Genomic DNA, 227685 nt, shown 5'->3' on the forward strand with positions numbered 1-227685 from the left:
GCCGTTTGACCCCGGTCGAATTCGAGGTCATCATGAACACGCCAGCCGCACTGGCTGCGTGACTACAACCTGTCACCTATCCGTGCAGCAGACCCCATCGCGCAGCTTCGCGAAGCGGACATTGTCGTGCAGGACGGCGTCAACAAGGCCGCTCGCTATCGCCGGGGGGACAAGTAATGCGCGCCCCGATTTGGTCCGGTTTGGCGCATAAAACCTTCAGCCGGCAGACCGAGAACCGCGTAATTACGAGGGATTTGGGTTATGCGCAGGGTTTTTGCGTAGCCCACGCCAATCTCTCTGAGTTGGCAGTGCCGCGCATAAATGCGGGGCGCATACCAGCCAGCAGGGGAAAGGCAAATGTCATCAACCCAAGACGACATCCCGCCAGAGGCATGACTCACCTTCCACGGCTGTACGGCGATTCATGGCAGCGCCCAGGAGGACGCTCATGACGCCTGATGCTGCGTGGGTGCCGCTGAACAAAGCGCTGCAGGACTACACCCCGCCGTGCAGCGGCCTGGACCTGTACACCGCCGATTCTCGGACCGACGAGCAACGGGCGGAGTGCTCATCAATCTGCGCGCGCTGTCCCATCGCTGACCTCTGCGGCGCATACGCCACGGCAACCAAGGTCGACTCCGGCTTCTGGGCCGGGACTGACCGCAGCCCGAAGCGCAAGCGGGCTACCTCATCAACCACCGACTCCGGGGCGGTTCCCCGGTAACCATGAAAGGAAACACCATGAGCAAGTCAACCGCAGCGTCCGTCGAGTCGAGCCTGCCCTCGGCGCTGAACAGCTACAAGGAGAGCGCCGCCGCCGTGAAGGACGCGCACCGCACCGCCCGCCAGGCGATCCTCAACGACCGCATGACGTCCGACCTCGCCAAGAAGCAGAAGCTGGAAGCCCTCGACAAGGACACCAGGGGCAAGCTCGACGGCATCAAGGCCGACCAGGACTCGTACGTCAAGAACCTGCGCGACAAGGTCGAGCGCGAGCTGCGCGGCAGCCAGCCCTCCGACGCGAACAGCGTGCTGCTGCGCCGGGACGCCGCCGACCGCGCCCGCAAGATCATGGACAAGCAGGAGGCGATGGAGGTGCTCAACGACGCCATCGCCAACGGTGACGACAGCCTGGCCCACGCGGTCGGCAACCGCGCCCGGAACAACGTGTGGCTCGACGTGGCCGAGGCCTACCGGGCTGCGCACCCGGACGCGGCGGACTCGGCAGCAGCGCTCGCCTATGTGGAAGGCGTCACCAGCGGACCTGCGTTCAACATCTCCAACCAGATGACGTTCGCTGCACCCAACGTCTGATCTGCGCTGCACCCGCTCAGAGGCTCCCTGGCACGCGCTGGGGGGCCTCTGGCAGGTGGGTGGCTGAGAGGGCCTGTCAGGTCCGAGGGCAGGATCTCAGAAGCGCTCGCAGACGGATACGTAGCAGAGCACCCGGCCAGCGCCAGCCGCGCGCATTCAGCACATTGTGAAGCGTGAAGCTCCGATGTTGAGCATATGTTGCACTGAAGGGTCCCCTTCAGGCATAGTTCAGCTAATCGAACACACGTTCGAACGCCAAGGAGGCATATCATGTTCACTCGCACCATCCGCGCTACCGGGGAGAAGCTCACCGTCGCCACCGCCGAAGAGTTCGGGGCTGACCCCGAGGGCGGCAAGTGGATCACGTTCTGTGAGGACCACAAGACCATCGTCAACTCCGCGACGCAGTCGGCGGCCTACTACACCCACGGCGCTGACTTCTGCGACGGTTGCCGGAAGGCTGCCACTGCATCGGCCAAGCCCGCAGCCAAAGCAGCCCCGGCGAAGGCTGCCCCGAAGGCCAAGGCCGCACCGAAAGCACTTGCTGCCAAGGCCACCACGAAGGCCGCACGATGAAAGCCGACCAGTGCCCCGGAGGCTGGGAAGCGCACGACGCCCATCTCGACCTGAACGGCGAGTGCCCTTGGTGCGGCACCCTCACGCCTGCCGTCGCCAAGCAACTCGGCCTCGCGGTCAAGCCGGAGTCCGAGCGATGACCACCATGATCGGCTACCTGCGGGTCAGCACCGAGGAGCAAGCCAACAGCGGACTCGGCCTCGATGCGCAGCGCGACACCATCCAGCGCTACGCCGACGCGCACGGCTGGGACGTGGTCTGGTACGTGGACGAAGGGCTGTCGGCCAAGTCCCTCGACCGCCCGCAGCTACAGGCCGCGCTCGCCCGACTGCGCGTCATCCCCAAGCGCCGTGATGTTGACGGCATCGTGGTGGCCAAGCTCGACCGCCTGAGCCGCAGCGTGCACGACTTCTCGGGCATCTTGAAGCTCGCCGCTGCGCGCAAGTGGGCTGTCGTGGCTATCGACCTAGGCGTGGACACCAGCACCCCGACCGGCAAGCTCGTGGCCAACGTGATGATGTCGGTAGCCGAGTGGGAGCGCGAGGTCATCGGCGAGCGCACGTCGGCAGCCATGCAAGCGGCCAAGCGTCAGGGCAGGCATATGGGCCGAGTGTCCACCCTGCCGCAGCGCACGGGCGACCGCCTGCTGCTATTGAGGGCGACGCACACCCTCGCGGGCACCGCTGCGCAGCTCAACACCGAAGGCCTCACTACCGCGACAGGTGCTCCATGGTCCCCGAACGCGGTCGCAAAGGTTCAGAGGCGCCTCAGCCCCATCGACCTCACCCGAGAGAACTGCGGCGACCGCCGCGTGGTGGTCGGGAGTTCTTCAACATCGCTTCGATAGGATCGAGCTCACCCTCACGATGCGAGAACAGGCGATGCGCACCGACCCCCAAGCCCTCAATGACGCGCTAATCATCTGGGCAGAGTCCGCGGCGGACATCGCCCTCTCGCAGCCGTCGTCAATCGACCGCGGAGCGTCGATCAGTGTATGGCTGGAACAATGGCGGGCGGAGCGCGTTCGAGTCGTGATTTTTATCGTCGAGGGCGTGATCGGCACCGCGTGGGCGGTGAAGTCGATTAGAGGCGAGCTCGACACGCCGACGGGGCACACTCGGCGGCTGAATCGCGCCACCTTCAATTTGCGGCGGGATCAGCGATTGAAGCATCTTGAGAATCAGGCGCTCGGCGCCGACGTCAACAGTCGATGGGGCCGCGCAACCGTCAGGCTGGATTCCCTGTCTGTCTACGAGGGTCCGCGATGGACTGAGGAAACGAGCGATTGGCCAATCTATGAGCAATGACGAGACCGCATTGACTTCGACCGGGGTGGATCTTCGAAAGCGTCATGGTCGTCACTACACACCGGAGATCCTCGCGGACTTCCTTGCCGAACGTCTTATCCAAAACTTGGATGACCTTGATCACATTCGCGTTCTTGACCCTGCGTGCGGAGACGGCGAACTGTTGTTGGCGGTTTCGCGAGTAGCGGCGCGGCTCGGGAAGACGTTCTCCCTCGAACTCGTCGGGTTTGACCTGGATGCCGATGCCATCAGCGTGGCAAGGTCTCGCGCTGCTGGCATGGGCTTGTCAGTCGTGTTCGAGTGTGCCGACTTCCTGGTTGCATCCGAGGTCATCCCGGCCGGACACTTTGACGCAATCATCACGAATCCTCCCTACGTGCGCACCCAACACCTCGGCGCTGCGACAGCGCAGTTGTTAGCGGATCGGTTCGGGCTCGAGGGCCGCATCGACTTAACGCACCCCTTCGTGGCGATTGCGCCGCGCGTGCTCTCCCCAAGCGGTGTACTTGCACTCTTGTGTTCGAACCGTTTCCTGTCCACGAAAGCAGGTGCCAACGTTCGGACGGTTCTCATGCGGTCGATGAGGCCAACGGAGATCTACGACCTCGGAGACACGAAGCTCTTCGGAGCGGCCGTGCTGCCAGCAATCATCATCGCGAGCCGACACGAGCCTACTGGCGAGCCAACTAAGTTCGTGAGCGCCTATGAAGTGTCGGTCGGCGTCACTACGAATGCGCAACCACTCTTCGACGCCCTCAGCGGCTCCGCGACCAGCAGCGCGAGGCGGGGGGGCAAGAATTACGAGGTCAAGGTCGGCACGTTCACCGCCCCGAGCGACGCGAAAACCCCGTGGCGGCTCTCTAACCCCGCGTCCGACGAGTGGCTCGAATCGGTCAAGACGGGCACGTGGAAGACCTTCGGCGACGTCGCTAAGATCCGCGTGGGCATCAAGACGACCGCGGACAAGGTCTTTCTCGGGGAAGCTTGGGATCGCACTGCACCCGAGGTAGAGGACGTCCTGCTGCTCCCCCTGATCACGCAAAGCAACGTCACTCCCTGGAGCATCGACCCGAAGCTCGGGATGAAAGTGCTGTACCCCTACAACCTGGGCTCGGAGAAGCGTCGACCGCTCAACATCGACGAATGGCCAGGAGCCAAGCGGTACCTGCTGAGCCATGAGGAGCAGCTACGCGGCCGGAAGTACGTCATCGAGGGCGGTCGTGAGTGGTGGGAGATCTGGGTCCCCCAGCGCCCGTCGCTGTGGGCCTCTCCGAAGATTGTGTTCCCCGACATCAGCGAGAAGCCCCGATTCGCGCTCGACACGACCGGATCGGTGGTGAACGGCAACTGCTACTGGATCTCCCTAGACGACATCGCGGATGAAGACGTCGCCTTTCTTATGCTCGCTGTCGCAAACTCAGCAATCGGCGTGCGATTCTACGACGAGGTTTGCGGCAACAAGCTCTATTCGGGCAAGCGCCGCTGGATCACGCAGTACGTGAATCGCCTGCCCCTGCCTGCCCCCACTACCCCCGAGGCGAGACAGGTCATCCTGCACGCCCGCGCCCTCGTGGCGTCCGACGTGTTCGACGAAGACTCCGCCGAGAGGCTCGACGTCGAAGTGGAGGCCGCGTTTGCGGCGTCTGCGCTGGCAGAGCCCCAGCGCGAATCTTCCGCGACGACCCTCTTCTAGACTTCGAACCAAGCGTTCGGGAGTCTCAACTGCAGCTTGCTGTTCGAGGTTAGACCCCCAAACTGCCGGTACTCCTTGAAGAAATCCGCGCCGGTGGTCAATACAAGGCTATCGACCGTGAACCTGCTTCCAGCGCGGGTCGCGTAGAAGATTGCGTAGCGGACGTCGCGCACGTCGAGCACTCCATTGGCGGAGGCGAGCGGCGTGTACGAGCCTGGGAGCTCGAGGCCTAGATCAACGGTGCGAGCGAGCTGGAGCTTGACCTCGACCAACTGGGAGAGGATGTCAGGGAACTGGCCATTGTCAGCGAAGCCGCTCGTCCCGAGCCGTTCGCAGGCCTCACGGTGGATGACGGTGCCGCGGTTGCGCTCCTGGACGATACCGGGATCGTCGTACGTCCTTCCGACCATGGGTCTGAGGCGCTCGTAGACCTCCCCGACCGATAAGACTCCACCCGGTTCAGGCTGAGCGACCGGGGAGTTCGTGATCGAGCGGGTTCCTGGACTCAACCTCTCGATGAAGTTGTCGGTGTCGAGCGCGGATACGAGCTTCGACCCGGAGGTTACGTCGATTCGTGAGGCCTGGAACTTCGTGGTCAGCTTGCCCGTTCTATCGAATTGCGCTAGGTCCGCTCCGGCCACGACTCGCACGTCGCGGATCTCGTACTCATCGAGGATCAGGATGACATACCGTCGCTCGGCGTCGACCTCGTCGTTCCAGATCTGCAGGTTGCTTGCCTGCTGCGCGTAGACGTCCACCGCCGGGTGAGGAAGCCGCGGACCTCCGTTTACCTTCTTGAATGACGACGGCACGTCGTAGCCGAGTGCCTCGCAAACGAGCGTCTTAGCAACTTTCGCGCGGGTCCGCACAGGCAGCCCGGCGAGGTCTACCCGCCCGACCAGTTCTTCCTTCAGAAGCACTTCGAGATGGTCCGGCGTGTAGAAGTAGCGGGAGTCCGCTGTTGCGGCCTCGTTGTACAAATCAATCCCGAGTCGAGCGATCTCATCTCGAACGGTCCTCGCCTCAGCGAGCGCGTCCCAAACGCTCACTTCTCGCTCACGAGAGTTGTATTGTGCCGGAGTTTCGCCACGTCGCCGTCCCTATCTAGTCGTAAGTCAGCCTGACCTGTGGCGACGGCGCCGCTGTCATTCCAACTGCGGCATGCGTCGCACAGATCTAGAAGGATCGCATCCAACCTAGACCGCGATGCGTCGTTGGAGGAATTGAGCCCGAATACGCGGCAATCGTCGGCGTTTTGATGGCTTGATGACTTCGGGCCGCAGGCGCTCGCCGCCTTCGACACGAGGATCCTTCATGCCTGAAGGGGGCCCTTCGGGCAACGTGCCTGTCTTACCGGGACCACTCGCGCGGACGTGGGGAGAGCATCATGTCGAGGTTGGTGGGCTTCTTGACCCCGACCTGATTGAGAGCCGAGGTCGCAAGATCAATGGCCGCTCGGATGAACTGCGCATCAGTGACGGACGGGTCCACAGTTGCCCGCACGGGGCGGAAGCCGCCGTTGAATGACCGATGCACCCCGGACGGGGGGGCAGCGTTGCGCTCGTGAAACTCGGTCGGCATGGCAGCCTCAACGCCCAGGATGATGTCGTAGTCACCCGAGGGGTGCTCGCTGGCCACGGCATGGACTAGCGCGACGAGCGCGGCCGCGAACGCGTCGACCGCCTGCGTGGGTATCTGGTGGAGGTCGTAGTTCCGCCCGGACTTGTCGCGCTCATGCCCACCCGCGCGCCACGCCAGCCCGATCGAACCGTCATCGAGGATGACTCCGTGCGCTTCGCGGTAGTCGCCAGGATCCTTTGGTGGCAGGTACTGACCGCCGAGCGCAGGGCGGGCGCGATACATCTCAACGTCTTCGAGCGGACTGTACTGAAGCCCGCCGAGCCACCAGCGGGTGACCAGTTGGGCATGACTGACGGTGCCTGCAACGCTTTCGAGACGCTCGGAGCGCGGTCGCCGGCTGCGGGGCCGCGCGGCGCCGACGAGCACGGCGCGGTCATTCGTGCCAGGCGCGGCTGCCAGGTCGTCGTAGATCTCTTGCAGCGCTTGTTCGCCGCGACGCTCGCCGTCGAAGCGTGATCGGTACGCGGCTTCCAGTTGGCGTTCCTTCATCCACAAGGTGTCGGCCCCCGTACGCAGCGGTGCACCGAACTGGTCGTTTCGATACACCAGGTGCGGACCATCCGGGCTTGCCGGGATCACGAGCGCGACCGCCCGCTTCGCAGTCGTGGAGGGGATTTCAATGGCTTGGACGCCGAAGACCGGGGGAGTAATCGCGGCCATACTCACCTGTCGGATGGTGCGTTCGTAGCTTTCGGTGAGCTCGCCCGCGTCGTGCCGTCCGTCTGCGGCCTTGTTCGTCTCGCTCACGCCGAAGACGATGATCCCACCACCGGCATTGGCGAACGCCGCGATGTCTGAAACGATGCCCGAGTTGCGAAACTCCTTCTCTGGCGGGAGCAATTTCTTCCAGTCGAGACCGTCGTCCTCCGTGATGCGCTGGGCGACCGCGTCGTCGATCATCTGATCCGTTAGGGGGCCTGGGCGCTCGCCGAGAGCTCGGTGCAGAGGAGTGTGCAGCATGGGTCTCAGCCTAGGGAGGGGGCGGACAGTGTTTCGCATTGATTGGGCTCGGGTCTTCCGGCAGGCTAGGCCGAATGGAAGGAATCTGATGACCGACGCAGAACAGAATGCGCACGCCGAGGCGAAAGCCGCGCACAGTGCGGCGATTCACGCATCCTGGCTCGCGTGGAAGGCTGACTCTGACGCCGCTACTGCCGCATTGAAGGCGGCGGAGGCAGCTTTCCAATACCCTGACCCGGAGTTGCAAAAGGCATTCGACGAGTACCGGGTCGCTTCCGGCGCGACGCTCCGCGCCCACCGAGAACGATGCAATGCCGCCGACGAAGATCTCGCCGCCGCGATGAAGGCTGCGACTTGAAAGGCTTGTCGTCGGACCGTGAGGACCCAAAGCGAGCGGCTTTAAGGGGTCTCTTGTAGGACTGACCTAGCTCTTCCAGCGGACCTGCACCGTGTCCGGGTCGAACGACTTGCCGCTGCCACTCGGCAGGATCGTTACGGTGACCAGCGACGACAAGATCGCGCGCTTGCTGTCTATGTTGAGGCCCGCCCAGGTATCGGCAGCAGCGCCGCTCACCAACTCGGCAGGCACAGCAGCAGGCAGCGCAGCGTCGATCGCAGCAGCAGTCTTGGCGCGGTCGGCCCGCAGCCGCCCGGTGATGCGTGTCAACTGCGCCGCGTCAATGTCACCCGTGGCGAACATGTCGGCAGCGTTGGCCAGGCGGGCATCCAGTGCGTCGATCGTGTCACGTGCCTGTTGCAGTGCGGCAGGGTCGCCCTGGCTAAACAACTGCGCGGCGTCAGGCATCTGCAACCGGCCGACCACGATGCCCTCTACCAGCGTGTCCACAAGGTCTTGCTTGCGCCGCACACGGTAGCACTCACTGCACACGTAGCTCGGCGGCTGACGCTTCGTGTTGCCGTTGGCTTGGCGTGTCATGCGGCCCACGGCTCGCACCATCACGCCACCGCACCGGCCACACCTGGCGATGCCCCCGAGCAGGTACTTGGGCGCGCGGCCTGCCGGTGCAGTGCGGCGCACAGGGTCAGTCAGCACGGCCTTGATCCGTTCGTGAGTGTCCTCGTCGATGACGCGAGGGGAGTCGGCAGGGGCGCGACCTACGACCTGGCCCCTGTGGACAGTCAACCCGGCCAAGCTAGGCCGTAGCAACAACTGCTTCAGCGTGGTCGAGTTCCAGCGCGCGCCCCGCCCTGGGGTCGGTGTCTGCTGAGCGTCCAAGTCCTTGCAGATCGCCCGCAGCGACTCACCATCGAGCACACGCTGCACTGCGCCCCGGATGGTCGCGGCCTCATCCGGGTCCAGTACGACGGCAGCACCCTCGCGCCTATAGCCGTAGCCCACGCGCCCCGAGTGGACTCCATTGGCAGCCCGCTGCACGTTGGCGGCGACCTGACGTGTGGCCTTCTGCTCGCCCTCGTACTGGCTCCACGCGGCCACGGTGCGCGCCACGGCGCGCCCTGCCGGTGTGGTCAGGTCCAGGGTGCCAGCAGTCACGGTGTAGACCGGCACGTTGAGCGCGATCACCCGTTCTAGGTCACGGGTCAGTCGCAGCAGCCGGTCCTGATGCCACGCGACGATGGCCGTGGGCTGGGCGCTCAGCATGGCCTCAAAGCCGGGACGCAGCTTGCCGGTGGTCGCACTGATGTCATTGTCGGTGTAGGTGTGCACAACTGTCAGGCCCAAGCGCTCGGCCAGCACACGGCACTCCTTCTCTTGGCGGGCAACGCCCAACGCCTCACCCGTGCGGTCGAGGCTGATGCGCGTGTAGATGACGCAATCCATAAAGGTACCTTAGCGCCATGCCCTTGCCCCTCATCTTCCTGATTCTTCCGGTGACGATCGCCTTCGCATTGTTTCCGGGATACCTCGTGCTCCAGGCGGGCTTCTGATGTCGCGTCGCCGAACCGAATGCACGGCACCGTGCTCCGACGAAAGGGAATCACATGCGCAAGCTGATCACGCGGCGGTTGGCCGACGAACGCGGCGACGTGCCCGGCTGGGTGCTGATCACGCTCATGACCGCCGGACTCGTGATCGTCATCTGGGGCCTCGCGGGCCCCGCGCTCTCGGGCGTGTTCGACCAGGCGATCAGCCGGGTGCTCGGGGTCTGACCGCGTCGGCGACGTCGCGGTTGCGCCTGCTGCGCGCGCTCGTGCGCGACGAGCGGGGCTCGGCCGTCGCCGAGTTCACGCTCGTCGGCATCCTGCTGACGGTGCTGGCGCTCGCGGTCATTCAGCTCGCCCTCGCGCTCCACGTGCGCAATACGGTGCTCGACGCCGCCGCCGAAGGCGCACGATACGCCGCGCTCGTCGGATCCAGCGAGGGTGCCGGGGCCGCGCGCACTCGTGAACTCATCGGCGCGGCGATCTCGAGCGACTACGCGAACGACGTCGAGGCGGGCACGAGCACCGTCGGCGGCGTCACCATGGTGTCGGTGACCGTGCGCGCTCCGCTTCCCGTCGTGGGGCTGCTGGGCGTCGATCGTGCGCTGGAGGTGACCGGGCATGCTGCGCTCGAGACTCTCGACTGACGACGGTTCGGCGTCGCTCGAGTTCCTCACGGTCGGGATGATCCTGCTCGTGCCGCTCGTCTACCTCGTACTCGCGACGTCGGCGATCCAGGGTGGGGCGCTCGCCGTGGAAGGCGCAGCCCGACAGGCCGCGAGGGTCGCCGTGCAGGCCGTCGATGCAGGGGCTGCGGATGCCGCGGTGCAGCGTGCCGTGCGCATCACCCTCGATGACTACGGGGTCGATGCCGACGCGGCATCCGTGACCGTGTCGTGCCAGCCGTCGGGCGACTGCCTCGCCTCGGGAGAGCGGGTGCGGGTCTCGGTCACGGCGAGCGTGATGCTGCCGCTCGTGCCCGACGTGCTCGCCCTGCATCAGGCGGCGAGCGTGCCGCTCGAAGCGAGTGCCACGCAGACCGTGTCGAGGTTCGCCGCCGACCGCGACGGCACCGGGGGCGCGCCGTGATGCACCGCGCGCGCCTCGGCCGCGACGAACAGGGTTCGACCATGCTGCTCGCGATCTTCTACTGCGTGCTCGGGCTCACCCTCGTGCTCGTCGTGGTGTCGGCGACGTCGCTGTACCTCGAACGCAAACGCCTCTTCACCCTCGCCGACGGCGCCGCGCTCGCCGCGGCGGAGGCGTGGAACTTCGACACCGTCGCCATCGACGGCGAGCGCCTCTCGCTCGAGCTCGACGCGGCCGGGGTCGACCGGTCGGCCAGCGCGTATCTCGCCGATGCAGTGCACGAGTTGCACGACGTCGAACTCGTGCGTGCGACATCCGTCGACGGCCAGAGCGCCATCGTCACCATGCGGGCCGTCTGGTACGCGCCCATCCACACCGAGTTGCTGCCGCTGTCGATTCCGATCGAGGTGACCGCGACGGCGCGCTCGGTGTTCCACTGATCCGAGAACCCGGCTTCGCGTTCGACCGACTCGACCGGGTGCGATTGACTGGAGGCATGACCGTCACGATCTCCGATCACTTCGCCCGCATCCTCGCTTCGCCCGTGTTCGCGCACCTCGGCACCGTGCGCCCGAACGGCGAGGTGCAGGTGAACCCCATGTGGTTCGAGTTCGACGGGGAGACGCAGACGATCCGCTTCACGCACACCTCGAAGCGCGCGAAGTTCCGCAACCTCCAGGCGAACCCGCGCATGACGCTCGAGGTGCTCGACCCCGAGAACCCGCTCAGGTACGTCGAGGTGCGAGGCCGCCTCGCTGAAGTGCTGCCCGACCCCGAGGGCGAGATGTACGTGCGGCTCGGGCGGCGCTACGGCAACGCCGAGCAGCAGGCGCCCGCCGACAAGTCCGATCGAGTCATCCTCGTGATGCAGATCGAGAAGGTCAACGGGCGATGAGCGGCAGTGCGGGGCGCGGCGGCAGTACCACGGGCCGCACCGACGGCCGCCGCTACGCGTGGATCGCGATCATCGCGGTCGCGGTCGCCCTGGCGGCGCTCGCGACCCCGGCGATCGCCTCGCTGCCGCTGTCGGCGCTCGCGGTGGTGCTCGGGCTGCGCGCCCGACGCGAGGTGCGCAACGACCCGACGCTCGTGGCGGGCCGGCTGTGGATCGCCGCCGTCATCGTCGGCGGATTCGTGCTCGTCTTCCAGCTCATCCTCGTCGTGCTCTCGCTCAACACGACGGCCGGCTGACCGCAAGACCCGGCCGGCGACCGCCGGGCCCCGACGACCAATCCGACTCAGCCCCGGCTCAGCGCCGCCGGTGCGGCACGTAGCGGGGAATCCAGCGCCACAGCACCGCGGCGCCGGCGAGCCCGAGCACGCCGACCACGACGTTCGCCGCCATGATCGACGCGATCGAGGTCACCGCCGCGATCATGAGCGGCGCACCGGCCCCGCCGGCGTCGCCGATCATGCGGAACGCGCCGAGGAACGGCGCCGGATTCTGCTTCGGCGCGAGGTCGGCCCCGAGCGTCATGATGATGCCGCTCGTGACGCCGTTGGCGAGCCCGAGCCACGCGGCGATCACGGTGAACCAGACCGCGTTCGACGGCAGATCGTGCGTGAACGCGAGCGCGATGTGCCCCGCGGCCATGCCGAGGAGGCCGGGGATGGCGCTCCACAGCCGACCGAACCTGTCCATGATCTGGCCGCTCGCATAGAACAGGGCGAAGTCGATCGCGCCCGAGACGCCGATCACGAGTGCCGCCTGCTCGGCCGGCATGCCGATCGACACCGACCACAGTGGCAGCACCACGGTGCGGCTCACGCGCACCGCCGAGAGCAGCCCGATGCCCGTGCCGATGCGGGCGAGCACCCCGCCGTTCTCGCGGATCGCCCGGAACACGCTCGGCGACGATTCGGCCGCCGCTTCGCGCTGCCCCGCGGTCGGCCCGGCCTCTGCGGTGAGCGGCGCGGCCGAGGCATCCGTCGCCAGTGCGATCTGATCGGCGGATGTCTCGCGCGCGAGCCGCACCGCACCGAACACGCGCTCGGGGTCTGGCAGCAGCACGAGCACGCCGACCACGGCGAAGCACGCCGCGACGAGCACCCAGAAGACGGCCTCGCTCGACCCCGTCGCCGCGATGATCGCGGCGGCGACGAACGGGCCCACGGCCCAGCCGGCGCGGAACACGCCGCCGAGCGTCGAGAGAGCACGTGCACGTGTGCGCACGGGCACGTAGCTCGTGAGGAAGGCGTGCCGGGCGAGGCCGAACACGGCCGTCGCGAGCCCGAGCAGGAACACGCCGATGCCGAGCGCCGGCAGCGTGGGGGAGACGAGGGCGATCAGCACGCCGATGACGGCGAGCATCGCGGCCCCGATCATCGCGTTGCGCTCGCCGATGCGGGCGACGAGCCACCCGGCGGGCAGGTCGCCCGCGAGCTCGCCGACCATGAGCATCGCCGCGATGAGGCCCGCGAGAGCGAGCGAGGCGCCGCGTTCGGTCGCCACGAGCGGCACGATCGGAATCATCGCGCCCTCGCCGAGCGAGAACACGAGCGTCGGCAGGTAGACCGGCAGGATGATCGAACGCCACGAGAATCTGGGCGTGGAATCGGTCATCGCCTCGACGCTACACCCGCGCAGGCAGTGCCGGCGGGCGCGCCGACGGTGCACCACGCGGGGAGTCGACTCGCGTAGGCTGAGGACGCCATGTTGGACCTTGACCTCACGCAAGAGATCGCCGCGTTGCGATCCACCTTCAACGACATCCGAGCCGTCGTCGATGTCGACGCGCTCGAAGCCGACATCGCGCGGCTCTCGGAAGAGGCGGGCCGGCCCGACCTCTGGGACGACCCGGCCGAGGCGCAGAAGGTCACGAGCGCGCTCAGCCACCGGCAAACCGAGCTGAAGCGCGTCGTCGACGTCGAGCGGCGCCTCGACGACCTCGACGTGCTCGTCGAGCTAGCCCTCGAAATGGACGACGAAGACAGCGCGGCCGAGGCCCGCCAAGAGCTCGCGGCACTCGTCGAGGTCGTCGGCCAGCTCGAGGTGCAGACCCTGCTCGACGGCGAGTACGACTCGCGCGGTGCGGTCGTCACGATCCGCTCGGGCGCAGGCGGCGACGACGCGACCGACTTCGCCGAGATGCTCATGCGCATGTACCTGCGCTGGGCCGAGCGCCACAAGTACCCCGTCAAGGTCATGGACACCTCGTACGCCGAGGGCGCCGGCATCAAGTCGGCGACGTTCGAGATCGATGTGCCCTACGCGTACGGCACGCTGTCGGTCGAGGCCGGCACGCACCGGCTCGCGCGCATCAGCCCGTTCGGCTCGGCCGACAAGCGCCAGACGAGCTTCGCCGCGGTCGAGGTCATCCCCGTGATGGAGGAGGCGGTCGAGGTCGAGATCCCCGAGAACGACATCCGAGTCGACGTCTTCCGTTCATCGGGCCCGGGCGGCCAGTCGGTCAACACGACCGACTCGGCCGTGCGCCTGACGCACATTCCGACCGGCCTCGTCGTCTCGATGCAGAACGAGAAGTCGCAGATCCAGAACCGGGCGGCCGCCATGCGCGTGCTGCAGACCCGGTTGCTGCTGCTGAAGCGCGAAGAAGAGGCGGCGAAGAAGAAAGAGCTCGCCGGCACCATCACCGCCAGCTGGGGCGACCAGATGCGCTCGTACTTCCTCTACGGCCAGCAGCTCGTGAAAGATCTGCGCACGGGCTACGAGGTCGGCAACCCGGCGAGCGTGTTCGACGGCGACCTCGACGGCCTCATCGCCGCCGGCATCAAGTGGCGCAAGCGCCCCGCCGACGACTGATTCGACGACGGCGGCGAGAGCCGGTCGTCCCGATCAGATGCTCAGCGACCGGGATTTCCGGTGTGGCTGCCCACTTTTGCCCGCCCCCTGCTTAGGCTCGATTCGATGATCCGCTTCGACTCCGTCACCAAGACCTACTCCGGCCAGGCGAGGCCCGCCCTGAACGACATCGGGGTCGAGATCCTCCGCGGGGAGTTCGTCTTCCTCGTCGGGGCGTCCGGCTCTGGCAAATCGAGCTTCCTCCGGCTCATCCTCAAAGAGGAGAAGCCCTCGAAAGGCGCGATCCACGTGCTCGGCCAAGACCTCGGCTCGATCTCGAGCCGCAAGGTGCCGTACTTCCGCCGCGACCTCGGCGTCGTCTTCCAGGACTTCCGGCTGCTGCCGAACAAGTCGGTGTACGAGAACGTCGCCTTCACGCTGCGCGTGATCGGCAAGTCGCGCGGCTACGTGCAGTCGGCCGTGCCCGAGACGCTGAAGCTCGTCGGACTCGACGGCAAGGGCAAGCGCATGCCGCACGAGCTCTCGGGCGGTGAGCAGCAGCGCGTCGCGATCGCGCGCGCGATCGTCAACAAGCCGCAGATCCTGCTCGCCGACGAGCCGACCGGCAACCTCGACCCCGTGACGAGCGCGGGCATCATGACCCTGCTCGAGCGCATCAACGCGAGCGGCACGACGGTCGTCATGGCCACCCACGAGGCCGGCATCGTCGACCAGATGCGCCGCCGGGTCATCGAGCTCTCGGCCGGCGACATCGTGCGCGACGAGCGCAGCGCCGGTTACGACGGGCACACCGTGCGCGACGTCGAATATGCCAGCGAGCCGGATGCCGCGGCGCCCGAGCCGCCCGCTCGACCCGGCAAGCGCGGCGCGGCCGCCAAGACCGGCGCGGCCGCCAAGACGGCCGCTGCAGCCAAGACGGCCGCGACCGCCAAGGCCGCCAAGCCCCCGAAGAACGGCGGGCCGGGAACGACCGGCGAGACCGGCGAGCCTGCGGCCCCGTCGATCGCCGTGGCCGCGCCCAAGGTCACGCAAGAGGTCATGCGCGACGCCGAGCCGCTCTACGTCGAGCCCGAGGCGACCGACGAGGTGACCGACGCCGCCGCCGAGATCACGGCCGCCGCGACCGGTACGATTCAGGTCGACCCCGAGAAGCTGAAGCCCAAGTCGGGCCCGGGCGCCGCGGCATCCGAACATCTGACGCTCGCCGAGCGGCTGGGGCTCCGAGCTCCGGGAGGCCCTCGGGAAGGCGACGACGACCAAGAAGTGGGGCCGACGAAATGAGGATCGGTCTCGTGCTCTCAGAGGCGGCGAACGGCCTGCGCCGCAACGCCTCGATGGTGGTCTCGGTCGTGCTCGTCACGTTCATCTCGCTGACCTTCGTCGGCACCGCCGCCCTGCTGCAGCTGCAGATCGGGCAGATGAAGAACTACTGGTACGACCGTGCGCAGGTCGCCGTGTACCTCTGCACGGGCGTCTCGACGACGGCGGGCTGCACCGACGGCGAGGCAACCGAAGAGCAGAAGGCCGCGATCGAAGACCAGCTCTCGTCGGACACGCTCTCGAAGTACATCGACGAGTTCTACTTCGAAGACCACGAGCAGGCGTTCAAGAACTTCCAAGAGCAGTTCAAGGGCACCCCGGCGGCCGACTACGTGACGCCCGAGGTGCTGAACGAGACCTTCTGGGTCAACCTCGTCGACCCGTCGCAGGCAGCCGTGCTCGTCGAGGCCTTCGCCGGCATGGCGGGCGTCGAGGGGGTGGTCGACCAGCGGCGCTACCTCGATCAGATCTTCGACGTGCTGAATGCCGCGAGCTACACGGCCATCGCGGTCGCGGCGATCATGCTCGTGGCGGCGGCGCTGCTCATCGCGACCACGATCAGGCTCTCGGCGTTCTCGCGGCGGCGCGAGCTCGGCATCATGCGACTCGTGGGAGCCTCGAACCGCTTCATCCAGACGCCGTTCGTGCTCGAGGGGGTGTTCGCCGGGCTCATCGGCTCGCTGCTCGCCGGCGGGGCGGTCGTGGCGATCGTGGTGTTCTTCGTGCAGGGATATCTCGCCGACAACCTCTCGTTCACCTTCGTCGACCTGTCGGACGCGCTGCTCGTCGTGCCGCTCCTGATACTCGTGGGCGTCGTGCTCGCGGCGGTTTCGGCCGGCATCGCGATCACGAGGTATCTGAAGGTCTAGCGACGCCGCCGACTTGTCGACGGGCCGCCGCGATCAGCTAGACTGAACGGCTGCTCCGGATGCCCCGGGGCATCCACTCTTCGAAGCGAAGGAGCCGCTCGTGCCCAGGGAGACCGGTCAGAAGGTCGTGGCGACCAACCGCAAGGCGCGCCACGACTACACGATCGAGGACACCTACGAGGCGGGTCTGGTGCTCACGGGCACCGAGGTGAAGTCGCTGCGCGAGGGGCGGGCGTCGCTCGTCGACGGGTACGCCTTCATCGAGGGCGGCGAGATGTGGCTCGACGCCGTGCACATCCCCGAGTACACCGAGGGCACCTGGAACAACCACGCGCCGCGGCGCAAGCGCAAGCTGCTGCTGCACAAGCACGAGATCGTGAAGATCAGCCACCGCACGAGCCAGGGCGGCTACACCCTCGTGCCGCTGCGGATCTACTTCTCGGGCGGGCGGGCGAAGGTCGAGATCGCGATCGCGAAGGGCAAGCGCGAGTACGACAAGCGACACGCGCTGCGCGAGCGCCAAGACAAGCGCGAGGCCGATCGCGCCATGGCGAGTCGCAAGAACCTCGGCGACTGAGCCGGCGCTTCGATGGGCTCGCTTCGCGGGCGCGCTTCACGCGCACGCTTCGACGGAATCGGCGACCGGTGGGGCGGGCGGGGGTAGGCTCGGCACGGTGAAGATCTCGACGCGTATCCCGGTCGCCGGCACGTACAACTTCCGCGACGTGGGCGGGCTGCCGGCGGCGACCGGCACGGTGCGCGACCGTGTGCTCTACCGCGCCGACGGGCTCGCCCGGTTGGGCACCGAGGGGCGGGCTCACCTTCGCGAACTCGGTGTCGGCGTCGTCATCGACCTGCGCGACGACCTCGAGGTGCAGCGCATGCCCGACGATCTCGGCGATCTCGACGTCGAAGTGCTGCGGTTGCCGGTCTTCGAGGGGTCGGGCGCCTCGCAGGGCATGGCGGGCATCTCGCTCGACGCCCTCTACGAACGCATCGTCACCCAGCACGCTTCGGTCGTCGTCGATGCCCTGCGCGAGATCTCGACCGCCGGCGATCGAGCCGTCGTCGTGCACTGCACCGCAGGTAAAGACCGCACCGGTGTGGTCGTGGCCCTCACGCTGCTCGCCGTCGGCGTCGACCGCGAGGCCGTCATCATCGACTACGCCGCGACCGAGGGCAATCTCGCCGGCGAGTGGCTCGAGAGCATGGTCGCGATCGTCGAGAGCCACGGTGTGCCCGATTCGCCGGCGCTGCGCACGCTTATGGGCGGCAGCCCGCGCGAAGCCATCGAGGGCATGATCGAACTCGTCGAGCGCGAGCACGGCTCGGTGCGCGACTACCTGCTCGCCTCGGGCGTGTCGCTCGGCGATCTCGCGGCACTCGAGCGACTGCTCATCGACCCGGCCTGATCGGCCCGACCTGAGGCCCGGCCCGATCGACCTCTGCGCCGGGTCTCACTTGTGGTCGGCGGCGAACCTCGCCTCGACCGATGCCGTGATCACGAGCGGCGCCGGAGTGAAGTCGCTCGGCCCGCCGCCGCTCGGCATGTCGGCCGAGGCCATGCGCATCGAGTACATGCGCTCGCCCTGGCCGCCACCGCCGACCGGCTGCGCCGTCAGCAGACCGGTGTCGGCGAGTTCGACGGGGGTCGGGGAGCCGAGTTCGAGGGCGGCAGCGTAGACCCTGGCCTTCGCCACCGCGTCGGCCACGGCCCCGCGCTGTGCGGACTCCTGAGTGCGCTTGCGCGTGGCATCCGTCAATCGCCAATCGATGCCGCCGACGCCGACGCGACCGTTGACCGAGATCGCGCTGACCCACTCGCCGAGCTTGTCGAGGTCGGCGAAGACGACCTCGACCTCGGCGCTGACCTGGTGCACGACGGGCAGTTGCTTGCCCTCGTTGTTCCACGGGCGGTGCGACGAGACCCGCACCTGACCGGCCGACCAGGTGTCGAGCGCCCCGGCTTCGTCGAGCGCGCGCACCGAGGCGAGGAGCGCCTCATGCGATTCGGTGGCCCGAGCGAGCGTGGAGTCGCGCTCGGCACCCGATGCGCTCACCGTGAGCGAGACGGAGCCGAGCTCGGGCGCGATGCGTTCTTCGGCGGTGCCGCGAACGGCGATGACGGTAGCCACATGAGCCTCCTGATTCATCCGCTCGAAATCGATGATCGGAATTGAGATCGGAATGGCGGAGCGGCCGCGCCTGTTCTAGACTGTAAGGCCGGGCGGTTTCGAATCCAATGTGCCGCTCGGCAAAACTCCACAGCGTGCGACAACGGCCCGCCAGACTGCGAACCCGGTTCCGACCGGGCGATCAGGGGCGATGCATGGGGATGATCGGTTTCGACATCGTCTGCGAACCCACGAGAAGCGGGCCGAGGATCCAGGGTTATCTCGTAAACGATCTCTGGAAAACAATAAGTGCCAATGCAAAGCGCACTGACTTCGCCCTCGCTGCATAAGCGAGCCCGATAGTCCGTCGGCCCGCGGGTGAGTTCCCGCCCCGGTAGCCGGCGTCATCTAGGGAACTTGCTGCGTGTCGTCGCCTGAGCGACACGCGGGACTTCATTCAGGCTGGGCTCGTCGACCTAGGCGCCTGTGGCAAAGGTCGGAGCCGAGCAGAACGCTTGCACAGGCTGCGCCCGGAGAAGGCGTGGAATCACAGCGATGGACGGGGGTTCGATTCCCCCCATCTCCACCATCGGCCGTTGTCGCACATGTGGCCCGAAGGCCCGGAATCATGCGGAAGTTCTCGCGTGAGCCGGGCCTTCTCGGTCATGTCGGTGTGCTCTCGCTCAGCGCACGTGCGGCAGCACCTCTGCGGCGATGAGTTCGAGGTGTTCGAGATCGCGCAGGTCGACGAGTTGCAGATAGACCCGGTCGGCGCCGAGTTCGCGCAGCCGCAGGATCTTCTCGACGGCGGCTGCCGGGGAGCCGGCGATGTTGACGTCGGCGAACGTCGCCGGGTCTTCGCCGATGGCCGCGACGCGTCGCCCGTAGTCGGCGTCGGAGCTCGCGACGACCGTGGGCAGCGCGACGCTCGTGCGGAGGGTGCCGGGGTCGCGGCCGAGCTCGTCGCAGGCCTGCCGTACCCGCGCGAACATCTCGGCGATCACCGTCTCGTCGCGGAACCCGATGTTGAACTCGCTCGCGAACCGGGCCGCGATCGCCGGTGTGCGCTTCGGGCCCGAGCCGCCGACGATGATCGGCACGGCGGCCTGGGCGGGCTTCGGCAGCGCCGGCGAGTGCACGAGCCGGTAGTGCTCGCCCGTGTAGTCGAACTGCTCGCCGACGGGCGTCGACCAGAGTCCCGTCACGACCTCGAGCTGTTCTTCGAGCAGGCCGAACCGCTTGGCCGGAAACGGGATGCCGTACGCCTCGTGCTCTTCGGCGAACCAGCCGGTGCCGAGGCCGAGCTCGACCCGGCCGCCCGACATGTCGTCGACCTGCGCGACCTGGATCGCGAGCACCGAGGGGTGCCGGAACGTCGCCGACGAGACGAGCGTTCCGAGCCGGATGCGCTCGGTCTCCCTCGCGAGGCCGGCGAGCGTGGTCCACGCATCGGTCGGGCCGGGCATCGGGTCGGCGTCGTCCATCGCCAGGTAGTGGTCGGAGCGGAACCAGCCGTCGAAGCCGAGCCGCTCGGTCGCCGCCGCCTGTGCCAGTTGATCGCCGTAGCTCGCACCCTGCTGCGGCTCGGTGAAGATGCAGACCTCCACGCTCGGCGCCTACGCCTCGTCGCCGAGGGCGGCAGGGGCGCCGAGGGCGGCGGGGCCGGCGGGGCCGGCGAGCGCCGCGAGCACCTCGTCGTGCAGGGCGCCGTTGGTCGCGAGGGCGCTGCCGTGCCACGGCCCCCGCTCGCCAGTGACGGCGGTGAAGCGGCCGCCGGCCTCTTCGACGATGGGGATGAGGGCGGCGAGGTCGTAGGGCTTCACGTCGAACTCGGCGGTGATGTCGATGAGGCCCTCGGCGAGCAGCATGTACGACCACAGGTCGCCGTAGGCGCGGTCGCGCCAGACGCGCTCGGAAAGCACCAGCAGGCGGTCGAGGTAGCCGGCCTCGCGCCACTGCGCGAGGCTCTGGAAGCTGAGCGAGGCATCGGCGAGCGAGGCGATACCCGAGACCTGCAGGCGGCGGGCGCCGGGCACGGATGCTGCGCCGGCGGCGGCCTCGGGTGCTCCGTCGGTGTCGCCGTCAGCCGCGCTGGCGCCCGCTTCGGCCGTCGAGGTCGTGGTCCACGCGCCGAGGCCGGTGGCGGCCCACCAGCGGCGACCCATGGCGGGCGCGGATGCCACGCCGACGGCCGGCACGCCGTCGATCGCGAGCGAGATGAGCGTTCCCCACACCGGCACACCGCGGAGGAAGTTGGCGGTGCCGTCGATCGGGTCGATGATCCACTGCCGCACGGAGTCGCCCTCGACGCCGAACTCCTCGCCGAGGATGCCGTCGTCGGGGCGAGCGGCCGCGATGCGTTCGCGAATGGCGCGTTCGACCGCGAGATCGGCCTCGGTGACGGGGGAACGGTCGGGTTTCGTCTGCACCTCGAGGTCGATCGCGCGGAACCGGGCGAGGGAGACGGCATCGGCCAGTTCGGCCAGTTCGAGGGCGAGGGCGAGGTCTGCTGCGAGGTCGACGGTCACCGAACCAGCCTATCGACGCGCAGTCGATCGGTCGGGCCGGGCTCGATTGGCGCGAAGGCCGGTTGTGCTGATAGCGTGGTCTCTCGGTTCGGGTTGTCGTCGACACGAGCCGCGTGCGAAAGCACATGCACCTCTAGCTCAATCGGCAGAGCAACTGACTCTTAATCAGTGGGTTCTGGGTTCAAGTCCCAGGGGGTGCACGGAAAGCCTCGAACCTCTCGCCGGGTTCGGGGCTTTTTCATTTCCCGAGGGCACGCGCGCGGGGTCGCGGAAGCTCCCGAGCGGGTTTCGGTGCGCGCCGGTACACCGCCTCAACCCGGCGGCACGCCGCCTCGACCCGGGGAACGGGGTCAGGCGGCTTGGGCCTCGAGCGCCTCGAGGGCCGTGGCCGCGCCGATGGTGGGCAGCGCGGCAGCCTCCACATCGGGTGATGCATCGGGCGATGCGCCGAGCGGCGCGCCGATGGATGTCTCGGCGGGCATGTCTTCACTCGCCGCGGGCTCGATCGGCGCATTCGTCTCGACCGGGTCGGCCCAGACGATGAGCGGTGCGGGCTCCCAGCCGAGGGCGAGGGTCTCTTCGCCGGCGGGCACGACGACGGCGACCGAGTCGCGCTCGTCGAGGATCGCCCGGGTGAGTTCGGCCGCGATCTGGTGCGTGAGCATCGCGTGGAAGATGCGGTCGGTGTCGCCGTCCGACTTGCGCACGAGCGACCAGCCGCCGCCGGGCCCGATGAACTCCGAGAGCTTCGAGTTCAGCAGCTCGAAGATGTGCTCGCCGCGCAGATCGGCCGCAGAGGGGTGCGGGGTCGGGGCGGCAACATGGGCGGAGGCCTGGGCGGCAAGCCGTGCGCGGCGCCAGCGGCGGAACATCGGTGACCCCTCTCGTGGGTTCGTCTCGGGTCGTTCGTCCCAGTTTCGGGCACGCTGGACCGGATTGCGGGTGACACGCCGCGCAACGGCGGCGCAGCGCGATTATTCGCCGAGCTCGCCCTGCTTGGTCTCTTCGGCGACGGTGCCGATCGCGATCGCGAGGGTCGCGGCCCACGACACCCACATGAGCAGCAGCCGCCAGTCGCGGGGGCCCGAGGCGGTGGTCTTCAACACGCCGATGCCGCTGAAGATGGCGCCGATCACGGCACCGCTGAAGAGGTACTTGCGCATGCCGCAACGCTATCGCGCCGTCACCTCGGCTGAGAGACATCCGTGAATCTGACCGATCGTGCAGAAGCTGACCGATCGGTCAACTACCGTGAATGCATGCCCACCGATGCATCCCCCCCTGCTCGTGCGCGCGCCAGCGACGAATTGCGCGAGGTCGCCCTCGAACAGTTCGCGACCGTCGGCTTCGCCGCGAGTTCACTGCAGCAGATCGCCGACCACGCCGGCTACTCGAAGTCGAGCGTGCTCTACCACTACGCCTCGAAAGAGGCGCTGCTCGAGGCGGCCATCGGCCCGGCGATCGACCGGCTCGAGACGCTGCTCGGCGACTTCGTCGCGGGCGGACGCTCGGCCGCTGCGCGGGCGGTGTTCATCGAGCGCTTCGTCGACTTCCTGCTCGGCAACCGGCTCGCGGTGCACACCTTCGTCAACCAGGCCCAGTCGCTGCGGGGGCTGCCGGTGATCGAACGCGCCAACGTCGCGATCCGCGGCCTCGCCGACTCGATCTGCGCCCACGACGCGAGCCTCGCCGAGCAGATGCGCTTCGGCGTCGCGCTCGCGGGGGCCACCTACACGCTCGTGGCGGGCGACACGTTCCTCCCCGACCGGCAGGACGCCGACGCCGACGTGCGCGGCGCTCTCATCTCAGTGCTCTCCGAACTCCTGCTGGCGCCCGACGCCCGCCCGACCCGATAGGTCCGACCATGGCTCTGCTCCTCCATCGCATCGGCCGCTTCGCGTTCCGCCGTGCCTGGTACGTCATCGTCGCGTGGGTGCTCCTGCTCGGCGGCCTGCTGGGCACGGGCCTCGCACTCGGCGGCCAGCTGCAAGACTCGTTCGCCATTCCCGGCACCGAGTCGCAGACGGCGATCGACCAACTCGCCGCCGTGTTCCCCGAAACGGCCGGCGCCTCGGCCAAGGCCGTCGTCGAGGTCCCCGACGGCGAGACCGTCGAAGGCGCGTCGGCACGCGCCGCGATCGAGGCCATGGAGGCCGAGCTCGAGCAGGTCGACGGTGTCGCGAGCGTGCTCGGCCCGTTCGACGAATATGCGGGCGACCAGATCTCGGGCGACGCGCGCACCGCCTACATCCAGATCCAGTTCGACGGACCCGTCACCGACGTCACGACCGAGTCGCTCGAGGCCGTCGAGGCGACCGGCGAGCTCGGCACCGATGCCGGCCTCACGGTGGCCTTCGGCGGCGACGTGTTCCAAGAGACGAGCTTCGGCCTGACGATCACCGAGGTGTTCGGCGTGCTCTTCGCCGCCGTCGTGCTCATCATCACCTTCGGTTCGCTGCTCGCCGCCGGCATGCCGCTGCTCACCGCCCTCGTCGGCGTCGCAGCTGCCTTCGGCGGCATCTCGATCGTCGCGGCGTTCACGACGGTCTCGTCGACCGCGCCCATGCTCGCCGTCATGATCGGTCTCGCCGTGGGCATCGACTACGCGCTCTTCATTCTGTCGCGGCACCGAAACCAGCTCGCACGCGGCCAAGACCCCGAGGAGTCGGCGGCCGAAGCCGTCGCGACCGCCGGCGGTGCCGTGGTGTTCGCGGGGCTGACCGTCATCATCGCCCTGCTCGGTCTGCTCGTCGTCGGCATCCCGTTCCTCAGCGTCATGGGCGTCGGCGCCGCCTTCGCGGTGCTCATCGCCGTCGCCGGCGCCGTCACGCTGCTGCCCGCACTGCTCGGCGTGTTCGGGCGCAGGCTCGTGCCGAAGCCCCGCAGCCGTGCCCACCGTCGGGCCAACGCCGCCGACGACGGCGGCAAGCGCACGATGGGCCGACGCTGGGTCGACCTCGTGCTGAAGGCGCCCGTCGTCTTCGTCGTGCTCGTCGCCGGCCTGCTCGGCGCCGCCGCGGTGCCCGCCCTCAGCCTCGACCTCAACCTGCCGAACGGCTCGGGCACCGAGGGCTCGAGCCAGCGCGAGGCCTACGAGATGATCGACGAGGGGTTCGGACCGGGCTACAACGGCCCGCTCATCGTGACCGTCGACATCACCCAGACGACCGACATCTTCGGCGACCTCGACGCGATCGGCGCCCGCATCGGCGAGCTCGACGACGTCGCGTTCGTCGGGCAGGGCCTGCCGAACCCGACGGCCGACACCGCGATCATCCAGGTCATCCCCGAGAGCGCACCGGATGCCCCGGCGACGAAGGTGCTCGTCGAGAACATCCGCGAGCTCGAACCCTCGATCACAGCCGACTACGGCACACCCATCGCCGTCACCGGCTACACGGCCGTCGCGATCGACATCTCGAACCGCCTCGCCGACGCGCTCATCCCGTTCGCGCTCATCGTCGTTGGGCTCTCGATCGTGCTGCTGCTCATGGTGTTCCGTTCGGTGTTCGTGCCGATCACGGCCGCCCTCGGCTTCCTGCTCTCGGCGTTCGGCGCGATCGGCGTCACCGTCGCGATCTTCCAGTGGGGTTGGTTCGCCGACCTCTTGAACATCGAGCCGGGGCCGATCCTGAGCTTCCTGCCGATCCTGCTGATGGCCGTGCTGTTCGGCCTCGCCATGGACTACCAGGTGTTCCTCGTCTCGGGCATGCGCGAGGAGTTCGTGAAGACCCGCGACGCCCGCAAATCGGTCGTGCACGGCTTCCAGCACGCCGCGCGCGTGGTCACGGCCGCCGCCCTCATCATGTTCTTCGTCTTCTTCGCCTTCGTGCCCGAGGGCTCGGGCGTGATCAAGGGCATCGCGTTCGCGCTCGCGATCGGCGTCGCATTCGACGCCTTCCTCGTGCGCATGACGCTCGTGCCCGCGGCGATGGCGCTCGCCGGAAACGCCGCGTGGTGGCTGCCGAAGCGGCTCGCCAAGGTGCTGCCCAACGTCGACATCGAGGGCGAGGGGCTGCGCACCCACCTCGAGCAGCAGGAGTGGGCGGCATCCCGACCCGCTGCCGTCAATGCCGACGACGCGGTGTTCGGCCTGCCCGAACGCCCCATCGGCCCGCTGAGCGTCGAGGTGCCCGTCGGGGGAGTGCTCGTCGTGCAGGGTGACGCGGTCGACCGCCGGGTCGTCTCGGCGACCCTCGCCGGCCGCCTCGCGCCCGTCAGCGGCCGCCTCGCCGTGCTCGGCTCGCCGCTGCCTTCGGGGGCCGGCTCGGTCATGCGCGGGGTTGCGATCGCAGAAGTCGCAGCGGATGCCTCGCGCGGAGGCTCGGTCGGCGAGCTCATCGCCGGCCGGCTCGACGCCACCCGCCCGTGGTACCGCATCGCCCCCGCGAACGCCCTCGTGCGCTCGTGGACGACGCGTGCGGCCGACGCCGCCGGCCACGGCCCCGACGGGCCGAGATTCACGGCCGATACTCCGCTCGCCGCCCTCGGCGTCGAAGCCCGCACCCTCGTCGCGGTCGCCGCCGCACTCGCCGAGCAGCCGAAGGCGATCGTCATCGACCTCGACGACGACCCCGGCTCCGCCACGGGTGAGCTCTGGCACGCCCTCGCGGCGCTCGTGCCCGCCCAGGTCACGGTGATCGTCGGCCTCGGCCGCACCGCCGTGTCGCCCGCGGTCTCGCCGCAACTCGCGGCCCGCGGCATCCGCACCCTCGAAACCGTCTCTCGCAACCTGGAGGTCCTCCGATGAGCTCCCGACTCTCTCGCCTCCTCGGCTCGACTCCCGGGCAGCGGCGCGTGCGCTACGGCGTGCTGCTCGCCGCGGTCGTGGCCGTGCCGCTCGCCGTCGCCGGACTCGTCTCGGGCGCCGTCGGCAGTGGCGGCGACAACCTCGAGCAGATCCCGGCCGTCGTCGTGAACAACGACGAGATGGTCACGATGACCCTGCCCGACGGCACCGAGCAGCCCGTGCTCGCGGGCCGGCTGCTCGTGACCGAACTGACCGACCCCGAGACATCCGGGTTCGCCTGGACGATCTCGAACGACGACGAGGCTGCCGACCTGCTCGCCTCGGGCGACGCGTACGCCGTGCTCACGATCCCCGCCGACTTCTCGGAGTCGGTGACCTCGCTCTCGGGCGCGAACCCGACGCAGGCGAATCTCGACATCCGCACCGACGACGCCCACGGCTACCTCGCCGGCTCGGTCGCGCAGTCGGTCGGCGACGCGATGTCGGCGACCTTCGGCCGCGAGTTGACGGCGCAGTACCTCGAGGGCTTCTACGCGAACCTGGCCTCGATGGGCGGCTCGCTCGGCGAGGCCGCCGACGGCGCCACGCAGCTCTCGAGCGGCGTCGGCTCGCTCGCCGGCGGCCTCACCTCGCTGTCGAGCGGGGTCGCCTCGGCGACGAGCGGCGCAGCGGATGCCGCGAGCGGCGCGCACCAGTACGCCGCGGGCGTCACCCAGTACACGCAGGGCGTCGACGGCATGGCGACCGGGCTCGGCCAGCTGAGCGCCGGTGCTGCGGGGCTCACCGACGTCGCGAACGGCGTCACCGGTTACGTCGGTGGCATCAATCAGGTGGTCGGTCAGATCAATTCGGGCATCGCACCCCTGATCTCCGAACTGCAGAAGCTCGCAGAGACCTACCCCGAGCTGCAGCCCGACATCGACCAGGCGATCGCGGCGCTGCAGGCGGGCGAGGCGCAGCTGACCGGCTTCCAGCAGCAGGGCACGGCCCTCGCAACCGGCACGACGACGGCGATCACCGGCATCCAGGGCGGTATCGCCCAGTCGGCCGCCGGCGCCGCGCAACTCTCCAGCGGCTCGGCCGGCATCCGCGACGGCGCGAACGGCATCGCCTCGGGGCTCGACGAGCTCGCGGGCGGCCTGGGCGCGTTGCAGGGCGGTGCGGCCGATGCCGCGAGCGGCGCGACGCAGCTCGCGAGCGGCGCCGACACCCTCGCCACCGGCCTCGCCGAGGGTGCGGAGAGCGCGAAGGCGCTCGGCGACATCGACGCGACGAAGACCGCCGACGTGGTCTCCGAGCCCGTCACGGTCGACGCGACGCGTGATCACGAGATCGCGGGCATCGGCGACGTCATCGGCATGCTCTTCGTGCCCGTCGGACTCTGGCTGGGTGCGCTCGCGCTGTTCCTCGTCTTCCGCCCGTTCGGGCGCGAAGCGCTGCGTTCCACGGCCTCGACCGGCGGGCTCGTCTGGCGCACCCTCGCGCGGGCCGGCCTCGTCGCCCTCGCGCAGGCCGTCGCCGTCGTGCTGCTGCTGCACGGCGTCATGGGCGTCACGTGGGCACTGCTGCCGCAGACGCTCGCGTTCGCGGCGCTGCTCGCGCTCGTGTTCACCTCGCTGCACGCCTTCCTGACCGTGTGGCTCGGCCGGGCGGGCCTGCTCGTCTCGCTCGTGCTCGTCGCCCTGCAGCTCACCGCCGCCGGCGGGCTCTACCCGATCGAGGTGCTGAGTGGGCCCTACCAGACGATCAGCCCGTTCCTGCCGCTCACGTGGGCGGTGCAGGGCATGCAGTACATCGTCTCCGGCGCGGCCGGGGGAGCGGTCGCGATGGCGTCGGGCGTGCTCGTGGTCTTCGGGCTCGTCGGCGTGATCGGCACGGGCCTCGTGGTCGGCAGGCGCCGCGGCATCCGCTCGATCGGGTTCGCGGCCGCAGCGCTCGGCTGAGCCTCGCCTGCACATGGCGCGCGGGCGTGACCGCGGCGCTGAGCGGCGGAGGAGTGGACCGATCCGGTCCGCGACTCCGCCGCTCACTGTTAGCCTGAGCGGAGCGCGAGGAGGGACATCCGCTCTATGAACGCCCCCGATGCATCACGCGACGATCACCACGTCGACGCCGCCTACGACATGATCGTGGTCTCGAACCGGCTGCCCGTCGACTACCGGCGCGGCCCCGACGGCGAGACCACCTGGCAGAGCTCGCCCGGCGGGCTCGTCACCGCCCTCGAACCCGTCATGCGCGCCGCAGAGGGCGCCTGGGTGGGCTGGGCCGGCGTGGCCGACCGCGAGTTCGACCCGTTCGAGTACGACGGCATCAACATCATCCCGGTGCCGCTGTCGGAGTCGGAGCTCGAGGAGTACTACGAGGGCTTCTCGAACGACACGCTGTGGCCGCTCTACCACGACGTCATCGCCCCGCCGTCGTTCCACCGCGAGTGGTGGGACGCGTACGTGCGGGTCAACCGCCGCTTCGCCGAGGCGGCGGCCCGCGCGGCATCGACGGGCGCCGTCGTCTGGGTGCAGGACTACCAATTGCAGCTCGTGCCGCAGATGCTGCGCGAGAAGCGCCCCGACCTCGTCATCGGCTTCTTCAACCACATTCCGTTCCCGGCATACGGCATCTACTCGCAGCTGCCGTGGCGCCGCCAGGTGCTCGCCGGACTGCTCGGCGCCGACGTCATCGGGTTCCAGCGGGCCGCCGACGCCGGCAACTTCACGCGGGCGGTGCGACGGCTGTTCGGCTACGCGACCCGCGGCAGCGTGCTCGACGTGCCTGGACCCGACGGTGATGTGCGGCACGTCGTCGCCCGTCAGTTCCCGATCTCGATCGACTCGGCCGGCTTCGAGGCGCTCGCTCGCAGCCCAGAGGTGCAGGCGCGAGCCCATGAGATCCGCGAGAGCCTCGGCAACCCGAAGACGATCATGCTCGGCGTCGACCGGCTCGACTACACGAAGGGCATCCGCCACCGGCTGAAGGCCTTCGGCGAACTGCTGCGCGACGGCCGGCTCGATGTGGAAGACGTCACGCTCGTACAGGTCGCGAGCCCGTCGCGAGAGCGCGTCGAGACCTACCGGCAGCTGCGCGACGAGATCGAGCTCGCGGTCGGCCGCCTGAACGGCGACTACTCGACGCTCGGCCACCAGGCCATCGCCTACCTGCACCACGGCTACCCGCGCGAAGAGATGGTCGCCCTCTACCTCGCGGCCGACGTCATGCTCGTCACGGCGCTTCGCGACGGCATGAACCTCGTCGCGAAAGAGTTCGTGGCCTGCAACTTCGACGACGACGGCGTGCTCGTGCTGAGCGAGTTCACCGGCGCCTCCGACGAGCTCCGGCAGGCGATCCTCGTGAACCCGCACGACATCGAGGGTCTGAAAGACGCGATGGTCGAGGCCGTGCAGATGCCGCCCAAAGAGCGCACGCGCCGCATGCGTGCGCTGCGCAAGCGCGTGCGCGAGAACGACGTCGCGAAGTGGTCGTCGACCTTCTTGAAGACGCTCACGGGCGCCGGCATCATCGCGTCGGGCGTTCCAGAGGGTTTGGATGCCGCGATCTCGCGCATCGCCGACACCGACCGTCTGCTCGTGGCGCTCGACTTCGACGGCACGCTCGCACCGCTCGTCGACCGCCCCGAGGACGCACGTGCCACGCAGCGGGCCCGGGCCGCGATCGAGCGGCTCGCCGCCACCGACGACACCCGGGTGGCGATCGTCTCCGGCCGTGCCCTCGAGAGCCTGCGCGAGGTCGCCGATCCTCCGCTCGGCGCGCTGCTGAGCGGCTCGCACGGCGTCGAGCTGCAACTCGACTCGGGCGGGGTCACGATCGACCTGCGCGACGCTGAGCTCTCGGCCCTCGAACACCTCATGCGCGTGCTCGAAGAGATCGCCTCGACGGCCGAGGGCGCCTGGGTGGAGTGGAAGCCGGCCGGCCTCGCGCTGCACACCCGAAAGGTCGCCCCCGACGCGGCGAGCGAACTGCAGCGCGCTGCGCGGGCCCGCGTCGAGGCCGAGATCCCCGAACTCACGGTGCGCGGCGGCAAGGGCGTGGTCGAGTTCTCGGTGCGCCCGAGCGACAAGGGCGAGGCGCTCACCCGACTGCGCCATCACGCCGGTGCGAGTGCCGTCGTCTACGTCGGCGACGACGTCACCGACGAGGACGCGTTCGCCGCACTCGAGGCCGACGACCTCGGCGTGAAGGTCGGGCAGGGCCGCTCGCTCGCCGCCAATCGCGTGCGCAGCCCCGACGACGTCGCCGACCTGCTCGAGCGCCTGGCCGATGCCCGTGCCGCGACGCGCGGGGGTCCCGCGCGCTGGCAATAGACTCGGGTGCATGTCGGAGTTCGATCCCAAACCTCGTAGCCGCACCGTCACCGACGGTATCGAAGCCATGACCAGCCGGGGCATGCTCCGCGCCGTCGGCATGGGAGACGCCGATTGGGACAAGCCGCAGATCGGCATCGCGTCCTCCTGGAACGAGATCACCCCCTGCAACCTCTCGCTCGGCCGACTCGCGCAGGCCGCGAAAGAGGGCGTGCACGGCGGCGGCGGCTACCCGCTGCAGTTCGGCACCGTCTCGGTCTCCGACGGCATCTCGATGGGCCACGAGGGCATGCACTTCTCGCTCGTCTCGCGCGAGGTCATCGCCGACTCGGTCGAGGTCGTCATGCAGGCCGAGCGCCTCGACGGCTCAGTGCTGCTCGCCGGCTGCGACAAGTCGATCCCCGGCATGCTCATGGCGGCCGCCCGTCTCGACCTCGCCTCGGTGTTCCTCTACGCCGGCTCGATCGCGCCGGGCTGGGTGCGCCTCTCAGACGGCACCGAGAAAGACATCACGATCATCGACTCGTTCGAGGCCGTCGGCGCGGTCAAGGCCGGCACCATGAGCCCCGAAGACGCGCACCGCATCGAGTGCGCGTTCGCCCCGGGCGAGGGCGCCTGCGGCGGCATGTACACGGCGAACACCATGGCCTCGGTCGCCGAGGCCCTCGGGCTCTCGCTGCCGGGTTCGGCATCGCCGGCCTCCGCCGACCGACGCCGCGACTACTACGCGCACCGCTCGGGCGAGGCCGTCGTCAACCTGCTGAAACACGGCATCACCGCGCGTCAGATCCTCACGAAGAAGGCGTTCGAGAACGCCATCGCGGTCGGCATGGCGCTCGGCGGCTCGACCAACATCGTGCTGCACCTGCTCGCGATCGCCCGCGAGGCCGAGGTCGACCTCACGCTCGACGATTTCAACCGCATCGGCGCGAAGGTGCCGCACGTCGGCGACCTGAAGCCCTTCGGCAAGTACGTCATGAACGACGTCGACCGTCGCGGCGGCGTGCCCGTGCTCATGAAGGCGCTGCTCGACGCGGGCCTGCTGCACGGCGACGTGCTCACGGTCACCGGCAAGACCATGGCCGAGAACCTCGAAGAACTGAACCTGCCGCCGCTCGACGGCGAGGTGCTGCGCACGCTCGACAACCCGATCCACGAGACCGGCGGGCTCACGATCCTGCACGGCTCGCTCGCTCCAGAGGGCGCGGTCGTGAAGACCGCGGGTTTCGACGCCGCCACCTTCGAGGGCCCCGCCCGCGTGTTCGAGCGCGAGCGTGAGGCCATGGACGCCCTCACCGCCGGCGAGATCTCGCACGGCGACGTGGTCGTCATCCGCTACGAGGGGCCGAAGGGCGGGCCGGGCATGCGCGAGATGCTCGCCATCACCGCGGCCATCAAGGGCGCCGGCCTCGGAAAAGATGTACTACTCTTGACGGACGGTCGATTCTCAGGCGGCACAACCGGCCTCTGCATCGGCCATCTGGCACCCGAAGCGGTGGACGCAGGTCCCATCGCCTTCGTGCGCGATGGTGATCTCATACGGGTCGATATCGCAGCTCGTTCCATCGACCTACTGGTCGATGATGCCGAGCTGGCTGCCCGCCGTGAAGGCTGGGCTCCGCTTCCCCCGCGCTATACCCGTGGCGTCCTCGCGAAGTACTCGAAGCTCGTGCGTTCCGCCGCAGAAGGCGCCACGACGGGCTGAGTGCTGCGTTTTCCGCACACACCGTCCACCAGAACAGGAATCGAATGACCACGGAATCCAGTCCCGTGCCATCGCCCGCCCCGGTGCCCTCCGGCGCTCTGCCCTCCGGCGCTCCCGTGGAGATCACGGGCGCCGAGGCGGTCGTCCGTTCACTCGAGATGCTCGGCATCACCGACGTGTTCGGCCTCCCCGGCGGCGCGATCCTGCCCGTCTACGACCCGCTCTTCGAGAGCCGCAAGCTGCGCCACATCCTCGTTCGTCACGAGCAGGGTGCCGGGCACGCGGCCGAAGGGTACGCCTCGTCGTCGGGCAAGCTCGGCGTCGCCCTCGCGACCTCGGGCCCCGGCGCGACGAACCTCGTCACGGCCATCGCCGACGCCCACATGGACTCGGTGCCGATGCTCGCGATCACCGGTCAGGTGTTCTCGAACCTCATGGGCACCGACGCGTTCCAAGAGGCCGACATCGTCGGCATCACGATGCCGATCACGAAGCACTCCTTCCTGGTGAAGGATGCCTCGGAGATCCCGTCGACCATCGCGGCGGCGTACCACATCGCCACGACGGGCCGCCCCGGCCCTGTGCTCGTCGACATCACGAAAGACGCGCAGCAGGCGAAGTTCTCCTTCCGCTGGCCGCCGAAGATCGACCTGCCGGGCTACCGGCCGATCATGAAGGCGCATGGCAAGCAGGTCACGGCCGCGGCGCAGCTGCTCGCCGAAGCGAAGCGGCCGGTGCTATACGTGGGCGGCGGCGTCATCCGCTCGGGTGCGTCGGCAGAACTGCTCACGCTCGCCGAGACGACGAACGCCCCCGTAGTCACGACGCTCATGGCCCGCGGCGCGTTCCCCGACTCGCACCGGCAGCACCTCGGCATGCCGGGCATGCACGGCACGGTGCCCGCTGTGATCGCCCTGCAGGAGGCAGACCTGCTCATCGCCCTCGGCGCTCGCTTCGACGACCGGGTGACGGGCAAGGCGGCGCTCTTCGCGCCGAACGCGAAGGTCGTGCACGTCGACATCGACCCGGCCGAGATCTCGAAGATCCGCGTCGCCGACGTGCCGATCGTGGGCGACGCGAAAGACGTGCTCGTCGACCTCGAGGCCGCCTATCGCGACGCGATCGCCGGGGAGTCGGGCGCGCCCGATCTCGAGGAGTGGTGGGCGACGCTCGACGGGCTCCGCGCGGAGTTCCCGCTCGGGTTCTCGAAGCCGACCGACGGGCTGCTCGCACCCCAGCAGGTCATCCAGCGCATCGGCGAGCTCACCGGCCCCGAGGCGGTCTACGCCGCGGGCGTCGGCCAGCACCAGATGTGGGCGGCGCAGTTCATCAAGTACGAGCGCCCGAACTCCTGGCTGAACTCGGGCGGCGCCGGCACGATGGGCTACGCCGTTCCCGCGGCGATGGGCGCGAAGGTCGCCGAACCCGACCGGGTGGTCTGGGCGATCGACGGCGACGGCTGCTTCCAGATGACGAACCAGGAGCTCGCCACCTGCACGCTGAACAAGATCCCGATCAAGGTCGCGATCATCAACAACTCCTCGCTCGGCATGGTGCGCCAGTGGCAGACCCTGTTCTACGACGGCCGGTACTCGAACACCGACCTCAACACGGGTCACGACACCGTGCGCATCCCCGACTTCGTGGCGCTCGCCGAGGCCTACGGGTGCCTCGGCATCCGCGTCACGAAAGAGGAGGAGATCGACGATGCCATCAAGCTCGCGCTCGAGACGAACGACCGCCCGGTCGTGATCGACTTCGTCGTCTCGGCAGGCGCGATGGTGTGGCCGATGGTGCCGCAGGGCGTCTCCAACAGCTACATCCAGTACGCCCGCGATCACTCGCCGGCCTTCAGCGAGGAGGACTGACCATGTCGAGACACGTGCTTTCACTCCTGGTGGAGGACAAACCCGGTCTGCTGACGCGCGTCGCGGGGCTCTTCGCCCGTCGCGGCTTCAACATCGAATCGCTCGCGGTCGGGCACTCCGAGATCGCGGGGCTCAGCCGCATCACGGTCGTCGTCGACGTCGACGCGTTGCCGCTCGAACAGGTGACGAAGCAGCTGAACAAGCTCGTCAACGTCATCAAGATCGTCGAACTCGACTCCGCCCAGGCGGTCGAGCGCGAGCACCTGCTCATCAAGGTGCGCGTCGACAACACGACGCGCTCCCAGGTGCTCGAGGCCGTCAACCTCTTCCGCGCCCGCGTCGTCGACGTGTCGACCGACGCACTCGTGATCGAGGTCACCGGTGACTCCGGCAAGACCACCGCGCTGCTCAAGGTGCTCGAGCCCTACGGCATCAAAGAGATCGCCCAGTCGGGCCTGCTCGCGATCGGCCGGGGCGGCAAGTCCATCACCGAGCGCGTCTTCAAGAACTGACCGTTTTCACGAACTGCAACATCCCCGATCAAGGAGAAAGACAGCAAATGGCTGAGATCTACTACGACAAAGACGCCGACCTCGCCCTCATCCAGGGCAAGAAGGTCGCCGTCATCGGCTACGGCTCGCAGGGCCACGCGCACGCGCAGAACCTTCGCGACTCGGGCGTCGAGGTCGTCATCGGGCTCAAAGAGGGCTCGAAGTCGAAGGCCAAGGCCGAAGAGGCCGGCTTCGAGGTCAAGAGCGTCGCCGACGCGGCCGCCTGGGCCGACGTCATCGTCATCCTCGCACCCGACCAGTACCAGCGCCACATCTACGCCGAGTCGATCGAGGCGAACCTGGCCGAGGGCAAGACCCTCGTGTTCGGCCACGGCTTCAACATCCGCTTCGGCTACATCGAGGCGCCCGAGGGCGTCGACGTCGTCATGGTCGCCCCCAAGGGCCCCGGCCACACGGTGCGTCGCGAATACGAGGCGGGTCGCGGCGTGCCCGTCATCGTCGCCGTCGAGAAGGATGCCTCGGGGCAGGCCTGGCCGCTCACGCTGAGCTACGCCAAGGCGATCGGCGGCCTGCGCGCCGGCGGCATCAAGACGACCTTCACCGAAGAGACCGAGACCGACCTGTTCGGCGAGCAGGCCGTGCTGTGCGGCGGCGTCTCGCAGCTCGTGCAGTACGGCTTCGAGACCCTCACCGAGGCCGGCTACCAGCCGCAGGTCGCCTACTTCGAGGTGCTCCACGAACTGAAGCTCATCGTCGACCTCATGTGGGAGGGCGGCATCGCCAAGCAGCGCTGGTCGGTCTCCGACACGGCCGAGTACGGCGACTACGTCTCGGGTCCGCGCGTCATCGACCCGCACGTCAAGGAGAACATGCAGGCCGTGCTTGCCGACATCCAGTCGGGTGCATTCGCCAAGCGCTTCATCGACGATCAAGACAACGGGCAGAAGGAGTTCCTCGAGCTCCGTGCCAAGGGCGAGGCGCACCCCATCGAGGCCACCGGCCGTGAGCTGCGCAAGCTCTTCGCCTGGAACGCGTCGAACGACGACGACTACGTCGACGGCGAGGTCGCGCGCTAAAGCGCGGACCTGCGCCGTCGACGCAGTCGTCATGCGACACTGCGCCCATGCTGCCCGGACTTCGTCCGGTCAGGCCGACGGCGAGGTCGCGCGCTAAGCGCTGTTCGACACGAGAACGGCCTGCCCCGGAGCATCCGGTGCAGGCCGTTCTTCGTCGTGCGCGAATGAGCACGACGAATTCACCGCCGACCCCTTGTCGAAGTGGCGTGAGGTGTGGTCGCATGTGAGCCATGAGCGAACTCACCCATCACCACTCAGAACCCACCCCCCGCTGGTGCTCCTGCGCAGTGCCCGACGAAGATGTCGCGGCGCCGAGCTCGGGGCTCTCCCGACGCAACGTGCTCGTCGGCATGTCGGCGGCCGGCGCCCTCGCGGCGGTCGGCTGGCCCGGCGTCGCCAACGCCGCCCCCGGCGACAAGTCGGTGAAAATCACGATCATGGGCACCTCCGACCTGCACACGAACGTCGTCAACTGGGACTACTACAAAGACGCCGTCTACAGCGACAGCGCCGGCAACGCCGTCGGCCTCGCTCGGGTTGCGAGTGTCGTGAACCAGATCCGCGCCGACCGCGGCCGCGACCGCACACTGCTCTTCGACGCGGGCGACACGATCCAGGGCACGCCGCTCGGCTTCTATTACGCGACCGTCGAGCCCGTCACCGAGACCGGTGCGACCCACCCGATGGCCGCGCAGATGAACGCCCTCGGTTACGACGCCGTGGCCCTCGGCAACCACGAGTTCAACTACGGCCTCGACTTCCTCGACCACTGGATCTCGCAGATGGACGCGCCGGTGCTCGCGGCCAACGCCGTGCACGCCGGCACGAAGGTGCCGCGGTTCCGCCCGTACACGATCAAGCGGGTGAAGGTGCAGGGTCGCCCCCCGATCAACATCGGCGTGCTCGGCCTCACCAACCCCGGCGTCGTCATCTGGGACAAGGCCAACGTCGAGGGGTCGGTCGAGGTGCAGGGGCTCGTCGAGGCCGCGGCGCGATGGGTTCCAATCATGCGCTCCGAGGGCGCCGACATCGTCGTCGTGAGCGCCCACTCGGGCGACAGCGGCACCTCGTCGTATTCGGGCGACCTCCCCGTCGAGAACGCGGCCGCACTCGTCGCCGAGCAGGTGCCGGGCATCGACGTGATCCTCTTCGGCCACGCGCACCGCGAGGTGCCCGAGCGTTTCGTCACGAACCTCGCGACCGGCAAGCAGGTCATCATGAGCGAGCCGAAGAACTGGGGTCAGCGGGTCAGCGTCTTCGACCTGAAGCTCGAGTTCGAGCGCGGCAACTGGAAGGTGGCGCAGAGCAAGGCGATGACGGTCAACACGAACAGCGTCGTCGACGATCCCGCATTCGTCGCGATCGTGCGCGACCAGCACGACGCCGTCGTCACCTACATGAACACCGCGGTCGCGAACTCGACCGAGGGGATGTCGGCCGCCGAGGCCTGCTGGAAGGACACGGCGATCCTCGACTACGTCAACGAGGTGCAGACGGCGACCGTGGCCGCAGCGATCGCGGGCACCCCCGAGGCATCCCTGCCCATCATCTCGATCGCGGCGCCGTTCAACCGCGCCGCCAGCTTCCCGCAGGGGCCGGTGACCATCAAGGATGTCGCGGGCCTCTACATCTACGACAACACCCTCATGGCCTCGGTGCTGACGGGCGCCCAACTGAAGGACTACCTCGAGTACTCGGCGAAGTACTTCAGGCTGGTAGCTCCGGGCGCCCCGGTCGACCCGCCGGCCTGGACGAACGCGCCGTGGCCGAACCCCGACTCGCCGACGATCCCCGACTACAACTACGACCAGTTCTCGGGTATCTTCTACGACGTCGACGTCGAGCAGCCGGTGGGCTCGCGCATCACGAGTCTCTTGTACAACGGGGTGCCGGTGGCGCCCGACCAGCAGTTCGTCGTCGCGATCAACAACTACCGGCAATCGGGCGGCGGCGGGTTCCCCCACGTCGCGAGCGCGCCGGTCGTCTACAACGCGCAGGTCGCGATCCGCGAGGCGATCGTCGCGTACGCCTCGGCGGCGGGCACGATCGACCCGGCGACGTTCCACGTCGAGAACTGGCGACTCGTGCGCGCCGGGGTGCCGGTGTTCTGAGTCGGCAGCTGCGCAGGCCGCGTCGGTGGCGCGGCCTGCGTCGGTGTCGGCGGCTCGTTCCGGATGCTCCGGGGCGGGCCGCCGACCTCTCTGCTAGTTGCCGCCCTTGCCCTTGCCGGTGCCGCCCTTGACGACGATCGAGGCATCGTTGGCGTTGTTGGTGAGGTCGGGGTCGAGGGTCGTGCTCGTCACCGTCGACTTGTTCAGGATGGTGCCGACACTGCCGCTGGCCTGCGCCTCGACGACGAAGTTCACGGTCGCACCGGCGGGCAGCCTGTCGGCGGTGCACGTGACCCGGTGCGCCGCCTTGTCGTAGCTGCACTGCGGTGAGACGAACTGCACCACGAGCTTCTTCGCCGTCAGCGGCAAGATGTCGGTCACGACGATGCCTCGGGCGTCAGACGGACCGCCGGTGCCGCAGTTCGGCGTCGGCGTCGACTGGGCATCCGACTCGCAGCCCGTGTCGTTGTGCACCGTGAGGGTGTAGACGATCACCGGCGACGGGTTCCCCGAGCGAAGGGTCGCGGTCTTGTCGATCCAGACGTCGGCGGCCGTGTCGACGTTCGTCGACTGGGCGACGGTGTTGTCGCTCGGGTCGGGGTCGGGCGTCGACGATGCCACGGTCGCCGTGTTCTCGAGCACGGCGTGGGGCGGCAACGACGGGTCGACGGTCACCGTGATGTAGACCGTCACCGAGGCGCCCGGCGCCATCGAGCCGAGGTCGCAGACCACGCTGCCGGGTTGCACGAGCGCGCAGACGGTCGCACCGTTGCCGTCGACCCCTTCGACGAACGTCGTGCCGACGGGCAGCGTGTCGGTGACCTCGACGTCGTTCGCCGTCGACGGCCCGCTGTTCGTCACCGTGAGGGTGTACGTCAGGTCGTCGCCGGCGAGCACCGGGTCGGGCGAGTCGGTCTTGACGATCGACAGGTCGGCCGAGGCGGTCACGTCGGTGACGACGGTGTCGAGGTTGTCGATGAGGTCGTTGTCGAACGTCGAACTCGACACGCGGGCGTCGTCGTGCAGCGGGCCGGTGAAGTCGGGCAGCACGTGCACCTGGATCGTCATCGTGCGCGCCGCACCGGGCGAGAGGTTGCCGAACGAGCACGTCGTGGGAGTCTCTGCATCGCCGGGTACCCCGGCGTTGCACGACGCACCGCCGGTGCCGGTAACGCTGAGGATCTGCACGCCCGCCGAGAGCACGTCGGTGGCGAACACGCCGGTCGCGGTCGACGGGCCGGCGTTCGCGATCGACAGCGTGTATGAGAGGTCGGTTCCGGCGATCGCGGATACCGGGCCGGTCTTGTCGATCGAGAGGTCTGCGACCGCCATGACGCTGATCGACTCCTGCGCCTGGTTGTTCGAATGATCCGGATCGGGGGTCGGCGACGTGACCGTGACGACGTCGTTGATGTCGACGTCTTCGGTGGCCGAGACCTCGAGCGTGATCGTCGCCCGGCCCGGCGACGACGGTGAGGCCGCGGCCAGATCGCCGAGCTGGCACGTGACGACCCCGGCGACGGGAGCCCCGCAGTTGCCTTGGCTCGCGGTCACGGTGCCGATGGCGAAGGCTCCGTCGCTGAGGTTGGCGTCGGTGACGACGATGTCGCGGGCCGACGATGGGCCGAGGTTGTCGACGAAGACCGTGCAGGTTCCGGTGTCGCCGGCGGGCAGCTCGTCGTCGGGCTTGCAGATCTTGGTGACCTTCAGGTCGCTGCGCTCCTGCACGAAGGTGCGCTGGGTGAACGTGTTGTTCGAGAGGTCGTCGTCGACGCTCGCCCCCGAGACCGACACGACGTTCTCGATGAGCAGTGTTCCGTCGTCTTCGCCGACGACGGTGTCGGCGTGCACCCGCGTCTTGACGACGAACGAGCGGCTCTCACCCGCGGGGATGTCGCCCACCGCGCAGGTCAGCTGATGGTCGAGCGCGTCGTAACTGCACCCGCCGTCGTCGGAGAGGTAGTCGACTTGCGCAGGCAGGTCATCGACGACGACCACGCCGGCCGAGGCATCCGGCCCGTCATTCGTCACCGTGACCGTGTAGAAGAGTTCTTCGCCCGCGATGACCGGGTCGGGGGAGTCGGTCTTCGTGACGCGCACATCGGCGATCGGGATGACGTCTGAGACGTCGTCGACGAGCCAGCTGCCGCGGCCCATCGTGCCGACGAGCAGCACGTCGTCGGCCGTGTCGACGTGCAGGTCGAACGCGATCGTGTTGGGCAGCGAGGCGCCGAGCTCGGCCCACACGCCGAGGTTCTGCGTCTGGCTCACGAAGACGCCCGTGTCGGTGCCGGCGAGCAGCGCGAGCACATCGGTGCCCGGTACCGGCACGATCTCGAGCGAGCGCAGGTTGGCGCCGGGCGCAACGGTAGCGAGGTTGCCGGTCACATTCGTGAAGGATGCCCCGGCGTCGACCGTGTGGAAGACCTGCGCGCCGGCCGACACGAATGCGTCGGCCCAATTCTCGGGGTTCAAGACGATGTCGGTCGTCACGCCGCCCGTCCAACCGGGCAGCAGCGCCGGCGCACCGGCACCGGCGCTCCGGAGGAACAGCTGGCCGGTCGTGTCGCCGAACCACAGCACGCCCGGGTTGTCTGCGCCGCCCGCTCGTCCGCCGTAGGCGATCGCCCTCGTCGTGTTCGTCAGGTTGTTCGCGGGCCCGCCGAGGCCGTTGACGACGATCGTGAGGTTGTCGAGCGAGTCGGTCGACTCGTAGACCCGGTTCGAGGTCACGATGAAGCGCGTCGGGTCGATCGTGTTGATCGCGAGCGGGGTGTACAGCGGCAGCGTCGTGTCGAAGTTCTGGATCGTCTGCCCCTGGCCGACGACGTTGAAGCCCGGCGCAGAGTTGATGCACACGTTGGCGGCCGTGCAGGTGCGGCGCAGGAACGAACCGGCCCCGAAGCTGTTCGAGCTGCTGAAGCGCACCGACGACGCACCTGCGTCGTTGACGGCGACGAAGCCGCCGTCGCCGGCGCTGAGCTCCGTCCAGCTCGCGCTGCCCGACGCCGACTGCTCGGGCGCCCCCGTGTCCTGGTCGCCGCAGAGGATCAGGTCGCCGACGCTGTCGTAGTCGCACGAGTGGTGTTCGCTGATCTGCAGGTTGCCATTGATCGACTGCCAGTCGCCGTTGGTCGTCGCGGGGTCGGTCTGCCGGTAGACACCGCCGTCGTCACCCTCGAGGATGTCGCCGGCGGCGTCGAAGACCATCTCGCGCGAGTCGGCGTGCGGCGCGCTGTTGCCGTTCGTGCCGTTGTGGGTCAGCGGCGTGCACTGCGTCGTGGCCGCGAGGCTCGCATCGCAGCGGAAGAGTCGACCGCTGAACGTGTTCGCCCCGATCGAGTTCGGGAAGTTGCCGGTGTTCGCGCCCGCGTCGAGCGGTTGCCGGTCGCCGCCGAGGTAGACGAGGTTCGGATCGCCGGGGTCGGCGAGGATCGAGAAGTGCACGCCGCCCTGGCCGCCCGGCTTCTCGCGCGGCTGGAGGCCGACGATCGCGCCGCCCTCGTTGGTCGTCGGCGTGTCGAGCTGGGTCCAGTTCGCGCCCTGGTCGACCGAGCGCCACAGGCCGTTGAGCTGTCCGCTGTTGACGACGCCCGCGTACACCACGTTGTTGCCGGCGCTCGTGTGCACGGCGAGCTCGAGGTTGTTGGTCGTCGCGTTGCTGATGCCGGTGACCTGGTTCGTGACGTTCGTCCACGTGGCCCCGGTGTCGGTGCTGCGGAAGATGCCCTGCTGCGAACCCGCGTAGAGCACTGCGGCGTTCGAACGGTCGCCGACGAGGTCGAAGACGCCGATGTTCGGCAGACCGCTCGTGCCGTTGCCCGAGAGGCGCGTGAAGTTGGCGCCGCCGTCGGTGCTGCGGAAGATGCCGCCCTGGCCCGCGCCGAACACGTTGCTGTTGGCGTTCGACGAGACGACGATCGTGGTGCCGCGCGGCGCGACCCCCGAGATGCTCTCGCCCGCGAGCTGCACCGCGCCGAGCGGGCTCCAGGTGGTGCCGCCGTCGGCGGTGCGCAACAGTCCATTGAGCGGGCCCGAGATGCGGCCGAACGAACTCACCCGGCCGATCCCGGCGAGCAGCACGGTGTTCGTCGCGACGGTCGGGTCGAGCTCGAGAGCACCGATCGAGAGGCTCGCCTGCTGATCGGTCAGGGGTGTCCAGGTCGGCGAGGCCGCGGTCGCGTTGAACGTGCGCCACACGCCGCCGTTGACCGTGCCGACCCACGCGATGTTCGGATCCGCCGGGTGGGCGACGACGGTCTGCACGGCGCCGGCCACCTCGTTGTTCGGTGTCACGCCCTCGACCTGACCGCCCGTGATGGGCGACGGGCCCTGCGCGGCGTAGTCGGCATCGATCGTCGCCGCCGAGGCGGGCGCGGCGATGAGCCCGCCTGCGACGAAGGCGAAGGCCGTCACGGCTGCGGCCAGCTTCCTCGGCCAGGATCCGTGCGGAGCGCGCGCGTCGATGTGTTCGGTCATGACTACCCCCTCGGCGCGTACCGGGGCGAAACCCACCATCGCCTCACATCGCACGCACTCGACACCGCAGACGATGGCCCTGTACCCCGTTGCTGTCCAGAGGGATATGGACGATGGATCACCCCCAGTTCAGGGGGTCGTTAGGGTTCGGGCGCGCTCTTCTCCACGACGTCGAGCTGCACGAGCGCGGTCTCGCGGCCGCCGAGCACCTGCCGCTGCACCTCGCCCTCGACCGTGTACGCGGCCCCGGCCACCCAGTCGCCGCACGTCGGGGTCGCCTGGCCGCTCTCGGGGCACGACACGCGCTTGCCCCGTTCTGCAAGGGCAACGGCCTCGGCCGCGTCGGCCGCGGTGAATGTGCGGCGCTCGGGATCGGCGAGGTAGCCGATCAGTACGCACGTCGCGTCGCCGGCCCCCGGCGGCGGGCACTCGGAGAGGAAGAACACCCGGCCCGCGACGCGAACGCGTTCGCCGACGAGTGCCGTCGGGTCGTCGACGAATTCGTCGAACTCGATCTCGCGGGCGTTGGACGGGCCGGACTCGTCGTCGCCGTTGTACCCCGTTTCGGCGCTCGCGTGCGGGCTCGCCGAACCCGCGCCGGTCTGCGGTGCGCTGTCGGCACTGCACGCCGACGTCACGAGCACGAGAAGCGCTGTGCCGACGAGCAGGGCGCGTGCCGCGACATCCATGCCTCACATGGTGCGCCCGCTCTCGGAACGCGTCAATCCGCAGTGGACCGAACGGCTTCGCGCAGGCCGGCCGTGGCGAGTGCGCGCCGTGATCGTGCTCCGCGCCTCGCTACTCCGAAGCGGGGGTCTCTTCGGGCGCGTCGTTCGTCTCTTCGGCCGGCGCCTCCGAGGCGGGGTCGGCGGCGCCGGCCGCGGCGTCGACCTGCTCCTGGCTGTAGCCGCAGTAGTTGATGGCCTCGCTCTCCCAACGCAGGGTCAGCCGGTCTTTGCCGGCCTCGTGCGCTGCGGCGACGGTGCCGCTGTAGATGGTGCCGTCCTTCGACTCCTTGTTGACGTCGGGCACCGCCTCGCAGACGTGGAACACCGAGCCCGACTTCGTCCAGTACACGAGGTCCTGGCCGGTGAGCTTCTCGATGACGTTCGACTCCTGGGTGTACTGCTCGATCGACGGCGGGTTGTAGTCCACGCCGAGGGCGAGCGCACCGCCGCCGATGACGATCGCGATGATGCCGGCGAGCGCCTTCTGCTTGCCGTCCATGTCTTTGTTCGTGAAGATCAGGATGATCAGCGGCAGGAACGCGATGACCGCGATGATCGCGCCCAACTGGTTCTGCACGAAGAAGCGCACCTTGTCCTCCTTCGACGCGGGGTCGAAGCGGTTGGCCTTCTTCCAGAGCAGCGAGCCGCCGATCGCGAGCGCGCCGATCACGACGATGAGCACGATGAGCAGCACCATGTTGACCGGCACCTGACGCAGCACCCAGAAGATGGTGAACACCTCGCCGGCGATCGCGAGCAGCCACAGGCCGCCGGCGATCAGGCGGAACGTCGTGGCCTTCTTCTTCGACTCGGCCGTCGGGGTCCACATCGGCGTGTCGGTTCCGGTCGTGCCCGCTGTGGTCTCGCTCGTGCCGCCTGCCGCTGCGGTGGGTTCGACTCGGACGACCTTCTTCTTGCGCTGCTCTGCCACGTTCGTCCTTTCAGGGGGAAGTGTGCCGCGATGAGCATATTGCACGGCCGCCCGTCGCGAGCCGGTAGCGTGTCGGGAATGTCACGAACTCTGCCGGTCGAGATCGCCGTTCAGGATGTCGCGGGGGTGCGGGTCGCCCTTGCCGCGGGCGCGGCCCGGGTCGAACTCTGTCAGGCGCTCGGCCTCGGCGGGCTGACCCCCTCGACGGGACTCATCGAGTCGGCCGCCGCTGCGGCGCGCGAGGCGGGCGCGACCGGATTCGTGCACGTCCTCGTGCGCCCGCGCGGCGGCGGGTTCGTCTACGATGCCGACGAGATCGACACGATCCACCGCGACATCCGTGCCGCCGTCGCTGCCGGTGCCGACGGTGTCGTCGTCGGCGCGCTCACCGAGGCGGGAGCGCTCGACCTCGACGCGATCCGCGCCTTCGTCGATGCGGCGAGCGCGGCCGACGTGACCGTGCATCGTGCGGTGGATGCCGCGGCGCACCCCGTCGCGGCGGTGGCGGCGGTCGCGGCGCTCGCCGAAAGCGGCCGTCGGGTACGCCGGGTGCTCACCTCGGGCGGCGCGGCCGACTGTCGCACCGGAATCGACGGCCTCGCGGCGATGGTTCGCGAGTCGGGGCGGCTCGAGGTCATGGCCGGCGGCGGTGTGCGCATCGACGACATCGCCGCGCTCGCCGCCGTGGGCGTCGACGCGGTGCACCTCTCGGCGAGAGGCGTCGCGACCCGCGGCGGCCCGAGCGGCCCGGGCGGCGGCGTCGACGGCTTCGACATGACGGATGCCGCGGTGGCGGCCGCCGCCGTCGCGGCTGCAGGCGGCGCGGCCGGCGGCGCGATCACTCGGCCGCGGTGAACCCGCACGTCGACCGGTAGTCGCCGAGGTCTCCGAGGTAGGCGTTCCACTCGTCTCGCGTGAGGTCGCGACCGGCCACGCGGCAGGCGGCCTCGGCCTGCGACGACTCCCGCAGATCCCAGACGGCGATGCCGCCGCTCGCGTTGACCGCGAGTTCCTCGCCGTCGGGCCGCACGAAGCTCGCCCAGATGTCAGGGTGGGAGACGGGAACGGGATCGCCCAGGCGGATGCCGCCGACCAGGTCGTAGAGCGAGACCGTGCCGTTCCGCGCGAACACCGCGAGCGTGCGGCCGTCGGCCGAGACGGTCATGTTCGCGAAGCCGCCGGAACTGCCGGGGAGCGATCCGCTGCGCTCGAACGTCGCCGCCGAGAAGCGGGTAATGCGGTTGTCGGTGAAGGCGATGATCTCGCCTCGCGCGGTGAGCAGCGCGGAATCGCCCATCGCGCCGCTTCGGAGCAGTTCGCCGGTGCGACCGTCGAACAGCCTGGTCGTGGTCTCGTCGCTTGTGTCGGACGAGGTGATCAGTACGAGGGATGCGTCGGCATCGGTCGAGACCGACAACACGAACTGATCGACCTTGAAGGTCGGACCGATGCGCGTGCCGGTCAGCGCGTCGAGGGTGGTGACGATGCCGTCGTCGGCGCCGGCGTAGAGTCTCGTTCCGTCAGTGCTCGCACTGAGGTAATCGAGCTCCGGAAAGTCGAGCGGCCAGCTGCTGCCGTCGACCACCGAGATGAGGCCGAGCTCGTCGTCGCCGTGCAGCCCGATCAGCACTTCGCCGGCCCACCCCATGTCATACCAGTCGGCCGGCGGCCGGAACACGGTCTCGCCCGTGTCGGTGTCGATGACGGCGTACTGCTGCACAGGTGGTCGCGGGTCGTCGGGCGCGGTGGCGGTGAACAGTCGCGAGCCCGACGGAAAGTACTGGTCGCCCGCGACCGACCCAGGGGCGACGATCCGGGTGACGGGGCCGGAACCGTCGAGTCGCCAGTGCGTGAACGCGGGCGCGCTGCGCCCGATGGCGGTCAGGTCGCGACCGTCGGATGAGACGTCCAGCGGCCCCACGTGATTGAGCTGCGGGTCGAAGTGCCGCCCCGTGAGTTCACCGGTCGCGAGGCTGCGCTCCTCGATGCGGCCCCACAGATCACCGCAGTAGATCGTGTCGCGCTGCACCGATGCGGCGATCCACGGGCAGGGCTCGAGGGTGTCGTGGCCGAGGCGACGCGACCACCCGACCGCCCCGGCGGTCGGGTCGAACGCGGTGAGGCGAAGGTCGCCGGTGGCGATCGCGAGCGAGTTCGTGACGACGGCCATCGAGACGTTCGACGACCCGTCGGGAAGCCGGATGCTGCCGGTCACCGTCGCCGAGCCCGGATCGACGAGCAGCACTTCGTCGCCCATCGTTCCGTACACGAGCGTGCCGGTCGGGGTGAAGCCGAGCGCTCCGCCGCGATCGGTGTCGCGCTCCTCCTCATGGCCTGCGCCGGTCGTCACCGACCGTCTGGCGCCGGATGCCGCGTCGACGAGGTCGAGCTCGCCGAACATGTCGACCGTCGCGATCACCGACCCGTCGGGGCTCAATGCCACCGTCGAGAGCGGCACGTCGAACTCCACCGGCCCGAGCGTGCGCGCACCGGTCTCCACGTCCGCCAGGTAGAGCTCCGCTCCGTCGCGTTCGAGATGACCCTTGGTCCAGGTGTGTTCGGCGATCAGGGCCAGCCGACCGTCGGTGCTGATCGAAGGACCCATACGGGTGTCGACGAAGGTATCGCGTCGCGGCACGTCGAGCGACCGCACGACTGCGGCCGTCTCGGTGTCGTAGACCACGACCCCTGAATCGGTCGCCACGACGGCCTGCCGGGTACCCGGGATCATGCGGCCGGCCATCTCGCGCACCCCTTCCGCGTACCGGGTGCCGACGAGCCCGCCCGCCGCCTCCATCACCCCCATGAGCGCCGACCGGGTGCGCGGGTCGTCGGGCCAGCGCCGGTAGGCCTCGGCCGCGAGCAGCGCCGCGACGTCGCGCTCGTCCGAGCGCAGTGAGAGCGAGGTGCTCGTGAGCTCGCCGATTTGCGCCTCGGTGCGCTGCCGCTGCGTCTCGTTCGCGCCGACCGCCACGAGCGCGCCGGCGATGACGGCGACGGCGAACAGTGCGACCGCGGCCGTGAGCGCCACCCGAAGCCGTCGGTTCTGGCTTCGGTCGTGCGCCGCGCGGAGCTCGACCTCGTCGATCGCGGCTTGCTCCCGCTGGGCCGACGCCGCGAGAAACTCCTGTTCCGTCGCCGTGAGCTCGGGCGCCGCGGCATCCTGCCACTCTCGTGCCGCCTGCAATCGCGCGGCACGGTAGAGGTCTTCTTCGCGGCGGCCGTCGGCGTCCCACGCGCTCGCCGAGGCCGCGAGCGCGTGCATGGTGCGTGTGCCCTCCGCGTCGTCTTCGAGCCAGCCGCGCAGCCTCGGCCACGCCGTCGCGAGCGATTCGTGCGCGACGATCAGCCAGTCGTCTTCGGTGCTGACGAGTCGCGCGCGGGTCAGACCCGTGAGCACGGCATCGTGCGCCGTGTCGGCCCGGAACGGCTGCAGATCCACGCGACGCCGCATCGGTGCGCCGTCGGCACCGATCTCGACGAGACGCAGAAACGTCGCGCGGCAGATCTGCCGCGCAGCGGGGTCGAGCGAGCGGTACAGTTCGTCGGCCGACTTCGCGATCGCGCCCGTGATGCCGCCGGATGCCTCGTACCCGGCGACCGTGAGCGTGGCGCCCTCCCTGCGCAGCCAGGTCTCGACGAGCGCGTGCGAGACATGGGGGAGCGTGCCCGGGGCGCCTGCCGCATCACGGAGGATGAGCTCGGTGAGCCCGGGCTCCAATCGCAACCCCGAGCGTCGGGCCGGCTCTTCGATCGCCGCTCTGAGACCGTCGGCGGTCAGCGGGCCCACGAGGTGCACGCCCTCGACGAACAGCGGCCCGATCGAGGGCTCGCCGGCGCACGCGTCGAGGAAGTCGCTGCGAACCGCGACGACGACGCGGGTACCGCTCGCGACGGCGTCGGCGAGCAGGTGCCCGACGGCCGCGATCTCGTCGGCCGGCAGGCCCGAGTGGAAGAGCTCTTCGAACTGGTCGACCACCACGACGTCGCTGTGCGCCCGGCCCGACAGCGCATCACGCAGCCGTGCGACGCCCGCGGCACCCGATGCGAGCACGACCACAGTGTCGCCCCGCGCCCGCAGCGCCGGCACGAGGCCCGCGTTGACGAGTGACGACTTGCCCGAACCCGACGGCCCGGAGACCGCGAGGAACGGCGAGCGGGCGAGCCTCGCGAGGGCCGCGGCGATGTCGTCTTCGCAACCGAAGAAGTCGGCCGCGTCATCGGGGCCGAACGGCGCCAGTCCGCGGTACGGGCACTCCTCGCTCGTCCGGGGCGGCGCCGGGGGAGCCGCGAGCGAGGCATCCTGCCGCAGGATCGCGGTCTCGAGTGCGGCGAGCTCCGTGCCCGGTTCGATGCCGAGCTCGTCATCGAGCAGCTCGCGCGCTCGCCGGATCGCGGCGAGCGCCTCGGCCTGACGGCCGCCCCGGTAGAGCGCGGTGGCGAGGATCACCCAGCGGCGTTCGCGGAGCGGCTCGGTGCGCACGAGATGCTCGGCGTCGGCCACGACGGCCCGGTGCTCGCCGCAGTCGAGTCGGGCCAGCTGCAGTTCCTCTTCGGCGCCCGAGCGAAGCTCCGCCAGCCGATCGCTCTCGGCCTCGGCCGGCGGCCAGTCGGCGAGGTCGGCGTACGGCTCGCCGCGCCAGAGCGCCAGCGCGCGATCGATCGCGTCGATCGCGCGCATCGGATCACCCTCGCCATGGTGCGTTCGCGCCGAGGCGACGAGTCGCTCGAACCGGCTCGCATCGACGTCGTCGGGGCCCACGACGAGCCGATACCCGGCGCGCGAGGTGACGACCGCGCCCGCGCCGAGCGCACGGCGGATGTGGGAGACACCGGCCTGCACCTGCTTCGGCCAGGTGCCGGGCGACTCGTCGCGCCACACCGCATCGGCGAGCTCGGACGGTGTGACGACGGTTCCGGATCGCAGGACGAGCGCGGCGAGCGGGGAGCGCTCTTTCGGGGGGAGCGATGCACCGTCGATCGTGAGGTCTCCGAGGACTCGGATCTCCACATGCCGCATCCTGCTCCTCCGCGTGCCGGGCGTCAACGATCGCCGCGACGTTCCATACCGAATCCATACCGGGCGGTGCGCGGGCCGATACCGACGCGAGTGACGCTCGAGCCATGAACACCGCAATTCGAACCCAGCGCATCATCGCCACCGCGCTTCTCGCGGTCACCGCCGGCCTCGCGCTCGCCTCCTGCGCGACCCGGCAGAACTCCGAATCCGACGCCGGCAGCAGCGGGGCCGCTTCTGTTGCCCAGCCGTGGGTCGGAACCCTCGATCTCGCCGAACGGCGGGCGAAAGCGAACGCCGCTGCCGCCGCTGCGGAGCACCGCGCGGCCGACTACGCCGACCAGGCCGAACGCCGAGCCGGTATGTCCAGCCCGAGCGGGATGCCGACATATCGCGATCTCGCCGAACGACGGCTCGTCGCCGATCGGTGAACCGGTTCGACCGGCACGACTCGCAGGTCGGCTCGACGGGTTCAACCCGCCGAGCCGGTCACTACGCTGGAGGCATGAGCCAGGATCCCGACGACGACGCCCTGCGCTGGCAGGGCGACGACGACCCGACGCTCGCGCCCGGCTGGAAGACGGTCGGCTCGCCTGCCCCGCTCGTCGGGGCGGTCGGCGACGAGGCGGGCGCCGCGACATCCGACGACGACTCAGGCGAAGCGGATGCCGCGGGGCAGACCGGCTCGGCCGAGCTCGTGGTGCTCGGGGTGCTGGGCGGCATCTACCTGCTCTACGCGATCGGCTGGCTCGTCGTGGCGATCGGCGAGACGCCGTTCTTCGACGACCCCGTCGCGCAGTTCATGTACGCGCTCGGCAGCTGGTTCGCCGTGCTCGCGCCGCCGCTGTGGTTCGGCGCGGTGCTCTGGCTGGCCAAGGGCCACCGGCGGGCGCGCCTCGTCTGGCTGATCGCCGGTGCCGTGCTGCTCGTTCCCGTACCCTTCCTGCTGCGAGGTTGAGATGACCGAGGCATCCGTTCCCACCGGCTCGACCGACGGCGTCGACGCGGCGCCCGGCCGCGCGGCGACTCCGCTCTGGCTTGCGGTCACGATCGCCGTCGTGTTCGGCGTGTTCTACGCCTACGACGTGTGGGAGGCCGTGGGCAATCTCGTGGGAATGAACGTCACCGCCGCCGGGCTCGGCGTCGCGATCACGGGCTTCGGTTGGGTGCTGCTCGTGGCAGGGGCCGCCGTGCCGCTGCTCGTGTTCGGCGCGGCGTTCTGGCTGGGCCGACGACGCGGGCCGCTCGCGCAGCTCGTGCTCTTCCTCGCCGGGTTCGCGCTCGTGCAGGTGCTCGCCGCCGACATCATCGCGCTGTTCGCGCTCGGCGGCCTCGACCTCTCGTGAGGGCTGCGGGCGGCGGGTGGGCGGCCACGCGGCATCCGGCGTCATAGAACGGTCGTGGAATGCGCGCTCCAGTAGAGTGAGCCGGTAGGCGCCCCGACGGCGTGTGGCGCATCCCACCGCAAGTCGCAGTGTCGTGCGCGCGCGCAAACCCCGAAGGAACCGTTCGTGTCAAAGCCGGTCGTGCTGATCGCCGAAGAACTCTCGCCCGCCACCGTCGATGCTCTCGGCCCCGACTTCGACGTCAGATCCGTCGACGGCACCGATCGGCCCGCGCTGCTCGCGGCCCTTGCCGACGCCGACGCGATCCTCGTGCGGTCCGCGACGAAGGTCGACGCCGAGGCGATCGCCGCTGCGCCGAAGCTCAAGGTCGTCGCGCGCGCAGGCGTCGGACTCGACAACGTCGACATCAAGGCCGCCACCGCGGCCGGCGTCATGGTCGTGAACGCGCCGACATCGAACATCATCTCGGCCGCCGAGTTGACCGTCGGTCACATCCTGAGCCTCGCCCGGCACATCCCGGCCGCGCACTCCGCGCTCGCACAGGGGGAGTGGAAGCGCTCGGCGTACACGGGTGTCGAGCTCTACGAGAAGACCATCGGCATCATCGGCCTCGGCCGCATCGGCGCGCTCATCGCCGCCCGCCTGCAGGCGTTCGGCACCAACGTGATCGCCTACGACCCGTACATCACCGCCGCTCGCGCGCAGCAGCTCGGCGTGCAGACCGTGAGCCTCGACGAACTGCTCGAGCAGAGCGACTTCATCACGATCCACATGCCGAAGACGCCCGAGACCACCGGCATGATCGGCACCGAGCAGTTCGCCCGCATGAAGCCGACCGCGTACATCGTGAACGTCGCGCGCGGCGGGCTGATCGACGAAGACGCACTGCACGACGCGCTCGTGGCGCGTACGATCGCCGGCGCGGCCGTCGACGTGTTCGTCTCGGAGCCGCCGCGCGACTCGCCGCTGCTCGGCCTGCCGAACATCGTCGTGACACCGCACCTCGGCGCGTCGACCGATGAGGCGCAAGAGAAGGCGGGCGTCTCGGTCGCGAGGTCGGTGCGACTCGCCCTCGCCGGCGAGCTCGTGCCCGACGCGGTCAACGTCGCCGGCGGTGTCATCGACCCGTACGTACGCCCCGGCATCCCGCTCGTCGAGAAGCTCGGCCAGCTCTTCGCGGGCATCGCCAACGGCCCGCTCACGAGCCTCGACGTCGAGGTGCGCGGCGAACTCGTCGACTACGACGTGAGCGCACTGAAGCTCGCTGCTCTGAAGGGCGTCTTCACCAACGTCGTCAGCGAGACGGTCTCGTACGTGAACGCGCCGCTGCTCGCCGAGCAGCGCGGCGTCGACGTGCGCCTCATCACCGCCGCCGAGTCGCCCGAGTACCGCAACGTGATCACGCTCACGGGCGCGATCGCCGACGGCCGCCAGGTCTCGGTCTCCGGCACGCTCACCGGCCCGAAGCAGATCGAGAAGCTCGTGGCCGTCAACGGCTTCGAACTCGAGGTGCCGATCGCGACGACCCACATCGTCATGGAGTACGCCGACCGGCCCGGCATCGTCGCGGTCTACGGCCGCGAGTTCGGCGAGGCGGGCATCAACATCGCCGGCATGCAGATCGCGCGCCGCGAGGCGGGCGGGCAGGCGCTCAGCGTGCTGACCGTCGACTCGCCGGTGCCGGCCGAGGTGCTCGAGCGGGTGCGCGAGGCGATCGACGCGAGCCTCTTCGTCGAGATCGACATCACCGAGTAGCCGCCCGGCCGTCCACGTCGGCGGGCGCCCGGGTGCCTGTTCGACTACCGGCCCGACCGGGCGATGCGCTCGAGCAGCGCGACGAGGCCGTCCATCTCGGCGGGGCCGATGTCGTCGTCGCCGAGTTCACTCGCGTCGACCTCGGCACGCAGGGCCGAGTGGTAGTACAGGCCGTCGCCGATCAGCGTGACTGCGAGGGCGAGCGCCGGGTCGTCGACACGCCGGCCGATCTCTTCGAGCCAGCGCGAGCGCACGGCGTCGATCGCCGCTGCGGCCTGCCGGTCGCCGCCCTGGGCGAGCCGCACGGTCGCGACGAAACTGTGGTCGAGCGGCGACTCGAGGTCGACCGACGAGCGCACGAAGTACGAGATCGGACCGTCGGGTGCCGAGTGGATGAGCGCCACGTCGTCGTCGACGAGCCGGTGCAGTCGCTCGATGAGTCCCGCGATCAGTGCGTGTCGCGAGCCGAAGTGGTAGAGCAGGCCGCCCTTGGAGACCCCGGCGGCACGGGCGGTGGCGTCGAGCGTCGCGGTGCGTTCGCCGTCGGCGATGATGATGCGCTCGAACGCGTCGAGCACCGCCTCTCGGGCGGCGGGCGGGCGACTCATGACTCCAGTGTGGCCGACGAGTCGCCGGTTGACCGCGCAGGTGTTGACGAAGTGGTGGACACCTTTGTTACTATACCAACTGGACGGTACAGTAACCGTTGAGACGAACGAGCCTGAGATGACCGACACCGACCAGATCGCACTCCCCACCCACGTGACGAACGCCGCCGCGGCCGCTCGCGCACCCCGCCGGGCGTGGTTCGCCCTCGCGGTGCTCATGCTGCCCGTGCTGCTCGTCTCGGTCGACAACACGGTGCTGAGCTTCGCCCTGCCTGCGATCGCGCTCGACCTCGCTCCGACCGCCGCCCAGCAGCTCTGGATCATCGACGCCTACCCCCTCGTGCTCGCAGGCCTGCTCGTCGCCATGGGCAGCGCCGGCGACCGCTTCGGCCGTCGCCGCATGCTGCTCATCGGCTCGGTCGGCTTCGCCGTGCTCTCGGTCGTCGCCGCGTTCGCGCCGACCGCAGAGGCGCTCATCGCCTCGCGCGCGGCGCTCGGATTCTTCGGCGCCATGCTCATGCCGTCGACGCTGTCGCTGCTGCGCACTGTCTTCGTCGAGCGCGAGCAACGCCGTCTCGCGATCGCGATCTGGGCCTCGGGCTTCGCCGCGGGCAGCGCCCTCGGCCCGCTCGTCGGCGGCATCCTGCTCGAGCACTTCCACTGGGGTGCGGTCTTCCTCCTCGCGGTGCCCGTGCTCGTGCCTCTGCTCGTCCTCGTGCCGCTGCTCATCCCCGAGAGCCGTGACCCCGCGCCCGGACGTATCGACATCCCGAGCACCCTGCTCTCGCTCGCCGCGATGGTGCCGGTGGTGTTCGGCATCAAGTCGCTCGCCACCGAGGGCGTCTCGGGCTTCGGCATCCAGGCCATCGTCTTCGGTCTGTTCTGCGGCCTCTGGTTCGTGCGTCGTCAGTTGAAGAGCCGCTCGCCGATGCTCGACGTGCGACTGTTCGGCCAGGGGTCGTTCGGCGGCGCCGTGCTCGTGAACCTCTTCAGCGTCATCGCGCTCGTCGGCTTCCTCTACTTCGTGTCGCAGCACCTCCAACTCATCGTCGGGCTCACCCCCGTCGCGGCCGGGCTCGCCCTGCTACCGGGACTCGTCGCGATGATCATCGCGGGCCTTGCCGTCGTGCCGATCGCCCGACGGGTCCGGCCGCGGGTGCTCGTGCCGATCGCGCTGCTCCTCTCGGCTGGCGGCTATGCCGTGATCGCGTTCTTCGCGACCGCCGACTCGATCGCCCCGGTCGTCATCGCGTTCGTGATGCTCGGCGTCGGCATCGGCGCCGCCGAGACCGTCTCGAATGAGCTCATCCTCTCGAGCGCGCCCCCCGAGAAGGCGGGCGCCGCCTCCGCCGTCTCCGAGACGGCGTACGAGCTCGGCGCGGTGCTCGGCACCGCCGTGCTCGGTTCGATCATCGCAGCCCACTACAGCGCCGCGATCGTGCTGCCGAGCGCACTCACGGCGGAACAGGCGCACACGGCGCGCGAGACACTCGCCGGCGCCGTCACCGTCGTCGACCAGTTGCCCACTGCGATCGGCGATCGGCTCGCGGCATCCGCTGCGCTGGCCTTCGACGAAGGCGTCGTGATCACCTCGCTCATCGGCGTCGCGCTCATGGTCGCTGCGGCGGTCGTCGCCGTGCTCACGCTGCGCAACCCGCAGGGTGCCCCCGCCCACGAGTGAGCCCGTCGCCGCAGGGTGTCACTCGCGCGCGCGGCCAGTACGCTGGGATGGCCAGCGCACGAAGGAGAATTCATGGTGGACACGGTCAAGCTCGCGGTCATTCCCGGTGACGGGATCGGCCCTGAAGTCGTCGCCGAGGCGCTGAAGGCGCTCGCGGCAGCGACCGAGGGTTCGGGGGTCGCGTTCGAACAGACCGAGTTCTCCCTGGGCGCGGCGCGCTACCTCGCGACCGGCGATGTGCTGACCGACGACGACCTCGCCTCGATCAAGGGCCACGACGCGATCCTGCTCGGCGCGGTCGGCGGAGTGCCCGGCGACCCGCGTCTCGCGGGCGCGAACATCGAGCGGGGCCTACTGCTGAAGCTGCGCTTCGAACTCGACCACTACGTCAACCTGCGGCCGTCGGTGCTCTACCCCGGTGTCGCGAGCCCGCTCGCCGCACCCGGCGACGTCGACTTCGTCGTCGTGCGCGAGGGCACCGAGGGTCCGTACGTCGGCAACGGCGGTGCGATCCGCGTCGGCACGCCCGCCGAGGTCGCCAACGAGGTGTCGGTCAACACCGCGTACGGAGTCGAGCGCGTCGTGCGCTACGCCTTCGCCGCGGCATCCGATCGCCCTCGCAAGAAGTTGACGCTCGTGCACAAGACGAACGTGCTCGTCTTCGCCGGGTCGCTGTGGAAGCGCACGGTCGACGCCGTCGCCGCCGAATTCCCCGACGTCGCGGTCGATTACCTGCATGTGGATGCCGCGACGATCTTCCTGGTCACGAATCCTGCGAGATTCGACGTCATCGTCACCGACAACCTGTTCGGCGACATCCTCACCGATCTGGCCGGCGCGATCAGCGGCGGCATCGGGCTCGCGGCCTCGGGCAACATCAACCCCGACGGCCGGTTCCCGAGCATGTTCGAGCCGGTTCACGGCTCGGCGCCCGACATCGCGGGCATGGGCGTGGCCGATCCCACCGCCGCGATCCTCTCGGTGGCGCTGCTGCTCGACCACCTCGGCCGGGCCGACGCCGCGGCCAGGGTCCAGCAGGCCGTCGTCGCCGACGTCGCCCAGCGCGGCGACACCCGGCGCACGACCGCAGAGGTCGGCGACGCCATCGCCGCACGAATCGGCACGCTCGCCTGAACCGGCGACAGAACCAGCGCATCGAAGGAAACGAAAATGACGATCAACCTCCCGCTCCAGGCTCCGTCGGCAGCAGGTCTCATCTGGCAGGTCATCCGCAACGAGCAGGCGAAGACGCCCGCCGAACGCGACGCGGTGCTCGCCGACCCCGGCTTCGGCAACCACTTCACCGACCACATGGTCGACATCTGCTGGTCTGAGAAGGGCGGCTGGCACCGCCCGCGCGTCACGCCCTACGGCCCGATCTCGCTCGACCCGGCCGCCGCGGTGCTGCACTACGCGCAGGAGATCTTCGAGGGCATGAAGGCCTACCGGCACGCCGACGGTTCGATCCACACCTTCCGGCCGTACGAGAACGCCGCCCGCATGCAGCGCTCCGCGCGTCGCATGGCGCTGCCCGAGCTGCCGAGCGAGATCTTCATCGAATCGCTCAAGCAGCTCATCGCCGTCGACGCCGACTGGGTGCCGAGCGCGCCCGAGACGAGCCTCTACCTACGCCCGTTCATGTTCGCGAAAGAGGCGTTCCTCGGCGTGCGCCCGGCGAAGAAGGTCGCCTACTACGTGATCGCGAGCCCGGCGGGCGCCTACTTCCCGGGTGGGGTCGAGCCCGTGAACATCTGGCTCTCCACCGACTACGCGCGCGCGGGCAAGGGCGGCACCGGCGCTGCCAAGACCGGCGGCAACTACGCATCGAGCCTGCTGCCCCAGGCCGAGGCATACGAGAAAGGATGCCAGCAGGTCGCGTTCCTCGACGACGCCGGCAACCTCGAAGAGCTCGGCGGCATGAACATCGTGCTCGTCAAGCGCGACGGCACGCTCGTCACGCCCGAATCGCCCTCGATCCTCGAGGGCATCACGCGCGACTCGATCCTGCAGCTCGCGACCGATCGCGGCCACGCGGTCGAGCGGCGCGCCATCGCCCTCGACGAGTGGCGCAGCGGCGCCGAGTCGGGCGAGATCGTCGGTGCCTTCGCGTGCGGCACCGCCGCGGTCGTCGTGCCCATCGGGCGCCTGCTCGGCACCGACTTCGAGATCGTGCACACGGGCGCCGCGGCATCCGAACTCGCGCTCTCGCTGCGTCAAGAGCTCACCGACATCCAGTACGGCCGCGTCGAAGACCGCCACGGCTGGCTGACCCGACTCGACGGCTGACGGCCGACAGCCGACTGCTGATGGCCGACAGCTGACTGCTGATGGATGTCGCCGCCTTCGGCGGTGGGGTCCGGGGTCTGCGACGAGACCGCCGCCGGTAGGCTGAAGTCATGAAGATCGCGCGTTTCAGCCACGACGACACCATCGCATTCGGCATCGTCGACGAAGAGGAGCACGAGCTCGTCGTGCTGAAGGCCGACCCGATGTTCGCGGGCTACGAGCCCACGGGCGAGCGCGTCAAGCTCACCGAGGCGAAGCTGCTCGCGCCCGTGATCCCGCGTTCGAAGGTCGTCGCGGTCGGCAAGAACTACCGCGACCACGCGGAGGAGATGGGTGGCGAGGCGCCCGCCGAGCCGCTGCTCTTCTTGAAGCCGAACACCTCGGTGATCGGCCCCGGCGACGCCATCGTGCTGCCGAAGCAGAGCGAGCGGGTCGAGCACGAGGGCGAGCTCGCCGTCGTCATCGGGCGCATCGCGAAGAACGTTTCCGAAGAGGATGCCGAGGACTACATCTTCGGCTACACGATCGCCAACGACGTGACGGCCCGCGACCTTCAGCAGCGCGACGGCCAGTGGGCACGTGCGAAGGGCTTCGACTCGTTCTGCCCGCTCGGGCCCGTGATCGAGACGCACGTCGACTTCGAGACCGCCACGATCGAGACGCGCGTGAACGGCGAGCGCCGGCAGTCGGGCAGCCTCGCCGACATGGTGCACTCGGTCGGCTCGATCATCGCGTACGCCTCGAGCGTGTTCACGCTGCTGCCCGGTGACGTGATCCTCACGGGCACTCCCGCCGGCGTCGGCCCCATCGTCGACGGCGACACCGTCGAGGTCGACGTGACCGGACTCGGCACGCTCTCGAACCCGGTGCGTTCGGCCTGAGGCGAACCCCGAGCGGTGCGACTGCATCGCGCCGCCGTGTTCGCCCGAGTGCCCGCTGCGTGCGTCAGCCGGCCGCGCGCAGGTGGCTGATGACGAGCCCGACCGGCACGCCGATGAGGACGACGACGAACACGATCGCCGAGAGCACGCGTGCGACGCGCCCCATTCCGCCTGATGACGCGTCGCTCGACGAAGACACGAGGGTTGCACGCAGCGCCACCACGAGCGTCGGCACGATCAGCAGCCCGCCGAGGTCGGCGACGAGCGGCAGTCTGGCGAGCGCGCCGACGATGACGAGCAGGAAGCCGAGGTTCCACACGGTGAACAGCAGCACCCCGCCGCGGCCGTCCGCCCACGGAGCCGAGGCGACCACCCGGGCGATGAGGCACTGCGTGGCGCCGCCCACGAGCACGAGGTAGGCCGCGAGCCAACTGCCCTGCTCCCAGTTCAGCGGCCCGGTCACCGCGGCGACGAGTCCGCCGACGACGATGAGCGCGATGCCGACGGCATTGCCGACGGCGACCGGCGTGATCCGCTGCGCGGACGCCGTGGAGGCCGTCATCGTGCGCACCTCGCCGTCACCGACCGGCACGGTTCGCCGCAGCTGCACTTCGCGGTTGCGATGATGTCATGGCGCGCGTTCACTTCTGATCCCTTCGACACGATGGCGATCCCGAAGAACTGGTCGTCGATTTGAACGTAGCAGATTGCGGTTTATTCGGGTGAGCGGGTAGTTTCGACACATGGTCGAACTCCCCGGCGAACTCACCGCACTCCGAGACATCCGTGACCGCGCTGACATTGCGCGGCTCGTCGAGTCTTTCTACCTGCGGGCCTTCGCCGACCCTCTGATCGGACCGATCTTCACCGATGTCGCGCACATGGATCTCGACCATCATCTGCCGATCATGTGCGACTTCTGGGAGACGGTGCTCTTCCAGACCGGCACCTACCGGCGGAACGCGCTCGCCATGCATGTCGCGATCAACGCGAAGTACGAGCTCGAAGCGGCGCACTTCGACCGATGGCTCGAACTCTGGGTCGTGAACGTCGACGAGCAGTTCGCGGGCGACGCCGCCGAGCGCGCGAAGGTCCAGGCGCGCCGCATCGCCGGATCGATCGGCCGCCGACTCGCGGGGGGCTCGGGCAGCGCCCTCGAAACCGTCTCGTCGCGCGCCCGGCTCGAGGCGGAGGGGGCGATCGATGCGGTCGGCTGAGTCCGACCCGCGAGCTGACGTTGCGGCGCTCGCGGTTGCGTCGCCGCCCAAGATGCGGGTGCTCGAGGCCCTGCAGCGGGTGGGGCATGCTGTGGACGCACGAGAACTCGCCGATGCGCTCGGCGTGCACGTCACGACCGCACGGTTCCACCTCGACAAACTCGTCGAGGCCGGCGTCGTCGTCGCGGCCGCCGAGCACAGTTCTCGTCGTGGACGCCCCCGCCTGCGCTACGCCCTCGTCGACGTGGTCGCGACCCGCGCGCGCGACGAACGATCTCGTGAGCAGCTGATCGAGGTGCTGGCCGTCGCTCTCGACGGTCAGGCGAGCGAGACCCGCGCGAGGCTCGCGCGTGAGGCGGGTCGACGCTGGGCCGAGAACCTGGCGGGCGACGACGCCGCCATGCGTGATGATACGGCGACCGACCGCCTGACCCGCATGCTCGATGAGCTCGGCTTCGCTCCCGAGCCTGTGGCCGAAGGCCTCTCCCTGCATGCGTGCCCGTTCCGAGATTCAGCGCGTCGGCACCGCGACGTCATCTGCGGAGTGCACGCGGGGCTGATCGGTGAGGTGCTCGCCGGCGCTGAACTGTTGCCGTTCACCGCGCCCGACCGCTGCCTCGTCGCCCTCGGCGCGCCGCACTGATCTTCCGCCGGCCGTCGCTGGGGTCAGCAGCCGGGTCCGGTGGGGTTCTGGATGCAGTCGCTGTCGACGAGGACGGTGTCGATCTGTCCGACGAGGACGGGTTGCGGGTCGCCGGTGATGGTGAGGGTGCCGGCGATGGGTCGCCAGGCGGAGCCGGCGAAGCGGTATTCGGCGCGCAGCACGATGTCGAGGGTGACGGTGTAGCGGCCGGATTCGTCGTACTGATGGCTGGTGTCGGTGGCGGTGAATTCGCGGAGTCCGAGGCTCTCCCAGGTGGTGCCGGGGGTGGCGCTTTCGACGAGGCCGCCGTCGCTGTGGGTCCAGCGGTAGCCGACGGGGGTGAAGCGGACGTCGGCGGGTTGGCCGAGCAGGGTGCCGGTGATGATCTGGGTGGATGCGTCGGCGATGAAGTTGGCGGGGAGGTCGCGTACGGCCCAGCCTCGGGGTTCCATGTCGCCGACGGGTTTGGCCGGGACGAATGAGGCGATGTCGCGCAGGGTGATGATGGTGCCCGGGACGGGTGCGGACGGGTCGGGCTCGGTCGGTGGCATCCAGCACTGTTGTGGGTTCAGCGGACTGCAGTTCTCCGACACCGCGGGCTCAGGTTTCGGAGCTTCTTCTGATTCATAGAAGAGCGCGTCGTCTACGACCGATTGCTCGGCAAGCGGTGGTGGAGCATCGCCGCCACCGCTTGTGACCGCTTCGAGGATCGCCTCAGTTGGAGTCAACGTTCCGGCGGGCGTTGCGCACCCATCGACCCAGGCCATCGTCCCCGAACAGGCATCGGGATCTGGCGGTGCCTCGGCCGTGTTCAACGGGGCGAAGGTGACAGCAGCGGATATTGCGATCAGCAGAAGTCGTCGCCTGACCATGCGTTTACTCCGCTCACGATCAGTAATGCCGGTTCACCTGGTGCAGAGACCATGAATGCCTGCGACGCAATGCGATCGGGTCGCTGTGCGGGCGTGACGTCGGTTCCGTTCGCGTCGATCACTCGGGAGCCTGAAACATCTCGGCAGAGGTAGATCGACACCTCCGCAACACCGTCGACCGTGCGCCATTCGACCAGCGAAGTCGTATCGAATGACGACGGACCAGATGAGCTCAAGCCCAGATCTTCTATCGCGGCGTACTCTTCGTGGAGCTTCGGGGCGAACTCAGTGGTGACGACAGTGTCGATGCGATCGGCTTCCTCGCCGCCTTGGATGAGAATCGTGTCCGACACTTCGCGGTACGCCTCGTACGCTTCAACCGCCGCCGCAAGGGCCTCCTCATCGCTCGCGAAGATCGGCCCCGCGGCATCCGCTGATGGGCTCGGCGAAGGCGACGGCGCTGGGTCGGCGCCCGTGCACCCGCTCATGAGCAGCGCGATCGCGCCGGCCGCGGCGAGCGCGATGCCGAGTCGGTCGCGCTGGCGCCGCGGCGCCAATCGGGGGAGAGACATTTGATCACCCTAAGCGAATCCCCGGGGTGGCCGTGGCGGTTATCCACAGGCGGGATCCGACCGCTCAGCCCGGCGCCCGTCGCTCAGCGACCGAGGGCGGAGGCGGCGAGATCGACGTCCTCGTCGTCGTTCCAGACGTGGAACGCGACCCGAGCCCGGCCGGCGCGCCCCGAGGCCGTGATGCCCGCCGCGCCGAGCGCGGCCAGCGCACCGCCGTCGGCGTCGGGCCAGGCGACGATCGCGCTGTCGGCGGCGTCGAGTCCGAGCCGCGCCCGGAACGCATTCGCGAGCCCGACGTCGTGCCGTTGCACCTCGCTCATGTCGAGCGAAGCGGCGAGTTCGAGCGCCGCCTCGGCACCCGCCCAGGCGTGCCAGGCGGGGGAGACGTCGAAGCGCTGTGCGCCGTCCGCGAGGTGCAGCGACGGCCCGTAGCACGACGCCCAGGGGTCGGTGCCCGAGTACCATCCGGCCGCGTGCGGAGTCAGTTCATCGACCGCTCGCGTCGAGAACGCGGCGAAGGCCGCGCCGCGGGGCGCCGAGAGCCACTTGTACGCGTGGCAGATCACGACGTCGGCGTCGAGCGCGTCGGTCGGCATCCAGCCGGTGGCCTGGGTCGTGTCGACGAGGGTGAGCGCGCCGGCATCCCGAGCGGCGACGGCGACGGATGCCGCGTCGGCGACCTCGCCCGTCGCCGACTGCACGAGCGAGTACGAGACGAGCCAGGTCGTGGCCGTTACCGCCTCGGCGAGGGAGTCGAGCGGCACGTGGCGCACCCGCAGATCGCCGCGAGCCAGGAACGGCCCGATGACCGACGAGAAGTCGCCGTCGACGCACACGATCTCGGCGCCGGCGGGCGCCGAGGCGGCGACGAGTCCGGCGAAGACCGATACCTGCGAACCGGTGGCGATCTCACTCGGCGCGCGGCCGAGCAGCGTCGCGGCGTGGCCCCGGGCCCGGTCGTGGATCCTCCCGTACTCGACGCCGCACGCGGTTCCGGCCGACCACGATTCCAGATCGCGTCGCACGGTGTCGCGCGTGACGTCGGCGGGCAGGCCCATCGTGCAGGCGGCGAGGTAGCCGCGGCCTGCGGCGTACCGCTCGCGGGTGTGATGCATGCATCAAGACTCGATCACGCTGATTCATTCGACAAGGCCCAGCGAATGATCATATACATGCGCTCGAGTTATGATTCAACCATGTCGGATGCCTCGATCGAAGCCCTCGCCGCTGCACTCGACCTGCAGACCGTGCGCGTCGTGCACCAGATCGCCGAACACGGTTCGCTCACCGCCGCCGCCGAGTGGCTCGGCTACAGCCAACCCGCCGTGAGTCAACAGCTGCGGCGCTTCGAGCAGCGCACGGGCATCGCGCTCGTCGAACGCGTCGGCCGCGGCATCCGCTTGACCGAATCGGGGCGTGTGCTCGCGCGACACGCGCAGGATGTCGCCACGGCGCTCGAGGCCGCGGCGGGCGAACTCGCCGAGCTCCGCGGGCTCCGCGCCGGACGGGTGCGGCTCGTCGCCTTCCCCTCGGCGTCGGCGACACTCGTGCCCCGGCTCATCGCGGCGCTCGCCGCCGCCCACCCCGGCGTCGACGTCACCTACGTCGAGGCCGAGCCGCCCGAGGCGGTGCGCGCCGTGCGCGCCGACCAGGCCGATCTCGCGATCACCTTCAGCTACCCGGGCGATCGCGACGACCCGCACCAGGCGAGCGCGCGCGGGCTCGACGTGCGCGCCTACGGCGACGAGCCGATGCAGCTCGTGCTGCCGGCCGGGCATGCGGCCGCGGCATCCGACGTCGTCGATCTCGGAGCGCTGCGCGACGAGCCCTGGATCGCCGGCTGCCCTCGCTGCCGCGGGCACCTGCTCGAGCTCGCGGGGGCCGCGGGATTCGTGCCGCGCATCGCGTTCGAGACCGACAACTTCGTCGCCGTCGAGGGCATGGTCGCGCAGGGGCTCGGGGTCGCGCTGCTGCCGGCCCTTGCACTCGCCGCCTCGCCGCGCCACGACGACGTGGTGGCGAGGCCGACCGCGCTCGCCGACGTGCGCTCGCTGCACCTCGTGACCGCGCGCGGCGCCGAGCGGGTGCCCGCCGTCGGCGCGGCGATCACCGCGGCGTTGGCCGCACTCGAATCGCTCGCCGCTCGATAGCATTGAGGGGTATGTCTGAGACAGCTCACCCCACGACCACGGCCACCGGCAGCGACATCCGTGTGCGCTTCTGCCCATCGCCGACCGGCACGCCGCACGTCGGCCTCGTTCGCACCGCCCTGTTCAACTGGGCCTATGCGCGCCACACCGGCGGCACCTTCGTATTCCGCATCGAAGACACCGACGCCGCACGCGACAGTGAAGAGAGCTACGCGCAGCTGCTCGACGCCCTCACCTGGCTCGGGCTTATGTGGGACGAGGGCATCGACGTCGGCGGCCCGCACGGCCCGTACCGGCAGTCGCAGCGCGGTGACATCTACCTCGAGATCATCGAGCGGCTGAAGGCCTCGGGCCACCTCTACGAGTCGTACTCGACGGCGGAGGAGATCGACGCCCGCAACGAGGCGAACGGCCGGCCGAAGCAGCTCGGCTACGACAACTTCGACCGCGACCTCACCGCCGAGCAGAAGGCGGCGTTCCGCGCCGAGGGGCGCCAGCCCGCCCTGCGCCTTCGGGTGCCCGAGGTCGACCTCGGCTTCGACGACCTCGTGCGCGGCCGCATCGACTTCCCGGTCGGGTCGACGATCGACTTCGTCGTCGTGCGACCGAACGGCGCACCGCTCTACACCTTCGTGAACCCCGTCGACGACGCGCTCATGGGCATCACCGACGTGCTGCGCGGCGAAGACCTGCTGTCGTCGACACCTCGCCAGATCGCGCTGTACCACGCGCTCATCGACATCGGCGTGACGAGCTTCGTGCCGCGCTTCGGACACCTGCCCTACGTCATGGGCGAGGGCAACAAGAAGCTCTCGAAGCGCGACCCCGAGTCGAACCTGTTCCATCACCGCGATCGCGGGTTCATCCCCGAGGGGCTCATCAACTACCTCGCCCTGCTCGGCTGGGGCTTCTCGGCCGACCGCGACGTGTTCTCGCGCGACGAGCTCATCGCCGCGTTCGACGTCGCGAACGTCAACCCGAACCCGGCCCGCTTCGACCTGAAGAAGGCCGAGGCGATCAACGGCGACCACATCCGTCAGCTCGAGGCCGCCGACTTCGCGGCGCGCACCGTGCCGTACCTGCGGGCGGCCGGAGCCGTCTCGACCCCGATCACCGCTGCTGAAGAGGCCGTGCTCGCCGAGGGCGCACCGCTCATCCAAGAGCGCATCGCCCTGCTGGGCGAGGCTCCCGGCATGCTCGGCTTCCTGTTCACGGATGCCGCGGGGCTCGAGTTCGACGAGGCGGCCGTCGCCGCCCTCACCGCCGACGCGCCGGCCGTGCTCGCCGCGGCACGCGAGGTGCTCGACCGGCTGCCGGCCGAGGACTGGACGCACGAGCAGATCGAAGAGGCCCTGCGCGCGGCCCTCGTCGACGGCCTCGCGCTGAAGCCACGCGTCGCCTTCGGTGCCGTGCGCACCGCGATCTCGGGGCGCCGCGTCTCGCCGCCGCTCTTCGAGTCGATGCAGATCCTCGGCAAGGTCGACTCGATCGAGCGCATCGACCGGTTGTCGGCGCTGCTCGCCTGACGCGCGTGGGCGCCCGCCGGGTGAGTGCTGCTCAGTTTGGCGGGTGCCCGACCGTAGGCTAGAGTTACATGTCGGCGCGAGGCTTCGGTTTCGGCCATTGGGGTATGGTGTAATTGGCAACACGGCGGTTTCTGGTACCGTTGTTCTTGGTTCGAGTCCAGGTACCCCAGCCAATTTCTTGAAGTGAAGGCCCGGTTCTCCGGGCCTTTCTCATTTCCTCAGACACCCGGCCCAGACACCCGCCTCAGACACTCGCCGCCGCTCAGGCGCGCGCCGACTGGACATCCGGGGGTCGCTGCGCTTGCATTGAGTGTCGGCTCCATGCGCACCTCCCTACGGGTGCGAATGCGATCGCGAGACACCGACAGAGGATTGGGTGAGCCATGGGTTCTGGGAACATGCGGAATCGTGACTTTCAAGAGACGCGAACCCCGCTCGGCGTGCTCGGCGGCTTCGTGGGGCTCATCGCGGCGAGCGTCGGCGTCGCCATGCTCGTCGTCGCCGGAGTGACACCTGCACTCGCGACCGTCGGCATCGCGGCATCCGGAACCATCAACATGTTCGAGAACCTTCCCGGGTACCTCCAGATCGACGAGCTCTCGCAGAAGAGCAACATCTACGCGACGGCTAATGACGGGACGCTGGTGCTGCTCGCCTCCTTCTACGACCAGAACCGCGTCGAGGTCGGCTGGGAGTCGATCAACCAGTACGTGAAAGACGCCGCGATCGCGGGTGAAGACCCCAGGTTCTACGACCACGGCGGCGTCGACGTGCAGGGCACGCTTCGGGCGGCCGTGAAGACCGCGACCGGGGGCCGGACGCAAGGCGGCTCGTCGATCGCGCAGCAGTACGTGAAGAACGTGCGCGTGCAGGAGTGCGAGGCCGAGGCCGACGTCACCGCCGTCGAAGACCTGACCGTCGAAGAGGTCGAGGCCCTCACGTACGACGATCGCCGTGCACTCGTCGACGAAGCGAAGAACGACTGCTACGACCAGGCGACCGAATCCGACGGAAGCGCCGGCATCGAGCGCAAGCTCAAAGAGATGCGTCTCGCGATCGGCGTCGAGAAGCGGTACTCGAAGAGCGAGATCCTGCTCGGCTACCTGAACATCGCGGGCTTCGGCGGCACCGTCTACGGCATCGAGGCGGCCGCCAACTATTACTTCTCGACGAGCGCCGCGGCGCTCACACTGCCCCAGGCGGCATCGCTGCTGGCGATCGTCAACAACCCCGTCGACTTCCAGCTCGACAAGCCCGACAGCGAGACGAACGGTGCGGCGAACGGCTACGCGCGCAACAAGGAGCGGCGCGACTACATCCTCCTGCACATGTACGCCGAGAAGAAGATCACGAAAGAGGAGTACGACGCCGCGGTGGCGACGCCGATCGAGCCCGTGATCAAAGAGCCGAGCACGGGCTGCCAGACCGCGAACGGCTCGGCGTACTTCTGCGACTACGTGAAGAACATCCTGCAGACCGATCCGACCTTCGGCGAGGATGCCGAGACGCGCATGCGCAACTTCAAGCGCGGCGGCTACGACGTGTACACGACGCTCGATCTCGACCTGCAGAACGCCGCTGAGACGGCGATCGCCCAGAACGTTCCGCAGACCTACCCCGGTTGGGATGTCGGCAGCGTGATCTCGAGCGTGCAGGTGGGCACGGGCCGAGTGCTCGCGATGGCGCAGAACAAGATCTACAGCCAAGACCCGAACGTGCTCGCACTCGGCGCGCGGTATACGAGCGTCAACTACAACACCGACTACACACAGGGCGGGTCGAGCGGGTTCCAGCCCGGATCGACCTACAAGGTGTTCACCCTCGCGGAGTGGCTCAACGAGGGTCATCCGCTGAGCGAGCGGGTCGACTCGAAACCCAAGACGAACTGGGGCGTCTTCCAAGACAGCTGCGACGGCCCGATCAACACCAACAGCGAACACTGGAGCCCGAAGAACGACGCCAACGAGTCGGGCGGCAACTATTCGGCGCTCGAGTCGACGATCGGCTCGATCAACACCGGGTTCATCGGCATGGCGAAGCGGCTCGATCTCTGCGGCATCCGAAAGACCGCAGAGGCGTTCGGGATGCATCGGGCCGACGGCAACCCGCTGCAGCAGGGTCCGTCGTCGGTGCTCGGCACGAACGAGGTGGCCCCGCTCAGCCTCGCGGTCGCATTCGCCGGCATCTCGAACAACGGCGTCACCTGCACGCCGGTGGCGATCGACCGCATCGTCGATCGCAACGGCGACGAGATCCCCGTGCCGAAGTCGACGTGCACCGCGGCGGTCACGCCAGAGGTCGCCGCGGCCATGCACTACGCGATGCAGCTCGTGATGACGGGCGGCACGGCGACCGAATCGAATCGGGCCGTGCAGCCGCACGTGCCGCTCATCGGCAAGACCGGCACGACCGACGGCAACAAAGACACCTGGATGGCCGGCGCCAGCTCGAAGGTCGCGACGGTGGCCGGGGTGGTGAGCCTCATCGGCGACGCGAACCAGCGCGCGATCCGCTTCGACAGCGGTTCGGCGGCGACGGCTCGCCACCGCATGTGGCCCATCGTGATGTCGGTGGCCGCCGCGAAGTACGGCGGTGATGCGTTCAGCGTGATCGGCCCGAACGAGCGGGTCGCGCCGCAGCGGGCGCCGCTACCGGGCACCGATGCGGCACCAACGCCCGACCCGCCGACGCAAGTGCAGGGTGAGGAACAGGCGCCCGACGACGGCCCAGGCAACAGCGGCCACGGCAACGACCCCCCGGGCAACGACGGCGGCGGCCCCGGCCGCGGGAACGACTGAGGCCACCGGCTCCGCGGCCGAGTGAACCGCGCGGCCCATTCACGGGCTGATCGCGCGGCACACCCGGTTGCACTTCAGGCTGCGACCGACTCGCGCCGGGCGAACCGCACTCGGTGCGCGACCCACGCCGCGATCGCGGCGGCGCCGATGCCGAGCACGACGAGCAGCCACGGCACGATGGTCGCGGGGGAGACGCCGGCGGCGCCGTTCGCGAGCGTCGCGCTGCCCTCGGCGACGAGCGCGGTGCCGTCACTCAATTCGGTGCTGCCGGCGGCGAGGTCGGATGCCCCGCTCGCAAGCGCCGCGGAGCCGTCGGCGAGTTCGCTCGTGCCGTCGGCGAGCGCCGAGGCGCCGGTCGAGAGGGTCTTCGCGCCCGTCGCGAGGTTCGTCGCCCCGGTGCTCAGCGTGTTCGTTCCGAGCGAGAGACCGTCGGCACCCGCGGCGAGCCGGAAGGTGCCGTCGACGAGCGAGCTCGCACCGGCCGAGACCTGCGCCGCGCCGGAGCTCAGCTCGCCGCTCTTCGCCGCGAGGTTCGCGGCGCCTGCCGCGAGTTCGCCGCTCTTGGCCACGAGCACCGATGTGCCTTCGGCGTCGAATTTCACGAGGCCGGCGTCGACGAGCCCGAGGCCCGTCCTGAGCTTGGCGAATCCACCGTCGAGCACTGCGGGCGCCGTGGCCTGCATCGCGCCGACGCCGCTCTTGAGCTGCGTCGTGATGCCCTCCAGCAGGGTGTATCGAGCCGCGTTCTCGGGGTTGGTCAGATCGAGGTCCTCCTTGAGGCTCGCGAGCGTCGAGTCGAGTAGCGCGAGACCGCCCGCCATCTCGTCCGATTCGGTCTTCAGGTAGAGTTGCGCGCCGTCCTTGAACTCGGTGATGCCCGCATCGACGCGTCCGATGCCGCCGCGCAGGGCGATGATCTGGTCGTCCGCCTTCACGGCGCCGTCGGCGAGCTGCTGCGCGCCGGTCGCGAGTCGACCTGCCCCGTCCGCGAGTTGCGCCGCACCGTCGGCCGACTTGCCCGCGCCCGTGCTCAGCGAGTCGGCGCCCGCCGCGGTCGCAGACGCGCCTTCGGCGAGCGAGGCGGCGCCGAGCGCTGCGGCGTCGGCTCCGGCCCGCACCTGCTCGGCGCCGGCCGACGCCGACGCCGCTCCGGTCTCGAGCTTCGTCGCGCCCGTCGCGGCATCGGCAGCGCCGTCGCTGAGCTTCGTGCCGCCGGCCGCGAGCGCGCCCGCACCGTCGGCCACCTGTTGCGACCCCTCGTTCGTCTGCGCGGCTCCCGCCGCGAGTTCGGCCGAGCCGCCCGCGAGCTTGCTCGTCGTCAGCAGGAAGAGGGTCGTCATCGTCGCGAGCGCGAGCGCGAGCACGATGACGGCGATCTTGAGGCCGGCGCCGTGCCGGTGCTCTGAGGCGGGTTCGATTCTCGTCATTGAGACTCCAGTTGTGCGGGCGCGCGTCAGTGCGTGCCGAGATGGGGGAGCAGGATTCGCGACCGGTGCCGGGCCGCAGCCCGCGCTCGGCGAGGGTGGGCCGGGCGCATGGGGCGCAACGGGAGCTGTGAGCCCCGAAGTGCCCTGAACGTATCAGCGGCTGAGGTTTCGTCAACGTACGCGGCCGAACTTGTGTGCGAATCGCCAATGGATGTGCACGGCGGCGCTTCGCCGTTGTCGGAGAACCACAGCTGCGGTCACGGCCGAGGTGACGGCCGCCCGCGACATCCGACCGCGAGGCGCCGCTTGTACGCTGGCCGCATGACCGTCGCCGCCGAGACCCTGCACGCCGTCGAGACCGTCTTCACCGAACGCATCGCCGCAGGCACGGCGCCGGGCGGCAGTTGGGCCGTCTTCGATCGCGATGGCGTCGTCGCGAGCGGCGGCGCCGGGTTCGTGTCGCTCGGTGGGTCGAGCAACGGGCCGACCTCCGCACCCGGCCCCGACACGCTCTTCCGCATCGCGAGCTGCACGAAGAGCTTCACCGCGGCCGCCCTGCTGCTGCTCCGCGATCGCGGCCTGCTCGACCTCGACGCGCCGGCGCGCGCGTTCGTGCCCGAGTTCGCACCCGAAGTGCCCGGCGGTGTCGACGCCGAGCCGACGGTGCGCATGCTCATGACGATGTCGGGAGGCCTGCCCACCGACGACCCCTGGGCCGACCGTGAAGAGTCGATGACGCGCGAGGAGTTCAGCGCCACGCTCGCCGCGGGCATCCGCTGCGTCACCGTGCCCGGCACCGCGCTCGAGTACTCGAACCTCGGCTATGCCGTGCTCGGCCAGGTCGTCGAGCGGGTCTCAGGCGAGGCGTTCATCGACTTCGTTGTGCGCGAGCTCGTCGAACCGCTGGGACTCGACGTGCAGTTCGAGCGCCCGGCGCGTGACGGCGTGCCGGTCGCGATCGGTCACCGAAGAGCGGGCGATGACGGATGGCTCGCACTCCCGTTCACCGGCCCAGGCGTGTTCTCGGCCATCGGCGGACTCTTCGCCTCGGCCACGAGCCTCGCCGAATGGGCGAGGTGGTTCGCGGCGGCCTCGAGCGGCGACGAGCGCGGCCCGTTGAGCGCGGCGAGCCGGCGCGAGATGCAGCAGCTCATGCGCGTCGCCGCGAAACGTCACAGCCCGCCGCTCGTGCCCGGTACGCAGCTCGCGCCGGTGCCGCTCGTGTATGGCTACGGCTTCGGCCTCTTCGTCGAGCTCGACGAGCGGTTCGGCCCGGTCGCCTCGCACTCGGGCGGCTACCCGGGCTTCAGTGCGCACATGCGTTGGCACCCGGCCTCGGGGCTCGGCGTCGTCGCCTTCGAGAACGCGACCCAGGCGAGGGTCTCGCAGGGGGCCGAGCAGGCGCTTGCCCTCGTGCTCGAGGCCGCTGCCCGCGTCGGTGCGGTCGTTCCCGTGCCGGTGCCGTGGCCCGAGACGCTCGAGGCATCCGTCGCCCTCAGTGCGCTCGTGAACGAATGGTCGGATGCCGCGGCGGACGACGTGCTCGCATCGAATGTCGCGCTCGATGTGCCGTACGCCGAACGCCGTGCCGCCGTCGAAGCGGCATGGGCGGCGATCGGTGGTCGCACCGCGGAGAGTGAGACCGCCGTCGACGCGGTCTGCGACTCGCCCGACCACCTCGTGTGGTTCCTGCCGGGCGCCACGGGCCGGCTCAGGGTCGAGGTGCGCATGACGCCGCTCGCCGCGCCGCGCGCGCAGACGTTCCTCGTGAGGGTCGAGGGCCCCGAGTCATCCGTCGCCTGAATGCGATGCGGCCGTCTCAGCGGCTGCGACCGGCGCTCAGATCTCGATCGACTCGCCCGGCTCGAGCGGCACGTACTCGCCGCCGCCCTGCTCGGTGGCCCAGGCGAGCCGGGCATTCGAGAGCGCTTTGCCCGCCGCGGACAGCAGCATCTCGTGCGTCGGGAACGCCCGGCGCGGCGCGACCTCGACGGCGTAGTCCATCGCTTCGCTGATCTTCATCCAGGGGGCCGCCGCCGGCGCCGCGAGCACCTCGACGGGCACGCCGGGCACCGTGAACGAGTCGCCGCCGTAGTAGAGCGCGTCGTTCACGAGCACCCCCAGGTTGTCGATCACGGGGATCGACGGGTGGATCACGGCGTGCCGACCGCCGAAGAACCGCAGCCGAAAGGCGCCGACCTCGACGGTGTCACCCGCCTCGACGGTCTCCACGACGAAGCCGGCGTCGGCAGCCGCCGCCGTCACCCCGGCGGGTCCGAAGATGCGCACCTCGGGGCTCGCCGCGACGATGCGGGCGAGTTGCTCGGGCGTCCAGTGGTCGTCGTGCCGGTGCGTGACGACGACGGCGACGACGGCCGCCGAGGCGGGCACCGGCCTCGTGAACTTGCCGGGGTCGACGATGAGCGCCTCGCCCGATTCCTCGACGACGAGCGCGGCGTGTTCGAGTTTGGTGAGGCGCATGGTTCGAGCAAACACCCGTCGACGGTCGGCGCGCAAGGCCCGCCGCCTGCCAGAATCGCTGCATGCCCAGCACTCCCAGGCGACTCCTCGTCGCGATCAACCCGGCGGCGTCGTTCGGGCGCAATCGCGCCGTCGGCCCCACGGTCGCGGAGCGGCTGGTGCGCGAGGGGTACGAGGTCTCGGTCCTCCGCGAGGCGAACTTCGAATTGCTGCGGCGTGAGGCCGAATCGGCGTTCGCGCACGGCACCGACGGCGTGATCGTCGTCGGCGGCGACGGCATGGTCTCGCTCGGCGTGAACCTGGTCGCGGGCACCGGCGTGCCGCTCGGCATCGTCGCGGCGGGCACGGGCAACGATCTCGCGCGCGGCCTCGGACTGCCCTACGACGATCCCGCAGCGGCGACCGAGGCGCTCGTCGAGGCGTTGCGCCGTACGCCGACCGCCATCGATGCCGGACTGGTCCGGCACGGCGAGTTGCGCACCTGGTTCGCCTCCGTCGTGTCGACGGGCTTCGACGCCGTCGTCAACGAGCGTGCGAACGGCATGACCCGGCCCAAGGGGCCGAGCAGGTACACGCTCGCGATGGTGCGCGAACTCGTCACCTTCCGCCCTCGCAGCTATACGATCACCGTCGACGGCGTGCGGCGCGAACAGCGGGCGATGCTCGTCTCGGTGGCCAACAACTCGTCGCTCGGCGGCGGCATGCGCATCGCGCCGCACGCTGATCTCACCGACGGGTTGTTCGACGTCTTCATCGTGCACCCGCTCTCGCGGGCCCGGCTCGTCGCCGTCTTCCCGAAGGTGTTCGCAGGCCGTCACACCGACCATCCCGCGGTGGAGTTCCTCACCGGGCGCGAGGTGCGCATCGAGGCCGACGACATCGTCGCCTACGCCGACGGCGAGCGCATCGGGCAGCTGCCGATCGACGTCACGATCGTTCCCGGGGCGCTGTCGGTGTTCTGCTGAGAGCGCGGTGCGGTCAGGGGCGTCGCAGCCGTGACCGAGGCTGCCGCAGACGAGTGGATGCTGCGGCGGCCTCGATTTTGCGGCGGCCATGCAGCTGTGTCATACTCTTCAAGTTGTCGATTCGGCCCCATCGTTTAGCGGCCTAGGACACCGCCCTCTCACGGCGGCAGCGCGGGTTCAAATCCCGCTGGGGTCACGTTCGTGACACAGACGACAACCACTGAAAGCCCTCGCATTCGCGAGGGCTTTCTGCGTTCCCAGCTGGTGCGATGCCGTGCCGGGCACCCTGATCCTCGGGCTGAGTGCTCGAACCCGAGAACCCGCGGACGGCGGGGCGTCGGCTTCGACTAGACTCGCCAGAGCGAAGGGGAGTATCCCACGAGGCTCGGCCTCGACCCACGATCGTCAATACGAGCGCCGTCGTCGCCGCTCCGGTCGTGTGGCCTGTGAATCCAGCAGGGGGAGAGACTTTCGGATCCAGCCGTCCCCGCACCCTCCGAAAGGCCCCACGTTGCTCGATCTCCCCATCTGGTTCGAAGTCGGATCCCTCGTCGTCCTCACCCTGATCCTCATCGCCGATCTGCTGCTGGTCTTGAAGCGACCGCACGTGCCGTCGATCAAGGAATCGACGTTGTGGGTCGCCTTCTACGTCGGCCTCGCCCTGGTCTTCGCGGGGCTCATGTACGTCTTCGCCGGCGGCGAGTTCGCCGGGCAGTTCCTCGCGGGTTGGCTGACCGAGTACAGCCTCTCGATCGACAACCTGTTCGTGTTCGTCATCATCATGGCGAGGTTCGCGGTGCCGAGGAAGCTGCAGCAGGAGGTGCTCATGGTGGGCATCATCATCGCGCTCGTCCTGCGTGGCATCTTCATCCTCGCCGGCGCCTCGCTCATCGAGAACTTCTCGTGGATCTTCTACATCTTCGGCGCCTGGCTCGTCTGGACCGCGATCCAGCAGGTGCGCGGTCACGACGAAGACGACGACAGCGACACCTTCGTCGTGCGGATCCTGCGCCGCCGCGTCGCCCTCACCGACGAGTACGACGGGGTGAAGCTCCGCACCGTGATCGACGGCAAGCGCTTCTTCACCCCGATGCTCATCGTCTTCGTCGCGATCGGCACGACCGACCTGCTGTTCGCGCTCGACTCGATCCCGGCGATCTTCGGCATCACGCAGAGCGCGTTCATCGTGTTCACCGCCAACGTGTTCGCGCTCATGGGCCTGCGCCAGCTGTACTTCCTGCTCGGCGGCCTGCTCGAGCGCCTTGAGTACCTCAAGTACGGCATCGCCTTCATCCTCGCCTTCATCGGCGTGAAGCTCGTGCTGCACGCGATGCACGTCAACGAGCTGCCGTTCATCAACGGCGGCGAGCCGATCGAGTGGGCGCCCGAGATCTCCACCTGGATGTCGCTCGGCGTGATCCTCGGCGCGATGGCCGTCGCGACCGTCGCGAGCCTCGTCAAGGCACGTGTCGACGCGAAGTCGCGCGGGCGCAAGCTCATGGACGAGGTGCCGCACTTCACCGAGGATTGAGCCGGCCGACCGGTCGCTGAACCGACGTCTCGGGCGAGTGGGCGGGGCCCGATCGAACTGGGGCGTTTGACTCGGACGCTCGACCCACTTCATACTTCGTTGCATGGTCAACGTCGACCGGGCGCCCGAGCCCGACTCCCTCAACTCCCGAACCGAACCCGACAATCCCGGCCAAGTGCCGTCGAGGGTCTCGCTCGGATGGCTCATCCGCTTCGGTCTCGCGTGGTTCGGCCTGTGGCTGCTCATCATGCTGCCCGGGCAGTTCATGACGGCCAAGCTCGCGGCCGTCGTCGCCCCCGATGACAAGGTCGCGCTGACGTCGTTCCTCATCGGCGAGGCCTCCGTCGTGATCCTCATCTCGGTGCCGGTGCTCGGCGTGCTGAGCGACCGCACCCGGCTCAGCGGCTGGCGCCGCCGAGCCTGGATCCTCGGTGGATTCCTCCTCGCCGGCGTCTCGTTCGCCCTCGTCGGCCTGCAGCAGGAGCCGGTGGCGATCGCGGTGCTCATGGCGCTGGTCTCCCTCGGTCAGGCCGCCGTGCTCGTCGCGCTCTCGGCCGTGATCGCCGACCAGGTGCCGCGGTTCCAGCGTGGCCGGGCGTCGGCCGCGATGGGGGTGCCGCAGGTGCTCGCGCTCGCGATCGGCATGGTCGTCGTCACGATGCTCGTGCCCGACGTCGGCGGCAGCTGGGCGATCATCGGCCTGCTCGCACTCGTCTGCGCCGTGCCGTTCCTGCTCGGCTCGCGCGACCCGGAACCGCCGACGAATGCCGGCCCGAAGCCCTTCTCGGCCGCGCTGCGCATCCCGCCGCTCGGGCCGAACCACGACTACTACTGGGCGATGACGTCGCGCGTGCTCGTGAACGCCGGCAACCTCGTCGGCACGACGTACCTGCTCTTCTTCCTCTCCGATGTGCTGAAGGTCGACGACCCCGACTCCGGCATGCTCGTGCTGATCCTCGTCTACCTCGTCGCGTGCGGACTCGCCGGATGGCTCGGAGGACTGCTCTCCGACCGACTCCGTGCCCGCCGCATGTTCGTGCTCGTCGCCGCCGCACTGCAGGCGGTCGCGGCGCTCGTGCTCGCGGTCGTGCCGACGTGGGACGCGGCGCTCGTCGCCGCCGTGCTGCTCGGGCTCGGCTACGGCGTGTTCCTCTCCGTCGACCAGGCGCTCGTCACCGATGTGCTGCCCGACCGCACGAACCGGGCCCGCGACCTCGGCCTCATCAACGCCGCGCAGCACCTGCCGATCGCGCCGCTCGTGGCCTGGCTCGTGCTGAGCGTCGCCGGCTACCGCGAGCTCTACGCCGTCGCCGCGGTCATCATGCTGCTCGGCGGCATTCTCATCTACCGAGTACGGAGCGTGCGATGAAGCTCGTCGTGGTCATGTTCGACACCCTGAACCGGCAGTTCCTGCCGCCCTACGGCGCCCGTGACGTGCACGCGCCGCAGTTCGAACGGCTCGCGAGGCACGCCGTGACGTTCGACCGCTCCTACGGCGGCAGCATGCCGTGCATGCCGACCCGCCGCGAGATGCACACCGGGCGCCTGAACTTCCTGCACCGCGGGTGGGGCCCGCTCGAGCCGTTCGACGACTCGGTGCCAGAGATGCTCGGCGAGCACGGGGTGACGACGCACCTCGTCACCGATCACCAGCACTACTGGCTCGACGGCGGTGCCACCTACCATCCGCGATTCCGCACCTTCGAGTTCTTCCGCGGGCAGGAGGGCGACGAATGGAAGGGCCAGGTCGCCGATCCCGACCTCTCCGGCATCCGGCCGTTCGCGTCGAACCACGCCCTGCGCCGGCAGGACCAGGTGAACCGCCAGCATCTCCGCGACGAGGCCGACCACCCGCAGCGGCGCACCTTCGACGCGGGCCTCGAGTTCATCGAGACGAATGCGAACGACGACGACTGGTTCCTGCAGATCGAGACGTTCGACCCGCACGAGCCGTTCTTCAGCGGCGAGCGCTTCCACCGCCTCTACGACAGCGCGTACGACGGGCCCGAGTACGACTGGCCCGACTACGCACCGCGCAGCGAGAGCGACGAAGAGCTCGCGCACTTGCGCGCCCGCTACAGCGCCCTGCTGTCGATGTGCGACGAGTCGCTCGGCCGAGTGCTCGATGCCTTCGACCGGCATGATCTCTGGGGCGACACGATGCTCGTCGTCTGCACCGATCACGGGCTGCTGCTCGGCGAGCACGACTGGCTCGGCAAGAACGTGCCGCCCTACTACGAAGAGACGATCCACACGCCGCTCTTCATCTGGGATCCGCGTTCGGGTGTGCAGGGTGAGCGCCGCGACGCGCTCGTGCAGATGATCGACCTCGGTCCCACGATGCTCGAGTACTTCGGCGTCGAGCCGAGCGCCGACATGCAGGGTGCCCCGCTCGCCGATGCGATCGCGAGCGACGCCGAGCACCGCGAGGGTGCGCTCTTCGGCATCTTCGGCGGTCACGTGAACGTCACCGACGGCCGGTACGCGTACCTGCGGGCTCCGGTGCACGCCGGCAACGCGCCGCTCGCGGAGTACACGCTGATGCCGACCTTCATGCGCGGGCGCATGCCTGTCGAGGTGCTGCGCGAGGCTGAACTCGTTCCGCCACTGCCGTTCACGAAGGGCATGCCGGTGCTCCGCGTGCCGGGCTACGCCTACGCCGATCCGCACGCGTTCGGCACGATGCTCTTCGACCTGGCGACCGACCCGGGTCAGGAGCATCCGCTGCGCGATGCCGACCTCGAATTGCGGATGGCGCGGCTCATGACGCGGCTGATGCGCGAGGCGGATGCCCCGCCGGAGCAGTTCGCCCGCCTCGGACTCCCGACCGAGGGGGAGGTCGGAGCTGAGCACCTCCTCGTCGAGGCGCACTGGCCGCAGCTGGTGTCGGCGCGCTCCGGCCCGATCGACGGCGGCGACTTCGAGGTCTCCCGGTACTCGGTGAACACGCCGATCGCCGAGTTGCTCGCCTACGCTCCGGCCAAGAGGGTCGTGCGGGGGGTACTCGGGCCGATCGTCGACGGGCCGCTGCCGCCCGAGGCGCTCGAGCTCAGCCTCGTGCAGGTCGCGAACCTCGCCTTCGGGCTCGTGAGCCGGCCCGCACTCGACGAGATCGCGCAGGGGCTCGCGGCCCTCGAGGGGGCCGAGCCCGCGGCGCAGTGAGCGACTCGATCGGCGACTCCGCTCCGTCGGCGTCATCGAGAGGGCCTCGGAGTTGCTAGCGTGGAGGCTCGGCGCCGGATGCACCGTTGCGGTCGCCACTCTTCCCACTCGATCCGAGGAGAACCGTGTCAGGTGATGGCGAGGGCGTCGTCGCCCTGACGCGAGGCGCCGCGCTCATCGCGCACAGTGCGCGAACCGACGTCGGTCGGGTGCGCAGTGTCAACGAGGATTCGTTCCTCGCCGAGGCGCCCGTCTATCTCGTCGCCGACGGCATGGGCGGTCACGCCCGCGGCGACGCGGCGAGTCGCGCCGTGATCGAGACCTTCTCGCGCCACGTCGAATTCGGCTCGCCCTCGTCGCCCGAACAGGTGCTCGACGCGATCCACAGCTCGAACGAGTCGGTGCGCGCGCTGAGCGAAGAGGGCGAAGAGGGCACCGCGGTCGCGGGAACGACGCTGTCGGGCGTCGCCCTGGTCGATGCGGGCGACGGCGCCGGATTCCACTGGATGGTCTTCAACATCGGCGACTCGCGCGTGTACGTGTGGGACGGCAGGAGCCTCGAGCAGTTGAGCGTCGATCACTCCGCAGTGCAAGAACTGATCGATGCGGGCCTCATCCACGCCGAAGACGCCGAGCGCCACCCCGAACGCAACGTCATCACCCGGGCGCTCGGTGCCGACGAGTTCGTCGACCCCGATGTCTGGCTGATTCCGGCGGCCGGGCGCCAGGTGTTCCTCATCTGCAGCGACGGCCTCACGAAAGAGGTCGACGACCGTTCGATCGCGCAGATCCTCGCGGGCGACACCGGCCACGCCGCCGGACTCGCCGGGGAGCTCATCGACGCGGCGCTCGCGCACGGCGGTCGTGACAACGTGACCGCGATCGTCGTCGAGTCCGTGCTCGGCGCCGACGACGACGAAGAAGACGAGACGACGCGCGATCGGCGCGGCAGGCTGTCGAGGGCGGTCGAGGAGACGCGCCCTCGCACGCAGGGAGGCGAAGATGGCGACGTATCGGCATGACCCCGAGGCCGCCTGGTTCGCGGCCGTCCGCGGAAGTGTGATCCTCGTCGTGCCGACCGCGGCCGCCGATCGGCTCGCGGCGCTCTGGCCCGATCTCGACGGCGCCGACCCGACGCCGATCGTGCTCGATCGCCTCACCGCGCAAGGGCTCGCCGCGACGCCACCGTTCGCGCTCGTGGTGCGCGACGAGGCTGCGGGTACCGCACGCGTCGTCGTGCGCGGCCCGATCACCGTGCGCTCCGCATCCGATGAGATCCACGACGCGGGCGTCTCGACCTGGGTCGAGCGGGTGCTCGACGGGGCCGCGTCGATCGAGGTCGTCGTCGACGGCGGTGCGGATGCCTCGGCGTTGCCGTTGCCCGTCGTCGAAGCCGTCGTTCCGGTGCGATCGCTCGTGTCCGACGGGGTCGAAGCGGTCGCGGCCGTGCGGCCCGCGGCGCCGGCGCCGCCGCACGCCCCGGTGCGGGCCGAGCGCCCCGCAGATCAGATCGCCGTGCCGGCCGAGCTCACGATGGTCCCCGACGAGGAGACGATCGCCGGGCCGTCGGCCTTCGCCAACGGCCTGCCCGCCGGCCCGCCGCAGGCGGCGCCCACGCCCGCGCCCGTCGACGGCGACCACGACGGAATGACGGTCGCGAGCATCGACATCAAGCGACTTCGGGAAGAGCGCGCCGCCCGCGGCGAGAACGCGGCCCCGGCCGTGGGCCAGGCGGCCCCGGCCCCGACAGACCCGGCGGCACCGGCCAGCATCAGGATGCCCGACGGCACCCTCGAGGCGATCGGCCACGAGGTCGTGCTCGGGCGCGCGCCGAGCGTCAGCAAGGTGTCGGGCGGGCGCATTCCCCGACTCATCACGATCGGCCTCGGCGATCCCGACATCTCGCGCAGCCACGTGCGCCTCGCGCTCGAGGGCGACACCGTCGTGATCACCGACCTGCACTCGCGCAACGGCACGCACGTCGTGGCGCCCGGCAAGGCCCCCGTCAAACTGCGGTCGGGCGAGCCGACCCCCGTGCTCACGGGCACCGTCGTCGACCTCGGCGGCGGCTGGACCATCCAGGTGGTGGACGGCTGATGAGACGGGCCCCGTCCACTCCGCCCGAACTGCCGGGCTACGCCCCGCACGGTCTGCTCGGCTCGGGCGGGTTCGCCGACGTCTTCCTCTACGAGCAGAAGCTGCCCCGTCGCAAGGTCGCGGTGAAGGTGCTGCTCGCCGAAGGTCTCGGTCGCGACACCAAGGCCCAGTTCGTCGCCGAGGCCAACCTGATGGCGCAGCTCTCGGCGCATCCGTTCATCGTCACGATCTTCCACGCCGACGTCTCCGCCGACGGCCGGCCGTACTTCGTCATGGAGTACTGCTCGGGGCCGAGCCTCGCCGAGCGCTACAAGCGTCAGCCGTTCGGGGTCGAAGATGCCTTGCGCACGGGGGTGCGGCTCGCCGGCGCCATCGCCACGGCGCACGGCGCCGGCATCCTGCACCGCGACATCAAGCCCGCCAACGTGCTCACGAACGACTACGGCTGGCCGGCGCTCACCGACTTCGGCATCTCGTCGAACCTCGAGGGCGAACTGCCCGTGCACACCATGACCGCCGGCGACCTCGCATCCGCGACCGGTTCGGGGCAGTCGGCGGTCGGCATGAGCGTGCCCTGGTCGCCGCCCGAGATGTTCGAAGACGACCCCCGCCCCGACACCCGAAGCGACGTGTTCTCACTCGCGGCCACCGTGCACACGCTCATCGCGGGCCGCACGCCGTTCGAGATCCCCGGTCGGTCGAACGGGTCGCTCGACCTCATCGGCCGCATCGAGCGCGGCGCGATCACGCCGATGGACCGGCCGGATGTACCCCGAAGCCTCATCGCCGTGCTGGCGAAGGGCATGGCCGGCCGACGCGACGATCGCTACCCGAGCGCCGTCGAGTTCGCGCGGGCGCTGCAGCGGGTCGAGCTCGAGCTCGGCTACGCGGCGACGAACATCGAGGTGCCGAACCTCGCGAGCGCCCGCGAAGAGGCCGAGCCCGACGACGCCGATGCGACACGGGCCCGATCGGTGCGCACGGTCGAAGCCCAGGCGCCGCAGATCCCGCAGGCGTCGCGCACGTCGTCGAGCGACGACGACGCAACGCGGGCGCGTTCGCCGCAGCAGATCCAGGCGCAGGCTCCCACCCCCTCCATCGGCGGTGCGGTCGTCGACGACGGCACGATCGTGCGACGGCCCGCCGTCGGCACCGCACAGGATGCCGCGGCCGCACGCCCGTCGGCCGCAGGCCAGTCGATCTCGGATGCGACCGTCGTGCGCCCCGCCGGCCCGATCGGCGCCGTCGGTTCCCCCGGCCAGGTCGGCCCGAGCGGAGCGGGTGCACCTGCGCCCGCGACATCCATCGCACCGCGTCGCAACCGGCTGGGACTCGTCGTGGGCATCGTCGCCGGCGTCGCGGTCGCCGCCGTGATCGGCATCGCGATCGCGATGTCGGGCACGGTGTCGCAGCCGCCCGTGGCCGAGACCGTGCAGCCGGGCGGCGAGAATGCGGTCGTGCCGCAGGCCGTTCCGACCGCCGTCGTCTCGACCGGGGTCGCCGGCGCCGACGGCACCGTGACCTTCGAGGTGTCGCACAGCGATGCAGAGGCCGACGACCGCTACCGGTGGGAGCTGTCGGACGGGTCCGGTGATCCGCATGTCGCCGAGGGGCCCGAGATCGTCGTCGAGGGCAGGCCGGCCGGGGCGAGCACGTGCATCGACGTGCAGGTGCAGCGCGGCAGCAAGGTTTCAGAGGCGATGACGGGGTGCACACCGTGAGGCCGCTGCGCGTCGAGTACTGCGGCGAGGCGTACACGGTCGAGGTCGGCGAGCCGTTCACGATCGGTCGCGAGTCCGACCTCACGATCGACGACAACCCGTACCTGCACCGCACGTTCCTCACGCTCTCGTCGGAGTTCGGCCTGTGGTGGCTCTCCAACGTCGGGCAGATCCTCTCGGCGACGATCTCGGACGCGACCGGCAGCGTGCAGGCCTGGCTCGCGCCGGGCGCCAAGATCCCGCTGGTCTTCCAGACCGTGCACGTCATGTTCAGCGCCGGTGCGACGACGTACGACTTCACGGTGCACGCCGAAGAGGACTTCTACAACACCTCGCTCACCGCGGCGCCGACCGACGGCGGCACGACGATCCTGCCCGTGACGCTCACCTCCAGCCAGCGACTGCTCGTCGTCGCCCTCGCCGAGAACGTGCTCGCGCAGCCGGCGGGCGGCCGGGCGCTGGTTCCGAGCTCGGCCGAGGCCGCCGCCCGTCTCGGCTGGAGCATGACGACCTTCAACCGCAAACTCGACAACGTGTGCGAGAAGCTCGACCGCATCGGCGTCGACGGCCTGCGCGGCGGCCGCGGCAAGCTCGCGACGAACCGACGTGCGCGACTCGTGGAATACGCGGTCGCGACGCGCCTCGTGACCACCGACGACCTGCCGCTGCTCGACGCCGGCGACCGCGAATCGGGTCGGCCGACCGACGCCTGACCTCCGCCGCGCAGGGCAGTTCTGCCCATGTGAAGAGTCGCGACGATCGTGTTACCGTGTACCCCGGTGTGGGGTGGGGCTCGGCGCCATTCATGTGTGATGAGATCAGGGGAGTGACCGAGTGGGTACCTTCACGTCGTGGGTGCGAGCGCGCAAGGCGGCGGCATCCACCGTCGCGATCGCCCTGCTCGCCGGCGTGCCGCTCACCTTCGCCGTGATCCACCAGGGGTTCCCCGTCACCGACGTCGACCTGTCGGCCCGCGAGGTCTGGGTGACCAACGGCAAAGAGCTGCTCGCCGGTCGTCTCAACCGGCAGATCGAAGAGCTCGACGCGGCGGTCAACACGGCGTCGAACTCGTTCGACGTGCTGCAAGACGGCGACGACGTGTTCCTCTACGACGAGAGCCTCGGCTCGATTGAGCGCATCGACCCGGCATTCACGACCCTGGGGCAGGGTGTCGCAGCCCCTCCCGGGTCCGAGGTCGCGCACGGCGGCGAGACGCTCGCGATCCTCTCGCCGAAGGGCGAGCTCTGGGTGACCGACGCGGCCGGCGAGCTGCAGCTGAATCCCGCCGACACGAAGCCGATCGCCCGGCTCGGCGCAGACGCGCACGTTGCCGTGTCGAAAGAGGGCGTCGTCTATGCGAGCTCCGCCCAAGACGACGAGCTCGTGCGCATCGCCTCGCCGGGCGCAGAGCCCGAGTCGAGCGAGCTGCCCGCCATCACCGACCACCAGCTCTCGATCGTCGGCGACGAGCCCGTGGTGCTCGACACCGAGCGCAACGCCGTCATCGTCGACGGCACCTCGACGAAGCTCGAAGAGACCGCGCTGAAGATCCAGCAGGTCGGCGCCGAGAACGATTCGGTGCTGCTCGCGACCGGCGATGCGCTGCTGCGGGTGCCGCTCGCCGGGGGCGACGTCGAGGTCGTCCCGGCCGACATCACCGCCCCCACGACCGCCGACGCGGTGGCGAGCCCGGTCTGGCTCGACGGCTGCGCGCACGGCGCGTGGGCCGGAGCCGGTCGCTATCTCAGCGCGTGCGATGGGCAGAAGCCCGCCGCGCACACGATCGAGCAGGTCACGACGGGCTCGCGCCTCGAGTTCCGGGTCAACCGCAGCGTCATCGCGCTCAACAACCTGTCGAACGGCAACGTCTGGCTCGTCGACTCGAACCTGCGGCTCGTCGACAACTGGGACGAGGTGACGCCGCCCGACGAGACCGACGCCGAAGAGGGCGACGAGAAGGCCTCGCAGCAGACCTTCGAAGACACGCTCGCCGAACGCAGCGAGGTCAACCGGCCGCCGACCGCGCGCGACGACACCTTCGGTGTGCGGCCGGGTCGCACCACCGTGCTCGAGATCCTCGAGAACGACACCGACCCCGACGGCGACGTGCTCACCGCCACGAACATCAGCGAGATCGCCGAGCAGTCGGGCCGGCTCGAGGTCATCGACGGCGGCCGCGCTCTGCAATTCACCCCGGCTCCCGGAGCCGCGGGCACCGTCTCGTTCCAGTACACCGCCGACGACGGGCGCCTCGGCGTCGCGCAGGCGCACGTCGACCTGACGATCCGCCCGATGGCCGAGAACAATCCGCCCATCGCGATTCGCGAGGGCGCGATCAGCGTCGAACAGGGCAAGTCGATGGGTTACAACGTGCTCGCCGACTGGATCGACCCCGACGGCGACGACGTGTTCCTCGTGAGCGCCTCGCCGACGAGCGGCGACTCGGTGCGCTTCGCACCCGACGGCTTCGTCACCTTCGAGCACAAGACCGGCGAGCTCGGTGTCAAAGAAGTGCAGTACGTCGTCTCCGACGGCATCGTCTCGTCGGCCGGTGTGCTCACGGTCGACGTCAAGGAGCCGGGCGCGCTGAACCCCGTCGGCACGCCCGACTTCGCCGAGGTGTTCGCGGGCGAGACCGTGCTCATCCAGCCGCTCGTCAACGACCTCAGCCCGTCGGGCGAGCCGCTCGCGCTGCTCGGCGTCGAAGCCACCATGTCGGGGGCGAGCGTGACCCCGAACCCCGAGCGCGGCGTGATCTCGTTCAATTCGAGCCAGGTCGGCAGCCACATCTTCATCTACAACCTGGGAGCGGGCGCCGAGACGAGCGTCGGCCTCGTGCGCGTCGATGTGAAAGAGGTGCCCGGCGAGTCGCCGCCGCCGATCGCCGTGAAGGACACGGCCTACCTGCGCCCGGGCGAGCCGACCACGTTGCCGGTGTTGACCAACGACGTCTCGCCGAGCGGTCGGGTACTCGCCGTGCAGACAGTCGACACCGAGGCATCCGGCGATCTGCTCTCGGTCGAGGTGCTGAACAACACCGTGACGCGCATCACCGCGTCCGAAGCGCTCACCGAGCAGTTGCAGTTCGCGTACACCGTCTCAGACGGCATCGCGAGTTCGACGACCACCGTGACCGTGGTGCCCGTGCCGCCGCTCGTCAAGCACCAGCCGCCGGTCGCGGTCGACGATGCGATCACGGTACGCGCCGGCGACATCTCGACGGTCTCGGTGCTCGAGAACGACTACCACCCCGATGCCGCGCCGCTCACGCTCGACCGCGAGCTCGCCGACACCTCGGCCGCCGGCGGCCTCGTGTTCGTCGCAGGCGAGACGGTGCGCTACCAGGCACCCGAGACCCCCGGCGTGTACACGGTCGGCTATCGCGTGCTCGACGACTACGAGCAGACGGCGACGGCGACCGTGCGCTTCACGGTCGTCGGCCCCGACACGAAGGGCAACCGGGCACCGCTGCCGCTGCCGCTCACCTCGCGCACGTTCGAGGGCACCGCCGTCAAGATCGATGTGCCGCTCGACGGCATCGATCCCGACGGCGACTCCGTCACCCTCGTGGGCATCACGACACCGCCCTCGCTCGGACGCGTCGTCGAGACCGGCAGCACGTACATCGACTACGAGGCGCATGCGGGGTCGGCCGGCACCGAGTCGTTCACCTACGAAGTCGCCGACACGGCGGGCAAGACGGCCACCGGCACCATCCGTATCGGCGTGATTCCGCGCCCGGCAGAGACCCTGCCGCCGAACGCGGTCGACGACATCGTCGAACTCCGACCCGGCCGCCGGGCTGCGATCGACGTGCTCGCCAACGACTCCGACCCGAGCGGCTACCCGATCAAGGTGCAGAAGAAGTTGCCCGAGGTCGGCGAGGGCCTCACCGCGAGCGTGAAGAACAACCGCGTGCTCGTCGAGGCGCCCGAGTCCGAGGGCGGCAACTCGGTGCGGTACGAGATCACCAATGGGCACGGCGGCGCCGACGGCGCATTCATCCAGGTGCTCGTCGCCGAAGACGCGAAGATCGAACCGCCGACGGCGCACGACCAGGTCGTCGAACCGAAGCAGGTCGCCGACAAGAACTCGGTCACGGTCGACCCACTGAAAGACGCGCAGAACCCGGGTGGTCTGGTCGAAGACCTCGTCGTGTCCGTCGAGGGGCCGAACGCCGAGAACGCCGAGGTGATGACCGATGGCACCGTCAAGGTGAAGCCGACGTCGAAGCGGCAGGCGATCGCCTACCGGCTCACGAACGAGGTCGACGAGCTCTCGGCGATGGCCTTCGTCATCGTGCCGCCGAAGATCGACGCGAACGACGAGAAGAAGAAGGACGAGGAGCCGACCTTCCCGCCGCCGTACCTCGCCGAGATCGGCCCGCAGATCGTGCGCATGAACGGCACGATCTCGTGGAAGGCCGGCGACATCGTGATCGTGCCGTCGGGCAAGCCCGCGCGCATCCTCTCGGCGACCGCGTCGAACAGCGATGGCTCGTCGCCGATGACGGATGCCTCGACGCTCACGTACAAGCCCGCGAAGGACTATCGCGGGCAGGCGACCGTCACGTTCGAGGTCACCGACGGCGAGAGTGCGACCGACCCCAAGGGCAAGAAGGCCTTCCTCACGATTCCCGTCACGGTCGGCGACCCGAACTTCGAAGACGTGCCGCCCACCTTCACTCCGCGCACCGTCAAGATCGAGGCCGGCGAGAAGCCGCAGGAGATCGACCTGCGCCAGTCGAGCGGGCACCCGAGCGACAAGATCCTGCAAGAGCTGAGCTACAACGGCCTGCAGGGCCAGAACGCCGACATCACCGCCGGCATCAGCGGCTCGACGCTCACGGTGGGCTCGCCGCTCGGCGTGCAGCCCGGCACGAAGACGACGCTGAACTTCACGGTCGATTACAAGGAGTTCTCGGTGCCCGGCTCGATCGACGTCGAGGTCGTCACCTCGTCGCGCCCCAAGGCCGTGCCGCGCGACGACGGGCCGATCGAGATGGAACCCGCGAAGTCGGAGACGATCGATGTGCTCGCCAACGACATCAACCCGTTCGCGGCCGAAGACACACCGCTGCGCATCATCGCAGCGGAGATCGATCAGGAGTCGGTCGGCTCCACGGCGAGCGTCACCTTCACGGCGACCGACATCACGGTCAAGACCGGGCCGTCGTTCACCGGTGAGCTCAGCGTCGTCTACCGCGTACAAGACGGCACGAAGGACCCGACGCGCGAGGTGCAGGGCCGCGCGACCGTGATCGTTCGCGACCGACCGGATGCGCCGACGATCACGAACATCGAAAGCGGCGACACCAAGATCAAGCTGACGTGGAAGGCCAACGCGACCAACAACTCGCCGATCACCGGGTACGTGGTCTCGGCGACCCCTGCTGCGGGCGGACCCTGGAACTTCGACGCGAGCGCGGCCGGCACGGCTCAGTCGATCGGCGGGCTCGCGAACGGCACCGCATACGCGTTCACGGTTCGGGCTGTCAATGCGAAGGGCACCTCCGACGCATCGGGGTCGCGGAGCGTGACGCCCTACGGCACTCCGACCGTGCCTCGCGCCGTCGGCCATGGTGCGATCGGCTATGCGCCCGCCACCGTCACCGTCACATGGAACGCTCCATCCGATACGGGCGGCGGGGCGGTGCAGTACCAGACGCAGCTCGACAACGGAGGCTGGTCGGGCTGGCAGAGCGGTGAGTCGAAGTCCTTCAGCGGACTCGGCGCGGGCACGCACACCGTGCAGGTGCGCGCGAAGAACGTCGGCAGTCAGTCGGTCGGCCCCATAGGGAGCACGACCTTCGGCGTCAGCAATGCGCCGCCGCCGTCGCCGTCGGCGACGCCCAAACGCGGCGACTACGCGAGCACGGGAACGTGTTCGAGCGGCTGCTACCTCGTGGCGTTCGACTACGCCTACCTGAAGGGCGGCTCGTACACCGTCACGGTCGAGTACCGCGACGCCGGGCAGAGCAGCTGGCGCAGCCTTTCACCGACCGGGATGAGCCTCAGCACGAGCGGGAGTGCTCAGACGTACAGCATGCTCGGCACGGTCGGAGAGCACGACGAGGTGAGGGTGCGGTTCCAAGGTCCCGACAACTTCTACAGCAGTATTTCCGGCGCGTGGGGCTGACCCCTTCGCGCAAGATCAAGGAGAGAACATGGCAGTGACACAGGAACAGGCGGACTGGTTCTCCGACGCCTTCGCGAAGCTCGTCGACAACGTCGACCAGGCGATCCTCGGCAAGCGCGAGGTCATCAGGCTCGTCGTGGCGGCACTGCTCAGCGACGGTCACGTGCTGCTCGAAGACGTGCCGGGCACGGGCAAGACGGTGCTCGCGAAAGCGCTCGCGAACACGCTCGACGGCTCGAACTCGCGCATCCAGTTCACCCCTGACCTGCTGCCCTCCGACGTCACCGGTGTGACGATCTACGACCAGGGCAAGGGCGCCTTCGAGTTCCACAAGGGCCCGATCTTCGCCTCGATCGTGCTGGCCGACGAGATCAACCGGGCGAGCCCGAAGACCCAGTCGGCACTGCTCGAGGTCATGGAGGAGGGCCGTGTCACCGTCGACGGCGTGAGCCACGACGTCGGCCGCCCGTTCATGGTCATCGCGACGCAGAACCCCGTCGAGCAGGCCGGCACGTACACGCTGCCCGAGGCGCAGCTCGACCGCTTCCTCATCAAGACCTCGCTCGGCTACCCCGACCACAACACGGCGGTCGCGCTGCTGCTCGACTCGTCGAACCGCGCCCGTGCGTCGAAGGTGGCGCCGATCATCGCCCCGGGCTCGGTGGCGGCGATGGCGCAGCTGGCCTCGGACGTGTTCGTCGATGCCTCCGTGCTCGCCTACCTGAACCACATCGTGACCGCGACCCGCACCCACAAGGACTCGACCCTCGGGGTCAGCATGCGCGGCGCGCTCGCGCTGGCACGCGCCGTCAAGACCTGGGCACTCTCGCAGGGCCGCACCTACGTGACCCCCGACGACGTGCGCGAGCTCGCGGTGCCGGTGCTCGCGCACCGCATCATCGTCGACCCCGAATCGGACTTCGCGGGCATCACCGCCGAAGACATCGTGAGCCGAGTGCTGGTCGACATCGAACCGCCTGCGTACCGCGCGGCATGACGCAGACCGTCGCCCCCGAACGCCCGGACCCCTCGCCGCGCGTGCCCTCGCAGGCCGCCATCGCCCTGCGGGGTCTCTGGCGCGCCATCGCGGGCGGGGCGCGCAACGCGCTGCGTCTGACCGGTCAGGCGTTCGCCAGGGTGTTCGGGTTCGCCGCGCCCGTCACGCGCGTGATCTCGCCGATCGGCTGGATCGTGCTCGCCGGCGCGATCGTCGCCTTCGCGCTCAGCCGCATCTTCGGCTGGATCGAGTTCGGCTACGTCGGTGCGACGCTCGCCGCCGCGCTCGTCGTGGCGGTCGCGTTCGTGTTCGGTCGGGCGAGCTTCAGCGTGCACATCGAGCTGAACCCGCACCGCGTCGTCGCGGGGGAGCGGGCGCTCGGCCGCATGGTCGTGACCAACATCGCCGCGAAGCCGTCGATCCCGTCGCGCATGGAACTGCCCGTCGGCGGCGCCGTCGCCGAGTTCGTCGTGCCGGTGCTGGCGCCCGGTGCCGAGCACGACGAGCTCTTCGCCGTGCCGACGCAGCGACGTGCGGTCATCGTCGCGGGCCCCGCGATCACGGTGCGCGGCGACCAGCTCGGCCTCTTGCGCCGCACCGTGCGGTGGACCGACGAGGTCGAGCTCTTCGTGCACCCCGTCACCGCGCGGCTCGCGCCGAGCGCCTCGGGTCTCGTGCGCGACCTCGAGGGCGAGGTCACGAAGACCATCACGAACGACGACATCTCCTTCCACGCCCTGCGCTCGTACGAGCCCGGCGACGCGCTGCGCAACGTGCACTGGCGCACCTCCGCGCGCACCGGCCAGCTCATGGTGCGCCAGTTCGAAGAGACCCGTCGCTCGCAGCTCACGATCGTGCACACGACCGACCGCGGCGCCTACGCGTCCGACGACGAGTTCGAGCTCGCCATCTCGATCACCGCGTCGATCGGCGTGCAGGTCGTGCGCGACGGCACCAAGATGAGCATCGCGAGCGAGCGGATGCCGCTCTCCACCGCCACCCCCACGGCACTGCTCGATGACAGCTCGCGTCTGGTCGAGACATCCGGCGATCATGCGAGTCTGCGTGACTTCGCGCGGGAATCGACGAAGCGACTGCCGCCGCCGAGCGTCGTGATGATCGTCGGCGGGTCGCAGGTGCCGCTCGCCGACTTCCGCGCGGCGGAGACCGTCTTCGGGCTCGACGCGCAGACCATCGGGTTCCGCGCCGAGTCCGGTGCGCCGTCGCGCATCGCGAAGGTGTCGGGGCTGACCGTGGTGACGATCGGTGCGATCGGCGATCTTCCGCGCGTGATGCGGCGGGTGCGGCCGTGACCGAGACCTCGACCCCCGCGCCGCAGGCGACGCCGGCAGGCGCTGCCCCCCAGCCGGCCACCCGCCCGTTCCCGGCGCGCGCCTGGCCCGACGTCGCGATCATCTCGATCCTGTCGCTCCTCGGCGTCATCGGCTACGAGACCTCGTTCGGCGACGACAACTTCTTGATCGCCGGCATCGGCGGACTCGTCGTGGGCACCGCGTTCGGCGTGCTCGGCTACGTGCTGCGACTCGGCATGGTCACCAACGTGCTCGCTGCGCTGCTCGGCTACTTCCTCTTCGGCAGTGCGCTCACGATGCCGGCCCAATCGCTGTTCGGCGTCGTGCCGAGCCTCGAGACGCTCGCGGGTCTCGCGCTCGGCGCGGTCTGGGGCTGGGCCGACATCGTCACGCTGCAGACCCCGGTCGAGGCGCCGTACTACATTCCCGTCGTGCCGTACTTCGCGACGTGGCTCGTCGCCCTCGTCGGCACGATGCTCGCGAGCCGTTGGCTCTCGGTTCGGCGCACGCCCCTTCGGGCGAGCGTGCTGCTCATCGGCCCGGCCCTGCTGTTCCTCTCGGGCATTCTGCTCGGCACCGACGAGACCTACTTCGCGGGTGTGCGCGGGGTCGCCTTCGCCGTGATCGCGCTGATCTGGCTCGGTTGGCGGCGCAGTGCCGCCCCGGCGGCGAGCGGCGATGGCGCGGCGAGGCTGCAGCGGCGCAAGCTCGCAGGTACCGGCATGCTCGTCACGGGCGCAGTGCTCGTCGGAGCGCTCGCGGGCACCGCGCTCGCTCCGACGCAGCCCGACCGCTTCGTGCTCCGCGAAGAGATCACGCCGCCGTTCGATCCGCTCGCCTTCCCGAGCCCGCTGGCCGGCTTCCGCTCGTACACGAAAGATCTGGCCGAGACGACGATCTTCACCGCGACCGGACTCGAGCCCGGCGACGTGATCCGCCTCGCGAGCATGGACTCGTACGACGGCCGGCTCTGGAACGTCGCCGGACCAGACGACATGGCCGTGAGCGACGGCGGGTTCTCGCTCGTCGGCGAGACGCTGCCCCTGCCGGCGCTCATGCGGGCGGGCGGCGAGCGCACGGCCGAGATCGAGATGGGCGGCTACGACGACGTCTGGTTGCCGGGCGTCGGGTTTCCGACCCGCTTGAGCTTCGACGACGCGGCGAGTGCCGACAGCGCAGGCGACCTGCGGTACAACTCCTCGACCGGCACCGCCGTGCTGACGAGCGGCCTCGCCGAGGGCTACCGCTACACGATCGACGCGACGGTGCAGCAGAGCGTCGACGACGACGACCTCATCGACACCCCGGCGGCGCAGCTCGACCTCGCGCCGATCGAGAACACGCCCGACGTCGTCGTCGCGAAGGCGCAGGAGTACGCCGGCAGCGCCGAGACGCCCATCGAGCAGCTGCGCGCCATCGAGACCGCGTTGAAGACCCAGGGCTTTCTGAGCCACGGACTCGCGTCCGACTCGGTGCCCTCGCGGGCCGGTCACGGCGCCGACCGCATGATCGAGCTGTTCACCCGCAGCCAGATGGTCGGCGACGAAGAGCAGTACGCCTCGGCCATGGCCCTGATGGCCCGCTACTTCGGGTACCCGTCGCGAGTCGTCATGGGCTTCGCGCCGCAGATCGGCGAGGACGCCGATTCCGTCGAGGTCGTCGGCGACGACGTCACCGCCTGGGTCGAGGTCGCATTCGACGGCGTCGGCTGGGTTCCGTTCCACCCCACGCCCGACGAGACCGACATCCCGCAGGATCAGACGCCCAAGCCGAAGTCCGAGCCGCAGCCGCAGGTGCGCCAGCCCCCGCGCAGCGACAACGAAGACGAAGACCTGCTGACCGCGGTCGAGATCGATGACAGCGACGACGAGAAGAAAGACCAGGGCTTCGTCATCCCTCTGTGGGCGTGGGTCACGGCGGGCGCCGTCGGCATCCCGTTGCTGCTCTTCTTCGGCACGATGCTCGTGATCGGCGCGCTCAAGGCCCGGCGCCGGCGGCGCCGGCGCACCCGCGGCACCGGCGACCGCAGGGTGGCCGGTGCGTGGGACGAACTGACCGACGAGTTCGCAGAACTCGGCTTCGAGGTGCCTCGCGTCGGCAGCCGTCGGCAGGTGGCGGCTGCGATCGAGCAGCAGTTGCGTGACCAGGGCCTCGGCGATGCGCGCGCGCTGCACACCGACACCGGCCCGGTACGTCTGGTGCGAGCGGATGCCGCGGCGAGCAGCATCCGCGTCACGCCGCTGGCCGATGCGACCGACCGGGCCGTCTTCGGCGGCCGCGAGGTCGAGGAGACAGTGGTGGAGGAGAGCTGGAAGGCCGCCCTCGAGTCCGTCGGACTCGCGCGCGCGGCATCCGGTCGACTGCGACGCTTCTTCAGCAGGTTCCGCATCCGCTCGAAGCGCGACTGGGCGAAGGTCGACTTCTCGGGGTCGAAGCCCGCGAGATCGAGGCGTTCGCAACCCGGCGAAGCGGGGGCGGCGATCTCGTAACCGCTCGTTTAGAGTGGTGTCGTGGAACACGAGGGGTTCATCGTTCCGCCTCCGGGGTTGATCCCCGACACCGTCGAGGCGCCGCCTCGTCGTGCGCCCGAAGTGCGGCCGGCGGCGTTCCCGACGTTCACGCCGACGAGCCTGCCGGCCACGCCGCCGCGACCCGTGGTGCCCCCCGCCGAGGCCGTGCCGCACGGCCCGTGGGTGCTCTCGCTCGATGACGGCCAGCGCTTCCAGCTCGGCGGTTCGATCGTGCTCGGCCGCGACCCCGCGCCCGTCGCGGTGCGTCCGCACGCGGCCCTCGTGCCGGTCGCCGACCCCGCGAAGTCGGTGTCGAAGACCCACGCGATCATCGACCTCGAGGGCCAGGAACTCTCGATCACCGATCTGCACTCGACGAACGGCGTGCTGATCACGCGTGCCAACGGCGATGAGCACGACCTCGGCCCGGGCGAACGCGTCGTGCTCGCCCCCGGCGACCGGGTCGAGCTCGGCACCTTCGCGGTGCGCGTCGAGCGGGCGTGAACCCCGGGACATCCACCTCGCCCTGCGGTGTCGACCGGCCCCTGACAGCGTGCGATCCGCATCATCTGGCAGGTGCCCCATCGCCGAGGTGTTAGCCTGAAGCAGTGCGCGCACGACGACTTCTTCTCCTCCTTCGTTGCCGCGGCGGGGCTTCGTTCTGAGGCCTTCCCCGCCGCGGAGTCTGTCGTCGGCTGACCCCTGGACCTGAGGAAGACGAACGCATGAACCCAGCACCCACGAACGCCGCGCCCACCACAGCAGATGTCGCGGCGGCAGAACGCCCGCGCACCCTGGCCGAGAAGGTGTGGAACGCCCACCTGGTCAAGCAGGGCGAAGACGGCACCCCCGACCTGATCTACATCGACCTGCACCTCGTGCACGAGGTGACGAGCCCGCAGGCCTTCGACGGCCTGCGCATGGCGGGTCGGCCGGTGCGCCGGCCAGATCTCACGATCGCGACCGAAGACCACAACACGCCGACGCTCGACATCGACAAGCCGATCGCCGACCTGACGAGTCGCACCCAGATCGAGACGCTGCGCAGGAACGCCGCCGAGTTCGGCATCCGCCTGCACTCGCTCGGCGACAAGGAGCAGGGCATCGTGCACGTCGTCGGCCCGCAGCTCGGCCTGACGCAGCCCGGCATCACGGTGGTGTGCGGCGACTCGCACACCTCGACGCACGGCGCGTTCGGCGCCATGGCGTTCGGCATCGGCACGAGCGAGGTCGAGCACGTGCTCGCCACGCAGACGCTGCCGCTGAAGCCGTTCAAGACCATGGCGATCAACGTCGAGGGCGCCCTGCGCCCCGGCGTCACCGCGAAAGACATCATCCTCGCGGTCATCGCGAAGATCGGCACCGGCGGCGGGCAGGGCTACGTGCTCGAGTACCGCGGCAGCGCGATCCGTGCGCTCTCGATGGACGGCCGCATGACGATCTGCAACATGTCGATCGAGGCGGGTGCGCGCGCCGGCATGGTGGCGCCGGATGCCACGACGTACGCGTACCTCGAGGGTCGCGACCATGCTCCGGCCGGCGCCGACTGGGATGCGGCCGTCGCCTACTGGGAGACGCTCGCGACCGACGAGGGTGCCGAGTTCGACGCCGAGGTGTTCATCGACGCAGGCTCGCTCGAGCCCTTCGTCACGTGGGGCACGAACCCGGGCCAGGGCGTCTCGCTCTCGGATTCGGTGCCCGACCCCGCAGCCATCGACGACCAGCACGAGCGCGCCGCCGCCGAGCGCGCACTCGAGTACATGGCGCTCGAGCCCGGCACGCCGTTGAAAGAGATCGCGGTCGACGCCGTCTTCATGGGCTCGTGCACCAACAGCCGCATCGAAGACCTGCGGGCCTTCGCCTCGATCATCAAGGGCAAGCAGAAGGCCGAGGGCGTGCGCGTCATGGTCGTGCCGGGTTCGGCCCGCGTGCGGCTCGAGGCCGAGGCCGAGGGACTCGACAAGGTCATCACCGATTTCGGCGCCGAGTGGCGTTTCGCCGGTTGCTCGATGTGCCTCGGCATGAACCCAGACCAGCTCGCACCCGGCGAACGCTGCGCCTCGACCTCGAACCGCAACTTCGAGGGCCGTCAGGGCAAGGGCGGCCGTACACACCTCGTGTCGCCGCTCGTGGCCGCCGCCACCGCCATTCGCGGCACGCTGTCGAGCCCGTGGGATCTGCAGACCGAAGGGGAGGGGAACTGATCATGGAGAAGATCACGACCGTCACCGGCACCGCGGCGCCGCTGCGCCGTTCGAACGTCGACACCGACCAGATCATCCCCGCCGTGTTCTTGAAGCGCGTGACGAAGACCGGGTTCGACGACGCGCTCTTCCACGAGTGGCGCAAAGACCCCGAGTTCGTACTGAACCGGCCCGAATACCAGGGCGTGAAGGTGCTCATCGCCGGCCCCGACTTCGGCACCGGTTCGAGCCGCGAGCACGCGGTCTGGGCCCTGCGCGACTTCGGGTTCGGCGTCGTCATCAGCTCGCGCTTCGGCGACATCTTCCGCGGCAACGCGGGCAAGCAGGGACTCGTCGCCGCCCAGGTCGCCTACGAAGACATCGAGCGCCTGTGGGAGGTCGTCGAGGCCGACCCGGGAATAGCCGTGACCGTCGATCTGGTTGCACGAACGGTGAGCGCTGGAGCGCTCACGGTCGCGTTCGACATCGACGACTACACTCGGTGGAGGTTGCTCGAGGGGCTCGACGACATCGGGCTCACCCTTCGAGACGAAGCAGCAATCGCCGAATTCGAGTCTCATCGAGAGTCGTGGCGGCCGAAGACGCTCCCCATCCGGGAGCCGGCGGAATCAGGGAGTCTGTGAACACACTCGGGCAGGATGCCAAGAACCATGGAACGGCGGTCGGCTTGAACGTCGACAAGATCACGATCAACGGTGGCAAGCCGCTCCGCGGTCGCATCGAGCTGAAGGGCGCGAAGAACCTCGTCACGAAGGCGATGGTCGCGGCCATTCTCGGTGACACGCCCAGCGTGCTGAAAGACGTGCCGAACATCAGCGACGTGCGCATCGTCCGCGGCCTCCTCGAGGTGCACGGCGTGAGCGTGACGCAGGGCGCAGAGGGCGAGCTCATCCTCGACCCGACGGCCGTCGAGACGGCCCACATGGCCGACATCGACGCGCACGCGGGTTCCAGCCGCATCCCGATCCTGTTCTGCGGCCCGTTGCTGCACCGGCTCGGCGAGGCGTTCATCCCCGACCTCGGCGGCTGCCGCATCGGCGACCGCCCGATCGACTACCACCTCGAGGTGCTGCGCAACTTCGGCGCCATCGTCGAGAAGCTGCCGAGCGGCATCCGCATGTCGGCGCCCGGCGGCCTGCACGGCGCCAAGGTGTCGCTGCCCTACCCGAGCGTCGGCGCGACCGAGCAGGTGCTGCTCACGGCCGTGCTCGCCGACGGCATCACCGAGCTCTCGGGCGCGGCGATCGAGCCCGAGATCATGGATCTCATCAACATCCTGCAGAAGATGGGCGCCATCATCACGGTCGACACCGACCGGGTCATTCGCATCGAAGGCGTCGAGAAGCTCGACGGCTACACGCACCGTGCACTCTTCGACCGCAACGAGGCCGCGAGCTGGGCCGCCGCGGCCCTCGCGACCGACGGCGACATCTTCGTCGGCGGCGCCCGTCAGGCCGAGATGCTCACCTTCCTCAACGTCTTCCGCAAGGTCGGCGGCGACTTCGAGATCCAGGAGGACGGCATCCGCTTCTTCCACCCCGGGGGCGAGCTCTCGCCCGTGATCATCGAGACCGACGTGCACCCGGGCTTCATGACCGACTGGCAGCAGCCGCTCGTGATCGCCCTCACGAAGGCGAAGGGCGTCTCGATCGTGCACGAGACCGTCTACGAGCAGCGCTTCGGCTTCGTCGACGCACTCGTCGAGATGGGTGCGTCGATCGAGGTGCACAAGGAATGCCTCGGGGGTCGCCCGTGCCGCTTCGGCCAGCGCAACTTCAAGCACTCCGCCGTCATCTCGGGCCCGACGAAGCTGACCGGCGCCGACATCGAGGTGCCCGACCTGCGGGGCGGCTTCAGCCACCTCATCGCGGCGCTCACGGCCGACGGCCGCTCGACCGTCTCGAACGTCGGCATCATCGCCCGCGGCTACGAGAACTTCATCACGAAGCTGGAGCTCCTCGGGGCGGACTTCGAACTCGAAGGATAATGGGGGAGTGCCACACGACGACACTCCTTCGGCCAGCCCCATGAGAGCACGTTCGGAGACCCGCCGGCCGTCGTTCTTCTGGTTGCTCGCCGCCATCGCCCTTCCCCCGCTGGGCCTCGCGGTGCGTTATCGGTTCCATCACCGCGAACGCCTGCCGCAGTCGGGCGCCTTCGTGCTCGCCCCCAATCACTACAGCGAGATCGACCCGCTCGTGATCGGCGCCGCGGTGTGGAAGCTGGGGCGTGCGCCCCGGTTCCTCGCGAAGGCGTCGCTCTTCAAGAACCCCGTGCTCGGCTGGCTGCTGCGCACCTCGGGGCAGATCCCGGTCGAGCGAGCCGGCAGCAAGAGCCACCGGGCGCTGCGCGCCGCCGAAGAGCTCGTCGAGAAGGGCCGCATGGTCGTGGTCTACCCCGAGGGCTCGCTCACCCGCGACCCCGACCTCTGGCCGATGCGCGGCAAGACGGGCGCCGTGCGCATCGCGTTGGAGCGCGACATCCCGATCATTCCTGCAGCGCACTGGGGCACGCAAGAGCTGATGCCGCGCTACGGCAAGCAGATCCACCCGTTCCCTCGCAAGACCATCGACGTCATCATCGGCGAACCGCTCGACCTCAGCGCGTATCGCGGCAAGCCGCTCACGCAGTCCACCCTGCTCGAGGCGACGGGCGAACTCATGGACGCGATCGCCGAACTGCTCGCAGAGCTGCGGGGCGTTCCGGCACCGGCCGAGCGTTGGGATCCGACGCAGCACGGTCAGAAAGAGACGGGTCGCCTTGAAGACTAGAGTTCCCGCCAAGAAGGCGGCCGGCAAGAAGGCGGTCGGCAAACGCGTCGCCGTGCTGGGTGCCGGCAGCTGGGGCACGACCTTCGCGAAGATCCTCGCCGACGGCGGCGCCGACGTCGTGCTGTGGGCGCGGCGCCCCGAACTCGCGCGCGAGATCCAAGAGGCCAAGCGAAACAGCGACTACCTGCCCGGTGTCAACCTGCCGCTCGGACTCAGGGCGACGAGCCGCCTCGACCTCGCCCTCGCGGGCGCCGAACAGGTCTTCATCTCGGTGCCGAGCCAGTCGCTTCGTGAGAATCTCGCGATCATCGCTCCGCACCTGCACGCGCAGGCAACCGTCGTCTCGCTCATGAAGGGTGTCGAGAAGTCGACCGGCAAGCGCATGAGCGAGGTCATCGCCGAGGTGCTGAAGATCGATGAGTCCCAGATCGCCGTGATCTCCGGGCCGAACCTCGCGCTCGAGATCGCGAAAGAGCAGCCGACGGCCGCCGTCGTCTCGTCGACGAGTCTCGAGACGGCTCAGGCCGTCGCATCCGTCGCCCGCAACCGCTACTTCCGCTCGTTCGTGAACACCGACGTGATCGGCACCGAGTTCGGCGGCGTGCTGAAGAACCTCATCGCCGTCGCGATCGGCATCGTCGACGGCGTCGGGTACGGCGAGAACACGAAGGCCTCGATCATCACGCGGGGCCTCGTCGAGATGACCGACTTCGCCGTGGCCTACGGCGCGCACCGAGAGACCCTCGCGGGGCTCGCCGGACTCGGCGACCTCATCGCCACGAGCCAGTCGCCGCTCTCGCGCAACAACACCGCGGGCCGGCTGCTCGGCCAGGGCTACCACCTGAACGACGTCGTGACGCAGATGCAGCAGACCACCGAGGGGCTCGCGTCGGTCGGGCCGATCCTCGAACTCGCGCGGGCGATGGGCGTCGACATGCCCATCGTCGAACAGGTTCGGCAGGTGCTCGCGGGCACGCTCGACCCGAAAGACATCGCGCCCCACCTCACGACCGATGACGAGCCGCAGGGCGAAAGGACGATCGATGGACAAACTCAGAGTGGTTCTGCTGTTCGGAGGGCGTTCCAGCGAGCATTCGATCAGCTGCGCCACGGCGGGCGGGGTGCTTCGGGCGATCGACCGTAGCCGCTACGAGGTGATCCCCGTCGGGATCACCCGCGACGGTGCGTTCGTGCTCGAGTCGGACGACCCCGAACGCTTCGCGCTCGACCCGGCGCACCTGCCCGAGGTCGTCGACAACGGCAGTCGGGTGCGTTGGCCCGAGAGCGCGTCGTCGCGCGAACTGCGCGTGATGACGGTGTCCGCCGAAACAGGTGGTTCCGGCGAGCGTTCGCTCGGCGACGTCGACGTGGTCTTCCCCATCCTGCACGGGCGTTTCGGCGAAGACGGCACGATCCAGGGCATGCTCGAGCTGCTCGGCCTGCCGTACGTCGGCAACGGCGTGCTCGCCTCGGCCGTCGGCATGGACAAGCACTTCACGAAGACCGTGCTCGAGGGCGCCGGCATCGCCGTGGCGCCGTGGGTGACGTTGACCCGATCGTCGCTCGACGAGAACCGCGAGCTGTGGGAGCGCCGCACGAAAGCGCTCGGCCTGCCCGTGTTCGTCAAACCGGCGCGCGCCGGCTCCTCGGTCGGCGTCACGAAGGTCGCCGACTGGTCGCAGCTCGACGCGGCCCTCGAGACCGCCTTCGCCGAAGACGGCACGGTGCTCGTCGAGGCCGCGGTCGTCGGCCGCGAGATCGAGTGCGGCGTGCTCGGTGGCGTCGGTGCGTCGGTGCGGGTGAGCGTCGCGGGCGAGGTCGTCGTGACCGGACGCGAGTTCTACGACTTCGAGGCGAAGTACCTCGACGCACCCGGGGTCGAGCTGATCTGCCCCGCCGAGCTCGGCGACGGTGAACTCTTCGAGCTGCAACGCATCGCGCGGCGGGCGTTCGAGGCGATCGGCGGCGAGGGTCTCGCCCGGGTCGACGTGTTCCTCACCGACGAGGGCTTCGTCGTGAACGAGGTCAACACGATGCCGGGCTTCACGCCGATCTCGATGTTCCCGACCTGCTGGCAGCAGTCGGGGGTGACCTACCCCGAGCTCATCGCCGAACTCATCGACGGCGGCGTCGCGCGCGGCAGCCGCTGAGGCGCAGGCGGGCTCAACCGACGGCGTCGGCCTCCTCGACACTCGTGCAGCCGCCGTCGGCCGGGATAGCCGAGACGGCAGCCGAGAGGTCGGTGATGACGGTCGTGCCAGAGACCACGTCGTTGTCGACGAGCACTTCGACGGCGGGCGTGCGGCCGTAGGTGGTGAACAGGTACTTCGGCTTCTGCGATTCGTCGATCACCCAGTCGACGCCGTTGACGCTCACGCACCGGTCGGTCGTGGGGCCGAGGGGCTCGGCGCCGCAGCGCAGCACGACGGATGCCGGCTCGCCCCAGGCACCCGTGCCCTGCGCGTTGGTCTCGCGTTGCTGCTGCTCGGAGTCGGTGTCTTGCGCGATCGTGTCGGGCAACCGCACGACCACGGCGGCGCAGGCGGGATCGCTCGCGAGCGGCGCGGTCTCGATCGGCACGGCCTGACTGCAACCGGCGAAGACGAACATCGAGGCTGCCGCGGCCGCCGTGGCGGCGAGCAGTCGGAATCCCGTGCGAGACCGGATGGGGGCGGCTGAGTCAGACATCACGATCAGGCTATCGCGAGCTCGTCACCCGAAGCTGGGCGTCGCCGAGTTGCCGCGTCGCCAACGCCGGCCGGCCGGCCGCGAGGCGCACGCTAGCGTGAGAGGCATGCACGAGCACGACCCCGCGCACGCCGCGATCCGCAGCCAGACGGTCGGCGAGCTCGGCGAGGACGCCGCGCTCGCGCGGATCCTGCCGAGACTCCGCCCGGCCGCCGCAGCCCTCCTCGGCCCCGGCGACGACGCGGCGGTGGTCGCGGCGGCCGACGGCCGCTTCGTCGTGACGACCGACCTCATGGTGCACGGCCCCGACTTCCGGCTCGCCTGGTCGACGCCGTTCGAGCTCGGCTGGAAGGCCGCGGCCACGAACCTCACCGACGTGGCGGCGATGGGCGCCCGGCCGACCGCACTCGTCGTGGCGATCGCCGCACCGCCCTCGCTCGACGCCGTGGTGCTCGAGGGCCTGGCCGACGGACTCCGCGAGGGACTCGCCGCGCTCGCGCCGGGGGCGGGGGTCGTCGGCGGCGACCTCAGCGCCTCGGCGGTGCTGATGATCGCGGTGACCGCGTTCGGCGATCTCGAGGGGCGACCCCCGGTGACGCGCAGCGGCGCCCGCCCGGGCGACGTGGTCGCCCACGCGGGTGCGCGAGGCGATGCGGCGCGCGGTCTCGCCCTGCTCTTCGCCGAGGCGACGGATGCCGCGGGCGAACCCGATGCCGCTGCGGCCGAGGCGTTGCGCACGCGGCATCCAGAGCTCATCGCCGCCCAGCTGGCACCGTCGCCGCCGGTATCTGCCGGAGTGGCAGCCGCGCTCGCGGGCGCCACAGCCATGCTCGACGTCTCTGACGGGCTCGCTCGCGACGCGCGGCGCATCGCGCAGGCGAGCGCAGTCGGCATCGACTTCTCGGCCGCGGCGCTCGGCCCCGAGGTGCGTCTCGCGCTCGCGGGCGCCGAAGACCACGGGCTGCTCGCGACGTTCCCGCCCGGCACGGTGCTGCCGGCGCCGTTCGAGGCGATCGGCACCGTGACGGATGCCGCGGGGCTGCTGCTGCTCGACGGCGTCGCGATCGACGGGGCCGGCTGGGACCCCTACTCGGGCTGGGACGGCAGGTCGGGCTGAGCGGGCCCGGGCCCGGCCTCAGGCCCGGTCTCAGGCGCGGGCTCGGCCGTCGTCGCCCACCAGAGCGTCGTCTCGCCGTAGTCGCGCCGGCGCTCGGGCTCGATGCCGACCGGCCAGACGGGCTCGGGGGAGCGCGAGCTGCGCTCGACCATGACCACGGCGCCCGGCGCGAGCAGCGGCGCGAGCAGCTCGAGGTCGCGGGCGAGCGCGCTCTCGGCGAGGTCGTACGGCGGGTCGATGAAGGCGACGTCGATGCCGGCTGCCGCGGTCTCGAGGTACGCGGCGACCGGGCGTACGGCGACGCGCACGTGCGGGCGGGTACCGTCCTTCGCCGCCTTCAGCAGGGCGTCGGCGTTCGCGCGGCAGATCTCGGCCGCGGGCTTGGCCCGTTCGACGAGCACGATGTCGGTCGCACCACGGCTGGCCGCCTCGAGCCCGAGCGCCCCCGAGCCCGCGTAGAGGTCGACGACGCGCGCGCCGTCGAGGGCGTCTCTGGCCTCGAGCGCCGAGAAGATCGCCTCGCGTACGCGGTCGCTCGTGGGCCGGGTGCCGGAGCGCGGCACCCGAATGGTCAGTGAGCCGGCGAATCCGGCGATGATGCGGGTCATGCTCAGGCGAGCATAACGGGCGGGCCCGAAGCGCTGCCATGATGGAAGGGTGGATGACTCGACCGACCAGGTGCCCGCCGAACCGTCCCGACATCGCGGGGCCCGACAGCAGATGATCGACCGACTCTGGGACTTCGGCGACCCGGCGGCGAGTGAGGAGCGTTTCAGGGAGGCCGCAGACGACGACGGCAACTCCGCGCACGACCGCGCCGTGATGACCACCCAGCTCGCCCGCGCGCTCGGCATCCAGGGGCGCATCGACGAGGCGCTCGCCGCGCTCGACGGCGTGACGGCCGGCATCCAGCCCGGCGACGCGCCGGCCGATGCCGCCGAGCTGAGGGCACGCGTGTCGATCGAGCGCGGCCGGATCGCGGCATCCGACGGCCGCCCCGCCGACGCGGTGCCCGAACTCACCCGCGGCGTGCGCGAGGCGGCGCTCGCCGGGTCGCCGTTCCTCGTGCTCGATGCGCTGCACATGCTCGCCCTCAACGACGCCGGCCATGAAGAAGAGTGGGCGACCGAGGGCTTCGACGTGCTCGACGGCGTGCGCGACCCGCGCGTGAAGCGCTGGGGCGTCGCCCTGCACAACAACCTCGGCTGGACCCTGCACGACGCCGGGCGGCTGCCGGGCGCCCTCCTGCAGTTCGAGCAGGCCGTCGAGGCCGCCGATGCCTACGGCACGGCCGGGCAGCGCCACGTCGCCCGCTGGTCGGTCGCGCGGTGCCTGCGCAGCCTCGGCCGCGACGACGAGGCACTCGCGATCCAGCGCGAACTCGCCGAGTCGCGACCCGATGACCCCTACGTGCAGGCCGAGCTCGCGGCGCTGACCGGGGCCGTGACAGAGGCAGAGCCTACGATCGAGCCATGACCGAGGGGCTCGATCAGGCGAGCGGCACCGCACCCGCACCCGGCTCGTTCACGCTCGATTCCAAGTTGTCGGTGCCGCTCGGCGGCCGCACGGCGCAGGCGTTCGAGCGCGGCTTCGGGTACCGCACCGTCGGCGAGCTGCTGGCGCACTACCCGCGCCGCTACGCCATGCGCGGTGAGCTCACCGCGCTCGCCTCACTCCCGCTCGATGAGGCCGTCACGATCATCGCCGAGGTGATCGAGGTCAACGAGCGGTCGATGCGCGCCCGCAAGGGCTCGATCGTCGAGGCGAAGATCACCGACGGCACGGGTGTGCTGACGCTCACGTTCTTCAACCAGCGCTGGCGCGCCAACGAGTTGCGCCCGGGCCTGCGCGGCATCTTCGCCGGCAAGGTGGGCGACTACCAGGGCCGTCGCCAGCTCGCGCACCCCGACTACCAGCTGTTCGACGACGCGACCCCGATCGCGGCGGGCGACGCGGCGGCCAAACGCTGGGCCGAGGCGCCGATTCCGATCTACCCGGCCACGTCGACGCTCGTCAGCTGGCAGATCGCGAAGGCGGTCGAGTTGGTGCTCGACGGCCTCGCGCCGGTGGATGACCCGTTGCCGTCGTCGGTGCGGCAGGCGAAGTCGCTCCTCGCCCACCGCGAGGCGCTCGAGCTCGTGCACCGGCCCGTGCGCGACGCCGACTGGAAGCGGGCGCGCGGTACGCTGCGCTTCACCGAGGCGTTCGTGCTGCAGGCGGCCCTGCTGCAGCGTCGCGCCGAGCTGCGCACGCACACGACGGTCGCACGGCAGCCGGTGCCCGGGGGGCTGCTCGAGCGGTTCGACGCCGCGCTGCCGTTCACCCTCACGGGCGACCAGCTCGACGTCGGCGGCGAGATCGCCCGCGACCTCGCCGAACCCGTGCCGATGAACCGGCTCGTGCAGGGCGAGGTGGGTTCGGGCAAGACGGTCGTGGCGCTCCGGGCGATGCTCGCGGTCGCCGACTCGGGCGGCCAGTCGGCACTGCTCGCACCGACCGAGGTGCTCGCCGGCCAGCACCTGCGTTCGATCGCGAAGATGCTCGGCCCCGACCTCGCCGCCGAACTCATGCCGACCCTCTTGACCGGGCAGTTGCCCGTCGCCCAGCGCAAGAAGGCGCTGCTTCGGGCCGCCGCCGGGCAGTCGCGCATCGTGGTCGGCACGCACGCGTTGCTCGGCGACAACGTGTCGTTCGCCGACCTCGGGCTCGTCGTCGTCGACGAGCAGCACCGCTTCGGCGTCGAGCAGCGCGAGGCGTTGCGGCTGAAGGGGCAGAGCCCGCCGCACGTGCTCGTGCTGACGGCGACGCCGATTCCGCGCACCGTCGCGATGACGGTGTTCGGCGACCTCGACGTGTCGACGATCCGCGAGCTGCCGGCCGGCCGCGCGGGCATCACCTCGCAGGTCGTGCCGCTCGCGATCAGGCCGACGTGGCGGCCGCGCATCTGGGAGCGCCTCGCCGAAGAGCTCGCGCTCGCGCGACAGGCCTTCGTCGTGTGCCCGGCGATCGAGGCGAAGGTCGTCGAAGACGAGGGGCCGGGCGGCGCGGCGGCGGTCGCGCCCGACAGCGGCGAGAGCCGAGCGGATGCCGCGGGCCCCGTGGCATCCGTCGTCGCCGTGCTCGCCGAACTGCGCGCACACCCGCGCTTCGCCGACACGCGCATCGCCCCGCTGCACGGCCGCATGACGGCCGATGAGAAAGACGCGACGATGCGCGCATTCTCGGCCGGCGAGATCGACGTGCTCGTGGCGACCACCGTGATCGAGGTCGGCGTCGACGTGCCGAACGCGAGCGCCATGGTCGTCGTCGACGCCGACCGCTTCGGGGTCTCGCAGTTGCACCAGTTGCGTGGCCGGGTCGGCCGGGGCTCGGTGCCGGGCCTCTGCCTGCTCGTGACCTCGGCGGTGCCCGGCTCGCTCGCCCTGCAGCGGGTCGAGGCCGTCGCCGCGACCCTCGACGGCTTCGAGCTCGCCCAAGCCGACCTCGAGCTGCGGCAAGAGGGCGACGTGCTCGGCGCCGTGCAGTCGGGCGGGCGCTCGTCGCTCAAACTGCTGAAAGTGGCCCGCGACGGCGACCTCATCGCCGAGGCGCGCGAATTCGCCCAAGAGGTGCTCGCGAGCGGCGACGGGCTCGATTCGCAGCCCGCGCTCGCCGCCGCGGTACGTCGCCGACTCGACGACGAGACGAGCGGATACCTGAGCAAGGGCTGAGACTCTGCACCGGCCCTTCCACGTGACCGCGCGGGCAGTACGCTGTTGCGTATGCAGCGGATCGCCGTCGTCCCAGGATCATTCGACCCCGTCACGCGCGGACATCTCGACGTCATCGAACGGGCCGCGGGGCTCTACGACGAGCTGCACGTCGTCGTCGTGCACAATCCCGACAAGTCGGCGCTGCTGCCGATCGCGCAGCGGGTCTCGCTCATCGAGCGCTCGATCGCCGAAGCCGGCATCCAGGGCCGCATCGTGGTGGCCTCGTGGAGCATGGGCCTGCTCGTCGACTACTGCACCGACGTCGGCGCCTCAGTGCTCGTCAAGGGCGTTCGGTCGCAGCTCGACGTCGCCTACGAGACGCCCATGGCGATCGTGAACCGCCACCTCGCTGGGGTCGAGACCGTGTTCCTCCTGCCCGACCCCGCGCACGGCCACGTGTCGAGTTCGCTCGTGCGTCAGGTGTCGGCGCTCGGCGGCGACGTCGCACCGTACGTGCCGCCGGCCGTCGCGGAGTACCTCCAGGCGGCGATGACGCCATGACCGAGACCACGGCCGACCGGGGCGCCACGGAGCTCGCGTCGAAGATGGGCATCGACGAGGTGGGCACCCGAGCGGCGGCCATCGTGGCGAACGTCGAAGCGGTCATCGCAGGCAAGCGCGAGGCGGTCACGAGTGCGCTCACGGTGCTGCTCGCCGAGGGCCACCTGCTCATCGAAGACGTGCCGGGCGTGGGCAAGACGATGCTCGCCAAGACCCTCGCGCGCTCGGTCGACGCGACCGTCAGCCGCATCCAGTTCACCCCCGACCTGCTGCCGAGCGACGTCACCGGCGTCTCGGTGTTCGACCAGGCGAGCCGGCGCTTCGAGTTCAAGCACGGACCGGTGTTCGCCAACATCGTGATCGGCGACGAGATCAACCGTGCGAGCCCGAAGACCCAGTCGGCACTGCTCGAGTGCATGGAGGAGCGACAGGTCACCGCCGACGGCACGACCTACCGGCTCGAACCGCCGTTCACCGTCATCGCGACGCAGAACCCGGTCGAGATGGAGGGCACCTATCCGCTGCCCGAGGCGCAGCGCGACCGCTTCATGGCCCGCATCTCGATGGGCTACCCCTCGTCCGCCGACGAACTGGCGATGCTCTCGACCCGAGAGACCTCGAGCCCGCTCGACGCGCTCGAACCCGTCGTCAGCCTCGCCGAGCTGCGCGGCATGATCGAGGCCGTGCAGCACGTGTTCACCTCGCAGCCCGTCAAGGAGTACGCCGTCGATCTCGCGAGGGCCACCCGCGAAGACCGGCAGTTGCGGCTCGGGGCGAGCCCGCGGGCCACCCTGCAACTCATCCGTGCGGCCAAGGCGCACGCGGCCATGCACGGGCGCGACTTCGTGCTGCCCGACGACGTCGACGCCCTCGCCGTGCCGGTGCTCGCGCACCGGCTCGTGCCCACGAGTCGTGCGATCGGGGCGCACGACCGAGACAGTGGGCCGCTCATCGACGCCATCGTGCGCCGCATCGTGGGGGAGACGCCGGTTCCGGTCGGCAGCGCGCGAAGGACCTGAGATGCCGCGTCCCCGTTCCGCTCGAGTCGTGACCTGGCCGCGACTCGGTCACCGGGGTGCTCGAGTCGCGATCTGGCCGCGACTCACTCACCGGGGGGCCACGCTCGTCATCGTCGGGGTGTTGCTCGTCGCCGTCTCGCTGTGGTTCGATCTGCGCGATGTGCTCGTGCTGGCGTTCGTCGGCATCGCCATGCCCGCGGTGGCGGCGCTCTTCGTGACGCTGCGCAAGCCGAGCCTCGCCGTGACGCGCCGGTTCACGCCGCCCGTCGTCTCGGCGGGGGCGTCGACGCTGGTCGCGCTCGTCATCAAGAACCGCTCGCGCCGCACCTTCGACGGGGCGCACTGGCGCGACGGCGTGCCGACGACCCTCTCGGCCGCGCCGGAGGCGATCCTGCCGGCGATGGGCCCGTACGAGTCGATGCTGCCGTCGGGCGACGACACGGTGCGCGTCGAATACCGGTTGCGGATGCCGCGGCGCGGCGTTTACCCGATCGGCCCCCTGCGGGTGGGCATCACCGATCCCTTCGGGCTCGCCCGCATCGACCGCGATGTCGGCTCTGCGCACGACGCCGTGGTGACGCCCCGCGTCACCCCCCTCGACGCGGCGCTCGGTTCGGCGGCGAGCGTCGACGGCGTGCTCAACGGCCTGCAACGCCGCACGCACCCGAACTCCGACGAGCTCATCGCACGCGAGTACCGCTACGGCGACCCGTTGCGCCGGGTGAACTGGGCGGCGACCGCGAGGCGCGGCGAGCTCATGGTGCGTGAAGAAGAGCAGCGCGGCGACCCCGAGGCGCGCATCATCCTCGACACCACGCTCGCCGGGCGGGCGCGAACCGCCGGGCACCGGGGCGACGGCGACGATGCGCCGCACTTCGGCTTCGAACTCGGGGTCGAGGTCGCGGCCTCGATCGGCATGCACCTGCTCGAGCGCGGGTTCCGAGTGCGCTGCGACCGCGTCGACGACCCCGAGCGCAGCCTCCTCTCCGAAGAGGCGGGTGCCGGCTACCGCATGCCGGGCGGCGATCGGCTGCTGCTCGAAGACCTCGCCCGGCTCGAGGGCCCCGCCCGTCAACCCGCGCGCCAGACCCGTGAACCGGCGTCGGCGGCGCAGCACGGGTCGTCGGCCGCGGGGCCGCGGGGCCGTGATGCCCGAATGCCGGGCTTCGCGGTGCTCGTCGACCCCGACGAGCACGACGCCCGCACGCTCGTGGCGCTGCGGTCGACGTTCGAACCGGCCGTCGTCTTCGCGACGGAGTCGGTCGCCGCGGGCATCGTCGACGCTCTCGAGAAGGCCGACTGGCGGGTCGTGCGCGTGCGCCGTGGCGCTGAGATCGCGGCGGCGTGGTCGGGTACGACGATGATCCGGCCCGAGCCGCCCGCACGGCGCGGCGCACCCGTTCGCACCGCGCAGCCGAGCCGCGCGTCGGTTCGCCCCGCAGACGTCGACGGGGGGCCGCATGCGTCCTGACCCCGTTCCGCTGTCGCGGGCGCAGCGGCTCGCGTTGGCCGCGGCATCCTTTCTGCTGCTCGCGACCGCGGCGATGGCGCTCGGTCCGCTCATCGCCGGCAGCGGCTGGTGGTGGCTCTGCGCCTTCGTCGCGGGCGGTGTGCTGTTCTCGGGGGCGGGGTTGCGCGCGCTCCGCACGCCCGCCTCCCTCGTGCCCGTGCTCGAACTCGTGGTGCTGTTGCTGCTGCTCACCCTCGTCTTCGGCGGCGCCTCGAGCATCGTGTTCCTCATTCCGACGCAGGGAACGTTCGAGACGTTCGACGCCCTTCTATCCGGCGCGCAACGCACGATCGAGCAGCAATCGGTGCCCGCCATCCCGGTGCCGCCGCTGCTCTTCGCGCTCGCGCTCGGCATCGGGCTGATCGCGGTCTTCACCGACGTCTTCGTGCAGACGATGCGCATGCCGGCGCTCGCCGCGGCGCCGGCCCTCGTGCCGATCCTCGTGCCGGGCTTCATCATCGAGGCGGGCGCCGAGGTGCCGGCCCTGCTGCTCACCGCCGCGGCGTATCTGCTGCTGCTTCGCGTCGACGTGCGCGTTCGCCGCCGGGCGCGACTGGTCGCCGGCGGCGAGGGCGACGACGCGGCCACCATCGTGCCGCCCAAGCGAGTGCCGATCGTCTCGACGCTCGGCGCCTCGCTCGGCCTCGCCGCCGTCGGCCTCCTCACGGCGTCGGTGCTCGCCGCGTCGACGCCGAGCGTGTCGACGAGCCTGCTGCTCGGTTCGCCCAGCCAGGGCACGCTGTTCGCGCGCGGCGTGAGCCCCTTCATCGACCTCGGGCGCGATCTCCGACGGCCCGACGCGCTGCCGGCGTTCCACTACTTCGCCCGCAACGCCGATCGGCCGTACTTCACCCTGCTCACGCTCGATCGATTCGAGGGCGAGGTCTGGGGGGTCACCGACACCGCCGTCGACGGCGACAACACGGTCGACGCGATGCCGCTGCCCATGGGGCTCTCCGAAGAAGTCTCGACGGCCGAGCACCCGATCGAGGTCGTCGTCGACGAGGTGCGCACCACGTGGCTGCCCGTGCCGTATCCGACGTCGCGCATCGAGGGCCTCAGCGGTTCGTGGTTCTGGGACGCGGGTTCGCTCGCGGTGCGCAGTGTCGACACGAACACCGGCGGTCAGCGCTACCTCGTCACGCGGCTCGAGGTCGATCCCACGGTGGCGCAGCTGCGCGATGCGGGCGACGAGGTGCCGGCCGCACTCGCACCGAACCTCGCGTTGCCCGACGAGATGCCGCCGATCATCGCCGAGACCGCGGCATCCGTCACCGCCGGCACGACGACGAAGTACGACGCCGCCGTCGCTATCCAATCGTTCCTGCGCTCGGCGCTATTCGACTACTCGACCGAGGCGCCCGTCGAAGCGGGGTACGACGGCGGAGGCTTCGACGTCATCGCCAAGTTCCTCGAGACCAAGTCGGGCTACTGCGTGCACTTCGCCTCGACGATGGCGGTGCTCGCTCGCGAACTCGGCATCCCCTCGCGCATCTCGCTGGGTTACACCCAGGGCTCGCCGACGCAGGAGCGGGTCGACGGCGTGCAGCGCGTCGAGGTCGACTCGCACGACCTGCACTCGTGGCCCGAGCTGTACTTCGAGGGCGTCGGCTGGGTGCCGTTCGAGCCGACGCCCGGTCGCGGCAGCGTGCCCGACTACTCGCGCCCGGGCGCCGGCGACGGCACCGGGGCCGGCGCGCCGAGCACCGCCCCGGCCCTGCCGGGGGCGAGCGGCCGACCCGAACTCGATCCCGACCGCGGGCTCGCCGGGCAGGCCGGCGGCGGCGCGAGCGTCGACTCGTGGTGGCAGCGCGGCCTTCCCATCGCGCTGGTGGCGGTGCTCGTGCTGCTGCTGCCGGCGCTGCTGCGTCTCGGCCAGCGCGCGGCACGCCGCCGCCGCGTCGTGAAGGGCGAACGGCCGGCGGATGCCGCGTGGGACGAGGTGATCGCCACGGCCCGTGACCTCGGGGCGGGTGGCGACGACGTCGAGACCGCCAGGGCGTTCGCCGCGACGACTGCCGAGCGCGCGGCGTTCGGCGACCCGTCGGCGCTGGCGGCGCTCATCGCGCTGCGGGATGCCGTCGAGCGCGAGCGGTATGGACCGGAGCCCGGTGTCGGTGTCGGTTTGGGTGCAGGCGCCGAAGCCGCCGAGTTGCAGGCCAACGTCGCGCGGGTGCGGGCGGCGCTGCTCGACGACGCGGCCCCGATGGAACGGGTGCGCGCCGCGCTCGCGCCGCGCTCGCTCTTCGACCTCGCACGGCGGGCGTTCAGCCCACGTCCATCCGTCGGCGCGTAGACTCGTCGCTCGTGGCCAACAAGCATTCTCCGTTCCGAGTGAACGTGCGTGACCTCGTCAACCGCCCGGGTGAGATGCGCGAACATCGCTTCGCCGTCGCCGCCGGTGAGCAGATGGGCGAGGGCCTCGTCGCCGTCAGAGCCGGCTCAGAGCTCGATCTCGACGTTCGACTCGAGTCGGTGCACGAGGGCATTCTCGTCACGGCCGAGATCGACGCCGTCGCCGAGGGGGAGTGCGGTCGCTGCCTCATCGACGTCGCGCTGCCCGTCGAAGTCGAGTTCCAAGAACTCTTCGGGTATCATTCTGGGGAAGCCATCGAGTATGAGGTTCAAGACGACCACGTGGATCTTGAACCACTCATCCGAGATGCGGTAGTGCTGGCACTGCCGTTCCAGCCGGTGTGCCGACCGGATTGCCCAGGTCTCGACCCAGAGACCGGGCTCCGACTGGCCGATCATCCGGAACTCGTCACCCCTGAGCACAGCGATCCACGCTGGTCCGCGCTCGCCGGGTTCCAGGCTTCCGAAGACAGTGGTCCGGGTGACGCATCCGGGGCAGATCAGCAGAGAGAAGAGAGATAGTCATGGCTGTTCCGAAGCGGAAGAAGTCACGAGCCCGAACCCACATGCGCCGCGCGCAGTGGAAGGCCGAGGTTCCCACCCTGGTCAAGACGGTCGAGAACGGCAAGGTCACCTACAGCCTTCCCCACCGCGCCAAGGTCGTCGAGGACTCGGCGGGCACCCCGCTCTTCCTCGAGTACAAGGGCCGCAAGGTCGCCGACGTCTAGTCGGCCCCAGACACCTGAACGACCGGTCGTGACGCGAACCGAGCTCATCGGGGCCGATGGTCGAACGCTCGACGAACTGCAGGAACGTCTGCAGATCTCGATCGACCCCGCCCTGCTGCTGCTCGCGCTCACGCACCGGTCGTTCGCGTATGAGAACGGCGGCATCCCGACCAACGAGCGCCTGGAGTTCCTCGGCGACTCGATCCTCGGGCAGGCCGTGACCGTCAAGCTCTTCCGCGATCACCCCGACCTCGAAGAGGGTGAGCTCGCGAAGCGGCGGGCCAGCCTCGTCTCGAGTGTCGCGCTTGCAGAGGTCGGCCGCTCGATCGAAGTCGGCCCTTTCATCAGGCTCGGCCGCGGCGAGACGATGACCGGCGGTGCCGACAAGCCGTCGATCCTCGCGGACACCGTCGAGGCGATCATCGGTGCCGTGTATCTCGACGCCGGCGGCGATGCCGCAACGGCGCTCGTGTTGCGCCTCGTGGCACCGCTCATGGAAGACCCCGCGAGGTTCGGGGCCGCCATGGACCCGAAGACGAGCCTGCAAGAGATCGCCGCGCGTCGCGGCGCTGCCGCACCCTCGTACGCGGTGGCCGAGAGCGGCCCCGACCACAACAAGCACTTCGTCGCCACGGTGACGGTGGGCGACCTCGTCGAGGCGTCGGGCGAGGGCTCGAGCAAGAAGCAGGCCGAGATGGCCGCCGCGCTCGAGGCCTGGACGATGCTCAACTCGCGCTGACGTGCCCGAGCTGCCCGAGGTCGAGGTCGTGCGAGCCGGACTCGCGCCGGCCGTGACCGGTGCCGTCGTGGTCGCGGTCGAGGTGCTCGAACCGCGTTCGCTGAAACGTCACGACGCGGCATCCGGCGATTTCGAATCGCTCTTGACCGGCGCGCGCATCGAGGCCGCCGTGCGACGCGGCAAGTTCCTCTGGCTGCCGCTCGGCACCGATACGAGACGCGGCGATGATCGGCGCGACGGCCGGGCACTCGTCGGGCATCTCGGCATGAGCGGGCAGATGCTGCTGCGCACGCCCGACCATCCCGGCGACGACGCCCACGCGCGCGTGCGGCTGCACCTCGAGCACCCCGAGCACGGCGAGCTGCGGGTCGACTTCGTCGACCAGCGCATCTTCGGCTCGCTCGCCGTCGACCGGCTCGTGCCGACCGCCGACGGCGAGATCGGTGGATTCTCGGGTGTGGGTGTGGGTGTGGGTGTGGGCTCGGGCGATGTCGCGGGGGAGTGGGCGCGGCAGGTGCCCGCCCAGGTCGCCCACATCGGGCGGGATCCGCTCGACCCGGCCTTCTCGGAGCGGGCGTTCTTCGCCGCGCTCGCCAAGCGCGGCACGGCGATCAAGCGCGTGCTGCTCGACCAGGGCGTCGTGAGCGGCATCGGCAACATCTACGCCGACGAATCGCTGTGGGCCGTGCGACTGCACGGCGAGCAGCCGGCATCGTCGCTGTCGCCGCGCAAGGCGCGCGAGTTGCTCGGCGCGGTGCGCGATGTGCTCGGCAAGGCGCTCGCCGAGGGCGGCACGAGTTTCGACGCGCAGTACGTGAACGTCAACGGGGCATCGGGCTATTTCGAGCACTCGCTGAACGCCTACGGCCGGGCCGGCAAGCCCTGCCCGCGGTGCGGCACGCCGATGGTGCGCGAGGCGTTCATGAACCGCGGCTCGCACTTCTGCCCGAGGTGCCAGCGAATGCGTCGGTGATGACGGTGGGTGCCGACGACCTCGCCGTTGAACTCGGCATCGCGCCCAGTATCGTCCTCGGCCAAGCGCAGAAGCTCACCGCAGAATACGCGCGGGGACACGAGCTCAAGATCACCCTCGAATGGGACTCGGGCACCAAGCAGGGGGAGTGAACCTCGCACACGTGTTCGAACGGCTCCATGCGATCGAGGCTACGTGCACCCTACGACCTGAGCTCACCGCGCGTGGTACCGCGCGTAGAGCAGCCCGTTGTCGAAGGCCCGCTCGTCGACGAGGTCGAGGTCGAGCCGCACACCGTCGGGGAAGAACCGGGTGCCACCGCCGACCACGCTCGACGTGATGAACAGGTGGTACTCGTCGACGAGCCCGGCTCTGATCGCCTGCGCAGCGAGGTTCGGACCGTCGACGCTGAGGTCGTGGTCGGACTCGGCCTTGAGCCTGCGCACCGCGTCGGGGTCGAAGCTGCGCTCGATGCGCGTCTTCGCGCTCGACACGGCTTGCAGCGTCGTGGAGTACACGACCTTCTCGGCGGCCTTCCACTCGTCGGCGTAGTCGACGATGTAGGGCGGCAGGTCGGACTGCGCATCGACCGTCTCCCAGAACACCATCGTCTCGTACATGCGCCGGCCGTAGAGGAACGTGCCGACGTTGCGGAAGGCGTCGCCGATGAAGGTGTGCACCTCTTCGTCTTCGGCGCCGTTGCCGAGGTCGCCCTCGGCCGCCTTCGCGTACCCGTCGAGCGAGGTGATCATCGAGTAGATGAGCTTGCCCATTTCGGCTCCTTCGCTAATGGTGAGTCACTCGGCTCACCACTTGAAGGTAACAAGCGGCGAGTCCTGAGTCAAGCGACTCACCTCTCTGGCATACTGGGCGCATGTCCCGCGAACTCTCCGCCTACCACCGCCGCATCGCCGAGGCCAACCGCGCGGCGATCCTCGACGCGGCCACCGGCCTGTTCCTCGAGCACGGCTACGACGGCACCCCGCTGATGCGCGTCGCCGAGCGTGCCGGGGTCTCGAAGGCGACCCTGTTCAAGCAGTTCCCGACGAAGGCCGAGCTCTTCGAGGCGATGGTGCTCGCGGCCGGCGATGCACCCGTCGGCGAGGTCGTCGACCCCTCGACCGGGGATCTCGGCGCGGGGCTCCAGGCTCTGGGCGCCGCGTACGTCGAGCTCCTGAATCGACCGCGCATGGAGCAATTGCTCCGCATCCTGATCGGCGAGTCACAGCGGTTTCCAGAGCTGCGCGAGCGCACCTTCGATTTCAGCACCTTCCCGGTGTTCGCGGCGCTCGGGCGCTACCTCCGCGCCGAGACCGCGGCGGGAACCGCACACATCGATGATCCGGATGTCGCGGCATCCCAATTTCTCGGAATGATCTCGACCGTCGTCTTCTGGCCCCGCCTGATCCACGGCGGCTGGTCGCTCAGCGATGACGAGACGCGCAGCGTCGTCGACGAGGCGGTGCTGACGATCGTCGCGCGATACGGCGAGCGCTCTTGAAAATACGTTTGCGCATATATATGCGACGGCGTATGATCAACCCATGACGACAACCGCTGTGCTGGAGGCCATCGCCGAACCGACCCGCCGCCGCATCCTCGACGCCGTTCGCGGCGGCGAGTGCTCGGTCGGCGAACTCGTCGAACTCGTCGGCATGCACCAGCCCGGGGTCTCGAGGCACCTCAAGGTGCTCCGCGACGCGGGGCTCGTCGAAGCCCGGCACGACGCGCAACGACGGCTCTACCGCCTTCGCGCCGAGCCGCTGCGAGAGCTGGACGACTGGCTCGAACCGTATCGGGCGGAGTGGTCGAATCGACTCGACTCCCTCGAGCGGCACCTCGAACGAACTGCGAAAGGAACACCGTCATGACCACCACCGATCCGAACCCCACGCGCTTCGGCACGATCGAGCGCACCGCCGACGGCGGCATCATCCGCTACGACCGGCGCCTCGCCTTCCCCGTCGACGAGGTCTGGTCGGCGATCACCGAGCCCGAGCGCCTCGCCGAGTGGTGGCCGCCGTTCGCCACCGACGTCACGGTCGACCTGCGCGTCGGCGGCTCGATCGCCTTCCCGTGGCCCGACGGCGACGAGATGCAGACGCTCGAGTTCACCATCCTGCGACTGGAGGCGCCGACGCTGCTCGAGCACAGTCACACGAGCCCGGGTTCGTGGATGCGCTACGAGCTCGAGCCCACGCCCGACGGCACCCGGCTACTCGCCACGTACTTCGTGCCAGACCCCGACATGGCGATCGAACGCGGCGACCTCGTGGGCGCGCACTACGGCCTCGACCGGCTCGAAGCCGCGCTCGCCGGCAACCCGGCGCCCGTCGACATGGCTGCGTTCGCAGCCCTGCAGGCCGAGTACGCGGCACGCGAGCTCGCAGCGCCGCCGGCATAGCCCGCGGCGCCGGGGGAGTTCACGAGCCTGCGCGGCCGTCACCCCCGCTGCCAGACCGCCTCGAGGCCGCAGCGGCGGAAGCCGAGGGCGACGTTGATCGCGAGCATGTGCTCGTTCTCGTCGGCGTTCCAGGTGTAGACGACCGCGCGCTCGGGCGCGGTCTCGGCGAGGCGCACGAGGTTCGCGAGCTTCACGAGCATGCCGAGTCCGTTGCCGCGATGCGCGTCGACGACGAGGGTGTCGTACTGGTAGGCGAACCCGCGGCCGAGCGGCAGTTCGAGTTCGGTGTAGCCCGCGACCGTGCCGTCGCCCGTCACAGCAGCCGCCACGAGCAGGCCCGTGCCGCCGTCGAGGGACTCGGTCTCGCGCTCGCGCACGCGGGCGGCATCCCAGCGTTCCTCGTCGATCGTGATGCCGCCCGCGGGCACGTCGAGCGCCATGCGCGCTCGCGCGGCCGCGTAGGCGTCGACGAGGTCGGGCGGGGTGCGGTCGCTCCAGCACACGACGCGATAGCCGCGGGCCTTCGCCCGCGTCGTACGCGTTTCGAGATCGCGAAGGAAGTCGTCGGCGCGGCCCGCCACCGTGACGCTGCTCACCCGCTCGAGTTGGCCGAGCGCGTAGCCGTGCGCCGACGCGAAGCCGGCAGCGGGGGTGGATGCCGCGAGCCCGGCCTCCCCGTGGGGCGCGCGCAGCATCGGCTCGGCGCCGACGGCAGCCGTGTCGGCGGCGTCGGGATGGTCGGAGTACCCGACGACGGCCTCGCGGCCGAGCTCACGAGCCAGGTCTTCGGCCGCGCCGAGCAGCATCGACCCGATGCCGCGCCTGCGGTGCGACGGCAGCACGCCGAGGGTGAGCTCGACGGTCGCGGCATTCGCGCCGAGTTCCCAGCCGATCCCGGTTCGGCCGACCATCGCGGCGCCGTCCCAGGCGCCGTAGAGCACGTGACCGCGGTGGCGGCTGTGGCGAAGCTGCCCGAGCAGCATCGCCGCGGACTCGGCGAAGTGGTCGTGCCCCCAGTTGGCGCGCTCGAGCACGAACCCGAGTGCCCCGTACGTCTCGAACTCGGCCGCCTCCGGCGTGCCGAGTGCGGCGGGTACGGGCACCCTGCGGATCTCCACGGTCATCCCTTCTGCCACGACGAATCCACGGCGACGGGTTCGAATCCGAGCGCGATGTTGATCGCGAGCATGTGCGCGTTCTCGTCGGCGTTCCACGTGAGCACGCGCTCGCGATCGGGCGCGATGCGCCCGAGTTCGAGCAGGTTCGCGAGCTTCATGCGCATGCCGAGGCCGTGGCCGCGGTGCTCCGCGAGCACGAGGGTGTCGTCCTGGTACGCGACCCGCTTTCGCGGCGCGAGTGCGAGCATGGTGTAGCCGGCCACCTCGCCGTTCTCGGTGACGGCGGCCGTGACGACCATGCGACGGCCGGCATCGAGCGCGTCCTGCTCCTCGCCCCGGATGCGATCGGCGGTCCAGACCTCGGGCTCGTAGTCGATCGCCCCGCTCGGAGCGTCGACCGACATCCGTTCGTGCGCGCCGGCCAGGCTGCCGATCAGGTGGTCCGGCGCGCGGTCGCTCCAAGTCACGAGCCGGTAGGCGGGCGAGGATGCCTCGTGGCGGGCGAGTCGGTTTCGGAACTCGTCCGCGCGGCCGGTGACGGGCATCGCGCTCATCCGGTCGAGTTGACCGAGCGCGTAGCCGTGGGCCAGGGCGAATCTCGCCGACGGTTCGTCGGCGGCGATGCTCGCGTCGCCCTGCGGTGCCCGCAGCCGTTCGGCGCCCGACGCAACCTCCGACCCAGCCGCCGGCGCACCGTCCGGCGCGTCCGCGTCCGCGTCCGGCGCGTCCTCGTCGATGCGATGCGAGCCGCGCAGCACGAGCGTGTGCCGGCCGGCCTCGCGAGCGGTGCGCTCGAGCTCTGCGAGCAGGCGGCCGCCGACGCCGCGGCGACGCAGCTCGGGTGCGACGCCGAGCACGGTCGAGAAGGCGGTCGTCGCGTCGGCATCGAGCTCCCAGACGACGTTCGCAGCACCGACCAGACGGGCGCCGTCCCACGCGCCGAAGGCATGTCGAGCGGTGTACCGCTGATCGCGGGAGAACACGAGCAGTTCGTCGGCTCCGAAGCTGAGTTCGTCGCTGCCGTGCACCTCGACGTCGAGCGCCTCGGCGAACGCCGCGTACGCCTCGAAATCGACGGCAGCAGGCGTTCCGAGCGCATCGGGAACGGGGATCGGTCGAATGTCGACATTCATCTGAAGGGCTGCACTCTCCGGCCCGCGTCGTGCGGGCAGCCGATCAGATTACCGGCGCGGCGTTTCGCCCGCAACCGCAATCGCCCGCCGGCGGCGAGGGCTCGCGCCACGAGGCATCCGCTCGGGTACGCTTTTGCGAGGTATCCGCAGCAGTGGTATCCGCACTGAACGAGCCGCACGGGGGGCCATGTACCTGAAGAGCCTGACGCTCAAGGGCTTCAAGTCCTTCGCTCAGCCGACGACGTTCGCCTTCGAACCAGGCGTCACCTGCATCGTCGGCCCCAACGGCTCGGGCAAGTCCAACGTCGTCGACGCCCTCGCCTGGGTCATGGGCGAGCAGGGCGCGAAGACCCTGCGCGGCGGCAAGATGGAGGACGTCATCTTCGCGGGCACCTCGACCCGCGGCCCGCTCGGTCGTGCAGAGGTGAGCCTCACGATCGACAACAGCGACGGCGCGCTGCCGATCGAGTACACCGAGGTGACGATCTCGCGCACGCTGTTCCGCAACGGCACGAGCGAGTACGCCATCAACGGCGACAACTGCCGGCTGCTCGACGTGCAGGAACTGCTCAGCGATTCGGGCCTCGGCCGCGAGATGCACGTCATCGTCGGCCAGGGCCAGCTCGACCAGGTGCTGCGGGCGACGCCCGAAGACCGCCGCGGCTTCATCGAAGAGGCGGCGGGCATCCTGAAGCACCGCCGTCGCAAAGAGAAGACGCTCCGCAAGCTCGATGCCATGCAGGCCAACCTCACCCGCCTCTCCGACCTCGCGGGCGAGATCCGGCGGCAGTTGAAGCCGCTCGGTCGCCAGGCCGAGGTCGCCCGCGAGGCCGCGACCATCGCAGCCGTCGTGCGCGATGCGAAGGCGCGACTGCTCGCCGACGAGGTCGTCGGCCTCCGCCGCGCGCTCGACGAGCACGGCAAGAGCGAGCACGAGCGCCACGCCGAGCGGCTCGTGCTGCAAGACCAGCTCGAGCGGCACCAGGCCAAGGTCACCCGCCTCGAACAGGCGCAGATCGGCGACGCCGTCGATCGGGCACGCTCGACGACCTTCGCGCTCGAACAGGCGCAGGGGGCACTGCGCTCGCTCGATTCGCTCGCCCGGCAGCGCATCGCACTGCTCGGCAGCGCGGCAGAGCAGACGGATGTCTCGCCCAGCGTCACCCGTTCGATGATCGACGAGGCGGTGGCCGAACTCACCGGTATCCGCGATGGCGTCGGCCACGCGGCATCCGCTCTCGACGACGCGCACGAGGCGACCATGCACCGCCGCGCCGAACTCGACACGGTCGACGAGGGCATCGCCCGGCAGAGCGCGCTCGTGTCGGCGTACGACCTCGAACTCTCCAAACTCACCGGGCAGGCCGACACGGCGGCCTCGAAGCTCGCCGCCGTGCGCGGCGAGGTGCTGCGCCACGAGAACGCCCTCGCTGCCTCGGCCGAGCGCCGCGCGTCGGCCTCGGCCGCGCTCGCCGCCGCCGAGGCCGAGGCCGACAACGGCGAGACCGCCGAGACCGACCTCGACGAGGCGTTCGAGCTCGCTCAGGCCGCCGTCTTCGAGGCCGAGGCCGAGATCGAACGCATCCGCGAGGCGTTGCACGAACGTGAACGCGAACACGGCGCCCTCGGCGCCCGCACCCAGGCGCTCTCGCTCGCCCTCGACCAGAAAGACGGCTCGGCCGCGCTCGCCAAGGCGGGCGTCAGCGGGGTGCGAGGCCTGCTCGCCGAGGCGCTGCAGGTCGAGCCCGGCTACGAGGCGGCGATCGCCGCGGCCCTCGGCTCGCTGAGCGACGCGGTGCTCGTCGACGACCGGGCGGCGGCGTTCCGCGCCCTCGAGCATGCCGAACGCGGCGAACTCGGTCGGGTCGCCCTCGCGCTCGCCGACGCCGGCGCCGAACCGGCGCGGGCCGCTCCGATCGACGGGCTCACCGCGGCATCCGACATCGTCACCGCGCCCGCCGGTGTGCTGGGCCTGCTCGCCGAAGTGCTCATCGCCGACGACCTCGCGGCTGCACGTGCCGTGGAGCCGGCGCTCGCCGCACGTGCAGAACCGGCCACCGTCATCACGAGAGACGGCACCGTCGTCGGCCGCTACGTGCTGCGCGGCGGCTCGGGCCGCAAGCAGAGCCGCATCGAACTCATCGCCGAACGCGATCGCGCCGCCGCCCGCCTCGACGAGGTGCGCGCCGAGATCGAGCGCGCCCGCTTCGAGCTCGCCGAGCAGCGCCAGATCGTGGAGCAGTCGAAAGACCAGTCGAAGCGAGCACTCGCGGCGCTGCGCGAATTCGACGCGCAGCTCGCCCAGCGCACCGAGCGGCTGAACCGTGCTCGCGTGCAGGCCGAGGCCGCCGACGCCGACTCCGAGCGCCTGCGGCAGGCCGCGGCGCTCGCCGAAGAGCGCGTCGCCGAGGCAGAGCAGCTTGCGACCGCCGCCAAGATCGCGCTCGAGGGGGCGCGCGCCGAACCGCGACCGGTGCTCGAGACGGACGCCCGCGACGGCGCGCTCGCCGCCCTCGAGACGGCCCGCGAGGCCGAGGTCGAGGCGAAGCTGCGGCTCGAGACGGCGAAGGAGCGGGTGCGCGCCGAAGAGGCACGCATCCGTGCCATGGAGGCCCAGTTCGAAGCGGAGCGACAGGCCGCAGCGGATGCCGCGCGCCGGGCCGTGATCCGCCGGGCACAGCTCGAGGCGGCGACCGGGGTGGCCGACGAGTTGCCCGCAGTGCTCGCCTCGGTCGACGCGTCCGTCGCCGAAGCCCGAGTGGCGCTCGGCCGCGCCGAAGCCGAACGCGCGAGCCGCAACGAAGAACTGCAGGCGGTGCGCCGCGAAGAGGCCGCCGTGCGCGAGCGCCTGCAATCGGTCACCGAAGACGTGCACGGGCTCGAACTGCGCATCTACGAGAAGAAGCTCCACGTCGCCGGCCTCGTCGAGCGCGCCGAGTCGGAGCTCGGGCTCACCGAAGAGGTGCTCGTCGATGAATACGGGCCCGAGCAGGGGATCCCCGTGGATGACGCGGATGCGGACGCGGGCGAGGGCGATGACGCAGGCGAGGGCAGGGGCCTCGGTGACGCAGGCGGTGCCGGTGGCCTTCGCCCGTTCGTGCGCGAGGAGCAGCAGCGGCGTCTCGCGCAGGCCGAGCGCAAGATGGCGCAGCTCGGGCGCGTGAACCCGCTCGCGCTCGAGGAGTTCGCGGCGCTCGAGCAGCGCCACCTCTTCCTCACCGAGCAGCTCACCGACCTCGCCAACACCCGGAAGGATCTGCTGACGATCATCGAGGAGATCGACGGCAAGATGGAGTCGATCTTCCGCAGCGCATTCGACGACACGCAGGCGGCGTTCGCCGAGGTGTTCCCCGTGCTCTTCCCGGGCGGTGTCGGCAGCATCACGCTCACCGACCCCGAGAACATGCTCACGACGGGCATCGAGGTGAGCGTGAAGCCCGCGGGCAAGAAGATCGAACGGCTCTCGCTGCTCTCGGGCGGCGAGCGCTCGCTCGCCGCGGTCGCGCTGCTCATCGCGATCTTCAAGGCCCGCCCGAGCCCGTTCTACATCATGGACGAGGTCGAGGCGGCGCTCGACGACGCGAACCTCGGGCGATTGCTCACGACCATGGAGTCCCTGCGCGACGACTCCCAGCTCATCGTGATCACCCACCAGAAGCGCACGATGGAGATCGCCGACGCGCTCTACGGCGTCTCGATGCGGCAAGACGGCGTGTCCGCGGTCGTCGGGCAGCGCGTGCGCGACGAGCGCGAGGGCCGCGAGGGCCGCGAGGCGAAGGCGAGCTGAGCCGACTCGTGCCGTCGGGCGCACGGCGGCCCGCGACATCCACTGCCCGTAGGCTGGTGACATGGCAGAACGTGCATCCTGGTCGCTCGGCGCGGCACTCCGCGGGGTCTTCGGTGCGAAGACGATCGACGAGGACACGTGGGACGACCTCGAGTCCGCACTGATCCGGGCCGATTTCGGCCCCTCGGTCACCGAGGAGATCGTCGGGCAGATTCGCGCGCAGGTCGAGCGGTTCAAGACCACCGACCCCAAAGACGTGCAGCGGATGCTCCGTGAGATCGTCGAGGAGCGGCTCGCGAAGTACGACCCCACGCTGAAGCTCACCGAGCGGCCCGCCGTCGTGCTCGTGGTCGGCGTCAACGGCGTCGGCAAGACCACGACCATCGGCAAGTTCGCGCGGTTCCTCCGCACCTTCGATCGCACCGTCGTGGTCGGCGCGGCCGACACGTTCCGCGCTGCGGCGGTCGACCAGCTCGCGACCTGGGCCGAGCGCGCCGGCGTCGGCATCGTGCGCCCCGAACGCGAGGGGCAGGATCCCGCGTCCGTCGCGTTCCAGACGGTCGAGCAGGCCAAGCGCGACGGCACCGAGATCGTCATCATCGACACCGCCGGTCGCCTGCACACGAAGGGCGGGCTCATGGACGAGCTCGGCAAGATCAAGCGCGTCGTCGAGAAGCAGGCGCCGATCAGCGAGGTGCTGCTCGTGCTCGACGCGACGACGGGCCAGAACGGGCTCGCGCAGGCCGAGGCGTTCATCGAGCACGGCGGGGTCACGGGGCTCGTGCTCACGAAGCTCGACGGCAGTGCGAAGGGCGGGTTCGTCCTCGCGGTGCAGGAGAAGACGGGTCTGCCGATCAAGCTCATCGGGCAGGGCGAGGGCATCGGCGACCTCACGGGATTCACGCCGCACGTCTTCGCACAGAAGCTCGTCGGCTGAGGCCGGCCACACCAGAGGGAGAGCGGCAGATGGCCACCGAACACGACTACTTCGGCGTCGTCGGCGAATACTGGTCCGAGACGATCGAGTACGCCGACCAGCGCGTCGAGGTCGTCCTCGAGACCGAAGACGACGAGGTTCCGCTTCCGGCACTCGATGCCGCGGCGGCACTCGTGAGCGAGCTCGAGTTCGCCGACGATGAGGTGCGCAACGCGTTCGTCAGCCAGCTCGATTCGGGCGGTTCACCCGCTGCGAGGTTCCTCAACGTGCTGCTCGACCCCGATTCGGACGTCGCCGACGAGATCGAGGACGCGATCGGGCGCGACTCGGGAGACCGGCAGATCGACGCGCTGCGATCGATGACGCTCGTACGCGTCGACCTCCGCCCCGAACTGTTCGGCGAGGGAGAGGCGTTCGCGGAGTTCGAGTACGCGTTGGCGCCCGACGAGACCGACGAGCGGCTCATCGCGACGATCGACGTCGGCCGCGACATCGTCGACGCGCGTTTCGAGGGCTGACCTCGCCGCCCTCGGGCGGCGCGGAAGAGGCATCCGCCGTCGCCTAGAATCGAAGGCACCATGGCTACCTTCGGAAACCTGTCTGACCGCCTCGCCGAGACCTTCAAGAATCTCCGCACCAAGGGCAAGCTCTCCGCGTCCGATGTCGACGGCACCGTTCGCGAGATCCGTCGCGCGCTGCTCGACGCCGACGTCTCGCTCGACGTCGTCAAGGCGTTCACGGCGCACGTGCGCGAGCGCGCGCTCGGCGACGAGGTCAACAAGGCGCTGAACCCGGCCCAGCAGGTCGTGCAGATCGTCAACGAAGAGCTCATCGCGATTCTCGGCGGTGAGCAGCGTCGCCTGCAGTTCGCGAAGAACCCGCCCACGGTCATCATGCTCGCGGGCCTCCAGGGTGCCGGCAAGACCACCCTCGCGGGCAAGCTCGCGAAGTGGCTCGCGAAAGAGGGGCACACGCCGCTCCTCGTCGCGGCCGACCTCCAGCGCCCGAACGCCGTGAATCAGCTGCAGGTCGTCGGCGGTCAGGCCGGCGTGCCGGTCTTCGCCCCCGAGCCCGGCAACGGCACGGGCGACCCCGTGAAGGTCGCGAAGGACGCGGTGAAGCACGCCGAGCGCGCGCTGCACGACGTCGTCATCATCGACACCGCGGGTCGTCTCGGCGTCGACGCCGAGCTCATGAAGCAGGCATCGAACATCCGCAAGGCTACGAACCCCGACGAGGTGCTCTTCGTCATCGACGCGATGATCGGTCAAGACGCCGTCACCACCGCGAAGGCCTTCCAAGAGGGCGTCGACTTCACGGGCGTCGTGCTCACCAAGCTCGACGGCGACGCGCGCGGCGGCGCCGCGCTCAGCGTGGCCTCCGTCACCGGTCGCCCCATCATCTTCGCGTCGACCGGTGAGGGCCTCGACGACTTCGAGCCGTTCCATCCCGACCGCATGGCGAGCCGCATCCTCGACCTCGGTGACATCCTCACGCTGATCGAGCAGGCGCAGTCGGCGTTCGACGAAGAAGAGGCGATGAAGGTCGCCGAGAAGTTCGCGACCGACACCTTCACGCTGAACGACTTCCTCGGCCAGATGCAGCAGCTCCGCGGCGCCGGCTCCATCAAGAAGATGCTCGGCATGCTGCCGGGCGCGGGCGGCATGAAGCAGCAGCTCGAGAACTTCGACGAGCGCGAGATCGTGCGCACCGAAGCGATCATCCAGTCGATGACGCCCGCCGAGCGCGAGAACACGAAGCTCCTGAACGGCTCGCGGCGCCTGCGCATCGCCAAGGGTTCGGGCATGACCGTCACCGACGTGAACCAGCTCGTCTCGCGCTTCGAGCAGGCCGCGAAGATGATGAAGACCGTCGCCCGCGGCGGCGTGCCCCAGATCCCGGGCATGGGGCCGCTGCCCGGCGGCGGCAGCCACGGCGGCGGAAAGCGCCAGGCGGCGAAGGGCAAGAAGAAGTCGGGCTCACGCTCGGGCAACCCCGCGAAGCGAGCCACCGAGAACGCGGCGATCGCCTCCGGCGCGACTCCGGGCGCTGCGACGGCGCCGACCGGTTCGGGCTTCGGCCTGGGCGGCGGCGGGGCGAAGGCCGCACCGAGCGAGGAAGAGCTCGCGGCCCTGCAGAAGATGCTGCGCCGCTAGGCAACGCCGGCCACCGCTCGGCCACCGCTCGGCCGTTCGGTCGCCGGACCGCTCGCGGTCGGGTCGCCGGGCTCCGGCTATGCGTCGTGCCGAACGACTCCCGCGAGCTCTTCGAGCGCCGGGCCGTCGACGACGGTCGCGCCGGTCGCAACCGACAGCGGGTCAGTCGCGATCCACTGCGCGACCGATTCAGGGTCGAGCGGATGCCGCGAGCCCACGATGATCGTATTGCCCGGCGCGACCCGCTGGAGCACGGCCTCGGAGCCGATCACGAGCACCTCTGGCAGCAGATCGAGCACGGCGGCGAGGGTGTCGTCCGTCACCTGCGGTTCGGCGCCGTTCAGGCAGTTGACGACCAGCACGCCGCCCGGCGCGAGCACCCCGACGAGTTCGGCGAAGAACTCGATCGTCGTGACGTGGCGCGGTGCGGCTCCGCCCGAGAAGACGTCGACGAGCACGAGGTCCCACTGATCGTCGCCCCCGCCGGCGAGCCGCTGCACTTCGGCGCGGGCGTCGCCGACCGTGAGTTCGATGGGAGCGCCGGCGGGCAGCGGCACGTGGTCCGTCACGAACGCGAGCAGTTCGGCGTGCAGTTCGACGACGCGCTGCCGGCTCTGCGGGTGCATCGCGTGCACGTACCGGGGCAGGGTGAGGGCTCCACCGCCGAGATGCAGCACGGCGGGCGCCTCGCCCGGCAGGGTGGCGAGCACGGCGGCGATGCGCCGGATGTACGGCAGTTGCAGGTCGCGCGGGTCGTCGGGGTTCACGTGCGACTGGGTGACGCCGTCGACGACGAGGGAGTACCCGCCGTTCGTGCCGCGATCGGGCTGCAGTTCGGCACGGAAGTCGGCGGTCTCGAGCATCGGGGGAGTCTGCACCCCTCGACACTAGGCGATGGGTCCGGCGACCGTCTCAGCCCTGCGGAACCCCGTCGCGCAGCTCGCGCGCGAGGTGGGCGACGACGGCCCTGAGGTCGCCGCCGGCGGCCTCGGCGACGCGCAACTGCCGGGCATAGCTCGCACCGGAGTCGAGCATGGCGCGCACCCCCTGCAGCTCGTCGGCGCAGCGGAGACGCTCGGCGAAGGGCGACAGGGTCGTCAGCAGCTCGAGCAGGTCGTCGGCGACGGGACGCTCGGTGCCCGAGGCATCCGTGATCACCTCGGCGGCCAGGCCATAGCGGGCCGCGCGCCATTTGTTCTCCCGCACGTACCAGGGCTGCAGCACCGTGAGCGCGTCGCCCGCGTCGAGGCGGGTCGACATCCATTCGACGAGGCACTGCACGAGGGCGCCGATCGCGGCGATCTCGGCGGCCGTCGAGACGCCGTCGCAGACGCGCACCTCGATCGTGCCCCACTTCGGCGAGGGGCGGATGTCCCAGCGCACCTCGCTGTGGTCGTCGATCACGCCCGTGCGCACGAGGTCGTCGACGAAGCGCTCGTAGGCGGGCCAATCGGCGAGCTGGTAGGGCAGCCCCGCGGTCGGCAGCTGCTGGAACATGAGGGCGCGGTTCGAGGCGTAGCCGGTGTCGACGCCCGTCCAGAACGGACTCGACGCCGAGAGCGCCTGCAGGTGGGGCAGGTACGTGACGAGTCCGTCGAGGATCGGCAGCGCCTTGTGGCGGTCTTCGATGCCGACGTGCACGTGCACGCCCCAGATCATCATGTTGCGCCCCCACCAGCGGGTGCGCTCGATGAGCTTGTGATAGCGCGGCTTGTCGGTGACCCCCTGGTCGTACCACTGGCTGAACGGGTGCGTGCCCGCGCAGATCAGCTCGTAGTCGCCGAGCCCGTCGATGACGGCGCGCACCTCGGCGAGCTGGCGCTCGAGGTCGCCGACGGCGCCCGCGACGCGCTCGTGCACGCCGCTCACGAGCTCGACGGTGTTGGTCAAGAGCTCAGAGGTGATGAATGGATGCTGCGCGCCCATGCTGCCCGCTCCGAGCGCGTCGAGCACCGCTCCGGCGAGCGGGGCGAGTTCGCCGGTGGCGCGATCGACGATGGCGATCTCCCACTCGAGACCCACGGTGGAGCGAGCCGATCGTGCGAAGTCGATCGTCATGCGGTGCGCCCCCGTTCCGCCCCTGTCGCCGGTGCACGCACATCATGCCACGGCAGGCCGGATCCGCGATGGCACGCGGGTCATGCAGCGCCATTTTCGAGGCATCCAACTACGCTGTGGTGCATGACACATCAGGGGAGCGGTCATGAATGACACGTCGCTGCTGGCCGAGGTCGTGAGCCTCCGCGAACAGGTCGAGCGCGCGCTGTCGTCGCGCATCGTCGCCGGGGAGTACGAACCGGGCACCGTGCTCACCGTGCCCACGCTGGCTGCCGAGTTCGGCGTCAGCGCCACACCCGTGCGCGAGGCGATGCTGAACCTCGCTCGCCGGGGCTTCCTCGCCCCGATGCGCAATCGCGGGTTCCGCGTCACCGAGGTGTCGCTCGGCGAGCTGCGGCAACTGCGCGAGGTGCGGTTGCTGCTCGAGGTGCCGCCGATGCATCAGCTCGCCGGGCAGGTGAGCGACGACGCCGCCGAACGGCTGCTCGGGCTCGCCGCAGAGATCGTCACGGCCGGCGACGAGGGCCGGTTCCAGGACTATCTTGAGGCCGACACGGCCTTCCACCTGAGCCTGCTCGAACTGACGGGCAACCAGTTCCTCGTGTCGCTCGTCGGCGAACTGCGTCAGCAGACCCGGCTGACGGGGCTGGTCGAGCTTGCCGAGACGGGGGCGCTGACCGAGTCGGCGCTCGAGCATGCCGAGCTCGTGCAGTTGCTGCGCAACGGCGAGGGCGATGCAGCGGCCGAGTTGATGCAGCGGCACATCGGGCACGTCGGCGGCATCTGGAGCGGCGAGCACGAAGACTGAGCCTGCACGAGCTTGCGCACGACGCTCCGAGCAGTAATATGTCACGTATCGCCATTCGGCGATGAGGCACTGTACTCGAAGGAGAGTCACATGCAGTTCGGATCTCGGCGCCGCGGGCGCCTTCTCCAGGTCGCCGTCGCAGCCGGCGTCCTCGCGCTGACCGCTGGGTGCTCGAGCGGTCTCGCCGGCGGCGGCACGGAGGCCACCGACGACGGACCCATCAAGTTCGGAATGCTCGCACCCTTCTCGGGCAGCGAGTCGGCCTTCGGCGTCTACATGCAGAACGGCGCCCAACTCGCAGTGAACGAGATCAACGCCGACGGCGGCCTGCTCGGCCGCGACCTCGAACTCGTCGTCGAAGACGACGCCTGCGACGCGACGACCGCGGTCTCGGGCGCCAACAAGCTCGTCACGGAAGGCGTCGTCGCCTCGGTCGGCGGGTACTGCTCGGGCGCGACGCTGCCCACCCTGCCGATCTTCGACGAAGCCGGCGTACCGATGGTCATCCCGGCGGCGAACTCGAACGAACTCGTCGACCAGGGCCTGCCCGGCGTCTTCCTCATCAACGGCACCGGCGACCAGCAGGCCGAGGCCGCCGTGACCTACGCCGAGAAGATCGGCGCAACGAACGTCGCCGTGGTCGACGACGCGACGAGCTACTCGGCCGACCTCGCCGGCGCGTTCACCGAGCAGGCGGAAGCCGCCGGGCTGACCGTCGTCTCGCACGAGACGATCACCCCCGGTGAGAACGACTACTCCGCGGTCGCGACGACGCTCGCGAGCCAGAAGCCCGACCTCGTCTACTGGACCGGCTACTACCAAGAGGGCGGCCTCATCGCCCGGCAGTCGCAAGACGCCGGGTACGACGGCGTCTTCCTCGTCGCCGACGGCTCGGTCGACGCCAAGTTCGCCGAGATCGCGGGCGAGGGCTACACCGAGAACGTCGTGGGCACCTTCACCCAGACGCCCGACATGATCGAGGGCGCCGACGAGTGGATCGCCGACTACGAAGAGCTCGCCGGCGACCCGCCCGGGCCGTACTCCACCCAGGCGTACGACGCCGTGCGCGTGATGGCGCAGGCCATCACCGATGCCGACAGCACCGAGTTCGACGCGGTCGTCGCGGGCCTCGAGGGTCTCGACGGCTTCGACACCTTCGCGGGGCCGCTCACCTTCACCGACACCCACACGCTGTCGGGCGGCGGATTCGTGATCGTCGCCATCGACCCGGCGACCGGCACCTTCGTGCTCAAGGACGACCTGCAGGGTTGACGCTTCGGGGCGGGGCTCCGGCCCCGCCTCGACTCGTCGCCGGAAGGACACCTCTGCAATGATGCAGCTCATCTGGAACGGTCTCATCGTCGGATCGTTCTACGCCCTCGTCGCGCTCGGCTACAGCATGGTCTACGGGATCATCAAGCTCTTGAACTTCGCGCACGGCGACATCTACATGCTCGGCGCGTTCGTCGGGTTCTTCACGCTCTCGGCGTTCGGCATCTCGAACGAGACCTCGATTCCGCTGCTGCTCGTGATCCTCCTGCTCTCGATGGTCACGACGGGTCTCATCGGCGTCGGCATCGAACGCATCGCGTATCGCCCGCTTCGCAGGAGTCCGCGGCTCGCGGTGCTCATCACGGCGATCGGCGTCTCGTTCACGCTCGAGTACGGCGTGCGCCAGATCTTCGGCCCCAACCCCGAGGCGTTCCCGATCCGGCTCGAGTCGAGCGGGTTCGACGTGCTCGGCATGCGCGTCACGGCATCGCAGATCGTGCTCGTCGTCATCGCCGCAGCGCTCATGCTCGTGCTCGCCCACATCGTCGAGCGCACCCGGCAGGGCCGCGCGATGCGGGCGATCGCCCTCGACCCGACGGGTGCCCAGCTCATGGGCGTCAACGTCGACCGGGTGATCGCGATGGTCTTCTTCATCGGCTCGGCACTCGCGGGAGCCGCGGGCGTCATGGCCGGGGCGTACTACGGCTCGATCGACTTCCTCATGGGGTTCATCATCGGCCTGAAGGCCTTCACCGCGGCCGTCATCGGCGGCATCGGCAACCTCTACGGCGCCATGCTCGGCGGCGTGCTGCTCGGCATGCTCGAGTCGTTCGGCTCGGCCTGGTTCGGCGGCGAATGGCGCGACGTGTTCTCGTTCGGCTTCCTCATCCTGTTCCTGACGCTGAAGCCTACGGGCCTGCTCGGCGCCCGCGTCGTGGAGAGGATGTGACATGGCACGCGATCTCGATCATGCGCTGAAGCACGTGCCGCTGCGTGCGCCGGCGCCGCTCTTCACGCGGCCGCAGCCGCCGCGCGGTGTCTTCACCTCACAGCGTGGCTTCATGCTGGCGCTCGGCGTCGTCGCCGTGCTGGTCGTCGCGATGCTTCCATTCATGGATGCCTCGCGCTACACGATGTCGATCGCCACGAGTGCGCTCATCTACGTGATGCTCGCCATGGGGCTGAATGTCGTGGTCGGCTACGCCGGCCTCCTCGACCTCGGCTACATCGCGTTCTTCGCGGTGGGCGCCTACGTCTCGGGCATCTTCACAACGGTGCTCGGCTGGCCCATGTGGGCGGCGCTCATCGCGACGATCGTCGCGTGCATCACCGCCGGCGTCGTCATCGGCGCGCCGACCCTGCGGCTGCGCAGCGACTACCTCGCGATCGTGACCCTCGGTTTCGGCGAGATCATCCGCATCACGGCCAACAACCTGAAGATCACGGGCGGCCCCTCGGGCATCCACGGCATCCCCAGCTGGAGCTTCGGGCCGTGGAGCTTCGACGACGGCTTCTCGCTGTTCGGCATCGACTTCCCCGAGCGCGTGGTGTTCTACTACTTCGTCGCCCTCGTCGTGATCACGGTCGGCGTCATCGGCGCCGGGCGCCTCGCGAAGGGCCGGCTCGGCCGCGCGTGGAAGGCCGTGCGCGATGACGAGGACGCCGCCGAGGCGATGGGCATCAACACCTATGTCGCCAAGATCTCGGCGTACATCATCGGCGCGGTCTGGGCGGGCATGGCGGGCCAACTGATGGCTACCCACCTGTCGGCGATCAGCCCGAACAGCTTCCAGTTCCTCTACTCGGCGCTCATCCTCATGGCCGTCGTGCTCGGCGGCATGGGGTCGACGCCCGGTGTGATCATCGGCGCCCTGTTCGTGTCGCTCGCGCCCGAGCTGCTGCGCGACTTCGCCGAGTGGCGGTACCTCATCTTCGGGGTGCTGCTCGTCGTGGTCATGCTGTTCCGGCCGTCGGGTCTCTGGCCGGCCACCGCCGTGCTGCCGTGGCTCAAGCGTCACCGGCCGACCGCACCCGCGTTCACCGAGGCGACGCCCGTGCCGGCGAGCGTCATGGAGTCGGTCGACGGCATCCCCTCGACCGACGCACACGAAGGAGACCGCGAATGAGCGCCCTGCTCGAAGTTCGCGACCTCAGGCTGCAGTTCGGCGGCGTCACGGCCGTCGACGGGCTCAGCTTCGAGGTGCGCGAGGGCGAGATCCTCGCCGTCATCGGCCCGAACGGCGCCGGCAAGACGAGCGCGTTCAACTGCATCTCGGGCTTCTACCTGCCGACCGCCGGTTCGGTCGTCTTCGACGGCAAGGCGATCGTGCAGAGCGTGCCGGGCGTCTGGCGCAGCCTCAGGCTCGTGAACCTGCTGCAGAGCTTCGGCTTCTACCGGGTGCTGCCGTCGCGAGTGACGAAGTGGGGCATGGCGCGCACCTTCCAGAACCTGCGCCTGTTCCGCGAGCTCTCGGTGCTCGAGAACGTCACCACCGCGATGCACGCGAATCTGCGCGAGGGGTTCTGGGCGACCCTGCTGCACACGCCCGGCTACCGCCGGGCCGAGGCGGCGTGCGTGCGCGAGGCGCGCGGCTGGCTCGACTTCGTCGGCTTCGAAGACGACGAGAACCTCTACGTCACGCAGTTGCCGTACGGCGAGCAGCGCCGGGTCGAGATCGCACGGGCGCTCGCCACGAGCCCCAAGCTGCTGCTGCTCGACGAGCCCGCGGCCGGCCTGAACTTCAACGAGAAGCAGGCGCTCATGCGCCTCATCCGCAAGATCAGAGACCTCGGGGTCGCCGTCGTGCTCATCGAGCACGACATGGGACTCGTGATGCAACTGGCCGAGCGCATCGTGGTGCTGAACTACGGCAAGGAGATCGCCGACGGCACGCCCGAGGCCGTCAAGCGCGACCCGGCCGTGATCGAGGCCTACCTCGGCGTCGACGAGAGCGAGGACGCATCATGACCGCACTCGAGGTGACGAACGCCGATGTCGTCTACGGCCGCGTGCACGCGCTCCGTGAGCTGAGCTTCACGGTCGGCGAGGGCGAGATCGTGTGCCTGCTCGGCAACAACGGCGCGGGCAAGTCGACGACGATGAACATGCTCTCGGGGCTCGTGCGACCGCGCTCGGGCACGGTCGACTGGCAGGGCATGGACCTCACGACCGCCAAGCCGTCGGACATCGTCGCCGCGGGGTTGATCCACGTCCCCGAGGGACGACGGATCTTCTCGACCATGACGGTGCACGAGAACCTGCTGCTCGGCGGCTACACGGTGCGCGACCAGAAGGCGATCGCGTCGCGGCTCGACGAGGTGTACGCCATGATGCCGCGCCTCGCGGAGCGACGCACGCAGCAGGGCGGCACCCTCTCGGGCGGCGAGCAGCAGATGGTCGCAATCGGCCGTGCCCTGATCGGCGGGCCGAAGCTGCTGCTGCTCGACGAACCATCGATGGGACTCGCGCCCCTCGTCGTCAAACAGGTCATGGAGATCATCGCCGCGGTCAACGCGACCGGCACGACCGTGCTGCTCGTCGAGCAGAACGCGCGTGCCGCGCTGAAGATCGCGCACCGCGCCTATGTCGTCGAGACCGGCAGGGCCACCCTCGAGGGGCCCGCCGCCGAGCTCGCGAAGGATCCGCGGATCATCGAGGCATACCTCGGTGGTTGACTGGCGTCGGGGAGGTGCATCGTGCGCGTCGCGGTGATCGGGTCGGGCATCGTGGGGGCGGCCTGCGCACTCGCGCTCGTCGAGGGCGGTGCCGAGGTCGTGGTGATCGATCGGGTCGGCGTGGCCGGCGAGACATCCAGTCGCTGCGAAGGCAATCTGCTCGTCAGCGACAAGGCCCCGGGAGCCGAGGCCGACCTGGCGGTCGCCTCGAATGCCATGTGGCGCGCGCTCGCCGCGCGCCTCGATGCCGAGCGTCCGGCCGGGCAGCCCGCGACGGAGTTCGAGGCGAAGGGCGGCATCGTCGTCGCATTCGGCGGCGGCGAGGTGGCCCTCGAACGGTTCGCCGGCGCTCAGCGCGCCACCGGCATCAGGGCCGAGGCGATGGATGTCGCGGCGCTCGCCTCCGCCGAGCCGTTCCTGTCGGGCGAGGTCGAGCACGCCGTGCACTACCCCGACGACGCGCAGGTGCAGCCCTCGACGGCGACCCAGGCGCTGCTCGCCACGGCACTGCGCGGCGGTGCCCGGCTCGTGATCGCCGAGGTGACCGGCGCGCTCGGTTCGGCGACTGCGCCCGGCCGCCTGACCGGTGTGACGACGACGGCCGGCCCCATCGAAGCCGACGTCGTCGTCAACTGCGCGGGGCCGTGGGCGGGCGATGTGGCGGCGCGGCTCGGCGCGCGGCTCGACATCCGGCCACGCCGCGGCGTGATCCTCGTGACGACCCCGATGCCGCAGCGCATCTTCCACAAGGTGTACGACAGCGACTACGTCGGCGCCGTCGGTTCGGGCGACGCGGCATTGCAGACCTCGACGGTCGTCGAGTCGACGCCGGGCGGCACCGTGCTGATCGGGTCGAGCCGCGAGCGGGTCGGCTTCGACGAGCGGCCGGGCGTCGCGCCGGCGGCGGCGATCGCGGCCAAAGCCGTGCGCATGTACCCGTTCCTCGCCGAGACCACGCTGCTGCGCAGCTATTTCGGATTCCGCCCGTACGCGCCCGACCACCTGCCGGTCATCGGCACCGACCCCGAGATCGCGGGCCTCGTGCACGCGTCGGGTCACGAGGGCGCCGGCATCGGGCTCGCGCCCGCGACGGCCGAACTCGTCGCACACGCCGTGCTCGGCACCCCGACCGCCCTCGACCCGACTCCGTTCCTGCCGGGGCGGGCGAGCCTTCAGGAGACCGCATGATCCGCATCACCGTCGACGCCGAACCGATCGAGGGCCGCGACGGCCAGACCATCGCCGGAGTGCTCATCGGCGCCGGCCGCACCGCGTGGCGCACCGCGCAGACCGGCGATCGCGGCGTGTTCTGCGGCATCGGCGTCTGCCACGACTGCCTCGTGACCGTCAACGGTGTCGAGGGCGTGCGCGCCTGCCAGCGCGAGGCCGTCGACGGTGACCGCGTCGAACGCGAGGTGCGCGCGTGACGCGCGCTGCGCGCGCGGCGCGCGCCAGGCGCGTCGCGGTGCTCGGCGGCGGACCGGCCGGGCTCGCCGCGGCACAGGCCGCGCTCGCCGCGGGGGCCGAGGTCACCCTGCTCGACGAGGGCGGCCGGCTCGGCGGCCAGTACTGGCGCCACCACGAGCGGCTCACCGACCGTCGCCTGCAGCACGGATGGGCGCGGTTCGAGCGGCTGCGCGGCGTGCTCGACCGCGCCGAGGTGCATACGGGTGCGAGCGTGTGGTCGGTCGAGGCGGGCGACGGCCGGTTCCGGCTGCGAGCGGTCGTCGGGGCTGCGGATGCTTCGGGGCGTACGAACCTCGAGATCGACGCCGATGCCGTGGTCGTCGCGACCGGCGCGCACGACCTCGCACTGCCGGTGCCGGGGTGGACGCTGCCCGGCGTCACGACCGCGGGCGCGGCGCAGGCCCTCGCGAAGCGAGACGGCGTCACCGTGGGGCGGCGCACCGTCGTCGGCGGCGCCGGCCCGTTCCTGCTGCCGGTCGCGCAGTCGCTCGCACTCGCGGGCTCGACGGTCGTCGGCGTGCACGAGGCATCCGGCATCTCAGCGCTCGCCGCCGGCTGGGCGCCGAAGCCCTGGCAGCTCGCGGGCAAGGCGGGCGAGTTCGCCGAGTACGTCGGCGCGCTGGCCCGTCACCGCATTCCCTACCGCGTCGGCAGCGCCGTCGTGCGCGTGCTCGGCGACGGGCGCGTCGAGGGCGTCGTCATCGCCCGGCTCGATGCCGACTGGCGCCCGATCGCCGGCACCGAGCACGAGGTGGTGTGCGACGCCGTGGCGCTCGGGCACGGGTTCACGCCGCGGCTCGAGGTCGCGATCGCACTGGGCTGCGCGGTCGAGGGCGATCGCCGCGGGCGGTTCGTCGTCGTCGACGAGGCGCAGCGCACGAGCGTCGCCGGCGTGTACGCGGCGGGGGAGATCACCGGCATCGGCGGCGCGGATCTGGCGCTCGCCGAGGGGGCCGTGGCCGGCTTCGCGGCGGCCGGCGGGTCGCTCGACGACGACCGCATGCGCGGACCGCTCGCCGTGCGGCGTCGCATGCGCGCCTTCGCGGCGCGGCTCGAGCGCGGCCACGGCATCCGGCCCGGATGGACCTCGTGGCTCGACGACGACACCGTCGTCTGCCGCTGCGAGAACGTCACCCGCCGCGCGATCGCCGATCACGCGGGGGTGCCGCTGCGGGCGATGAAGCTCGCGACGAGGGCGGGGCTCGGCCCGTGTCAGGGTCGCACGTGCGGGCGCGCCGTCGAGGCGATCGTCGCGGAGGCGGGGGGAGCGGCACGCGGCACGGCCGGGGGCTCGGTCGCGGGCTGGACCGAGGGGTTCGATCGCCGCCCCGTGCTCGCACCGGTGCGGCTCGGCGAGGTCGCGGTTGCCCTCATCGATCCTCCACTGTAATATGTGACATATTACTTATCCGCACCAGCGGAACAGGGCAGAAGAGTGCAGACTCAGCGCAGAGAAACGGAAGATCAGATGACCAGCACCATGGACCTCGGCGGCGTCGTCGTCGCCACGACGCTCGCCTTCAAGGAAGACGCCTCGGCGCCCGCCGGACTCGCGGTCGACTACGACCGGTTCGCCGAGCACGTCGACTTCCTGATGAGCAACGGATGCCGCGGGGTCGGCCCCAACGGCTCGCTCGGCGAGTACTCCTCGCTCACCGACGAGGAGCGCCGCAAGGTCATCCAGGTCGCCGTCGAGGCCGTCGACGGTCGTGGCATCGTGATCGCAGGGACGCACGGCGTCGGCAGCCACCAGGCGCGCGTGTGGGCAGAGCTCGCACGCGAAGACGGCGCCGACGGCGTGCTGCTGCTGCCGCCCACGCTCTACCGCGCAAACGAAGGCGAGGTCATCGCGCACTTCGAAGAGGTCGCGAAGGCGGGCCTGCCGATCATGGCCTACAACAACCCCTTCGACACCAAGGTCGACCTCGTGCCCTCGCTCGTGGCGAAGCTCGCCGAGATCCCCGAGGTCGTCGCGATCAAGGAGTTCTCGGGCGACGTGCGCCGGGTCTACGAGATCAAGGAACTCTGCGACATCGACGTCATCGCCGGTGCCGACGACGTGCTCTTCGAGATGATGGTCAACGGGGCCGTCGGCTGGTTCGCCGGCTACCCGAACGCCTTCCCGAGGGAGGCGGTCGAGCTCTACAACCTGCTCACCGACGGCAAGTGGCACGAGGCCCGCGACCTCTACGAGCAACTCGTCGCCGTGTTCCGGTGGGACACCCGCACCGAGTTCGTGCAGGCCATCAAGCTCTCGATGGACATCTGCGGCAACTCGTACGGCGGCGCGACCCGCCCTCCGCGCGGCCCACTGAGCGCCGAGCAGCACGCTCAGGTCACCGCCGACACCGAGCGGGCGCTCGCGGCGCTTGCGGCGCGACAGGCGGCGGTCGCCTGATGCGTGCGCGTCGGGTCATCTCGGCCGTCGACTCGCACACCGAGGGCATGCCGACGCGCGTCGTCACCGGCGGCGTCGGCAGGATCCCCGGCGCCACCATGAACGATCGGCGTCTCTACGCCATGGAGCACCTCGACGGGCTGCGCGGCCTGCTCATGAACGAGCCGCGCGGCCACGCGTCGATGTCGGGCGCGCTGCTGCAGCCGCCCGCGCGCGACGACGCCGACTGGGGCGTCGTCTTCATCGAGGCGAGCGGGTTCCTGCCGATGTGCGGCCACGGCACGATCGGCGTCGCGACCGTGCTCGTCGAGACGGGCATGGTCGAGGTCGTCGAACCCGTCACCGAGATCAGGCTCGACGTGCCCGCCGGTCTCGTCATCGCGCGCGTCGCGGTCGAGGGCGGTCGCGCGAAGCGGGTCACGATCGAAAACGTGCCCAGTTTCGTCGAACGACTGGATGCCTCGATCGAGGTACCGGGCTACGGTGACGTGCCCTACTCGGTCGCCTTCGGCGGCAACTTCTACGCCCTCGTCGAGCTCGACGCCGTCGGGCTGCCGTTCGATCGCGCTCGCCAAGACGACATCGTCGCCGCGGGGCTCGCCATCATGGAGGCGATCAACTCGTCGGCTCCGCCGCGGCATCCTGAACTCGACGGCGCGAACCATGTGCACCACGTCGAGTTCATCGCGGCCGGCTCCGACGCCGTGCGATCGCGGCACGCGATGGCCATCCATCCCGGGTGGTTCGACCGCTCGCCGTGCGGCACCGGCACCTCGGCACGCATGGCCGAGCTGTATGCTCGCGGCGAGCTCGCACTCGAGACCGACTTCGTCAACGAGTCGTTCATCGGCACCGAGTTCACCGGGCGGCTGCTGCGCGAGACGACCGTCGGCGGCGTGCCGGCCGTCGTGCCCACGATCACGGGCCGTGCCTGGGTGACCGGGCTCGGGCAGTACTTCCTCGACGACGACGATCCCTTCCCCGAGGGCTTCGTCTTCTGAACAGACTCGTCGCATCGACCAGAGAGAGCACAATCGAGCAATGACCACCGAAACCGATCTCGACCTCGTCGCCCAGCGCGCCGCAGACGCCGCGCGCCCCTTCGCCGCAACCGAACCGCGCGCCCGCGCGGCCGCGCTCGTGGCCGTCGCCGATGCGCTCGACGCCCACGCCCAAGAGCTCATCGCCATCGCGATGCGCGAGACCGGCCTGGCCGAACCGCGGCTTACCGGCGAAGTGCGCCGCACCTCGAACCAGCTCAGGCTCTTCGCCGAGACGATCGTCGACGGCGCCTACCTCGACGCGCGCATCGACGCGGCCGACCCCGAGTACGTCATCGGCCCGCGACCCGACGTGCGCCGGGTGCTCGAACCGCTCGGCCCCGTACTGAACTTCGCCGCGTCGAACTTCCCCTTCGCGTTCTCGGTCGCCGGCGGCGACTCGGCGGCCGCGCTCGCAGCGGGCTGCCCCGTCGTGGTCAAGGCGCACTCGGGGCACCCCGAGCTCTCGCGCCGCACCGCCGAGATCGTGATCGAGGCGCTTGCCGGTGCCGGCATGCCCGACGGCGTCTTCCAGCTCATCGAGGGCCAAGAGAACGGCGTCGCACTCTTGAACGACGAGCGCATCCGCGCGGGTGCGTTCACGGGTTCGACCCACGTCGGCCGGCTCCTGGCCGACATCGCGGCGAGCCGGCCCCGGCCGATCCCGTTCTACGGCGAGCTCGGCAGCGTGAACCCCGTCTACGCGACCGCCGGAGCCGTCGCCGCCGAGCCCGATCTGCTGACGGGCTTCCTCGCCTCGGTGGCGGGGTCTGCCGGGCAGCTCTGCACGAAGCCCGGCTTCTTGTTCGTGCCCGAGGGCGCCGAGCTCGGCGGGCTCGCCGAGGCTGCGGCGGCGGTCGGCGAGCACCGTCTGCTGAACCCCGGCATCGGCCGCGCCTTCGAAGAACGCCGCGCGGCGGTACTCGGCGCCGACGGCGTCACCGTGCTCGCCGCCGGCGAAGTGCGGGCCGACGACGACGGCCAGCGCTTCGCGACGCCGACGGTCGTCGAGGTGCCGGTCGAGCGGCTGCTGGCGCAACCCGAAGCGCTCCTCGAGGAGTCCTTCGGCCCGCTGTCGGTGATCGTGCGGTATTCGGATGCCGCAGCGCTGCCCGAGCTCCATCGCGAGCTGTTCCCCGGCAACCTGACCTCGACCGTGCATGCCACGGAAGCCGAGGCGGGGCAGCTCGGCGAGCTCGTCGACGCGCTCGCCGAGACGAGCGGCAGGGTGCTCTTCGGCGGGTGGCCGACCGGCGTCTCGGTGACCGCCGCGATGCAGCACGGCGGTCCGTTCCCGGCCACGACGACCGATGCCACGAGCGTCGGGACGGCGGCGATCTCGCGGTTCCTCCGCGGCGTCGCCTACCAGAACGCGCCGGAGGCACTGCTGCCGCCCGCGCTGCGCGACGACAACCCCTGGGGTGTCCCGCAGCGCCGGAGCGAGGCGGGACGGTCGAACGGCTGGGGAGACCTCACCGGCGAGTTCTGAGCGAGCGGATGCCGCGTGGCCGGTGAAGCGCCGGCCACGCGACATCCGTCAGCGCGTGCCGGCCAGTGCGGCCTGGATCTCCCGGATGACCGACCCGAGCGTTCCCGACGCGAGCAGTCCCGGGCCGAGGGGTCCGGCGGCAACTGCCGAAGCGCCGAGGCGCGTCTGGCCGCGGGCGATGGCGGCGGGCGATGGCGGCGGGCAGGGGCGACGGGGCCTCGGCGAGGAGGGAGAAGCGTCAGCGCAGGCTGAATCCCTCGGCGAGCGGGTCGGCCGGATCGAGCTCGAACTCGCAGGCGCCCACGCGGTACGCCTGGCCGGTGACCTCCGGCACGACGCCGTCGGCGGTGCGCTCGGCGACTCGCGCGAGGAAGCGCGTGCCGATGATCGAGTCGTGCGTGAGCACCTCGCCGTCGGCGAGTTCGCCCGTGTGCGCGAGCAGTGCGACGCGAGACGCGGTGCCCGAGCCGCAGGGGCTCCGGTCGACCTCGCCGTCGGCGAAGACGGTGACGTTGCGCTGCCACGGGCCGTCGGCGGTGCGGCCGAGGTCGTCGACGAGGATCGTGCCGTAGACGCCCGACAGGCGGTCGTCGTCGAGCTGCGCAGCGGGGTGGTCGTTCAGCGCCCACTTGATCTCGCGGCCGAGCCGGATGAGCTCGGTGGTGTCCGCAGGCGTCACGGTGAGGCCGAGTGAGGCGGCCGGCAGGGTGGCGTACACCGCACCGCCGAACACGAGGTCGACGACGACGTCGCCCCGACTCGTCGCGAGGGGGATCCCCGTCGCGAGCACCCGCGACGGGACGTTGCGGAAGACGACGCCCGTCGTGACGCCGGCACTGCGCTGAACTCGGGCCTGCACGCGGCCGCTCGCCACGTCGATCGTGACGAGCGCCTCGCCGTCGTCGGGCGCGGCGACCCTGCCCGTGTGCACCGCCCAGGCGCCGAGCGCCATGGTGCCGTGCCCGCAGGCGGTCGAGAAGCCGTCCTTGTGCCAGAAGAGCACGCCGAAGTCGGCGCCGTCGTCGTCGGGCGGCGTGATGAACCCGCCGTACATGTCGTCGTGTCCGCGCGGTTCGAGGCAGAGGAACCGGCGCACGTCGTCGGCTTCGCCCGTCATGGCTGCGACCCGGCGGGCGGCGACGGTGCCGCCCTCGGTCGGAACATCGAGCACGATGCGGAAGGGTTCGCCCGCGGTGTGCCAGTCTTCGGTCGTCCAGTGCATCATGCGTTCCGTTCGTTCATCAGGGCGAGCTGGGCGACCGCGAGATCCTGCCAGCCCATTCCGCAGGTCTTGACCACGACGGGCTGAGCGGATGCCTCGAGGCTGCCGCCTCCGAACAGTCGTGCCATGGGGGTGAGCGCGTCGGGGGAGAGCTGCCCCTCGGCGATGGCGAGGATGACGTCGCCGGCCTCGGCGAGTGCCACCCGCCGCGACTCCACGATCACGCGGGCGCGGCCGAGGAGCTCGCCCGGCAGCTCGCGAGCATCGTGTTCGTGCGAGCCGACGGCGACGACGGCGGTGCCGTCGCGCACGAGCGCGGCGTCGAACAGCGGCTCGCGAGCGGTGGTGGCGCAGACGACGAGGTCGGCGTCCGCGACATCCGCCGCACTGCCGACGGCCACGTCGAGACCGCTCGCGGCGACGAGGCTCGCGGCGTGCTCGGCCTTCGCCCGGTCTCGGCCGACGAACCGCACGCGTTCGATCGGACGGATGGCGCGCATGGCCTCGACGTGTCGCACGCCCTGGGGTCCGGTGCCGAACACGACGAGGGATGCCGCGTCCGGAGCTGCGACGACGTCGACGGCGGCGGCCGACACGGCGGGGGTACGCAGACTCGTCAGCTCCGTGCCGTCGAGGAGGGCGACCGGCGAGAGGGTCTCGGCGTCGAGCACGACGTAGATCGCCTGGATGCGTTCGAGACCGCGTGCCGGGTTCGCCGGCGCCACGGTCGCGAGCTTCTGGCCGGTGTAGGCGCCGAGGTCCGACGGCATGAGCAGGAGCTGGCCGTGCCGCACGTCGACGATCGCGCGTGCCGGATCGTCGTCGGGGTCGAACCCGCCGCGGAGGGCCTGCTGCAGGGCGTCGATGGCCTGGCGCATGGTGATGCGCTCGGCGATGGCGGGGCCGTCGAGCAGACGGAGCGAGTCGAAGATGCCGGGCATGGACACATCGTACGGGTAATGCGTAATATGTCACATATTGCCACTCGCTCGGAGCTCCACGACCCCGACGAGCTGCCGATGGATCCGCCGCCACGAGCGCGGAATCCGCGCGCAGCGCTCGAGTACGGCGATCCGCTTGTCGTCCGACGATGCGGACAGCGAATGACTCAAAGGTGACTCATGGCTCGATCCACTCCCCGCGTCGCGGCGGTGCTCGCCGTCTCGACGGCGCTCATGCTGACCGCGTGCACGACCTCACCCGGCGCCGACTCGGATACCGGTGAACCGCAGTCCGGCGGCACGCTCAAGGTGCTCGCGAACGGCGACGTCGACCACCTCGACCCGCAGCTCGTCGCGTACGTCCCGACCTACAGCGTCATGCGCTCGGTCTCGCGATCGCTGCTGAGCTACGCGGCGAGCGATGATGCCGCCGAGCGCATCGTGCTCCAGCCCGACCTCGTCGAAGAAGTGCCCACCCCGAGCGCCGACGGCCTCACGTACACCGTGACGCTCCGCGACGGCATCACCTGGGGCGCACCCGACGGCGCGCGCCCGATCGTCGCGGGCGACGTCTCCCGCGGCATCGAGCGCCTCTGCAACCCGCACATCTCGGGTGCCCTCGCGGGCTACTTCCAGGGCCTCATCGCCGGCATGGACGAGTTCTGCACCGGCTTCGCCGCGGTCGCGCCCGAGGTCGGCCCGATGAAGGAGTACATCGAGGGCAACGAGATCGCCGGCATCCGGACGCCCGACGACCGCACGATCGAGTTCACCCTCGTGGAGCCCGCGAGCGACTTCCCGTTCATGCTCTCGCTCGACGCGGCCGACCCCGCGCCGATCGAAGCGCTCGACGCGCTGCCCGACTCGCCCGAGTACCGTCGGGCTTTCGTGTCATCCGGCCCGTACCAGGTGGCCGAGTACACGCCCGACGCGAAGCTCGTGCTCGAGCGCAACCCCGCCTGGGATCCCGAGAGCGACCCGCTCCGCAAGGCCTACGTCGACGGCATCGAGATGACGATGGGCGTCGAGGGCGACGCCGCCATGCAGCAGCTGCAGGCCGGCTCGGCCGACATGCTCTTCGACCTCACGCCGAGCCCGGCGAACATCCAGCAGCTCAAGGCGGCGAACGACGAGAAGTTCTCCACCATGGAGAACGGCGGCGTCGACCAGTTCATGTGGATGAACACGGCCTCGACGAACAACGGCGGCGCGCTCACGAAGCTCGAGGTGCGCCAGGCGCTGCAGTACGCGGTCGACAAGGCGGCCGTCGTGCAGACGATGGGCGGCTCCGAGCTCGCGGGCGTCACGAACGGCATCTTCGGCCCCGGCATCCTCGGCTACGAGGAATCCGACGAGTATGCGACCGATGGCGGCAAGGGCGACCCCGAGAAGGCGAAGGAACTCCTCGCCGCGGCGGGCTACCCCGACGGCCTCACCCTGAAGATGCCGTACCGCAACGTCGGCACGCAGCCCGACATCGCCCAGACCGTGCAGGCGAGCCTCGAGCGCGCCGGCATCACCGTCGAGCTCACGCCGGTGCCGCCCACCGACTACTACGCGAACTTCATGACCAACCGCGACAACGCGAGCTCGGGCGCGTGGGACATCGCGCTCGTCGGCTGGTCTCCCGACTGGCAGGGCGGCGCCGCGCGCAGCGTCTTCCAGCCGCAGTTCGTCTTCGACGGCACCCCCCAGACGTACAACTACGTCGACTTCAACAGTGACGCCGCGAACGAGCTCGCCGCAGAGGCCCTCGCCGCAGCGACGCCCGACGAGGCGGCCGACCTCTGGCACCAGGTCGACGAGGCCGTCATGGCCGACGCGCCGATCGTCAGCATCGCGTACCGCCTCAAGCCGAACTACCACTCGGCCCGCGTCGGCGGCTTCGAGCCGTACGCCCAGAGCCAGAACGGCGACTGGACGAACGTCTGGCTCACGAAGTAGGCATCCGCGCCATCCGTATCACCAGCATCCGGCGGCCGGCTCCGGCCGGCCGCCGGGTCAGATCGAGGGACCCCCAATGACGATCCTCCTCGACGTGCGCGACCTCGCCGTCGACATCCGCACCGAAGACGGCACGGTGCACGCGGTGCAGCACGTCTCCTTCTCCGTCAACGAGGGCGAGTTCTTCGGCGTCGTCGGTGAATCCGGCTCCGGCAAGTCCGTCATGGTGCAGTCGATCATGGGCCTCGTGCCCGGCGCGCGCACCAGCGGCTCGGTGCTCTTCCGCGACCGCGACCTGCTCTCGCTCGCGCCCGAGCAGCTCCGTTCGGTGCGCGGGCGGGAGATCAGCATGATCTTCCAGGATCCGCTCTCGAGCCTGCATCCGCAGTACACCGTGGGCTGGCAGATCGTCGAGCAGATCCAGGCGCACGAGAAGGTCAGCGCCGCGGCGGCGAAGGCGCGCGCGATCGAACTGCTCGACCGGGTTCGCATTCCGGATGCCGCGGCGCGTTTCGACGCCTACCCGCACCAGTTCTCGGGCGGAATGCGACAGCGCGTCATGATCGCGATGGGCCTCTCGCTCGGCCCGGCGCTCATCATCGCCGACGAGCCGACCACCGCGCTCGACTCGACGGTGCAGGCGCAGATCCTCGACCTGCTGGGCGAGATGCGCAGCGAGTTCGGCACGACCGTGCTCATGATCAGTCACGACCTCGGCGTGCTCTCCCGCGTCGCCGACCGGGTCATGGTCATGTACGGCGGTCGTCGCATGGAACTCGGGGCCGCCGATGCCGTGCTCTGCGGTCCCGCCCACCCCTATACCGCGGGGCTCCTCCGCTCCTCCTCGTTCAACCGGGAGCCGGGCACGCCGCTCGTGCCGATCGGCGGCCGCCCGCCGAGCCTGCTCGCACCGCCCGAGGGCTGCGCGTTCCGCGACCGCTGCCCCGATGCGACGTCGATCTGCACCACGAAGCCGCCCGTGCGTCGCTACGACGACGGCACCGAGGCGGCGTGCTGGCTCGAGTCGACGCCGGTCGAGCCGGAACCACCGGTGCTCCCACCGCCGAGCCTGATCGCGAGCCGCGACGACGCCATCGTGACCGTCGACGGCCTGCGCCTGACCTTCCCCCAGCGACGGGGCGAACCGCGCGTCGTGCTCGACGACATCTCGCTGGAGGTGCGGCGGGGCGAGACGCTCGGTCTCGTCGGCGAGAGCGGGTGCGGCAAGACCACGCTCGCCCGCGCCATCGCCGGGCTCGTCGCGCCGACGGCGGGTACCGTCGAGTTCGACGGCGCCCCCACCACGAACCTCGACCGCGCGCAGTGGCGAGACCTCCGGCGGCGCGTGCAGCTCGTCTTCCAGGACCCGTTCGGCTCGCTGAACCCGCGACGCCGCGTCGGGTCGATCATCGGCGACCCGTTCCGCATCCATCGGCTGGCGAGCGGCGCCGAACGGCGGGCGAAGGTGCAGGAGCTCATGGAGCTCGTCGGACTGAACCCCGAGCACTACAACCGCTTCCCCTCGCAGTTCTCGGGCGGGCAGCGGCAGCGCATCGGCATCGCGCGGGCGCTCGCCCTGAATCCCGAGCTCGTGATCCTCGACGAGCCGGTCTCCGCGCTCGACGTGTCGATCCAGGCGCAGGTGCTGAACCTCCTCGACGAGCTGCAGCGCCGGCTCGGCCTCACCTACCTGTTCATCTCGCACGACCTCGCGGTCGTGCGCCACGTCTGCGATCGCATCGCCGTGATGGAGGGCGGGCGCATCGTCGAGCTCGGCACCGCCGATCAGGTCTGGAACGATCCGCAGCAGCCCTTCACGCGGCGCCTCCTGGCCGCGGCGGCGCCCGAGATCCCGCGGGAGCCGCGCGATCGGCGACTGCTGCCGTTGACGGAATCCGTCGGCGCACGCGCCGATCGCCTCGCCGTGGAGGTCGCCTCGTGAGTCTCATGCCGAAGACCCCCGCAGCCGCGGCGCGCGCCTCGACCGAGGTGCAGGCGCGCGGCTCCGGCCGGCTCACGCTCACCCGGCTGCTGCGCGATCCGGCGAGCATCGCCTCCCTGATCGCGATCCTCCTGATCATCGCGTTCGCGCTCTGCGCCCCGCTCGTCGCCGCCTGGACGGGTCACGGTCCGACCGAGCAGTTCCGCGAGACCGGGCTCACACCCGAGGGCATCCCGGTGGGGCCCAACTCCGAGTTCCTGCTCGGCACGGACCAGCTCGGCCGCGACGTGCTCGTAAGGCTCGCCTACGGGGCGCAGGTCTCGCTCCTCGTGGGCGTGCTCGCCTCGATCGTGGCGTCGGTCATCGGCATCGCGATCGGCACGATCTCCGGATTCTCGGGCGGCATCGTCGACACCGTGCTCAGCCGCACCATGGACCTCGTCATGAGCGTTCCGTTCCTGCTCTGCGCGATCGCGCTCGTCTCGGTGCTCGGGCCGAGCCTCAGCCTGTCGATCGCGGTGATCGTGTTCTTCAGCTGGACGGGCCTCGCCCGCGTCATCCGCGGTCAGGTGCTGGCGCTCCGCCACCGGGAGTTCGTCGAGGCGGCGCGTTCGCTCGGCGCCTCGCGCACCTCGATCATGTTCCGCGACATCCTGCCCAACCTGGTCGTGCCGATCATCGTCTACACGACCCTCATGATCCCGGCGGCGATCGTGTTCGAGGCGACGCTCTCGTTCCTCGGCCTCGGTATCGTGCCGCCCACGCCCAGCTGGGGCAACATGCTCGCGGACGCCGCGAACGGCTCGCTCTACCTCGTGGCGTGGTGGATGGTCGTCGTGCCGGGCGGCGCCCTGCTCGCACTGACCCTCGCGTTCAACCTGCTCGGCGACGGGCTCCGCGACGCCCTCGATCCCGCCGCCGTCTCGAAGGGCAAGCGCGCATGACCCGATTCATCCTCTCCCGCATCGCCTTCGGCGTGCTCGTGCTGTTCCTCCTCAGCGTGTTCGTCTTCATGCTGTTCTACGTCTCGCCGTCCGACCCGGCGCGCATCATCGCGGGCGACAAGGCGACCGAGGAGCTCATGGCTCAGATCCGCTCGAACCTCGGGCTCGACCGCCCGATCGCCGAGCAGTACGCGACCTTCATCGGCAACCTGTTGCAGGGCGACCTCGGCTACTCGTATCGCTCGAGCATGCCGGTCTCCGAGCTCGTCGTCTCCCGCATCCCGGTGACGATGTCGCTCGTCTTCGGCGGCATGGTGTTCTGGCTCGCGATCGGCATCCCCATCGGCATCGTCTCGGCGAAGCACCCGGGATCCGTGCGCGACCGGCTCGGCCAGGGCTTCGCGATCGTCGGCATCAGCTTCCCGACCTTCGTGCTCGGCATGCTCGCGCTCTATCTCCTGTACTTCGTTCCGACGAAGCTCGGCTTCATGCTGTTCCCGCCGAGCGGCTACGTGCCGTTCGGCGAGAGTCCGCTCCAGTGGGCCTGGCATCTCCTCCTGCCGTGGCTCACGCTCGCGCTCGTCGTCGCAGCGGTGTACGCGCGGCTGACACGGGGCCAGATGCTCGAGGTGCTCGGGCAGGACTACATCCGCACCGCTCGGGCGAAGGGCGTCGACGAACGCCGCGTGACGTACGTGCACGCGTTCCGCAGCGCGATGCCGCCGCTCGTCACCCAGCTCGGCATCGACATCGGGCTCATGCTCGGCGGCGTCATCGTGATCGAGCAGGTCTTCGGCCTGCTCGGCGTCGGCAGCCTCGCGGTGACCGCGGTGGCGATGCAGGATAGACCGGTGGTGATCGCGATCGTGCTCCTCGGCGGCGTCTTCGTCGTCATCTCCAACCTCGTCGTCGACACGACGTACGCGCTGCTCGACTCGCGGGTGCGGACGGCGGCCCGATGAGCGCGCGCTGGTACCCGATCGGGTCGGATGTCGCGGCGCGCGAGCTGTGGCTCGACGTGCCGCTCGACTGGGCCGACCCCGAAGGGCCGACGATCCGCGTCTTCGCCCGCGAGCTCGTCGACGCCGCCCGCCGCGATGAGGAACTGCCCGTGCTCGTCTACCTGCAGGGCGGACCCGGCGGCAAGTCGCCGAGGCCGCTCGGGCGCGACGGGTTCCTCGCCGAGGCGCTCGCCCGATTCCGGGTGGTGCTGCCCGACCAGCGCGGCACCGGCCGGTCGACCCCGATCGAAGGCCGGCAGCTCGAGGGCCTCGGCGCCGAGGCATCTGCGAGGATCCTCGAGCTGCATCGCGCCGATTCGATCGTGCGCGACCTCGAGGCGCTGCGACACGCGCACTACGGGGGCGCGCAGTGGTGGACGCTCGGCCAGAGCTACGGCGGCTTCCTCACGCTGCACTATCTCTCGGTCGCGCCCGAGGCGATCGCGGCCTCGGCCATCGCCGGCGGGCTGCCGAGCCTCGACCCCTCCGCCGACGCCGTCTACGCCCGCACGTTCCCACGGGTGCAGGCCAAGAACCTCCGGTTCGCCGAACGGCTGCCGCACCTCGCGTCGCGGGTCGCGCGGGTCGCCGACCTGCTCGACGCGAGCGACGTGCGCCTGGCCGATGGCGACCGACTGACCGTGCAGCGCCTGCAGACCCTCGGCTTCGACTTCGGCATGGCGCCGGGGTTCGACCGGGTGCACTGGGTGTTCGACGAGGCCTTCGCCGACGCCGACGAGACCGTCCTCAGCGAGACGTTCCTGTCGAGCGTCGGCGCGCTCACCGCATTCGATCGCAATCCGCTCTTCATCGCCCTGCAGGAGAGCATCTACGGCCCCGGCCCCACCGCCTGGGCGGCCGAGCGGGCTCGTGCCGCGAACCCCGACTTCGCGCCCGACGCCCGGCCGCTGCTCTTCACGGGCGAGATGGTCTTCCCGTGGATGTTCGATGTCGTACGGGCGCTCCGCGGCTTCCGTGCGGGCGTCGAACGGCTCGCCGAGACGGCGCGACCGATCGAGCTCTACGACCACGCCCGACTCGCCGCGAACGCGGTGCCCGTCGAGGCCGTCGTCTACCTCGACGACATGTACGCCGACGCCGCGTTCTCGCTCGACACCGTCGAACGGGTCGGCGGGCTCGAAGCCTGGATCACCAACGAGTTCGAGCACGACGGGCTGCACACCGGAAAGGTCGCCGGACGCCTGTTCGACGCCCTCGACCGGCGCGTCGCCGGCTCGGCCCACGCCCCGCGCTCCCGACAGCGCCGATGACCCGACCGTGCCGATGAAAGGATCCGAATGACCGAGCACACCCACACCCACCAGCCCGCCGGCGGGGGAGCCGCGGCATCCTCGATGCCCGCCCCCGCCGAGCGCGACCCGCGGATGCCGCGGCTCGCGCAGTCGCCGGGGTTCAACGAGTCGATGCTCAGCGGCTGGGGCACGCCGGATCGCACGCCGGTGATCCCGTCGGGAGCCGCGCTCGCGGCGCACCACCACCGCGCACGCCTCGCCGAGGCACTGCCCGGCCGCACGATCGCCATCTCCGCCGGACGTGCGCCGGTGCGTGCGAACGACACGAGCTTCGAGTTCCGCGCCGACAGCGACTTCCTCTGGCTCCTCGGCTGCGGCATCGAAGACGCGGTGCTCGTGATCGAGTCCGTGCCGGGCGGCCACGACGCCACGCTGTACCTGCCCGCGCCCTTCCGGCCGGGCGACGACGGGTTCCACGCCGACCCGCTCCGGGGCGAGCTCTGGGTCGGGCCGATGCCGGGCCTCGCGGAGTACGCCGAGGCGCTCGACGTGCGCACCCGCCGCATCGAGGAGCTCGTGCTGCGCGACGACACCCTCGTCGCCGGTGCGCCCACGCCGGTCGGGCCGGCAGCCGCCGCGCTCGCCGCGAACCCGCGCTCGGCCGAGCTCCGGCGCGTGCTCGCCGAGCTCCGGATGATCAAGGACGAGTGGGAGATCGCCGAGCTCGCGGCCGCCGTCGCCTCGACCGAGCAGGGGTTCGCCGCGATGGCGCGCGAGCTCTCCTCGGCCATCGAATGGGGCGGCGAGCGCTGGCTGCAGGGCACCTTCGACCGCTACGCGCGCGCGGTCGGCAACGGCCCGGGGTACGCCTCGATCGTCGGGTCCGGCGCCCACGCGCCGATCCTGCACTGGGTCCGCGCCGACGGCGCTATCGACCCGGCGGAGCTGCTGCTGCTCGATGTCGGCGTCGAACGGCCGTCCGGGTTCACGGCCGACGTCACGCGCACCATCCCTGCCGGCGGCACGTTCACCTCGGCGCAGCGCGCCGTGCACGACCTCGTCGAGGCGTCGCACCGGGCCGGGCTCGCCGCGGTCGGGCCGGGCCGCCAGTGGTCCGACTTCCACGCCGCCAGCATGGAGGTCATCGCGCGGGGCCTCCACGACTGGGGGATGCTCCCCGTCTCCGTCGACGAGGCGCTCGCCCCCGACGGGCAGCAGCACCGCCGCTACATCGTGTGCGGCGTCGGGCACCACCTCGGCATCGACGTGCACGACTGCGCGGGGTCGAGCTACGCCGCCTACCAGGGGGCCGTGATGCAGCCCGGCATGGCGCTCACGGTCGAGCCCGGGCTCTACTTCCACGCGTTCGACGAGACGGTGCCGCCCGAGCTCCGCGGGCTCGGCGTTCGCATCGAGGACGACCTCGTGGTGACGGCGACCGGGCACGACGTGCTCTCGAGCGGTCTCCCGATCGACGCAGCTGGCCTCGAAGCCTGGTTGGCGACGGCGCGTTCGGGGGAGCCGTCGTCAACGGCCCGACCGGCGCTCACCGGCTCCTGATCTCCGGGTGCCGGGCGTTCCGATGCCACTCGTGGGACGCCCGGCACGGTTCGATTCTCGTTTCGGCGGGGAATCTGCAAGAATGATCAGTCGAGTTCTGTATCGCCCGACCCTCTATCAGGCGCGCAGAACCCCTTTGAGCTTCCGCCGAGTGTGCACCCCACGCTCACGGCTGTCAGTTCGCCAACTCACAACATTTCAGGAGAATTGTGGCTGTCAAGATCCGTCTCAAGCGTCTCGGCAAGATCCGTGCGCCGTACTACCGCATCGTCGTCGCCGACTCGCGCACCAAGCGCGACGGTCGCGTGATCGAGGAGATCGGCAAGTACCACCCCACCCAGAACCCCTCGTTCATCGAGGTCGACTCCGACCGTGCGCAGTACTGGCTCTCCGTCGGCGCGCAGCCGACCGAGCAGGTCGCCGCGATCCTCAAGCTCACGGGCGACTGGGGCAAGTTCAAGGGCGACAAGAACGCCGTCTCGACGGTTCAGGTCGCTGAGCCGAAGGCCGCCTTCGTGGCCGACGAGAAGAAGAAGCCCGTGCTGAAGCCCAAGGCCGAGAAGCCTGCGGCCAAGGTCGAAGAGGCTCCCGCCGAGACCGCGGCAGACGAGGCGTAAAGCCTTGCTCCAGTCCGCGCTCGAACACCTCGTCAAGGGGATCGTCGATCACCCCGACGAAGTGAAGGTCGTCTCCGCGTCGAGCGCACGTGGCGAGGTCCTCGAGGTTCATGTGAACCCCGAGGACCTCGGTCGCGTGATCGGCCGAGCCGGCCGCACCGCGAAGGCGCTCCGCACGCTCGTCACCGCTCTCGCCGACGGCCGCCGCGTTCGCGTCGACGTCGTCGACACCGACGACTGACGTGGCCGACACTTCCGGTACACAGCTCCGGGTCGGGCGCCTGCTGAAGGCGCACGGCCTGAAGGGCGCCATCAAGATCGAGCTCTACACCGACGACCCCGACCGTCGCTTCGTGCCGGGCGCGGAGTTCTCGCTGCAGGTGCCGGGCGACTCGCCCTGGCACGGCAAGAGCATCACGCTCCGTGAGCTCCGCTGGTACAACGGGCACGCCGTCGGCTTCTTCGAGGGCGTCGACGACCGCACCGAGGCCGAGGGCCTCGCCAAGGCGATCCTCTGGGTCTCGCACGTCGAAGAAGAGGCGCAGGAAGACGACGCCTGGTACGACCACCAGCTCATCGGCCTCGCGGTCGTCCGCGACGGCGAGCGGGTGGGCGAGGTCTCGCACGTCGAGCACTTCCCCGCGCAAGACCTGCTGATCGTCAAGACCGGCAGCGGCGAGGTCATGGTGCCGTTCGTCGCGGCCATCGTGCCCGAGGTCGATCTCGCGGCGGGCACGGTCACCGTGACGCCGCCCCCGGGACTCTTCGAAGAGCTGCCCGAGGTCGAGCCGGCCGCCGAGGCCGCTCCTGCAGTCGCTCCCGTCGAGACCGCCGAGACGGATGCCGCAGCGCCCGCCGAGGCCGACCGCGACGAGTAGTCCGCCGATGCGCGTCGACATCGTCACGATCTTCCCCGAGTTCTTCTCGGTGCTCGACCTGTCGCTGCTCGGCAAGGCACGGCAGTCGGGCCTCATCGAGGTGACGGCGCACGATCTGCGCGACGCCACCCACGACCGCCATCGCACGGTCGACGACACCCCGTACGGCGGCGGCGCCGGCATGGTCATGAAGCCCGAGCCGTGGGGCGAGGCGATCGACGGCATCGTGGGCGACGGGGCATCCGATGCCCTGCTCATCGTGCCGTCGCCCGCCGGCGAGCCGTTCACCCAGCAGATCGCCCGCGAACTCGCCGCCGAAGAGCACCTCGTGTTCGCCTGCGGCCGCTACGAGGGCATCGACCAGCGCGTCGTCGACCATTACGCGACTCGCATGCGCGTGCGACTCATCAGCCTCGGCGACTACGTGCTGAACGGCGGCGAGGTCGCCGTCATGGCGATGATCGAGGCGGCCGGCCGGCTCGTGCCGGGCGTCGTCGGCAACCCCGAGAGCCTCGTCGAGGAGTCACACGAAGACGGCCTGCTCGAGTACCCGAGCTACACCAAGCCGGCGTCGTGGCGCGGGCTCGAGGTGCCCCCGGTGCTGCTCTCGGGCAATCACGGCGCGATCGCCGAGTGGCGCCGCGAGCAGCAGATCGAGCGCACGCGGCGCGTGCGCCCCGAGCTCCTCGGCGAGTAGCGCCGGAAGCTCGCCCGGCATCAGCCGCTTCGGCGAGTAGCAGCACCGAGGCTCACCGGGTGCCCTCGGCGTGAGCCGTTCTTCACCTGCCGGAAACACGTGGGAGCGGAGCGCGAAACACGCCCTCCCTAGCGTCGAATCGGCGGGTGAGACCGGTTCCCGCCGGAGAGCGCGGGTCAGCACATGGTCGGGTCGGAAGTCGTCGGCGCCGCGACGGAGCACATCGAGGCGCATCCGCTCAGGCTCGTCGCCGTCACCCACGGGGCGCCGTCGAGCGCCAACCGCGAGGCGGTGATCCGGCTCGTCGACGGCGTGGCCTCCGCGAGCCCCGATCTCGACGTCTCCATCAGCTTCGTCGACGCGAGCCGGTCGGATGTCGCGGCGGCCCTCGGTCCCGACGCCCAGGAGGGCGCGGTCATCGTGCCGCTCGTGCTCTCCGCGGGCTTCCACGTGCGCACCGGGCTCTCGCTCGGGCTCGACGGGCGCGGCCCTGCAGCGGTTTCGCGCACGGGCACGCGACTCGCCGCCGAGCTCGGCCCCGACGACCGCATCGTCGACGTGCTGGCCGAGCGGCTGGGCAGGCTCCAGCTCGCCGACACCGACGCCGTGGTCCTCGCAGCGGCCGGTTCCAACGACCCCCGCGCGGTGCGCGAGTGCTTCGAGACCGCCCGTCGCCTCGGGCACCGACTCGGCCGATCGGTCACCGTCGGGTTCATCGCCGCGGCGATTCCGCGATTGCACGACGCCATCGAGATGATCCGCGAGGTGCACCCAGGGGTGCGGGTGGTGGTCGGCAGTTACCTGCTGGCACCCGGCACCTTCTACGACACCGCGGCATCCGTCGGCGCCGACGCGATCGCGGCGCCGCTCCTGCTCCCCGACGAGGCGGCGCCTCGCCAGCTCGTCGAGCTGGTGCTCGATCGGTACCGAGACGTCGCCGCCGCACGACTCGAGCGGGCGTGAGCCTGCTCAGGCGGTGACGCTCGGCGACTCGTCGGCCTCGGCCGCGCGGGCGAGGATCTCGGCGATGCGCCCCTTGCATCCGCCGCAGCCGGTGCCCGCACGGGTCTCGCGGCCGACGCCCTCGACCGTCGCGACGCCGCACGCGGCGGCCTCCTCGATGCGTCCCACGGTGACCCCGTTGCACCAGCAGACGGTTGCGGCCGGGGCGAAGGCGTCGGCGTCGGTGCTCGGGTCGTAGTCGGGGCCGTCGAACCGCAGCAGCACCGATCGATCGGCCGGCAGCTCACCGCGGCGCTCGAACAGCAGGGTGAGCTCGGCGGCGGTGCGCGGCATCCCGACGCTCACGAACCCCGTGAGTGCGCCGTCCTCCGTCACCATCTTCACGTAGCGCAGGTGCTCGGGATCGGCCCACTGCGAGACCCGTCGTCGGGGGTGCAGGGCGTCGTCGTCCCACGGATCCGCCGAGATGTCGCCGACGGCGACGACGTCGATGTGCTCGGCCTTCAGCATCACGATCGCGTCGCGCTCGGCTGGCGCCGCGGCATCCGCGGCATCCGCGGGACTGCGTCCCGTCGTCGAAAACGACGCTGCGAGCCATTCCGCCTGCCTCCAGCCCGGCCCGATGAGTCCGGAGGGAGCGCCGGGGAGCACGCGCTGCCCGGCGAGTTCCGCGGTGCGCTCGACGACCTGCGCGCAATCGCCGATGGCGTACACGTCGGGATCCGTCCAGCTCGCGAGGCCGGGGCCGACGACGACGCCGACGGCCGTACGGAGGCCCGCGAGCGTCGCGAGCTCGTTGCGGGGGCTCACCCCGCACGAGAGCACGAGCAGGTCGCCGCGCAGCTGCTTGCCGTCGGCGGTGACGACCATGTCGAAGCGGCGCACGCCGTCGTCGTCGGTGCGGAACGCCACGGCTTCCGCCCGGCTGTGGGCGACCACGGTGACGCCCGATCGGCGCAGGGCCGCGCGCAGCACGAGGCCGCCGCCGCGGTCGAGGTTGCGCGGCATCGGGTGGGGGCCGTGGTGCACGACGCAGACCTGGGCGCCGGCGTGGGCGGCGGCGAGCGCGAGTTCGAGGCCGAGCACGCCAGCGCCGAGCACGATGATGCGCTTGCGGGCCCGAACGGCGTCGAGCACGCGTTCGGCGTCGGCGAGGTCGCGGAGTGCGGTGATGCCCGCGGGCAGGGCGTCGTCGCGGGCGACGAGCTGCTTCGCGTACTTCTGCAGCGAGTCGAGGTCGCGGCGGTGGCGTTCGACCCCGTCGAGGGTCGGCACGTTCGCCCGCGACCCGGTCGCGAGCACGAGCCGGTCGTACTCGAGCGCTTCGCCGGAGTCGAGGTGCACGATCCGCGCCGATCGGTCGATCGAGGTCGCCGCGACGCCGAGCAGCACGCGCGCGCCGGCCGCCTCCGCTGCCGCGTGATCGCCCACGAGCATCGCGTCGAGTCCGGTGTTCCCGACGGCGTACTCGGCGACGAGCACGCGGTTGTACGCCTCGACGTCTTCGCCGGCGACGACGGTGAGCGCGAGGGTGCCGTTCGCGACGGCCGGCAGCAGTTCGTCGACGAACCGCGCGCCGACGGGGCCGTAGCCGATGAGCACGATCCGCTGCGGGTTCACGCCGTCACCTCCAGCTCGACGAGGCGTGCGAGCCGCACGAGGTTGGTCTTGAACTCGGGCATCGCCGAGACGGGGTCGACCGCGTCGGACGTCAGCAGGTTCGCCGCCTGCTCGTCGCCGTAGTGGAACGGCACGAAGACGGCGTCGGGCCGGATGTCGGTCGTGAGCCGCGCCCGGCAGCGCACCGTTCCCCTCGCGTTCGAGAGCTCGACGAGCTCGCCGTCGGCGACTCCGAGGCGTTCGGCGGTCGACGGATGCAGCGAGGCCCGTGCCTCGGGCTGGGCCTCGGCGAGCTCGGGCACCCGGCGCGTCTGCGCGCCGCTCTGGTAGTGCTCGAGCAGGCGACCGGTCACGAGCGTGAGCTCGCCCGGGAGCGGCGCGGGGTGCGCCGACGCCCGCACCGAGACCGGCACGAGCCGTGCGAGTCCGTCGGGATGGGCGAACCGGTCGGCGAAGAGGCGCGGGGTGCCCGTGCCGCCGCGCGGATACGGCCAGTACGCGGCGTCGCCCCGGTCGAGCATGGCGTAGTCGATGCCCGAGTAGTCGGCGATGCCGCCCTCCGAAGCGAGGCGCAGCTCCTCGAAGACGAGCTCGGGGTCGACGTCGAAGGTCGCGGTGCACTCGAGGCGCCGGGCGAGCTCCGCGAGGATCCAGAGTTCGTCGCGCACGCCGCCCGGCGGCGTGATCGCACGGCGGCGACGGATGACCCGGCCCTCGAGCGAGGTCATCGTGCCCTCCTCCTCGGCCCACTGCGTGATCGGCAGCACGACGTCGGCGAGCGCCGCCGTCTCGGAGAGGAAGAAGTCGCAGACGACGAGGAGGTCGAGCGCGGCGATCCGCTCGCGCACGTTCGCGACGTTCGGCGACGAGACGACGAGGTTCGATCCGTGCACGAGGAGCGCATGCACGCCGCCGGGTTCGCCGAGCGACTGCAGGAGCTCGACCGCCGGGACGCCGGGACCGGGAAGGTCGTCGGGCGCGACCCCCCACACCCGCGCGACGTGCGCCCGAGCCTCGGGATCGGTGATCTTGCGGTACCCGGGCAGCTGATCGCACTTCTGGCCGTGCTCGCGCCCGCCCTGGCCGTTGCCCTGGCCGGTGAGCGTGCCGTAGCCGCTGCCGATGCGCCCGGGCAGGCCGAGGAGCAGCGCGAGGTTGATCGCGGCCGTCGCCGTGTCGGTGCCGTCGACGTGCTGCTCGACGCCGCGGCCCGTCAGGATGTAGACGTTCCCGCCCGAGGCGAGCCGTCGCGCGAGGCGGCGCAGCGTCAGCGCGGGCACCCCGGTCGCGGACTGCACGCGCTCGGGCCACCACGACGCGACACCGCGGCGGATCGCCTCGAACCCGGTCGTGCGCGCTGCGACGTAGTCGAGGTCGACGAGCCGCTCGGCGATGACGATGTGGATGAGCCCCAGCAGGAGTGCGAGGTCGGTGCCGGGCATCGGCTGCAGGTGCAGGCCCCTGCCGTCGTCGGCGAGCCGGGCGGTCGCGGTGCGGCGCGGGTCGACCACGACGAGGCCGCCGGCGGCCTGCGCACCTGCCAGGTGGCCGATGAACGGCGGCATCGTCTCGGCGACGTTCGTGCCGAGCAGCAGGATCGTGTCGGCGCCGTCGAGGTCGTCGAGCGGGAACGGCAGGCCGCGGTCCACTCCGAACGCGCGATTGCCCGCTGCCGCTGCCGACGACATGCAGTAGCGGCCGTTGTAGTCGATGCGGCTCGTGCCGAGCGCGAGCCGCGCGAACTTGCCGAGCAGGTAGGCCTTCTCGTTCGTGAGCCCGCCGCCGCCGAAGACGCCGACCGCGTCGGGTCCGTGAGCCTGTCGGACGCCGCGGAGCGATGCCGCGACGAGATCGAGCGCCTCCTCCCAGCCCGCCTCGCGCAACACGCCGTCGGCGCGCCGCACGAGCGGGGCGCCGAGACGGGATGGAGCGCGGAGGAGCTCCGCCGACGTCCAGCCCTTCTTGCAGAGCCCGCCCCGGTTGGTCGGGAAGTCCCGCCCTGCGACGGTCACCGGTGCCGCCGCGGCATCCGGAGCCTGCACCGTCGTGAGGGTCATGGCGCACTGCAGCGCGCAGTACGGGCAGTGCGTGTCGGCGGAGCTGCTCATCCGGACTCGATTCAGATCTTGTGGTCGCGCAGACGGCTGGAGCGCACGTAGACGGTGTAGGTGAGCACGAGGAGCGCGACGTACCCGGCGATGAAGCCCAGGAAGGCGCCGGCGTAACCGCCCGTGGTCTGGTACGAGAGGTTCAGCACCTGCGGAATGAGAAAGCCGCCGTACGCGCCGATCGCCGAGATCAGCCCGAGTGCCGCGGCGGCCTTGCGCTGGGTCGACACGTCGCCCGCATCCGCTCCCGCCCCGCCGCCGCGCACGGCGAACACCACGGGCACCATGCGATAGGTCGAGCCGTTGCCGATGCCCGCTGCGGCGAACAGGAGCAGGAAGCATCCGAGGAAGAGCCAGAAGTTGCCGAGCGGGAGCGTGAGCAGCACGCCGACCGTGATCGTGCCCATCGCGGCGAAGGCGAGCATCGTGATGCGCGCCCCGCCGAAGCGGTCGGAGAGGCGCCCGCCGTACGGACGGGCGAGTGAGCCGACCAGCGCACCGAGGAACGCCAGGGTGATCGAGGCGCCGCCGATCGGCACGGTCGCGAACTCGGGGAACTGGTCGGCGATGAGCTTCGGGAAGACGCTCGCGAAGCCGATGAACGAGCCGAACGTGCCGATGTAGAGCAGCGAGAGCACCCAGAGGTGCGGTTCGCGCAGCGCAGCCGCCGAGCCCGCGAAGTCGGCTTTCGCGTTCGAGATGTTGTGCATGCGGCGCGCGGCGCCGATCATCGCGACGAGGATCAGCGGCACCCAGATCCAGCCCGCGAGCGGAAGGTTCAGCGCGGCGCCCGCACCGATCGTGACGACGATCGGCACGACGAACTGGGCGACGGATGCCCCGAGGTTGCCGCCCGCTGCGTTCAGCCCGAGCGCCCAGCCCTTCTCCCGCTGCGGGAAGAAGAACGTGATGTTCGACATCGAGCTCGCGAAGTTGCCGCCGCCGAAGCCCGCGAGCGCGGCCACGAGCAGAAGCACGCCGAACGGCGTCTCGGGGTTGCCGACGACGATCGCGAGGAGGATCGCGGGGATGAGGAGGAGACCGGCCGAGATGATCGTCCAGTTGCGCCCGCCGAACCGCGGCACGAGGAACGAGTAGGGGATGCGCAGCGTCGCACCGACGAGGCTCGGGATCGAGATGAGCCAGAAGATCTCACCGGTCGAGAGGTCGAAGCCGGCGGCCGGAAGCGTGACGGCGACGATCGACCAGAGCTGCCAGACGACGAAGCCGAGGAACTCGGCGAAGATCGACCAGCGCAGGTTGCGGCGGGCGATCACCCGACCCTGCGACTCCCACTGGGCGTGGTCCTCGGGGTCCCAGTTCTCGATCCAGCGGCCGGGCCGGAGCGCGAGGGGCGGCGCCGCCGACGTCGACGGCGGCATCGAGTGTGGATCGATGCCCGGCGATGCGGTGACGGGCGGGGGAGCTGCGTTCACGGTGTCGGTCATCGGTGCCTCCGGGGATGGTCGGTCGCGGGTCGAGCTGGTGTCGTGCTCGACGCTATTCGCGGCGTGTTTCCGCAGCGGGTGCCGGTCGTAAACCCTGTGTCTCCACCTGCTCACCCTGTGCAGCAAGGCATGTGAGGCGGGAGTCAGACATCGATCCGGTACCCGCGCTTGACCACCGTGGCGATGAGACCGGGCACGCCGAGCGTCTGACGGAGGCGGCTGAGAGCCACTTCGAGGGCGTGCTCGTCGTCGGTGCCCGGCAGCGCGGCGGTGAGCCGGTCGCGAGCCACGACGGAGCCTCGCCCGAGCACGAGCGCGCGGAGGATCATGAGGGCGACGGGCGCGAGCGCGACTCGCCGATCATCGACGTCGACGACCGAGCCGCGGAGTTCGAGCGGCCCGTGGCGAGTGTCGAGCCGCAGCACCCGCTCCGATTCGAGGTGCTCGCAGACCAGCCTGATGAGCGCCCCCATGCGGAATCGCTCGGGCTGGATCGGCGCGATGCCCGCCGCGATGAGCGGCGCCGCGGTGACGGGCCCGACGGCCGCCGCCACGACCGGTCCGCACATCGCGTCGATGAGGTCTTCGAGCCGGCCGCGCACCTCGGCCGCGGCGAAGAGCGCGTGCACCGCGGGCGCGCTCGTGAACGTGATGCAGTCGAGCCCGCCGGTGCAGGCGGCTTCGATGAGCCGGTCGACCCGCTCATCGGTCTCGTCGGGCTCGATCCAGCGGTACGGTTCGACGGTCAGCACGCGGTCGTGGGCGTCGCGCAGGCGATCGAGCTGCGACGGGTTCAGGAACCCGTGCAGCTGCACGGCGACCGTGAGGCCCGCCGGCCTGGTGGCGAGCACCTCGTCGATGAGCGACTCGGTCGTCTCCTCGGCGCTCATCCCGACGTCGTTCAGTCCGGCGGCACGGATGCCTCCGCGCGCCTTCGGCCCGCGCACGAGGATCGCCGTGTCGGAGAGCGCGTCGACGAGATCCTCGCCGAGCCCGGCGGCGTCGGCGACCTCGAACCAGCGGCGCACCCCGTAGGCGGTCGTGGCGAGCAGCACGTCGGGACGGGCCTCGATCATCGCGCGGGTGTCGGCGATGACGGGGTCGTCGCTGACGGCGTTCGCCATGCGGAGCGTCGGCGCGTGCAGCACGTGCGCTCCTCGACGCACGAGCGCGTCGATGAGGTCGCCCGATCGTCGATCACTCGTGACGCCGATGCGGAAGCCCTCGAGCTGGTCGGGCCGGAACCCGGGCGGGAGCTCGATGAGGTCGGTCATGCGCCGACCGCCGCAGCCCGCTGCATGAGCTCGGCCGCGCCGGCGTCGCCGTCGTGGGCGAGTCGCACGACCTCGCCGATCACGACGACGGCCGGGGAGGCGACGCGTGCTCGGCCGGCCGCGACGACGATGCCGGCGAGGTCGGCGATCGTCGTGCGCTGGTCGCTGCCGAAGCCCCGCTCGATGATCGCGACGGGCATCTGCGACGACATGCCGTACCTGGCGAGACCCGCGGTCAGCGAGGGCAGCGAGTTCACGCCCATGAGCACGACGATCGTGCCGCCGAGCCCGGCGAGGTGCTCCAGTTCCGGCTCGGTGAGCGGCGCATGGCCGGAGACCACGGTGAACAGATGGCTGATGCCGCGGTGCGTGAGCGGGATGCCGGCAGCGCCGGGAACCGCCACGGCACTCGTGACCCCGGGGATCACCTCGACGGGAACGCCCGCAGCGTGGCAGGCGAGCACCTCCTCGCCGCCGCGACCGAGCACGTAGGGGTCCCCGCCCTTCAACCGCACGACGTGCCGGCCGGCGAGCGCATGCGAGACGAGGAGCGCCTCGATCTCGTGCTGCGGAACTGCGTGGTGGCCGGGTCGCTTGCCGACGTCGACGAGCTCGGCACCGGGAGCCAGTTCACGCAGGCGTCCGTGCGGGGCGAGCCGGTCGAAGAGCACGACGTCGGCGTCGCCGAGGGCGCGTGCCGCGGCGAGCGTCAGCAGGTCCTCCCGGCCGGGGCCGCCGCCGACCAACGTGACCCGGCCGGTCATGCGCCGGCTCCGCGCACCGGGATGCTGGGCCCCGAGACGAGCACGGCGTCGCCGCGCTCGCGCTCGTCGGCCGTGGCCGGGCGGAACTGCTCTCGCTCGGGCACCCGCGCGATCGTGGGGTCGGGCACGTTCGGCGCGTTCACGAAGGAACGGAAGCGCCGCAGCCGTTCGGGGTCTGCGAGGGTCGCCGCCCACTCGTCTTCATAGGTGTCGACGTGGGCGGCCATCGCCTGCTCGAGTTCGTCGGCGAGGCCGAGCGAGTCGTGCACGACGACGTCGCGCACGTGGTCGACGCCGCCCTCGAGGTCCTCGATCCATCGCGCCGTGCGCTGCAGCCGGTCGGCGGTGCGCACGTAGTACATGATGTAGCGGTCGATGTAGCGGAGGAGCGTCTCGTCGTCGAGGTCGCTCGCGAGCAACTGGGCGTGCGAGGGCTGGAAGCCGCCGTTGCCGCCGACGTACATGTTCCAGCCCTGGTCGGTCGCGATCACGCCGACATCCTTCGCCCTCGCCTCGGCGCACTCGCGGGCGCAACCCGAGACGCCGAACTTCAGCTTGTGCGGCGATCGGAGGCCGCGGTATCGCAGCTCCAGCTGCACGGCCATCGCCACCGAGTCCTGCACGCCGTAGCGGCACCAGGTCGAGCCGACGCAGCTCTTCACGTTGCGCAGTGCCTTGCCGTAGGCCTGGCCCGACTCGAATCCGGCATCGACGAGCTGCCTCCAGATCTCGGGGAGCTGGTCGAGCCGTGCGCCGAAGAGGTCGATGCGCTGGCCGCCCGTGATCTTCGTGTACAGCCCGAAGTCCGTCGCGACCCGCGCGATCACGGCGAGCTTCTGCGGCGTGATCTCGCCCGCGGGGATGCGGGGCACGACCGAGTAGGTACCGTCCTTCTGCATGTTCGCCATGGCGCGGTCGTTCGTGTCCTGCAGGCCGCCGCGGCCGCCGTCGAGGATGTACGAGCCGTGCTGCGTCGCGAGGATCGACCCGACGACGGGCTTGCAGACGTCGCAGCCGCGGCCGGTGCCGAACCGAGCGACGATCTCGTCGAATGACGTGAGCTCGAGCACGCGCACCGACTCGAAGAGCTCCTGGCGCGAGAGCGCGAAGTGCTCGCAGAGCGCACGCGAGGGCGTGATGCCCGACTTCTTCAGCTCCGACTCGAGCAGCTTCTTCACGAGGGGCACGCACGAGCCGCACTGCATGCCGGCCCGGGTGCAGGCCTTCAGGGCCCCGAGCTCGGCGCACCCCTCCGCGTGATCGGCGTGGGCGCCGCCGACGGCGTCGCGGATGGTGCCAGCGCTCACGTTGTTGCACGCACAGACGAGCGCTGCGGCGGGCAGCTCGTCGCCGCCCGGCGCCTCCATGCCCGACGCCGAGAGGTACGCTGCCGGCTCGCTCGAGAGCTGCGTGCCGAGCAGGGGGCGCAGCGACGCGTACGGCGAGGCGTCGCCGACGAAGATGCCGCCGAGGAGCGTCTTCGCATCGGAGGTGACCACGAGCTTCTGGTACAGGCCGCGTGCCGGGTCGGCGTAGACGATCTCGAGCGCCTGCTCGGAGCGCGCGAGCGCGTCGCCGAAGCTCGCGACGTCGACGCCCGAGAGCTTCAGCTTCGTCGCGTCGTCGACGCTCGTGAACTCCGCGGCGCCGCCGAGCAGTCGATCGGCCACGACCTCGGCCATCGCGTTGGCGGGGGCGACGAGCCCGGTGCAGCGGCCGTCGAAGCTCGCGACCTCGCCGATCGCCCAGACATGGGCGGCGGATGTCGCGCACGCCGTGCTGATCGCGATGCCGCCGCGCGGGCCGAGCTCGAGCCCGAGGTCGCGCGCCAGCTCGTCGCGAGGGCTGATGCCGATCGCGAAGATCACGAGGTCGGCGTCGATGCGGCGCCCGTTGGTCAATTCGACGCCGACGACGGCGTCGCCCTCGGCCAGCACGGCGGCCGGTCGGGTGCCGAGGTGCAGGCCGATGCCCTGGCTTGCGATGATGCGGCCGAGCGCGCGCCCCGCGCCTTCGTCGAGCTGGGCCGACATGAGCCAGCCGCCCGAATGCACGACCGCGGTGTGCGCGCCGAGCTTGGCGAGGCCGCCCGCGGCCTCGAGCCCGAGCAGGCCGCCCCCGGCGACCACCACCTGCGCGGGGCGGCCACGACGCACCGCGAGCTCGCGGGTCTCGGCCACGAGGGCGTCGACGTCGTCGATCGTGCGGTAGACGCGGGCGAGTTCGCTGCCCGGGAGCTCGGGCACCGGTGCGCTCGAGCCCGTGGCGAAGACGAGTTCGTCCCAGTGCAGGGCACGGCCGCTCGAAGTGGTCGCCGTGTGCGCGCCGCGGTCGACGTCGACGACGCGCTCGCCGGTGACGAGCCGGATGTGCTCGTCGTCCCACATCGACGAGGGCTGCAGCGTCAGGTCTGCCGCGCCATCCGCGAGTCGCGTGCTGAGCGCGACCCGGTCGTACGGATGGTGCAGCTCCTCGCCGACGACCGTGACGCGCAGTGCGCGGGCGGTGTCGCGGGCGTGCAGGCTGTCGGCGAGGCGGTGCGCCGCGGGTCCGCCGCCGATGATGACGACGTCTCGTACGCCGACATCCTCTTGGGTGCTCTCGATCATGGCCGCCTCCGGGGCTCGATTGAGGCGAGCACATGGCTGCCTCCGGGACTCGATTGAGGCGAGCGTGCATGGCTGCCTCCGGGACTCGATTGAGGCGAGCGTGCATGGCTGCCTCCGGGACTCGATTGAGGCGAGCGTACGACCGGCCGGTTTCCGCCCTGTTTCGGGGCGGTAACCGAAGCGGTGCACTGGCGCACGTGCGGCGAGGCGCGATGTGAGGACGGTTTCACACCGCCGAAACATGCGGATGCCGCGGGGGAAACACCCCGAACCTAGCCTCGGAGGAACGTGAGAGGAGCCGGCATGTCGCTGACGATGGAGACGACCACGACGTGGGTGCCGACGTGCGAGGTCGCCGAGCTCGAGCCGGGCTGGGGCGAGGTCGCGCTGCTGGGGCGCACGCAGGTCGCCCTGCTCCGCCTCGACGAGGAGGAGGTGTACGCGGTGGACCACCACGACCCGCACACGGGCGCACCCGTGATGGCCAGGGGCATCCTCGGCTCTCGAGGCGACCGGCCGACGATCGCATCGCCGTTGCACAAGGAGGTCTACGACCTCGGCACGGGGGAGTGCTTCACCGACAGCGCGCTCGCGCTGCGGACCTATCGCACCCGGATCGTCGGCGGCATGATCGAGGTCGAACTCGAGCGCTGAGCCCTTCGCGCACTTCCTCGCGCGGGCTCAGCCGAAGGCGCGAGCGCTTCAGGAACGCTGGGTGAGCACGATCGGGTCGCCGTCGGTGATCGCGATCGTGTGCTCCGAGTGCGCCCCGCGCGATCCGTCGGCGCTGCGGAGGGTCCATCCGTCGGGATCGGTGAAGATGCGATCGGTGGTCGCGAGGAACCACGGCTCGATCGCGACCACGAGACCCGGCTTCAACGGCAGACCCCGACCGGGGCGCCCGTTGTTCGGGATGTGCGGGTCGCCGTGCATCGTGCGACCGACGCCGTGGCCGCCGAAGTCGGTGTTGATCGAGTAGCCCTCGGCCTTCGCGACATCCGCGATCGCCCGTGAGACGTCGCCGATGCGGTTGCCCGTGCGCGCTGCCGCGATGCCGGCGTCGAGCGCCCGGCGGGTCGTGTCGATGAGGCGCAGGTCTTCGTCGCGGGGCGTGCCGACGACGATCGAGATCGCCGAGTCGGCGACCCATCCGTTCACCGACGCTGCGAAGTCGAGGCTCAGCAGGTCGCCGTCGCGCAGCCGGTAGTCGTGGGGGAGCCCGTGCAGCACCGCGTCGTTGACCGAGGTGCAGATGACCTTGCCGAACGGGCTCGCGCCGAACGAGGGGTGGTAGTCGATATAGCAGCTCTCGGCGCCCGCTTTGCGGATCATCTCATGCGCGAGCGCGTCGAGTTCGAGCAGGTTCACTCCGACCGCGGCGGCGGCCGACGTGGCCTCCAGCACGCTCGCCACGAAGCGGCCGGCGGGCCGCATCTCCTCGATCTCTGCAGGGGTCCGAAGTTCAATCACGAGTCCATTCTGTCGGCTCCGCCCTGAGTGAACACCCGGCGCGCGCACAGCCGGGGCGGAATACCCTTGGAACATGCTCCTGCGGCGCGCACTCTACAGATGGCAGCTGATCTCGATCGTCGTGCTGCCGGTGTGGCTCGCGGTGGGCTGGGCGATCTTCGGCGGCGGTGGCTGGGGCACGCTCGGGCTCGTCATCGTGGTGCCCGTCGCCTTCATCGTGCTCGGCGTCGTGGCCCTCCTCACGAACGTGCGGCCCACCGTGCGCCGAGAGCGCGCACTCTCGTGGATCGACGTCGGCGTGCTCACGGCCTGGCAGCTCTCGATCATCGGCACCGGCTTCTACGGTGCGTCCGCGACGACCTTCGGCGTGCTCGCGATCCTGCTCGCCATCGCGGCGTTCTGGGTCGCCCTGTGGCAGCTCGTCACCGACGGCGCCAGCCGCATGAAGGCCTCGATGGCCGAGTTCGAGCGGCTCGCCGGTGAGCAGCAGGGCGGCGCGGCGGGCGCGAACGGCCAGGCGGGGCCCGGCGCCCGGCGACCGCCGTTCGACGACGGGGGAGACGACGTGATCATCATCCACGAGGTCCGCGAGTAGCGTTCACCCGCGCGAGGACACGGGCGCACGAGACATCCGTCACCCGGCTTTCGATCGCTTTTTGGTCGCTGGGGCTCCGGCATGGCAGAATAGACGATTGTGCCGCCGCAGGTCTCTGCCTCCGGGGAGCGCGCACGCACGATTCCTCGTGCGAGGCGGCACCAGAACTTCCATCCAATGATCCGCGTTCGACCGGTTGCGGGCGCAGAGAGCGAACCACCATGCACATTCTCGACCACGTCGACGCCGCGAGCCTGAGGTCGGATGTTCCCGACTTCCGCCCCGGCGACACCGTCAAGGTGCACGTCAACATCATCGAAGGCACGCGCGCGCGCATCCAGGTCTTCCAGGGCGTCGTCATCGGCCGCCAGGGCGAGGGCGTCCGCGAGACCTTCACGGTCCGCAAGGTCAGCTTCCAGGTCGGCGTCGAGCGCAAGTTCCCGGTGCACTCGCCCGTGATCGATCACATCGAGGTCGTCACCCGTGGTGACGTGCGTCGTGCGAAGCTGTACTACCTGCGCAAGCTCCGCGGCAAGAAGGCGAAGATCAAGGAGAAGCGCGACGCCTGATCCGCTCTGCGGATCGCGGTCGACGCGAACTCTTCCCGAGCTCCCCACCCCTAGACTGGGTGGGGAGCTCGGGCGGTTAAATGACAGACGAAGACACAGGCACGCGAACGGATCGCGCGGTTTCGGCGACGCCGAGCAGACGACGAAGCGTGCTGCTGTTCCTTCGAGACCTGCTGGTCATCTTCGTGGTGGCGGTGCTGGTCTCGTTCCTCATCAAGACGTTCCTCATCAGATCGTTCTTCATCCCGTCGCAGTCGATGGAGGAGACGCTGGTGCAAGACGATCGCATCATCGTCAACCAGCTGGTGCCCGACGTGACGCCGCTCGAACGCGGCGACGTCGTCGTCTTCAGAGACCCGGGCGGGTGGCTTCCGGCTCGTGAAGACCCCGAGCAGCCGCCGCTCGTCGCCGCCGTCGACTGGTTCATGTCGTTCGTGGGGCTCTCGGCACCCGACTCGAACGACCACCTCGTCAAGCGCCTCATCGGCCTGCCCGGCGACCACGTCGTCTGCTGCAACGCCCTCGGTCAGATGAGCGTCAACGGCGTGCCGCTCGACGAACCCTACGTCGCGCTGCCGCCCGGCGACACGAAGGTCTCGGCCGACGACTTCGACGTCGTGGTTCCCAAGGGCTCGCTCTGGGTCATGGGCGACAACCGCTACAACTCGAAAGACTCCCGGTACAACGGCGACACGCCGCTCAAGGGCTTCGTGCCGATCGACAACGTCGTCGGCCGTGCGTTCGTCGTGAGCTGGCCGGTCGACCACTGGGCATGGCTCGGCAACTACCCAGAGACCTTCGACGGGGTCGAAGAGGCCGGCGACTGACATGGCGCCCGCAGCCGTGCCCTCGCTTCGCGTCGAGCGCGAGATGCTGGCCGACGCCCCGATGCTGCTCGCGTGCGACGAGGTGGGCCGCGGCGCGCTCGCCGGCCCGGTCACGATCGGTCTCGTGCTCATCGATTCGGCCGCCCGGCGGATGCCGGCAGGCCTGCGCGACTCGAAGCTGCTCAGCGAGCCGCGCCGTGAGGCGGTGGCGCCGCGGGCCGCGGCCTGGGTTCGGGCGTCGGCGGTGGGCAACGCCAGCGCGGCCGAGATCGACGAGCTCGGCATCATGGCCTGCCTCGGCCTCGCCGGCGCGCGAGCCTTCGCCGAGCTCTCGGCGGCCAACGAGCTCGTCGACGACGTGCCGCTGCTGCTCGACGGCAACCACGACTGGCTGAGCGCGTCGATCGAGCGGCGCGCTCGAGTCGTCACCCGCATCAAGGCCGACCGCGACTGCGCTTCGGTGGCCGCGGCATCCGTCATCGCCAAAGTGCACCGCGACCGATTCATGCGCCGCGCCCATGACGAACGCCCGCTGTACGCGTGGGACGAGAACAAGGGCTACTCGAGTCGGGCGCACTTCGAGGCCATCGCCGAGCACGGTGCGAGCGAGCTGCACCGCACCACCTGGCTGCACGATCGCGTCGTGCCGACGCCGACCCTCTTCGACCTCAGCGTAGGATGAGTGCGATGGATGAGGACGAGTTCGAAGACTACGACCGCGAGGTCGAGCTGGCCCTGTATCGGGAGTACCGCGACATCGTGTCGCAGTTCAAGTACGTGGTCGAGACCGAGCGACGGTTCTACCTCGCCAACGAGGTCGAACTCGTGCGCCGAGACACCGAGCACGACTTCTACTTCGAGCTGACGATGAAAGACGTCTGGGTCTGGGACGTCTATCGTGCCGACCGCTTCGTGAAGTCGGTGCGCGTGCTCACCTTCAAAGACGTCAACGTCGAAGAGCTCGCCACGCGCGAGTTCGAGTTGCCGAAAGAGCTTGCGCTCGACGAGTAGCACTCTGTCTCCACAGGCACGATCTTCGCGCGTTCTCCACCGCTGAGCCGTTGCCGGCCGGTCGGTCGTCCGCGAGCCGCCACGCTGGTCGCGGAGGTGGTGCGGATGTCGCACAATGCAGAGCTCGGTCGGCACGGAGAACAACTCGCGGTCGAGCATCTCGAGGCGCGGGGCATGCAGGTGCTCGAGCGCAACTGGCGGTGTCGCATCGGCGAGATCGACATCGTCGCGCGTGACGGCGCCGACACGGTGTTCATCGAGGTCAAGACTCGCACGTCGGGCGACTTCGGGCACCCGTTCGAGGCCATCACGCCGGTGAAGCTGGCGCGTCTGCGTCGCCTTGCGATCGCCTGGTGCGAGGCGACGGATGCCCCGGTCTCGCGCATCCGCCTCGACGCCGTCGCCGTGCTGGCCCCGAGTCGGGCGCCCGCGCTCATCGAGCACCTCGAGGGCCTCAACTGATGCCGGTCGCACGCACGAGGGCGGTGGCACTGCTCGGCCTGACCGGTTCGATCGTCGAGGTCGAGGCCGATCTCACCGGGCAGCTTCCGGGCGTCTTCATCATCGGGTTGCCCGATGCGGCGCTCGGCGAAGCGCGCGACCGCGTGCGCGCTGCGGCGATGAACGCTGGGTGCCCGCTGCCGAATCGGCGGCTCACGGTGAACCTCTCGCCCGCAGCCCTGCCCAAGCACGGCTCGGGGTTCGACCTCGCGATCGCGATCGCCTGCCTGGCGGCGGCCGGCGACATCTCGCCCGAATCGGTCGAGCGGGTCGTGCACCTCGGCGAGCTCGGCCTCGACGGCCGGCTCAGACCGATCGACGGCATCCTGCCGGCCGTGCTGGCCGCGGTGCGCGCCGGCTACGACACCGTGATGGTGCCCGCGGCCAACGGCGACGAGGCCCGGCTGGTGCCGGGGGTCGATGTCATCGCCGTCGCATCGCTGCTCGAGGCCGCGGTGCATCACGGCGGCGTCTTCGACGAGCGGGTGTTCGAGCCCGTGCCCGCACCCGACCGGCTCGATCTCGCCGGGTCGGTCGACGAGCCGCACGGCGACCTCGCCGACGTGTCGGGCAACGACGACGCCGTGCAGGCGCTCCTCGCGGCCGCGGCCGGCGGGCACCACGTGTTCCTGCTCGGTCCGCCGGGCGCGGGCAAGACGATGCTCGCGTCCCGCCTTCCGGGCATCCTGCCCGATCTCGACTCCGACGAGGCGCTCGAGGTCGCCTCGCTCCGCTCGCTCTCGGGGCGGCCTCCGCTCGCGGGGCTCTCGCACCGACCACCGTTCGAGGCGCCGCATCACACGGCCACGGCGGCGGCGATGGTGGGCGGCGGCAGCCGGCTCATCCGACCCGGTGCGGCGGCGCGCGCCTCGCACGGCGTGCTGTTCCTCGACGAGGCGCCCGAGTTCCCGTCGGCGGTGCTCGACGTGCTGCGCCAGCCCCTCGAGTCCGGCACGATCTCCATCCACCGCGCGAACGCGGTCGCCGCGTTCCCGGCGCGCTTCCAACTCGTGCTCGCGGCGAATCCGTGCCCGTGCGGCAACCACGGCTCGAAGAACGCCGAGTGCACGTGCCTGCCGAACTCACGGCGTCGCTACCTCGCCCGCATCTCGGGGCCGCTCCTCGACCGCATCGACGTCCAGCTGCAGGTGCCGCGCATCACGGCCGCCGGACTCCGCCTCGCGGCCGATCGGCCGGGCATGTCGAGTGCGGTCGCTCGCGATCGCGTCGTCGAGGCGAGGGCCCGCGCCGCCCGCCGTCTGCACGGCACTCCGTGGCGCACGAACGCGCAGATGCCCGGCCCGTGGCTGCGCGGCGCAGGCGGGTTGCACCCGGGCGGCCGGGCGACCGCCGACCTCGACCGGGCGCTCGAACTCGGCGGAGTGACCATGCGCGGTTACGACCGGATTCTCAAAGTCGCCTGGACCTTGGCCGACCTCGACGGCGTCGACCTCCCGAATCTCGACCACGTCGGCCGTGCGCTCTTCCTCAGAAAGGGGCTCCCGCTGTGAGCATCATCGTCTCGACCACCGTGCGCGCCCTCGCTGCCGGACTGCACGCCCGGCTCAGCGCCGTTCGACCTGTGCCGATCGACGACGCCGCCGCGCTCGACGAGGTCTACGCCCGCGCGTTCCTCGGCTCGGTCGCCGAACCCGGCGACGGTCTGCTCGGCCGGGCGGTCGAAGCGATCGGGGCGGTCTCGACGGCGGGCCTGCTGCTCGACGCCGTCAGCCCCGAGCGGTTCGTCGACACGCTCGTGCAAGCCGGCGGCGACGTCGGCCTGCACGAGGCGACGAACGGCATCGAACGATGGATGCCGCGGCTCGACCATCCCGCGTTCGCACGGTCGCTGGAGCAGGCGGCGCGGGTCGGCGCGAAGCTGCTGATCTCGAGCGACCCGAGTTGGCCGATCGGCGTCGACGAGCTCGACGTGCACGCACCGCTCGGGCTGTGGGTTCGCGGGCGCACGAGTGCGCTCGACGGGTCGGCCGCCTCGATCGCGCTGGTCGGTGCACGTGCCGCGACCGGGTACGGCGAGCACGTGACGATGGAGGCATCCGCCGGGCTCGTCGACCGCGGCTTCACGATCATCTCGGGCGGCGCGTACGGCATCGACGGCATGGCGCACCGGTCCGCGCTCGCGAGCGATGGCACGACCGTCGCGTTCCTCGCCGGCGGCGTCGACCGGTTCTACCCGATGGGCCACGAGACGCTGCTCTCGCGCATCGTCGAGACCGGGGCCGTGGTCTCCGAGGTTCCGTGCGGCGTCGCGCCCACGAAGTGGCGTTTTCTGCAGCGCAACAGACTCATTGCAGCCGCGAGTGAGGCCACGGTCGTGCTCGAAGCGGGGTTCCGCTCGGGCTCGCTCAACACGGCCAACCACGCGGCCACGCTCGGTCGGCCGCTCGGTGCAGTGCCCGGCCCGGTCACGAGTCCGGCCTCGGCGGGCTGCCACCGACTGCTTCGCGAGAACTACGCCGTCTGCGTCACCGACGCCGAGCAGATGGCCGAGCTCGCCGGGGGAGCCGCGCGACGCCCATCCCGCGGCGCAGTTCGCGACACGAGCGTCGAACTCGACCTCGGGTTGGAGCCCGGCGATGGCCGAGGCGCGTCCCGGCGGGGCGGCGCGTCCGACCGGGGCAGCGCATCTCAGCGCGGTACGGCGGCATCCCCCGATGCGGTGCGAGTGCTCGACGCGCTCAGCACCCGCAGCCCGCGCGAGTTGGCCGACGTCGCACGGCGGTGCGGCATGGCGCCGAGTTCGGTGATGGGCGTGCTCGGCGGGCTCGAGGCCGCGGCGCTCGTGCGCCGGCATCCGCTCGGCTGGCTGCGGGTCGGGCGCGGCTGAGGTGCGACGGTGCGTCGGTGCGCCGTGTCGGCAGCGGGTCATAGGCTGGCGGCGGAAGGAGGGTTCGATGCAGCACCCGCAACTCGGCCGGTATCCGGCGGCCCGGCACGTCATCGCGCACGTGAGCGACACGCACCTTCTGCGGGGCGGCGCACTCCTCGGCGGCGTCGCCGACACGGTCGCGGCGCTCGAACAGCTCTCGGCACAGCTCGGCGGCATGGGCGAGTCGATCGATGCGATCGTCGTCACCGGCGATATCGCAGATCTCGGCGAGCCAGACGCCTATCGCCTCGCACGGGCCGCGCTCGAGCCACTCGCCGAACGGGCGGGCGCCCGACTTCTCTGGGTGATGGGCAACCACGACGAGCGCGCGGTGTTCCGTACGGACCTGCTCGGCGAGCCTGCGGGCGATGCGCCCGTGAACGGCGTCTTCGACGTCGACGGGCTGCGCATCGTCGCGCTCGACTCCTCGGTGCCGGGATATCACCACGGCCAACTCGACGACGCCTCGCTCGACTGGCTCACCGGGGTACTCGGCGAACCCGCAGCCCACGGCACCGTCATCGCGATGCACCACGCGCCGATCGCCACGCCGCTCGCACTCATGGACGTGCTCGAGCTCCGCGGTCAAGACCGCTTCGCCGAGGTCGTGCGCGGCAGTGACGTGCGGCTGATCCTCGGCGGACACCTGCACTACGCCACGAACGGCAGCTTCGCGGGCATTCCCGTCTCGGTCGCCGGTGCCACGGCGTACACGATGGATCTCACGAGGTCGCCGCGCACCCTCGTCGGCGTCGACGGCGGCCGCTCGTTCTCGCTCGTGCACTTCTACCCCGAGGGGGTCGTGACCTCGGTCGTACCGGTCGGGCGATTCCCGGCGGTGACGACGCTCGATGAGCGGTTCCTCGACGAGGTCGAGTCGCTGTCGCCCGACGAGCGTCTTGAGCGCTTCTCGCGCAAGCCCGACCTGTGATGCGCGCGGCGGTCGGGCGCGCCGCACGCGCGGTCGACCAGGGCGGGAGCAAGCTGGACTCGTGAACCTCGACGAGCTGCTGGGCGACTACCTGTCGCACGTCGCGGTCGAACGCGGCTACTCGCCGCACACGGTCGCGGCGTACCGGAGCGACCTCGTCGAGCTCATCGCCTTCACCGAGGCCCGCGGGGCGGCGGAGGCCGCGACGATCGATCTGGCGCTGCTGCGCGACTGGCTCTGGACGGAGACAGAGCGCGGCCTGGCCCGAACGAGCATCGCCCGCCGCGCGGCATCCGCTCGGGGGTTCACCGCCTGGCTCACCCGGCGAGGCGTGCTCGAGGCCGACCCCGGAGCGCGGCTGAAAGCGCCCCGCGCACAGCGCACCCTGCCGCGTGTCGTCACCGAACAGGCCGTCGCCGAGGCCCTCGCAGCCCTCGCGGCCCGAGCCGCCGACGGCGCGCCGACCGAGGTGCGCGACCTCGCGATCATCGAGCTGCTGTACGCCTCGGCGCTGCGCGTCTCGGAACTCGTCGGCCTCGACATCGAAGATGTCGATCGCCGTCGACGCATCGTGCGGGTGCTCGGCAAAGGCGCCAAAGAGCGGATGGTGCCGTACGGCGCTCCGGCCGCCCGTGCGGTCGACCGGTACCTCGAAGAAGCCCGGCCGGCGATCCTGGCTTCGGCTTCGGCTTCGGCTTCGGCTTCGGCTTCGGGCGCGACGCCGCCCGAGACGCGGGCGGTGTTCCTCGGCGCCCGCGGCGCGCGACTGGGTGTGCGCAGCGTCTATCGGCTCGTCGCCGCGATCCTCGCCGAGATTCCGGGCTCGGGGCCGAGCGGCCCGCACGCCTTCCGTCACAGTGCCGCCACCCACCTGCTCGACGGCGGCGCCGATCTGCGCGCGGTGCAGGAGTTCTTGGGCCACGCGAGCCTCGGCACGACCCAGATCTACACGCACGTCTCGTCGGAGCGACTCAAGCAGAGCTATCGCACCGCCCACCCGCGGGCGTGAGGCCCAGCGAGGGCGGCGGCCAGGCCGCTCTCGAATCAGGGGAGCGGCAGCAGCACGGCTCTCGGCAGACCACCGAGGAACAGGAAGGGCGACACGTACTCGCCGTCGACCCGCACCCCGAAGTGCACGCACCCCGATGCGCAATGGCCGCCCGTCGAGACGATGCCGATCGGGTCGCCGGCCGCGACGGCGGTTCCCGCGGCGACGAGCGTCTCGACCGGTTCGATCGCACTCACCACGCCGTCGCCGTGGTCGATCGCGACGACCGGGCGCCCGGCGACCATGCCGGCGTAGCTGACCACGCCGCCCGCTGCCGCGAACACGGGTGCCTCGGCCTCGGCCGCCACGTCGATGCCGCGGTGACCGGCCTGGTACGGCGTCGGCGGGGCGCGGAACGGCGAGACCACCCGGATGGGCGCGCCGACTGGCCAGCGCCATTGCCCGGGATACTCGGAGGCGGCGCGCCGCTCGCTCATCGCCGCGACGTCGCCGGATGCCCGCGCCGCGGCCATGGGGGCGGCCGCGGTGAGGGCGAGCAGCGTTGCGACCGAGAGCACGGATGCCGCGGCGCTCGACCACCGGCGAGTGCGACGTCGCCCGTTGGTCGAGCGCGGATGATTCGGTAGATGCGCGTTCATCCTTCGAGGATCGTCGTGCACGCGGCATCCGCTCGCTCTGCCGCCGAAGTTGTGGAGGATCCCGTGCCGGCCGCGGTTGGGGAGGAGGAGTGCCGGTGGTAGAGTATCGGGAGCACCCCGGTCTTCCGGGGTGACTACGCGCGCCAATTCGGCCGACGACTCCACTCAGTCCCGTCTCTGCGAAGAGCAGAAACAGGCGGAGCCGTGCCGGGCGCCAGGGCTCCAGCCGCCGGCCGGAGCGACAACTGAGAACAAAGGAGTACGGCTCATGGCCGTCGTCACCATTCGCCAGCTGCTCGACAGCGGCGTGCACTTCGGGCACCAGACCCGCCGTTGGAACCCGAAGATGAAGCGCTTCATCCTCACGGAGCGTTCGGGCAGCTACATCATCGACCTGCAGCAGTCGCTCGCCTACATCGACAAGACGTACGACTTCGTGCGCGAGACGGTCGCCCACGGCGGCACCATCCTCTTCGTCGGCACCAAGAAGCAGGCGCAGAACGCGATCGCCGAGCAGGCGACCCGCGTCGGCCAGCCCTACGTGAACCAGCGCTGGCTGGGCGGCCTCCTCACCAACTTCCAGACGGTCTCCAAGCGCCTCGCGCGCATGAAGGAGCTCGAGGAGCTCGACTTCGAAGGCACCACGAGTGGCTTCACCAAGAAGGAACTCCTGATCAAGAAGCGCGAGCTCGACAAGCTGCACAAGTCGCTCGGCGGTATCCGCAACCTGACGAAGACGCCGTCGGCGCTCTGGGTCGTCGACACCAAGAAAGAGCACCTCGCGATCGACGAGGCGCGCAAGCTCGGCATCCCCGTCATCGGCATCCTCGACACGAACTGCGACCCCGACGAGGTGCAGTACCCGATTCCGGGCAACGACGACGCGATCCGTTCCGTGAGCCTGCTCACCCGCATCGTCGCCGACGCTGCTGCCGAGGGCCTCATCGAGCGCCACCAGAAGCCCGAGGCCGAGGGCAACGTCTCCGCCGTCGAGCCCCTCGCCGAGTGGGAGCAGGAGCTCCTCCAGGCCGGCTCCGAGACCACCCCGGCGCAGGCTTCGGCCGAGACCGAGGTCGTTGCCGAGACCGTCGCAGAGGCCAAGGCCGAAGCGGCCGAGGTCGTCGACGAGGCCGCGACCGAGGTCGCAGCGACCGAGTCGGCCGCTGACGTCGAGGGCGCTGAAGCGGCCGAGGCTGCTGAGGCCGTCGAGGCTGCTGACGCCGCCGAGTCCAAGTAAGACCACGAGTCCAGGAGACCTTCAGATATGGCCAACTTCACTCTCGAAGACGTCAAGACCCTGCGCGAGCGCCTCGGCACCGGCATGGTCGACACGAAGAATGCCCTCGTCGAAGCCGACGGCGACATGGAGAAGGCGGTCGAGATCCTCCGCCTGAAGGGTGCGAAGGGCAACGCCAAGCGCGCCGACCGCTCCACAGCAGAGGGCCTCGTCGCCGCCGTCGACAACGGCGACGGCACCGCGACCATGATCGAGCTCGCCTGCGAGACCGACTTCGTCGCCAAGGGCGACAAGTTCGTCGGCCTCGCCGACCGCGTGCTCGCTGCCGTCGCAGCGGCCCGCGCCGAGAACCTCGAAGCCGCACTCGCCGCTCCGGCCGACGGCAAGACCGTCGCGACCGTGATCGACGAGGAGGCTGCGATCCTCGGCGAGAAGGTCGAGCTCCGTCGTATCCGCCTCGTCACGGGCGAGCAGTTCTCGATCTACCTGCACAAGACGTCGAAAGACCTCCCGCCGCAGGTCGGTGTCGTGCTCGGCTACGCCGGCACCGACGCCGAGACCGCTCGTTCGGTCGCTCAGCACATCTCGTTCGCGAACCCCGAGTACCTCTCGCGCGACGACGTGCCTGCAGAGCTGGTCGAGAAGGAGCGCACGATCGTCGAGCAGATCTCGCGCGAGGAGGGCAAGCCCGAGGCCGCCCTTCCGAAGATCGTCGAGGGTCGCGTCGGCGCCTTCTTCAAGCAGGTCGCACTGCTCGAACAGGACTACGCGAAAGACAACAAGCTGTCCGTCGCCAAGGTGCTCGAAGGTGCGGGTCTCACGGTGAGCGACTTCGCTCGCTTCAAGGTCGGCGCCTAGGTGCCTCGAAGGAGTCCGGATCGTTCGCGATCCGGACTCCTTTGCTGTGTCCGGAACGATTCCGGACGCATGGCGGGCCGCGCCCGCCGAACACGCCTGCGACCCGGCACTGCGCCGGGCGCGGCGAACCAGTAGCTTTGACCCCAGAGGGGAAGGATCGGTCGGGATGACGGAACACAAGCGCAGGGTCCTGTTGAAGCTCTCAGGGGAGGCGTTCGGCGCCGGTTCCCTCGGCGTCAACCCCGACGTGATCAGCGCACTCGCGCGCGAGATCGCCGATGCGGCACGCTCGGTCGAGATCGCGATCGTGGTCGGCGGCGGCAACTTCTTCCGCGGTGCCGAGCTCTCCCAGCGCGGCATGGACCGCGGCCGGGCCGACTACATGGGCATGCTCGGCACGGTCATGAACGCGCTCGCCCTGCAGGACTTCCTCGAGCAGGCCGGCGCCGAGACGCGCGTGCAGTCGGCGATCTCGATGACGCAGGTCGCAGAGCCCTATATTCCGCGTCGCGCAGAGCGACACCTCGAGAAGGGCCGCGTCGTCATCTTCGGCGCCGGCGCGGGCCTGCCCTACTTCTCGACCGACACGGTGGCCGCGCAGCGTGCCCTCGAGATCGATGCCGAGGTGGTGCTCGTCGCCAAGAACGGCGTCGACGGCGTCTACTCCGACGACCCGCGCACGAACCCCGACGCGCACAAGATCGATCGCATCAGCTACCAGGAGGCGCTGCAGCGCGGACTCAAGGTCGTCGACTCGACCGCGTTCAGCCTCTGCATGGACAACGGCATGCCGATGCAGGTCTTCGGCATGGCGCCGCACGGCAATGTCACCAAGGCGCTTCTCGGCGCCGAGCTCGGCACGATCGTCAGCAACGGCGAGCCCGCCGCCAGTCGATAGACTGTTCCGAGTAGCGAACCAGAAGGAGCCCCCGTGATCGCGGACGTACTTTCCGATGCCACCGCACGCATGCAGAAGGCGGTAGAGGTCGCCAAAGACGACTTCTCGAGTGTTCGCACCGGCCGGGCGAACCCCCAGCTCTTCCAGAAGATCTTGGTGAGCTACTACGGCACGCCGACGCCGCTCGCGCAGCTCGCTTCGATGCAGAACCCCGAGGCGCGCACGCTCGTCGTCACCCCGTACGACAAGTCCGCGCTGAAAGACATCGAGCAGGCGATCCGCGACACCCCGAACCTCGGCGCGAACCCGTCGAACGACGGCAACATCATCCGGGTCACGCTGCCCGAGCTGACTGAAGAACGTCGCCGCGAGTTCGTCAAGATCGTGCGCGGCAAGGCCGAAGACGCGCGCGTCTCGGTGCGCAACATCCGTCGCAAGACGAAGGACGACCTCGACGCGCTCAAGGGCGATGTCGGCGATGACGAGGTTTCGCGCGCTGAGAAGGAGCTCGAGCAGATCACGAAGTCCCACGTGGACGCGATCGACGACGCCCTGAAGCGCAAGGAAGCCGAACTCCTCGAGGTCTGAGGCAGACGATGTCGGGCGTCCCAGAAGAGGATCAGTCGGACGCCCGGGGAGGCGAACGTACCTCGCGCGAGGAGTTCCGAGCGCAGGTGAACGCCCGGAAGGCCGATCTCGAGCGCCAGTTCGAGGCGTCGAAGGCGCAGTTCGATCAAGCGCAAGAGAAGATCCAGGCGCGCACCGGCCGCAACCTGATCCTCGCGACCCTCATCGGCCTCGGCTTCGGCGTGGCGCTGCTCCTCAGCCTCCTCGTCGTCAAAGAGTTGTTCATGCTCTTCGCGGTGCTCATCGCGGGCTTCGCGAGTTACGAGCTCGCTCAAGCGCTTCGCAAGGCCGACTACCACGTTCCGCGCATTCCGACGGTCGTCGTCGCCGTGGCGGCCGTGCCGCTCGCCTACTACGGTGGAGCAGGCGGGCAGTTGCTCGCCGTGCTCGGCGGCATCCTCGTCGTCACCCTCTGGCGCATCGGCGAACAGGCCGTGCCGTCGTTGCGACGCCCGGGCCGCGACCTCGGCCGCGACCTCGTCGCCGGCGGGTTCGTTCAGGGGTATGTCACGTTCCTCGCGACGTTCGCGGTGGTGCTCACGGCGGCCGACGGCGGCGAGCTCTGGACGCTCGCGTTCATCATCGTCGCGGTCGCAGCCGACACGGGCGCCTACGCGTTCGGGCTCATGTTCGGCAAGCACAAGATGGCGCCCGTGATCAGCCCGAAGAAGACGTGGGAGGGCTTCGCAGGAGGCGGCGCCGCGAGTCTCGTCGCCGGTGTGCTGCTCTCGACGCTCATGCTCGGCAACACCTGGTGGTTCGGTCTCATCTTCGGTGCAGCGATCTTCCTCAGTGCGACGCTCGGCGATCTCGTCGAATCGCTGATCAAGCGCGACATCGGCATCAAAGACATGAGCTCGTGGCTGCCGGGCCACGGCGGGTTCCTCGACCGGCTCGACTCGATCCTGCCCTCGGCGGCGGTCGCCTTCGTCGCGTTCCGGATCTTCGGTTGAGCGCTTCCGCGTCGATGCTCCGCAATAATGGAGCGGTGGACGCCACCTTCCCCCGCGCACGAAAGCCGAAGCTCGGATACAACACGGCCCAGGTCGAGGAGTTCCTCCAGCTGGCGCGACGCGCCTACGACGGCACCGCCAGACCCGACGATGCGCCGCTGACCTCTGATCGCATCAGGCTCACCGCGTTCGGCATGCAGAAGGGCGGCTACTCGACGACGCACGTCGACCAGGCGCTCGAGCGCCTCGAAGACGCCTTCGCCGCGCAGGAGCGTCAGGTCGCCGCGCAGCTGCACGGCAGCGACGCGTGGCTGCGCGAGGCGCGCACGACGGCTCAGGTGGTCTCCAATCGGCTCGCCCGCCCCGAAGGACAGCGCTTCGACCGGGTCGCCCCGCTCGTGCGCGGCTACAGCACGCGCGACGTCGACCGTTTCGCCGACAAGCTCTCGAGGTACTTCAGCGACGGGTGGCCGATCGCGATCGACGATGTGCGCGCGGTCGTGTTCAAGACCCAGCGCGGCGGCTACCGCGAGGCGCAGGTCGATCTCCTCCTCGACGCCGTCGTCGACGTCATGCTCGCGGTGCGATGAGCACGCGCGTCGAGTTGGTGCCCGGCACCTCGCTTTCGGTACACTCGTCGAACCGTGGGTAGACATGCTGGAATCGACGAGACCGCCGGGTCGCGTCCAGAGGCGACGGCATCGACGGCCGCCCAGGTGACCTCGGTGCGAACACGCGCGGCGCGAACGCCGAGGGTGGGCCGCGTCAAGCAGGCCGCGACGGTCGTGTTCGCATTCGCCGCATCCGTCAGCTTCCTCCTGGTGAATGTCGTCGACCCGTTCTCGGGCGCGACCGCGTCATCGAGTTTCGCCGACGGCGCCGACCGCTTCGGCGGGGCGAGCGTGCAGGCCTTCGAGGTCGAGGGCGACTACTCGATCGACGTCACCCGCGAGGGGTACGACGTCGAGAAGAAGCCCGAGGTCAGGCTCGCGCCCGCATCGACGAGCGCCGGCAGCGGCTGGGCCCCTCCGGCGGTGACCCCCGATCCCGGATCCGCTCAGGCGTACGCGGCGGGTGCCGTCGCGGCGCGCGGCTGGCCGTCGAGCGAGTTCGACTGCCTCGTGGCGCTCTGGAGCAAGGAGTCGGGCTGGCGGGTCAACGCCTACAACGCGAGCAGCGGCGCCTACGGCATCCCGCAGGCGCTGCCCGGGTCGAAGATGGCCACAGCGGGCGCCGACTGGGAGACCAACGCCGCCACGCAGATCGAGTGGGGCCTCGGCTACGTCTCGGGCCGCTACGGCACCCCCTGCGGCGCGTGGGCGCACTCGCAAGACGTCGGCTGGTACTAAGCCGGACTCAGGCCGGCCCCAGGTCGCCCGGCGGAACAGCGCACCTGCTGCACGCGCCTAGACTGGATCGCATGGCACGCTCGAACCGACCCCGGAGCCGGGCGGCCCGTGCCCGTGACGAGCACCCCGCCCTCGACGTCGAGCGGCTCACCTCGGGGTGGCGACGCACCGAGGTGCGGGGCGGCCGCGAATGGAACGTGCAGCCGGTCTCCGAAGTGCAGGCGGTCAAGGCATACCTCTGCCCCGGATGCGGCCTCGACGTCGTGCCGGGCGTCGCGCACCTCGTAGCCTGGCGCGCCGACGGCGTGCTCGGCGATGCGGCCGACCTGGCCTCGCGTCGTCATTGGCACATCCACTGCTGGAGGATCGGCGCGGTATGAGTGACACGACCATCGAGATCCGCGCGGGCGTCGAACTGCCGGCCCGTCGCGAAGAGATCGAACTGCACACGGCCGACGGGCTCACCCTCGTCGGCGAGTTGGCCACGCCGATGGATCGGCCGCCCGTCGCGACGCTCGTCACGCTGCATCCGCTGCCGACCGCCGGCGGTTTCATGGACTCGCACATCATCAGGAAGGCGGCCGCGCGGCTGCCTGCGCTCGCCGACCTCGCGGTGCTGCGGTTCAACACGCGCGGCACCGCGTCGCCGCGCGGCACGAGCGAGGGCGCGTTCGGCGAGGGCATCGCAGAGCGAGCGGATGTCGCTGCGGCGATGTCGTTCGTCGAGCAGCGAGCTCTGCCGCATCCCTGGCTCGTCGGCTGGTCGTTCGGCACCGAGCTCGCACTCAAATACGGGCTCGACCACGGCATCGACGGAGCCATCCTGTTGTCGCCGCCGCTGCACCGCACGAGCGAGGCCGAGCTCGCCCGCTGGCAGCACGCCGCGCCCGACCTCGTCGCACTCATTCCCGAGTTCGACGACTACCTGCGCCCGCCCGAGGCCGAATCGCGATTCGCGGGGGTGCCGAAGATCACGCGCATCGACGTGGCGGGCGGCAAGCACCTGTGGGTCGGCGAGTCCCAGACCCGTCGGGTGCTCGACGAGATCGTCGGGGTGGTCAACCCCTCGGCGCTGCCGTTGCCCACGGTCTGGCCGCGCGACGCCGACTGATCCGCCGCGCTCAGCGCTCGTTCTGGTGCGGCACCACGACCTGCTTGACGATGAGCAGGATCGCCGCTGCCACCGGGATGGCGACGAGTGCGCCGAGCACTCCGCCGAGCGATCCGCCGGCAAGCGCGGCGATGACGACGAGTGCGCCCGGCACCTTCACCGCGCGGTTCATGATGCGCGGGCTCAGCACGTATGCCTCGACCTGCATGTAGACGATGTAGTAGATCGCCGCGACGAGCGCAGTGAGCGGCGACCCCAGACCCGGGATGAGGCAGACGAGCACGATCACGATCGAACCGCTCAGCGTGCCGACGAGCGGCACGAGCGAAAACAGGAAGGCGATGAAGGCGAGCACGGCCGGGAACGGCGCGCGGATGATCGAGAGGAAGATGAAGCTCGCCACGCCGTTGACGGCCGCGAGCGAGACCTGGCCGAGCACGTAGCGCCCGACCGATTGGGTGATCTGCTCGGTCAGGTCGGCGAAACGCTCGCGCTTCGACGCCGGCACGAGCTGGTAGGCGGCCCGCTTCATCGTGCTGAGCGACGAGACGAAGTAGAGCGTCAGGATGAAGACGATGACGACGCCGAAGACTCCGACGCCGATCGCGACCGCAACCTGGAGCACGCCGCCGGCGAGCTCGCTCAGCTTGTCGGGATTGGTGAAGAAGTCGGTGAGACCGTTCGCGAGCTGGTCGTTGATCTGGTCGACGGGAACCTGCGGGAACTGGTCTCTCAGATACTCGATCCAGTCTTGCGACTCGACGCGGGCGACGATCCTCGGAATCTCGTCGACGAGCTGGCTGACCTGGTCGACGATGATCGGCGCGACGGCGACGACGAGTGCGGCGACGAGCAGGCCGACCCCGCTCATCACGATGACGATCGCCGCCCAACGCGGAAGCCCTCGGCGCTCGAACCAGCTGATGGCCGGGTCGAGGCCGAGGGCCAGGAACAACGCGATGCCGACGTAGGCGATGATCGTCGACAAGGTCACGATCGAACTGAGGATGAGCAGGCCGACACCCACGCCGAGGGTGCCGACCAGCCCGATGCGGAACGCGTTCTGGATCTTCATCGAAGCGTCCGCACCTTCTCGTCGAACGCTACTTGGTCTTCGCCGCGATCTGTTCCGCCTGCGTCAGCACGCCGCGGAGGCTCTCGAAGTAGCCCGCGACGGCGTCGCGCTCGATCTTGATCTGCGAGAGACGGTCTTCGGCGTCGGCGACGAGAGCGCGGGTGCGCTCCTCTGCATCGCTGATGAGCTTGCGGGCCTGCTCGTGTGCGGCGGCGATGCGGGCGCGGGCATCGTCGTCGGCCTTGTCGCGGACGACGGCGATGTCAGCGCGCACCTCGGTCTCGAGGCGGTCGGCCTCGGCGCGGCTCTCTGCCGTGCGGGCGACCGCCTCGGCGAGTTCGGCGTTGGCGTCCTCGAGGAACTTCTGCGTCTGCGCCACCGCTTCCTGATGGGCGGCGAGCAGCTCCTGCTCGGCCTCGTCGCGCTTGGTCGAGAGCTCGGACTCGAGGTCGAGATGCGCCTTCTCGATCTCTCGACGCATGCGGTTGACCTCGTGCGTGGTCTTCTTGCGCATCGCGGTGAGCTGGTTGTCGAGGTCGATGCGGCCCTGCTCGGACTCTGCGTCGAAGTCGGCGCGTGCCTGCTCCTGCTCGAGGGCGAGGTCGGCGCGCATCTGCTCGAGGTCGGCAGCGTGCTTGGCCCGGATGCGCTCGAGCTCGTGCTGGAGCTTCAGGCGAGCGGCCTCGGCTTCGCGGTCGAGGTCGACCTTCGCCTGATCGCGCTGCTGCGTGAGCTCGGCCCTGATGCCCTCGAGCTCGCGGTCGAGGTCGCTGCGGGCCTGGTCGAGTTCGTGCACGAGCGCGGCGCGTCGCTCTGCGATCTCGGCGTCGATGGCGGCGCGCGCCTCGGCCGACTCGCGCTCGAGGTCGAGACGCGACTGCTCGGTCTCGGCCGCGAGGTCGATGCGGGCCTGCTCGCTCTCGCGGGCGAGTTCGGCGCGTGCGCGGTCGAGCTCGATGGCGACCTCTGCGCGGGTCTGCTCGGTCTCTTGCGTGAGCCCCGCCGCAGTGGCACGGGCCTCGGTCGCCTCGGAGTTGGCGGCGACGAGGATCTCGCTCGACTTGCGCTCGGCTGCGGCGATCATCGCCGCGGACTCGCGCTTGGCGCTCGTGCGGATCTCAGCGGTCTCGGTCGCGACGGCGCCGCGGATCGCCGCCGCGTCGCGGGCGGCGTCCTGGCGCAGCTGCTCGCTCGCCTCGTGCGAGCGCGAGACCATGTCATCGGCTTCGGAGCGCGCGTTCTCGAGGATGCGATTGGCCTGTGCGCGCGCCTCGGTGAGCGTGCGCTCGGCGAGCTCGTGGGCGTCGGAGCGCATGAGGTGCGCTTCGTCTTCAGCGGAGCGGCGCAGCTTCTCCGCGTCGATGTCGGCCTGGGCAATGAGGCGGGTGGACTGCTCCTCCGCGACGCGCAGGGTGTTCTCGAGCTTGGTGCCGAGGCCCGAGAAGGTGGGGCTGCCGACCTCTTCGAGTTCGGCGGTCAGCTCTTCGATGCGTGCCAGGAGTCGCTTGTTCTCCTTGACGCTGTCGGTGCTCTGGTTGTTCGCGGTGATGATGTCGCGGCGCAGTCCATTGATCGCCTTGTCGACCTCGTCCTTGTCGTATCCGCGGAACACCTGCGTGAACTCGGTCTCTTCGACGGCCATTCTTCCTCCGGGCTCTGTCCCGCGTTCGTGGGGGCGCATGCGGGATGGTGAGTCCGATTGTACGGGTCGCGCGGAGTTCGTGAAGACACCGTTCGTCCAGCGTGCGGTTAGGTCTCTCCCAGATTCCGTCGGTAGTGTGGACTGTCTTTGTCAGAAGCCGCCGTGGGCGGCAATGGAGGTTTGTGTTCGTGCGCTTCGTCTTCGCTATCGTGGCGTTCGTCGCCGCGGCCGTGATGATCGGGCTCGGGATCGCCCAGCGCACGGTCTTCCTGGAGCCCGATCGAGTCTCATTGTCAGCAGAGCTGTCGGGCGGTGAAGCCGACTTCATCGTGATCGAACCCGAAGCGCTGGCCGCCAATCCCGGCAAGCAGACCATCACGGTCTCGGGGTCGCCGAAGGCGTTCCTCTCGTACGGTCGGAGCTCCGATGTCGAGGCCTGGCTCGGCGACACGCAGTACGTGTCGGTCGGCTACGACGCCGAGGCGGGTGAATTGACGAACGAGATCGTCGTGAAGAACCCGGTCGACGATGTGACGTCCGCGTCACCGCCCGCGACGACGGTGCCGCCGACGGTCGAGGCCGAGCCGGTGGCCGCGCCCTCTCCGGCCGGCTCCGATCTGTGGCTCGACGAGATCAGCGACGACCTCGTGCTCACCACGACGATCGATGTTCCCGACGACATCTCGGTGCTGGTCAGTGCCGACGGCGGCGACGAACTGCCCGCTCGTGTGCGAATCGACTGGCCGCTCGACAACGCCACCCCGTGGGCCGGCCCGCTGATCGTCGGCGGCGCGCTCGTCTTCCTCCTCGGCATCGCCCTCGTCATCTCGGGGTTCGTGAACCACCGTCGTTCGCGGGGCCCGCGCCGCAACCTGCCGAAGGGGCCTCGTGGCGGCGCCAAGCTGCCGAGCGCGCCGAAGCCCGGTCGCGCGCAGATCGGCGGCGGACGCCGCGCGATCGGTCGCGCCAAGCGCGTCGCGATCGTGCCGTTCCTCGTCATCCCCGCACTCGCACTCACGGCGTGCTCGCCCGACTACTGGCCGAGTTTCGACCAGCAGGCTGCGCCCGCGACCACCGCTCCGGCCACCCCGGTCACGACGACCCCGGCGCCCGAAGACGAGGTCGACGAGTCGCCGCAGGCCGTGCCCGCTGTGACCGTGCCGCAGATGGAGCGCATCATGCGCCGAGTCGCGGTCGTCGCCACCGAGGTCGACGCCTCCCGCGACGCCACGGCGGCGGCCCAGCGCTTCACCGGCCCGGCACTCGAGGCCCGCAGCGCCAACTACGCGATCCGCGGTTCGCTCGCCGAACACCCACTGCCGACGCCGATCCCGGCTGCGCCGCTCACCCTGACGCTTCCGCAGCAGGCCACGGGCTGGCCGCGCACGGTGCTCACGATCGCGAAGAACTCCGACGACCCGACCGTCGCGCCGAGCGCCCTCGTGCTCGTGCAGCAGACGCCGCGCGAGAACTACAAGATCCTCTACGCGATGTCGCTCGCGCCCGACGCCGACGTGCCCGAGGTGGCCCCGGCCTCGATCGGCGCACCGCCGATCTCACCAGAGTTCAAGGGGCTCGTGCTGCCGACCGGTCAGGTCGCGGCGGCCTATGCCGATGTGCTGATGAAGGGCGAGGCGTCGACCTTCGCGCCGTTGTTCGACCCCGAGGGCGACACCCTCATGGCGCAGCTCGGCCCTGCCGGGCAGCAGGCCACGAACGACGGACTGCCGGCGACCGCCGACGCCACCTTCTCGAACATCGTCGGCGACAGCCCGACGATCGCGCTCGCGACCAACGACGCGGGCGCCCTCGTGACCGTCTCGATCGAGCAGACCGAGAACGTCGTTCCGAACGACGGCGGTACGATCGGATTCCAACCGGGTCCTGCCGCAGCGCTCTCGGGCTTCACCGGCAAGAGCGCGAAGGGCGTGCAACGCGTCATCGGGATCCAATTGCTGTTCTACGTTCCCGGCGTCGGCAACGAATCTGAAGACCAGATCCGCCTGCTCGGCTGGTCGGAGAGTCTCATCGGAGCTTCGGAGGTACCGTGACCAACCCGATTCCCCCTTCCAGCGCCGCGCTTCGCGGTGCGGTCGACCTCTCGGCGCTCGTGCAGCCCCAGGCGCAGGACAGCACGGGCGGGCAGGGTGCGCACGCGGCATCCGGACCGCGCGATCAGATCGTCTTCGAGACGGATGACGCAGCCTTCGGCTCCACCCTCGAACTGTCGCGAACCGTGCCGGTCGTCGTGGCCCTCTGGGCTTCGTGGAGCGAGCCGTCGAAGGCGATGCTGGCCACCCTCGAGCGCCTCGTGCGGGCCCGTGCGGGCCGTCTCGTGCTGGCGGCGGCCGACGCCGACCGCAGCCCCCAGCTCGTGCAGGCGTTTCAGGCGCAGTCCATTCCGACGATCGTCGCCCTCGTCGCGGGCCAGCCGGTGCCGCTCTTCGCGGGCGAGCAGCCCGACGAGATCGTCGACCAGGTCTTCGACCAACTGCTCGAGCTCGCCGGCCAGCACGGCGTGACGGGCACGATCGAAGTGGGCGACGCCGGCGCCGCCGCCGACGGCGCACCCGCCGAGGCAGTCGAGCCGCCGTTGCCGCCGCTGCACCAGGAGGCGTACGACGCGATCGAACGGGGCGACTTCGCCGCGGCGTCTTCCGCCTATCGCACGGCGATCGCCCAAGACCCTCGCGACTCGCTCGCGGTCGCCGGCCTCGCCCAGGCGAACCTGCTCGGCCGCCTCGACGGCAAGACGCTCGACGCCATCCGCAACGCCGCCGCCGCATCGCCCGACGACCTCGGTGCGCAGCTCGACGTGGCCGACCTCGACCTCTCGGGCGGGCACGTCGACGACGCGTTCGATCGGCTGCTCACGCTGTTCCCGGGCCTCGATGCCGACGGCAAGAAGCTCGTGCGCGAGCGGCTCGTCGAGCTCTTCGAGGTCGTCGGCACCGACGACCCGCGGGTCGCCGTGGCGCGGAGGCGGCTCACCACGCTGCTGTACTGAGGCGCGGGGTCTCGATACAGCGCCGACGCGCCTATTCGGCCGCCTGCGGGGCGTCGAGCGCGAACCAGACGGCGCCGAGCGGGGGCAGCGTGAACGCCGCCGAGGCGGGGCGACCCGCCCACGGCGTGTCGTCTGCGTCGACCACACCGAGGTTGCCGACCCCCGAGCCACCGAACTCCGCGGCATCCGAGTTCAAGATCTCGCGCCACCGCCCCGCCGACGGAAGCCCGAGGCGGAAGCCCTCGTGCGGCACGCCCGCGAAGTTGACGATGCACAGCAGCGGTCGCCGCGCGCGGTCGTACCTGAGGAACGCGATGACGTTCTCGGCGGCCGCGCCGCCCTCGACCCACTCGAAGCCGACCGCGTCGTCGTCGAGCTGCCAGAGCGCGGGCGTCGCGCGATAGCCGCGGTTCAGCGCGCCGACGAACTCGGCGAGCTGGCGGTGGCTCGGCTGGTCGAGGATCCACCAGTCGAGGCCGCGCTCCTCGCTCCACTCCGAGAGCTGGCCGAACTCCTGACCCATGAAGAGCAGCTGCTTGCCGGGATGCGCCCACATGAAGGCGAGGTACGCGCGCACGTTCGCGAGCTGCTGCCAGTGGTCGCCGGGCATCTTGCGCACGAGCGAGCCCTTGCCGTGCACGACCTCGTCGTGGCTGATCGGCAGCACGAAGTGCTCGCTGAACGCGTAGAGGAACGAGAACGTGAGGTCGTGGTGGTGGTGCGAACGGTACATCGGGTCGTTCTGGATGTACTGCAGCGAATCGTGCATCCACCCCATGTTCCACTTGTAGCCGAAGCCGAGTCCGCCGCTCTCGGTGGGTGCGGTCACGCCGGGCCAGCTCGTCGACTCCTCGGCGATCACGACGATGCCGGGGTTGCGCTTGTAGGCCGTCGCCGTCGCCTCCTGCAGGAAGGCGATCGCCTCGAGGTTCTCGCGGCCGCCGTGCACGTTCGGCAGCCACTCGCCGTCTTCGCGTGAGTAGTCGAGGTAGAGCATCGAGGCGACGGCGTCGACCCGGAGCCCGTCGACGTGCATCTCTTCGAACCAGAAGAGGGCGTTCGCCACGAGGAAGTTGCGCACCCGCGGGTTGCCGTAGTCGAAGACGTACGTGCCCCAGTCGAGCTGCTCGCCGCGGCGCGGGTCGGCGTGCTCGTAGAGCGGCTGCCCGTCGAAGCGCGCGAGCGCCCACTCGTCTTTCGGGAAGTGCCCGGGCACCCAGTCCATGATCACGCCGATGCCGGCGCCGTGCAGGCGGTCGATGAGGTACTTGAGGTCGTCGGGCGAGCCGAAGCGACTGGTCACGGCGTAGTAGCCGGTTACCTGATAGCCCCATGACCCGCCGAACGGATGCTCCGCGAGGGGCATGAACTCGACGTGCGTGTACCCCAGCCACTCGAGGTACTCGATGAGCTCGTCGGCGACGTCGCGGTAGCCCTTGCCGGGGCGCCAGGAGCCGAGGTGCAGTTCGTAGATGCTCATGGGCAGCGCGTGCAGGTCGGCGGCGGCGCGCCGCGACATCCATTCGCCGTCGACCCACTCGTGGGAGCTGTGCGCGACGACGGAACCGGTGGCGGGCGCGACCTCGGCCCGGCGGGCCATGGGGTCGGCCTTCATGATCCAGTCGCCGGCGGCGGTGAGGAGCTCGAACTTGTAGACCGCGCCGGGTTCGACGTCGGTCACGAAGAGCTCCCAGACGCCGGTCGCGCCCATGCTGCGCATCGCGTGGCCCGTGCCGTCCCACCGGTTGAAGTCGCCCGTCACGCGCACCGCGGCGGCGCGCGGCGCCCACACCGTGAACGCGGTGCCGACGACGCTGCCGCCGACGCCCCAGTGCTCGCGGTAGTGGGCGCCGAGGACGCGCCAGAGCTCTTCATGCCGCCCCTCGCCGATGAGGTGCAGGTCGAGTTCGCCGATGGTCGGGGCGAAGCGATAGGGGTCGTCGCTCGTCCACTCCGCATCGTCGGCGTAGCGGGCGTGCACCCGGTAGTCGCTCGGGCCGAAGGCGCCGGCGCCCGCCCAGACACCGTGGCCGACGTGCTGAAGGTCGAGCGACCGCCCATCGGGGAAGACGGCGGCGACCGACGAGGCGAGCGGTCGTCGGGTGCGGATCACGGTGAGCGGCCCCGCGTGCTGCGGCGCCTCGAAGCCGTGCTGGCCGAGCACCGAGTGCGGGTCGGAGTGGCGGCCTTCGCCGACGGCGGCGAGCACGTCGTCGGCGACGGCGGGCGGGGTGAGCGGCGTGAGCGGGGTGGGCGGGGTGAGCGGCTCAGTCATCGGTGCCCCTTCTCACGTGCAGGATGTGCGCGGGCCGCGTGAACGCGTCGAGCCGCACGTAGTTGTCGGCGCCCCACTCCCACCGCTCGCCGGTGACGAGCTCGTCGACCTCGAACCGGGCTCCGAGTTCGAGGCCGAGCGCCGCGAGGTCGAGGTGCACGGTCGTCTCCCGCACCGAGTGCGGGTCGACGTTCGCGACGACGATGATCGTGTCGTCGGCGCCCGTGCCGGTGAAGCGGCCGTCGAGGTGCTTCGAGTAGACGAGCACCGAGTCGTCGTCGCTCGTGTGGAAGCGGATGTTGCGGAGCTGGCCGAGCGCCGGGTGCTCGGCGCGGATGCGGTTGAGGATGCCGAGGTACAGCGCGAGCGAACGGCCCTCGCGCTCGGCGGCCGCGAAGTCGCGCGGTTTGTACTCGTACTTCTCGTTGTCGATCGCCTCTTCGGCTCCGGGGCGGGCGACCGACTCGAAGTGCTCGAAGCCCGCGTACACGCCCCAGAGCGGCGCTGCCGTCGCGGCGACGGTCGCACGCACCGTGAAGGCGGCCGGCCCGCCGAACTGCAGGTACTCGGTGAGGATGTCGGGGGTGTTGACGAAGAGGTTCGGCCGCATGAAGTCGGCGGTCTCCTGCGACACGCTCGTCAGGAACTCCTCGAGCTCGGCCTTGGTGTTGCGCCACGTGAAGTACGAGTACGACTGCTGGAAGCCGACCATCGCGAGCGCCTGCATCATCGCCGGGCGGGTGAAGGCCTCGGCGAGGAACACCACCCCCGGGTCATCCGCGTTCACCGCCGCGATCAGCCGCTCCCAGAACGAGAGCGGCTTCGTGTGCGGATTGTCGACGCGGAAGATCCGCACTCCCTGCTTCATCCAGTGCCGCACCACGCGCAGCACCTCGGCGAAGATGCCCTCGGGGTCGTCGTCGAAGTTCACCGGGTAGATGTCTTGATACTTCTTCGGCGGGTTCTCGGCGTAGCGGATCGTACCGTCGGGCAGTTGCGTGAACCAGTCGGGGTGCTCGGCCACCCAGGGGTGGTCGGGGGTCGCCTGCAGGGCGAGGTCGAGGGCGACCTCGATGCCGAGCGCGGCCGCCCGGCGCACGAACGCGCGGAAGTCGGCGAGCGTGCCGAGGTCGGGGTGCACGGCGTCGTGGCCGCCGGGGGTGCCGTCGGCGAGCGGCCCGCCGATGGCCCAGGGGGAGCCGGGGTCGTGCGGGCCCGGATCGAGCGTATTGTTGCGCCCCTTGCGGTTGGTGACCCCGATCGGGTGGATCGGCGGCAGGTAGACGACGTCGAAGCCCATCGCCGCGACCCCGTCGAGCCGCTTGGCCGCGGTGCGGAAGGTGCCCGACTTCCACGACCCGTCTTTCAACTGCTTCGCCCCCTCGGACCGCGGGAAGAACTCGTACCAGGCGCCGACGCCGGCGCGGTGCCGTTCGACGAGGATGGTGTGCTCGGGGGAGTCGGTCGCGAGTCGCGCGAGCGGGTGGGCCTCGAACTCGGCGAGGGCCGGGTCGTCGATGAGCGGCCGACGAGGGTCGCCCGCTGAGCTTGTCGAAGCGTGCGAGCGCTCGCGCAGCCCGGCGGCGAGCGCCGTGAGTCGCTTTCGTGCCGCGAGCGGCCGGGCCTTCTCGGCGACGGCCCGGTCGAGGAGGCGCGCGCCGAGCTCGAACATCAGCTCGGCGTCGACCCCGGCGTCGACCTTGAGCGCGGCGTCGTGCCGCCACGTCGCGACCTCGTCGTCGAACCCCGTGACGTGCCAGTGCCACTCGCCGATCTCGTCGAGCAGGACTTCGGCCTCCCAGCGGTCGGTGCCTGCCGCCAGCGCAGACATCCGTTCGCTTCGTACGACACCCGACGGGCTCGTGATGACGAGCATCGCACCGACCTGGTCGTGCCCCTCGCGGAACACCGTCGCACGGAAGGGCACCACCTCGCCCTCGAACGCCTTGGGGCGCCAGCGCGCATCGGGCACAGCGGGGGTCAGCCGGGTCACTGGGATCCGGCCGGCGAGCACGGAGGCAGTCGTCACGGTTCGACCGTAGCGCGTCTCTGCCGGATCGCACTCGCGAACGCGGCCGGATCGTCATGAGCGTGCGCCAGCACCTCCTCGAGGTGCGCTCCCGTCGAGGATGTTCGTGATCTCGTGCAGGTCGTCGGTGGAAGAACTCGTCGCGTGTTCACACGATCGACACGCGCGGCTTCTAGGGTGGAGCCGTGAAGCCGATTCGCACGTTCACGGTCCGCGCAGTCATCCCAGCCGAGCTCGGCGCGCTCGAAGAGCTCGCCGCGAACCTCCGCTGGGCATGGCACGAGCCGACCCGGCGGTTGTTCCAGCACATCGACCCCGAACTCTGGCAGGGCTCGGGCCGCGACCCCGCCGCGCTCCTCGGCGAGGTCGGCCCGGGCCGACTCGCCGAGCTGGCCGGTGATGCGGGGTTCGTCGAGTGGGCCGAGCGCGAGCGAGCCGAGCTGCGCGGCTACCTGGCGGAACCCCGCTGGTTCCAGTCGCTCGGCGCGGAGGTGCCGCGCACGATCGCCTACTTCTCACCCGAGTACGGTGTCACCGCTGCGCTGCCGCAGTACTCCGGCGGACTCGGCATCCTCGCGGGCGATCATCTGAAGGCGGCATCCGACCTCGGCGTGCCGATCGTGGGCGTCGGCCTCTTCTACAAGGCCGGGTACTTCACGCAATCGATCTCGCCCGACGGTTGGCAGCAGGAGCGCTACCCGGTGCTCGACCCCGACGGCCTGCCGCTCACGCTGCTGCGCGCGCCCGACGGCGCGCCGGTGCAGGTGACCCTCGCCCTGCCCGACGACCGCTCGCTGCACGCCCGGGTCTGGAAGGCCGCCGTCGGCCGCATTCCGTTGCTGCTGCTCGACACCGACATCCCCGCGAACGCCGACGAGTTGCGCTCGGTGACCGATCGCCTCTACGGCGGCGGCGGCGAGCACCGCCTGTTGCAGGAACTCCTGCTCGGCATCGGCGGCGCCCGCGCGATTCGCGCATGGACAGAGCTGAGCGGATGCCCCGCACCCGACGTCTTCCACATGAACGAGGGTCACGCGGGCTTCCTCGGCCTCGAGCGCATCGCGACGTACATCGGTGAAGGGCTCACATTCGCGGCCGCGCTGCAGCTCGTGCGAGCCGGCACCGTCTTCACGACGCACACGCCCGTGCCCGCCGGCATCGACCGCTTCGACCGCACGCTCGTCGAGCGACACCTGTCGAGTTCGCTGCTGCCGGGCGTCGACCCGGCCGACGCGCTCGCGCTCGGCGTCGAACCCGGCGCCGACCCGGCGACGAGCGCGTTCAACATGGCCGTCATGGGGCTGCGGCTCGCCCAGCACGCGAACGGCGTCTCGAAGCTGCACGGCGAGGTGAGCCGGCGCATGTTCGGCGATCTCTGGCCGGGCTTCGACGCCGACGAGGTGCCGATCACCTCGATCACGAACGGCGTGCACGCCCCGACCTGGACGGACCCCGCACTGCTCGGCCTCGCCGAGACGCGACTGGGCACCGGCGACTCCGAGCACGCCGACTGGCGCAGCCCCGCGCTCACCGACGGCGAGTTCTGGGCCGTCAAGCGCGGCATGCGCCGGCAACTCGTCGACGACGCGCGGCGCCGGCTCGCGGCATCCTGGCGGCAACAGCACTCGGGGGCCGAACCGCCCAAGTGGGTCTCGCAGGTGCTCGACCCAGACACCCTCACGGTCGGCTTCGCCCGCCGGGTGCCGACCTACAAGCGGCTGACCCTCATGCTGGCCGACCCCGAGCGACTGAAGGCGATCCTCACGAACTCCGAGCGGCCGGTGCAGTTCGTCATCGCGGGCAAGTCGCACCCGGCCGACGACGAGGGCAAGCGGCTGATCCAGCAGCTCGTGCAGTTCGCCCAGCAGCCCGAGCTGCGTGGCCGCATCGTGTTCCTGCCCGACTATGACATGGGCATGGCCGAAGTGCTCTACCCCGGCTGCGATGTGTGGCTCAACAACCCGCTGCGACCCCTCGAGGCGTGCGGCACCTCGGGCATGAAGGCCGCGATGAACGGCGCGCTGAACCTCTCGATCCTTGACGGCTGGTGGGCCGAGTACGCGGGCGACGACTTCGGCTGGGTGATCCCGTCGGCCGACGCGGCGGGCGACGCGGGGGAGCGCGACGCGCGCGAGGCAGCGGCCCTCTACGACCTGCTCGAGCACCGCGTCGCGCCCCGCTACTACGAGCGCGACGGCGACGGCGTGCCGGTCGAGTGGGTGCGCCGGGTGCGCGAGACCCTCGCCGTGCTCGCCCCCGACCTCGGTGCCGACCGCATGGTGCGCGAGTACGTCGAACGCCTCTACCGGCCTGCGGCCGAGCATTTCGCGCTCGTCGCTGCCGACGGCGCGAGGAACGCCCGCGAACTCTCGGCGTGGGGCGCCCGGGTGCGGGCGGCGTGGCCCGGCGTGCACGTCGTGCACGTCGAGTCGGGCGGAGTCGACGCGCCGCACGTCGGCGACGGGCTGCAACTGCGCGCCGTCGTCGAGCTCGGCCAGCTCACACCCGACGACGTGACGGTCGAAGTGGTCTACGGCCGCAGTCGGGCCGACGAGACCATCGAGGCCGCGCGACACGCAGCACTCGCCGTCGTGGATGCCGCGGCTCAGGTCGGGCCGGGCCGTCAGCTCTACACGGGGTCGGTCGTGCTCGACCGGGCGGGGGCGTTCGGCTACACGGTGCGCGTGGTGCCGCGGCATCCGCTGCTGCTGTCGACGGCCGAGCTGGGGCTCGTGGCCGTCGCCGACTGAGCGAAGGCAGGCTGAAGCTCGGCCGGCAGAGCCTCAGCGCACCCGCGCGATCGGGGCGTAGCGGCCCTCGGTGACGGCGACGAGGTTGTCGGGCGCGAGCTCGAGGTCGAGGCCGCGTCGCCCGCCCGAGACGTAGATCGTCTCGTGGAGGATCGCCGACTCGTCGAGCACCGTGGGCAGCGCCGTCTTCTGGCCGATGGGGCTGATGCCGCCGACGACGTAGCCCGTCTTGCGCTCGGCCGTGGCGGGGTCGGCCATCTCGGCGCGCTTGCCGCCGAGCGCGGCGGCGAGCGCCTTCAGGTCGAGCTGCATCGCCACCGGCACGATGCCCACGGCGAGCGCGCCGTCGACGCTCGCGAGCAGGGTCTTGAAGACGCGGTCGGGGTCGAGGCCGAGCTTCTCGGCGGCTTCGAGCCCGTAGGCCGCGGCGCGCGGGTCGTGGTCGTAGCTGAGCACCGTGAATGCGACGCCCGCCCGGGCGAGGGCGACGGTCGCCGGAGTGCCGGCCGAGGCATCCGCTCGCTTGGCCATCAGGCCGTGCCCTCTGCACGGAACAGGCGCATCGACTGAGCGCCCATGTTGATGGCGGTGCCGGGCGCGACGGTGCCGGGCGCGGCAGCCGAGCCCGCGCCGGGAGCAGCGGCGGCCGGTGACTCATCGGCCGAGTCCCACAGCAGGGTGTACGCGCTCACCTCGTCGTGCGACGGCAGCACGATCGCTGCGTCGGACTCGTGCGCGTGCACGACGAGGAGGATGCGGTTCGGCGCCTCGGTCTCGGGCGTGGAGGCGGCGAGGAACTGCAGGGTGCGCTCGGCGGGGGAGTTCCAGTCGTCGATGCCCATCGTCTCGCCGTCGGCGTTGAACCATTCCATCCGGGAGGCGCTCGGCACGCTCTCGCCGAGGCGCCCGAAGCGGCTCGGGCGGAGCGCCGGGTTCTCGGCGCGCAGCCTGATGAGGTGCCGGGCGGTCTCGAGCAGCGCGGGAGCGAAGCGCGCGCGGTCGGCCGCATCCCAGGCGAGCCAGGTGAGCGGCGAATCGTGGCAGTACGCGTTGTTGTTGCCGCGCTGGCTGCGACCGAACTCGTCGCCCGCCGTGATCATCGGCACGCCCGCCGAGAGCAGCAGGGTGCCGAGCAGGTTCCGGATGCTGCGTCGGCGCGCCGCCCGCACGACCGGGTCGACCGCCTCGCCCTCGACGCCGTGGTTGTACGAGTTGTTGGAGTCGGTGCCGTCGCGGTTGCCCTCGCCGTTGCCCTGATTGTGCTTGACGTCGTAGGCGGTGAGGTCGGCGAGCGTGAAGCCGTCGTGCGCCGTGACGAAGTTCAGGCTCGCGAGGGGCCCGCGCTCGCCGGAGAAGGTGTTCGACGAACCCGCGAGCCTCGTGGCGAATCGGCCGATGCCGCTGCCCGCCGAGCCCGTCTCGCGTTCGCGGCGCAGGTCGCCGAGCCAGAAGTCGCGCATGCGGTCGCGGTAGCGATCGTTCCACTCGGTGAAGCCGTTCGGGAAGTTGCCCGTCTGCCAGCCGCCCGGCCCGACATCCCACGGCTCGGCGATGAGCTTCGACGCGCCGATCACGGGGTCGTCGAGCATGGCGCGCAGCAGCGGATGCTCGGGCGTGAACGTCTCGCGCTCGTCGCGGCCGAGCGTGGCGGCGAGATCGAGCCGGAACCCGTCGACCTGCAGCTCGTCGGCGAAGTACCGCATCGAGTCCAGCACGAGCCGCCGCGCAGCCTCGCCGGCGACGTCGAGGCTGTTGCCGCATCCTGTGGTGTCCACGTAGCGGCCGTGCGCGTCCTGTCGGTAGTACGACGCGTTGTCGATGCCGCGGAGGCTGTACGTCGGCCCCTCGCGCCCCTCTTCGGCGGTGTGGTTGTAGACCACGTCGAGCACGACCTCGAGCCCCGCTTCGTGCAGTCGCCGCACCATGCCGGCGAACTCGCGTCGCACGGCGACGGCGCCGCCCGCCCGGGCCGCCGGGCTGGCGTACGGCGCATGCGCGGCGAAGAAGGCGAGCGTGTTGTAGCCCCAGTAGTTGACCTTGCCCTGCCGTACGAGCCGCTCTTCGGAGACGAAGGCGTGCACCGGCAGCAGCTCGACGGTCGTGATGCCGAGATTCACGAGGTACTCGAGCGAGGCGTCGTGGGCGAGGCCCGCGTAGGTGCCGCGCAGGGGTTCGGGCACCGCGGGGTTCAGCTTCGAGAAGCCGCGCACGTGCGCCTCGTAGACCACGGTGCGGTCGAGCGGCACGCGGGGCTTGGCCGAATCGCCCCACTCGAATCCCGTCGTGGTGAGCGGCTCGAGGGCGACACCCCGCCAGGATCCATCGCCGGCGCGCGCGAGACCGCGGGCGTACGGATCGAGCAGCGTGTGCACGGGATTGAACGCGTGCTCGACGCCCGCGGGCCCGTCGACGCGGAGGCCGTAGTGCGCGCCGGGGCGGAGCTCTGCCGACTCGCCCTCCCACACGCCGTCGTCGCCCCGCACGAGGGGGGTGCGGGCGATCGCCCAGTCGAGATCGTCGGCGTCGAAGACCACGAGGTCGACGGATGTCGCGTGCTGCGACCACACCCGGGCGACACTGCCGCCCGCGCCCACGCGCACACCGAGCTCATGCAGGGAATCGCGCTCAGGCATGCGATCTACAGTAGTTCGTGGAGGCGAGACGCCTGCAAGCGCGTGCAGGCGCGCCGACACCGCGTGTTCGCACGCGCACGAACAGATCCGGAGGTCGCACATGGTCTACCTCGACCACGCCGCGACCACGCCGATGCTGCCCGAGGCCATCGACGCACTCACCGCCGCGCTCGCCGTGGTGGGCAACCCCTCGTCGATCCACAGCGCCGGTCAGCAGGCCAAGCGCCTGCTCGAGGAGTCGCGAGAGCACGTCGCGGCGACCCTCGGCGCCGACGGCATCGAGGTCGTCTTCACGGGCAACGGCACCGAGGCCGTGAACCTCGCGATCAAGGGACTCTGGTGGCAGCGACGCGCGGAAGCCGGGGCAGCGGCAGGGCCGGCCGGCGCGTCCGCTCGTCGCCGCATCCTCGTGCCCGCGGGGGAGCACCACGCCACGGTCGACACGGTCGAGTGGCTCGCGGCCCACGAGGGCGCCGAGGTGGTCGAACTGCCGCTCGACGAGGTCGGTCGGCTGCGTCTCGACGTGCTCGCCGACGAGCTCGACCGCGACGCGGCATCCGTCGCCCTCGTCACGATGCTCTGGGCCAACAACGAGGTCGGCACGATCGAGCCCGTCGAGGAGGTCGCGCGCCTGACCGCTCGCGCCGGCGTGCCGCTGCACGTCGACGCGATCGCCGCCTACGGCCAGGTGCCGATCGACTTCCACGGCATCCGGCGGGCGACCGATGCCCCGCGCGGCGCCGGTCTCGTCGCGCTCAGCGTGTCGGCGCACAAGATCGGGGGGCCCGCGGGCATCGGCGCGCTCGTGCTCGACCGCACGGCGCCGGTCGAGCCGCTCATCCACGGCGGCGGGCAGCAGCGCAAGGTGCGGTCCGGCACGCAGGATGTCGCGGCTGCGGCGTCGTTCGCCGCGGCCGCGTCGGTCGTGGCGTCGCGCCTCGATGCCGACGCCGAACGCATGGCGAGCCTGCGAGACCGGTTGATCGCCGGCGTCGCCGCGGCAGTGCCCGAGGCGCGGCTCTCGGGCGACACGGGCCCCGGGGCATCCGCTCGCCTGCCCGGCAATGCGCACTTCTCGTTCCCCGGCTGCGAGGGCGACTCGCTGCTCTTCCTGCTCGACGCGGCCGGCGTGGCGGTCTCGACGGGGTCGGCGTGCCAGGCGGGCGTGCCCGAACCCTCGCACGTGCTGATCGCGATGGGGCGCTCGGAGGCCGACGCCCGCGGCGCGCTCCGAATCACGATCGGCCACGGGTCGACCGATGCCGACGTCGACGCGTTCCTCGCGGCATTGCCCGCCGCCCACGCGCAGGCGGCCCGCGCCGGGCTCGCCGCCCGCGCCACCTCCTTCGACCGCTGAGCCGGCGCCGAGCCCGAGCATCGCCGGTCGGGGTGGTTGCTCGTTCAGGGGATTTGGGCGACACGCCGCGCCGAGTCAGCTGAGCTACGGCGTGTCGCCAGAGTCCCCTGAACGAGCAACGGGGCGTCCGCTCAGGAGGGCTGTTTACACTGGAGGGATGAAGGTTCTCGCTGCGATGAGCGGCGGCGTCGACAGCGCCGTTGCGGCCGCGCGCGCCGTCGAGGCCGGCCACGAGGTCGTCGGCGTGCACCTCGCGCTCAGCCGCAACGCCGGCACCCTGCGCACGGGCAGCCGTGGCTGCTGCACGATCGAAGACTCGATGGACGCGCAGCGCGCCGCCAACATGCTCGGCATCCCGTACTACGTGTGGGACTTCTCCGAGCGCTTCAAGGCCGACGTCGTCGACGACTTCATCGCCGAGTACTCGGCCGGGCGCACGCCGAACCCCTGCATGCGCTGCAACGAGCGCATCAAGTTCGCCGCGCTGCTCGAGAAGGCACTCGCGCTCGGATTCGACGCGGTCGCCACCGGTCACTACGCAAAGATCGTGACGGATGCCTCGGGCCACCGTGAGCTGCACCGCGCGAGTGCCGAGGCGAAAGACCAGAGCTATGTCCTCGGGGTGCTGACCGCCGAACAGCTCGCGCACGCCTATTTCCCGCTCGGCGACACCCCGTCGAAGACGCTCGTGCGCGCCGAGGCCGCCGAGCGCGGGCTCTCGGTCGCGCAGAAGCCCGACTCCTACGACATCTGCTTCATCCCCGACGGAGACACGAGGGGTTGGCTGGCCGACAAGGGGGTCGGCACCGAGACGGGCGACATCGTCGACCGCGCGGGCGCCGTCGTCGGCTCGCACGAGGGAGCGCACGCCTTCACCGTGGGCCAGCGCCGCGGCATGCGCCTCGGCACGCCCGCGGCCGACGGCAAGCCGCGGTTCGTGCTCGAGGTGCGCCCGAAGGAGAACACCGTCGTCGTCGGCCCGAAAGAGGCGCTCGCGATCGGCGTCATCGCCGGTTCGCGCTTCTCGTGGGCCGGGCTCGACCCGCTCGCCTCGGGGTTCGTCGCCTCGCCCGACGAGGCGTTCGAGTGCGAGGTGCAGATCCGCGCCCACGCCGACCCCGTGCCGGCCGTCGCGCAGCTCGTCACCGACGACTCGGGTGCTTCCGAGCTCGTCGTCACCCCGGGGCATCCGCTCGACGGCGTCGCGCCCGGCCAGACGGCCGTCGTCTACGTCGGCACCCGCGTGCTCGGCCAGTTCACGATCGACCGCACGGTCAGCGCGGTGCCGGTCGGGGCGTAGCGGGGTCGGCAACTCGGATTGTCGGCGGTGTTATTCCGAGTTATGCTGATAACTCGGAATAACCGTCGTCGTATTCCGAGTTGCGGAGGATGCTCTCCATGAGCGAGCAGCACGAGTGGCCGGCACACGGGCGCGAGTCCCGGGAGTGGCGTCAGCAGGGCCGCCGCGGCGCGCGCGAAGATCGGATGCTCCGGCGGATCGACGTCTCGATGCCGCCCACCATCGCGTCGCTCGAGTATCGTCCGGGGACCGAGGTCATGGCGCTGATCGACGAGGCGACGCGCGCGATCGTCGCACTCGACGCCGACTCCAGAGGGGTGATCCAGGCGCTCGCCGGGCTGCTGCTGCGCACCGAATCGGTGGCATCGTCGCGCATCGAACGCGTCGACGCCAGCATCGACGCATACGCCCGCGCGGCCGCGGGGATAAAGTCCGATGAGTCGGCCACTTCGATGGTCGCCGCGACCACCGCGCTCGCGCAGATGATCGCGAGGGCGGGCGAGCATCGCGACATCCGCCTCGTCGACCTCCTCGAAGCGCACGCGACCCTCATGCGCGACGACCCGGTCGACGCACGGTACGCCGGCCGATTGCGCGACGTGCAGAACTGGATCGGCGGGTCCGACTACTCCCCGCTCGGCGCGGTGCATGTTCCGCCGCCACCCGAGACGCTGCCCGGCTACATGGAGGACCTGCTGCGGTTCGCGAACCGCGACGACGTGCCGGCGATCCCGCAGGCGGCGATCGTGCATGCCCAGTTCGAATCCATCCACCCGTTCACCGACGGCAACGGGCGCATCGGGCGTGCGCTCATCAACGCCGTGCTGCGCAGGCGCGGCGTCACGAGCCGCACCGTCGTGCCAGTGGCATCCGCCATGCTCGCCGAACGCGAGCGCTACTTCTCGCTCGTGAACGCCTATCGCGAGGGCAGCGTGACCCCCTTCGTCCGCGAGCTCGCCGTGGCCGCCGTCATCGCCAGTCGCGAGGCGAGGGCTTCGGCGAGCCGACTCGACGCGCTGTCGGCCGAGTGGTCTGCGATCTCGCGGCCGCGAGCCGGAAGTGCGGCGGCGAAGATCCTCGGCGTGCTCGCCGAGCATCCGATCCTCTCGGCCGACGATGCCGTGCGACTCACCGCGTCACCGGTCTCGAGCGTGTACACGGCGATGGAGCGTCTGGAGCGAGACGGTGTGATCCACCAGGTGACCGATCGGCAGCGCAATCGGGTCTGGGGCGCGACCGACGTGCTCGCCGAACTCGATGCGTTGAATCGCCGCATCGGGGAGGCCGTGACGGCCTCCGCGACGTCGGTGGCGCCTCGTACTATTGGCGTGTGAGCGACATCCCCATCGAGTTCGAAGCCGCCCGTGCCGAAGCCGAGGTGCTCGCCGACCGCATCGAGGGTGCGCGGCTGGCCTACTACGGCGACGGCGACTCGACGCTCTCCGACGCCGAGTACGACGATGCGTTCCACCGGCTCGAGGCGATCGAGCGGGCGTTCCCCGAACTCGCGGGCCAAGACAGCCCGACCCAGCAGGTCGGCGCTGCCGTCGTGTCGGCAGGGTTCCCCGAGCACGAGCACGCCGAGCGCATGCTCAGCCTCGACAACGTCTTCTCGATCGACGAGTTCCGCGATTGGGCCACCAAGACCGCCGCGGCGGCCGCGCGCCCGGTGCGCTGGCTCTCGGAGCTGAAGATCGACGGCCTCGCGATCAGCCTCGCCTACCGCGACGGCGTGCTCGAGACCGCGACGACCCGCGGCGACGGCCGCGTCGGCGAGAACATCACCGAGAACGTCGACCTCATCCCGGCGATCCCGCAGCGGCTCGAAGGCGCGGGCTACCCCGCGTTCTTCGAGGTGCGCGGCGAGGTGTTCCTGCGCACGAGCGACTTCGAGGCGCTCAACGAGCGTCAGCACGAACTGCAGGCCGCATTCGAGGCCGAGCAGCTCGCGAAGGGCCGGGCGGCCGACGAGATCCCGACGAAGTACCCCGAATTCGCCAACGCCCGCAACACCGCTGCGGGCAGCCTGCGTCAGCGCCGCGAGAAGAAGAACGACGTCGAGCTCTCGCTCATGCGCGAACGGCTCGGCCGGCTCGCGATGTACCTGCACGGCATCGGGGCGTGGCGGCACCCCGAGGTGTCGGCGCAATCCGAGATCTACGGCCTGCTCGCGTCGTGGGGGCTGCCGGTCTCGCCGCACTCGCGCGTGTTCGACACCGTCGACGAGGTCGCCGACTACATCGCCGAGCGCGGCGAACATCGCCATGACGTCGAGCATGAGATCGACGGCATCGTCGTCAAGGTCGACGAACTCGCGCTGCACGACGAGCTCGGCGCGACGAGCCGTGCCCCGCGCTGGGCGATCGCCTACAAGTACCCGCCCGAAGAGGTGCATACGAAGCTGCTCGACATCGTCGTCGGCGTCGGACGCACGGGTCGGGCGACGCCGTACGCAGTCATGGAGCCGGTCAAGGTCGCAGGCTCCACCGTGCGCCAGGCGACGCTCCACAACCAGCAGGTCGTGAAGGCCAAGGGCGTGCTGATCGGCGACACCGTCGTGCTCCGCAAAGCGGGCGACGTCATCCCCGAGATCCTCGGGGCGGTCGAGCAGCTGCGCGACGGCACCGAGGTCGAGTGGCACATGCCCGAACGCTGCCCCGAGTGCGGCACGCCGCTGCGAGCCATGAAAGAGGGCGACATCGACCTTCGCTGCCCGAACGCGAGGTCGTGCCCGGCGCAGGTGCGCGGCCGCGTCGAGCACATCGGGTCGCGGGGCGGGCTCGACATCGAGGCACTCGGCGAGGTCACGGCTGCAGCCCTCACGCAGCCGTCAGTGCCGAGCGAACCGCCGCTCGCGACCGAGGCCCGGCTCTTCGATCTCACGATCGACGAGCTCGTGCCGATCGAGGTCGTGGTGCGCGACGCAGAGACGGGCGAGCCGAAGATCGACGACGAGACCGGGGCGCCGGTGCGTCGTGCGCCGTTCCAGAAGCTCGGGCCGTCGAGCTACCCGCCCGGCACCGAGACCATGACCCCGGCCGAGCGGCGTGCCGCCGGCGTCAAGAAGGACTTCAGGGTCGTCGGCCCGTCCGAGGCGGCGACGAAGCTGCTCGCCGAGCTCGAGAAGGCCAAGACGAAGCCGCTCTGGCGCCTGCTCGTCTCGCTCAACATCCGCCACGTCGGGCCGGTCGCCGCGCGGGCACTCGCCGACTGGTTCGGCTCGCTCGACGCGATCCGTGCGGCCACTCGCGAACAGCTCGCCGAGGTCGAGGGCGTCGGCGGCATCATCGCCGACTCGCTCATCGAGTGGTTCGGGGTCGACTGGCATCTCGAGATCGTCGAACGGTGGACGGCGGCGGGCGTGCGGTTCGCGACCCCGGGGCATCCTGGGCCTGGTGCGGCCGCCGAGGCCGGGGGCGTGCTCTCGGGGCTCACGGTCGTCGCGACCGGGTCGCTCGACGGCTTCAGCCGCGAGGGCGCGCAAGAGGCGATCATCGCCGCCGGCGGCAAGGCGGCCTCGAGCGTCTCGAAGAAGACCGATTTCGTCGCGGCCGGTCCCGGTGCCGGCTCGAAGCTCGCGAAGGCCGAAGAACTCGGCATCCGCGTGCTCGACGCAGCGCAGTTCGCGCTGCTCGTGACCGAAGGGCCGGGTGCCTTGCCGGTGCCCGAAGCTGCAGAAGGCGACTGATCGGCAACTGAACCGGTCGATCACCGAATGATCGACCACTGAACCGATCGACGACGGAGGGGGAGCATGTCGACACCAGCGGAGGACACGACACCGCAGAGCGACGACTCGCCGAGCGAGTCGCCAGACTCGCCAGACTCGCAACGCGACCCCTCACGTCGCGACTTCCTCAGGGTCGGCGGGGCGGCCGCAGCCGGCGTCGTGGTCGGCGGCGCCGCCGGCGGGGCGGCGGGGGCTGCGCTCGCCGGAGGATCGGCGGGTCGCGCCGTCCCGTCTCCGAGCTCGCCGGCGGCCGCCGGCGGCGCATCGCCGATCGAACACCTCGTCGTGCTGATGGGCGAGAACCGCTCGTTCGACAACCTCCTCGGCCGCCTGTACACGGCCGACTCATTGCCCGACGGTGCACGGTTCGACGGCCTCGAGTTCGGCGACTACACCAACGTCGCGGTCGACGGCAGCCCGGTGCCCGCGCACGTCTACGCCGGAGCCACCGACCACATCATGGAGCGGCCCGACCCCGATCCGGGTGAAGAGTACCCGCACGTGAACACGCAGCTGTTCGGCACGATCGACCCCGCGCACAACGAGGGTCGCGAGCCACCGCACATGACCGCACCGTACAACGCACCGCACGATGCCTCGAAGCCCGACATGTCGGGTTTCGTTCGCGACTACGAGTCGAAACTCACGGCACTCCGTCGGGGCCGCGCACCCGACCCCGACGAGGTGCGCCAGATCATGGGCGGGTTCACCCCCGACATGCTTCCGGTGCTGTCGACGCTCGCGCGCGAGTTCGCCGTCTTCGACCACTGGCACTGCGCCGTGCCGTCGCAGACGTTCTGCAACCGCTCGTTCTTCCACGCCTCCACGTCGCACGGCTTCGTCACGAACGTGCTCGACGGCGGCTACGAGAAGTGGCTCGATGCGCGGGCCGCGCCGACGATCTTCAACCGCCTCGAAGAGGCGGGCGTGAGCTGGCGCATCTACTTCGACCAGCGCCAGTTGATCTCGTTCACCGGGTTCCTGCACGCGCCGGCGCTCGAGAAGTACTGGCGTACCGATCACTTCGCCACGATGGAGGATTTCGAACAGGATGCCGCGGCGGGCACGCTGCCCGCGTACGCATTCATCGAGCCGCGCATGGTCTACGACCACAACGACTTCCACCCGCCGTTCGGCAAGTTCCGTGAGAGCGATCTCGACGACGAAGCGGTCATCGACAGCGCCGTCTCCGATGTGCGCGCCGGCGACGCGCTGGTCAGCCGCGTCTATCAGGCGGTGCGCGGCGGGGCGGCGGAGTCGGGCTCCAACGCGCTGAACACGATGCTGCTCATCACCTTCGACGAGCACGGCGGCACCTACGACCACGTGCCCCCGCCGTCGGCGACGCCCCCGAACGACGACGGCGCAGGCGAGATGGGGTTCGCCTTCGACCGTCTGGGCGTTCGGGTGCCGGCGATCGCGATCTCGGCGTACACTCGCTCGGCCACCGTCGTCAACGACGAGTTCCATCACGCCGCCGTCATCGCGACACTGTCGAAGAAGTACGGTCTCAAGAGGTTGACCGATCGGGACTCGGATGCGCGCGACCTGAGCGCCGTGCTCAATCTCGCCGAGCCGCGGCATCCGTCGACCTGGCCGTCGCCGAGCCCGCAATATGTGCCGCCCAACGATGAGGAACGCCCGCCCGACGCGACCGACCGCGCCTCGGCGCGGCCGTTGAGCCCGCCCGCGCATGGCCTGCTGGGGCTGCTGCTCGCCAAGTACGGCGAGCCGGGTGAGCATCAGCCCGAGACCTACGCCGACGCCTACGAGCTTCTGCACCGGCACGGCGAGGGGTTGTTCGGCGCTCCCTGAGCGAACGCGCCCCGATAGAATCGGTGCATCCCCATCCCGAGACGACGGAGCAGCATGTCCGAAATCACTGCGGAGCAGGTCGCGCATCTCGCGAACCTCGCCCGCATCGCGCTCACCGATGAAGAGATCGGCCACCTCACGACGGAGCTCGGCCAGATCATGCACGCGGTCGAGAAGGTGAGCGAGGTCGCCACACCCGACGTGCCGCCGACGAGCCACCCGATTCCGATGCAGAACGTCTTCCGCGACGACGTCGTGGGCACGACCGTGCTCACCGCAGACGAGGCCCTCGCGGGCGCCCCCGAGTCCGACGACTCGCGCTTCAAGGTCTCGGCGATCCTGGGAGAAGAGCAGTGAGCGACGAACTGATCCGCCTGTCTGCGGCTGCGCTCGGCGAGAAGCTCGCCGCCGGCGAGGTCTCGTCGGTCGAGGCGACCCGCGCGCACCTCGACCGCATCGCGGCCGTCGACGGCGCCGTGCACGCGTTCCTGCACGTCGAGGGCGAGCGCGCCATCGAGACGGCGGCCGAGGTCGATCGCCAGCGTGCAGCGGGCGCACCGCTTGGGCCGCTCGCGGGCGTGCCGATCGCCATCAAAGACGTGCTCGTCACGAAGGGCATGCCCTCGACCGCGGGCTCGCGCATCCTCGAGGGCTGGATTCCCCCGTATGACGCGACGCCCGTCACGAAGGTGCGCGAAGCCGGCATGATCCCGCTCGGCAAGACCAACATGGACGAGTTCGCCATGGGTTCGTCGACCGAGCACTCGGCCTACGGGCCGACCCACAACCCGTGGGACCTCGACCGCATCCCCGGCGGCTCGGGCGGCGGCTCCGCGGCATCCGTCGCCGCGTTCGAAGCCCCGCTCGCGCTCGGCTCCGACACCGGCGGCTCGATCCGTCAGCCGGCGCACGTCACCGGCACCGTCGGCGTCAAGCCGACGTACGGCGCCGTCAGCCGCTACGGTTCGATCGCCCTCGCCTCCTCGCTCGACCAGATCGGCCCGGTCACGCGCACCGTGCTCGACGCGGCGCTGCTCCACGACGTGATCGCCGGGCACGATCCGCTCGACTCGACATCGATCCCCGGGCCGTGGCCGTCGATGGCCGAGGCCGTACGGCGAGCGGATGTCTCGGGCCTCCGTATCGGCGTCATCAAAGAGCTCGACGGCGAGGGCTTCCAGGCGGGCGTCCGCCAGCGCTTCCACGAGTCGCTCGAACTGCTCGAGAAGCAGGGCGCCGAGATCGTCGAGGTCTCCGCACCCCATTTCGAGTACTCGATCGCCGCGTACTACCTGATCCTGCCGGCCGAGGCGTCGTCGAACCTCGCGAAGTTCGACTCCGTGCGCTTCGGCCTTCGTGTCACGCCCGAGGGCGGCGGCACGGTCGAACAGGTCATGTCGGCAACGCGCGAAGCCGGATTCGGCCCAGAGGTCAAGCGCCGCGTCATCCTCGGCACCTATGCGCTCTCAGCCGGCTACTACGACGCCTACTACGGCTCGGCGCAGAAGGTGCGCACGCTCGTGCAGCGCGACTTCGACGCGGCGTTCGCCAGCGTCGACGTGCTCGCCTCGCCGACCGCGCCGACGACCGCGTTCAAGTTCGGCGAGAAGCTCGCCGACCCCGTGTCGATGTACCTGAACGACATCGCGACGATCCCCGCGAACCTCGCGGGCGTGCCCGGCATCTCGCTGCCCTCGGGTCTCGCACCCGAAGACGGCCTGCCCGTGGGCATCCAGTTCCTGGCGCCCGCACGTGAAGACGCACGTCTCTACAACGTCGGCGCAGCCCTCGAGCAGCTGCTCGAAGCGCGATGGGGCGGCCCGCTGCTCGCCCAGGCACCCGATCTCTCCACCCACGAGCTCACCGCGACCGAGGAAGGCGCACTCTGATGGCCCGCGCTGAACTGATGGACTTCGACCAGGCCCTCGAACTCTTCGAGCCCGTCATCGGCCTCGAGGTGCACGTCGAGCTGAACACCACGACGAAGATGTTCTCGTCGGCGCCGAACCCCGCGAACTCGCAGTTCCACGGCGCCGAGCCGAACACGCTCATCACGCCCGTGTGCCTCGGGCTGCCGGGTTCGCTGCCCGTCGTCAACGGCGAGGCGGTGAAGTACTCGATCAGCCTCGGCCTCGCGCTCGGCTGCGAGATCGCGCCGTCGAGCCGGTTCGCGCGCAAGAACTACTTCTACCCCGACCTCGCGAAGAACTACCAGATCTCGCAGTACGACGAACCGATCGCGTTCGACGGCGAGGTCGAGGTCGAGCTCGAGAACGGCCGTGTCTTCATGGTGCCGATCGAGCGCGCGCACATGGAGGAGGACGCGGGCAAGCTCACGCACGTGGGCGGTTCGACGGGCCGCATCCAGGGCGCCGAGTACTCGCTCGTCGACTACAACCGCGCGGGCGTGCCGCTCGTCGAGATCGTCACGCGCCCGATCTTCGGCGGCGAGGCCGACACCCCGGCGCTCGCGAAGGCGTACGTCGCCACGATCCGCGACATCGTGCTCTCGCTCGGCATCTCCGAGGCGCGCATGGAGCGCGGCAACCTGCGCTGCGACGCGAACGTGTCACTGCGGCCGCGTGCGGCCGCGGGGGAACCCGCCGCACCGCTCGGCACGCGCACCGAGACGAAGAACGTCAACTCGATGCGCTCGGTCGAGCGCGCCGTGCGGTACGAGATCCAGCGTCAGGCGGCGATCCTCGCCGGTGGCGGCACGATCACGCAAGAGACGCGTCACTGGCACGAAGACACCGGCGCCACGAGCGCCGGTCGTCCGAAGTCCGACGCCGACGACTACCGCTACTTCCCCGAGCCCGACCTGCTGCCGGTCGTGCCCTCGAAGCAGCTCGTCGACGAGCTGCGTGCTGGGCTGCCCGAGGCACCCGCCGCCCGCCGTCGCCGGCTGAAGGCCGAGTGGGGCTTCTCCGACGACGAGTTCCAGATCGTGGCGAACTCGGGCATGTTGAACGAGCTGGCCGAGACTGTTGCGGCGGGTGCCACGCCCGCCGCCGCCCGCAAGTGGTGGACCGGTGAGATCGCCAGACTCGCGAACGCCGCCGACGTCGACGCCTCGGGTCTCGTCTCGCCCGAGCACGTCGCCGAGCTCGCGCAGCTCGTCGACTCCGGCACGCTCACCGACCGCTTGGCCCGCCAGGTGCTCGAGGGCGTCATCGCGGGCGAGGGCTCGCCGCAGCAGGTCGTCGACGCCCGCGGCCTCGCCGTCGTCTCCGACGACGGTGCCCTGATCGCCGCGATCGACGAGGCACTGGCTTCACAGCCCGACGTACTCGCGAAGATCCGTGACGGCAAGGTGCAGGCCGCCGGTGCGGTCATCGGCGCGGTCATGAAGGCGATGCAGGGCAAGGCCGACGCCGCTCGCGTGCGCGAGCTCGTGCTCGAGCGCGCTCAGGGCTAGAGCGCGACTCGTGTCGGCCCGCGCTCCCGTACGCGGGCCGGCATGGGGCGCAGAACCAGCACGGCTGCCGTGAGCAGGAGCGCGCTCGAGGCCGCGACTGCGAAGTCGAGGCCGAACACGATCACCGCGAACGGCGGGATGACCATGCAGGCAGCGGCGAGACCGGTCGACCAATCGGCCGCACGGTATCCGTTGGCCGGCAGTGGGCGCTCGAGGCGACCGAACAGCATCGAGATCCCGGTGAGCACCATGGACATGACGAGCAGGATCACGGGCCGGGTCAGCCACCATCCGGCTGAGCCGGCCGCCGGGTTCGGCAATGGGGTGAGCAGCAGCACGCCGATCACGAGCGCGAGTACGGGAAGGTGCCACAGGTAGATCGTCACCAGGCGGGATCCGACCGTCGTGACGACGACCTGCACCGATCGGATCGTCATGAGTCGCCCGAGCATGGGAGAAGCGAGCACGAGCAGACAGGTCTGTCCGACCGCGAGTGCGACGATCGCGAAAGTGGGCGGATTGAGGTTGTCGAGCATGTTTCCGGGGTACCCGACTCCGACGAGTCCGGCGAGCAGCAGGTAGGCGCCGGCACCGATCGACGCGACCGTCACCCGCGATCGGGCTCCGAACCATCCGTCTGCCATCCAGAAGCCGAGTTGCTGTGCGAACAGCCAGACGAAGGTCATGTTCAGGAGGCCGAGCGGCTCGATGCCGGTCGTGAAACGCAGCACGTCGAAGACCACGGCACCCGCAGCCAGTGTCGCGATCGCGCGTCGGGGCGCGATGGAGTGGAGGGTCGCGAGCCCGGGCAGGCAGGCCTGTGCGAAGGCGTAGGCCGCGAGGAACCACAGCGGCGACGAGATGCCGAGGCCGATGACTCGGATCGAGACGGGATCGACCCCGGCGAGGTGCATCGCGAGGATACCGAGCGCCAGTGCGGCGAAGAGTGCGATCGACGGCCGTGCGAGCCGGAGGATGCGCGACCTGATGAAATCGGCCGCCGTGCCGCCCGAGCCCTCCAGACGACGCCACGCGCCGATGCCCGCGAACCCCCCGACGACGAAGAACAGCGGCATGATCTGCGCGATCCAGGTGACGGGGCCGATCCAGTCCGTCTCGAGGAGCGTGCGCTCGACGACGAGCCCTCGACCGGGAACGACGGCTGCGCCGATCATCAGCATGTGGCCGACGACCACGAGGGCGACGCACAGCACGCGCACGAGATCGATGACGGGATCGCGTGCGGTCGTGCCGGATCCGAGCACGGTGGGCTGCGATGCGCTGGACTCGATCACGACGCCTCCGACTACTTCGTCCGGCCTACTGCGATTCTGGCACGGTCACGGCGTTGCAGCTCCGATCGACGCGGCCGGAGCGATCGGCTTGCGCGAACCCGTTCACAGCGCGCTCAATGCCGTCGCCCGTAGATTGGTCGTCACTGAACGATTGACGAGGACAACATGGGATTCCTTGACCGTCTCTTCGGAGCAGTCCCCGCCGAACCGCCGCGGCCCCAGGCGCAGCCCACCCGCAGGCTGAATGACGACGAACTCGCGATCGAGCGTTACCGGTACCTGTTGCGCACGGCACCGCCCGAGTCGGTCGAGGCGGTGCACGCCGAGGCGTTCGCGAAGCTGACCCCGCAACAGCGACAGGCCGTCTTCGCCTCGCTCAGCGCCGAGGCGCCGGCCGGCGAACGACTCGTCTCCGACGAGCCGAGCGCACTGGCCCGCGCTGCGACGCGTGCCGAGCTTCGTGCACCCGGCAGCGTCGAGCGCGCGTTCAACCGAGCGGATGCCGCGGGCGGGCGCCCCCATCAGGGTGGCCTGTCGTTCGGCGGAATGTTCGCAGGCTCGTTGCTCGGCTCCGTCGCGGGTGTGGTCGTCGGTTCGGCGATCGCGCAGGCGTTCCTGCCCGACCCGGCGGCGTTCGAGGCGGGTGCCGACGGCGACGCCGGAGACACGGGTGCTGACGGTGCTGGCGGCAGCGGCGATGCCGCCGCGTCCGACGGCTACGATGCATCCGGTGCCGACTCGGGCGGCGAATTCGGTGGCTTCGGCGACTTCGGCGGTGGCGATTTCGGCGGAGGCGGGGACTTCGGGTTCTGACTGCGCCCGGCCGTCGCGGGCGGCCCCTACGATGACGGCGGCAGCGGATAGGGTCGCATCATGAGCAAGCAGGACGGCTCGTCGCGCCAAGTGACCACCGGTCCGGTCGACGACTCGGCGACTCCGATCCTGCACGTCGACATGGACGCGTTCTTCGTCTCCGTCGAGCTGCTCAAGCGACCCGATCTGCGCGGCAAGCCCGTGCTGGTCGGCGGCACCGCCGGCCGCGGTGTCGTGTCGGCCGCGAGCTACGAGGCCCGCCGGTACGGCGTCAACTCCGCCATGCCGATGTCGCTCGCGCTGCAGCGCTGCCCCAACGCGATCGTGCTCCGCGGCGACTACGCGAGCTACACCGAGTACTCGCGCCGGGTCATGACGATCTTCGAAGAGGTCACGCCGCTCGTCGAGAAGCTCTCGATCGACGAGGCGTTCCTCGATGTGTCGGGCGCACGGCGCCTGCACGGCAGCCCGGCCGAGATCGCTTGGAGCCTTCGGCGGCGCGTCCACGACGAGACCGGCCTCACCTGCTCGGTGGGCGTCGCGGCGACGAAGTTCGTGGCGAAGGTCGCATCGAGCCGGGCGAAGCCCGACGGCATGCTCGTGGTGCCCGCCGACCGCACCCTCGAGTTCCTGCACCCGCTTCCCGTCTCGGCGCTCTGGGGCGTCGGCAAGGTCACCGAAGAGTCGCTGACGCGCATCGGCCTGCGCTCCGTGGGCGATGTGGCGGCGATGCCCGCCGATGCGCTCTCACGGGCGCTCGGGCCGGCGCTCGCGTCGAAGCTCGCTCAGCTGTCGATGGGCGTCGACGCTCGCGACGTCGTCACCGGGCGGGAAGAGAAGAGCATCGGGCACGAGGTGACCTTCGGCTACGACCTCACCGATCTCGAGCAGCTGCGACGTGAACTGCTGCGGCTCTCCGACGATGTCGCGGTGCGGTTGCGGCGGGCCGGCGTCGTCGGGCGCACGGTCGTGCTCAAGCTTCGGTACGGCGATTTCCGCACGGTCACCCGGTCGCGCACCTTGGGGGAGCCGACAGATGTCGCGCGGCGCATCTACGACGAGGCGTCTGCCGCTCTCGGCGAACTGGCGGGCGACGGCGCCCGCATTCGGCTCATCGGAGTGAGAGCCGAGCAGCTTCGCCCCTCGGGCACCGGCGCGATGCTGTGGGATCCCGACGAGGAGTGGCGCGAGGCCGAGCGCACGATCGACGAGGTGACGGCCAGGTTCGGGCGCGGGGCCGTGCGCCCGGCGTCGCTCGTGCACCGTTCGGCCGATCGGGTGGAGTCGTCGCGCCGCAAAGACCCGAACGGCGGCGACGACGTGCGCTGAGCGGGAGTCGGCGACGTGCGCCGACCGCGGGCCGCGCGGCGGGCGCCGTGCCGGAGATTCGCGCAGGGGTGGCTCGAGGCCGCACGCGCGGGTAGCGTTGGCCGCATGGCTGAACTCGTGCTGGACCTCGCAGAGACCGTCGCCGGCGTCGGCGTCAAGACCTCCTACGGCGAAGCCGTCGACATCGACGGCACCACGCTCGTACCCGTCGCGCTCGGGTACTACGGCTTCGGCGCAGGCAGTGGCTCCGACGGGCAGGGCGATCAGGCGGGCGGCGGCGGTGGAGGCGGGCTCTCCATTCCGCTCGGTGCATACGTCGGTCGCTCGGGCGAGGTGCGGTTCGAACCGAATCTCATCGGTCTGCTTCTGGTCGCCACGCCGCTCGTCTGGGTCACGGGCAAGGCGCTTCGCGCGGTGATCCGCGCGCTCAAGCACTGATCCCGCCGGCGCTCACCGCACTGGCGGTCGCAGCCGTTGCCTGCGACTGACGTCGCTGCTGCCGATGACGGTCGCCGACGACGCCTGCGCCACAGCGTATACTCGTGATCGAACACGGGAGTCCGGTGAGCCGGGCTGAGAGGAAGGTTCTCAACCTTCGACCGTCGAACCTGATCTGGGTCATGCCAGCGCAGGGAGGCCAACACATCTCAATATCCCGTGCCTCTTTCCACGAATCGAAAGGGCACGACAGTGCACACTGCAGCATCAGAACCCGGCAGCTCCACCGCAGCGAACACATCGACGGCGCAGCGCACGCCCCGAAAGCCGCGCAACCTGCGCTGGCGGGTCGTCGACATCGTGGTCGCGAGCGTCATCGGCGTCGCGACGGGCCTGCTCTTCCTCTTCTGGAACAACGTCGGCTACGCGTGGTTCAGCGCGGCGGACGCGCTCACGCCCGGTCTCGGCGGCGTCGCCGTCGGCATCTGGCTCATCGGCGGCGTGCTCGGCGGCCTGATCATCCGCAAGCCCGGCGCTGCGCTGTTCGTCGAACTGCTCGCCGCGATCGTCTCGGCGCTCGTCGGCAATCAATGGGGCATCGAGACGATCTACGCGGGAGTGATGCAGGGCCTCGGCGCCGAACTGGTCTTCGCGCTCTTCGCGTATCGCCGCTTCGGCGTGCTGCCCGCGATGCTCGCCGGTGCCGCCTCGGGCGCGGCCGCCTGGACGCTCGAGCTCTTCACCTCGGGCAATCTCGCGAAGTCGCCCGAGTTCCTCGGGCTCTACCTCACGACGGTCGTCATCTCGGGCGCGCTGCTCGCCGGCCTCCTCGGCTGGCTGATCGTGCGCGGCCTCGCCGCGACGGGAGCGCTCAGCCGATTCGCCGCCGGCCAAGACGTGGCGCAGCGAGTCTGACGTGGCCGAGGGGTTCAACGCCTCCCGCCCCGCGCGCGTGGAGGCGCGCGGGTGGGGGTGGCGCCACGCCGGTCGCAAGCGCTCGGCCCTCGACGGCATCGATCTCGTCATCGCGCCGGGGGAGCGCGTGCTGCTGCTCGGCCCCTCTGGTTCGGGCAAGTCGACCCTGCTGCATGCCCTCGCCGGGGTGCACGGCGGTGACGAGGAGGGCGAAGAGACGGGCTCCCTGCTGATCGACGGCGCATGGCCGGGCGCGGTGCGCGGTCGGGCGAGCCTCGTGCTGCAAGACCCCGACTCCCAGGTCATCCTCGCCAAGGTCGGCGACGACGTCGCCTTCGGCTGCGAGAACCTCGGTGTGCCGCGCGGCGAGATCTGGTCGCGGGTGCGCCGGGCGCTCGACGACGTCGGCCTCGATCTCGCGCTCGACCACCCCACGAGCGCCCTCTCGGGCGGGCAGAAGCAGCGTCTCGCGTTGGCCGGCGCCCTCGCGATGGGTCCGGGGCTGCTGCTGCTCGACGAACCGACGGCGAATCTCGACCCCGTCGGCGTCGGCGAGGTGCGCGCAGCGGTCGCCCGCACCCTCGATCGCACGGGCGCGACCTTCGTCGTGGTCGAGCACCGCGTCGACGTCTGGATCGACCTCGTCACCCGCGTGATCGTGCTCGGCCGCGACGGGGGGCTGATCGCCGACGGCGAGCCGGCACGGGTGCTGGCGAAGCAACGCGAGGCGCTGCTCGCCGCCGGTGTCTGGGTGCCGGGGGCGCCTCCGGCGGTGTCGGCCGCGCGGCCGGCGCCCGCGGCATCCCTCATCGATCTCGAAGGCGTCGACCTCGCCATCGGGCGCCGTAGCGACGCGGTCGTGCGCGACGGCCTCTCGCTCGCGCTGCCGCACGCGGCCTCGACCGTGCTCACGGGGCCGAACGGTGCGGGCAAGTCGACGCTGGCACTGACGATGGGCGGCCTGCTGCCGCCGCTCGCGGGTCGCGTACGCGCCTCGGCAGAGCTGACCCGTGGGCTCAGAACGGCCGAGCCGATCCGGTGGCGCTCGCGCGAGTTGTCGACCCGCATCGGCACCGTCTTCCAAGAGCCCGAGCACCAGTTCGTCGCGTCGAGCGTGCAACGCGAGCTCGAGGTCGCCCCGCGTGCCCTCGGCCTCGATGCGGCGACGACCGCGCGGCGCACGCGCGAGGTGCTCGAGCGACTCGGCCTCGACCGGCTCGCCGAGGCGAATCCGTTCACCCTGTCGGGCGGTGAGCAGCGCCGCCTCACGGTCGGCTGCGCGCTCGTCGCGCAGCCTCGCGTCGTCATCCTCGACGAACCGACCTTCGGACAGGATCGCCTCACCTGGATCGAGCTCGTGACCCTGCTGCGCGGGCTCGTCGACGACGGCACGACGCTGCTCTCGGTCAGTCATGACGCCGCCTACCTCGACGCGCTCGGCGACCGGCACCTCGATCTCGGCAGCGACGCGCTGCGCTTGCGGGCGGCGGCATGAACGCGACACCCCGACTGCATCTCGTCGACCGGGTGAACCCGGTGAGCCGGCTCGCCGCGGCGATGCTGTTGACGACCCCGTTGCTGCTCACGGTCGACTGGGTGAGCGCCGCGGTCGCGCTCGGCGTGCAGCTCGTGCTCTTCGCGATGGCGGGCGTCACCCCCCGACTGCTCGTCGCGCGCGCCTGGCCGATCCTCATCGCGGCACCCCTCGCGGGCCTCAGCATGCTGCTCTACGGGCGGCCCGCGGGCACCGAGTACTGGTCGTTCTGGCTCGCGCGCGTCACCGACGGATCGATCGAACTCGCCGTCGCAGTGACCGTGCGCGTGCTCGCGATCGGGCTGCCGGCGGTGCTGCTGTTCATGAACGTCGACCCGACCGAGCTCGCCGACGGGCTCGCCCAGATCGCCCGGTTGCCCAGTCGTTTCGTGCTCGGGGCGCTCGCGGGCGCTCGTCTCGTGGGGCTCTTCATGGAGGACTGGCGGGCGATGTCGCTCTCGCGTCGTGCGCGCGGCATCGGCGACCACGGCGTGATCCGCCGGTTCGCGACCATGGCGTTCGCGTTGCTGGTGCTCGCCATCCGCCGCGGCAGCAAACTCGCGACGGCGATGGAGGCCCGCGGGTTCGGTTCCGAGCGGCCGCGCACCTGGGCGCGCGAATCGACGGTCGGGTGGCCGGATGCCGCGCTTCTCTGCATCGCCGTCGGTGTCGCTTCGCTCGCGATCTTCGCCGCCGTCTGGGCCGGCACGTTCCACGCGGTCTGGGCGTGAGCGGGGCGGGCTCGCGCGGAGCGGGCGGCATCGGTCCCGCGGCATCCGCTGTGCATGTCGTTCTCGAGCGCTTTCGCGCGGCGGGCGCTCAGGTGGTGGCGATCGACGGGCCGAGCGGTTCGGGAAAGTCCACCCTCGCCGACGCCCTCGTGCGCGCGTGGCCGGGTCACCCGCCCGAGCTCGTTCGTCTCGACGACGCCTACCCGGGCTGGAACGGACTCGAGCCGGCCGGCGCTGCGCTCGCACACGAACTCGTGGCGCGCCATGCCCGTGGCGCGGTCGGCACCTGGCGGCGATGGGATTGGGCGGCCGGTGACGTCGGTTCGATCGAGCAGAGCCGGCCGGGCCGGGTGCTGATCATCGAAGGCTGCGGCGCGTTCGCCGCGACCAGCTCGGTCGCCGCCGTCGCGGTCTGGGTCGAGGCCTCGACCCGGGTGCGCAAGCGCCGCGCACTCGAGCGCGACTCCGGCGCCTTCGACCCGTACTGGGACCTGTGGGAGCGTCAGTGGCGCCGCTACGTCGCCCGCACTGCACCGGCGCGTCGCGCCGATGTGCGCGTGCGCGTCGTCGCCGGTTGACCCTCAGGGAAGGCGGGCGCCGATCTGCGACCCGCTGCGCGCCCTGCCGCTCCCGGCGGCCCGAGGGCTACGGTAGTGACATGAGCACAGACACAGCCGCCCAGTACGTCGCGGAGTTCCTCGACGGCCCGCTCGAGGGCGAGTTCGAGCAGCGCATCCTCGTCGGCGGCAAGCCCGAGAAACGGGTGGGCATGGTCGCCGCCGTCGACGGTCTCGAGTCGTTGTTCTGGTACGACGCGGTCGCCGAGCGAGAGGTCAACGGTCAGGTTCGGGTGCAGTTCCGTTTCGATGCCGACGATTCCGACCCGGTCGAATCCGACGACGAGAACGACTGAGTCACGTCTCGCGCGTTGCCGCGTCGTGGCGTCGCCACGTCGCGGCGTGCGTCACGCAGCCGGTGGCCGGTGGCCGTTCAGCCTTGCTGGTCGGCGAAGAACGCTCCGATGAGCGCAGCGGGGTTCGTGAGCCGCCAGAACGGGCCGGGGTCGCGAATCGCGCCCGTCAGTTCGAGCGGTGAGCCGACCTCGCCGCTCGCGGTCGCGAAGCTGATGCGACCGACGTCTTTGCCCGAGGGCGCGGTCGTGAACGGTTCCACGGTGACGGATGACTCGGCGGCGCCGCCGCCCCACGAGGCATCCACTCGGCTGACCGACGCGATGAGATCTGCCCGGTCGCCCCATGCCGCTTCGACGCTCGCGTAGGGCGTGCCGGCCGTGATGATCTCGACGGGAGCCGCCGCGAGCGCGCTCGACGCCACCGCCGCGCTCACGCCGACGTCGAGGGTCTCGTAGTCGGGCATGAGGGTCGTGGCACCGACCACGCGATAGGGCGGCTGGTCTTCGAGCCCCGGCACGGTCGTGGTGTACACGAAGGTCACCCCCGCCTGGTCGGTGTAGCTGCGTGCGAGCGCTCGCACGCCGGCGTCGCCGGGGCGGGCGACGATGTCGGGGATCTTCCGCTCGTCGGCCGCGGCGGGCGGGCTGGGCGAGGCGTCGCCGTCACTGTCGCCGCCACCGCTCGCATCGCCGTCGTCGACGCCGTACACGGCGGCAAGACTCGGTTCGGCGAGTACGAGGGCGGCGAGGCGCGTGAGTTCTTCGGGGGTGCCGACGTTGTCGCCCGACAGCCCGGTGGCGTCGGCGACCCGCGTCGCGGTGAAGCCGTTCTCGGCGAGCCACTCGTTGGCCGCCTCGACGTAGGGTGCCGTGCCGCCGAACGCCCAGCGAACCAGTGTGTCGGCGTGGTTGTTGCTCGAGGCCAGCAGGATGGCGCGCACGACATCGCGTTCGCTCCACTTCTCGCCGGGCAGCACGGCGAGCGTGCGCGTGTCTTCGGCGACGTAGCGCAGGTAGTCGTTGTAGTCGTCGGGGCCGATCGTGATGTCGGGGCCGCCGCCTTCTGGCGGCAGCGGCAGCGAGTCGAGGGTGGCCAGCACGGTGACGAGCTTGACGGCGCCGCCGATGGGCACCGCCTCGGTGTCGCCGGCCACGGCGAGCGTGGTGGCGGCGCCGTCGCCCGCGAGCACCGCCATCGCGCTCGCACCGTCGGCGGGAAGGGTGACGGTCGCTGCCGCGGCCGCATCGTCGCCGGATGTCGCGGCGGCTCCCTCGGCGACGGTGACGTTCACCGCCGGAAGGGGGCCGAGCAGCATGGCCGGGCCGTAGACGCCGATGCCGAGGATCGCGATCGCGCCGACGGCAATGCCGACGATGCGGCCGGGGCTGATGCTCATGGAATCAGCGTAACCCGGCGCGGATCACGCCCAGCCCAGCTCGTGCAGGCGGTCGTCGTCGATGCCGTAGAAGTGTGCGATCTCGTGCACCAGCGTCACGTGGATCTCGTCGCGGAGCTCTTCTTCGTCGGCGCAGAGTGCCAGCAGCGGCTCGCGGTAGAGGATGATGCGGTCGGGCATCTCGCCGAATCCATAGCGGTCGCGTTCGGTCAGCGCGAAGCCCTCGTAGAGGCCGAGCAGGTCGAGGGAGCCGTCTTCGGGGCGGTCTTCGACGACGAACACGAGGTTCTCGAGGCCGTCGACCATGTCGTCGGGCAGCTGATCGAGCTCATCGACGACGATCGCTTCGAAGGCTTCGGCATCGAGTTCCACGAGCGGCTCCGAAATGCACTTGGGGTCTGCACCACTACCAGGGGCTATTGGGGTGAGTAACGGGGCTTGAACCCGCGGCCTCCTGGACCACAACCAGGCGCTCTACCGACTGAGCTATACCCACCATGTGCCCACCGCCGAAGCGATCTGGCAACTCAACGAGACTACTACACCTTGGAGGCGAACTCGTTCACCACGGTCGCCGAGAGGGTCTGCAGCTCGGCTGTGGTCGGTCCGGGCTCGGCGACGAAGACCGCGCGGCGGTAGTAGTGCAGCTCGCGGATCGACTCTTGGATGTCGGCGAGGGCACGGTGCCCGCCGTTCTTCTGGGGCGAATTGAAGTACGCACGGGGGAACCAGCGCTTGGCGAGTTCTTTGATCGAGGAGACGTCGACGCTGCGATAGTGCAGGTGCGCGTCGAGCCGCGGCATGTACTTCGCGAGGAATGCGCGGTCGGTGCCGATCGAATTGCCGGCGAGCGGTGCCTTCTGCTCTTCGGGGACATGCTGCAGCACGTACTCGAGCACCTGGTATTCGGCGTCGGCGACGCTCACGCCGCCCGGGATCTCTTCGATGAGGCCCGACTGGGTGTGCATGGTGCGCACGAACTCGCCCATCGACTCGAGCGCGCTCGAATCGGGCTTGATGACGATGCTGAGACCGGCGTCGACGGGGTTCAAGTCGTAATCGGTGATGATGACCGCGATCTCGACGAGTTCATCGACCTCGAGGTCGAGTCCGGTCATCTCGCAGTCGATCCAGACCAGGCGGTCGCTCGAAGAAGGCATGCCGAGAGTCTATCCGTGTGCTCCGACATCGCTGTGACCGTCCCCCCGGAGAGATTCGAACTCCCGACCAAGTGGGTAGAAACCACCTGCTCTGTCCACTGAGCTACGGGGGGCCGACTGGAACGCCGCCATGCAAGCATAGCCATCGATGGCCGCTCACCGGCTCGTCCCGCCGGAGCGCCCGGGGATATCGCAGGGTCACCCCTCGACGGGCACGTACGGATCGTCTTCGGGCGCATGCGCCGGTGCATCCGACCGCCCTTTGCGCACAGCGAGGGCGATGAGGGGGAACAACAGCACCGAGAGCATGCCGGCGCCCACGAGCGCCGCAGCGGTTCCACTCGGCAGGTCGCCGTTGTCGACGCCGATGGCGGTGACGGCGACGATGATCGGCAGTCCGGTTGCGCCGAACAGCGCGGTCGCCACGAGATCGCGTCGACTCGAGCCCTTCGGGGCGGCGAGCAACGACGGAAGTCCGCGCACGAGCAGCAGCAGCACGACGAAGATCGGCAGCAGCAGGGTCGTGCGCACGTCGCCGAAGAGCGAGGCGAGGTCGAACGTGACCCCGGTGTTGATGAAGAACACCGGCACGAGGAACCCGTAGCCCACGGCTTCGAGTTTGGTCTCCACGACTTCGACGTCGCGCTCGGGCGCGCCCGAGAGCAGCAGGCGGTAGAGCACGCCGGCGGTGAACGCCCCGAGCAGCATGTCGAGGTCGAGCACGATGCTGAGCGCCACGAGCGCGAGCAGCACGAAGATGACGAGGCGCACGGCGAACTGACCGCTCGTGTGCAGCGTGGCCGTGATGACCCGGTGCATGCGCTTGCCGAAGCCCTTGGCGGCCAACCAGATCGCGATGCCCGCGACCACGGCGAAGGTGAGCAGCACGACAGTGGCCAGCAGTGGGCTGCGCCCGCTCAGGAAGATCGAGATCGCGAGCAGCGGCCCGAATTCGCCGACGGCGCCGAGCGCGACCACGGCGATGCCGAAGGGCGTGCCGAGGTCGCCGGAGTCGCGCAGCACGGGCATGATCGTGCCGAGCGCGGTCGAGGTCAGCGCGATGCCGATGAACGCGGCGGCGGGCAGGTCGGCCGCCAAGAGCGTCGCGAGGCCGATGCCCGCGGCCAGGGAGACGATCCAGCCGATCGCCGCGCGGCTCAGCGGCCGCCCGCGGATCGCACGGAAGTCGATCTCGTTGCCCGCGAGGAAGAAGAGCATCGCGAGCCCGAAGTCGGCCAGCATCCCGGTGAACTCGTCGGGCACGACCCAGCCGAGCACGGCGGGGCCGAGCAGCAGCCCGAGCACGATCTCGAAGACGACGAGGGGGATGGCCACCCAGCGTCCGATGGCGCGCACGAGCAGCGGGGCCGCGACGGCGATCGCCGGCACGAGCACCATGGTTCCGATCGAGAAGTCCATGAGCACTCCGTTTCGAGGCAGGCGGGTGGGCCTGTCGAGATGTTAGCGGAGCGTTGCCCCGACGCGATGGCGGCGGCCCGAGGCATCCGTTCGTCTGCCGGAAACACGGGGGCGGTATCGTCGTGGCATGCGAGAGCTGCAGTCGCGAATCATCGCCGAACTCAACGTCACCCCGATCATCGACCCCGCCGCGCAGGTGCGGGCGCGCATCGACTTTCTGAAGTCGTACCTGCGCACGACGGGGGCCAGGGGTCTCGTGCTCGGCATCAGCGGCGGGCAGGACTCGACGCTCGCGGGCCGGCTGTGCCGGCTCGCGGTCGAGGAACTCGTCGCCGAGGGCACTCCGTCGCGGTTCGTCGCCGTGCGCCTGCCCTACGGTGTGCAACGCGACGAGGATGACGCGCAACTGGCCCTGAGCTTCATCGCGCCGCAGGAGACCGTGGTCTTCAACATCGAGAGCGGGGTCGACGGGCTCACCGAGCAGTATGCCGAGGCGACCGGCGAGGCGCTCAGCGATTTCGGCAAGGGCAACGTGAAGGCGCGCATGCGCATGGTCGCCCAGTACGCGCTCGCGGGCGAAGACGGCCTGCTCGTCGTCGGCACCGACCACGCCGCCGAAGCGGTCACGGGCTTCTTCACCAAGTACGGCGACGGCGGAGCGGACGTGCTGCCGCTCACCGGGCTCACCAAGCGGCAGGGCCGTTCACTGCTCGAATTCCTGGATGCCCCGGAGCGGCTGTACCTCAAGGTGCCCACCGCCGATCTGCTCGACGGCAACCCCGGCCAGTCCGACGAGGCGAACCTCGGCCTGAGCTACCGCGACCTCGACGCCTACCTCGAGGGCGAACAGATCGACGAGGGGGTCGCCGAGCGCATCGAGGCACGATTCCTGCAGACGCGGCACAAGCGCACCACGCCGGCGTCGATGTTCGACGACTGGTGGCGCTGACGGGCGCTCAGCGAAGTTGAGTGCTCAGCGCTGACAGGCGCTCAGCGCTGTTGGTCGCTCTGCAGCGTGGGCGTGGGTGCGGTGTTCGCCGTGCCCGAGACGTCGCCGGTGTCGCCTGCGAGGGTGACGCTGCCCTGGTAGCGCTGCTGGTGCTGCTCGGCCACCCAGGCGTCTTGCTGGTCGATCGCCGTCTGCTCGGGCTCTTGGCGCTGCGTGCGCCACCGGGCGAGGTCGTTCATGAACTGACGGCGCGTGCGGCCGGGGTGGCGCTGCCATTCGAGGAGGCGATCGCGGAACTCCACGACGGCGGGGTCGAGTTGATAGCCGAACGTCGCCGACGCCCGCTTGAGTTCGTGGAGCTGGTGGGCGGCCCAGTTGGCCGCGACGTCGGAACCGCGGATCGGCAGCAGCCGCACGATGATGTCGGCCTGACCGACGGCACGGTCGGCGAGCACCTGCTCTTGCGGGGTCAACGAGTTCCAGACGGAGGCCTCGGTCGCGGCGTCGACGAGCGCGGCGATCGCCGCCGCCTTCGCCTCGCGGTCACGTTGCGCGACGAGGCGCTTGATCGCGAGGTTGGCGATCCAGACGGCCAGGAGCCCGGCGGCGAGCACCGCGAAGAACAGCACGACGGCCGAGAAGACGGCGGGCCGTGAGGCGCTCGTGCCGAGCCAGGAGATGAGATCGTTCCACCACTGCATGGCCGCAGATTACTCCCGCCCGGTGCCCCGACCCTCGAGCCTCGACGGCGCGCCCGAATACGCGAGTGCGAGCTCAGCGGAACACCTCGGCGGCGGCGCGCGACGACCAGAACTCGCCGAGTTCGATCGAGCGCAGGCCGCCTGCGACGAGTCGTTTCGCCCCGAACCGCACCTCGGCGCCCGCGCCGCGCTGCTCGATGTGCCCGAGCACCGCGCCGCGGGGGCGGGTGACCCGCCACAGCCCCGGTGCCGCCGGCGAGATCAGCAGGCCGGGGACGACGTCGGGGAACGGTGCACGCGTGCGCGCGGCGGTCGTGCCGTCGGTCGTCGTTTCGGCGTCGATCGTGGTGGTGGCGGACATGTCGCTCCTCTCGTGTGCAGCCGGCCCTGCGGTGTGTCACGAGAGTACGGCGGGCCACCGACATCCGCTCAGGTCTGCTCGACGACCCGGCGCAGACGGCGCCCGCCCGCGAACTCAGCCGAGCACGGTGCCGTGCGCGGCGAACGGCTCGATGCGTGCGATCTCGTCGGCGGTGAGCGGCGCGGCGTCGAGCGCGGCGACGTTCTGCTCGAGCTGGGCCACGCTCGAGGCGCCGATGAGCGCGCTCGTGACGAGCGGTTGCCGAAGCACCCACGACAGGGCGAGCTGTGCGAGCGACTGCCCGCGCTCCTTCGCGATCGCGTCGAGCCCGCGGGCACGCTCGAGGTACTCGCCGCTGATGCTGTCGGGGGAGAGGAAGCGGCTGGTCGCCGCGCGCGAATCGGACGGCACGTCGCCGCCGAGGTACCGGTCGGTCAGCAGGCCCTGCGCGAGCGGGGAGAAGACGATGCTGCCGGCGCCGACCTCGTCGAGCACCGGGAACAGGCCGTCTTCGATGTGCCGGTCGAACATCGAGTAGCGCGGTTGGTGGATCAGCAGCGGCACACCCTCGGCCGCGAGCGCGGCGGCGGCGGCACGCGTCTGGTCTGGGTCGTAGTTCGAGATGCCCACGTAGAGCGCCTTGCCCTGGCGCACGGCGCTCGCGAGCGCGCCCATCGTCTCTTCGATCGGCGTCTCGGGGTCGGGCCGGTGCGAGTAGAAGATGTCGACGTAGTCGAGGCCGAGTCGCCCGAGGCTCTGATCGAGCGACGACAGCAGGGTCTTGCGCGAGCCCCACTCGCCGTACGGGCCGGGCCACATGTCGTAGCCGGCCTTCGACGAGATGATGAGCTCGTCGCGATAGGGCGTGAGGTCTTCGGCGAGGATACGGCCGAAGTTCACCTCGGCGCTGCCGGGCGGCGGACCGTAGTTGTTGGCGAGGTCGAAATGCGTCACGCCCAGGTCGAAGGCGCGGCGCACGATCGCACGCTGGGTGTCGTAGGAGCGTTCGTGGCCGAAATTGTGCCAGAGCCCGAGCGAGAGCGCGGGCAGTTTGAGGCCGCTGCGGCCCACCCGGTTGTAGCGCATGCGGTCATATCGTTCGGGGAGGGCGGCATAGCTCATGGAGCAACTCTAGGCGGGGCGACGCGGGGTCGGGTGCGTCGGCGGCGGCCGCCGACTCGTCCTCCACAATCGGGTCGCGGCCGGATTCATCCACCGATCGCGGTCGTGAACGATGGATGCCGCGGCGCAGCGCCGATGCTGATCTCACGCGGCTCCGGGATGACGATCCGGCACGAGCGCCTCCCGGGGCCGCGTGCCGTCGACTCGCGGCGGCATCCGACCAAGGAGTGCAGCACATGACCGACATCATCACCGTGACGGGTCTCGTGGGAACCGATCCCACGTACCGGGTCACCGGCGGCGGACTCGCCATCACCTCGTTCCGGCTCGCATCGACGAGGCGCGTCTTCGATCGCGCCAAGGGTGTGTGGGAAGACGGCGAGACGAACTGGTACACCGTCTCGGCCTTCCGTCAGCTCGCGTCGAATGCGAACCTGTCCGTCCGCAAGGGGCAGCGACTCGTCGTGCACGGCCGGCTCCGACTGCGTTCGTGGACCGCGGGCGAGAAGTCGGGCACCTCGATCGAGATCGAGGCCGATTCGATCGGCCACGACCTCGCCTGGTGCGTCACCTCCTACGCGAGGGTGCATTCCGCGCGTCCGGTGGAGTCCTCGGCCGCCACTGCGTCACCCGGTGAACTCGTCGACGGGGTCACGGGCGAGGTCGTGGGGTTCGGGGGCGTCGGCGTGCCCCGGCCCGACGACGACCTGGACGCCGAGTACGGCGCCCGCGTGGACGCGGAGGTCGACGACGACACCGACGACGACTCCGACGACGACACCGGCGAGGACACGGGCGACGTCGACGTCGCCGTCGACGTCGCCGACGCGATGGGGCGGGCCGAGTTCGACCGGGCGATCCTCGCCTGACCAGCGCATCCGCCGCCATCCGACAGCGCCGCCCGAGCCGGGCCCATCGGCACACCGCCTAGAATCGGCTCGGGCGGTCGCCACCGCCGGTGAGGGGAACGATGAGACGGCGGTTCGGAAGCACTGCGGCCCTGGCATGCGCCGGGGCCGCGATCATTGTCGCGCTGGCCGGATGCAGCGCCGATGCAACCGAACCCACGACCCCGCCGACCACTCGACCGACGCCCACCGACGCCGGAGGCCCGACCGCGACGGCGCCCGATTTCAAGCCCGAGCTCTCGGCGGCCGAGAACCAGGCCTACTTCGATTGGGTGAACGGCGGCGTGATCGCCGCGAACGCCGCGGCCGGTGGGCGCGACTTCATCGACGCCCTCGTGGCGGCCGGCTTCGACAAGTCGCAGATGCAGGTCACGGCCGACACGACGACGATCGGCGATCCCGCCGACTCCATGCAGTTCTCGGTGCTCTTCCAGGGCGAGTGCCTCGTCGGACAGTACGGCCCGAAGTCCGGCGGCTATCATGGGGCGCTCCGTCCGCCGCTCGGCACGGGCGGCTGTCTCGTCGGGCAGACCCGCCCCATAGACTGGTAGGCGACATGGCTGATTACATTTACTCGATGGTTCGCGCCCGCAAGGCGGTCGGAGACAAGGTCATCCTCGATGACGTGACGATGGCATTCCTGCCCGGAGCGAAGATCGGCGTGGTCGGCCCGAACGGCGCCGGCAAGTCGACGATCCTCAAGATCATGGCCGGTCTCGACCAGCCCTCCAACGGCGAGGCCAAGCTGACCCCCGGTTACTCGGTCGGCATCCTCATGCAGGAGCCGGTGCTCGACGAGACCAAGACGGTGCTCGAGAACGTGCAAGAGGGCGTCGGCCCGATCAAGGCGAAGCTCGATCGCTTCAACGAGATCTCACTCGCGATGGCCGAGCCCGACGCCGACTTCGACGCGTTGCTCGCCGAGATGGGCACTCTGCAAGAGGCCATCGACGCCGCCGACGCGTGGGATCTCGACTCGCAGCTCGAGCAGGCGATGGACGCACTGCGCTGCCCGCCCGGCGACGAGCAGATCTCCGTGCTCTCGGGCGGTGAGAAGCGCCGCGTCGCCCTCTGCAAGCTGCTGCTGCAGAAGCCCGACCTGCTGCTGCTCGACGAGCCCACCAACCACCTCGACGCCGAGAGCGTGCTCTGGCTCGAGCAGCACCTCGCCAAGTACCCCGGTGCCGTGCTCGCCGTCACCCACGACCGGTACTTCCTCGACCACGTCGCCGAGTGGATCTGCGAGGTCGACCGCGGTCGGCTCTACCCCTACGAGGGCAACTACTCGACCTACCTCGAGAAGAAGCAGGAGCGACTCACCATTGCGGGCAAGAAAGACGCGAAGCTCGCCAAGCGCCTCTCTGAGGAGCTCGACTGGGTGCGCTCGAACGCGAAGGGCCGCCAGGCCAAGTCCAAGGCCCGTCTCGCCCGTTACGAAGAGATGGCGGCAGAGGCCGAGCGCACGCGCAAGCTCGACTTCGAAGAGATCCAGATCCCCGCGGGTCCGCGTCTCGGCGACATCGTGCTCGAGGTCGAGAACCTGAAGAAGGGCTTCGGCGACCGCACGCTCATCGACGGCCTCAGCTTCTCGCTGCCGCGCAACGGCATCGTCGGCATCATCGGCCCCAACGGCGTCGGCAAGACCACGCTGTTCAAGACCATCGTCGGCCTCGAGCCGAGCGATTCCGGCAGCGTCAAGATCGGCGAGACCGTGAAGATCTCGTACGTCGACCAGTCGCGAGGCGGCATCGACCCGAACAAATCGCTCTGGGAGGTCGTCTCCGACGGACTCGACTACATCCAGGTCGGCAAGGTCGAGGTGCCGAGCCGTGCCTACGTGTCGACCTTCGGGTTCAAAGGCCCCGACCAGCAGAAGAAGGCCGGCGTGCTCTCGGGTGGTGAGCGCAACCGCCTGAACCTCGCGCTCACACTCAAGCAGGGCGGCAACCTGCTGCTGCTCGACGAGCCCACCAACGACCTCGACGTCGAGACCCTGTCGAGTCTCGAGAACGCCCTGCTCGAGTTCCCCGGCTGCGCCGTGGTCATCACCCACGACCGGTGGTTCCTCGACCGCATCGCGACGCACATCCTCGCGTACGAGGGCACCGACGAAGACCCCTCGAACTGGTACTGGTTCGAGGGCAACTTCGAGTCGTACGAAGAGAACAAGATCGAGCGGCTCGGCCCCGATGCCGCCAAGCCGCACCGCTCGGCCTACCGCAAGCTCACGAGAGACTGAGATGCGCCTTCACGTGCCCACGCCGCTGCGGTGGAGCGACCTCGACGCCTACGGGCACGTGAACAACGCGCGCATGCTGAGCCTCCTCGAAGAGGCGCGCATCCAGGCGTTCTGGGTGAGCGACGACACGTCGGAGCACGCTGCCGGGGCGTCGACGGCGGTGCTCGATGCGACGCCCGGCGCGACCACGATCACGCTGATCGCGCGCCAAGAGGTGGAGTACCTCGCCCCCATCCCGTATCAGCGTCAGCCGGTCGACATCGAGCTCTGGATCGGCCACATGGGCGGGGCGAGCCTCGACGTCTGCTACGAGGTGTATTCGCCGGTCGGGGTCGAGCCGAGGGTGCTCTACACCCGAGCGGTGACGACGATCGTGCTCGTCGACGCCGTCACCGAGCGACCGCGCCGCATCGCCGAGGCCGAGCGGGCGGCCTGGGAACCCTATCTCGGCGCGCCGGTCGAGTTCCGCCGCCGCTGACCCCAGCGCGGGCGATCGACCGAGCCGGGGTCAGCCGCCGAGCGGTTGGTCGCTGAACGAGCCCTCCCAGACGGCTCGGCTGCCGGCCTCGGCGATCTGCACGAGCGTCCAGGTCGAGCCGGCGGTGATCACGAGCGCGGCGACCGTGAGCACGGCGCCGACGGCGATGCGGATGCCGCGGCTCGGCCGTGCGGGCACGCTCGCCGACCCCGCGGCAGGCTGTCGGGCGTCGGCCCCGCGTCGCCGTGCGGCGCGCTCGATGAGCGCCCAGCCCGCGATGACCGCCGCGAGCACGAGCAGTGCGGTGAGCCACGGCACGATGTCTTCGCCCAGCGCGGTGTGCGCCTGGATGAGCGGTGCCGGCGGCACCCGCTGCTCGAGCCACTTGCCGGCCTCGATCGTGATGAGTCCGAGGGGCAGCACGAGTGCCGCGCCGATGAGCGTGGGCAGCCAGAGCACTCGGCGCGCGGCGGGCCAGGCCGCGATCACGATGAGCAGCAGGCCGAGCAGCGGCGTGAGCACGACGACGGCGTGCACGAGCAGTATGTGCAGTGGCAGCCCCGCGAACGAGTACTCCATCGTCACGAGGCCGTCACGACGCCGTCACGATGCGGTCGCCCGCGACGGCGACGGCGATCGGGGTCAGGGGCTTGAGCGCAGGGCCCTGGATGACGTCGCCCGTCGCGGCGTCGTACATCGAGCCGTGGCACGGGCAGTGGAACTCGTTGCCCGCTGCGGCGACGACGCACTGCTGATGCGTGCAGATCGCACTGAACGCGACGACCTGCCCCGCGGTGGGCTGCGCCACGAGGGCCGGCGCCCCGTCGATCGTGGCATCGATGCTGCCGCCCACGGGCACGTCGGCGAGCGCAGCGATGTCGCCGCCGGCGGGCGGAGCGTCGGGCGCCGCGGAGTGCGCGGTCGTGGCCGGCGGCTCTTCGACGGTGTTCGACGGCGTCGCACCGTCCGAGCCGCTCGAGCTCGGGGCATCCGCTGCACAGCCTGCGAGCGCGAGTGCGCCGCCGACGGCACCGACGGAGCCCAGGGTGAGGATGGTGCGTCGAGTGGGATCGGTCATCGCGAGCACTCCTTCGTCTGCGTCGCCCGCACCCGCGAGCGCCTTTGGCCCATTCTGGAACACGCTGCGACGCGCACGACGCATTCCACAGCATCTCTTCAGCCGGCTGCGCCCGACTCAGTCGCGCGCGGGCACCCGCACCATGCCCTCTTGGGCGACGCTCGCCACGAGCACGCCCTCGCGGGTGTAGATGCGGCCGAGGGAGAGGCCCCGCCCGCCGCCGGCCGACGGCGAATCCTGCGTGTAGAGCAGCCACTCATCGACGCGTGCGTCGCGGTGCCACCACATCGCGTGGTCGAGACTCGCGACCTTCAGGCCCCGCGTCGCCCAGGCGATGCCGTGCGCGCGCAGGATCGGCTCGAGGATCGAGTAGTCGCTCGCGTACGCGAGGGCGGCCCGGTGCAGGTTGAGGTCGTCGGGGAGGCGGCCGAACGCCTTCATCCACACCGCCTGGCGCGGCACCCGCTCGCCCTCGACCGTCAGGTAGATGGGCGACGGCACGTGCCGCACGTCGAAGGCGCGCTCGTTCGACCAGTACCGGGCGACGTCGTGGTCGAGGTCGCCGAGCACGTCGGCCGTCGACGGCAGCGTCTCGGGGTCGGGCAGGGCGGTCGGCATCTCGACCTGGTGGGAGACGCCGTCGTCGTCGGTCTGGAACGAGGCGATGAGCGAGAGGATCGGCACGCCGTTCTGGAAGGCGTGGGTGCGACGCGTCGAGAACGAGCGGCCGTCGTGCAGGCGGTCGACCGAGAACGTGATGGGGTGCGCCACGTCGCCGGGGCGCAGGAAGTACCCGTGCATCGAGTGGATCGTGCGGTCGTCGGGCACCGTGCGCATCGCGGCGATCAGCGACTGCGCGAGCACTTGGCCGCCGAAGACCCGGCCGAGCGGCATCCACTGCGACGGCCCCGTGAAGATGTCTTCAGTGGTGCGCGCGCCGGTATCGGTGAGGTGCAGCGTGCTCAGCAGGCCGTCGATCGGACCGTTCATCGTTCCTCCGTGTCGGTGGTCGGTGACCGCTCGTGACCCGAAGAGCGTGTGACCGCCTGGGCGGCGGCGCTCTCTTGGTAGTTTAGACAGGAGATGGCTCAACAACTCACGCTCGCCGACAGCCTGTCGCTCGGAGACCTGCACACGTATCTGCAGCGCGCAGGTCGCGTTGAAGACGGTTCCGTACGTCTCGTGGCCGGCTCCGGCATCCTCGCCGTGTACACCGCGATCCTGTACCCGAGGGGCATCCTCGACGAGAGCCCCACCGTGCTCGGCCTGCGCACCTTCGCCCTCGCCGACGACGAGGAGTTCGACTCGGTCGTGCCGATGCGTTCGCTCGTCGAGCGCATCGTGCGCGCGCGGGGCGAGCTCGGTGAAGACGACGACTCGCGCCCCGTCTCGATGTCGCGCCCTCCAGAGGTCAACACGGTCACCTGGGCGGGCATCTCGCCGCCGCGGGGCGGCTGGCGCCCGCTCGGCACGACGGATGCCGCGACGCTCGAGACTGCAGCACGTGCGGGCATCGACGAGGTCGCCGAGGCGATCCCCGCCGGCACCGGTGAACAGCTCGTGCAACGCGTGCGCTCAGAGGTCTGGGGGCGCGGAGTCGAGGGCGTCGAGTACATCCCGACGGGCGCCGCGTTCGCGGCGTACAGCCTCGGGTTCCTCGGCGACGACGAGGTGAAGCTCTTCGAGACCGGCCCGTGGACCCGCCTCTCGTCGCGCCGGGGCCACGTGCTCGTGCGCCGCAAGCCCTGGACGCTGAAGGCCTGACCGGCGGTCAGCCCCGGGCGATCGCGCGCCCGGCGGCGCGCCCGGTGAAGAGGCATCCGCCCAGGAACGTGCCCTCGAGCGCCCGGTACCCGTGCACGCCGCCCCCGCCGAACCCCGAGGCCTCGCCCACTGCGTAGAGCCCCGGCACCGGCGCGCCGTTCGACCCGAGCGCACGCGAGTCGAGGTCGGTCTGGATGCCGCCGAGGCTCTTGCGGGTGAGGATGTGCAGCTTCACCGCGATGAGCGGACCGGCCTTCGGGTCGAGGATCCGGTGCGGCGTCGCCACGCGGATGAGCTTGTCGCCGCGGTAGTTGCGGGCGCCGCGCACGGCAGTGAGCTGCAGGTCCTTCGTGAACTCGTTGTCGATCTCGCGGTCGCGCGCGACGATCTCGCGTTCGATGTTCGCGGTGTCGAGTTCGGCGTCGGGCGAGAGCGCGCGCATGCCGTCGAACAACTCGTCGAGGGTGTCGGCGACCACGAAGTCGACGCCGTGCTCTTTGAACGCC

Annotated in this window: 202 protein-coding genes, 5 tRNA genes, 1 other RNA gene, 2 pseudogenes and 1 riboswitch (1 of these 211 only partly in view); of the genes and pseudogenes, 153 read left to right on the forward strand and 57 right to left on the reverse strand. The window is 70.2% G+C overall.

All coding sequences use genetic code 11. The annotated features are described in order from the left end of the window. Nucleotides 1-448 precede the first annotated feature (448 nt). The 6 genes from ACWGST_RS00005 to ACWGST_RS00030 all read left to right on the forward strand — a co-directional run bounded on the left by ACWGST_RS00005 (nt 449) and on the right by ACWGST_RS00030 (nt 4890). Nucleotides 449-724 (forward strand): WhiB family transcriptional regulator, encoded by a 276-nt coding sequence (locus tag ACWGST_RS00005; protein ID WP_452044595.1) that lies wholly within the window; start codon nt 449-451, stop codon nt 722-724. Between the two features lie 17 nt (nt 725-741). Then, entirely contained in the window at nt 742-1314 is a 573-nt protein-coding gene (locus ACWGST_RS00010) for a hypothetical protein (RefSeq protein WP_452044596.1), read from the forward strand. 270 nt (nt 1315-1584) lie between these two features. After that, nucleotides 1585-1890 (forward strand): hypothetical protein, encoded by a 306-nt coding sequence (locus ACWGST_RS00015; protein ID WP_452044597.1) that lies wholly within the window; start codon nt 1585-1587, stop codon nt 1888-1890. Nucleotides 1891-2026: 136 nt separating this feature from the next. Then, nucleotides 2027-2737: a recombinase family protein gene (locus ACWGST_RS00020; protein ID WP_452044598.1), complete on the forward strand. Its 711-nt coding sequence runs from the start codon at nt 2027-2029 to the stop codon at nt 2735-2737. 34 nt (nt 2738-2771) lie between these two features. Then, a complete protein-coding gene (locus ACWGST_RS00025; protein ID WP_452044599.1) occupies nt 2772-3197 on the forward strand; it encodes a hypothetical protein in 426 nt (141 codons plus the stop codon). Next, nucleotides 3187-4890 carry an Eco57I restriction-modification methylase domain-containing protein gene (locus tag ACWGST_RS00030; RefSeq protein WP_452044600.1) on the forward strand — a complete coding sequence of 568 codons (1704 nt, stop codon included), beginning with the start codon at nt 3187-3189 and terminating at the stop codon, nt 4888-4890. Before ACWGST_RS00025 ends, ACWGST_RS00030 begins: the two co-directional genes overlap by 11 nt. Here ACWGST_RS00030 and ACWGST_RS00035 read toward each other — a convergent pair. Further along, on the reverse strand, nt 4887-5939 hold the full coding sequence (locus ACWGST_RS00035) for a hypothetical protein (RefSeq protein WP_452044601.1): 1053 nt from the start codon (nt 5937-5939) through the stop codon (nt 4887-4889). The two genes, ACWGST_RS00030 and ACWGST_RS00035, sit on opposite strands and share 4 nt — an antisense overlap. Nucleotides 5940-6240: 301 nt before the next feature. Continuing rightward, the gene (locus ACWGST_RS00040; protein WP_452044602.1) at nt 6241-7431 is read right to left on the reverse strand and encodes an AlbA family DNA-binding domain-containing protein; all 1191 of its coding nucleotides are present in this window, start codon (nt 7429-7431) and stop codon (nt 6241-6243) included. A 148-nt stretch (nt 7432-7579) separates the two neighbouring features. On the opposite strand from ACWGST_RS00040, the gene ACWGST_RS00045 reads away from it, so the two are divergent. Continuing rightward, nucleotides 7580-7849, forward strand: a complete 270-nt coding sequence (locus tag ACWGST_RS00045) for a hypothetical protein (RefSeq protein ID WP_452044603.1) — start codon at nt 7580-7582, stop codon at nt 7847-7849. Nucleotides 7850-7915: 66 nt separating this feature from the next. On the opposite strand, the gene ACWGST_RS00050 is transcribed toward ACWGST_RS00045, so the two are convergent. Next, nucleotides 7916-9292 carry a recombinase family protein gene (locus ACWGST_RS00050; RefSeq protein ID WP_452044604.1) on the reverse strand — a complete coding sequence of 459 codons (1377 nt, stop codon included), beginning with the start codon at nt 9290-9292 and terminating at the stop codon, nt 7916-7918. A 161-nt stretch (nt 9293-9453) separates the two neighbouring features. Between ACWGST_RS00050 and ACWGST_RS00055 the strand changes: the two genes are divergently transcribed. The 6 genes from ACWGST_RS00055 to ACWGST_RS00080 are packed head-to-tail and all read left to right on the forward strand — an operon-like array spanning nt 9454 to nt 11673. Continuing rightward, nucleotides 9454-9621, forward strand: a complete 168-nt coding sequence (locus ACWGST_RS00055) for a hypothetical protein (RefSeq protein ID WP_452044605.1) — start codon at nt 9454-9456, stop codon at nt 9619-9621. A gap of 20 nt (nt 9622-9641) precedes the next feature. Continuing rightward, the gene (locus ACWGST_RS00060; protein WP_452044606.1) at nt 9642-10040 is read left to right on the forward strand and encodes a TadE/TadG family type IV pilus assembly protein; all 399 of its coding nucleotides are present in this window, start codon (nt 9642-9644) and stop codon (nt 10038-10040) included. Next, a complete protein-coding gene (locus ACWGST_RS00065; protein ID WP_452044607.1) occupies nt 10015-10482 on the forward strand; it encodes a hypothetical protein in 468 nt (155 codons plus the stop codon). Before ACWGST_RS00060 ends, ACWGST_RS00065 begins: the two co-directional genes overlap by 26 nt. Before the next feature lie 41 nt (nt 10483-10523). After that, entirely contained in the window at nt 10524-10922 is a 399-nt protein-coding gene (locus ACWGST_RS00070) for a pilus assembly protein TadG-related protein (protein WP_452044608.1), read from the forward strand. 56 nt (nt 10923-10978) lie between these two features. Continuing rightward, nucleotides 10979-11377, forward strand: coding sequence for a PPOX class F420-dependent oxidoreductase (locus tag ACWGST_RS00075; protein ID WP_452044609.1), 399 nt, complete (start codon nt 10979-10981; stop codon nt 11375-11377). Further along, a complete protein-coding gene (locus ACWGST_RS00080) occupies nt 11374-11673 on the forward strand; it encodes a hypothetical protein (RefSeq protein ID WP_452044610.1) in 300 nt (99 codons plus the stop codon). Before ACWGST_RS00075 ends, ACWGST_RS00080 begins: the two co-directional genes overlap by 4 nt. A gap of 58 nt (nt 11674-11731) precedes the next feature. Here ACWGST_RS00080 and ACWGST_RS00085 read toward each other — a convergent pair whose 3' ends face one another. Beyond that, complete coding sequence (locus ACWGST_RS00085; protein WP_452044611.1) at nt 11732-13045, reverse strand: MFS transporter; 1314 nt, start codon at nt 13043-13045, stop codon at nt 11732-11734. Between the two features lie 90 nt (nt 13046-13135). Between ACWGST_RS00085 and prfB the strand changes: the two genes are divergently transcribed. From prfB to ACWGST_RS00110, 5 genes are all read left to right on the forward strand, one after another. Beyond that, nucleotides 13136-14245 (forward strand): peptide chain release factor 2, encoded by a 1110-nt coding sequence (gene prfB, locus ACWGST_RS00090; RefSeq protein WP_452044612.1) that lies wholly within the window; start codon nt 13136-13138, stop codon nt 14243-14245. A 105-nt stretch (nt 14246-14350) separates the two neighbouring features. Beyond that, nucleotides 14351-15526 carry a cell division ATP-binding protein FtsE gene (gene ftsE, locus ACWGST_RS00095; RefSeq protein ID WP_452044613.1) on the forward strand — a complete coding sequence of 392 codons (1176 nt, stop codon included), beginning with the start codon at nt 14351-14353 and terminating at the stop codon, nt 15524-15526. Beyond that, nucleotides 15523-16434 (forward strand): permease-like cell division protein FtsX, encoded by a 912-nt coding sequence (gene ftsX, locus ACWGST_RS00100; RefSeq protein ID WP_452044614.1) that lies wholly within the window; start codon nt 15523-15525, stop codon nt 16432-16434. Before ftsE ends, ftsX begins: the two co-directional genes overlap by 4 nt. 100 nt (nt 16435-16534) lie before the next feature. Further along, complete coding sequence (gene smpB, locus ACWGST_RS00105) at nt 16535-17011, forward strand: SsrA-binding protein SmpB (RefSeq protein WP_452044615.1); 477 nt, start codon at nt 16535-16537, stop codon at nt 17009-17011. A 97-nt stretch (nt 17012-17108) separates the two neighbouring features. Then, nucleotides 17109-17846 carry a tyrosine-protein phosphatase gene (locus ACWGST_RS00110; RefSeq protein ID WP_452044616.1) on the forward strand — a complete coding sequence of 246 codons (738 nt, stop codon included), beginning with the start codon at nt 17109-17111 and terminating at the stop codon, nt 17844-17846. A 45-nt stretch (nt 17847-17891) separates the two neighbouring features. Here ACWGST_RS00110 and ACWGST_RS00115 read toward each other — a convergent pair whose 3' ends face one another. Then, nucleotides 17892-18569 (reverse strand): SIMPL domain-containing protein, encoded by a 678-nt coding sequence (locus ACWGST_RS00115; protein WP_452044617.1) that lies wholly within the window; start codon nt 18567-18569, stop codon nt 17892-17894. Between the two features lie 196 nt (nt 18570-18765). Between ACWGST_RS00115 and ssrA the strand changes: the two genes are divergently transcribed. Beyond that, nucleotides 18766-19137, forward strand: a transfer-messenger RNA (tmRNA) gene (ssrA, locus tag ACWGST_RS00120). Between the two features lie 94 nt (nt 19138-19231). On the opposite strand, the gene ACWGST_RS00125 is transcribed toward ssrA, so the two are convergent. Both ACWGST_RS00125 and ACWGST_RS00130 read right to left on the reverse strand, forming a co-directional pair. Further along, on the reverse strand, nt 19232-20155 hold the full coding sequence (locus ACWGST_RS00125; protein WP_452044618.1) for an LLM class F420-dependent oxidoreductase: 924 nt from the start codon (nt 20153-20155) through the stop codon (nt 19232-19234). Nucleotides 20156-20164: 9 nt separating this feature from the next. Further along, nucleotides 20165-21076, reverse strand: coding sequence for an inositol monophosphatase family protein (locus ACWGST_RS00130; RefSeq protein ID WP_452044619.1), 912 nt, complete (start codon nt 21074-21076; stop codon nt 20165-20167). 127 nt (nt 21077-21203) lie between these two features. Here ACWGST_RS00130 and ACWGST_RS00135 point away from each other — a divergent pair. Continuing rightward, nucleotides 21204-21276 (forward strand) — tRNA-Lys (locus tag ACWGST_RS00135). A 150-nt stretch (nt 21277-21426) separates the two neighbouring features. On the opposite strand, the gene ACWGST_RS00140 is transcribed toward ACWGST_RS00135, so the two are convergent. Together ACWGST_RS00140 and ACWGST_RS00145 are read right to left on the reverse strand one after the other, a co-directional pair. After that, entirely contained in the window at nt 21427-21948 is a 522-nt protein-coding gene (locus tag ACWGST_RS00140) for a hypothetical protein (protein ID WP_452044620.1), read from the reverse strand. 102 nt (nt 21949-22050) lie between these two features. After that, nucleotides 22051-22239, reverse strand: coding sequence for a hypothetical protein (locus ACWGST_RS00145; RefSeq protein ID WP_452044621.1), 189 nt, complete (start codon nt 22237-22239; stop codon nt 22051-22053). 96 nt (nt 22240-22335) lie between these two features. Between ACWGST_RS00145 and ACWGST_RS00150 the strand changes: the two genes are divergently transcribed. The 9 genes from ACWGST_RS00150 to ACWGST_RS00190 all read left to right on the forward strand — a co-directional run bounded on the left by ACWGST_RS00150 (nt 22336) and on the right by ACWGST_RS00190 (nt 37414). After that, on the forward strand, nt 22336-22932 hold the full coding sequence (locus ACWGST_RS00150; RefSeq protein WP_452044622.1) for a TetR/AcrR family transcriptional regulator: 597 nt from the start codon (nt 22336-22338) through the stop codon (nt 22930-22932). An 8-nt stretch (nt 22933-22940) separates the two neighbouring features. Next, nucleotides 22941-25826 (forward strand): MMPL family transporter, encoded by a 2886-nt coding sequence (locus ACWGST_RS00155; RefSeq protein WP_452044623.1) that lies wholly within the window; start codon nt 22941-22943, stop codon nt 25824-25826. Beyond that, nucleotides 25823-27769: a YhgE/Pip family protein gene (locus ACWGST_RS00160; protein WP_452044624.1), complete on the forward strand. Its 1947-nt coding sequence runs from the start codon at nt 25823-25825 to the stop codon at nt 27767-27769. Before ACWGST_RS00155 ends, ACWGST_RS00160 begins: the two co-directional genes overlap by 4 nt. Before the next feature lie 126 nt (nt 27770-27895). Beyond that, nucleotides 27896-30142 (forward strand): bifunctional alpha,alpha-trehalose-phosphate synthase (UDP-forming)/trehalose-phosphatase, encoded by a 2247-nt coding sequence (locus ACWGST_RS00165; protein ID WP_452044625.1) that lies wholly within the window; start codon nt 27896-27898, stop codon nt 30140-30142. A gap of 10 nt (nt 30143-30152) precedes the next feature. Then, nucleotides 30153-31847 carry a dihydroxy-acid dehydratase gene (ilvD, locus tag ACWGST_RS00170; RefSeq protein ID WP_452044626.1) on the forward strand — a complete coding sequence of 565 codons (1695 nt, stop codon included), beginning with the start codon at nt 30153-30155 and terminating at the stop codon, nt 31845-31847. Nucleotides 31848-31891: 44 nt separating this feature from the next. Continuing rightward, a complete protein-coding gene (locus tag ACWGST_RS00175) occupies nt 31892-33715 on the forward strand; it encodes an acetolactate synthase large subunit (RefSeq protein ID WP_452044627.1) in 1824 nt (607 codons plus the stop codon). 2 nt (nt 33716-33717) lie between these two features. Then, on the forward strand, nt 33718-34227 hold the full coding sequence (gene ilvN, locus ACWGST_RS00180) for an acetolactate synthase small subunit (protein ID WP_452044628.1): 510 nt from the start codon (nt 33718-33720) through the stop codon (nt 34225-34227). 20 nt (nt 34228-34247) lie between these two features. After that, nucleotides 34248-35303, forward strand: a complete 1056-nt coding sequence (gene ilvC / locus ACWGST_RS00185) for a ketol-acid reductoisomerase (RefSeq protein WP_452044888.1) — start codon at nt 34248-34250, stop codon at nt 35301-35303. 230 nt (nt 35304-35533) lie between these two features. After that, nucleotides 35534-37414 (forward strand): bifunctional metallophosphatase/5'-nucleotidase, encoded by a 1881-nt coding sequence (locus tag ACWGST_RS00190; RefSeq protein ID WP_452044629.1) that lies wholly within the window; start codon nt 35534-35536, stop codon nt 37412-37414. 93 nt (nt 37415-37507) lie between these two features. On the opposite strand, the gene ACWGST_RS00195 is transcribed toward ACWGST_RS00190, so the two are convergent. The 3 genes from ACWGST_RS00195 to ACWGST_RS00205 all read right to left on the reverse strand — a co-directional run bounded on the left by ACWGST_RS00195 (nt 37508) and on the right by ACWGST_RS00205 (nt 43552). Next, nucleotides 37508-41893: a DUF7507 domain-containing protein gene (locus tag ACWGST_RS00195; RefSeq protein WP_452044630.1), complete on the reverse strand. Its 4386-nt coding sequence runs from the start codon at nt 41891-41893 to the stop codon at nt 37508-37510. Between the two features lie 140 nt (nt 41894-42033). Further along, a complete protein-coding gene (locus tag ACWGST_RS00200; RefSeq protein WP_452044631.1) occupies nt 42034-42582 on the reverse strand; it encodes a hypothetical protein in 549 nt (182 codons plus the stop codon). Between the two features lie 109 nt (nt 42583-42691). Then, nucleotides 42692-43552 (reverse strand): hypothetical protein, encoded by an 861-nt coding sequence (locus ACWGST_RS00205; RefSeq protein WP_452044632.1) that lies wholly within the window; start codon nt 43550-43552, stop codon nt 42692-42694. Between the two features lie 78 nt (nt 43553-43630). Between ACWGST_RS00205 and ACWGST_RS00210 the strand changes: the two genes are divergently transcribed. After that, nucleotides 43631-44407, forward strand: a complete 777-nt coding sequence (locus ACWGST_RS00210; protein WP_452044633.1) for a copper homeostasis protein CutC — start codon at nt 43631-43633, stop codon at nt 44405-44407. On the opposite strand, the gene ACWGST_RS00215 is transcribed toward ACWGST_RS00210, so the two are convergent. Next, nucleotides 44391-48563, reverse strand: a complete 4173-nt coding sequence (locus ACWGST_RS00215) for an nSTAND1 domain-containing NTPase (RefSeq protein ID WP_452044634.1) — start codon at nt 48561-48563, stop codon at nt 44391-44393. The genes ACWGST_RS00210 and ACWGST_RS00215 overlap by 17 nt on opposite strands. Nucleotides 48564-48676: 113 nt before the next feature. Here ACWGST_RS00215 and ACWGST_RS00220 point away from each other — a divergent pair, with 113 nt between their 5' ends. The 4 genes from ACWGST_RS00220 to serA all read left to right on the forward strand — a co-directional run bounded on the left by ACWGST_RS00220 (nt 48677) and on the right by serA (nt 51670). Beyond that, nucleotides 48677-49000: a hypothetical protein gene (locus ACWGST_RS00220; RefSeq protein WP_452044635.1), complete on the forward strand. Its 324-nt coding sequence runs from the start codon at nt 48677-48679 to the stop codon at nt 48998-49000. 74 nt (nt 49001-49074) lie between these two features. After that, a complete protein-coding gene (locus tag ACWGST_RS00225) occupies nt 49075-49527 on the forward strand; it encodes a DNA polymerase III subunit gamma/tau (protein WP_452044636.1) in 453 nt (150 codons plus the stop codon). A gap of 1 nt (nt 49528) precedes the next feature. After that, nucleotides 49529-49915: a hypothetical protein gene (locus ACWGST_RS00230; protein ID WP_452044637.1), complete on the forward strand. Its 387-nt coding sequence runs from the start codon at nt 49529-49531 to the stop codon at nt 49913-49915. Nucleotides 49916-50080: 165 nt separating this feature from the next. Then, entirely contained in the window at nt 50081-51670 is a 1590-nt protein-coding gene (serA, locus tag ACWGST_RS00235) for a phosphoglycerate dehydrogenase (RefSeq protein ID WP_452044638.1), read from the forward strand. A gap of 44 nt (nt 51671-51714) precedes the next feature. Here the strand turns inward: serA and ACWGST_RS00240 are convergent, their stop codons facing one another. Next, nucleotides 51715-52278, reverse strand: coding sequence for a TetR/AcrR family transcriptional regulator (locus tag ACWGST_RS00240; RefSeq protein WP_452044639.1), 564 nt, complete (start codon nt 52276-52278; stop codon nt 51715-51717). 118 nt (nt 52279-52396) lie between these two features. On the opposite strand from ACWGST_RS00240, the gene ACWGST_RS00245 reads away from it, so the two are divergent. From ACWGST_RS00245 to ACWGST_RS00260, 4 genes are all read left to right on the forward strand, one after another. Next, on the forward strand, nt 52397-53959 hold the full coding sequence (locus ACWGST_RS00245) for an MFS transporter (RefSeq protein WP_452044640.1): 1563 nt from the start codon (nt 52397-52399) through the stop codon (nt 53957-53959). Between the two features lie 72 nt (nt 53960-54031). Then, a complete protein-coding gene (locus ACWGST_RS00250; RefSeq protein ID WP_452044641.1) occupies nt 54032-55093 on the forward strand; it encodes a 3-isopropylmalate dehydrogenase in 1062 nt (353 codons plus the stop codon). Nucleotides 55094-55129: 36 nt separating this feature from the next. After that, complete coding sequence (locus ACWGST_RS00255; RefSeq protein WP_452044642.1) at nt 55130-56245, forward strand: branched-chain amino acid aminotransferase; 1116 nt, start codon at nt 55130-55132, stop codon at nt 56243-56245. 110 nt (nt 56246-56355) lie between these two features. Next, on the forward strand, nt 56356-57126 hold the full coding sequence (locus tag ACWGST_RS00260) for a fumarylacetoacetate hydrolase family protein (protein WP_452044643.1): 771 nt from the start codon (nt 56356-56358) through the stop codon (nt 57124-57126). 64 nt (nt 57127-57190) lie between these two features. Here ACWGST_RS00260 and ACWGST_RS00265 read toward each other — a convergent pair whose 3' ends face one another. Then, nucleotides 57191-57688: a hypothetical protein gene (locus ACWGST_RS00265; protein ID WP_452044644.1), complete on the reverse strand. Its 498-nt coding sequence runs from the start codon at nt 57686-57688 to the stop codon at nt 57191-57193. A gap of 181 nt (nt 57689-57869) precedes the next feature. Between ACWGST_RS00265 and ACWGST_RS00270 the strand changes: the two genes are divergently transcribed. Then, complete coding sequence (locus ACWGST_RS00270) at nt 57870-58343, forward strand: group III truncated hemoglobin (RefSeq protein ID WP_452044645.1); 474 nt, start codon at nt 57870-57872, stop codon at nt 58341-58343. Continuing rightward, on the forward strand, nt 58330-58986 hold the full coding sequence (locus ACWGST_RS00275; protein ID WP_452044646.1) for a helix-turn-helix transcriptional regulator: 657 nt from the start codon (nt 58330-58332) through the stop codon (nt 58984-58986). The genes ACWGST_RS00270 and ACWGST_RS00275 overlap by 14 nt, the downstream gene beginning before the upstream one ends. A gap of 23 nt (nt 58987-59009) precedes the next feature. On the opposite strand, the gene ACWGST_RS00280 is transcribed toward ACWGST_RS00275, so the two are convergent. The 3 genes from ACWGST_RS00280 to ACWGST_RS00290 form a co-directional block, all read right to left on the reverse strand. Further along, on the reverse strand, nt 59010-59858 hold the full coding sequence (locus ACWGST_RS00280; protein WP_452044647.1) for a hypothetical protein: 849 nt from the start codon (nt 59856-59858) through the stop codon (nt 59010-59012). Then, nucleotides 59834-60430 carry a hypothetical protein gene (locus ACWGST_RS00285; RefSeq protein WP_452044648.1) on the reverse strand — a complete coding sequence of 199 codons (597 nt, stop codon included), beginning with the start codon at nt 60428-60430 and terminating at the stop codon, nt 59834-59836. Before ACWGST_RS00285 ends, ACWGST_RS00280 begins: the two co-directional genes overlap by 25 nt. 83 nt (nt 60431-60513) lie before the next feature. Then, nucleotides 60514-61545, reverse strand: a complete 1032-nt coding sequence (locus ACWGST_RS00290) for an aminotransferase class V-fold PLP-dependent enzyme (protein ID WP_452044649.1) — start codon at nt 61543-61545, stop codon at nt 60514-60516. Nucleotides 61546-61626: 81 nt separating this feature from the next. On the opposite strand from ACWGST_RS00290, the gene ACWGST_RS00295 reads away from it, so the two are divergent. The 4 genes from ACWGST_RS00295 (at nt 61627) to ACWGST_RS00310 (ending at nt 66904) form a co-directional block, all read left to right on the forward strand. Further along, entirely contained in the window at nt 61627-62580 is a 954-nt protein-coding gene (locus ACWGST_RS00295) for a LysR family transcriptional regulator (RefSeq protein WP_452044650.1), read from the forward strand. 11 nt (nt 62581-62591) lie between these two features. Continuing rightward, nucleotides 62592-64106: a glutamate--tRNA ligase gene (gltX, locus tag ACWGST_RS00300; protein WP_452044651.1), complete on the forward strand. Its 1515-nt coding sequence runs from the start codon at nt 62592-62594 to the stop codon at nt 64104-64106. 98 nt (nt 64107-64204) lie between these two features. Next, nucleotides 64205-64279: transfer RNA gene (locus tag ACWGST_RS00305), tRNA-Gln, on the forward strand. A 225-nt stretch (nt 64280-64504) separates the two neighbouring features. Continuing rightward, nucleotides 64505-66904, forward strand: coding sequence for a transglycosylase domain-containing protein (locus ACWGST_RS00310; protein WP_452044652.1), 2400 nt, complete (start codon nt 64505-64507; stop codon nt 66902-66904). A 74-nt stretch (nt 66905-66978) separates the two neighbouring features. Here the strand turns inward: ACWGST_RS00310 and ACWGST_RS00315 are convergent, their stop codons facing one another. After that, nucleotides 66979-68331: a hypothetical protein gene (locus ACWGST_RS00315; RefSeq protein WP_452044653.1), complete on the reverse strand. Its 1353-nt coding sequence runs from the start codon at nt 68329-68331 to the stop codon at nt 66979-66981. 321 nt (nt 68332-68652) lie between these two features. Here ACWGST_RS00315 and ACWGST_RS00320 point away from each other — a divergent pair, with 321 nt between their 5' ends. After that, on the forward strand, nt 68653-70134 hold the full coding sequence (locus ACWGST_RS00320) for a serine hydrolase domain-containing protein (RefSeq protein WP_452044654.1): 1482 nt from the start codon (nt 68653-68655) through the stop codon (nt 70132-70134). Nucleotides 70135-70170: 36 nt separating this feature from the next. On the opposite strand, the gene ACWGST_RS00325 is transcribed toward ACWGST_RS00320, so the two are convergent. Further along, the gene (locus ACWGST_RS00325) at nt 70171-70812 is read right to left on the reverse strand and encodes an MBL fold metallo-hydrolase (RefSeq protein WP_452044655.1); all 642 of its coding nucleotides are present in this window, start codon (nt 70810-70812) and stop codon (nt 70171-70173) included. A 62-nt stretch (nt 70813-70874) separates the two neighbouring features. On the opposite strand from ACWGST_RS00325, the gene ACWGST_RS00330 reads away from it, so the two are divergent. From ACWGST_RS00330 to ACWGST_RS00425, 20 genes are all read left to right on the forward strand, one after another. After that, nucleotides 70875-71777 carry a diacylglycerol/lipid kinase family protein gene (locus tag ACWGST_RS00330; RefSeq protein ID WP_452044656.1) on the forward strand — a complete coding sequence of 301 codons (903 nt, stop codon included), beginning with the start codon at nt 70875-70877 and terminating at the stop codon, nt 71775-71777. Between the two features lie 123 nt (nt 71778-71900). Further along, nucleotides 71901-71973: transfer RNA gene (locus tag ACWGST_RS00335), tRNA-Glu, on the forward strand. A gap of 315 nt (nt 71974-72288) precedes the next feature. After that, nucleotides 72289-73308, forward strand: a complete 1020-nt coding sequence (locus tag ACWGST_RS00340; RefSeq protein WP_452044657.1) for a TerC family protein — start codon at nt 72289-72291, stop codon at nt 73306-73308. 103 nt (nt 73309-73411) lie between these two features. After that, the gene (locus tag ACWGST_RS00345) at nt 73412-74677 is read left to right on the forward strand and encodes an MFS transporter (RefSeq protein ID WP_452044658.1); all 1266 of its coding nucleotides are present in this window, start codon (nt 73412-73414) and stop codon (nt 74675-74677) included. Further along, entirely contained in the window at nt 74674-76470 is a 1797-nt protein-coding gene (locus ACWGST_RS00350; RefSeq protein WP_452044659.1) for a sulfatase, read from the forward strand. Before ACWGST_RS00345 ends, ACWGST_RS00350 begins: the two co-directional genes overlap by 4 nt. A gap of 125 nt (nt 76471-76595) precedes the next feature. Then, nucleotides 76596-77492, forward strand: a complete 897-nt coding sequence (locus ACWGST_RS00355) for a PP2C family protein-serine/threonine phosphatase (protein ID WP_452044660.1) — start codon at nt 76596-76598, stop codon at nt 77490-77492. Beyond that, nucleotides 77473-78567, forward strand: a complete 1095-nt coding sequence (locus ACWGST_RS00360) for an FHA domain-containing protein (RefSeq protein ID WP_452044661.1) — start codon at nt 77473-77475, stop codon at nt 78565-78567. The genes ACWGST_RS00355 and ACWGST_RS00360 overlap by 20 nt, the downstream gene beginning before the upstream one ends. Continuing rightward, on the forward strand, nt 78567-80288 hold the full coding sequence (locus ACWGST_RS00365) for a serine/threonine-protein kinase (protein WP_452044662.1): 1722 nt from the start codon (nt 78567-78569) through the stop codon (nt 80286-80288). The genes ACWGST_RS00360 and ACWGST_RS00365 overlap by 1 nt, the downstream gene beginning before the upstream one ends. Continuing rightward, complete coding sequence (locus tag ACWGST_RS00370; RefSeq protein WP_452044889.1) at nt 80285-81001, forward strand: hypothetical protein; 717 nt, start codon at nt 80285-80287, stop codon at nt 80999-81001. The genes ACWGST_RS00365 and ACWGST_RS00370 overlap by 4 nt, the downstream gene beginning before the upstream one ends. 121 nt (nt 81002-81122) lie before the next feature. Further along, nucleotides 81123-86426: an Ig-like domain-containing protein gene (locus ACWGST_RS00375; RefSeq protein ID WP_452044663.1), complete on the forward strand. Its 5304-nt coding sequence runs from the start codon at nt 81123-81125 to the stop codon at nt 86424-86426. A gap of 28 nt (nt 86427-86454) precedes the next feature. Continuing rightward, the gene (locus tag ACWGST_RS00380) at nt 86455-87423 is read left to right on the forward strand and encodes an AAA family ATPase (protein ID WP_452044664.1); all 969 of its coding nucleotides are present in this window, start codon (nt 86455-86457) and stop codon (nt 87421-87423) included. Further along, complete coding sequence (locus ACWGST_RS00385) at nt 87420-88736, forward strand: DUF58 domain-containing protein (protein WP_452044665.1); 1317 nt, start codon at nt 87420-87422, stop codon at nt 88734-88736. Before ACWGST_RS00380 ends, ACWGST_RS00385 begins: the two co-directional genes overlap by 4 nt. Then, the gene (locus tag ACWGST_RS00390; protein WP_452044666.1) at nt 88733-91225 is read left to right on the forward strand and encodes a transglutaminase-like domain-containing protein; all 2493 of its coding nucleotides are present in this window, start codon (nt 88733-88735) and stop codon (nt 91223-91225) included. Before ACWGST_RS00385 ends, ACWGST_RS00390 begins: the two co-directional genes overlap by 4 nt. 21 nt (nt 91226-91246) lie before the next feature. Further along, on the forward strand, nt 91247-91750 hold the full coding sequence (locus ACWGST_RS00395) for an FHA domain-containing protein (RefSeq protein WP_452044667.1): 504 nt from the start codon (nt 91247-91249) through the stop codon (nt 91748-91750). A gap of 221 nt (nt 91751-91971) precedes the next feature. Beyond that, nucleotides 91972-93450 carry a 3-isopropylmalate dehydratase large subunit gene (gene leuC, locus ACWGST_RS00400; RefSeq protein ID WP_452044668.1) on the forward strand — a complete coding sequence of 493 codons (1479 nt, stop codon included), beginning with the start codon at nt 91972-91974 and terminating at the stop codon, nt 93448-93450. A gap of 2 nt (nt 93451-93452) precedes the next feature. Then, on the forward strand, nt 93453-94073 hold the full coding sequence (leuD, locus tag ACWGST_RS00405) for a 3-isopropylmalate dehydratase small subunit (protein WP_452044669.1): 621 nt from the start codon (nt 93453-93455) through the stop codon (nt 94071-94073). Continuing rightward, a complete protein-coding gene (gene murA, locus ACWGST_RS00410; RefSeq protein ID WP_452044670.1) occupies nt 94070-95437 on the forward strand; it encodes a UDP-N-acetylglucosamine 1-carboxyvinyltransferase in 1368 nt (455 codons plus the stop codon). Before leuD ends, murA begins: the two co-directional genes overlap by 4 nt. 40 nt (nt 95438-95477) lie before the next feature. Continuing rightward, a complete protein-coding gene (locus tag ACWGST_RS00415; RefSeq protein ID WP_452044671.1) occupies nt 95478-96221 on the forward strand; it encodes a lysophospholipid acyltransferase family protein in 744 nt (247 codons plus the stop codon). 52 nt (nt 96222-96273) lie between these two features. After that, complete coding sequence (locus ACWGST_RS00420) at nt 96274-97365, forward strand: NAD(P)H-dependent glycerol-3-phosphate dehydrogenase (protein WP_452044890.1); 1092 nt, start codon at nt 96274-96276, stop codon at nt 97363-97365. Further along, a complete protein-coding gene (locus tag ACWGST_RS00425; protein ID WP_452044672.1) occupies nt 97265-98371 on the forward strand; it encodes a D-alanine--D-alanine ligase family protein in 1107 nt (368 codons plus the stop codon). The genes ACWGST_RS00420 and ACWGST_RS00425 overlap by 101 nt, the downstream gene beginning before the upstream one ends. A gap of 13 nt (nt 98372-98384) precedes the next feature. Here the strand turns inward: ACWGST_RS00425 and ACWGST_RS00430 are convergent, their stop codons facing one another. Next, complete coding sequence (locus ACWGST_RS00430) at nt 98385-98909, reverse strand: DUF3515 domain-containing protein (RefSeq protein WP_452044673.1); 525 nt, start codon at nt 98907-98909, stop codon at nt 98385-98387. A 106-nt stretch (nt 98910-99015) separates the two neighbouring features. Here ACWGST_RS00430 and thiL point away from each other — a divergent pair, with 106 nt between their 5' ends. Next, the gene (gene thiL, locus ACWGST_RS00435) at nt 99016-100026 is read left to right on the forward strand and encodes a thiamine-phosphate kinase (protein WP_452044674.1); all 1011 of its coding nucleotides are present in this window, start codon (nt 99016-99018) and stop codon (nt 100024-100026) included. Here the strand turns inward: thiL and ACWGST_RS00440 are convergent. Continuing rightward, nucleotides 99996-100634 (reverse strand): RsmD family RNA methyltransferase, encoded by a 639-nt coding sequence (locus ACWGST_RS00440; RefSeq protein ID WP_452044675.1) that lies wholly within the window; start codon nt 100632-100634, stop codon nt 99996-99998. The two genes, thiL and ACWGST_RS00440, sit on opposite strands and share 31 nt — an antisense overlap. 49 nt (nt 100635-100683) lie before the next feature. Between ACWGST_RS00440 and ACWGST_RS00445 the strand changes: the two genes are divergently transcribed. The 11 genes from ACWGST_RS00445 to ACWGST_RS00495 all read left to right on the forward strand — a co-directional run bounded on the left by ACWGST_RS00445 (nt 100684) and on the right by ACWGST_RS00495 (nt 111755). Further along, nucleotides 100684-101502 (forward strand): tetratricopeptide repeat protein, encoded by an 819-nt coding sequence (locus ACWGST_RS00445; RefSeq protein WP_452044676.1) that lies wholly within the window; start codon nt 100684-100686, stop codon nt 101500-101502. Then, nucleotides 101499-103736 (forward strand): ATP-dependent DNA helicase RecG, encoded by a 2238-nt coding sequence (locus ACWGST_RS00450; RefSeq protein WP_452044677.1) that lies wholly within the window; start codon nt 101499-101501, stop codon nt 103734-103736. The genes ACWGST_RS00445 and ACWGST_RS00450 overlap by 4 nt, the downstream gene beginning before the upstream one ends. Nucleotides 103737-103787: 51 nt before the next feature. Then, complete coding sequence (gene coaD, locus ACWGST_RS00455; RefSeq protein ID WP_452044678.1) at nt 103788-104279, forward strand: pantetheine-phosphate adenylyltransferase; 492 nt, start codon at nt 103788-103790, stop codon at nt 104277-104279. A gap of 44 nt (nt 104280-104323) precedes the next feature. After that, nucleotides 104324-105298 carry an AAA family ATPase gene (locus ACWGST_RS00460; RefSeq protein ID WP_452044891.1) on the forward strand — a complete coding sequence of 325 codons (975 nt, stop codon included), beginning with the start codon at nt 104324-104326 and terminating at the stop codon, nt 105296-105298. Between the two features lie 28 nt (nt 105299-105326). Then, nucleotides 105327-106769 (forward strand): DUF58 domain-containing protein, encoded by a 1443-nt coding sequence (locus tag ACWGST_RS00465; RefSeq protein WP_452044679.1) that lies wholly within the window; start codon nt 105327-105329, stop codon nt 106767-106769. After that, complete coding sequence (locus ACWGST_RS00470; RefSeq protein WP_452044680.1) at nt 106759-109104, forward strand: transglutaminase family protein; 2346 nt, start codon at nt 106759-106761, stop codon at nt 109102-109104. Before ACWGST_RS00465 ends, ACWGST_RS00470 begins: the two co-directional genes overlap by 11 nt. A gap of 74 nt (nt 109105-109178) precedes the next feature. Then, nucleotides 109179-109685 carry a YceD family protein gene (locus ACWGST_RS00475; protein WP_452044892.1) on the forward strand — a complete coding sequence of 169 codons (507 nt, stop codon included), beginning with the start codon at nt 109179-109181 and terminating at the stop codon, nt 109683-109685. 2 nt (nt 109686-109687) lie between these two features. Further along, complete coding sequence (rpmF, locus tag ACWGST_RS00480) at nt 109688-109891, forward strand: 50S ribosomal protein L32 (RefSeq protein WP_022891802.1); 204 nt, start codon at nt 109688-109690, stop codon at nt 109889-109891. 46 nt (nt 109892-109937) lie between these two features. Then, a complete protein-coding gene (rnc, locus tag ACWGST_RS00485) occupies nt 109938-110630 on the forward strand; it encodes a ribonuclease III (RefSeq protein WP_452044893.1) in 693 nt (230 codons plus the stop codon). Between the two features lies 1 nt (nt 110631). Beyond that, entirely contained in the window at nt 110632-111603 is a 972-nt protein-coding gene (gene mutM / locus ACWGST_RS00490) for a bifunctional DNA-formamidopyrimidine glycosylase/DNA-(apurinic or apyrimidinic site) lyase (protein ID WP_452044681.1), read from the forward strand. Then, nucleotides 111603-111755 (forward strand): hypothetical protein, encoded by a 153-nt coding sequence (locus ACWGST_RS00495; protein ID WP_452044682.1) that lies wholly within the window; start codon nt 111603-111605, stop codon nt 111753-111755. Before mutM ends, ACWGST_RS00495 begins: the two co-directional genes overlap by 1 nt. A 63-nt stretch (nt 111756-111818) precedes the next feature. On the opposite strand, the gene ACWGST_RS00500 is transcribed toward ACWGST_RS00495, so the two are convergent. Next, on the reverse strand, nt 111819-112376 hold the full coding sequence (locus ACWGST_RS00500) for a dihydrofolate reductase family protein (protein WP_452044683.1): 558 nt from the start codon (nt 112374-112376) through the stop codon (nt 111819-111821). A gap of 101 nt (nt 112377-112477) precedes the next feature. On the opposite strand from ACWGST_RS00500, the gene ACWGST_RS00505 reads away from it, so the two are divergent. The 3 genes from ACWGST_RS00505 to ACWGST_RS00515 are packed head-to-tail and all read left to right on the forward strand — an operon-like array spanning nt 112478 to nt 114007. After that, complete coding sequence (locus ACWGST_RS00505) at nt 112478-113104, forward strand: TetR/AcrR family transcriptional regulator (protein ID WP_452044684.1); 627 nt, start codon at nt 112478-112480, stop codon at nt 113102-113104. Between the two features lie 43 nt (nt 113105-113147). Continuing rightward, nucleotides 113148-113474, forward strand: coding sequence for an ArsR/SmtB family transcription factor (locus ACWGST_RS00510; RefSeq protein ID WP_452044685.1), 327 nt, complete (start codon nt 113148-113150; stop codon nt 113472-113474). Continuing rightward, nucleotides 113471-114007 carry an SRPBCC family protein gene (locus ACWGST_RS00515; RefSeq protein ID WP_452044686.1) on the forward strand — a complete coding sequence of 179 codons (537 nt, stop codon included), beginning with the start codon at nt 113471-113473 and terminating at the stop codon, nt 114005-114007. Before ACWGST_RS00510 ends, ACWGST_RS00515 begins: the two co-directional genes overlap by 4 nt. A gap of 38 nt (nt 114008-114045) precedes the next feature. Here ACWGST_RS00515 and ACWGST_RS00520 read toward each other — a convergent pair whose 3' ends face one another. Both ACWGST_RS00520 and ACWGST_RS00525 read right to left on the reverse strand, forming a co-directional pair. Further along, entirely contained in the window at nt 114046-115131 is a 1086-nt protein-coding gene (locus tag ACWGST_RS00520; protein ID WP_452044687.1) for a GNAT family N-acetyltransferase, read from the reverse strand. Next, nucleotides 115128-116258, reverse strand: coding sequence for a GNAT family N-acetyltransferase (locus ACWGST_RS00525; RefSeq protein WP_452044688.1), 1131 nt, complete (start codon nt 116256-116258; stop codon nt 115128-115130). The genes ACWGST_RS00520 and ACWGST_RS00525 overlap by 4 nt, the downstream gene beginning before the upstream one ends. 187 nt (nt 116259-116445) lie before the next feature. Here ACWGST_RS00525 and smc point away from each other — a divergent pair, with 187 nt between their 5' ends. The 4 genes from smc to ffh all read left to right on the forward strand — a co-directional run bounded on the left by smc (nt 116446) and on the right by ffh (nt 123138). Continuing rightward, the gene (gene smc / locus ACWGST_RS00530) at nt 116446-120045 is read left to right on the forward strand and encodes a chromosome segregation protein SMC (protein WP_452044689.1); all 3600 of its coding nucleotides are present in this window, start codon (nt 116446-116448) and stop codon (nt 120043-120045) included. A gap of 61 nt (nt 120046-120106) precedes the next feature. Then, a complete protein-coding gene (gene ftsY / locus ACWGST_RS00535) occupies nt 120107-120982 on the forward strand; it encodes a signal recognition particle-docking protein FtsY (protein WP_452044690.1) in 876 nt (291 codons plus the stop codon). Between the two features lie 29 nt (nt 120983-121011). After that, nucleotides 121012-121500, forward strand: coding sequence for a hypothetical protein (locus ACWGST_RS00540; protein ID WP_452044691.1), 489 nt, complete (start codon nt 121012-121014; stop codon nt 121498-121500). Between the two features lie 60 nt (nt 121501-121560). Beyond that, entirely contained in the window at nt 121561-123138 is a 1578-nt protein-coding gene (gene ffh / locus ACWGST_RS00545; RefSeq protein WP_452044692.1) for a signal recognition particle protein, read from the forward strand. Between the two features lie 77 nt (nt 123139-123215). Here the strand turns inward: ffh and ACWGST_RS00550 are convergent, their stop codons facing one another. Then, nucleotides 123216-124016: a spermidine synthase gene (locus tag ACWGST_RS00550; RefSeq protein WP_452044693.1), complete on the reverse strand. Its 801-nt coding sequence runs from the start codon at nt 124014-124016 to the stop codon at nt 123216-123218. Between the two features lie 34 nt (nt 124017-124050). After that, a complete protein-coding gene (locus ACWGST_RS00555; RefSeq protein WP_452044694.1) occupies nt 124051-125196 on the reverse strand; it encodes a glutamate--cysteine ligase in 1146 nt (381 codons plus the stop codon). A gap of 145 nt (nt 125197-125341) precedes the next feature. On the opposite strand from ACWGST_RS00555, the gene ACWGST_RS00560 reads away from it, so the two are divergent. From ACWGST_RS00560 to ACWGST_RS00615, 12 genes are all read left to right on the forward strand, one after another. Further along, nucleotides 125342-126004, forward strand: coding sequence for a GntR family transcriptional regulator (locus ACWGST_RS00560; protein ID WP_452044695.1), 663 nt, complete (start codon nt 125342-125344; stop codon nt 126002-126004). Between the two features lie 90 nt (nt 126005-126094). After that, nucleotides 126095-127276 carry a branched-chain amino acid ABC transporter substrate-binding protein gene (locus ACWGST_RS00565; protein ID WP_452044696.1) on the forward strand — a complete coding sequence of 394 codons (1182 nt, stop codon included), beginning with the start codon at nt 126095-126097 and terminating at the stop codon, nt 127274-127276. A gap of 58 nt (nt 127277-127334) precedes the next feature. Further along, nucleotides 127335-128225 carry a branched-chain amino acid ABC transporter permease gene (locus ACWGST_RS00570; protein WP_452044697.1) on the forward strand — a complete coding sequence of 297 codons (891 nt, stop codon included), beginning with the start codon at nt 127335-127337 and terminating at the stop codon, nt 128223-128225. Between the two features lies 1 nt (nt 128226). Further along, entirely contained in the window at nt 128227-129402 is a 1176-nt protein-coding gene (locus tag ACWGST_RS00575; protein ID WP_452044698.1) for a branched-chain amino acid ABC transporter permease, read from the forward strand. Continuing rightward, entirely contained in the window at nt 129399-130244 is an 846-nt protein-coding gene (locus ACWGST_RS00580; protein WP_452044699.1) for an ABC transporter ATP-binding protein, read from the forward strand. The genes ACWGST_RS00575 and ACWGST_RS00580 overlap by 4 nt, the downstream gene beginning before the upstream one ends. Next, on the forward strand, nt 130241-130951 hold the full coding sequence (locus ACWGST_RS00585) for an ABC transporter ATP-binding protein (RefSeq protein ID WP_452044700.1): 711 nt from the start codon (nt 130241-130243) through the stop codon (nt 130949-130951). Before ACWGST_RS00580 ends, ACWGST_RS00585 begins: the two co-directional genes overlap by 4 nt. A gap of 21 nt (nt 130952-130972) precedes the next feature. Beyond that, complete coding sequence (locus ACWGST_RS00590; protein WP_452044701.1) at nt 130973-132139, forward strand: NAD(P)/FAD-dependent oxidoreductase; 1167 nt, start codon at nt 130973-130975, stop codon at nt 132137-132139. Further along, nucleotides 132136-132378 (forward strand): (2Fe-2S)-binding protein, encoded by a 243-nt coding sequence (locus ACWGST_RS00595; protein ID WP_452044702.1) that lies wholly within the window; start codon nt 132136-132138, stop codon nt 132376-132378. The genes ACWGST_RS00590 and ACWGST_RS00595 overlap by 4 nt, the downstream gene beginning before the upstream one ends. Beyond that, nucleotides 132375-133808, forward strand: coding sequence for an FAD-dependent oxidoreductase (locus ACWGST_RS00600; protein WP_452044703.1), 1434 nt, complete (start codon nt 132375-132377; stop codon nt 133806-133808). The genes ACWGST_RS00595 and ACWGST_RS00600 overlap by 4 nt, the downstream gene beginning before the upstream one ends. A gap of 78 nt (nt 133809-133886) precedes the next feature. Then, complete coding sequence (locus ACWGST_RS00605) at nt 133887-134816, forward strand: dihydrodipicolinate synthase family protein (protein ID WP_452044704.1); 930 nt, start codon at nt 133887-133889, stop codon at nt 134814-134816. Then, nucleotides 134816-135817: a proline racemase family protein gene (locus ACWGST_RS00610; RefSeq protein WP_452044705.1), complete on the forward strand. Its 1002-nt coding sequence runs from the start codon at nt 134816-134818 to the stop codon at nt 135815-135817. The genes ACWGST_RS00605 and ACWGST_RS00610 overlap by 1 nt, the downstream gene beginning before the upstream one ends. Nucleotides 135818-135857: 40 nt before the next feature. Continuing rightward, entirely contained in the window at nt 135858-137345 is a 1488-nt protein-coding gene (locus ACWGST_RS00615; RefSeq protein WP_452044706.1) for an aldehyde dehydrogenase (NADP(+)), read from the forward strand. Nucleotides 137346-137583: 238 nt separating this feature from the next. On the opposite strand, the gene ACWGST_RS00620 is transcribed toward ACWGST_RS00615, so the two are convergent. Together ACWGST_RS00620 and ACWGST_RS00625 are read right to left on the reverse strand one after the other, a co-directional pair. Then, nucleotides 137584-138570 (reverse strand): proline racemase family protein, encoded by a 987-nt coding sequence (locus ACWGST_RS00620; RefSeq protein WP_452044707.1) that lies wholly within the window; start codon nt 138568-138570, stop codon nt 137584-137586. Beyond that, nucleotides 138567-139508, reverse strand: a complete 942-nt coding sequence (locus ACWGST_RS00625; protein ID WP_452044708.1) for an ornithine cyclodeaminase family protein — start codon at nt 139506-139508, stop codon at nt 138567-138569. Before ACWGST_RS00625 ends, ACWGST_RS00620 begins: the two co-directional genes overlap by 4 nt. A gap of 180 nt (nt 139509-139688) precedes the next feature. Between ACWGST_RS00625 and ACWGST_RS00630 the strand changes: the two genes are divergently transcribed. The 12 genes and pseudogenes from ACWGST_RS00630 (at nt 139689) to ACWGST_RS00685 (ending at nt 151307) form a co-directional block, all read left to right on the forward strand. Further along, nucleotides 139689-141452 (forward strand): ABC transporter substrate-binding protein, encoded by a 1764-nt coding sequence (locus tag ACWGST_RS00630; protein WP_452044709.1) that lies wholly within the window; start codon nt 139689-139691, stop codon nt 141450-141452. A 76-nt stretch (nt 141453-141528) separates the two neighbouring features. Then, a pseudogene (locus tag ACWGST_RS00635) lies at nt 141529-142461 on the forward strand (ABC transporter ATP-binding protein); the annotation flags it as partial. Nucleotides 142462-142592: 131 nt separating this feature from the next. Then, nucleotides 142593-143394 (forward strand): annotated as a pseudogene (locus ACWGST_RS00640) (ATP-binding cassette domain-containing protein); the annotation flags it as partial. Between the two features lie 5 nt (nt 143395-143399). Beyond that, complete coding sequence (locus ACWGST_RS00645; protein WP_452044894.1) at nt 143400-144338, forward strand: ABC transporter permease; 939 nt, start codon at nt 143400-143402, stop codon at nt 144336-144338. Further along, on the forward strand, nt 144335-145300 hold the full coding sequence (locus tag ACWGST_RS00650; RefSeq protein WP_452044710.1) for an ABC transporter permease: 966 nt from the start codon (nt 144335-144337) through the stop codon (nt 145298-145300). The genes ACWGST_RS00645 and ACWGST_RS00650 overlap by 4 nt, the downstream gene beginning before the upstream one ends. Beyond that, nucleotides 145297-146610: an alpha/beta fold hydrolase gene (locus ACWGST_RS00655; RefSeq protein ID WP_452044711.1), complete on the forward strand. Its 1314-nt coding sequence runs from the start codon at nt 145297-145299 to the stop codon at nt 146608-146610. Before ACWGST_RS00650 ends, ACWGST_RS00655 begins: the two co-directional genes overlap by 4 nt. Before the next feature lie 27 nt (nt 146611-146637). Further along, complete coding sequence (locus ACWGST_RS00660) at nt 146638-148152, forward strand: aminopeptidase P family protein (RefSeq protein WP_452044712.1); 1515 nt, start codon at nt 146638-146640, stop codon at nt 148150-148152. Between the two features lie 209 nt (nt 148153-148361). Continuing rightward, nucleotides 148362-148769: a 30S ribosomal protein S16 gene (gene rpsP / locus ACWGST_RS00665; RefSeq protein WP_375833741.1), complete on the forward strand. Its 408-nt coding sequence runs from the start codon at nt 148362-148364 to the stop codon at nt 148767-148769. A 4-nt stretch (nt 148770-148773) separates the two neighbouring features. After that, nucleotides 148774-149010, forward strand: coding sequence for an RNA-binding protein (locus tag ACWGST_RS00670; protein ID WP_022891825.1), 237 nt, complete (start codon nt 148774-148776; stop codon nt 149008-149010). A gap of 1 nt (nt 149011) precedes the next feature. After that, the gene (rimM, locus tag ACWGST_RS00675) at nt 149012-149647 is read left to right on the forward strand and encodes a ribosome maturation factor RimM (protein WP_452044713.1); all 636 of its coding nucleotides are present in this window, start codon (nt 149012-149014) and stop codon (nt 149645-149647) included. A gap of 7 nt (nt 149648-149654) precedes the next feature. Continuing rightward, nucleotides 149655-150344, forward strand: coding sequence for a tRNA (guanosine(37)-N1)-methyltransferase TrmD (trmD, locus tag ACWGST_RS00680; RefSeq protein WP_452044714.1), 690 nt, complete (start codon nt 149655-149657; stop codon nt 150342-150344). A gap of 183 nt (nt 150345-150527) precedes the next feature. Next, nucleotides 150528-151307, forward strand: coding sequence for a sirohydrochlorin chelatase (locus ACWGST_RS00685; protein ID WP_452044715.1), 780 nt, complete (start codon nt 150528-150530; stop codon nt 151305-151307). Nucleotides 151308-151313: 6 nt separating this feature from the next. Here ACWGST_RS00685 and ACWGST_RS00690 read toward each other — a convergent pair whose 3' ends face one another. The 6 genes from ACWGST_RS00690 to nirB form a co-directional block, all read right to left on the reverse strand. Next, a complete protein-coding gene (locus ACWGST_RS00690; protein WP_452044716.1) occupies nt 151314-152927 on the reverse strand; it encodes an FAD-dependent oxidoreductase in 1614 nt (537 codons plus the stop codon). Then, nucleotides 152924-155035 carry a molybdopterin oxidoreductase family protein gene (locus tag ACWGST_RS00695; protein WP_452044717.1) on the reverse strand — a complete coding sequence of 704 codons (2112 nt, stop codon included), beginning with the start codon at nt 155033-155035 and terminating at the stop codon, nt 152924-152926. Before ACWGST_RS00695 ends, ACWGST_RS00690 begins: the two co-directional genes overlap by 4 nt. Before the next feature lie 11 nt (nt 155036-155046). Further along, entirely contained in the window at nt 155047-156483 is a 1437-nt protein-coding gene (locus ACWGST_RS00700; RefSeq protein WP_452044718.1) for an MFS transporter, read from the reverse strand. Between the two features lie 143 nt (nt 156484-156626). Continuing rightward, a complete protein-coding gene (locus tag ACWGST_RS00705; protein WP_452044719.1) occupies nt 156627-157757 on the reverse strand; it encodes a uroporphyrinogen-III synthase in 1131 nt (376 codons plus the stop codon). Beyond that, nucleotides 157754-158521: a uroporphyrinogen-III C-methyltransferase gene (gene cobA / locus ACWGST_RS00710; RefSeq protein ID WP_452044720.1), complete on the reverse strand. Its 768-nt coding sequence runs from the start codon at nt 158519-158521 to the stop codon at nt 157754-157756. Before cobA ends, ACWGST_RS00705 begins: the two co-directional genes overlap by 4 nt. Continuing rightward, nucleotides 158518-161130, reverse strand: coding sequence for a nitrite reductase large subunit NirB (gene nirB / locus ACWGST_RS00715; RefSeq protein WP_452044721.1), 2613 nt, complete (start codon nt 161128-161130; stop codon nt 158518-158520). Before nirB ends, cobA begins: the two co-directional genes overlap by 4 nt. A gap of 303 nt (nt 161131-161433) precedes the next feature. Here nirB and nirD point away from each other — a divergent pair, with 303 nt between their 5' ends. Further along, a complete protein-coding gene (gene nirD, locus ACWGST_RS00720; protein WP_376923345.1) occupies nt 161434-161784 on the forward strand; it encodes a nitrite reductase small subunit NirD in 351 nt (116 codons plus the stop codon). 48 nt (nt 161785-161832) lie between these two features. On the opposite strand, the gene map is transcribed toward nirD, so the two are convergent. Then, on the reverse strand, nt 161833-162600 hold the full coding sequence (gene map, locus ACWGST_RS00725; protein ID WP_452044722.1) for a type I methionyl aminopeptidase: 768 nt from the start codon (nt 162598-162600) through the stop codon (nt 161833-161835). 73 nt (nt 162601-162673) lie between these two features. On the opposite strand from map, the gene ACWGST_RS00730 reads away from it, so the two are divergent. The 10 genes from ACWGST_RS00730 to ACWGST_RS00775 all read left to right on the forward strand — a co-directional run bounded on the left by ACWGST_RS00730 (nt 162674) and on the right by ACWGST_RS00775 (nt 170933). Next, on the forward strand, nt 162674-163195 hold the full coding sequence (locus ACWGST_RS00730; RefSeq protein WP_452044723.1) for a hypothetical protein: 522 nt from the start codon (nt 162674-162676) through the stop codon (nt 163193-163195). Between the two features lie 221 nt (nt 163196-163416). Beyond that, nucleotides 163417-163764, forward strand: coding sequence for a 50S ribosomal protein L19 (gene rplS / locus ACWGST_RS00735; RefSeq protein ID WP_056009567.1), 348 nt, complete (start codon nt 163417-163419; stop codon nt 163762-163764). 80 nt (nt 163765-163844) lie between these two features. Further along, nucleotides 163845-164591, forward strand: coding sequence for a signal peptidase I (gene lepB, locus ACWGST_RS00740; protein ID WP_452044724.1), 747 nt, complete (start codon nt 163845-163847; stop codon nt 164589-164591). Between the two features lies 1 nt (nt 164592). After that, on the forward strand, nt 164593-165273 hold the full coding sequence (locus tag ACWGST_RS00745) for a ribonuclease HII (protein ID WP_452044725.1): 681 nt from the start codon (nt 164593-164595) through the stop codon (nt 165271-165273). A 5-nt stretch (nt 165274-165278) separates the two neighbouring features. Further along, on the forward strand, nt 165279-165602 hold the full coding sequence (locus ACWGST_RS00750; protein WP_022891843.1) for a DUF2469 family protein: 324 nt from the start codon (nt 165279-165281) through the stop codon (nt 165600-165602). A 105-nt stretch (nt 165603-165707) separates the two neighbouring features. Continuing rightward, entirely contained in the window at nt 165708-166064 is a 357-nt protein-coding gene (locus ACWGST_RS00755; protein ID WP_452044726.1) for a YraN family protein, read from the forward strand. Continuing rightward, nucleotides 166064-167614 carry a YifB family Mg chelatase-like AAA ATPase gene (locus ACWGST_RS00760; RefSeq protein WP_452044727.1) on the forward strand — a complete coding sequence of 517 codons (1551 nt, stop codon included), beginning with the start codon at nt 166064-166066 and terminating at the stop codon, nt 167612-167614. Before ACWGST_RS00755 ends, ACWGST_RS00760 begins: the two co-directional genes overlap by 1 nt. Further along, nucleotides 167611-168951: a DNA-processing protein DprA gene (gene dprA, locus ACWGST_RS00765; RefSeq protein WP_452044728.1), complete on the forward strand. Its 1341-nt coding sequence runs from the start codon at nt 167611-167613 to the stop codon at nt 168949-168951. Before ACWGST_RS00760 ends, dprA begins: the two co-directional genes overlap by 4 nt. Nucleotides 168952-169018: 67 nt before the next feature. Further along, on the forward strand, nt 169019-169924 hold the full coding sequence (locus ACWGST_RS00770; RefSeq protein ID WP_452044729.1) for a metallophosphoesterase: 906 nt from the start codon (nt 169019-169021) through the stop codon (nt 169922-169924). Nucleotides 169925-169985: 61 nt separating this feature from the next. Beyond that, entirely contained in the window at nt 169986-170933 is a 948-nt protein-coding gene (locus ACWGST_RS00775) for a tyrosine recombinase XerC (RefSeq protein WP_452044730.1), read from the forward strand. A gap of 35 nt (nt 170934-170968) precedes the next feature. On the opposite strand, the gene ACWGST_RS00780 is transcribed toward ACWGST_RS00775, so the two are convergent. Next, nucleotides 170969-171571: a murein hydrolase activator EnvC family protein gene (locus ACWGST_RS00780; RefSeq protein ID WP_452044731.1), complete on the reverse strand. Its 603-nt coding sequence runs from the start codon at nt 171569-171571 to the stop codon at nt 170969-170971. Nucleotides 171572-171839: 268 nt separating this feature from the next. Between ACWGST_RS00780 and rpsB the strand changes: the two genes are divergently transcribed. From rpsB to ACWGST_RS00825, 9 genes are all read left to right on the forward strand, one after another. Then, on the forward strand, nt 171840-172808 hold the full coding sequence (gene rpsB, locus ACWGST_RS00785; RefSeq protein WP_452044732.1) for a 30S ribosomal protein S2: 969 nt from the start codon (nt 171840-171842) through the stop codon (nt 172806-172808). A gap of 27 nt (nt 172809-172835) precedes the next feature. Beyond that, nucleotides 172836-173666, forward strand: coding sequence for a translation elongation factor Ts (gene tsf / locus ACWGST_RS00790; protein ID WP_452044733.1), 831 nt, complete (start codon nt 172836-172838; stop codon nt 173664-173666). 166 nt (nt 173667-173832) lie between these two features. Then, entirely contained in the window at nt 173833-174564 is a 732-nt protein-coding gene (gene pyrH, locus ACWGST_RS00795) for a UMP kinase (protein WP_452044734.1), read from the forward strand. A 33-nt stretch (nt 174565-174597) separates the two neighbouring features. After that, nucleotides 174598-175152 (forward strand): ribosome recycling factor, encoded by a 555-nt coding sequence (gene frr, locus ACWGST_RS00800; RefSeq protein WP_452044735.1) that lies wholly within the window; start codon nt 174598-174600, stop codon nt 175150-175152. A gap of 86 nt (nt 175153-175238) precedes the next feature. Further along, the gene (locus ACWGST_RS00805) at nt 175239-176144 is read left to right on the forward strand and encodes a phosphatidate cytidylyltransferase (RefSeq protein WP_452044736.1); all 906 of its coding nucleotides are present in this window, start codon (nt 175239-175241) and stop codon (nt 176142-176144) included. Nucleotides 176145-176179: 35 nt separating this feature from the next. Next, complete coding sequence (locus tag ACWGST_RS00810; RefSeq protein ID WP_452044737.1) at nt 176180-176734, forward strand: DivIVA domain-containing protein; 555 nt, start codon at nt 176180-176182, stop codon at nt 176732-176734. 54 nt (nt 176735-176788) lie between these two features. Beyond that, the gene (locus tag ACWGST_RS00815) at nt 176789-177493 is read left to right on the forward strand and encodes an aggregation-promoting factor C-terminal-like domain-containing protein (RefSeq protein WP_452044738.1); all 705 of its coding nucleotides are present in this window, start codon (nt 176789-176791) and stop codon (nt 177491-177493) included. A 71-nt stretch (nt 177494-177564) separates the two neighbouring features. Beyond that, nucleotides 177565-177873: a hypothetical protein gene (locus ACWGST_RS00820; protein WP_452044739.1), complete on the forward strand. Its 309-nt coding sequence runs from the start codon at nt 177565-177567 to the stop codon at nt 177871-177873. Beyond that, nucleotides 177870-178604 (forward strand): alpha/beta hydrolase, encoded by a 735-nt coding sequence (locus ACWGST_RS00825; RefSeq protein WP_452044740.1) that lies wholly within the window; start codon nt 177870-177872, stop codon nt 178602-178604. The genes ACWGST_RS00820 and ACWGST_RS00825 overlap by 4 nt, the downstream gene beginning before the upstream one ends. 10 nt (nt 178605-178614) lie before the next feature. On the opposite strand, the gene ACWGST_RS00830 is transcribed toward ACWGST_RS00825, so the two are convergent. Together ACWGST_RS00830 and ACWGST_RS00835 are read right to left on the reverse strand one after the other, a co-directional pair. Continuing rightward, nucleotides 178615-179679 (reverse strand): AI-2E family transporter, encoded by a 1065-nt coding sequence (locus tag ACWGST_RS00830; protein WP_452044741.1) that lies wholly within the window; start codon nt 179677-179679, stop codon nt 178615-178617. A 28-nt stretch (nt 179680-179707) separates the two neighbouring features. Beyond that, a complete protein-coding gene (locus ACWGST_RS00835) occupies nt 179708-181321 on the reverse strand; it encodes a DivIVA domain-containing protein (protein WP_452044742.1) in 1614 nt (537 codons plus the stop codon). Between the two features lie 188 nt (nt 181322-181509). Between ACWGST_RS00835 and ACWGST_RS00840 the strand changes: the two genes are divergently transcribed. Both ACWGST_RS00840 and ACWGST_RS00845 read left to right on the forward strand, forming a co-directional pair. After that, nucleotides 181510-183372, forward strand: a complete 1863-nt coding sequence (locus ACWGST_RS00840; RefSeq protein WP_452044743.1) for a hypothetical protein — start codon at nt 181510-181512, stop codon at nt 183370-183372. After that, nucleotides 183369-184328 carry a co-chaperone YbbN gene (locus ACWGST_RS00845; protein ID WP_452044744.1) on the forward strand — a complete coding sequence of 320 codons (960 nt, stop codon included), beginning with the start codon at nt 183369-183371 and terminating at the stop codon, nt 184326-184328. Before ACWGST_RS00840 ends, ACWGST_RS00845 begins: the two co-directional genes overlap by 4 nt. 31 nt (nt 184329-184359) lie before the next feature. On the opposite strand, the gene glgB is transcribed toward ACWGST_RS00845, so the two are convergent. After that, complete coding sequence (gene glgB, locus ACWGST_RS00850; protein WP_452044745.1) at nt 184360-186603, reverse strand: 1,4-alpha-glucan branching protein GlgB; 2244 nt, start codon at nt 186601-186603, stop codon at nt 184360-184362. Beyond that, entirely contained in the window at nt 186596-188632 is a 2037-nt protein-coding gene (locus ACWGST_RS00855) for a maltotransferase domain-containing protein (protein ID WP_452044746.1), read from the reverse strand. Before ACWGST_RS00855 ends, glgB begins: the two co-directional genes overlap by 8 nt. Nucleotides 188633-188817: 185 nt before the next feature. Between ACWGST_RS00855 and glgP the strand changes: the two genes are divergently transcribed. After that, entirely contained in the window at nt 188818-191382 is a 2565-nt protein-coding gene (gene glgP, locus ACWGST_RS00860) for an alpha-glucan family phosphorylase (RefSeq protein WP_452044747.1), read from the forward strand. A 33-nt stretch (nt 191383-191415) separates the two neighbouring features. On the opposite strand, the gene ybaK is transcribed toward glgP, so the two are convergent. Continuing rightward, nucleotides 191416-191913 (reverse strand): Cys-tRNA(Pro) deacylase, encoded by a 498-nt coding sequence (gene ybaK, locus ACWGST_RS00865; RefSeq protein WP_452044748.1) that lies wholly within the window; start codon nt 191911-191913, stop codon nt 191416-191418. Then, entirely contained in the window at nt 191913-194015 is a 2103-nt protein-coding gene (glgX, locus tag ACWGST_RS00870) for a glycogen debranching protein GlgX (RefSeq protein WP_452044749.1), read from the reverse strand. Before glgX ends, ybaK begins: the two co-directional genes overlap by 1 nt. A gap of 100 nt (nt 194016-194115) precedes the next feature. Here glgX and ACWGST_RS00875 point away from each other — a divergent pair, with 100 nt between their 5' ends. The 8 genes from ACWGST_RS00875 (at nt 194116) to gatB (ending at nt 205635) form a co-directional block, all read left to right on the forward strand. After that, nucleotides 194116-195372, forward strand: a complete 1257-nt coding sequence (locus tag ACWGST_RS00875) for a cysteine desulfurase family protein (RefSeq protein ID WP_452044750.1) — start codon at nt 194116-194118, stop codon at nt 195370-195372. A gap of 157 nt (nt 195373-195529) precedes the next feature. Continuing rightward, the gene (gene mnmA, locus ACWGST_RS00880) at nt 195530-196672 is read left to right on the forward strand and encodes a tRNA 2-thiouridine(34) synthase MnmA (protein ID WP_452044751.1); all 1143 of its coding nucleotides are present in this window, start codon (nt 195530-195532) and stop codon (nt 196670-196672) included. Between the two features lie 98 nt (nt 196673-196770). Further along, nucleotides 196771-198006 (forward strand): Fic family protein, encoded by a 1236-nt coding sequence (locus ACWGST_RS00885; RefSeq protein ID WP_452044752.1) that lies wholly within the window; start codon nt 196771-196773, stop codon nt 198004-198006. After that, a complete protein-coding gene (gene ligA / locus ACWGST_RS00890; RefSeq protein WP_452044753.1) occupies nt 198003-200360 on the forward strand; it encodes an NAD-dependent DNA ligase LigA in 2358 nt (785 codons plus the stop codon). Before ACWGST_RS00885 ends, ligA begins: the two co-directional genes overlap by 4 nt. Nucleotides 200361-200426: 66 nt before the next feature. Continuing rightward, nucleotides 200427-202217, forward strand: a complete 1791-nt coding sequence (locus ACWGST_RS00895; RefSeq protein WP_452044754.1) for an alkaline phosphatase family protein — start codon at nt 200427-200429, stop codon at nt 202215-202217. A gap of 54 nt (nt 202218-202271) precedes the next feature. Then, nucleotides 202272-202574 (forward strand): Asp-tRNA(Asn)/Glu-tRNA(Gln) amidotransferase subunit GatC, encoded by a 303-nt coding sequence (gene gatC / locus ACWGST_RS00900; RefSeq protein ID WP_056651063.1) that lies wholly within the window; start codon nt 202272-202274, stop codon nt 202572-202574. Next, a complete protein-coding gene (gatA, locus tag ACWGST_RS00905) occupies nt 202571-204106 on the forward strand; it encodes an Asp-tRNA(Asn)/Glu-tRNA(Gln) amidotransferase subunit GatA (RefSeq protein WP_452044755.1) in 1536 nt (511 codons plus the stop codon). The genes gatC and gatA overlap by 4 nt, the downstream gene beginning before the upstream one ends. Further along, entirely contained in the window at nt 204106-205635 is a 1530-nt protein-coding gene (gene gatB, locus ACWGST_RS00910; RefSeq protein ID WP_452044756.1) for an Asp-tRNA(Asn)/Glu-tRNA(Gln) amidotransferase subunit GatB, read from the forward strand. The genes gatA and gatB overlap by 1 nt, the downstream gene beginning before the upstream one ends. Here the strand turns inward: gatB and ACWGST_RS00915 are convergent. Then, nucleotides 205632-206930 carry an acyltransferase family protein gene (locus tag ACWGST_RS00915; protein ID WP_452044757.1) on the reverse strand — a complete coding sequence of 433 codons (1299 nt, stop codon included), beginning with the start codon at nt 206928-206930 and terminating at the stop codon, nt 205632-205634. The two genes, gatB and ACWGST_RS00915, sit on opposite strands and share 4 nt — an antisense overlap. A gap of 165 nt (nt 206931-207095) precedes the next feature. Here ACWGST_RS00915 and ACWGST_RS00920 point away from each other — a divergent pair, with 165 nt between their 5' ends. From ACWGST_RS00920 to ACWGST_RS00955, 8 genes are all read left to right on the forward strand, one after another. Next, nucleotides 207096-207743, forward strand: a complete 648-nt coding sequence (locus ACWGST_RS00920) for a hypothetical protein (protein ID WP_452044758.1) — start codon at nt 207096-207098, stop codon at nt 207741-207743. A gap of 60 nt (nt 207744-207803) precedes the next feature. Next, a complete protein-coding gene (locus ACWGST_RS00925; RefSeq protein WP_452044759.1) occupies nt 207804-209072 on the forward strand; it encodes a DNA polymerase IV in 1269 nt (422 codons plus the stop codon). Between the two features lie 105 nt (nt 209073-209177). Beyond that, the gene (locus ACWGST_RS00930) at nt 209178-209510 is read left to right on the forward strand and encodes a hypothetical protein (protein WP_452044760.1); all 333 of its coding nucleotides are present in this window, start codon (nt 209178-209180) and stop codon (nt 209508-209510) included. 104 nt (nt 209511-209614) lie between these two features. Beyond that, nucleotides 209615-209724, forward strand: a riboswitch (TPP riboswitch). Nucleotides 209725-209762: 38 nt separating this feature from the next. Then, nucleotides 209763-210425, forward strand: a complete 663-nt coding sequence (locus tag ACWGST_RS00935) for an ECF transporter S component (RefSeq protein ID WP_452044761.1) — start codon at nt 209763-209765, stop codon at nt 210423-210425. 1 nt (nt 210426) lies between these two features. Beyond that, on the forward strand, nt 210427-211920 hold the full coding sequence (locus ACWGST_RS00940) for an ABC transporter ATP-binding protein (RefSeq protein WP_452044762.1): 1494 nt from the start codon (nt 210427-210429) through the stop codon (nt 211918-211920). Continuing rightward, nucleotides 211917-212690, forward strand: a complete 774-nt coding sequence (locus ACWGST_RS00945; protein ID WP_452044763.1) for an energy-coupling factor transporter transmembrane component T family protein — start codon at nt 211917-211919, stop codon at nt 212688-212690. The genes ACWGST_RS00940 and ACWGST_RS00945 overlap by 4 nt, the downstream gene beginning before the upstream one ends. Beyond that, nucleotides 212687-213268, forward strand: coding sequence for an ATP-binding protein (locus ACWGST_RS00950; protein WP_452044764.1), 582 nt, complete (start codon nt 212687-212689; stop codon nt 213266-213268). The genes ACWGST_RS00945 and ACWGST_RS00950 overlap by 4 nt, the downstream gene beginning before the upstream one ends. Before the next feature lie 80 nt (nt 213269-213348). Further along, nucleotides 213349-213603, forward strand: a complete 255-nt coding sequence (locus ACWGST_RS00955; protein ID WP_452044765.1) for a hypothetical protein — start codon at nt 213349-213351, stop codon at nt 213601-213603. A gap of 77 nt (nt 213604-213680) precedes the next feature. Here the strand turns inward: ACWGST_RS00955 and ACWGST_RS00960 are convergent, their stop codons facing one another. The 6 genes from ACWGST_RS00960 to ACWGST_RS00985 form a co-directional block, all read right to left on the reverse strand. Beyond that, nucleotides 213681-215000 carry a hypothetical protein gene (locus ACWGST_RS00960; protein WP_452044766.1) on the reverse strand — a complete coding sequence of 440 codons (1320 nt, stop codon included), beginning with the start codon at nt 214998-215000 and terminating at the stop codon, nt 213681-213683. 24 nt (nt 215001-215024) lie between these two features. Beyond that, complete coding sequence (locus ACWGST_RS00965) at nt 215025-215372, reverse strand: metallopeptidase family protein (protein ID WP_452044767.1); 348 nt, start codon at nt 215370-215372, stop codon at nt 215025-215027. Between the two features lie 48 nt (nt 215373-215420). After that, nucleotides 215421-215496: transfer RNA gene (locus tag ACWGST_RS00970), tRNA-His, on the reverse strand. A 43-nt stretch (nt 215497-215539) separates the two neighbouring features. Next, complete coding sequence (orn, locus tag ACWGST_RS00975; protein ID WP_452044768.1) at nt 215540-216160, reverse strand: oligoribonuclease; 621 nt, start codon at nt 216158-216160, stop codon at nt 215540-215542. 40 nt (nt 216161-216200) lie between these two features. Beyond that, nucleotides 216201-216273 (reverse strand) — tRNA-Arg (locus ACWGST_RS00980). Between the two features lie 85 nt (nt 216274-216358). Beyond that, entirely contained in the window at nt 216359-217579 is a 1221-nt protein-coding gene (locus ACWGST_RS00985) for a cation:proton antiporter (protein ID WP_452044769.1), read from the reverse strand. Nucleotides 217580-217706: 127 nt separating this feature from the next. On the opposite strand from ACWGST_RS00985, the gene nadE reads away from it, so the two are divergent. Next, complete coding sequence (gene nadE / locus ACWGST_RS00990; protein ID WP_452044770.1) at nt 217707-218528, forward strand: ammonia-dependent NAD(+) synthetase; 822 nt, start codon at nt 217707-217709, stop codon at nt 218526-218528. Between the two features lie 41 nt (nt 218529-218569). Here nadE and ACWGST_RS00995 read toward each other — a convergent pair whose 3' ends face one another. The 3 genes from ACWGST_RS00995 to ACWGST_RS01005 form a co-directional block, all read right to left on the reverse strand. Continuing rightward, nucleotides 218570-219229, reverse strand: coding sequence for a hypothetical protein (locus tag ACWGST_RS00995; RefSeq protein ID WP_452044771.1), 660 nt, complete (start codon nt 219227-219229; stop codon nt 218570-218572). Between the two features lie 73 nt (nt 219230-219302). After that, on the reverse strand, nt 219303-219590 hold the full coding sequence (locus ACWGST_RS01000) for a hypothetical protein (RefSeq protein ID WP_452044772.1): 288 nt from the start codon (nt 219588-219590) through the stop codon (nt 219303-219305). A gap of 114 nt (nt 219591-219704) precedes the next feature. Continuing rightward, on the reverse strand, nt 219705-220712 hold the full coding sequence (locus ACWGST_RS01005) for an aldo/keto reductase (protein WP_452044773.1): 1008 nt from the start codon (nt 220710-220712) through the stop codon (nt 219705-219707). Nucleotides 220713-220948: 236 nt separating this feature from the next. On the opposite strand from ACWGST_RS01005, the gene ACWGST_RS01010 reads away from it, so the two are divergent. From ACWGST_RS01010 to ACWGST_RS01025, 4 genes are all read left to right on the forward strand, one after another. Continuing rightward, nucleotides 220949-221581, forward strand: coding sequence for a single-stranded DNA-binding protein (locus ACWGST_RS01010; protein ID WP_452044774.1), 633 nt, complete (start codon nt 220949-220951; stop codon nt 221579-221581). 101 nt (nt 221582-221682) lie between these two features. Then, entirely contained in the window at nt 221683-222171 is a 489-nt protein-coding gene (locus tag ACWGST_RS01015) for a DUF6993 domain-containing protein (protein ID WP_452044775.1), read from the forward strand. A gap of 5 nt (nt 222172-222176) precedes the next feature. Next, a complete protein-coding gene (gene ettA, locus ACWGST_RS01020) occupies nt 222177-223859 on the forward strand; it encodes an energy-dependent translational throttle protein EttA (protein ID WP_452044776.1) in 1683 nt (560 codons plus the stop codon). Between the two features lies 1 nt (nt 223860). After that, nucleotides 223861-224337, forward strand: a complete 477-nt coding sequence (locus tag ACWGST_RS01025; protein ID WP_452044777.1) for an acyl-CoA thioesterase — start codon at nt 223861-223863, stop codon at nt 224335-224337. Between the two features lie 30 nt (nt 224338-224367). Here ACWGST_RS01025 and ACWGST_RS01030 read toward each other — a convergent pair whose 3' ends face one another. The 3 genes from ACWGST_RS01030 to ACWGST_RS01040 all read right to left on the reverse strand — a co-directional run bounded on the left by ACWGST_RS01030 (nt 224368) and on the right by ACWGST_RS01040 (nt 226405). Continuing rightward, nucleotides 224368-224916, reverse strand: a complete 549-nt coding sequence (locus tag ACWGST_RS01030; protein WP_452044778.1) for a hypothetical protein — start codon at nt 224914-224916, stop codon at nt 224368-224370. A 13-nt stretch (nt 224917-224929) separates the two neighbouring features. Further along, on the reverse strand, nt 224930-225415 hold the full coding sequence (locus tag ACWGST_RS01035; RefSeq protein ID WP_452044779.1) for a QcrA and Rieske domain-containing protein: 486 nt from the start codon (nt 225413-225415) through the stop codon (nt 224930-224932). A 117-nt stretch (nt 225416-225532) separates the two neighbouring features. Further along, a complete protein-coding gene (locus ACWGST_RS01040) occupies nt 225533-226405 on the reverse strand; it encodes an acyl-CoA thioesterase (protein WP_452044780.1) in 873 nt (290 codons plus the stop codon). Between the two features lie 93 nt (nt 226406-226498). On the opposite strand from ACWGST_RS01040, the gene ACWGST_RS01045 reads away from it, so the two are divergent. Next, nucleotides 226499-227179 (forward strand): hypothetical protein, encoded by a 681-nt coding sequence (locus ACWGST_RS01045; RefSeq protein ID WP_452044781.1) that lies wholly within the window; start codon nt 226499-226501, stop codon nt 227177-227179. Between the two features lie 7 nt (nt 227180-227186). Here ACWGST_RS01045 and ACWGST_RS01050 read toward each other — a convergent pair whose 3' ends face one another. Further along, nucleotides 227187-227685, reverse strand: the end of a protein-coding gene (locus tag ACWGST_RS01050) for an FAD-binding dehydrogenase (protein ID WP_452044782.1). It continues 1190 nt past the right edge of the window; the window shows 499 of its 1689 coding nt (coding positions 1191-1689); the start codon falls outside the window, past its right edge; the stop codon is at nt 227187-227189.

The sequence above is a fragment of the Agromyces sp. NPDC055520 genome (assembly GCF_053619715.1).

Bases quoted from the DNA above. Each gene is read 5' to 3' on its own strand.
- ACWGST_RS00005 (WP_452044595.1), top strand. From the start codon at position 449: ATGACGCCTGATGCTGCGTGGGTGCCGCTGAACAAAGCGCTGCAGGAC.
- ACWGST_RS00010 (WP_452044596.1), top strand. From the start codon at position 742: ATGAGCAAGTCAACCGCAGCGTCCGTCGAGTCGAGCCTGCCCTCGGCG.
- ACWGST_RS00015 (WP_452044597.1), top strand. From the start codon at position 1,585: ATGTTCACTCGCACCATCCGCGCTACCGGGGAGAAGCTCACCGTCGCC.
- ACWGST_RS00020 (WP_452044598.1), top strand. From the start codon at position 2,027: ATGACCACCATGATCGGCTACCTGCGGGTCAGCACCGAGGAGCAAGCC.
- ACWGST_RS00025 (WP_452044599.1), top strand. From the start codon at position 2,772: ATGCGCACCGACCCCCAAGCCCTCAATGACGCGCTAATCATCTGGGCA.
- ACWGST_RS00030 (WP_452044600.1), top strand. From the start codon at position 3,187: ATGAGCAATGACGAGACCGCATTGACTTCGACCGGGGTGGATCTTCGA.
- ACWGST_RS00040 (WP_452044602.1), bottom strand. From the start codon at position 7,431: ATGATCGACGACGCGGTCGCCCAGCGCATCACGGAGGACGACGGTCTC.
- ACWGST_RS00045 (WP_452044603.1), top strand. From the start codon at position 7,580: ATGACCGACGCAGAACAGAATGCGCACGCCGAGGCGAAAGCCGCGCAC.
- ACWGST_RS00050 (WP_452044604.1), bottom strand. From the start codon at position 9,292: ATGGATTGCGTCATCTACACGCGCATCAGCCTCGACCGCACGGGTGAG.
- ACWGST_RS00055 (WP_452044605.1), top strand. From the start codon at position 9,454: ATGCGCAAGCTGATCACGCGGCGGTTGGCCGACGAACGCGGCGACGTG.
- ACWGST_RS00065 (WP_452044607.1), top strand. From the start codon at position 10,015: ATGCTGCGCTCGAGACTCTCGACTGACGACGGTTCGGCGTCGCTCGAG.
- ACWGST_RS00070 (WP_452044608.1), top strand. From the start codon at position 10,524: ATGCTGCTCGCGATCTTCTACTGCGTGCTCGGGCTCACCCTCGTGCTC.
- ACWGST_RS00075 (WP_452044609.1), top strand. From the start codon at position 10,979: ATGACCGTCACGATCTCCGATCACTTCGCCCGCATCCTCGCTTCGCCC.
- ACWGST_RS00080 (WP_452044610.1), top strand. From the start codon at position 11,374: ATGAGCGGCAGTGCGGGGCGCGGCGGCAGTACCACGGGCCGCACCGAC.
- ACWGST_RS00085 (WP_452044611.1), bottom strand. From the start codon at position 13,045: ATGACCGATTCCACGCCCAGATTCTCGTGGCGTTCGATCATCCTGCCG.
- prfB (WP_452044612.1), top strand. From the start codon at position 13,136: ATGTTGGACCTTGACCTCACGCAAGAGATCGCCGCGTTGCGATCCACC.
- ftsE (WP_452044613.1), top strand. From the start codon at position 14,351: ATGATCCGCTTCGACTCCGTCACCAAGACCTACTCCGGCCAGGCGAGG.
- ftsX (WP_452044614.1), top strand. From the start codon at position 15,523: ATGAGGATCGGTCTCGTGCTCTCAGAGGCGGCGAACGGCCTGCGCCGC.
- ACWGST_RS00140 (WP_452044620.1), bottom strand. From the start codon at position 21,948: ATGTTCCGCCGCTGGCGCCGCGCACGGCTTGCCGCCCAGGCCTCCGCC.
- ACWGST_RS00145 (WP_452044621.1), bottom strand. From the start codon at position 22,239: ATGCGCAAGTACCTCTTCAGCGGTGCCGTGATCGGCGCCATCTTCAGC.
- ACWGST_RS00150 (WP_452044622.1), top strand. From the start codon at position 22,336: ATGCCCACCGATGCATCCCCCCCTGCTCGTGCGCGCGCCAGCGACGAA.
- ACWGST_RS00155 (WP_452044623.1), top strand. From the start codon at position 22,941: ATGGCTCTGCTCCTCCATCGCATCGGCCGCTTCGCGTTCCGCCGTGCC.
- ACWGST_RS00160 (WP_452044624.1), top strand. From the start codon at position 25,823: ATGAGCTCCCGACTCTCTCGCCTCCTCGGCTCGACTCCCGGGCAGCGG.
- ACWGST_RS00165 (WP_452044625.1), top strand. From the start codon at position 27,896: ATGAACGCCCCCGATGCATCACGCGACGATCACCACGTCGACGCCGCC.
- ilvD (WP_452044626.1), top strand. From the start codon at position 30,153: ATGTCGGAGTTCGATCCCAAACCTCGTAGCCGCACCGTCACCGACGGT.
- ACWGST_RS00175 (WP_452044627.1), top strand. From the start codon at position 31,892: ATGACCACGGAATCCAGTCCCGTGCCATCGCCCGCCCCGGTGCCCTCC.
- ilvN (WP_452044628.1), top strand. From the start codon at position 33,718: ATGTCGAGACACGTGCTTTCACTCCTGGTGGAGGACAAACCCGGTCTG.
- ACWGST_RS00190 (WP_452044629.1), top strand. From the start codon at position 35,534: ATGAGCGAACTCACCCATCACCACTCAGAACCCACCCCCCGCTGGTGC.
- ACWGST_RS00195 (WP_452044630.1), bottom strand. From the start codon at position 41,893: ATGACCGAACACATCGACGCGCGCGCTCCGCACGGATCCTGGCCGAGG.
- ACWGST_RS00200 (WP_452044631.1), bottom strand. From the start codon at position 42,582: ATGGATGTCGCGGCACGCGCCCTGCTCGTCGGCACAGCGCTTCTCGTG.
- ACWGST_RS00210 (WP_452044633.1), top strand. From the start codon at position 43,631: ATGTCACGAACTCTGCCGGTCGAGATCGCCGTTCAGGATGTCGCGGGG.
- ACWGST_RS00220 (WP_452044635.1), top strand. From the start codon at position 48,677: ATGAACACCGCAATTCGAACCCAGCGCATCATCGCCACCGCGCTTCTC.
- ACWGST_RS00225 (WP_452044636.1), top strand. From the start codon at position 49,075: ATGAGCCAGGATCCCGACGACGACGCCCTGCGCTGGCAGGGCGACGAC.
- ACWGST_RS00230 (WP_452044637.1), top strand. From the start codon at position 49,529: ATGACCGAGGCATCCGTTCCCACCGGCTCGACCGACGGCGTCGACGCG.
- ACWGST_RS00240 (WP_452044639.1), bottom strand. From the start codon at position 52,278: ATGAGTCGCCCGCCCGCCGCCCGAGAGGCGGTGCTCGACGCGTTCGAG.
- ACWGST_RS00245 (WP_452044640.1), top strand. From the start codon at position 52,397: ATGACCGACACCGACCAGATCGCACTCCCCACCCACGTGACGAACGCC.
- ACWGST_RS00250 (WP_452044641.1), top strand. From the start codon at position 54,032: ATGGTGGACACGGTCAAGCTCGCGGTCATTCCCGGTGACGGGATCGGC.
- ACWGST_RS00255 (WP_452044642.1), top strand. From the start codon at position 55,130: ATGACGATCAACCTCCCGCTCCAGGCTCCGTCGGCAGCAGGTCTCATC.
- ACWGST_RS00260 (WP_452044643.1), top strand. From the start codon at position 56,356: ATGAAGATCGCGCGTTTCAGCCACGACGACACCATCGCATTCGGCATC.
- ACWGST_RS00265 (WP_452044644.1), bottom strand. From the start codon at position 57,688: ATGACGGCCTCCACGGCGTCCGCGCAGCGGATCACGCCGGTCGCCGTC.
- ACWGST_RS00270 (WP_452044645.1), top strand. From the start codon at position 57,870: ATGGTCGAACTCCCCGGCGAACTCACCGCACTCCGAGACATCCGTGAC.
- ACWGST_RS00275 (WP_452044646.1), top strand. From the start codon at position 58,330: ATGCGGTCGGCTGAGTCCGACCCGCGAGCTGACGTTGCGGCGCTCGCG.
- ACWGST_RS00280 (WP_452044647.1), bottom strand. From the start codon at position 59,858: ATGGTCAGGCGACGACTTCTGCTGATCGCAATATCCGCTGCTGTCACC.
- ACWGST_RS00285 (WP_452044648.1), bottom strand. From the start codon at position 60,430: ATGTCTCTCCCCCGATTGGCGCCGCGGCGCCAGCGCGACCGACTCGGC.
- ACWGST_RS00290 (WP_452044649.1), bottom strand. From the start codon at position 61,545: ATGCATCACACCCGCGAGCGGTACGCCGCAGGCCGCGGCTACCTCGCC.
- ACWGST_RS00295 (WP_452044650.1), top strand. From the start codon at position 61,627: ATGTCGGATGCCTCGATCGAAGCCCTCGCCGCTGCACTCGACCTGCAG.
- gltX (WP_452044651.1), top strand. From the start codon at position 62,592: ATGTCTGAGACAGCTCACCCCACGACCACGGCCACCGGCAGCGACATC.
- ACWGST_RS00310 (WP_452044652.1), top strand. From the start codon at position 64,505: ATGCGGAATCGTGACTTTCAAGAGACGCGAACCCCGCTCGGCGTGCTC.
- ACWGST_RS00315 (WP_452044653.1), bottom strand. From the start codon at position 68,331: ATGACGAGAATCGAACCCGCCTCAGAGCACCGGCACGGCGCCGGCCTC.
- ACWGST_RS00320 (WP_452044654.1), top strand. From the start codon at position 68,653: ATGACCGTCGCCGCCGAGACCCTGCACGCCGTCGAGACCGTCTTCACC.
- ACWGST_RS00325 (WP_452044655.1), bottom strand. From the start codon at position 70,812: ATGCGCCTCACCAAACTCGAACACGCCGCGCTCGTCGTCGAGGAATCG.
- ACWGST_RS00330 (WP_452044656.1), top strand. From the start codon at position 70,875: ATGCCCAGCACTCCCAGGCGACTCCTCGTCGCGATCAACCCGGCGGCG.
- ACWGST_RS00345 (WP_452044658.1), top strand. From the start codon at position 73,412: ATGGTCAACGTCGACCGGGCGCCCGAGCCCGACTCCCTCAACTCCCGA.
- ACWGST_RS00350 (WP_452044659.1), top strand. From the start codon at position 74,674: ATGAAGCTCGTCGTGGTCATGTTCGACACCCTGAACCGGCAGTTCCTG.
- ACWGST_RS00360 (WP_452044661.1), top strand. From the start codon at position 77,473: ATGGCGACGTATCGGCATGACCCCGAGGCCGCCTGGTTCGCGGCCGTC.
- ACWGST_RS00365 (WP_452044662.1), top strand. From the start codon at position 78,567: ATGAGACGGGCCCCGTCCACTCCGCCCGAACTGCCGGGCTACGCCCCG.
- ACWGST_RS00380 (WP_452044664.1), top strand. From the start codon at position 86,455: ATGGCAGTGACACAGGAACAGGCGGACTGGTTCTCCGACGCCTTCGCG.
- ACWGST_RS00385 (WP_452044665.1), top strand. From the start codon at position 87,420: ATGACGCAGACCGTCGCCCCCGAACGCCCGGACCCCTCGCCGCGCGTG.
- leuC (WP_452044668.1), top strand. From the start codon at position 91,972: ATGAACCCAGCACCCACGAACGCCGCGCCCACCACAGCAGATGTCGCG.
- leuD (WP_452044669.1), top strand. From the start codon at position 93,453: ATGGAGAAGATCACGACCGTCACCGGCACCGCGGCGCCGCTGCGCCGT.
- ACWGST_RS00415 (WP_452044671.1), top strand. From the start codon at position 95,478: ATGAGAGCACGTTCGGAGACCCGCCGGCCGTCGTTCTTCTGGTTGCTC.
- ACWGST_RS00425 (WP_452044672.1), top strand. From the start codon at position 97,265: ATGGACAAACTCAGAGTGGTTCTGCTGTTCGGAGGGCGTTCCAGCGAG.
- ACWGST_RS00430 (WP_452044673.1), bottom strand. From the start codon at position 98,909: ATGTCTGACTCAGCCGCCCCCATCCGGTCTCGCACGGGATTCCGACTG.
- thiL (WP_452044674.1), top strand. From the start codon at position 99,016: ATGCACGAGCACGACCCCGCGCACGCCGCGATCCGCAGCCAGACGGTC.
- ACWGST_RS00440 (WP_452044675.1), bottom strand. From the start codon at position 100,634: ATGACCCGCATCATCGCCGGATTCGCCGGCTCACTGACCATTCGGGTG.
- ACWGST_RS00450 (WP_452044677.1), top strand. From the start codon at position 101,499: ATGACCGAGGGGCTCGATCAGGCGAGCGGCACCGCACCCGCACCCGGC.
- coaD (WP_452044678.1), top strand. From the start codon at position 103,788: ATGCAGCGGATCGCCGTCGTCCCAGGATCATTCGACCCCGTCACGCGC.
- ACWGST_RS00460 (WP_452044891.1), top strand. From the start codon at position 104,324: ATGGGCATCGACGAGGTGGGCACCCGAGCGGCGGCCATCGTGGCGAAC.
- ACWGST_RS00470 (WP_452044680.1), top strand. From the start codon at position 106,759: ATGCGTCCTGACCCCGTTCCGCTGTCGCGGGCGCAGCGGCTCGCGTTG.
- ACWGST_RS00475 (WP_452044892.1), top strand. From the start codon at position 109,179: ATGCGCGAACATCGCTTCGCCGTCGCCGCCGGTGAGCAGATGGGCGAG.
- rpmF (WP_022891802.1), top strand. From the start codon at position 109,688: ATGGCTGTTCCGAAGCGGAAGAAGTCACGAGCCCGAACCCACATGCGC.
- ACWGST_RS00495 (WP_452044682.1), top strand. From the start codon at position 111,603: ATGACGGTGGGTGCCGACGACCTCGCCGTTGAACTCGGCATCGCGCCC.
- ACWGST_RS00500 (WP_452044683.1), bottom strand. From the start codon at position 112,376: ATGGGCAAGCTCATCTACTCGATGATCACCTCGCTCGACGGGTACGCG.
- ACWGST_RS00505 (WP_452044684.1), top strand. From the start codon at position 112,478: ATGTCCCGCGAACTCTCCGCCTACCACCGCCGCATCGCCGAGGCCAAC.
- ACWGST_RS00510 (WP_452044685.1), top strand. From the start codon at position 113,148: ATGACGACAACCGCTGTGCTGGAGGCCATCGCCGAACCGACCCGCCGC.
- ACWGST_RS00515 (WP_452044686.1), top strand. From the start codon at position 113,471: ATGACCACCACCGATCCGAACCCCACGCGCTTCGGCACGATCGAGCGC.
- ACWGST_RS00520 (WP_452044687.1), bottom strand. From the start codon at position 115,131: ATGACCGTGGAGATCCGCAGGGTGCCCGTACCCGCCGCACTCGGCACG.
- ACWGST_RS00525 (WP_452044688.1), bottom strand. From the start codon at position 116,258: ATGAATGTCGACATTCGACCGATCCCCGTTCCCGATGCGCTCGGAACG.
- smc (WP_452044689.1), top strand. From the start codon at position 116,446: ATGTACCTGAAGAGCCTGACGCTCAAGGGCTTCAAGTCCTTCGCTCAG.
- ftsY (WP_452044690.1), top strand. From the start codon at position 120,107: ATGGCAGAACGTGCATCCTGGTCGCTCGGCGCGGCACTCCGCGGGGTC.
- ACWGST_RS00540 (WP_452044691.1), top strand. From the start codon at position 121,012: ATGGCCACCGAACACGACTACTTCGGCGTCGTCGGCGAATACTGGTCC.
- ffh (WP_452044692.1), top strand. From the start codon at position 121,561: ATGGCTACCTTCGGAAACCTGTCTGACCGCCTCGCCGAGACCTTCAAG.
- ACWGST_RS00555 (WP_452044694.1), bottom strand. From the start codon at position 125,196: ATGACGATCGACTTCGCACGATCGGCTCGCTCCACCGTGGGTCTCGAG.
- ACWGST_RS00560 (WP_452044695.1), top strand. From the start codon at position 125,342: ATGAATGACACGTCGCTGCTGGCCGAGGTCGTGAGCCTCCGCGAACAG.
- ACWGST_RS00565 (WP_452044696.1), top strand. From the start codon at position 126,095: ATGCAGTTCGGATCTCGGCGCCGCGGGCGCCTTCTCCAGGTCGCCGTC.
- ACWGST_RS00570 (WP_452044697.1), top strand. From the start codon at position 127,335: ATGATGCAGCTCATCTGGAACGGTCTCATCGTCGGATCGTTCTACGCC.
- ACWGST_RS00575 (WP_452044698.1), top strand. From the start codon at position 128,227: ATGGCACGCGATCTCGATCATGCGCTGAAGCACGTGCCGCTGCGTGCG.
- ACWGST_RS00580 (WP_452044699.1), top strand. From the start codon at position 129,399: ATGAGCGCCCTGCTCGAAGTTCGCGACCTCAGGCTGCAGTTCGGCGGC.
- ACWGST_RS00585 (WP_452044700.1), top strand. From the start codon at position 130,241: ATGACCGCACTCGAGGTGACGAACGCCGATGTCGTCTACGGCCGCGTG.
- ACWGST_RS00595 (WP_452044702.1), top strand. From the start codon at position 132,136: ATGATCCGCATCACCGTCGACGCCGAACCGATCGAGGGCCGCGACGGC.
- ACWGST_RS00605 (WP_452044704.1), top strand. From the start codon at position 133,887: ATGACCAGCACCATGGACCTCGGCGGCGTCGTCGTCGCCACGACGCTC.
- ACWGST_RS00610 (WP_452044705.1), top strand. From the start codon at position 134,816: ATGCGTGCGCGTCGGGTCATCTCGGCCGTCGACTCGCACACCGAGGGC.
- ACWGST_RS00615 (WP_452044706.1), top strand. From the start codon at position 135,858: ATGACCACCGAAACCGATCTCGACCTCGTCGCCCAGCGCGCCGCAGAC.
- ACWGST_RS00620 (WP_452044707.1), bottom strand. From the start codon at position 138,570: ATGATGCACTGGACGACCGAAGACTGGCACACCGCGGGCGAACCCTTC.
- ACWGST_RS00625 (WP_452044708.1), bottom strand. From the start codon at position 139,508: ATGCCCGGCATCTTCGACTCGCTCCGTCTGCTCGACGGCCCCGCCATC.
- ACWGST_RS00630 (WP_452044709.1), top strand. From the start codon at position 139,689: ATGGCTCGATCCACTCCCCGCGTCGCGGCGGTGCTCGCCGTCTCGACG.
- ACWGST_RS00645 (WP_452044894.1), top strand. From the start codon at position 143,400: ATGCCGAAGACCCCCGCAGCCGCGGCGCGCGCCTCGACCGAGGTGCAG.
- ACWGST_RS00650 (WP_452044710.1), top strand. From the start codon at position 144,335: ATGACCCGATTCATCCTCTCCCGCATCGCCTTCGGCGTGCTCGTGCTG.
- ACWGST_RS00655 (WP_452044711.1), top strand. From the start codon at position 145,297: ATGAGCGCGCGCTGGTACCCGATCGGGTCGGATGTCGCGGCGCGCGAG.
- ACWGST_RS00660 (WP_452044712.1), top strand. From the start codon at position 146,638: ATGACCGAGCACACCCACACCCACCAGCCCGCCGGCGGGGGAGCCGCG.
- trmD (WP_452044714.1), top strand. From the start codon at position 149,655: ATGCGCGTCGACATCGTCACGATCTTCCCCGAGTTCTTCTCGGTGCTC.
- ACWGST_RS00685 (WP_452044715.1), top strand. From the start codon at position 150,528: ATGGTCGGGTCGGAAGTCGTCGGCGCCGCGACGGAGCACATCGAGGCG.
- ACWGST_RS00695 (WP_452044717.1), bottom strand. From the start codon at position 155,035: ATGAGCAGCTCCGCCGACACGCACTGCCCGTACTGCGCGCTGCAGTGC.
- ACWGST_RS00700 (WP_452044718.1), bottom strand. From the start codon at position 156,483: ATGACCGACACCGTGAACGCAGCTCCCCCGCCCGTCACCGCATCGCCG.
- ACWGST_RS00705 (WP_452044719.1), bottom strand. From the start codon at position 157,757: ATGACCGACCTCATCGAGCTCCCGCCCGGGTTCCGGCCCGACCAGCTC.
- cobA (WP_452044720.1), bottom strand. From the start codon at position 158,521: ATGACCGGCCGGGTCACGTTGGTCGGCGGCGGCCCCGGCCGGGAGGAC.
- nirB (WP_452044721.1), bottom strand. From the start codon at position 161,130: ATGATCGAGAGCACCCAAGAGGATGTCGGCGTACGAGACGTCGTCATC.
- nirD (WP_376923345.1), top strand. From the start codon at position 161,434: ATGTCGCTGACGATGGAGACGACCACGACGTGGGTGCCGACGTGCGAG.
- ACWGST_RS00730 (WP_452044723.1), top strand. From the start codon at position 162,674: ATGCTCCTGCGGCGCGCACTCTACAGATGGCAGCTGATCTCGATCGTC.
- rplS (WP_056009567.1), top strand. From the start codon at position 163,417: ATGCACATTCTCGACCACGTCGACGCCGCGAGCCTGAGGTCGGATGTT.
- lepB (WP_452044724.1), top strand. From the start codon at position 163,845: ATGACAGACGAAGACACAGGCACGCGAACGGATCGCGCGGTTTCGGCG.
- ACWGST_RS00745 (WP_452044725.1), top strand. From the start codon at position 164,593: ATGGCGCCCGCAGCCGTGCCCTCGCTTCGCGTCGAGCGCGAGATGCTG.
- ACWGST_RS00750 (WP_022891843.1), top strand. From the start codon at position 165,279: ATGGATGAGGACGAGTTCGAAGACTACGACCGCGAGGTCGAGCTGGCC.
- ACWGST_RS00755 (WP_452044726.1), top strand. From the start codon at position 165,708: ATGTCGCACAATGCAGAGCTCGGTCGGCACGGAGAACAACTCGCGGTC.
- ACWGST_RS00760 (WP_452044727.1), top strand. From the start codon at position 166,064: ATGCCGGTCGCACGCACGAGGGCGGTGGCACTGCTCGGCCTGACCGGT.
- ACWGST_RS00770 (WP_452044729.1), top strand. From the start codon at position 169,019: ATGCAGCACCCGCAACTCGGCCGGTATCCGGCGGCCCGGCACGTCATC.
- ACWGST_RS00780 (WP_452044731.1), bottom strand. From the start codon at position 171,571: ATGAACGCGCATCTACCGAATCATCCGCGCTCGACCAACGGGCGACGT.
- rpsB (WP_452044732.1), top strand. From the start codon at position 171,840: ATGGCCGTCGTCACCATTCGCCAGCTGCTCGACAGCGGCGTGCACTTC.
- tsf (WP_452044733.1), top strand. From the start codon at position 172,836: ATGGCCAACTTCACTCTCGAAGACGTCAAGACCCTGCGCGAGCGCCTC.
- pyrH (WP_452044734.1), top strand. From the start codon at position 173,833: ATGACGGAACACAAGCGCAGGGTCCTGTTGAAGCTCTCAGGGGAGGCG.
- ACWGST_RS00820 (WP_452044739.1), top strand. From the start codon at position 177,565: ATGGCACGCTCGAACCGACCCCGGAGCCGGGCGGCCCGTGCCCGTGAC.
- ACWGST_RS00825 (WP_452044740.1), top strand. From the start codon at position 177,870: ATGAGTGACACGACCATCGAGATCCGCGCGGGCGTCGAACTGCCGGCC.
- ACWGST_RS00830 (WP_452044741.1), bottom strand. From the start codon at position 179,679: ATGAAGATCCAGAACGCGTTCCGCATCGGGCTGGTCGGCACCCTCGGC.
- ACWGST_RS00835 (WP_452044742.1), bottom strand. From the start codon at position 181,321: ATGGCCGTCGAAGAGACCGAGTTCACGCAGGTGTTCCGCGGATACGAC.
- glgB (WP_452044745.1), bottom strand. From the start codon at position 186,603: ATGACTGAGCCGCTCACCCCGCCCACCCCGCTCACGCCGCTCACCCCG.
- ybaK (WP_452044748.1), bottom strand. From the start codon at position 191,913: ATGGCCAAGCGAGCGGATGCCTCGGCCGGCACTCCGGCGACCGTCGCC.
- glgX (WP_452044749.1), bottom strand. From the start codon at position 194,015: ATGCCTGAGCGCGATTCCCTGCATGAGCTCGGTGTGCGCGTGGGCGCG.
- ACWGST_RS00875 (WP_452044750.1), top strand. From the start codon at position 194,116: ATGGTCTACCTCGACCACGCCGCGACCACGCCGATGCTGCCCGAGGCC.
- mnmA (WP_452044751.1), top strand. From the start codon at position 195,530: ATGAAGGTTCTCGCTGCGATGAGCGGCGGCGTCGACAGCGCCGTTGCG.
- ACWGST_RS00885 (WP_452044752.1), top strand. From the start codon at position 196,771: ATGAGCGAGCAGCACGAGTGGCCGGCACACGGGCGCGAGTCCCGGGAG.
- ACWGST_RS00895 (WP_452044754.1), top strand. From the start codon at position 200,427: ATGTCGACACCAGCGGAGGACACGACACCGCAGAGCGACGACTCGCCG.
- gatC (WP_056651063.1), top strand. From the start codon at position 202,272: ATGTCCGAAATCACTGCGGAGCAGGTCGCGCATCTCGCGAACCTCGCC.
- gatB (WP_452044756.1), top strand. From the start codon at position 204,106: ATGGCCCGCGCTGAACTGATGGACTTCGACCAGGCCCTCGAACTCTTC.
- ACWGST_RS00920 (WP_452044758.1), top strand. From the start codon at position 207,096: ATGGGATTCCTTGACCGTCTCTTCGGAGCAGTCCCCGCCGAACCGCCG.
- ACWGST_RS00925 (WP_452044759.1), top strand. From the start codon at position 207,804: ATGAGCAAGCAGGACGGCTCGTCGCGCCAAGTGACCACCGGTCCGGTC.
- ACWGST_RS00930 (WP_452044760.1), top strand. From the start codon at position 209,178: ATGGCTGAACTCGTGCTGGACCTCGCAGAGACCGTCGCCGGCGTCGGC.
- ACWGST_RS00945 (WP_452044763.1), top strand. From the start codon at position 211,917: ATGAACGCGACACCCCGACTGCATCTCGTCGACCGGGTGAACCCGGTG.
- ACWGST_RS00955 (WP_452044765.1), top strand. From the start codon at position 213,349: ATGAGCACAGACACAGCCGCCCAGTACGTCGCGGAGTTCCTCGACGGC.
- ACWGST_RS00960 (WP_452044766.1), bottom strand. From the start codon at position 215,000: ATGAGCATCAGCCCCGGCCGCATCGTCGGCATTGCCGTCGGCGCGATC.
- orn (WP_452044768.1), bottom strand. From the start codon at position 216,160: ATGCCTTCTTCGAGCGACCGCCTGGTCTGGATCGACTGCGAGATGACC.
- ACWGST_RS00985 (WP_452044769.1), bottom strand. From the start codon at position 217,579: ATGGACTTCTCGATCGGAACCATGGTGCTCGTGCCGGCGATCGCCGTC.
- nadE (WP_452044770.1), top strand. From the start codon at position 217,707: ATGCGAGAGCTGCAGTCGCGAATCATCGCCGAACTCAACGTCACCCCG.
- ACWGST_RS00995 (WP_452044771.1), bottom strand. From the start codon at position 219,229: ATGCAGTGGTGGAACGATCTCATCTCCTGGCTCGGCACGAGCGCCTCA.
- ACWGST_RS01000 (WP_452044772.1), bottom strand. From the start codon at position 219,590: ATGTCCGCCACCACCACGATCGACGCCGAAACGACGACCGACGGCACG.
- ACWGST_RS01005 (WP_452044773.1), bottom strand. From the start codon at position 220,712: ATGAGCTATGCCGCCCTCCCCGAACGATATGACCGCATGCGCTACAAC.
- ACWGST_RS01010 (WP_452044774.1), top strand. From the start codon at position 220,949: ATGACCGACATCATCACCGTGACGGGTCTCGTGGGAACCGATCCCACG.
- ACWGST_RS01015 (WP_452044775.1), top strand. From the start codon at position 221,683: ATGAGACGGCGGTTCGGAAGCACTGCGGCCCTGGCATGCGCCGGGGCC.
- ettA (WP_452044776.1), top strand. From the start codon at position 222,177: ATGGCTGATTACATTTACTCGATGGTTCGCGCCCGCAAGGCGGTCGGA.
- ACWGST_RS01025 (WP_452044777.1), top strand. From the start codon at position 223,861: ATGCGCCTTCACGTGCCCACGCCGCTGCGGTGGAGCGACCTCGACGCC.
- ACWGST_RS01030 (WP_452044778.1), bottom strand. From the start codon at position 224,916: ATGGAGTACTCGTTCGCGGGGCTGCCACTGCACATACTGCTCGTGCAC.
- ACWGST_RS01035 (WP_452044779.1), bottom strand. From the start codon at position 225,415: ATGACCGATCCCACTCGACGCACCATCCTCACCCTGGGCTCCGTCGGT.
- ACWGST_RS01040 (WP_452044780.1), bottom strand. From the start codon at position 226,405: ATGAACGGTCCGATCGACGGCCTGCTGAGCACGCTGCACCTCACCGAT.
- ACWGST_RS01045 (WP_452044781.1), top strand. From the start codon at position 226,499: ATGGCTCAACAACTCACGCTCGCCGACAGCCTGTCGCTCGGAGACCTG.